Below are 230,686 nucleotides of genomic sequence, written 5' to 3' on the forward strand. Positions count from 1 at the left end.
AACTCCGACGCCAGCTGTTCGCGATCGCGACCCACCACCACGGCGCGCCGGTCCCATTGCGTCCTGTTCTCGATCAGCGACGACGCCACACTCCACAGGTCCGCATCCGGATTGTCGAGCAGCCACTGCCGCAACCGATCCGCCTGGGCGCGCAGCGCCGCATCGGACTTGGCCGATACCAGCAACGGCAGCACATCCGCCGCGGCAGCGGGAGTCGCGGCGGTCTCCTCGACCGGCGAAGGGACGGACGCGGGCGCTTCCTCCACGATCAAATGAGCGTTGGTGCCGCTGATCCCGAACGAGGACACCCCGGCCCGCCGCACCCGCTCACCCGCGAGCCAGGGCTCCGCCTCGGTCAGCAATCGCACCGATCCCGCCGACCAATCCACATGCGGCGACGGCTCACCCACGTGCAGCGTCCTGGGCAGCATTCCGTGCCGCAACGCCTGCACGACCTTGATCACCCCGCCCACGCCCGCGGCCGCTTGCGAATGCCCGATATTCGACTTCAGCGACCCGAGCCGCAATGGCGCGCCGCGACGCTGTCCGTATGCGGAGATCAACGCCTGTGACTCGATCGGATCACCCAGCGGCGTTCCCGTCCCGTGCGCCTCCACCACATCCACATCCGCCGGCTCGAGTCCGGCAGCTGCCAGCGCGGACGCGATCACCCGCTCCTGCGACGGACCGTTCGGCGCGGTCAAACCATTGCTCGCACCATCCTGATTCACCGCCGATCCGCGAATGACGGCCAGAATTTCGTGCCCGGATCGCCGCGCGTCCGACAACCGTTCCAGCACCAGCACGCCCACGCCCTCGGACCAGCCCACCCCGTCCGCGCCGGCCGAGAACGACTTGCACCGCCCATCACGCGACAAGCCCCGTTGCCGCGAAAACTCCACGAACAGCGACGGTGTCGACATCACGGTCACACCGCCGGCCAGCACCAGGGACGTCTCCCGGCGGCGCAGTGCCTGGGCGGCCAGATGGATCGCCACCAGCGACGACGAGCACGCCGTGTCGACCGTCAGCGCCGCACCTTCCAGCCCCAGCGTGTAGGCCACTCGCCCCGACACCACACTGCTCACCGATCCGGTGCCCGCGTGCCCCTCCGCTGCCGGGCCGGCGGCCTTGGCCGTGTGCTCGTAGTCGGTGTACATCACTCCGGCGATCACGCCGGTGTCGCTGCCTCGCAGCGAGGTCGGGTCGATACCGGCGTCTTCCAGGGCTTCCCACGAGGCCTCCAGAAACAACCGCTGCTGCGGATCCATCGCCGCCGCCTCACGCGGGCCGATGCCGAAAAACCCCGCATCGAAATCACCGGCGCCGGAAAGAAACCCGCCCTCGCGCGTATACACCTTCCCGAACCGGTCCGGATCGGGATCGAACAATCCCGCCACATCCCAGCCCCGGTCGGCCGGGAATTCCCCGATCGCGTCCGAGCCGGAGGCGACCAGATCCCATAGTTGCTCCGGCGACTCCACACCGCCCGGATACCGGCAGCTCATGCCCACGATCGCAATGGGCTCGACGCTCTGCTCCCGCAGTCGGGTGAGCTCGTCGCGACTCGACATGAGCTCCACGGTGACCTTTTTGAGGTACTCCAACATCCGGTCGGACGAGTCACCAGTGTTCGTGTCCACGTTCACATCCAGGGGTAGATCGGGGTTGCCGAAGAGGCCGGAAGAATTCCGGCGCTATCGGCGAGGGATACCGACGCCGTCCTCGAGCTTCGAGTGGCGGAGCGGTGATTCGGCGGCAGACGGCCGGTGGCGTTACGGCTGAATCCAGCCGTCGTGACTGCCCTCGGCAACGTTGGGCGGGGGCGAAGCGACGGATCCTCCCGCAGACCGCCTGCGATACCGGTCCCCCTCCGAGCATGCGGGCACCGATTCCCGGCCGCTCCATGACGTGCGAACGTTCGCCGAGGCCGATCGACACGAACTGGACGTTTGCTTTATTCCGGCACACAGTGCCGCCATCGCTATGCCCCTCATCGACATACCTCTCACACTCCGGACGCCAGCCGACTCACCACAATGTCGCCGACTGCCACCGTTCATACCCTTTGACATCGCCGCTCCGGTCCATCAATGGCCGTTAATTCGAAGCCTCACTCAGCAGAAATCGGCCACGCGCCGCGATACGACCCGAGTATCGCGCGTTCCCAACATTGGGAATAGAATCCGGGATCCACGCCTGCCAGATCCGCTCTCCACAGGGACAACATTGTCGGGTTCCCGCAACCGATGGGCGAGCTTTTGCTAACACTTCTTCGATCGGCTATATTCGGTGGCCAGACGGCCGTTGAGCAGGCCGAAAACTCGTCGCAGTCACGCTGGAAACAGCATCGCGTTCCATACCAGACATCAGCGACGTCGATGCAAATGCGGTATCACGGCCAATCGTCGTCGCTCTACAAATGTGCGCCGAAGCGTCACTCGGTCATGGAGAAATCAGCGATCCGCCCAACGCGTCCATGCCACTAGGCATTACCCACCGAATCGAGATCCACCTCCTTCTTGCTCCCCATTGCGTCCAGCCGTTTCCGCGGAGCGCCTGAACGTCCAGGCCCAGCGCCTGGATAGTCGAATGTAATGCTGCGGAGCGAACGGCTTCTACCGATGTACGTGATATTTACGAACAAAACACAAAACTTTGAAATTGTAACCGCAAGATGACCGAACCGATCTTCCGTCATTCCGAATCTGCAATTCAGTTTTGCTATCACAGCAACCGACAGGCTACCGGCAAGACAATTCACACAGTTGCCGAGACAGCACTCTAATACTTATACGACATACCTATTTCCGGCCCCATCGCGAATTCGATAGACTTTCGCGAACCAACCGATGACGTCGCGCGGGTGCACCGATAGGGTGCCGACCGTTCATCGAATTCGACGGCTGAAGGGTGGTGATGGGCAATTCCGCTCGGAGCGGGCCGGATCACGATCGAGACGGCGTCACGGAAGGGCCCACGCCTTGTGCGCGCGGGCCTGGCGGATCTCACTACCCGCGCGCCGGGCCACGCCTTCGGACTTTCCAAACCGAACGGCCCGCCACCCGCGGTATGGCCGGACGGTTCGGACCAGTGGGCGGAGTTGTGATCATGCGGCCCCAAAGCTCTGGCGGGATTCAGTGTGGGTGCAGGGTTTCGGCCCGTGGCGTATCGAGCTTCGGCCTCCATACCGGATGCTATGGCGTTGTATGTATCGAAACATCCGCCATGCCGGGCCGAAATATCCGTATACCAGCCAAGGCTCGCTCAACACGGTGTGCCTCGCGCTGCCGAACCCGGCGCAGCGTCACACACTGGCCCGATGGCTGGGGGAGATCTATCAGGCGCGGCGGCGTCATCGCAACCGGCGCGGGGACCATCATGAACTCCGTGATCGGCTGAAACCGGTTGGCGCGCTCGAATTGATCGACGGCACCGCCCATTCGCCCGCGCCATAGGATCATGAGAAGCTGTGGACGAATGCGCCGTGCTGCGAGTACCACGGTTCGGTGTGCTCGCCGACGGCATCGTGACCGACCCGGCGGCCATCGCACGCACACCGGAGTGCGTGGATGTTGTCGCGATCGATGACCGAATCCGGCTATGCCATCTCGTCATAGCCGATGGCACGGCAAGGATCGTCGAGCGGATGGAACTGCCCGCCCGGCCCATTGGCCGCCCGACCATCGGGTCTTGGGGCCCCGATCGGTTGGATGTGTTCGTCCGCGATGACGAGACGCAGTTGTGGCATTACGAATTCGACGGTCACTGGGGGCCGCCTCGGCTGGCGAGATCCGCAGGGGCGGTATCGGATGCGAGCTTCGTCAGTTGGAGCCGCGGCCGCTTCGATGTCTTCAGCACGGGCGCGGACGGCGTGCTCGAACACTATTGGTATCAGCAGCCGATCGGCCTGATGGGACCGGAGAGCCTGGCTCGTCCTGTGGTCGGACAGCCCGCGGCCGTGGTTACGAGCTTGTATGGGCTGGAAGTCGTCGCGCGCGGTAGCTTCGACGGAGTGTTGCGCAGGCAGTATCACGTCCCCGAGGAACGCACACACGAGTGGACCTCGACACCGATGCTGCCCGGCCGCACCACCTTCGACGTCGGTCCCGACCTCGCGCCCTCGACCGAGGAATCGCTGCGCTGTACCGGTGATCCGACCCTGGTGTGGTGCCGGGGCATCGGTGCGGTCGAGAACCGCTGTTCGTCCGCACGGCGGCGGGCGAATTGTGCGCCGGACGGTGCGAGGTGAACGAGGAGCAGTGGAATGCCTACACCTGAGTGGCGGCGCGCATTGGTCGCGATTCAGTCCGCCGATGGTGCGACCTACGGAGCCGGATTCCTCATTACCGAGCGACATGTACTGACCTGCGCCCACGTCATCGGCGATGCCACCGGAGCAGATGCTGCGGCCGACGCGATGCCCACCGAACAGGTGCTGGTGGAGTTCACGCAAGTGCCTGGACGGCTATTGTTCACCACCCGGGATACCGCCATCACGCGAGCGGTGGGCGCGACCTGCTTCGAGGTCACCGGTCTGAGCATCCGGGAATCGCTGAGGTTATTGGCCCGGTGGGCGCGGCTCGCGGTTGAGGAACTGCCGCGGGAAGCGCTGGAGATCGCGGCCGAATGCGGCTATCTTGCGCTGGCGATGGCGGGCGCCATGATCGCTGGCCGCCCGGAGCGCTGGCCTGGAGTGCTGCGCCGATTGCGTCAGGCCGATCTCGCCAAGATCGCCCAACCGTTCAGCAACTATCCATACCCGGACCTTTTGCGCGCAATCAGCGTCAGCATCGATGCCCTCGATCCCGCTAATCGCGCCCGCTATCTCGAACTCGCGGTATTCGACGGCAGACATCCGACCATCGGTGCGGCACAGACGCTTTGGCGGCAGTCCGGACTCGACGACCTGGACGTGGCGGAGCTGCTCGACCGCCTCGCCGGATGACGGCTACTTCTATCGCAACCTGCCACATCACCTTGCCGCCGCCGACGCGGGCGAAGAGCTGCGCGCGCTGCTGTCGCACCTGGCGTGGTTACAGACGATGCTGTGGGCCACCGACGCGACGGAACTGATCGCCACCTATCGGATACTGCCGCAGTCGGATCCGTCGAACACGATCCGGTCCACGGCAGCTCACGCAACGAGCCTCCCGCTACCCCGCGGCAGCGTGATACTGCTCGCGATGCTCGATCCAAGGCCGCTGCCGCTGTTCCTCACTCATCGCCAACAACTCACGCAACTTCACCCACGCCACCTCATCAACCGGCGTATAAATCTGCATCCACGCATGCGGCAGCGCAGGCAGCGACATGCTCGTCAAGAACATCTCCAACTCCCCCACCGCCAGATTCCGGATCTGCTTCGTACGACTAGCCGGAACAGCGACGTCATTACGAGCCCACAAAGAAGCGAAAGTCTCACTCTCCGCGCACAATTCGGAGACGAAATCCTCCCAACTCGGATCACCGAGATTCTTCACATACGAACCACGCAGATAACCCACCATGCGCCGCAAGTCATCCCAATTATGGTGATAGGTATTGCAGCACTCCGGAGTCAAAAACACCCGACGAGCCACATTCCGCTCCCCCTTCACAAACCCCGGACACAATGCCTCATAGGACTTATTGTGCGCAAGCACGTCATAACGCGGACTCAACACCACACCCGGCAACGGCTCCAAATGATCCAAAATCACCTGAAGCTCCTCCGGCAAAGCCGTACCCGCATGCGCAGTAGGCACCGTCGGCACATCCGCCAACCGATACAAATGCGCCTTCTCCGCGGCATCCAACGACAACGTCCGCGCAACCGAATTCAACACCTGCACACTGACATTGATGCTGCGCCCTTGCTCGAGCCACGTGTACCACGTCACGCCTATCCCCGCTAATTGCGCGACCTCCTCACGGCGCAGACCTGGTGTTCGCCTACGGGGTCCCGGAGGAAGCCCTACGTCCTCCGGCGAGATCCTGGCACGACGTGACTTCAGGAATGCCCCCAGCTCAGAACGTCGAGCTTTGCGCACCGCCTGCACATCAACAACATCGGTCATGTGATGATCGTCCCGCACTTCACTAGCAGTATCCAGGTGCCACCAGTACCAGCATCAGCAAGGGCTCCAACCGATCCCCACCCACGACACAACGCCACGTCGCCTCCGGACACCGTCAAGCGACAAGACCTTGCTCCTACCAGCCCGGACGGTCAGCGGATAGCGAGTTGCCAGATCGGTAGCAGGCACAGGGACACAATGGTGGATTTGAGGACAGCGGAAGCGGCCAGATCGATGTCGACGTCATAGGTTTGGGCGAAGGTGAACAGGTTCTGGGGAGCCGGCATAGCGGCGATCAGGATCAGATAGCCACGCCAGGGATCGGGTATGCCGGTCATCTGCAGCGCACCCCACATCAGCATCGGGAATCCGACACATTTGAAGGCGACAAGGGTGTTCTCGTCGGCGGTAGCTCCACGCCAGCGCAGGCCGGTGCCGCCGACATAGAGACCGAGCGCGAACAACGCGACCGGGGATGCGGCGTCCCCGACGAAGGACAGCGATGTCAGCAGCACGGGAGGTAGCGGGCAGTGCAGCGCGTTGAGCAGGACACCGGTCAGACATGCCGGCACAACGGGTGTGGTCAGTGATCGCCCCACCCCGCGGGTGATCCGCTGCCCCGGTGAGCGGTCGGGATCATCATCGTCGGGGGCCGCTTCCATAATGGTGATCACGACGACCGTCAACACGAGTACCTGGAACAGCAGGATCGGGAAGATCGGCGCGGCGTCGCCGAATACCAATACCAGTATGGGAATGGCGAAGTAGGCCGTGTTGACCTGGACACCGGCCACGATCCGCAACGCGACACCCCGAATACTGGTGTGGTGCAACAGCCGTGACCAGATCCCGACCGCGGCGGCCGCAACGAGCGCGGTAGTCGCGTAGACGGCCAGCGATGCTGGATCGAAGAGTTGGCGCAGGTCGCTGAGATACAGTTTGCCGAGCAGGTAAGCGGGGATCGCGAGACGAAACGCGAACTCGGACAACACCCGTGAGTCGCTCGCGGCGATGATCTTGCGGCGGGCGAAGATCATGCCCGCGGTGAATACCAGCACGACCGGGGTAACCGGGCCGAAGACCTCCCCCACCCCACCGAGGGCACTCACTCGGGGTGTCCGATGCCGTCCATTCGCGGGTCTCCGTTCACAGGCGCAGGACTCAGGTGTTCAGCCACGGTTCGAGCACGGCTGGGACCTGCCCAAACGCCGATGCCGGCCAGCCGTCGTCTCCCGATCCACACCCCACTTCTATCCGAATACTCACTCGCTCACCAGCATCCGGATTCTATGGTGTGAGTGTGCGGGCGCGGCATGGGAACCTGCGTAGCCGGATTTGTGCCACAGCAGGCTCGCCGCGGGTCGCTATCCGTTGCTCGGAATGGTATGCGTGACAACGACTATCGGCCGATCGACCGCCGAGTCAGAGCCTGTCGAGGCCGACTCACCCCCCGACGGACATGCGCACCGACCAGTCGGCCGGGATCGCTGCGTCCAGGCGAATCGTGCAGCCGGGCTAAAGGTTTCCGCGGTGGCGGCGAAACGGGCTCGAGGGCCTCGTCGCCGAGGTGGGGGCCTGAGACGGTGACGTCCGCGTCGCTGGCGCCGATGACGTCGGCGCACCGGAGAGCGAACCGCGGGTGTCCGCCGATAATTGCGGTGAAGTCGGGTTCCGCGGCGGCGAAGACGACCCGCGTGATGCCGGTCCACACAATCGCCGCGCTGCACATGGGGCATGGTTCGCCACTGGCGTAGATCGTGGCGCCGACCAGGTCGGTGGAGCGTCCGTTCTCGGTCGCCCCCGTGATGGCGGCGAGTTCGGCGTGGGCGGTGACCATGCCGGTCTCGGCAACCTGATTGCGTCCCGCGGCGATGACCGTGCCGTCGGCGGTCGCGATGACGGAACCGAACGGGCGGTTGCCACGCCGCCCCGCCTCCTCGGCGAGCGAGATCGCTTGCCGCAGAAGGTCATTGTCGGCACTGGTCATCGTGTCCCTCGATTCCGGTAATTTCGCCGGGCAGAATCCCGACTCGACCCCCATGGAAAGTGCTTAGGCTGTGTCTCCCAAATTGCTGGTCCCGACCCGGGCGTGGATGACGGCGCAAGCCAATAGGACGCCACCGAGGTAGGTCAGCGCGTACTTGTCGTAGCGGGTCGCGATGCCGCGCCACTGTTTGAGCCGATTGAAGCCCCGTTCCACGGTGTTGCGCAGACCGTAAAGTTCGGGGTCGAATGCAGGTGGCCGGCCTCCCGCCGACCACTTCGCCTTGCGTCGGGCGATCTGGTCTTCGCGTTCGGGGATGGTGTGTTTGATTCTTCTGGAACGCAACGAGGTTCGCGTGCCTGGATGCGAGTACGCCTTGTCTCCGAGCAGCCGAAACTCGCGGCCGGGCTGGCCCGCAGCACGATAAGTCTCGGCGTAGTAGTCGAGCAGCGCCGCCAGTTGCGGGTTGTCGCCAGCTTGGCCGGCGGCCAACCGGACCGCGACCGGTGCCTGCCGCTGATCGGTCAGGGCATGGATCTTGGTGGTCAGCCCGCCCCGTGAGCGGCCCAGCGCGTGGTCGGCGGGTTCCTCGGCGGCTTTCTTGTAATTCGACAGAGCCCCCTGTGGCGAGCGTATCCGAGCGAGCACCTGCGCGTGCTGATGCGTCCGCGCGCTCGTCGAGTCCACCGACAGCAGTTTCTCGATGTCGCAAGCCATCTCGGCATGGAACCCGAACACCGCCGCGACCCGGGTGAACATCTCCTCGTAGGTGCCATCCAGAGACCACCGATGATGCCGCTTCCCCACCGTCTGCCACGGCCCGAAATCGGCGGGCAGATCCCGCCACGGACTCCCCGTGCAGAATCTCCAGGTGACACCCTCCAGCATCAACCGATGATCACCGAACCTGTTGCCCCGCTTGCCCTTATCCGAGGGGCATCACCGGTTCGACAGCCGACCAGAACTCATCAGAAATCACACCCATCCGCGTCACCAGCCAATCGTCGCCAGTCAAGACCGAATATTCGGGAGAAACGCTAGGAGCGGTTGCGGTCCCTGAGTCCGTCGAGGACGATCCGCAGGTTGCGGCTCCACTGACCGCTGTCGGCCTGAAGTCCGATGGTGTGCGAGTCGGTCGAGACTCCCGCGAGCAGGAAAGCAACATCCTGCCAGGCGATATCGCGTCGCATCTCGCCCGCGCTCTGCGCGGCTTCGACCAAACGCCTGATCCGTGCGCGTATTTCAGCCAGCAACTGGTCCAGGCCCGGGATACCGGCACCGCCCAGCGCCTCGTTGGCGCCGCAACTCTCGGCGCGCAGTCGCACATACACCGAGGCGAAGTCGGTGAACCCGCGCCATGGATCGGGCTCGGCGATCGCGCGATCGGCGCTGGAGATCATGTCGCCCAATACCTCCTCCAGGACAACCTGCAGCAGCGTCTCCCGCGAGGGAATCCGCCGATAGAAGGTGCCCTTGCCGACTCCGGCGCGCTGAGCGATCTCCTGAGCGGTGACCTCGACCCCGACCTCGGCCAGTGCCGACCGCGCCGCCGCGACCAGGCGCTCGAGGTTGCGCCGGGCATCGGCACGGGGTGCCTGGCCAGCCTCATCGGCGAGTAGTCGGTCCACAGCACTGATCACACCCACCAGCTTAACAACTGGACTCGGAGAGTCCGGTTAGCTATAAACGGACTTGATAGGTCCGCTTAACTCAGGAGTGATCATGGACCCCATTCGGGTAGGTATCGTCGGCGCCAGTCCCGACCGCGGCTGGGCCGTGCGCGCACATGTACCCGCGCTGCAGGCGCTCGAGGACTTCCGGATCACCGCCGTGGGCACGAGCAGAGCCGAGAGCGCGCAGCGGGCATTGCAGATGTTCGGCGCGACGCACGCGTTTACCGATCCGCGCCAGCTGGCCGAGGATCCCGAGGTCGACTTGGTGGCGATCACGGTGAGGGTGCCCGCGCATGCGGAGCTGATCCGCCTGGCGCTGGCGGCGGGCAAACATGTCTACTGCGAGTGGCCGCTCGCACTGAACACCGCCGAGGCCGAATCGCTGGCCGAGCTCGCCTCAGACGCGGGCATCCGCCACGTGGTCGGCCTGCAGACTCGATACTCACCGGCGATCGCCCGCGCCCGCCAGTTGCTCGCGGAAGGTTATGTGGGGGACATTGTTTCGGCGACCGTGTACTCCGCACGTCACCTGGGTGCGGGCACACGGGTGCCGGCTTGGGCGGCCTACACTCTCGACCAAAACAATGGTGCGGGCATCGTGGAGATTGTCGGCGGTCACACGCTCGACACGGTCGAGTACCTGATCGGCGATTTCACCGACCTGTCGGCCCGGCTCGCCATCCGCCACCCCCACACGGTGATCGCGGAAACCGGTGCCGCAATCGATGTGACCACTCCGAATCATCTGCTGCTCGACGCCGTCACGGCGGACGGAGTCGTGGTGTCGGCTCACATCCATGACTCCAAGGTGACCAACGGTCACACCCGGATAGAGATCTCAGGCACCGCGGGGGATCTGGCGATCGTTTCCGGCGCCAACGGGGCGGGCGGCATTTCGTTGAGTGAACTGCGCCTGCTGGGTTCCCGCGGCGAGGGCTCCTGGCAGCCGCTGCAGGGCGAGGATCCGCTGGCGGACATGACGCTCGGCACCGAAGTCGGCAACGTCGCGAGACTGTATGCGGCGCTGGCACAGAACATCCGAACCGGCACCACGACGGTCCCGACCTTCGATGACGGGGTCCACATGCACCGTCTGCTCGACGCCATCCGTAGATCGGCAGACACCGCGACACGGGTGCCGACCTCCTGAGGAACCCGACGCCTCGTCGGCGGCCGGCACGACCAAACACGCGATTCGGGCGACACGGCCTAGGCACAGTACGAGCTGTCCCTGCTGGTCCTGCGCCCGCAACGCCATCGCGGCCGCAAGGTTTCCGTCGGCGCTGTGTCCGCCGACCGCAATCGCCTGCGGGTCGAAACCGAGTTCTGCGGCGTGCTCGGCCGTCCAACTCAGACTTTCGCGGGACCGAGCAGCGAGGGTGGCCATGCGTTTGCGGTTCGGATTCTCTCTCGCGAGCCGAGCCGGGTGCGGAACACCGGGGCCGCGGGCTACTTGGCGCCGATGCCGTCGCGGAGGAAGTCGCTGAGCTGCTCGCCGAACGGCTTGGCGATCTGGGTGTTGTAGTCGTTCCAGCCTTCTTGTTGTGCCTGCTGCAAGTAGTCGGGCAGCGGTCGGTGCAGTTCTTCGCTGACGGCTCGGTCGTGCAGCCGGCTCATCGCGTCGTGCAGGCTCCCGCCCACGGCGGCGGTGTTGTCCAGTTCGAGTCGACCGTCGCGGGTCGAGTAGTCGTAGAGCTCGTACTCCTCGAGCGACGGGTCGATCTCCGCGGAGCCCTGCACCCAGTGCGAGTAGCGGACGAACTTCGCGTCGGCAGTCCGGACGGCCACCACATGGCCGGGTGCGCTGCGGTCGAACAGCACCGCTGCTTCCTCGATGGAGTGTTCGTCGGTGGTGTGCACGATCCAGGGCCGTCCCGGCGCGCTCGAGTCGCGGCAGACCGCGGCGATATCGTGTCTGCTTGCCAGATGGGCGTAGCGCTGGTCGCCGCGCCAGCCGTTGCCGCCCGCGCCGATGGTCAGGAGCAGTGGAGCCAGGTCGATGCTGGAGGTCAGCTGGGTGCGGATGCCGGCTGCCGGAGTGAGGTCACCGCGCGGGTCGTAGACGAACAGCGGCACCCGGATGGCCTCGTCGTAGGCCCCGCCCCCCTTGCCGTGCAAGCCGTGGGAGCCTGCGTAGTCACCGTGATCGGAGGTGAACACCACCACGGTATTGGCCGCCACCTCCGGACGGGTCGCCAGTTCCGTCAGTACCCGGCCGATCTGGATGTCCACCTGCTGCTGGAACCACAGGTAGAGATTGAGCAGGTCGAGCCACTCCTGGTCGGCGTCGGGCGTGCCGTACGGCGCGACGCCGAAGGTCGCCGCCGACACCTGCACCAAGGCCAGCTGCAGACGAGGCTTGCGCGAGAGTTGTTCGAGGGTCTCGTGATTGGGGGGCAGGGTGTCGATCCAGCGCGGAATGTTGTTGAACGCCAAGGTGCGCCGGGTCCAGCGCGGCCACCACTGGACATCATGCGGGTTGACCAGCGACACCGTCGTACACCAGGGGCCTTGGCCCGCATCGGTATCGAACCAGTCGACGAACTGGTCGACGATCCGGCCGTCCATCTGCAGGCCCTGCTCGGGCGTGCCGTTGGGCGAAGGGTAGGTGCCGCCATCGAAGCCGTGACGCTCCAACCCGCCCGGCGTCGTGTCGGCGTCGTGGCCCAAATGCCATTTGCCCCACCACGAGGTGCGGTAGCCCTGTTCGCGCAGCATCGAGCCCCAGGTCGGGAAGCTCGGCGACAGCTGCGAGGTCGAGGTCGACAGACAGCCGGTCTGATGTGAGTACAGGCCGGTCACCATCGCGCCGCGGGAGGGCGTGCAGTCGTTGGCGGCGGTGTAATGCTGTTCGAACGAGACCGACTTGGACCGCAATCCGGCGATGTTCGGAAGGATGGTGTCGAGCACGGGCTGGTCCGGGAACCACATGGGGGCCCGCATCTCGTCGACGATGACGACGAGAATATTCGGCTTGTCGGGGTGAATGTCCATGCGCGGCGCGGCGGATGCGCCCGGGCTCCCGGTGGTCATGGCGGCAGTCGCCATGGCAGCGGTCGCCGCCGCTCCGCTACCGAAGAATCCACGCCTGCTGATCGACACTGTGGCCTACTGCCTTTCGGTCGGGTGCTGAGAAGAAGCGTCCATGAAGTGGTTCACCACCGACGCGAGCCGAGGGCCGTTGTCCTCCTGCAGAAAATGTCCCGCGCCCTCGATCACCGTGTGCGGTTGACCGGACGCCCCGGGAATCTTGCGCTGGAAGATCTTCTCGCCGCCGGCTGTGATCGGGTCGCCATCGGAGAAGGCGGTGAGAAACGGTTTGTCGAAGTGGGCCAGCTGCTCCCAGGCCCGACGGTTCGCCGCAGCGGCCGGGTCGTCGGGCTTGGTCGGGACCAGGAGGGGGAAGGCGCGGGCACCGGCCTTGTAGCTCTCATCGGGAAACGGGGCGTCGTAGGCGGCCACTGTCTCGGGGGAAAGCTTTGCCCGGCAACCATTTTCGATAATGGCCCCGACCGGGAACTGCGGCGCCTCCTGTGAGAACCGCTGCCAGGCGAGAAAGGCATCGCTCAGCGTTGCCGTTCCGTCGGGAAGTCCGGTGTTGGCCGCGACCACCCGGGCGAAGCGATCGGGATGTTCGGCGACCAGCCGCATCCCGATCAGACCGCCCCAGTCCTGGCAGACCAGCGTGATGGACGCGAGATCCAGGTGGTCGAAGAGCGCTTCTCGCAGCCATTCGACATGGCGGGCATACGTGTAGTCAGCTCGGTCGACGGGCTTGTCGCTGCGGCCGAAGCCGATCAGATCCGGTGCGACACACCGCCGGTCCGCCGCGACGAGCACCGGAATCATGCTGCGGTACAGGAAACTCCAGGACGGCTCGCCGTGCAGCAGTACGACGACTTCGCCATCTCGCGGGCCTGCGTCGAGGTAGTGCACGCGCAGGCGGGTGTCGCCGTCGCCGGCCGCAACTTCGACATAGTGCGGCGGAAACGGAAAGTCAGGCAAGGCCGAGAACCGTTCCTCAGGTGTACGCAGTGCGTGCATAGTTCTGACACTAAATGTTCTTGCATCATGAGTGCAACTATTGCCGCGGCTTGTTAGGATGAACCGCGATGGATGGACGCACCGCTCGGGCGGCAAGGAACCGTCAAGCGGTGCTCGATGCCGTGCTGGCGCTCACGGAAGAAGGCGATCTGCAACCGACCGCGCGGGCCGTTGCCGAGCGAGCCGGGGTCGCGACCAGGTCGGTGTTCCATCACTTCACCGATCTCGAGTCGATGTATGCCGCCGCCGCCCAGACGCAAATGGAGCGACACTGGCTCCCTCTGCTGCGTCCGGTGATCGGCGATCGGGGTCATCGCATCGAGACCCTGGTCAAGCTGCGAGCCGAACTGTACGAGCGCATTTCGGGCACCCGCCGCGCCGCCGTGCTGCGCGAGCACGAATCCGCTGTCCTCGCCGAGCGTTTACAGGAAAGCCGTGCCGCCCTGCGCGCCCACCTGCGCGCCAACCTCCCCGAACTCGAGCGCCTCGACCGCCCCGCGCGCGAGGCCGCCTACGCCGCCGCTTCATGGGAGACCTGGGACGTATTCCGCCACCATCAAGGCCTCTCCGCGGATGCCGCCCGAGCCGCCGTCGGCGCTGCCCTCACCGCCCTGCTCGCACCCGCTCCGACCGTCATCGACGGAACCGCCGCGGTCATCGGCTGACCGTGGTGCGGACTCTTCGACACCAGAAACGCACGCGCAGAACGGATCCGGGTCGCTGGATGAGCAGACAAGCCCGAATTGCCCGGGCGAAACTGTCGAGACCCATTCCAGCGCCGGGCGGGGCGGGCAGTCCGAGGCCGATCCTGTGTGCCCCATACCTGCATCAATCTGCGCCGCGGCTGCGGCGCCGTTCGGGATCGGGGCCGTCTAGGTGACCGAGTCGAGTGAGGAGAACACGACCACGTTGGATAGGTAACTCTTGGCGGTCTGGTCGAACTCGCCGCCGCAGGTGACGACCTGCAGGGTCGCTCCGCCGCGGGCACCGAACACGGTCTGATCGGGGAACTGGGTCTTCAGGTACATCCGCACGTCGGTGACCTTGAAATGCGCGGTCTTCCCGTCCGCTCGGGGCACGTCGATCATGTCACCCGGCTTGACCTTCTTCAGCTCGAAGAACACCCCGGCACCCTGGTAGGAGTCGACGTGGCCGAGGATGACCGCCGAGCCCTGCTCACCCGGCGCGGGCCCCTTCTGATACCAGGCGGCCTGCTGATAATCCGCGGGCACCTGCACCGAGCCATCGGAATTGAGGCCCACCGCGATCAACGACCCAGATGCGTTGATCGAAGCGATCTTGAACGACACCGGAGTCGACCGACTTATGGGCGCCGCGGTCTTCACACCCGTGGTCGGCGCGGCCGCAACACTCGTACTCGCGGTCGAGGGGGTGCCAGACGACCCGCAGCCCGCGACCAGCGCCGCGGTGACCGCCAGTACGGCGACGAAAACGCCGAGCATTCTCCGGCGGGAGGTCAGCATGCACATGGCCTGTATGCCTGAGGTGGTCACTGTCCGCTCACTCCAGCCATACCGCCGGCGCCGGTGTCGGGCGCGCCTTTGGGGATCACGTATCCGCCGGGCGGGACCAGATCGGTGACTGCCGGGCCACCGGGGATTCCAGTGGTCGCGCCCACGGGAATGGCCATGCCGTACACCGTGTCCGGGCCGGCCGCGCCCGCTCCAGCAGAGGCCAAGTCGATACCACCCAGCCCGCCAGCTTGTACACCGGCACCGGTGTTCCCGTTGCCACCGGCTTGCACGCCCGCTCCGAGATTGCCGTTACCGCCGGCCTGCATACCGCCACCGGCGCTCGCACCGACCTGCACCCCGCTACCGAGGTTCCCGTTCCCGCCCGTCTGAACGTCACCACCAGCGTTCCCACCGACTTGCCCGCCGCCCCCGACATTGCCACCGGCTTGCACACCGCCACCGAGGTTTCCATTGCCGCCAGTTTGTACGTCACCGCCGCCGTTGCCGCCGACCTGGACGCCGCCGCCGAGGTTTCCGTTCCCGCCTGCCTGAACGTCACCACCAGCGTTCCCACCGACTTGCCCGCCGCCTCCGACATTGCCACCGGTCTGCACACCGCCACCGAGGTTCCCGTTGCCCCCGGCCTGTACGTCACCGCCGCCGTTGGCCCCGGCCTGGACGCCGCCACCGGTATTCCCGTTGCCGCCGACCTGCGGGCCACCTCCGGCGTTGCCTCCCAGTGTTACGCCGGCACTCGGCGCAACAGATCCACCGACGTTGCCGCCGAGCCCACCCCCGCCTTGCACATCGACACCCGTCCCGACGCCCCCACCGACACCGACTCCCCCACCGAGGTTTCCGGTGCCTGCGCCCGCCGTGCCTGCGCCGACGCTCGCCGAGGCGCCACCCCCGCCGCCGATCTGTCCGCCGGCGTCGGCTCCGAGATCGATGCCCGGGGCGGGAGTCGTTGTCGTCGTGGGGTCCGCAGCAGCCGACGATGCGCACACGACGACCGCGGCCGCGACGACCAGCGCAGCCGAGAAAGTCCTTGCCGACATTGTTCAGTTCTCTTCCAGCAGTTGTTATTCGACAACCTGTCCGTCGGATGTATCGCGCTTTGTGTTACGGAAAATTGGCCAAAAATCTCTAATCGGTAGCCAATTCGGTCATAGCCGCCGTTCACGCCACGTGCAGAGCGGTCAACTGAAACGTAACCGGGGGTATTCGAGACCGAACGTTCGAACAAGACCCTAAGACCGATTAGGGGGTGTCGAGAAATCCCCTGATCAGCTCCGCTGCTATCGGGAACTCGGCGTAATGATGTAGGTGAAATTGCCCAGGCCCTCAATGGATTTCGATGCTCACCACATGCGCGGACGTTGAGATCTCAGGGAAACCGGAGTCCGAACCATGCAGCGGCACGGTTTCTCGACCGCTGCGGCGGTGCCGGTCTCGTGCACTAACGGACTACCCACCGCTTCAACCGCTTCCGACACCCCGCCAATCGCGACCAGCACGGTCGTACCCGCCCGACAGGCAACGGCCGCCCCATCGCCGCTGTCAACCAGCAGCGGGCGCTGACTCCAGCAGACCGGCGGCGCGACCACGCCCTTGCGATTCCCCGGCCAGATCCACGATCCCGAGACCGGCCTGCACTACAACCACAACCATACCTATGACCCGCATACCGGACGCTTCCTCACCAGCGATCCGCTCGGACTCGCGCCTGTGCCCAATCCCAGCACCTACCCGCGCAATCCGACTTTCTGGAGCGATCCGCTCGGACTGTATCCGGGCAACCCGACGTCGAATCGACCATCGGCGCCAGGCTGCGCTGAGCCGCATGACACCGGCGATCGGGTACCCGGCCCACGGGTATGGGCGACGTGGCCGCGAGGACGCTGGCCGATGCTACCGAGACCGTTCCTAGATGGTGTCGATCACCCGTGGTGGTTGGCTCACAGCTCCCAGACGACGAAAACCCTTGTGATCAAATTGATTTCATCTCGCTGTTCGGGAACAGGCGCGCACGGACGCGGGTTGCCCCAGGCATGACTCTCGGAATTGCGCTCGCTGCCTCGAATTCGGGCAACTACGTCGACCAGATCGTGGCGCAGGCCCGCTCGGTCGCCGAGCTGGGTATCGGGTCGGTGTGGTTCGGACAGCGGATGGACTACGACTCCCCCGCCCTCGCCGCCATCGTGGGCCGGGAGGTGCCGGGCCTGCAGGTCGGCACCTCGGCCATCCCCGTGGTCGGCCGCCATCCGTTGCTGGTGTCCTCTCAGGCGCAGACCGCCCAAGCCGCGACGCACGGACGTTATCATCTGGGCTTGGCCGTCGGCTCGACGCTGGCCGCCGGTGCGTTCGGCACGGCCTTCGATCGGCCCATTACCCGCTTGCGCGAGTTCCTCACCGCGCTGCGGGAATTGCTCGACACGGGCACCGCCGGCTTCCACGGCGAACTGCTGACGGTCACACCGCCGCTGCCGACCGCGGTACCAGGGGCAGAACCACGCGTACCGGTGTTGGTGGCCGCGATGGGTCCGCAAGCACTACGCGTCACCGGGGAACTCGCCGACGGCACCCTGCCGTATCTGGCGGGCCCGAAGACCTTGAGCGAGCACATCGTGCCGGTGATCACGCAGACCTCGGAAACCGCGCCGCGCATCGTCGCCTTCGTCCCGGCAGTCGTCACCTCCGATGTCGAGGGCACCCGCGCGACGGCGGTGCAACAGCTGGCGTTCTACGAGCAGGTGCCGTCCTACCGCCGGGTCATCGAACTCGAAGGTGCCTCGCGGGCAGGGGAACTGGCACTCATCGGCGACGAGCAGACCATCGCCGCCGGAATCCAGCGCTACTACGACGCAGGCGCCACCGAGGTCGTGCTGACCACCACGGATCTGGCCGGTCCGGACGATCAGCGCCGCACCTGGGCGCTGGCCGGGGCACTCGCGGCCGATCGCGCCGGCTCCTCGGCGGTTACAGCCCTGCCCGCGGTGTAGCACCACGCGATCCCGGCGCACACGCGCACGGCGAGGAACTGCGGAGCGTCGGTCGACCCGCACAACAGGATTCCCGGTGCGGCTCGCGTGGGTCTTTGCTCAGTGGTGTGGCGGCCACGCGTGCCGAGACAGACGGGGAAGAGTTCAGCTCGCGAGAGCGGCGTGCCAATTCGACGGTCGCCGCACAGAGTTGATCGGTGCTTCCTGTCTGCACCTCACCCCACCGGAAACTCTCCAGTCCACACCGTTGTGAATCACCCGACGCCGTCGTCGGGACGATGAGTAGTTGCGCACTCTCACCTGGAGGCGAAGCCATCCGGGATCGGTCCGGCTACCAAGGCTCGACATCCGCTGCGGCCGCGGGCTCATTTACTTCCTCATTCTGGCCACAGCCCTGAGGGTGAGAAACCTACGACAGCAATGTCAGCGGCATGAGACGCGGGTGTTACGCACTGAGCAACTCCACACAGTCATCACCGTGTCGGCGCTTCTTGCACTCTGGACTCATGAAGGAGGACGGCTTCACGAGCTTCGCCTGGCTGCGGAATCTCCTGGTAGAGCGTGGAACCAATATTCTGAACAAGGTAGGTTCGCTTTGCCCATTCATATGCGTAGAGCGCTCTCTGCAGCCATCGTGAGGGACAATCTTGAAAGTAATCACTAAAGCAATCACTTGGGTGGGGATCGTCCATCATCAGGGCTTCCATAGCCGCATGAAACCCGGCTCTGTTGATATCTATTTCGTGAGAATTCATGATCAATCCTTGGTTCGAATTAGCGTGAGACACCTCCGGCGATGGCGGCAATAGCAAAGGACAGCAACATGCGGATCGCATTTACCTATCCACTAGGAGCTACGCCGGCAACCCGCGGTCCAGTTGCCGCAAGCCAGAGGACTGGATCGACGCGTTCGCCGTTCAGAGTCCGGGGGGTGCGCGAACCGGCGAATGGTAGCGAAGGTCTCGTCGCGACAGTCCTGTTCGCAGAGGATCGGATCGCCAGCCGTACGCACCAGGAGATACGGCGGAAATGGATTCCGCGGCGGCCTGGGCTGGCATGGCCGGCGACCGGCCCGTCCATACCGGATCACCCTGCGGATCCCTGGTCAGCCGCTGCCGGGTGAACACCTTGCCCGCGGTCATCTTCCGAGCCTCCCGCAGGATCTCCTCGACCGCCGGATGGTTCAGCGCCCCAGCTTCGTCATCAAAGCCGCACTTGCCCCAGTTCGTCGGCGAACCCCACAGCGAGTCCATAAGGGCCGGCTCGGCCATCGCGCATCCTTCCGTTCACCCAGGATGTGAACATTAACCGTACGTTCGATAGGTGGCTGTTCAGATGGTGACCATCGTCACTGCATTTCGGAACGATGTCAAGCCGTCAGCTGGCACTTCTGCAATTCGATCAACAAAGGTGATCTAGGATGTTCAGTATGACTGAACATGAGATCGCGCATAAGCGTTCGGTCGACACCGGTGCGGGTCATCTGGTGCGCCGGGCTCGAACGGCGGCTGGAGTCTCGCTGCGCGAACTGGCGCGCAACATCGGCGTCAGCGCCGGGACTCTCAGTGCCATCGAGAACGGCAAAACACCACTGACCGTCGACCGGCTCGACCGCATCGCTGCCGAACTCGGCGTCTCCACCGTCGACATTCTCGCCACCCGGCTACCACGGGCGGCCGACGCTACCGGCACATCACCCCCCCGGTCGGCCGGTGACGGGCAAACATGGCGCACTTTTGAGCCCCTGGTACTCGATCCTGCTCTCGACGCGGCGATCGCAGCATTCATGCAAACCGGTTACCACGGCGCGACGATGAGGAGCATCGCGGCCACCGCCGGTATGAGCGTCGCCGGCGTCTACCACTACTACCCGAGTAAACAAGACCTGCTCGTCGCCATATTCGACCTCGGAATGTCCGAACTGCTTTGGCGAATCCCAGCGGCCCGCGACGACGGCGTCACCGCGGTCGAACGATTCGCCAAAATGGTCGAAGCCCTCGCGCTGTTCCACGCGTACCGTGGTGACCTCGCGTTCATCGGCGCCAGCGAAATGCGCAGCTTCGACGAACCCAACCGCTCCCGAGTCGCTACTCAGCGCATAGACATTCAACGAATGATCGACGACGAAGTTGCCGCCGGCATCCGGGCAGGCGAGTTCACCACCCGCTACCCACGCGAAGCCGCCCGCGCTGTCGCCACCATGTGCACTTCCCTGCCACAGTGGTTCCGCCCTGTCGGCCCCATCTCTCGAGAACAAATCGCAGTCGAATACGCGCAATTCGCCGTCGACATCATGCGCGGACACAACGCCAGCCGTAATGGCCCAGGCTCCTTCCGGGCGAGTGTGTCGGAATGACAACGGTGGATCCTGACCTCCGCCCGAGGAGCCGAACCTGTCCGTTAGGCAACTGATTTCAGAGACACTCGACGACGTTGACGCAGTACAGACCGTGACGCAGCCAAGGAGCATGGCATCGATCTGGTCGGGCCCGGCGACGTGCCGCTGAATCACATCGTCAAGGTCCTCGAGGGCCGCCACGGCGACACTTACCCGGACATGGCATGGGAACCCAAAGCGGCGTTCGCGCCGTCGCTGAGTGTGCCAGGGGCGGGCTGCGTCGTAGTCATCGAGGCGTTCTGGGTGGTGTGGGCTACCACAACCGAACCGCCGTATCGGCTACGGTTCACGTCGCACCAACCTGCGTGATCCCTCATGTCGAGAGGTGAAGTCTGTTGTCGGTGAACCTGTTCTGGCGTTCGATGTCTGTAGTGGCGGTGACCCTGCTGATGGCTGTGCCGGCGTACAGCCAGGCGGGCCCGGTGGACGATGCGCACCCGATAGGGTTGGACTGGTTCTACCACCAGCGGCTCGAGTGGAAGCCTTGCGGCGTCGAGAATGTCGACAAGGCCGGTGGCGAGTGCGCGGATGTACTGGTGCCGCTCGACTACGAGAATCCCGCCGATCGAACGATGACCGTGGCGATTTCGCGAGTGAAGGCCGGCGATCCGGTGCAGCGACGGGGAATTCTGCTGTCCAATCCGGGCGGCCCCGGTGCGGAGGGGCTGGACAGTCTCGACCTGCTCGGTGATGTGCTCTCGCCGGAGGTCTTGGCGAGTTACGACCTGATCGGCATGGATCCGCGCGGGGTCGGCGAATCCGGTCGGAGTCCGCGGTGCGGGTGGCCGGTAGGCGAGATGATTCGGTCGGCGGGTCTGGATCCGCTGGGATTCGTGCACGACACCGTTCAGTCCGCGGGGATGGCCGCGACCTGCCTGATTCGTGATCCGAACAAGCTGAGGCAGTTCACCACTCGCAACACCGCACGTGACATGGACATTGTGCGAGGCGCCCTGGGTGAGGAGAAGATCAACTTCTACGGCGTGTCCTATGGCACCTACCTCGGTGCCGTGTTCACGCAGATGTTCCCCGAGAGGAGTGATCGCGTCGTGCTCGATAGCGCGATCGACCCGGACCGGTATTGGGAGGGCTTGGTTCAGGATTGGGGTCCGGCAGACGAGATCGCGCTGGACGATTGGGCCGGCTGGGTTTCCGGTCGGGATGACGAGTTCCGGCTCGGTGCGACTCCGCAGCAGGTGCGAGCGAAGATCGAGGAGCTCGTTCGTATCGCCGCACGCCAACCAATTGTCATCGATGGGTTTGCCATTGACGATCACTGGCTTCCGTTCATCCTGCACGGATTGCTAATGAACTTCCGGCTGAACGAAGCGATGGCCGCTACCGTGCAGGAGATCGCCGATGCTGCGGGCGGTCCGCCCACTGCATCGCGAACACCCCGGCTTCGCGCCATCGTGGAGGCGCTGCGCGACAACGAGAACTCGGTGCTTGCGCAGATCGCCTGCGGCGATGTCGGGGCACCGATTGATCCGACCTGGTACTGGCGCAACATCGAAGAGACCCGCACCACGCAGCCGGTGTTCGGCGCGCTGGCGAACAACATCCAGCCGTGCGCCTTCTGGCCTCGGCCGGTCGAGCCGCCGACTATCGTCCGGAATTCGGTGCCCGCGCTCATCTTGCAGGCGACGGGAGATCCCCGAACTCCTTACGCCCACGGCGTCCGATTGCATCAGGACATGTCCGAGTCACGGATGGTGACGCTGCAGGATGTCCGTATCCACATGACATTCCGGCCCGAACTGAGCACCTGCGTGAACAACGCGATCAACACATACTTCAGCGTGGGGACCATGCCGGATACAGACATCACCTGCTCCGCGGATGCAGAAGCCGCAGACCGGACTCGCGCCGCTTCCATGCCGGACACCACCTGAGCCGTCTCATTGAACTGGGCGAAGATCTTATCGGAGCTCGCCGTTTTGGCTGTTTTCCAGCGGCTCACGGCCTGTAGACGGCCTGGGTGATCAGACGGTGACGAATGGATGCACACAGAGCAGTTCGGCGGCATGACGAATCCGATGAACAACGGCGTACCCGCTATGCGCGGGGTGGCGGGTCTGCGGCGGGTGGGTCCGGATTGGCGAGATGCGCTGCTGTAGTCCCGCTCCGGTTTCCGCGGCGAGCTTCCGGCGCACCTATGGGCTCGCCTGGTCCGCGCAACGCTAGGTGAAGATCGCGTGCACCTGGTCGACGGCTTCCGCACCGTAGGCCACCGCACCCACCGGAACAGCCCTGTCGATCGCTTCGATCACCAGCGCCGTCCACAGCGGGCCGAAACCACCACACAATTCGATCAACTGCACCCCGGACGCCACCAACCGGCGGGCCACATCGAGCACCTGCTCCGGTTGGTCCACACCCACGAAAACCGTTCGGCAGCTTGCTGTTTCCACCACCGTCTCGTGGCTCGGATCACTGCCGGGCGCGGTGTATACGAAGCCCCATGCGGTAAGTGCCATGTGCGGTCTCCTGTCCTGTGCGGCGGCACCTCATCTCGAGGCCCGTCCGGTGTCCAGCACAGCGGACGCGGCGGCACGCTGTCCACGAGGCAACTCCGCACGTGCGTGTGGCACAGGCGCACACGCCAGGTCAGCGGCCCATTCCCGGAAGCGCGCGGCCCGAAAATCACCGGCGTTCCAGGCCAGCGCGTGCCGGATTCGCGGCGCACCTTCCGCGAACGGCAACCAGACCAGCCCCGCACCGCCGGGCACGTCCCAGGCGGGCCGCAGCCCGATCACATCACCGCCGTGCCGTAGTTCGGCCTCGAACAGCGCCCGCCGCGGCGCGCCTTCCCGCACCGCCCTCGGACGCCAGCCCGCGCGGGACCACGCGTCGCGAACCGCGTCGTGATAGCCCGGCGCCGACGCGCGCGCAAACCACAACAGCGCGCTGCCGTCCAGATCCGGCCATCGCACCGAATCCTGTTCGGCCAGACGATGATCGACGGCCGCCACCACACCGAGTTCGGCATCCGCGATCGTTACGCAATCCAGGTCCGGCGGGTCGACCGGCAACAACAGCAGCCCCGCATCCAGCACGCCGCCGCGAAGCCCCTTCACCTGCTCCGTCGTCTGCATATCGGCGATGCCGGGCGCGTGTGGCCTGGCCACCCGCCACAGCAACGCCACCACGTCCGGTGATACTCCGGGCGTCACTGCCAGGCGCAGCGGCCGCTCCCCACGCACCGCCTCCTCCGCCCGCCGAGCCTCCGCGACGACCACGCGCGCCCGATCGAACAGCAGTTCACCGGCGGGGGTCGGCGTCATCCCCGCCGATGTCCGCACGAACAGCACAGTATCGAGATGCCGCTCCAGGGCGATGATCTGCTGACTCAACGAAGTCGGCCGGATCCCCAGCACCTGCGCAGCACGCGTCAGATTCCGCTCCTGGGCGACCGCCAGGAAGTACCGCAACTGACGCAACTCCACCCGCCAACGCTAGCCGACCCGACCCATTCGGTCACCACAGCGAGTCGCCGACTCGAGCCGCGCACAATCACCTGGACGGCAGCGGTTCTGGAGTCGAGGCGGGAGTCACCGTTGATGGACCGAGACTTTGGCTCTGCCGAACTCCGAGTCCAGTCTCGGCCACCACGCCACTTCTCAGCCCACCAAATCCGCCACACCACGGTGCAATTCGCGCCGCGCCCCCGCGGAGGCCAGCGACCCAGTAATAGTTTCAGTGCGAGCGCATGTCGCGAAAAACGTCCCGCGCTCGGTCGAATACGGCCAGTGGCGGGCTCATCACGAGGTTCGCCAAGCCGGTCTCGCCCGCATGGGGGTGCGGCCGGGTCGGGGCGAGTCTCTCGGCGGCGCGCACCATGCCGGCCCAGCGTTCGAGCTGGTTGACCGAGAACTGTTTGAGCAGGAAGGGGAATTCCTCGGTCTCCTCGTGTGCGGCATGTGCGGAGACCTTATCGGCGAATACGGCCAGCTTCGCATCGAAATCGGGATGGTCGACGCCCATGTCGTACAGTTCGGCCAGTGCGTGCTTCACCGCATTTTCCTCGGCAAGTCTGGGGCCGATGATGTCGTCGGCGCCGAAAGCCGCGCGCCGTGCCACCGCATGCACGACCTCCTCCTCGGCGGTTTCGTGTACCGCGAGTAGGCGCACCAGCTCGGTGAACAGTTCCCGCTTATCGTCCTGGCCCGATTTCAGCTTCTCGAGTATGCGCCGGATCTGCTCGTGCTGGTCGGTCAGCAGATCGATCACATTCTGATCCAGCTTTCCCATGGTGCACCTCATTTCTGCGGCGGAGTACTACACATCTTCCTCCGAAGGCCGACCAGCGCGCCACGGGCAAACTCGCCACCGAGCCGTTTGCTACCTGCGCCCCTGGGTAGGTCGGCAATATGGACCATGCTGGAGCCCCTTTACTCGAAGCCCTGGTCGAATACCGTGAGCTGGGCCGATACGGTTTCACGCCGCCTGGCCACCGACAGGGCCGCGGCGCGGACGAACGTGTGCGGCGCATCCTCGGCGCCGAGACATTCGGTTCGGATGTCCTCGGCAACAGCGGACTCGACGACCGCCGGGCAAGCGGTGGCTACCTGGCGCGTGCCGAGGAATTGATGGCTGACGCGGTCGGCGCCGACTACGCGTTCTTTTCGACCTGCGGTAGTTCACTGTCGGTCAAGGCGGCGATGATGGCGGTCGCGGGAGGTTCACCGGGGCTGCTGGTGGCCCGCGATAGCCACAAGTCGATCGTCGCCGGTTTGATCTTCTCCGGTGTGCAGCCGCGCTGGATCACCCCGCGCTGGGATGCCGAGCGGCACATGTCCCATCCGCCGTCGCCCGAGCGGATCCGCGAAACCTGGGAGCGCTATCCGGATGCGGCTGGGGCCTTGATCGTCAGCCCGAGCCCCTATGGAACATGCGCCGATATCCAGGGGATCGCCGAGGTGTGCCATGAGCGCGGTAAACCGCTCATCGTGGATGAGGCGTGGGGCGCGCATCTGCCGTTCCACGACGAATTGCCCACGTGGGCAATGGATGCGGGCGCGGATGTCTGTGTGGTCAGCGTGCACAAGATGGGCAGTGGATTCGAGCAGGGTTCGGTCTTCCATCTTCAGGGCGACTTGGTCGAACGCGAACGTCTATCGGCATGCGCCGACCTTTTGATGACCACCAGCCCGAACATCATGGTGTACGCGGCATTGGACGGGTGGCGACGCCAGATGGTCGAACACGGTAACGAATTGCTCGGCGCCGCACTGAAATTGGCCGGACAACTACGCGCCGATATCGAGGGCATTCCGGGATTGCACGTAATGGAGGACGAGTTGCTCGGCGCTGAGGCCTCGGACGACCTGGACCGGATGCAGGTCCTCATCGATGTCGACGAGCTCGGGCTGTCCGGCTATCAGTGTGCCGACTGGCTGCGGGAGAACGCACGAATCGACGTCGGACTCAGCGATCACCGCCGGATCATGGCGACACTGTCGATGGCCGATGACGAGTCCACCACCAGGCGGCTGCTCGATGCACTGCTGTCGCTGAGCGCGGCGGCCCCGGAAATCCCTGCACCGGAACTGATTCGACTTCCCGATCCGCAAGATCTCGAACTCGATACCACGATGCTCCCCCGCGACGCGTTCTTCGGGGCCGTCGATACGGTCGAGATGAAGTCCGCTGCCGGGCGGATTGTCGCCGAACAGCTCACGCCGTATCCGCCCGGTATACCGGTCGCAGTGCCTGGGGAGAGGCTGAACGAGGCCGTGATCGACTACCTGGTGACCGGGGTTCGCGCCGGAATGATGGTGCCGGATGCCGCCGACAGTTCGATGCGGACCGTCCGGGTGGTCGCCGACTGACGCGCCGAATCAACTCGGCTCCGGACAGCGGAACAGTGTGAGCGTCGCGGGGCGGCTGGTGAAGGTGAAGTCGTTGCCGCGGTGCTCGACCTCGCCGTCGGTGGCCAGGGCGACCGGGCCACCGCCGACGTGCACGGTCAGCCGGTCGGCGCGGCGGTTGACGTAGGTCGCGGAGCGGTCGAGGGTTCCGGTGAGGGTGGCCCAGATCAGGCGGCTTCGGGAAAACGGCAGGTCCGCGCGCAGATATCGGATGTCGAGGGTGCCGTGGCGCAGCGCGGGACGCGACATCGGGATCTGGTGGGCGGGGTGGTAGTGGCCGTTGCCGACGAACAGCATCCAGATGGCGGTGCGGGTGCCGTCGATGGTCGTCGGTAGCGGCTGGGCCCGAAACAGTACGCGCACCATGGCGATTCCCGCGGCGAGCCATTTGCCCAGGCGCGGCTCCCAGTATTCGCGGATGCGGACGAAGTCGGGATAGCCGCCCAGGCTTGCGGTATTGACGAAGGTACGCGGGCCGAGCCCGTCGGATCGCACCTCGGCGGTATCGGTTCGGACCGCGTCGCCGGATTCCAGTGCGGCCAAAGTGTGCTCGGGGTGCTCAACCCCGGTGTCGCGGGCGAAATGGTTGAGGGTGCCACCGGCGAATACTGCCAGCGGCAGCCGGTGTTCGACCGCCGCGGCCGCGACGGCCGAAACTGTTCCGTCGCCGCCGAATACACCGAGTGCGGCGATATCGTGGCTGCGGACACGTTCGTCGAGCTGGGCGGTGAGGTCTTCGGTCACCGCCAAAAGCTCAGCGGCGGGCAGGTTTTCGTGTAGTAACTGCAGTTGCTCCGAGTCGGCGCCGCTGCCCGAATCGGTATTGACGATGAGCAGCAGCCCTAATCCGTTGTGCATAGCGGTGATTCGTTCACGCGGACCCAGCTCGGCGGGCTCATCGTCGCGCTGCGCCCACCAGCGCCGGGTACCGAGGGCGATCGCACTGCCCAGTGCCGCGCCGGCGATCACATCGGAGGGCCAATGCACGCCGATGTGCACGCGTGAGTAGCCGACGGCCGCCGCTATCGGCGCGACAACGACCGCGGCGGCCGGAGATTCGAGGGCGACCCCGGTTGCGAAGGCCGCCGCGGAGGCGGAGTGGCCGGAGGGGAACGAGGAGGACACCGGCGGTTTCACCAGCCGTCGCACGAAGGGCACCGACTCGTCCGGCGGTCGGCGGCGCGGAAGCAGTGGCTTCGCGATGCCGTTTGCCACCGAACTGGCCAGCGCGACCGAGAGGAGCCCGCGCACGGCCGCCCGTCGCGGTGCTCGGCCGCCCATCGACATCAGCGCCGCCACGACCAGCCATAGGCGACTGCGGTCGGCGCTCATGCTCAATGTCCGCAGGAACCGATCGGCGGGGGTCGGCCGCACCCGCGCACTGCGCGCGACCAGCCGCGCATCCACGTGACCCGAAAGATTCGGTGACTGCTTGCGCATGCCCACAGGATATGAGCCGTTCGTCCCATGAGGATCCGCGAGTCCGGTGAGTCCAGGTCAGGCGCCATTTCGCGTCCGGCTGGTCTTGCTATGTCCAGCTCGTCCGTGCACGTCTCGGCACACTGGAAAAGTCGATATCACCGATGGCCACCCGCCGCCAACGGCCCCATTGTCCTTCAGCCAACGGACCTCCATCCTCGGAAACGGCACGGGCAGGACGTGGCTGACCGTCGCCATCGCTGTGGTACTAAGCGAAGCCGCGGCCACCTTCTGCTTGTCGCCCAACAGGGCGTCGATACGTGCTTCGAACACAATACGAATTCGTATGTTCCGGCAATCACTCACCGACGACAGTAAGTCACTGTCCGATTACTCCGGATCACGATACCGGTGCAGCAAATTGTTGAACATCCGTAGCTTGTCGACGGCGTCCTCAGGCACCGGGTCGGGATGGAAGTGCATAACCTTGTTGCGGATGAGCCGGATCTCTTCCAGCCGGGAGATGAATGCGGAGCGGTCCAACGGCCAGCCCAGTTTCTCCCAGACCTCCCTGTTTTCCAGCATACGGCGGTAGTCACCCACCGAGAGCTGGTCGAAACTGGTGATCTTCCGGTCACAGAGTCGTTGGACGGTCCGAATATCCAAGGTGCGGTTCAGGATCCAGCGCAGTGTCTGATCCAGCTCCCCCAACTGGAAGAACGGGGTCGCCATCTCGCCGTAGCGCTGAGCCACGTCGGCCGTCGTGACGATGCCTTTAATGACCTTGTTCTCGTCCCGGACAAACACGAATTCGCACTGTTGCAGCGTGGATAGGACATCGGAGAGATCGCGTTCGTAGTCGACGACCTCCACATGCGGGTCGATCGCATCGGCGAGACTCGCATCGGGCTTCTGGTGCATCGCTTGGACGATCGAGCGCCAGGTGACCGCTCCGCGCAGATTACGAGGGCCGCTGAGGACGGCGAGCTGGGAGAAATCGTTCAAAAGCATCTTGGTGATCGCTTCTTCAAGCGTGCTGTTCGGCCCGACGGACTCGACCCCGAGCAGGGGTGACAGATTCCCGACCGTCAGGCGGACATCGAGATCACGCTCCCCCTCGTCATCCTCGGCGACCGCGACGTCGTCGAGGACGGACGGACCCGCCACCGTGTTCCCCTCCGCCTCGCTGGGCGGCGTGGTCAGTGACACCATCGTGTCCAGAGTTACCGCCCGGAAGCTGGGTGAGGTCACCAGTCCGTGGTTGGCCAGATCCGCCTCGATCCGGCTGACTTGATCTCCGCGATCCGATGCTCCCCACAGCGACAGCAGTTCTCGGACCGAAATGCGTTCGGGCTCATGCTCATCCGCATGCCTGCGGGCCTGCCTCAGGCGCTCGTGGATACGCCGACCCACCGCATCCTCGTTGTGCCGGTGCGCAGCGGCCGCGACATTCGAGATCACCCGGTCGAGCAACTCCTGGCGTACGGCGTCCAACATCCGATCCTGCTCGACCACAAGCCACGCCCGCCACCCGTCGACGGCTCCCATCCCGGCGGCCACCATCGCCGCCCGGGACGGTGACCGGAATTCCTCGCCATCGGGCTCGAGCCGGATACGTCCCTTGTCGGTGATTGTCGCGTCGTAGGTCACGCCGATCCGGTTGCGCTTGAACCTCAGCTTCGCGCCAGGCTGAATAAAACCGGCGTCCAACAGATCCGAAACCGTAACCCGACGCCCGCCGATCAGATACGCCGAGCGACTGCCGGGGTGCTCGGCGCGCTCTGCTGTCACTTCGCTCCGCACGGGCGCTCACCACTTCCGCAAACCGGCAAATTTGCGCCGGGCGCCGATCGCCTGCTTGAGCACTCGCTTCTCGAGTTCGGGGCGGCTCAGGCGATCCACCCGAGTGAGCTGCAACTCCGCGGCCACGGCCAGCAGACCCGCACGGTCGAGATGCTGATCACGCAGATACGCGGCCCCCTCGTCTTCAGTCTCGGTCCCGCGCAGTTGCGCAGCGATTCGGGCAGCGTCGGCATTCGGACTCGCGGCTCCGGTCGGCGCCGCTGCTGGCACAGGGCTGGACTCGTGCGGAACGGGCTCAGATGCGGTGCCACCGGTATCGACATGGTCGGCCCCCGTGTTGTCGGCCATCGCATTATCGGACCCGGTGCTCTCGACCACTATCTTGCCGTGGGGCGGATCGAGGGCCGGTGCCGGAGTCGGGGGTTCGTCCGCGGCAGCGTCGTTCCGGGTGTAGTCGTGGCGGACCAATAACTCGAGGAGTTCCGCTTTCCTGGGTTTCGTGTAGCCGCGGACGCCCAGCAGTTTGGCCACCTGGCGCAGCCCCTGCAGCGGCAGATTCGCCCCATTCAGGTAGAAGCTCCGTTGCTGCCCAGACGGCAATCGCGAAAGATCCTGCACCACTTGAAGAGGAATCGTTGACGGCGGTCCGACGGGGTCGGCCGCCAGAGACCGGGAAACGCCGCGCGATACCCCACGAGGGGCGGAGCCGACCGATATCGCATCGTCGGCGGGCACGACCGCCAACCCCACCGTTCCGTCGAGAATCCCACGCAGTGTGGCCTCGTCTTGTCGTTCCAAGAACGCGTACAGCCGGGTTTGCAGGGCGACGAAACTTTTCAGGTCGTTCACTGGTGAGCGCCCGTCGACGATGCGAGCGCACCCAGTACCTCGTCGGCCAACTGGTCGAACTCCTTGACGACCTCGTCCTTGCCGGTAGTGTGCAGCATCGGCGGTACACCGCTCTCGCCGGCATTGCCGAAGTGCTTGGGACTGTTGCGAATCGTGCTCTTCAACACGGGAACTCGCGAACTCTCGCGTACCTCTTCGATATAGCGGTGCTGGGCGAGCGTCACCTGTTGCGAATAGATCTGCACCATGGTGAAGACGACCCCCAGGAAACTGGGATCGATCGGCGTGTACCCACCGCCACCACCCTTGTGGTTGACGTAGTCGTTGAACTCCTTCACCAGTCCGGCACAGTTGCCGACCAGATAGTCCAATCCCAAGGTAGAAAGATAGTCCGCCTTGGCCGGCACGAGAATGAGCTCGCTGGCCACGATCGCGGTCTTGGTGACGAGGCCGAAATTCGGGGCGCAGTCGATGAGCACCACATCGTAGTTGTTGCTGAAGTGACTGTCCGCCAACGCTTGTCGCAGACAACCATGCAGGTCCAGGAACCGCCGCTTCGATCCGTCGAGGGTAGTGGTCCCGCCCAGCAGGGCGGCCAGCTCGAGATCGATATCGATCAGGCCTAGGTGCGACGAGATCAGGTCGAGCCGTCCGACGGGGTTCTCCAGCGCTCTGTTGACCCGCTCCGGCGTGACGACGAGGTCAGCCAGGGAGAGCTCCCTCCCGGGCATTTCACCCTGGTACCACTGTCTGATCGTGCGGTCGTCCTTGAGCCGATCGTGCCAGTCGTCGATCGAGAAGAACGAGAAGGTCAGATTGGTTTGTGGATCGAGATCGATAAGTAACACGCGCAGCCCTCGGCTGGCGGCAACCGCACCGAGATTCGCGGTAAGCGTCGTCTTTCCCACACCACCCTTGTAATTCATAACCGCCACGACCCGCATCCGCTTCTCCCAATGGTTTCGGGCGCCGACGTTGCCGGCGAACAACGATCGATGTCACATGCCGGGGCGAGATGACGATCTGAACGCCTCGCCACCCCGCAGCACTCATCCGAACTTCTGCTCTCCCCACGACACGGCCGTCAAGGCTTTCATCAATCGTGCCACCAACCATCTATCTCGCAAGCCGAAACAGATTTCTTCGCAGCAACTTTCAGACATATTGCCCCGGCAGGCCCCCTACCGACGAGGCCGGTCGGTATGAATATCAATGCTGCGCAGTCTGTTTGGTTGAACGTCGTATAGCGGATCGCCACCGGCTGAAAGGTGTTCGGAGAGACACTGGCCCGTGGCTAACCGATCGATACGGAACTACTCCACCGTGGGTCGCTCGACCGGAGGCCGCGACACATATCGCACGACCCCTCTCGACGACACGCCGGAAGACCGATTTCGGCGCGCCTTCTCGCGAGTGTTGCAGAGCTCGTCTCGGAACTGGAGGTCTGTCCAGTAAGTAAAACGGGACAGAGAGAGCCGACAATGGCTCTGGCTCAGTTCCGGTGCCGGTCGTGAGGCTATGCCAAAGGATGCAATGCCGGCGAAGAGTGAACCCGGCGCGGCCATCACTTGCCTCTCGATCAGCTTCGTTTGCTGTGGGATCTGAACTGCCAAGTCTGCGACGGTCCCTCTCGCGGACGCCGATGATCGGCAGTTGGATGGCGCCTGCCGCGCCGTCCTGGCGGGGCGTCGGGCCCGCTGGCGTGGGAACGTCGGCGAGGTGCTTCAGCAGTGCGGTCTTCCAGGCACCGATGACTAGGCGAGATACTGACCGACTCCTGGAGACCACTTGCCATCTTGGCAGCGCTTGTGCTCGACTGGTTCATCAGTGAGATCGACCAAGCACGCTTGGCTGCCGTGATAGCCTGACCCGTTGCGGGACAAGATGATTGACGTCGGTCCGGGAATCCGCATCTCGATGCCGATAACTTTGGTCACGCCAGCACTCACGACCTGTCCATGCCGACGCTCTGATAGGACTCGGTAGGATTGGCGCCATGAGTGATGGGGGGATACCAGCCTCTGGCCAGAACCTTTCGGTGGTGCCCGAGAAGGTGCGCGAGGTCGGCAAGTACGTCTACGAGTTGGCCGAGGCGCTGCGCACGGCGTTGGATTCCGCCGCGAAGGACGTTGCTTCGCTGACCGATGGCAGCTGGACCGGGGACGCGGCCAACGAATTCTCCGAGGGCTGGACCGAAGTGCGTGACGGCGGTGTCCAGATCATGACCGCCCTGACTGGCATGGCGGAGAAGCTGGGCGTCACAGCAGACACCTATCAGGCGCGTGATGAGAGCAATGCCACCCCACTGAACACCTCGAGTTTGGATCTGCCATGAACTCTCAATTCTCGGTCGACCTGGACCATCTCGATGAGATCGTGATCCGTCTGTCGAGTCTGGCCGGGTTCATCGGAGAGCACCTCGATGAGATCGACGACCGGGTCGCCGCCCTGGTTGGCAGTGGGTGGGAAGGCGTTGCCGCCCAGGCGTATGCCGATGCCCACGCTCAATGGGTCACTGGGGCACGCGAATTCGTCGAAGGCGTCAAGGACATGAGCGATGCCGCGAAGGCGGCCCGCGCGCGCTACACCACCGCCCACGACACCAATTACAAAATGTTCTCCCAGGGATAAGACACATGGGTGTACTGGTTATCGACTGGCAGACCTACTACGAGGCCGGCAAGAAATGCCACGCCCTGGCCACCGACCTGCGTGCCGCCGACAAACCGGTCCACGACGCGGTCAAAGGCGAATGCGCGGGCATGGCCGGTGACACCGCGGGCTGCGAATCTTGGGGCAAAACCTACGACCGCGTCGCCCAGGAAACGATGCAGACCTGCACGAACCTGGCCGACGCCCTCACCAACTTCGGCAACATGCTCTACGCCGCCGGACACAACTGGGCACTGTCCAATAACTCCAAACCGATGCCTGACATGCCCACCGTGACCGCGATGTCGGAGTACAAGGTCACCATACCGACGTCGGTCGGCAACAACGGCGACGGTGTCACCGAGGGAAAGGGCAGTATCCCCGGCTTCTACGACGCCCTGGTCGACAAGATCCAGGAAGAGTTCGGCAGCAAGCTGCCCAACGGCAACAAAGACAAGCTCGCCAAGGCCGCATCGACCTGGAAAACGTTCGCCGAACACAAAACCATCACCGATGCCGCGTCCCGGATCACCGAGATCACCAACCTTTTCAGCGACATCCAGGACAAGAAAGGCCTCGAACCCCTCCTCGCCCACCTCACCACCCTCAACGGCGGCGCCACCCAACTTGCCTCCGCATCCCTGAGCCTCGCCACACCCGTCGCCGACTACAGCACCGCCACCTCCGAAACCCGCGACAAGTTCCGGGACGCGGTCACCAATGCTTTGATAGCAGCCGGAACCACCGTCGTCATCGGCGTCGCCGCCTCCTGGATCACCGCCGCCCTAAGCGACGTCGCCGCCGGCGTCGGCGTCGTAGCGATCGCCGGCAACACCGCCAGAGTGCTCAAAAGCACCTACGACACAAGCAAACTCATCAAAATAATCGGCACCGCGGCAGCAGTCGCAGGAACCACAGCCTTCACCGTCACCGCGTTCGACAAAGTCCCCAGCCTCACCGATATCGCCATCAAACTCGGCGCCATCATCACCATGAAGGTCTACATCGACGAGGATGGAAACCCGGCAAACAGCGGAGGCTCCTCTGGCGTTCCATCGAGCGCGGTTGCCGATGAGATGGCAAGAATGCTGCGAGAGGGCATTCATCCGGGCGAAGATTGTTCCGAGATTGCGGAACATTTAAAGAAGGTTGCCGCTGGGGAAGGCGAGATACTCAGGGTGGATCCCGCTCCCGGGCAAGAGGTGACCGTTGAAGAATATGGCCTGCATGAACAATTCCTATATCACGAGGTCTATACCGACGGCAAATATGTCTACGACCCGAGGCATAGTCCAAACCCCATCCCCATCGAGCAATGGCGGAAGACTATTATGGGAGATAATCCGGGCGCTACGATCAAGGAGGTAGGGTAGTGAATTCTGGTGATTTTATTACTCGACTGAAGCGGTACGGAGACCTGGAGTGGTATCGCCATGCGGGCGGTATCGGTGATGACGGCACTCCCGCACCGCCGCTTATTGTCTGGCGTTTCCCCGAACCTCGACCGGCTCATGTTGCCGAACTGTTGCACGAGGCCGCTCTTGCCGACAATCGAGAGATCGACTGGTTGTTTGACACTACCCGACGAAATTGGGTGCTCGTACCTTCACGAGTAATGGCTGAGAAAGAACTTCACGGACTAGCAACCGAAGCGCAAGCTGTGGACCTCTTGGTGAGGACGGATCGAGAGTTCTGTCGCCGTTCGGTACGTGATTTCGAGAGAATTATCGCAGTGCTGGACCAATATTCTGGCAACTGACTCGACGAGTTCGTGAATCAGTTGAGCGTGGCAGCCAGGTGACGCGGGGCAGAAATAGCTGCCCTGCGTGGCGGCGCGTGGAAGGTCCGATGTCGACAGGTCCGGCGTGGTTAGTCGGTCCAACCCGCTTCGATGGCGTGGGCGTGAAATGCCTGCCACGCGCGCCACATTCGGGGTTGTGCCGAATTGAGCGGTGTAGCGCAGTACGCCGCGCACGTCCGACAGTGTCACGCCCGCGCCCAGTGCCCGCTCGATATGGGTACGGAAGCTGTCTTGTAGCGTCTCATAGTGGACGCGGATGCTCGACGATCTGGCCGACGATCAAGCGTTGTCCCTGCGCGCGGTCGCCCGCGAAGTCAAGATCGCCGCCACATCGGTGTATCTTCACTTCCCCGACCGGGATTCCCTCGCATTGGCCGCCACCCAGCGTTGCCACGAGGAACTTGTCCGGCTCGGGGATGCGGCCGACGCGGCCGAATCAGATCCCGGTGCGGGGCTGCGCGCCCGCATCCTGGCGCAGGCAAGCTGGGCCGAGGATCATCCCGGGTTGTATAGGGTGTTGCACGAGAGCACGGTGCACCGCCGACTCGGCATGCCGTTCAAGGAGGTAATGGTCCAACGCACGATCGACGCGGTGCAGCGATGTATGGACGCGGGCATCGCCCCGGCGGACGATGCGACCACCGTGGCGATTGATCTGCGTACTGCGGTGAACGGCATGCTCTCCCAACGCATCAACGAACCTGACTTGCCTTGGCCGCCTGCCGCCGAACAGCTGGACCGCTTCCTGGTCAAACTTGTCGGGATCGACACACCCGGCCGGCGACCGTGTCCAGTGTCGTAATCGGTTGTGCGGCATGATGTTCTGGCGCGGTGGTGGATGCATTGTCGGAGCATTTGGTGCCGGATGCATTGTGGGAGTTGGTCGAACCGTTGTTGCCGTCGTCCGTCCCGCGCCGCAAGGGCGGCGGCCCCGCGCCGGTGGACCAGCGGGCGGTGTTCACCGCCGTGGTGTACGTGCTGACCAGTGGTTGTGCCTGGCGGATGCTGCCACCGTCATTCGGGGTGACAGCGCCGACGGCGCATCGGCGGTTCACGATCTGGACCGGGGCAGGTGTGCGGCGCCGGTTGTATCGGGCGATGCTGGACGAGTGGGGAGGCCACGGCTTGATCGACTGGTCGCGGGCGGTGATCGACGCGGAGTCTGTGTGGGCGAAAAGGGGTGACATGACCGCCCCGAGCCCGGTCGACCGGGCCAAGTCCGGCTCCAAGATCCACGTTCTCTCCGACCGCGCCGGAATCCCGCTTTCGGTTGGCATTTCGGCGGCCAACACCAATGACGCCGGGGCGCTGCGCCCGCTAGTGCGGGCCGTCCCCGCAGTGCGGTCGCGACACGGGCCGCGCTGGCGCAGGCCCGCAAAGCTCCACGCCGACAAGGCATACGACATCACCGACCTACGTCGCTTGGTCGGCGACCGCGGCATCAAGGTCCGCATCGCCCGCAAGGGCATCGAATTCAACGACCACCTTGGTCGGCACCGTGGATCATCGAACGCACGGTCGTGGCTGACCGGCTACCACCGGCTCAACATCCGCTACGGCCGCAACGCCAGCCACTTCTGCGCCTTCCTCACCCTTGCCGCCACACTGACCTGCTACAAGAAACTGGCCAAGGCGAAATCAGCGACATGAGACGTGGTCTTATCTACGACAGCATGAGATACCAGAGTTGCTCTGTCGGCGTAGTACTTGCTCGAGCTGCCGGCAACCATGGTCCGACCACAGTTGACCCGGCTGGTAACTACAGTCAGCCAGCCGTGCACCTCGACGTTGCTTTATGTCTGCGTCGGCCAGTGCGGAAAAGCTTCCTGCACAACGTCTTCGGCATCCCCGATGTTGCCGAGTATATGCTCGGCACCCGCCCCGATGGTTACCGGGGCAGGGCCGGAAAGACGACTTCATCCACCTGCGTGATCACATCGTCGACCGCAATGATGTGAATGTCGGGGGAACACGTGAAGAACCACGGCCCACAGTTGCTCGAGCACCTGCGTCGCCGTTGCACCAATCGGTACCGGCGCGTGAAACAGCACGTCCGGGTCGACGATCCATCGGAATCCGGGCGCCACTCCGCCGCGCGATGCCCGAATTCACGATTAAGCCAGTCAGGACGTCTTGGTCAGCGAGCCGATGCTCAGTAGGTAAGGTTTTCCTTGCGCATCGATGCCGTTGATGATGGCGAATTCATGATGCCCGTCGCTGGCGATCGACCAGAAATTGATCGTCTGAGCCCCGCACTGCTGTGGCGTACGCGAAAGTTCGGCGGTGTTACCGTCAACGGCCAACGTCCACGCGCACCCGTCGTCGGTTCGGGCCTTTATTTGGCCGCGGTCGCCAGGGGTGAACGTCACCGTTCCCGTTTTCGGGACTCGCTGCGGGTTCAGGAGGTTGATTCCGGACGTCGGATCGGCCGGATCGTATGTCCACGTGCCGATGAAGTGCTCGAGCGTGTCGCGAGGATTCTCGATCCCTGCTTTGGTCCGACTGCCCTTGTCGAGTACGAACGGGTACTGGCCGCCGTTGAAATCGCTTGTCGCGTGGACGACTTCTTCTTCCTGCTTGCCGCGGGCGCTGACGTGCCAGGTGTCGATGTTGTAGCCCGATCCGATTACCTTGTTGAAGCAGTACTGATCCTTTGAGGACAGGTCGAGACCGTCGGCCTTCGGTGTGAAGTGCCATGTGCATCCCTGATCGGTGCGACCAACTACACCGCCGGGCTCCCGTTCGAAGACGACGGTTCCGATCTGCGGGATCTTGTACTCCAAGCCAGGCAACTGCATCACGGCAATGTTGGTCCCGGTCGAGAAATCGGGCTGAACGTAGTTCCACGTGCCGAGATACTGATCGACATCGTATTGGTCGGCGTCCGCGGTCGCTGTTCCTGACGATAGGACGAATACCGAACCGATTGCTGCTGCCGTGGCGGCCAGCAGCCGAGCGAATGTACGCGGACGGTGCGACTTGTTGGGTGTCATTACCTCTCCTGGTTACCGAATCGGACCCGCTGAGGGAAATCCGTGTTGCATCAATAGGACGGGACGGCGACCAGAAAAGTTACAGGCGACAAGCGCCGGGCGAACATATCGCAACTGATCGAACATGGCGATGAGCCGACGAATGTCACAGTTGACGGTTAGCGCTTATGCGGTCGCTGGTGAGCAGGACGGGCATGCTGTACCGGTTCGGAGAGCCGCTGTGTGCCTGCTCATGCCTTGGATAAGCGTCACTGGACGATGAAATAGCGCTATGACGTTCATCACTCGCGTTCGGAACGGTGGGTGGAGGCGGTTCGCAGCCGATCGGCCGCAGTTGGCGAACCTGCCCGATCAGCGGTTGTGGCGGTTCGACCCGGGCGCCGACTACGGGCCTCTCAACCCGGCCGCGCGGGGGCGCATCGACACCGGCAAGATCGCCGCGCACTGGCAGGACATGTGCCGGGTCGCGGTGTCGATCAATGAGTGTGAGGTTTCCGCTCACGACGTCACGTGCATGATCTCCCGAGATGGGAACCCCACCCCGTTCGGCCAAGGGATCGCGCACTATGGGCGGATCTTCAAGACCCTGCACATCCTGCGCTTGGCCGACGACGAACCGTATCGGGGCGAAGGCAAGGCCCTAGCCAACCTCATGGAGGGCCGCCACGATCTGGCGCGGCGGATCTATCACGGAAAGAAGGAGAGATGACCCGAACCGATTACGAGGGCATGGAAGATCAGTTCTCCGCGCTCGGGTTGGTGCTCAATTGCACGGTTCTGTGGAATACGTTCTACATCAACCGCGCCTTGGAACAGTTACGCCCAAGGCTGTCCGATGCTCGATGCCGACGCGGAACGGTTGTCGGCGTTCATCCGCGCCCACATCGGCATTGATGGCCACTACGCCTTCCACCTGCCCGATCTCGGCGGCGCCACCGCAAGCTGCGTGATCCCGATGCTCGAGACAACGATTAACGTCTGCGGTCGGTGAACAGGTGCAGCGCAACGGCAAACTTAGACGTCGGGGCCGGTGCGGCCGCCGTAGGTGGCGATCTTGTACTCCGTCGCGGCGAGCGACAGGGTCAGTTCGCGGATACGGCGGCGGATCATGTCGCGGTGCTCGATCAGCATGTCGAGCCGTTCCGGCACGGTGTCCTCGCCGGCGTCGACGAGCTCGATGTAGTGCTGAAGATCGCGCATCGGCATGCCGGACAACCGCATTCGGGTCAGGAACACCAACCTCCGTACCGCTTCGGCGTCGTAGGCGCGGTAACCGCTGCTGTCGCGGCCGACCTCGATCAGCCCCACGCGCTCGTAGTAGCGCAGGGTGTGCGGCGAGACGTCGAGCATGTCCGCGACGTCGGCGATGGTCATCGGCGCCTCGATGTCCGCGGCATTCGAGAGACGGTGAATCACCTCGATCGAGGCCAGGTCGTCGTCCTCGTCGCCGAGCATTGCCAGCGCCCGTTCCATCAATTCGTCCGTCGCCACGTCATCCACCCTAAACGGGGCGAACCGAGGAGACGGCGTCGTCGAAATCGGCGCTGCGGGCGGTCTCGGCCCACTGCTCAACCTCGTGCAGGCCACGACGATAGACGCCGGACAGCCGTTCGACCGCCTCCTTCCCGAGCGGCAGGCGCAGCGGGACGTCCTTGCTGTGCGCGAGGCGCACGATGATGTCGGCCGCTCGCACCGGATCGCCTTCCTGGACGCCGTCGGCGCACGCCATGTCGGCCCGCAGCGCGGCAAGCGTGTCACGGTAGCTTTCCGACACCGTGCTGAACTCGAGCTCCGCGTTGAACGCGGTACGGAACCGGCTCGGCTCGACGATCATCACGCGCACCCCGAACGGCGCGACCTCGGCCGCGAGGGATTCGGACCAGCCTTCGAGCGCGAACTTCGAGGAGCAATAGGCCGACACACCGGGAAACGCCACCCGTCCCCCCTGGCTGCTCATCTGCACGATCGTGCCACTAGCCTGGCCGCGCAGCACGGGCAGCGCGGCCCGCACGAGCGCCGCCGGGCCGAACAGGTGCAAATCCATCAGGTCCCGCAACTGCGCGTCACCGACCTCCTCGATCGCGCCGATCACGGCCCGGCCAGCATTGTTCACGAGCACGTCGAGTCGACCGAACCGGTCGAGGGCGGCGCTCACCAGACCGGCGGCCGCGTGCGTATCGCGCGCATCGAAGTGAGCGAGCAGACAGGTGTCGGAATACTCGGCCGCCAAGTCGGCCACGCTGTCCGGATTGCGCACCGCCGCAACGACATTGTCACCCACCGCGAGCGCCGCCTCCGCCAGCGCGCGCCCGAGACCCTTCGAAGCACCGGTGATGATCCAGGTTTGGGTCGCATGTGTAGTCATGCTGGCGACGGTATGCCTTCGAGTGCGCTCAAAGGCAAGACCGCGCGAGGGGTGTGGTTCCCACCCCCAGACCGCTGGCCATCAGAATCCGAGGTCCGCGGGGTCCGCATGTTCTGAATCCCGGCGGATCCTTCGACGATCCAGTTCTGGTCCGCGTTCGCGACCGAGGCACTGAAAGGCACGACCGCCCCCACCGTTGCTGCCGCTACGGTGAGCGCTAGCCGTGCCCAACTGCGAGGATTATGCGCCTTGATATGCGCCATTGCGGTCTCCTACTCGAGTAGGAGACCGCGCGGATGCGGTCTCCGTTTCGACGACAAGGACGAGACGATCACGTGGAAAGTTACGACTGACTGCCACATCCGGTAACTTTTGTGCCCTATATCTCGTCCTTAAGACATGGACATGACATCACGCGACCATGAGTTTGCAGTAGCGTGGCAGGCTAACCGTACATACTTGGTGGACCTGGCATTCCGAATGCTCGGCAACATCGGGGATGCCGAAGATGTTGTGCAGGAAGCTTTCTCCAGACTGGCCGACACAGACATAACGCAACTAGTCGATGTTCGAGGCTGGCTGACTGTAGTTACCAGCCGGATCTCTATGGATCTGCTGCGCTCGGCGAGGTCGCGCCACGAGTTGCCGGGCGACCCACTCGAGTTGGACTCGCTTGGGTTGGCTCGGCGACCGGTGCCGGCGGATCCAGCCGATCGAATCACGCTCGATGACGATGTGCAGCTAGCCCTGCTCGTTGTCTTGCAGCGCCTGAAGCCCGCCGAGCGCGTCGCGTTCATCTTGCACGATGTATTCGCGATGCCGTTCGAGATGATCGCCGAGACGCTCGGGCGACCGATCGGCACCTGTCGGCAGCTGGCGCGTCGGGCACGGCATAAACTGGCGGGCGCGCAACCCGGTGCTGACATGTTGCACGAACACCGTATGGTCACCGAACAATTCATCGCGGCCTGTGCTGGCGGCGACCTCGACAGGCTCCTGACAATCCTGCATCCGGATGTGTGGGGTGCGGCGACTTTCCTTTCCGGAACCATGGATACCCAGATCAACCGTGGTCGAACCAAGGTTGCCGTGAGCTTGGGCAAGTACTACGCCGACAGAGCGACTCTGGTATCGCACGCTGTCCTCGATAAGCCAGCCGTGCTCGCCTTCATAGACCGAAAATTGTTCGCCTTGCTAGTGCTCACAGTGCAAGACGGCATGGTTGCTCAGATCGAGGCCACTGTGTTTCGAACCAATAGTTGACGGAATTCATCCCCCACTCCGGTTTTCGAGCAGGGCCGGGCACCGTAATCCTGATTGCCAATTTTCTTCGTTCCATGGCGAATGTTTGAATCCCCCCGGGTCCGGTGAGCACCAAACCCGGTGGGATTCACCAATGCACGGGTTGTGGTGCGCCGTTCCTCGGCAGTGTCGGGCGCGTGAATGATCTCAACGTCATGTTGCGGAAGTGGCTACCAAATCCGCTGCGGGTGAACGAACTTCCCTGACCACGTTGCCTCACAGCAATCTCCTTTTCGGTTGGATCTGAGGAGCTTAACGGGCAACTCCGACAACCCCGGCTACTCAGAGGCAAGCCCCAGCGGGGCGCGGCAGCGCGTATGACAGTTCATCTAGATCGCAAGTCAGCGGATGACGCGTTGCGGACGTGGTGATGGTTCGGTCCCCATCCTGGTTCTGCGCCGGGGTGTCCGCCCGGGAGCGGAGCGGGAGGGCGGACGCACCGGGCGGCGCGCGCATGCGCGCCGCTCTTGATCTTCGTAGAGGGAAATTCGGCAAGTTTTCTTAATTGGGTTTCCGGCTTCTTTTTTCTTCTTTTCTTTCTCTTCCGTGGGGGCTCCCAAACCTTCTTTCACTCTCTACATGAGGTCATCAAGCTTGCGGCATAACAGATTTCGCGGGACTGTTCGGTAGTCCCGCTCGATCCGCGGCGCATCCCGGCAGGCAACCTCGCACGCAGGGTTCCAGGATTGGGGTAACCGAATCCGGCACAGCGGGGTCTCGGTATTCCAGCGCTACTCGTCACGGTGTCGGCCTTCGCGTTCGCGTTCGGAGCGTTCACGTTCGCGTTGCTGATGTATCGACCGATTCCGTTCGGACTCGGCGTGTGTCCGCGCTGCGTCCGCGTCGATCATCTTGGGTGGGTTGTTGGTGCTGAGTCCGAGAATGCCCATCATCTGCGGCGATAACCCATTTTCTATTGCTAGTGCTCGCGCGTTGTCGCGCTCCTGTACAGCTCGTGCCAGAGCGTTCGCCTGTGCCTGCTCCGGAGTTCGCTGCGGTGCGGGTGGTGGTGTCTGGGGTCCTTGGGCGTGTCCTGGTTTGATCTCAAGGCCAGGCATCTCCAGCGCTTGCGCGTCACGGTTAGCGCGGGTGGGCGGTTGCGCGTTCTCTCGGTTGTCTTCTCGGGTGAGTATCTGCGCCCAGGTCGGAAGTTCCCGCATCACCCGTGTGGCAGGCTCAGGTTCGACCCTGGCGCGTTCGTCTCGCGCCTTGTTCTCCCGTGCCTGCTCGTCTCGCTCTTTCGTTATTCCTCGCTGCTGAGGGTCTTTCTCTCGAGCGCGCTCGTCTTTCGCCCTGGCTTCCCGTGCTCGCACGATTTCTCGGATTTTCCCTAGCCGTTTACGTGCACGGTCGGCACGAGTCAGCTCGTATGCCCTGATCAATTCGAGTTGTTGGGATACCAGGGACTGACCGAGTCGTATCGCCCGCGCTGCATCAGCGCGGCAAAGGGTCTCATGACGGAACCGTCCAGGAAAATCAAGCGCCAATTTCTGCATATCGCCGAGCACCTTATCCGGTACTTTTTCTCCTTCGACCGTTTCCCAAGTGCTGTGAGTCACCTGCCTGGAGTCAAGCCCTTGCCGCTCTAGGCCGAGTTGCTTTCGTGCGTCTGCTTCGTTTACTCTTCCCGATTTTCGTTCGACACTTCTGACGCCTTTTCCGTCGGAGCGGGCTGAATCCAGTACGCGACTCTTCCCGTTGATTGATATCGCGAATTGCCGGACCCAGCCTCTTTCCGGAGTTTCACCTCGTATATGCGCTCTGCCGAGTTCGAAATAGAGTCCTTTTTCGTAATTCGACATGTCGCGCCGAACGGCATCGTATTCGTCGGGCACAGCGCCCCCTCGCTGGTTCAAATCAGACTGGTTTTCCAGCCGTTCGAATGCAATAATCGACCATCTTCGGACCGTCGTCGTCGAAAAGCCAGTTCACTAGTGATTTTGGCGTCTCTGTCAGCCCGGTATCGGCATAGTGGACAGCTGGCCCGAAATCGGTATACAGCGGCGGGAGTGCGCCGTATTCCGGCTTGTTCGTCCACGTCATTCCGGGGTTCCGCCGTATGCAGCATTCACCGAGGAATCGGACGAACTGGTCCGCGCGGTCCCGGTTCTCGGTTGCAAAGAATCCATTCGGGTCGCCGAACAGTTCTTTCGCGGCTTCAAGAATGCGAGTCAACAGCGGAGGCTTCCACCATGTATCCGTCGAATAGTCCGCGACATCGGGAATAGTTTCGGTGAGGAACCTACTTATCTTCGATTCCATATGCTCGGGTGCGACCCAATCCAAAAATGCTTGGGTTTTGTCATCGAATTCGATATCGAAACCGATCTGTTCATCATTTCCCACGCCGATCATCCCTCCGTAAGGTCGTCACTGTCCGTGCCGGTCAGTCTCTCATCTCACGGTGAAAGGTAGAGCCGTTCATTCGGTAGGCGCTGAAGGCCGGTGGTGTCGCCAGGGAGCACATTTACCGCGTCGACGTAGTAGCGTGCCCGATGCTCTTCGATGAAAGTTAGTGCAGCAGTCAGACATGCGGCGAAGTCCATCCGCACTCCGTGCACGAACACGCTCAGGTGCACATCGGGCACGTCCGGTCGCGGGGAAACCTGTTCACTCATGACGGCTCCGTAATCGGTCGGTGCTGGTGCAGGCCACGAACTTGGTTGGCGTGATCAGGTCGCACGCGAGAGCGATAGCCCGTACGCGGCTGCTGAAGTGGGCCATGTCAGGCGCAATGACCGCTGCCGCTCCCTTGCCGCGTGCCGTCCCGACAATGAGGGCTGTCGGCATGAACGTGTCGTCACCGATGGTGACCATTCCAGTCAGGGTGTAGCCGCGTCGCTGCGCCAACTCGGTGATGACTCGTTCGTCCCGCAACCGGTGCGGGCCACTGACATCAAGCGAGAGAACACCAATTGCCTTGGGAGCGAACGTATTTGTGTTCATGACTGCCGCTCCCGCATCGGCGGAACTGGTGTGGAGTCATCGGGCATGAAGTCGTCAACGTCATCCACGACCCGAACCCCGATCCACGGACACGGCAACGGTGACAGCATGTCCGTAATGCCGTAGTGGTCGCCGATCTTCCCGTCGACCAGCGGGGCCATGGTCATGCAGAACCGGGACGGGCACTGTACCGACTCCAATGCCCCGGTCTTACTGTTGATGCTCCCAATCCCGCACATCGAGAGTTTGGCCCACGGCCCGCAGTCGCATTCAGACATGGGCAGCCCACCTCCGTACGGGCCGGTACTGGCCTGAGCACGCCCGGATCGCGTCGACCACCGCAAGTCCGGACGGCCGGAACGTACAGCGTGGCGGTTCGATCCAGCGTCGGAACTGTGCGCCTTGGTCGGCTGGCGACGGTAACGCCACGCCGCCGCCCGCTCGTATTACCTGGACATCGAGGCGGTACATCTCGGCGAAGAGGCGGACGTCATCCGGGATGTCCGGTCGAATGAGGAATGTCCATCTGTTCTGGCGTGGGTGAGAGCACACCGGGCCAAGCTCCGAACCACGCTGCTGCATAAGGGTTTTCACGGACTGGCCGAGCGGGGCTGGCATGGTCAGCGCCCCCACGTGCTCGACCTTCATCACGATTCGGCCGAGCTGAGGCGGGTCGACGATCGCGGGCAGATCGCACGCCCGTCTGTAGAAGTGGCAGCGGGACAGCGCGGTATCGCCAAAAGGTATGTGGTCCATCGGTTTAGACCTCTGCGCCGGGTTGTTCGGTGTGGGTTTGCTCGGGTTGCCAATCGTGTAGAGCGTTGATGCACTGCTCGATACCGTCGAGACGGCGGTCGACCGGCCACGGGATCGGCGGGCCAACGAATGCTGGGCGGTGCGGTAGATCTGGGCTCGACATCGTGACCCCTCAGTACGGCGGCTAGTTGCACCCGTCCCGAATGTTGGCGTGCCGATGAAGACACGGGAACCGGCCGACATCCGGGCTACGAGCGCCGTGCACGGCGTCGGTTCTTGATGAAACGTCGGCTGACGTGCACTGAGTAGTAGTCTCGTGTCAGAAGGCTTGACAGAGAACAAGGTCAGCGTCCACTAGCGTCCACAGATCGGTGCCGCAGATCCATGGATAAGCCCGGCTCACTGCTTCGGCTGGCCCGCGAATCACAAGGGGTCAGCCTGTCGGCTGTCGCGGCGAGGACTCACTTCTCCAAATCGATGCTCGGCATGTTGGAGAATGATCAGCGGGACGTGAAGCCGGAGCACATCGTTGCCTACTCGCGTGCGTTGAACATCCCCATATCGGCCTTGACGGCACCGCCGAATGACCCGATCCGGCTGGCTCATGAGTGGCTGGTGTCTGATTCCGCTCCGGTCACTCACTCGGCAGTAGGGCACCGGGTTGGGCGTTCACTTGCGGACGACGTTGAGCAGCGCGTTGTTGACCTGCGCCATCTTGACGACGCGGTCGGCGGCAAGGATCTGTTCCCGCTCGTCGTCAAGGAACTCGAGGACCTCCGAACGGTCATCAACGAATGCAGCTATGCCGACGACATCGGCCGTCGCCTCTTGACGGCGGCTGGCGAGCTCTCACAGCTCGCTGGATGGGTCGCCAGCGATGCTGGCTACTACGGGCACGCCCAATACACCTATCTGGACGGCGCGAAAGCGGCTAGTCAGGCAGGGGATCGCATACTCACGGGCCAACTGCTCTCGAGCTTGAGTTATCAGATCGCGAACGTTGGCCACCCGGATGAGGCCGTCCTTCTGGCCCGCACTGCGGTCAAAGGAGCACAGGGGGCCACACCGGTGGTCGCAGCGCTACTGACTGAGCGAGTGGCATGGGCCGCAGCCCGCGCCCGTGACCGTGATGGCGCAATGCGTGCCCTAGACACCGTGGACGACACCTATCAGCGTCGGACAGCTGGTGTCGAGGAACCCGAATGGGTGTACTGGGTGGACCGATCCGAAATCGATGTGATGGCGGGACGATGCTTCGTGGAACTGGGCGATCCGTCGCGCGCCCGGCCTTTGCTGCAACAGGCGATCGACAACTATCCGAAGGATCGAGCGCGGGAGGTCGCGCTCTATCAGACTTGGCTGGCGGAGTCATACGCGCGAAACCGAGATTTCGACGCGGCGCAGGAGACTATCGGGGCCGCTAGGAAGGCTGCGGATGGTATTCATTCGGCGCGGTTGGAGCGGCGGGTTGTTGAGATTGAGCTGATGCTCAGCGGCCGCGGCGGGTGGTAACCCGGCCTAGTCCGGTCACTGACTGGAAGTTGTTGGTGTACAAGCAGTTTCGGTGCAGTCCGGGTTAGGTCTTGGGCAGGCGTATGCTCGATGGCGCCGTCTTGTCTATGAGTGATATGTGTTAGTGGCGGCCCCCGCGCAGTACAGCGCTTCTTATGTCACCGAATCCTTTTCGCGCGTGTAGCGCCCGCGGCGTCGACCCGGCGGTGTCACCTTTCTTCTGAATGTCTTGTTCGAGACCTTCCGAGAGTCGGTGAGCACCGAACGGCTCTACGCCTGCTGGCTGATGTCCATCTACGGCATGCGCCGTAGTGAGGTGCTGGGCATGCGCTGGTCCCGGTTCGATGACCAAGGGCTCGAGGTACGACGCAGCAGGGTGCCGGTCGGCATAGAAACCGACGAAGGCGCGCCGAAGTCCAGGCGCAGCCGCCGTGACCTTCCACCACCACCTGACCTCGCCAGTGCACTTCGTGCGCTGAAGCTCCGTCAGCAGGCCGAAGCCCCTCGCCATCGGCGAGTCGCGGTCCGACGACCCGCTGATCGCGGTGGACGAGGCGGGAAAGCCGATCAGACCAGCGGCCTATACCCGCAGGTTCCGCAGCCTTCGCGAAGATGCCGGGCTTCGCCGCATCCAATTGCGGGGCCTGCGGAACACATCGGTGTCCCTCATGTTGAAGTCGTCCATCCCAGTGCACATCGTCGCCGCCTGGCACGGGCACGATCCGGCGATGCCGGTGAGGGTCTACGCCGATGCGCAACCGGACGATCTGCGAGCGGCGGGCGCGGCCCTGTTCGAGCAATGAGCCGGTTTCCCGCAAGTTGGCACACTCTCGGCACATTAACCACCGATGCGCGCGATGCAAATGGCTACTGATCTGCAGATATAGCGGCTACCAGCGGATACCCCCCAGGCTATCCGGCAAGGTGCGGTCAGCCACGGCAGTGATCGCCGCAGCGCTCGCTTCAGCCCGTTGAACTGCGATAACACCGATCAACCTTGACACATGCCAACGATAAAGGAATCATCTGATTCCATTGGAATCAGATGATTCCAATGGGTGCGGACTCGTTCGGAGGAGTGCAGATGGATCAGCCGACGACGCGACCAGACCATGTGCCGATCGTTGTAATAGGTGCCGGGTTCGCGGGTATCGGATTGGCGGTAAAGCTGCGTGAGGCCGGTTTCCGCGACTTCGTCATCCTCGAACGCGGCTCCGACCTCGGTGGCACCTGGAGCGCCAACACCTACCCCGGCTGCGCGTGCGACGTGCCTTCGATGCTGTATTCGTATTCCTTCGCCCCGAACCCGAATTGGTCCCGCCGCTACGGCACCCAGCCGGAGATCCTCGACTACTTGCGCGGCGTAGCGAATGAATGCGATGTGCCGCAACATATTCGATACGGCACAGAGGTACTCGACGCCGCGTGGGACGAAGCCGCCGGACGGTGGCGCATCCGCACCGGGCGGGGGTCATTGACCGCCGATGTGCTGGTTTCGGCGATCGGTCCGTTCAGCGAGGCACAGATCCCCCGCCTGCCCGGTATCGCGAATTTCACCGGCACTCAGTTCCATTCCCTGCACTGGGATCACGACCACGACCTGACCGGTGAGCGGGTCGCGGTGATCGGCACCGGCGCGTCCGCAGTGCAGTTCATTCCGGAGATCCAGCCCGTGGTGGCACGGCTCACGGTCTTCCAGCGTTCTGCGCCGTGGATCGTCCCGCGCATGGATTGGGCGACCAGCACGGTCGAGCGCACACTCTTGCGCCGGATGCCCTTGCTGGGCAAGACGATCCGCGCCGCCTACTTCACCGGCATCGAGGGATTCGGACTGGTCGGGTTCGTGGACAAGCGGTTCCGTCATCCCTTCGAGGCGCTGGGCCGATTGCAACTGCGGCGCCAGGTTCCCGATCCGCGACTGCGCCGAAAGCTGACGCCCGACTATATGATCGGCTGCAAACGCGCGGTCTTCTCCGACGCCTACTATCCCGCGCTGTCCAAGCCCAATGTCGAGGTGGAGACCGCCGGGATCGCCGAGGTCCGGCCGCGCTCGATCGTCACCGTGTTCGGCACCGAACACGAGGTCGACACGATCATCTGGGGCACCGGTTTCGGTGTGCCGCCACGGATATTCGAGGCCATCCACGACACCGGGGGCCGCACACTCGCCCAGCTGTATCGCGAGCGCCCACGCAGCTATCTGGGCACCACCATCACCGGATTTCCGAACTTCTTCACCACCCTCGGCCCGTTCGGCGCGGCCGGGAACCAGTCGGCGATCTTCATGATCGAGGCGCAGATCCGCTATATCGTGGACGCCGTAAAGCACATGCGCGACAACGGATTTCGCCGTATCGAGGTGCGACCGCAGGTGCAGCGGGACTTCGTCGAGGAAATGGAGCAGCGCAGCCGTGACACGGTGTGGGTCACCGGTGGCTGCCGCAGCTACTATCAGACCGCCGATGGCCATCACAATGCCGGGCTGTATCCGAACTGGAGCTTCGAATACGCCAAGCGCACCATGCGATTCGATTCCGACGCCTACCTGATCGAGGCATCATGAACCTGCTGCGGCTGCTGCCGACCAATCACACCTTCGATGTGGCCGACAAGGTGGTGGTGATCACCGGCGCAGGACGCGGAATCGGTGCGGAACTGGCGCAAATCCTGCACCGCCGCCTCGCGCGGGTCGTCATGCTCGATCTGGACGAGGACAAAGTACGCACCGCCGCATCCCGATTGGGGTCACGTGCGCTCCCACTGCGCGCCGATGTCGCCGACCGCGACAGCATGGTCGCCGCCATGGCGACGGTCCGTGACCGCTTCGGCCGTATCGATCTCGTGGTCGCCAATGCCGGTATCACCCCCACGCCCGCCACCCTGCGCACGATGGACCCCGCCGATTTCGACCGGGTCATCGGGGTCAATCTGACCGGTGTCTTCAACACCGTACGACCGGCCCTCGACGATATCGTCGCCACCGGCGGCCACGTCGTCGTGGTCTCCTCCTGCGCGGCATTCGCGCCCGGCATGGGCGGCTCCCCGTACATGATCAGCAAGGCCGGGGTCGAACAGCTCGGCCGCGCGTTGCGGGTCGAACTCGCCGCATCCGGCGCCACCGCCGGAGTCGCCTATTTCGGCATCGTCGACACCGCCATGACCCACCACACGCTCGACAACGACGAATTCGGCCGCGCGGCCGATGCCATGCTGCCCTGGCCGCTCAACCAGCGCATCAGCGCCGCCCAGGCCGCACTGGCCATCGCCGACGGCATCGCCCGGCGCGCCCCGCGCACCATCGCACCCCGCGTCTGGGAGCCCTACTCCCTGCTGCGCGGTGCCGTCAATGTGCTGATGGACCAGTACCTCAGCACCGATGAACAGCTGCGGGCCCTGCTCCGCAAGCTGGAACAACGCCAGCGCAGCGAGTCCAACCGCGCATGACATGATCCAATCCGTGACTTCGTCAGCCACCACTTGGCGCGGCAGCACCATGGCCAGCCGCGCCGCCGAGCGCCGCGAACAACTCGTGCGCGCCGGTTACGCACTGCTCGGCGGCGAGGGCGCGGCGGCGACCACCATGCGGGCAGTGTGCCGTGCAGCGGGCCTGAGCCTGCGCTACTTCTACGAGAACTTCGCCGATCGCGAAGCCCTGCTCATCGAGATCTACGACCAGACCGCACACGGACTCGTCGACGCCGTCACCACACGGCTGGCCGACGCACCCGACGACGAAACCACCCGTGCCCGAGCGGCTTTCGACGCGGCGGCGCAGTATTTCGCGGACGATCCGCGCCGCGGCCGGATCATGTTCCGCGAAACCCTCGCCGATGACACCCTGCGGGCACGCGGCGCCGACGCGCTCCCCGCCTTCGTCACGCTCGTCGCCGCGCAACTGGCACCGGCGCAGGCCGCGCGCTTCGCTGCCGCACCGGGCCGGATTCCGCTGCCGGTCAGCGCGATATCCGGCGCACTCGTCGCATTGTTCCTCGATTGGCTCGACGGCGATGTCGAGGCAAATCGCGACGAGGTGGTCGACTACGCCACTCGACTCACCATCACCATTCTCGAGCTCACCTGACTACAGCAGTCCACGCAACCGCAGATCGCTGACGTACTTGTCGATGAGCGCGGGGGTCAGATGCGGAATATCTTGTTCGACACCGACTTCGGCGGCTTGTACGGCAGCGGTGAACTCCTTTGCCGGGATGACGGCGCCATGGATCGGCCGAGCGGGTCGGGTATAGGCGTGCAGCAGCGGTAGCACCGAGGCCTGGCGCTGTTTCTCGGGGAGGCCGCGCAGTGCGGTTTCGAATCGGCTCAACCATTCCTGATAGTCGTCGATCCGCCGGATGGGGTTGCCGGATTCGATGAGCCAGTCGACGAATTCGTCGAGGGAGATGCCGTCGTCGTGCGGGTTTAGGACATCGAAGGTGTGGAAATCGGTGCGCGCCCGGGCGCCGATGGCGGTGATCGATTCCGCGGTGAAGTCGACGGGCAGGCCGTCGTAGTGTGCGCGTTGGCGCTTGCCGTCGGCATCGGTCTCGTAGAAGGAGTACGGGGCGATGCCGGTGGCCACCAGACTCAGCAGCAGCCGGGTGAACATATCCGGAATATTCAGCTGGCCGCCGAATCGGCTGTGCGCCAGGATCATATCGGATCGGAAGACGGCGACCGGAAGTCCGCACAGATCGTGTGCTTCCCGCAGCAGGACCTCTCCCGCCCATTTGCTGTTGCCGTAGCCGTTGGCGTAGCTGTCGTCGATGGCACGCGTGGGGCTTATTTCGCGGATGTCGCCGTCCTCCTCGAAGGACGATGGCTGGATCTGGGCGGCGACAGCCACCGTGGACAGATACGTGACGGGCTTGATCCGCGTGGTGATGGCCAGGCGGATGAGTTCAGCGGTACCGACGACATTGGGGCCGAACAGCTGGTCGTAGGGCAGGACATGGTTGACCAGCGCGGCGGGATGCACGATCAGATCGACGGTGTCGGCCAGCCGATGCCACGTCGCATCGTCCAAGCCGAGATTCGGCTCGCCGATATCACCGGGCAGCACTTCGAGGCGGCGGGCCGCCAGCTCGTGGTAGTGCCGCAGCAGGTCCGGATCACCGCTGTCGAAGGCATCGTCGAGCCGTTTGCGCGCTGCCGCGGCGTCTTTGCCGCGGATGATGCAGATGAGTGCGCCGTCCGTCTTGTCGAGTCGCTCGAGCCATTCCAGGCACAGGAAGCGGCCGAGGTAGCCGTTGGCACCGGTCAGCAGCACCGTTTGCGTCTCGGTCGTGTGCGGGAGAGTCGTTGCGGCGGACAGTGTTTGCGCGTCGATGAACTTGTCCAGTGTCAGTTCATCCGCACGCGCGACGCCGCCGTGGGTATGGACCGCGGCGAAGGTGGGCCGGATCGCGCCGGACCCCTGCGCCGATTCGACATACTCCGCCAACTCACGTAATCCGTTGGCCGGGCTGACGATAACGCCCACCGGTACCTCGACGGCGAAAATATCGCGCAGCAGATTCGAAAACGATAGCGCCGACAGGGAATCGCCGCCCAGATCGGTGAAATGCGCATCCGGTCGTAGATCGGTTGTCGCACAACCGAGCAATGCCTGCGCGGCTCGGCTCACGGTTTCCAGAACCGGCAGGTCGGCGGCGTCGCGGCGCAGTGTGAGCAGTTCATTCGCCTGCCCTTCGGCCAGTTCGGTGTACAGCTGCTGCAGCCGCTCGCCGTAGCGCTCGATCAACTTGGGACGCAGCAATTTACCGATGCCGGAGAGCAGACCGTTTTCGATGGTGAAACGTTCGGTTTCGATGAGGAAATCGCGTGGAATCTCGTACGACTCGAGATCGGCCTCCTTGGCGATGCGTTGCAGCGAATCACTCAGTGCCGCTTTGGGATCGGCGCTGCGCAGCGTCTCTTCGGTCGGGACGATAACCGCGAGCAGGTAGGCGCGCTCACTGCTGCCGTATACGAAGATCTGCTCGAGCAGCGGGCTGCTGGCATATACGGCTTCCAGGTGTGCGACCGCGACGAATTCGCCTTGGGAAAGCTTCAGCACATTATTGCGGCGGTCGAGATAGACGAGTTCATCGGGTCCGAGTTCGGCCACGATGTCACCGGTCCGGTAGAACCCGTCCGCGTCGAATATCTCCGCGGTGACCTCGGGACGCTTGTAGTACCCGGGAATCATGGTGCTGGTCTTCAGCAGCAGCTCACCACGCGGATGCGGCTGGTCGGTACCGAAATATCCCAGCTCCGGCACGTCCACCAGCTTGTAGTCGAGCACAGGTGGACGGTGGATCACATTGTCGACCATGATGGCGCCGCCCGCCTCGGTCGAACCGTAGCCATCGTGCAGGTCCATCTCGATGACCGATTCCATGAATGTCTTCATCTCGGCGGCCAGTGGCGCACTGCCGACGACGGGCGACAGGAATCGGCCGCCCAGGAAGTCCTCGCGCAGTTCGGTTTTCACCGCACGATCGAGTTCGGCGCGGTCGATGCCCGGTTCGGCGCGACGTTCCATTTCGCTCTGATAGCGCTGGAAAACCAAATCGCACACGCGCGGCACGAAGAACATCTCGGTCGGCCGAACGAGGCCGATATCCTCGAAAAGCGTCGATATATCACTCTTGGCTGTGAAATACGCGGTGCCGCCGCGGGCCAGCACGCCGTAGAGCGACATGCGTCCGGCCATATGGCTCATCGGCATGTAGTTCAGGCCGATCCCCCCGACCTCCGGCTGGGACAACCACATCGCGGTTACCAACCGGCTGGTGTACATGGCGCCCTTGGGGGTTCCGGTGCTGCCGGAGGTGTAGATCAGCAACGCCAAAGCGTCATCGTCGTCGGGTACGAACAGCGGCGCGGGCGGCAGGGTACGGCCGCGTTCGACTACCGACTCCAGCGATTCCACCACTATCGGAGTGTTCGCCAGGCGGTCGCGGGCGGATTCGAATGCGTCGCGCTGATCATCGTCCTCGGGGTGGTAATCGAAGACCACGAGGCGTTCCGGTGTCGGACCCGCGAGCACGCATTCCACTGCGGTAGTGAGGGTTTCGGGGGTCGCGGCGAGGATGCGTGGTTCGGTCTCGGCAATGATCGCCGACAATTGCTTCGGTGCCGCACCTGCCTGCAGCGGCACGGCGACCGCGCCGAGATATAGACAGGCCAGATCGAGCGTGGTGTAGTCGCCGCTGGTGAAGCCGAGTGTCGCGATGAAGTCGCCTGCTTTGACGGGGTTGTCGGGATTGTGATGCCAGGCTGCGGCGATCGCACCGACGCGCGCCCACAACTCGCCGTAAGTGATGGTGGCGAATTCGGGCAGCGGTCGCAGCGTGCGCCGCCCGGACTCGTCCGTGGCGGGTTCGAGGACCCGGTGCCCGAGCGCGGGCCGATCGGCGTAGGCCGCCACGACCGTCGCCACGATCTGCGATGGCCGCATTCCGGGTTCTCGGATCGCGGCGAAAGTCTCCGGTTTCGGTCGCGCGTTGCGAATGTCCGGATAGGTGGCGTACAAGTCGGCGATGCGATTCATGACCTGTTCCATCCGCGTATCAATAATCATGGCCAGCCTCCTTCGATCGCATGTCGACCGTCGGTTGTTCTGTTCAGATTGAAGACGCCTGTATCCAGCAACACGTTAGCCTGGCTAAATATTCCAGGGCGGTCCATATTCGGCAACGGGGCCTGGCCATATCATTGCGCCGCGCGGCGCTTTGCGATGCTGAAACCATGACGATCCCGCTTCCCGATCTTGTCGAGACGCTGCTCGGTGGTCCACTCTCCATTGTTACCGCGGGCGATCCGGTGTTGCGCACGCCCGCAGCGCGCTACGACGGACAGCTGACGCAGGCTCAATTGGACCGCTTGGTACAGGCTATGCGGGAGACGATGCATGCCGCGCCCGGTGTCGGACTGGCCGCCCCACAGGTCGGGATACCGCTGCGGCTGGCCGTGCTGGAGGATCCGGCCGAAGTGACCGACGAGGTGCGCGCGGTTCGCGGGCGGGTGCCGCTACCCTTCCGAGTTCTGGTCAACCCGACCTACGAACCCATCGGCGACGGCCGCGCGGCATTCTTCGAGGGCTGCCTGAGCGTTCCGGGCTGGCAGGCCGTCGTCGCGCGCCACACCCACGTGCGCCTGCACGGCCAGGACGAACGCGGCCGCGAGCTGGACGAGGAAGTTTCCGGCTGGCCCGCCCGCATCGTCCAACACGAAACCGACCACCTCGACGGGACCCTCTACATCGATCGCGCCATCACCCGCTCCCTGACCTCCGCCGAGAACTTGATCGACCGCTGGCCCCAACCAACCCCTTCGGCCGCGGCGGAGGCCATGGGCTTCGACTTGCCCTGAGTTCGCGACTCCTCGACGAGCTCGTCCACCACCATCTGCTCGGTCATCGTGCGCCTTCGCACCAGCCGCACCCGTGCGGTGGATTCCGGTGCGCTCGGCTGCCCGCAGAACCAGCAGAGCTGGCGCACTTCATGCCCGATCGCCGCAGCCATGCGAGCCGCGTAGATCAGAAACTGACTATCGTCGGTCTCCGCGAGTGCCTCCGCGCGGCGCAACAACTCCGCTGCGCTGCGGGAATCGCACCTCGCCGCCACGCGCAACGGAACAGCGGTGACGATGGCCAGCGCAACGTCCTCGCGGCTCCCGCGGAGCCGCCGGGCACATTCCGGCTCGTCCAACCGCAGAATCCGATCACGCGCATAGTCCCAGCCGTCCTCGTCGCACGCGGCTTGGTGCCACCGCAACCGCACACCCGCCCAGTCGACCTCGCCCGCTGGATCAGCCAGGGCCTTTGGGTGCGCATCGACCGCGCGATTGTGCGCGTCGTAACCTGGCCAGTGCCAGAAGAATTCGTCGATGATCCGGCGCGTCGGGTCGCCCAGTTGCCGACAGGCCTCGGCAATCCGCTCGTCATCTCGCGCCTCCTCGGCGCGTCGCCGGACCGCACGAGCCGATGCCGTGACATCCAGTCCGATCACGCGAAAACTATTGCACTGGTAGATTTCCGGGCCGACAAAACGGCGCAACCCTCGCTCGGTCGTTCGGCTCATCGGGTCCCCTCGAACCTCGTCGATCGCTACCATGTCGTCATCGACGATCGAAGATGCCACTCGGATCGCCCGCCAGAACCCGAGGCCGCTGCCAGCTGCCGATGCGAGTGATGATCACCGCCGCGCACGCCGCGGCAACCACCATCGACAGCGCCACGACAGCGGCCCGCGCCGGCGATATAAAGTCGGAATCGACCGGCCAGAAAAGCACGATCCACGTGGCCAACCACGCCGTCCACCACACACCGACCAACAACCCGCCCGGACGTCGACGCAGGTCCGGCGCATCCGTCGGTGTCCGCGGATCGCTGGCGCGCAGCACATCGGTCAGTATCGTCGCGGGAAACCACAGGTTGACCACGGGGCAGAACCAGCCGCCGACCACCCACCCGATCGGCAGCCGATGCCGCGCCGCACACAGCGCGTCGGCGTTGCTCCTGGCCTGTCGCAGCCACGCCATGAATACGATCCCCGTGCCGAGCAACGCCATGAGCATAGTGATCACGGCCGGACCGACGACCATGGACCAATCGTGAAACTCATTGCGGACCTGAGCATTTGGGTACTTGCCGTGATATTTGTCGAGCGCTTGATAGCCCAGCGCCTCGGTGCTCACAAAGACGAGCAGTGCGGCCGTTGTGCAGCCGATCAAACCGATCGACCAACGCCCGAGCGCATCGATCGGTCCGACGGCCCACGGCCGGGCGAGCGCGGTGCCGGGAGTGGTCCACGAAGACACCGGGCCCTGATTCTGCACAGGTTCGGCCTGAAGGCTCGCCGAACTCCGCGAGTCGTCGTAATCGAGCCACCGCATCGTGGCGGCGGCCACAGTCAATCCGATCGTAATGACCGGGAAGATGACACCGACCGTCACCAGCACCGGACTGCCGATCAGGATCAGATCGTCGTTGCTCGCGGAGACCGCTTTTACGATCGCGAATTCGATTATCCCATAAGCGATGTCGGCCGCACAGGCGGTAACGACGAACGTCCGGCCCGCCTGTCTCCGGCGGAGCAGCTGAGTGCCGCCGAGGAGCAGCAGCACGCCGATCACCAGGAAGATCGGGGCGGAGATCAGCATAGTCGTCCGCATTGGGCGATCCGCCTCGCGAAGCAGTTCACTGCCCGTGTCGAGGAATATGAACAGACCGACCGCAAGCACTGCGCTCAGCAGCCGATGGACCGCGCCGAACAAGGCGAGCACACCCGCCGCGATTGCGGTCCCGCCACTCGGTCGGTGTTCGTACAGCGGATTCTGCCGACTATCAAGATACGGTTTCATGCATCCCTCAACTCCGTGACGGGGCAAACGGTTGCCCACGTTTCGTGCCCAACTTTTTCGGGCACCGACCAGTTGTAGTTCGGTAAGAGCACGGAAAGGCGGTTCAGATGAGCACGACAGGCGATGGCGATTGGGTACGCGACGTTGCGCTCATCGCGCTGCTCGGCGCGGTGCTGCAGGACTGCGCGAGGGAACCGCTGTCATTGCTCGCGAACGCTCCTGAGACGTCGGTGATTCGAATCGGCCGTGGCGGCATTGATTCGGAGCGGTCGTTCGACGACCTGCTGATCGAGGCGTACGAATCGACCAAGGACATGCTGCTGGCCTCGGTCACCAAACAGGTGGGAAGCCGCACCGACGCAGAAGACATCGTCCAGACCGCGTTTATGCGCGTCTACGCCGCACGGCCGACTATCACCGACGCAGAGGAATTGCGTCGCTACATCTGGACCGCCGCAAAGAACCTGACCCGCGATACATGGCGGCGTGCCGCCAACGATCGCGACCGCCTCGATCCCGACGGCGAGACGCGAATCGCGCGGCTGGCAGACAGTGCCGGACTTCCCTTCGACGATGTGATCGCGTTGCGGCACACGCTGATTACCGCATTGAACACCGTCCCCGCCCGTGAGCGCGAGGCAGTAGTCGTGCGCGCGTTCGAGGGAAACACCTATGCCGAAACAGCCGCGATCATGGGCGTGGGAGACGGGACCGTGAAAGCCTACGTGCACGCCGCACTAAAACGGCTCCGTGCAACCATCGAAGCCGCTTGATGCTCAATCGAATTCAACGCTCGAGGTCAGCTGCTCTCGCATGGCGGCTTGCTGTCGACGCCGCGCGGTAGCTTGTCGCGTTCGGCGGCGGTGTAGTCACGATTGCTGATTGCGCAGAGTCTTTGCTGAATGTTGTTGCGGTCGAGGTTTATTCGGAGCGGCCCGACGCCCGAAAGACCGATAAGCGTCGTTCCGACGAGCTTCCAAACCACGGTGGACCCAGGCACTGCGAACTTCGTGCTGGTACCTGTCCGGGTGTCCCACACTTCGACATCGGACTTGTTGCCGAGCACGACAAGACCGTCCGGTGACCATCCAGCGACAACGGAGTCGTGCGGTACCGGCGCCATATCCACCTTCGCCGTTTCGCCAGTGGCGGTGTTCCAGCGGAACAACGAACCGGAGTCGTCCTGGACCAGCACTTCGGCCTGTCCTGGATTCATATGGACACTTACCACCCTTATACCCGGTGGATCGAATGAGCGAACCAGCGCGCCGGTCTGGAGATTCCACAGCTGCAGCGCCATGCCGTCGATGTCGACAACAACCGAGTCTGCCGACGCATAACCGACGAGGGCCGACGCTCGTGCGGGAGTCCGTAAATCCTCGAGGTTCTGGCTGAGCAGGACCTGACCGCCGATCTGGCTACGGTCGCCGATGCGCCAGCGGGTGATGGCTCCCGCGTGCAGCGCGGCCACTTCGTCATCGTCGCGGATGGCGAAGGTTATGAACGACAAACCTTCCGGATCCAAACCCGGGGGCGTCGGGAGCGCTATTCGATCTGCCTCGTCGAAGGCAGGCATGAGCACAACGGCAACCTTCGAAGTGCCGGTCCACATCAAGGCGTGCCGCTCGTCGGGAGTAAAGGCGAGCATCGCATGTGGCCACACGCGAAGCGTGAAACCGGGCAGGCTGAAGAGAAGACGCATCGACTTCATGTCGATGACTTCGAACGTTTCGCCGCGAGAGCTCGCGACATAACGACCATCGGGACTCCACAGCGCCGTGACATCGTCGGGCGTGATCTCGGGCCAATCAGGGTTGGACTCTGCTGCCACCGCATATCGCTCGATGCCCTTACTCGCCGCAAAGATCAACACCGGGCCGGCCGAGGTGAGGTGAACCGCAGGGGCGACCCCGTCGGAACTGCTTCGAACCTGAACCTGATAGACGCGTCCAGTCGCTAAGTGGACGAGCTTTGCGATCCCGAACGCGTCCCTGTTGCCGACGTAATATTCGATCGCGAATTGTCCTGTCCTGTCGACTCCGGGCGATTGGCAGGTGCCGAGTCCGACACTGCGAAGCTGCGCACCGTCGGCGCCGCGAATGATCAGCGTCTTCGCGTCGTCGGCGCATTCGACGGTCAGGCCGTCCGGTGTGACGTCGTGCCCTCGCCATTCACGAACTGGCCGACCGCTTCTCAGATCGAAAACGACCTGGTGTTGTTTGAGATCCGCGTCCGTCTCCCGAAGCCACAGGGTCTCGTTCACCGAGTCGACCCGTTCGACGATACGTGTCGGCATGCCATCGGCGGGAATGCCCTGGAGTTGGCGAGGTGGTCCGGACAGGTCATATCTTTCGACCACATCAGGATCGCCGAGATAGGTGCCATGGTCCCGCTTCGGATCGACAGAAATGAACAACTGTCGGCCGTCCTCGGAGAACGTTGCGACGAGCGCCTTTCTGCCGACGACTTGCACACCCTCGGGGCGAACGGTGACGGGACCGGATCTAGTCGGCACGTCCCACAGCGCGACGCCGCCACGGTCGTCGATGACGGCCAATTTGCCGCCATTGGGGCTCAGGCGTGCGCCCACAACATTCGGCCCCGCTGCGACCCGCCACCACGACGGCGATCCGGTGAGAAATCCTGTCCAGACCGTGATATTGCCGTTCGATTCGGCAGTTGCCAACACCGACGCATCCGCGCTGAAATCCGCTGTCTGCACATCGGACCACAGCTCGTTGTACGCGACATCCAATGAGCCCAACCGAACCTGTTCGAGCAGCTGATCGGCTCGAACATCCGCATTGTCCGCAGCGAATCTTCCTGCGGCTTGCGCGAATTGGAGCGCCCTGGACGGATCGGTGTTACCGAGCACTTCGGATTGCTGAGCGAGGTTTATTCCCGCTTGCTCCCGCAATTGGGCCGTCCGGGCCTGGCTGGCCCGATAGGCGACGACTGCGGTGCCGGAGGCGACCAGAGCGAGTACGGTGACCACCGCGGTGACGGTCCACAATCGCCGCACCTCGCGTCGGCGGAGGCGGCGGGACGCGGCGATGTACAGCCGATGCGCTGCAGGGATTTCAGGTTTGCGCTTGTCGACCCATTCGAGCGCATCCTCCAGCGTCTTGCCGTGCAACAGCGCGCCGTTGTCGTGTGCGGACAGCTCCCACTTCTGGCGGTCCTGCTCCAGTTGCTGTTGCCAGGCACGGAAGTCGCGGTCGTCCTGCAGCCAGCCGCGCAGCCGCGACCAGTTGTCGATGAGGGCCTGGTGCGCCAGTTCTACGATGTCGGTTCCCTGCGCGTCCCGGCCGACGACGACCAGCCGGTCACGCGCCAATCGTCCAGCGACACTGCGTAGTTCGGGGAAATCACCGATCGACACCACGGACCGGACGAAACCCGCTCCGCTGGACGCGGGTGCGGCAAGCAGCTTCAGTAGGCGCCGCACGTCGAATTGCTCGACCGGATCGGTGAACTGGTCCAGCACCTGCTCAGCGCGGTCGGTGAAGAAACCCGTTGCGCGGCCGACCTTTTCGTAATCATCGATGGTCAGAGATGCGCTGCCGCGCCGATCCCACAGTTGCGTCAGAGTCGACTCGAGCAGTGGCAGCGCACCCGGCTCGCCCACCGTGTCGTCGACGAGACGCTCGACCAGCGCCGGCTGCAGATCGACGCCAGGCGCACGGGCCGCGGGCCGCTGGATGGCGTCGCGGAGCTGGTCACGCCCCATCGGCGCCAGCGCCACCGTCGCCCCGTCGAGAAAACTGGCGAGTTCCGCGTCGATCAGGTTGTTCAGCGCATCCCACCGCAACGTGAGCAGAATTCGGATGTGCCCCTCGGTATCGGCGCGGGTGAGCTCCATCAGCCATTGCAGGACCGCACGTGCCCGCTCCGGCGTGGTCGCGGCCAGATCCTCGAATTGATCCGCGAAGAGCACCAGCCCCTCCGGCGGCACGCGCTCCAGCAATCGCGCCACTGAGTCGTCGGGGGTATCCGACTCCCGCGCCGCCTGTTCCGCCAGCAGTGTCGAGAGCTCGCCGCCGTCCGGAAAATCGAATCGTGGCGCCACCGCTCGGACGACCGGCGTGGCCGCCTCGCCCGGCGACACCTCGCCGGCGAGCCGGAAGGTCGCGATCTGCCGCCCCTGTGCCCGGAGCCGGGGGATCACCCCCGCGCGGATGAGCGACGATTTGCCGGTGCCCGACGGTCCGGCCACCGCGACGAGCGGTCGCCGCCGCAATGCTGCCGACACCCGCTCGATGTCGTCGTCTCGACCGTAGAAGTAGTCCGCGTGTTCCTCGTCGAACGGCTCCAGCCCACGATAGGGATTGGGGACGAATGAGGGGTCCATACCGAGCACGTCGGCAATCGGGATCATGAACGCTGTCCCGGTGTACCCACGCGGGTCGGCAACTGCCGCCATCCCCACTACCGCGTCTGTTCCGCTGTCCCACACCGGCGCACCGCTGAACCCCCGCGTGATCGGCTGACCGCCGACCCGCTGCAGCTGCAGCCAGCCGGTGCCCTGCCGTTCCCGGAACTCACCCGACGCCCAGACGCCATCGGGCAACTCCGCCGGAAAGCCGAAAATCCGGAACTCGCGCCCCCACGGGTCATGGGCGCGCCAAAACGGCGGCGGCGCCACCGAATCGCCTACGGCGTCGTCCAGCTCCAGGATCGCGATATCACCCCGACCGTCCTCGGCGATCGGTGACCACCGGCGCACCCGCGCCCGCTGTGGCCCGGCCGACGGCAGCAACGGAAAGTCCACCGCCACAACCGAGTCCGGCGGCTGCACGTCATTCGGATCGGTACCGGTCGCGTACGCGACCACGTGCGCGCACGTCGCGACGATCTTCGGGCCCACCAGGAACCCCGCGCCGACGACCTGACCTGTGGTCGTGCATATCCGCGCATGCGCCGAGCCGAATCGAGCGACAGCGCTCGAACCACCTGCAGTCATGGTCCCCCTCTCGGTGCCCGAACGAACATATCCCGGCACAACAGAGCTCGAGATCGAAAGCGCTATCGTCGGTATACATCTCGCCGCGCTTCGACGGCCTTCGCAGCGGCCGCCGGTCGGTATCCAGGTGTTGCCAGTACCAGTGTTATCGGACTCCTGTTACTGGTGTGGGATCGGTTGCAAGCTCATGACATGACTCAGACCTTGCAGCCGGGTAACGCTGCGGCCACGTCGGCCGTTGCGGGATCGGCAGTTCAACCCGCCGCGATCGGTGCACGGCGGACCATCGCGGTGCTCGCGGTGTTGCTCACCGGGCAGTTCATGGCGGTACTCGATGCCTCGATCGTGAATGTCGCCATTCCTTCTATTCGTACTTCGTTGCATACCAGTGGATCCGCGCTGCAGTTGATCGTCGCGGGGTATGTGATCGCCTATGCCGTGCTGCTCGTGACCGGTGCGCGATTGGGTGATCGGTTCACTCAACGCCATACCTTCATCACCGGGCTCGCGGTGTTCACCGTTGCCTCGCTGGCCTGCGGGTTGGCATGGAATGAGTTCTCGCTCATCGTATTCCGGTTCCTGCAGGGCGCGGGGGCCGCGGCGATGATTCCGCAGATCATGACCATGATCCAGCGGAATTTCACCGGCAATGCCAGGGCCAAGGCGCTCAGCGCGTACTCGGCGATCATTTCCGGCGGCATGGTCGTCGGTCAGGTGGCGGGCGGATTGATCGTCAATGCCGACCTTTTCGGGAGTAGCTGGCGCGGGGTATTCCTGGTGAATGTGCCGATCGGTGCCGTGCTTCTGCTGATCGCGCCGCGGGTACTGCCCACGGCCACTGCGCGATTCGATCGGAAACTCGATCTCGCGGGTCTGACCATGCTCACCATCTCGGTGCTGCTGCTCGTGTTGCCGCTGGTGCTGGGGCATGAGCAGGACTGGCCGCTGTGGACATGGATCATGTTGGGTGCCAGCGTGATCGGGGTCGGAATGTTCGTGGCCATCGAGCGGGCGGTCGCGGCACGCGACGGTGAACCGCTGTTCGCGCAGCGGGTGCTGAAATCGCCGGGCCTGGCGCTCACCGCGGGCACGCTCTTCACGATCATGGCGACCTTCGGTGGCTGGATGTTCGTCATGGCGATCCACCTGCAGAGCACCCTCGGCTATACCGCACTACACGCGGGTCTGCTGTTCATCCCGATGGGCGTGACCTTCGCGCTGGCCAGTTTGAACTGGGAGCGCATCCCACATCGCCTGCACGCCACCATGATTCCGTTCGGCCTGGTGGTCGGCGCGGCCACCATGGTGACGCTGGGCATGATGCTGCGCAACGGCGCCGACTTCGGTCCGCTGCCGCTGGTCGTCTTCGGGATCCAGGGCATCGGTTTCGGCCTGGCCTTCAGCCCGCTGATGACCCGCACCCTGGCCAGGATTCCGATGGCCCTTGCGGCCGATGCCAGCGGCATTCTGGTGACCAGTGTGCAACTGGGCATCGTGGTCGGGATCGCCTGCTTCGGGTCGGTATTCCTCGGCCTCATGGGCAGTACGGTGCTCTCGGCCGCACATGCGTTGGGCGGCACCGCCATTGCGGAGGGTGTCACGGTATTGGTTGCCGCAGCGCTGTCTGCTCGCGCCGCGCGGTAAGTGCAACCGATCCCGGATTCGCTCGGTGGCGAATCCGGGATCACCGCCATCTCGCGATCGCCGATTCGGATCATCGCGACGCAAATCATGGCGGCGCTGGTCAAGTTTGACGATCGTCATACCAATGAGCGGAAATGTCTTCGCGGTGGGCATCGAACTGGACGGCGAGGGATATCACCCGGCCGCGTGGCGGCGGGCCGCACATGCGCCCGACCAGTTGCTCACCGGAAATACGCTGCGCAAACGGGTCAGCGCCGCCGAGAATGCCGGTTTCACCCTCGCCACCTTCGACGATTCGATCCTGCCACCCACAGGGATTCCGGCGGGGCGGATCGACGGAGTGACGCGGGCTTCGTTCGTCGCGGCGACAACCAGCACCATCGGGCTGGTCGCCACGGTCGCGACCACCTACGCGGAGCCGTTCCACACCTCGTCACAACTGGCCACGCTCGATTACGCCTCGCGCGGGCGCGGCGGGTGGATCGCCACGACAGATCCCGTGGCGGCCACCGCCTGGGGACGACCGCCACGCAATACTGAAGCGGAACTCGCACGCGAACAACGAGATTCGATCGAGGTCGCGCGTCGGCTGTGGGATTCGTGGGAAGACGACGCCGTGGTACGCGACTATGCGGCCAGCCGATTCCTGGATCGAGACAAGCTGCACTACATCGACTTCAGCGGTGAAACGTTCTCGGTGAAGGGTCCGGCGATTGTGCCGCGGCCACCGCAGGGGCAGGTGGTCGTCTTCGCGCATGACACCGGTGCCGCCGACGTCATCCTGGTCGCCGGAGCCGACCTCGCTCAGACCCTCGCCGCCGCGGACCACGCGCGGGCCACCGGTGCGCTGGTGTTCGCGGAACTCGATGTCGCCCTGGACATTCCGCACGCGACAGCCGCTGAACGCCTCGCCGACCTGGGCAAGCACGCGGCCGCGAATCGCACTGAGCGCCTGGCGTTCTCGGGCTCCCCGGCCGAACTCGTCCGCCTCATCACCGAACTCGCACGCCACGTCGACGGTGTGCGCCTGCATCCGGCCGTTATCGACGAAGACCTCCCGGCGCTGGCGCGATACGTCCTGCCCGCCCTGTTTCGCGCCGGTGTCGCCCACCGTCCGGTGCCGGGTTCGACCCTGCGCGCCAACCTCGGCCTGGAGCGGCCGATCAACCGTTATGGGAAGGATCAGCACTGATGTCCGAGGTTCCTTTCCCCGACGCACAGGTTCATTTCGGCGTCTTCTTCCAAGGCGTCAACCACAGCACCATCTGGTCCGATTCGAGCAGCGGCTCGCAGATCGACTTCGAAACCTTTCGGCATATCGTCACCACGGCCGAGCGCGGACTCTTCGATGCATTCTTCCTCGGCGAGGGCCTGCGCCTGCGCGAGCAGAACGGAAAGCTGCTCGATACCGATATCGCCGGACGTCCCGACGCCATTGCCCAGTTGGCGGCCCTGGCCGGCATCACCAGCCGGATCGGTCTGGTCGCCACCCAGAACACCACCTACAACGAACCGGCCGATCTCGCCCGCCGACTCGCGGGCCTGGATCTGCTGTCCGGCGGCCGTGCGGGCTGGAACGCCGTCACCACCGACAATGCCTGGACCGGTGCGAATTTCCGGCGCGGCGGCTTCCTCGACCACGCGCAGCGCTACGAGCGCGCGGGCGAATTCATTCGGACGGCACGCGAAATCTGGGATGCCTGGGCCGACAATGCGATCGCGACCTCGCGCCACGATACCGATTGGGCCGCAACGGATTCGGTGCGGACGGTGACCCGCGACAACGAGCACTTCCAAGTCTCGATCACGCCGACCCTGCCGCGCAGCGCTCAGGGCCATCCGGTGATCTTCCAGGCCGGTGATTCACCGGCGGGCCGCGACTTCGCAGCGACCCATGCGGAGGTCATCTTCTCCAGGCACGGAACACATTTCGACGCCGCGCTCGCGTTCGCGAACGATATTCGAACACGCCTGGAACGCGCGGGCCGACCGGCCGATGACATCAAGATCCTACCCGGCACTCAGATCGTTTTGGCGGAGCGGGAATCCGAGGTCGAGGAGAAGGCGCGCTGGGTGCTCGAGGGCCAATTCACTGGACAGACCGCCCTTTCCCTGGTCGGACAGGTGTGGGGTCGCGATCTGTCGGATCTCGATCCGGACGGTCCGCTGCCCGCGGACGACCCACAGCCCCGAGTGATTTCGGGTGAGCGCGGCGCACAGCGCGACGGTCAGGATCCGGTGGCGATCGCCCGACAGTGGCGGGCGCTGGCCGAGGCCAAGAATCTGTCGCTGCGCCAGGTCGCCATCGAGACCTCGCAGCGGTCCGGATTCGCCGGAACACCGAGTCAGGTCGCCGACGAACTCACCCGCTGGGTCCGCCACGGCGCGACCCACGGGTTCAATATCTCGCCGTATCTGGTGCCGACCGGACTCGACGAGATCGTCGACTGGCTGATTCCTGAATTGCAGGAACGCGGGTCCTATCGCACCGCCTACACAGGCACCACCCTGCGCGAACATCTCGGTCTGCGACCGCCGCTGACCAGGCGCGGATAATCAGGTCCGATCCGCGAAACATACCCGGTTTGTGAGGAAACCGAACCCGAGGCCGCGTCTTGCTCGTATGTTTGCCATACGCAGTGCAGATCGGAGTGGGACAGTGCAAGCAGGGGTTACCGCGGATTATGTGATCGTCGGCTCCGGATCGGCCGGCGCGGTCCTGGCCAACCGGCTCAGCGACGATCCGGATGTGTCGGTGGTGGTGCTCGAGGCCGGACCGCCGGATAAGAACAAGTTCGCCCATATCCCGGCGGCATTCGCCAAGCTGTTCCGCTCGGAGGTGGATTGGGACTACCTCACCGAACCGCAGCCCGAGCTGAAGAATCGGCAGATCTACTGGCCGCGCGGCAAAATGTTCGGCGGATCGTCGTCGATGAACGCGATGATGTGGGTACGCGGATTCCGTGCCGACTACGACGAGTGGGCACTGCTGGCCGGAGACGAGTGGGGGTTCTCGGCGGCGGTCGAGCAGTTCCGCAAGATCGAGTCCGTCGAGGACGCCCAGTATCCGGATGAGGGCGCGACGGGGCCGCTGCATATTTCGCGGCAGCGCAGTCCGCGCGCTTTGACCGCGGCGTATTTGGCCGCGGCCAAGGAATCCGGATTCCTTGTGGAGCCACCGAATCGGCCGCAGCCGGAGGGGTTCAGCGAGACCATGGTCACCCAGCGCGGCGGCAAGCGGTGGAGTACGGCCGACGGGTATCTGAAGCCCGCGATGCGCCGTGCGAATCTCACCGTCTATACCGAGGCGCTCGCGTCGCGGATCATCTTCGAGACCTCGCGAACCGGAGGGCCGCGCGCGACGGGTGTGGAGTACCGCAAGGACGGCGTCACACAGACTGTGTCCGCCAGGCGCGAGGTGTTGCTCTGCGGTGGTGCGATCAATAGCCCGCAGTTGCTCATGCTCTCGGGTATCGGCGATGAGGACGAGCTGGCCCGCCATCACATTCCGCTTGTGCACAATGCGCCCGAGGTGGGCGCCAATCTGCAGGACCACCTGGTCGCGGCGCTCGGCTACGGCGTGGAATCCGATTCGCTGTTCACGGCGGAGAAGCCACGTCAGCTGCTCGATTATCTGTTCCGGCACCGCGGCATGCTCACCTCCAATGTCGGTGAGGCCTACGGTTTCATCCGCAGCCGGTCCGATCTCGAATTGCCGGATCTGGAGCTGATTTTCGCGCCCGCGCCGTTCTTCTACGAGGGTCTCGTGGATCCGACCGAGCACGGGGTCGTGCTGGCGACAGTGCTGTTACGGCCGCACAGTCGCGGCCGGATCTCGCTGGGTTCCGGTGATCCCACCGCCAAACCGGTCATCGATCCACGCTATCTCTCCGATAGCGGTGGCGCGGACCGGGCCGCGATCATGTCTGGTTTGCGTGTGTGCGCCGAACTGGCCGCGGCTCCGGCTCTGAAGGCGGCACTCGGGCCGCTGATCTATCCTCCGCAGGCTCCGGCCGAGCTCGAGGCCGCAATGGAATTGACACTGAACGGCTACTCGCACACCCTGTATCACCCGGTCGGCACCTGCCGGATGGGTACCGATGCGGGCAGTGTCGTCACGCCGCGACTGGAAGTGCGTGGGGTGCAAGGACTCCGCGTTGCGGACGCGTCGGTGATGCCGTTGCTGATCCGCGGGCACACGCATGCGCCGAGTGTGTTCATCGGTGAGCAGGCAGCCCAGTTCATCCTGCATGGTTAGCACGCTGCCGCAGGCGAAGGGTTTCGATAGACCACCATTTGCCGGTCGGGCTCGCGGGACTCTCCGCGGCGGCGGAATGTGCTGGTCCCCTGGTTCGTGCCGCAGATCGGGCTCGAAATGGCATGCAACGCAATATCGCATTGCATGCATGTGTGCATAACGTGCTGTGCCGCACCGAATGTCAAAGCGCCCGCCTGACCGATTGGTGTTGTGCCGCAGTGGCTCGCCTCGTCGAGGCGAGTCTTCTGGTCTCCGTCGAAAGTGGTGCGGCAGCACCGCGCAGGACAATGACACCCAGCAGGACAGCGGCGTCCGGCGGCGCGCCGATATCCGGAGCGCAGCGGCACCGAGCAGCACGACAACACCGGGCAGCACGACAACACCCAGCAGGGCGATGACACCCGGCAGTACAACAACCTCCAGCCACACATCGACACTCGATAGCGCAGTGGTATCCAGCAGCGCAACGGCACCCGGCAGCGCGGCGGGCTCGATCGCGGGCACGGGGCGGAGTCAGGCGTAGGCGAATAGGGCCAGGGAGGCTGCGGACAGCAGCAGGTAGGGCATGGGATAAGCGATGTCGGCGTACAGCTTGGCTCGGATAACGGTGATTTCCGCGCCGAGGAAGTAAAGGACCAGGCAGAGGGCGGCGGTGAGCCCGAGTGGCGGGTATGCCAGGCCGATCAGGAGGCCGAGGCCGCCGAGGGCTTTCAGGATGGCCAGTGGGTTGAGGGTCCATTGTGGGAGGCCGTAGCCGCGCATGGTCTCGCGCACCTGATCCGCCTTGACGATATCGAAGCCGGTGGCGGCGAATGCGGCTGCGGCGGCGAGGATGGTGACGACGACATATGCGACAAACATGGAACTACCCTCCAGGTATCTCGGTTCTGCGGATCTGCGATCGTGGGTGGGACACCCGATCGCCCTATTCACGTGATGGATGCCGACCGCGAAAGGTGACCGATGCACGCACAGGAATTGTTGGCGCGACGATTCGAGACGCACCGCGATCACCTGCACGCGGTCGCCTACCGGATGCTCGGATCGGCCAGTGAAGCCGAGGACGCGGTGCAGGAGGCATGGCTGCGACTGGACCGCTCCGACACGAGCGAGGTCGAGAATCTGGCGGGGTGGTTGACCACGGTGGTCTCCCGGATCTGTCTGGATATGCTGCGCTCGCGAACCGCCCGGCGCGAGGATCCGATCGATCGGATCGCTGAACTCGGCGACGCCGCCTACGACCGCGATCCGGAAAGCGAAGCAGTGCTGGTCGATTCGGTCGGGCGCGCGCTACTGGTGGTGCTGGATACGCTCGGTCCGGATGAGCGGGCGGCGTTCGTGTTGCACGATATGTTCGCCGTTCCCTTCGATCAGATCGCGCCGATTGTCGGGCGCACCAGCGCCGCCACCAAGAAGCTCGCCAGCCGGGCCAGGACCAGGGCGCACGGCGATGCGAGCGCGTCCACCGCCGAACTCGCGCAGCAGCGACATGTCGTGGATGCCTTCCTCGCCGCCGCCCGCAGCGGTGATCTCGACGCACTGCTCGCAGTCCTCGCGCCCGATGTAGTGCGTACGGCCGACCCGGCCGCGCTGCCCTCGGGTATAGCGCCGGTCGCGCGGGGTGCGCAGGCGGTGGCCCGCGAGACCGTCATCCTGCGCCGTCGCTCCCAGGTCGCCACGCTCGCGCTGGTCGACGGCGCGGTCGGCATCATTGTCGCGCCGCGCGGCAAACTGCTGCTCGCGCTTGCGGTTACCGTCGCGGACCACCGAATCGCGGGCTACGAGGTGATCGCCGATCCGACCCGCCTGCGGCACCTGGAGATCGCCGTCCTTCCCGAATTGCCCTGAGCCCGGGGAAATTCAGGCGTCGCGCATCACGCCGCCACGCTGCTGACGAAGGCAACTTCAGCCGCAGACGACACCCGAGGACGGCGACCAACCAACTTCGAATACTCGGCGAGCGCGCCGCCACGCGTCGCAAAGATTCCGAGACCTCGGTACGACAGGTGGGCTTATCGTGCAGGCGAGTCGAATGGTCGCTCACCGAATGCATCCGAACGACCATGTGACTCACCTCGGCGGCCGATCCGGCAACGGCATCGACAGTCGACGACTCCTGCTTCAGTCGCAGACCGCACCGAAGGACGCCGAGCCGACCAACTTCGAGTATTTGGCGAGCACGCCACGGGTGTAGCGGGGCGGCAGCGGTTTCCAGCCTTCGCGGCGGCGGTCGAGTTCTTCGGGAGCGATGAGAAGGTCCAGGGTGCCTGCGGCAACGTCGAGGCGGATCTGGTCGCCGTCGTTGACGAGGGCGATCGGCCCAGCATCGACCGCCTCGGGAGCGACATGGCCGACGCAGAGTCCAGTGGTGCCGCCGGAGAAGCGTCCGTCGGTGAGCAGCAGCACGTCCTTGCCGAGCCCCGCACCCTTGATGGCCGCGGTGATGGCGAGCATCTCGCGCATGCCGGGACCGCCCTTGGGCCCCTCGTAGCGGATGACCACCACATCGCCCGCGGTGATGGTGCCGTCCTCGAGCGCGTCCATCGCCGCCCGTTCGCGATCGAAAACCCGTGCCGTACCGGTGAATACGTCGGAATCGAAGCCTGCCGACTTGACCACCGCGCCGCCGGGCGCGAGCGATCCGGCGAGGATGGTGATGCCACCGGTCGGGTGGATCGGAGATGCCATGGCCCGCACCACTTTTCCGTCGGGATCGGGCGGCGCGATGGTGGCGAGGTTCTCTGCGACCGTGCGACCGGTGACGGTCAGGCAGTCGCCGTGCAGTAGTCCGGCATCGAGCAGCGCCTTCATCATCACCGGCACACCGCCGATCCGGTCGACATCGGTCATCACATGTCGCCCGAAGGGTTTCACATCGGCGAGGTGCGGCACCCGGCGGCCGATACGCGCGAAGTCCTCGAGTGCCAGATCGACTTTCGCGTCGTGGGCGATCGCGAGCAGGTGCAGTACGGCATTGGTGGAGCCGCCGAATGCCATGACCACCGCAATCGCGTTCTCGAAGGCCTCCTTGGTGAGAATGTCGGCCGTCGTGATGCCCCGCCGCAGCAATTCCACCACCGCCTCACCGCTGCGCCGCGCGTAACCGTCGCGCCGCCGATCGGTCGCGGGCGGTGCCGCGCTGCCGGGCAGCGACATGCCCAATGCCTCGGCCGCGCTCGCCATGGTGTTGGCGGTGTACATGCCGCCGCAGGCGCCCTCACCCGGACAGATGGCTCGCTCGATGGCGTCCACATCCTCGCGACTCATCAAACCGCGCGAGCAGGCGCCGACCGCCTCGAACGCATCGATGATCGTCACTTCGCGCTCGCTGCCATCGCTGAGTTTCGCGATACCGGGCAGGATCGAGCCCGCGTACAGGAACACACTCGCCAGGTTCAGCCGCGCCGCCGCCATGAGCATGCCGGGTAGGGATTTATCGCATCCGGCCAGCAGCACCGAACCGTCGAGTCGCTCGGCCTGCATCACGGTTTCCACGCTGTCGGCGATCACCTCCCGCGATACCAGGGAGAAATGCATGCCCTCATGTCCCATGGAGATGCCGTCGGAGACCGAAATGGTCCCGAATTCCATCGGATACCCGCCGCCTGCGAACACCCCCTCCTTGCACGCCTTGGCAAGCCGGTCCAGCGACAGATTGCACGGCGTGATCTCGTTCCACGAGGAGGCCACCCCGATCTGCGACTTCCCCCAGTCACCGTCGTCCATGCCAACCGCCCGCAACATGCCACGCGCGGCGGTCTTCTCCAGACCATCGGTGACATCGCGACTACGCGGCTTGATATCGGGACCGTTCGGATCATTGACCATGGCCACATCATTCCCCGCCCGCATCCCCAGCGCCGCCGACCACGCCGATCAGGGTGATTATCCGTGCGTGCCGATTCGCTGGAGCAGATCGAGCAGAGTCGCGCGTTCGCCGGCGGACAATGCGGCGAAGGATTCGGTCAATACTTCGTTCGCGACCCGATGACCGGCGCGCAGGACCTGCTCGCCTGCGACGGTCAACCGGTGTTCGATGGCGCGACCGCGACCGGGGGTGCGTTCGATGAGACCGCGTGTCACGAGCCGGTTGGCGAGGGTGCCGAAGGCCTGCTCGCTCTGGAATGTCTCCTCGGCCAAGGCGCGTGCGGTGGAACCGGGATTGCGGTCGATGGCGCGCAAGGCGTCCCACTGGGCGAGGGTGGTCCCTACGGTCGCGAGCCGATTGTCCAACGCGCGGTGGTGGCGGTACTGCGCCTGTTTGACGGCGCGTCCCAGGGCTTGCAGATCACCAGGCATGGACATGACCCTAGCAGTTTGACTAAGCTTGTTTATATCAACATGTTTAGTCAATGGATCGAGGAGCTCGACGATGACCGCAGACACCCAGCCGCACCCACCGCTCACCATCGCCGAATCGGGCAGCGGCCCAACAGTTCTCGTTCTACATGGGGGCGCAGGGCCGGCCTCGGTGGCCGGTATCGCCGAGCACCTGTCCCGCTCGTCGCATGTCATTGCACCGACCCATCCGGGTTGGAATGGCACACCGTTGGCGTTCGACAGCATCGGTGATCTTTCACGCGCCTACCTGGACCTGCTCCACGATCGCGATCTGCAAGACGTTTTCGTCGTCGGCTCCTCGATCGGCGGCTGGATTGCCGCCGAAATGGCCGTCCGTGATCGCGACCGCCGGATCGGCGGACTCGTCCTGATCGATGCGACCGGCGTATGGTTCGACGAGGAACCGATCGCCGACTTCTTCACCCTCGATGCCCGCGGCGTGGCCGAGCACTCCTACCACGACCCCGCGCGCTTCTACCAAGACCCCGCTGATATTCCCGCTGCACAATCGGCCATGCGCCAAAGGAATATGGCCGCACTACGGACTTATGCGGCCGACCCGTACATGCACAATCCCCGACTGCTCCCCCGCCTCGCCGCCGTCACCACCCCCACCCTGTTGCTCTGGGGTGAAAGCGATCGCATCGTCACCCCGGCCTACGGCGCGGCCTATGCCGCCGCCTTCGCCGATGCCCGCTTCGAAATCATCCGTGCGGCAGGGCATTTGCCCCAATTGGAACAGCCCGAGGCCACTTTCGAGCACATCGACGGATTCCTCCGGTCAGTGCGGTAGCGGATCGCTCACACGCGTCGACTCGACATGCCAAGGCGAAGCCGGCTGGTTACGAAGACGAGCAGCGCTATGAGTTGGATGGCAGCCGTGACGCTGACCACGGCGGTCAGGGATCGGGCGTAGAGCAGGCCGAGGAGCGCGGATCCGGCGAAGGCGGCCAGGCCCGAGCCGGCGGCGAACACACCGTAGGCGGTGCCGCGTCGGTGCGCCGGGACCAAGTCGGCGACGGTCGCACGGAGTGTCGACTCCTGGACGCCGAGCACCGCGCCCCAGAGCAGTGCGCCGATGACTGCGGGAATCGCATTGTCCTGAAAGGCAAGTGGCGGGATGAGGGCCGAGAGTAGGGGCACCACAATGAGGATTCGGGCACCGGTGCGGTCGTAGCACCAGCCGGTGAGCAGGGCGGCGAGGGCATCGACGACCATTGCCGCGGCATAGACGACCGGGATCACCGCCACCGGCAGGAGTTCGCGGGTGGCGAGATGGAAGGCGAGCAAGCCGAACCCGGCGAAGCCAGCGGTGGTTGCGGCGGCGAAGGCGAGGTAGGTCCAGAACTGCGACGGCAATCTGGTTGGGACCGCTGCTGTTTCGGTTGGCGGCACCGTCGGTTCGTACGCGGCCGGATTCGGCACGCGCGCCCACAATCTCCCCAACACCACCAGGACGGCGACACCGGGTACCGCCAGTGCGAAGAACGCTGGGCGGTAGTCACCTGCCGAAAGCACGAGCATCCCCGCGACGACAAGCGGCCCGATCAACGCGCCGATCTGATCGAGTGCCTCGTGCACCGCGAACCCACGACCGCGACCGACGGCACCCGCCGCATGCGACAGCAGCACATCCTTCGCGGGACTGCGCACCGCCTTACCCGCCCGCTCCGCGATCACGAGCACCCCCGCCGACCACAACCCGGTCGCGAACCCGAGCAGCGGAACCGAGGCGACGGTCAGGGTGTAGCCGCCGAAGGCCAGCGGCCAGTAGGCGCGCGTCCGATCGGCCAGCGGACCGCTCACCAAACGACCTGCGAGCGCGAATGCCTCCCCTGCACCGGTGATCACACCCACCAGAACAGCGCTCGCGCCGAGCGAGGCCAGATACGGACCGGTGACCGCCCGAGCGCCCTCGTACACGATATCGGCGAGCAGACTGACCACACCGAATCCGACGACGAACCGCCATGGACTCATCGCCGTTGGCTCGGGCACGACCGCCGACACGCTCAGAGAATAGCGACGATCCGCCGCCCCAGCAGGCTTATGCACCGAGAAGATCGTCACCAGCATCGACGATCACTCCCGTTCCATCGTGTGCTGCCGGGCGAGTTCGGTGCCGTCGACCAGGAAGTCCCGCCGACGATGTCCATCTGCCACAACTGCATCGGTTCGGGGCGTACCCAGCACCGGTAGGTATCGCTTTTGCGCTTCCGCGACAACGGTTCCAGCAGCCCTGCTCGGATCAGCACCCGATACACCGTCGAGCGCGACCGCAGCGGGGTCGCTTCCTCGCGTGCCAGCTCATGGACCAGTCTGCGCGGCCCAGCCCGGGTGAGCGCGACGTAACTCGCAGATCGATGCCGAGATCTGCGAATCGACCTGTCTCGGACTGCGTTTCGGCCGATGCGACCGGTCGGCTAACCCGCAAGACCACCCTGGCTGTAGCTTTTGACGGTAGCAATAGCGCGCGAGCTTCGACCTAGCCCGACACCATGAGTTCGTCGACTCGATTCTAGAAGGGAAGATCCTCGTCCTCTGTCTCTGGTTTGAGCTCAGGCGGGAACCTGGCCAGTAGCAGCGCCAGTCCCTGGGCAGTTCGATTCAAATCCTCGGCGAGACCGGGGAGCGATGGCTAGAGAGGCTGGGCTGTCGCCGGAGATCATGGGCATTCTGGGGCTCAACAGCAACAGCCCGCCAAAGCTGCTCGGGGTTGACCACACACGAACGCAGGCGGACACCGAACGGGACAGATCAACGCACCAGCGACGCGAGCGAGAACGCTCGGAGCGTGAACGAGAAGGCCGACACCGCGGCGACTAGATGGTTGATTCCCAGGGGCAGTGATCAGAGGCGATCAGTGATCGGAGGGTGCCGCCACAGCTTCCACCTGATCTTGATCCCGTTTGTAAGCGGGCCCTATCCCCGGACGCTCGCGAACCCCATGGGCGGCGTGGGCGATGGGCCTGTGCGCAGTACCGGGCGGAAGTCGGGAAGTGCGGGCAGCACATCGGCGTTGCGGGCGGCGTAGCAGCGCACGAGCGGGAGTGCGCGGGTGACCTCCGCTCGCTCGACCGGTTCGGCGTCGATAAAACCGATGGTGTCCAGTTCCAGGCCGAGGGTGTGTGCGATCCGCAATAGCGACGCCGATTTGCGGCCCCAGCCGATCTCGATGGCCGAGAACATGTCGTAGAGGCCGTGGCGGTAGAGCTTTTTGAGGGTGAGGTCGCGGTCGCTGCGGCTGGCTACGGCGTGCCAGATGCCGCGCTCGCTGAGCTTGTGCAGCGTGCGCAGAGCGGCGGGGCGTGGTGCGCTGCTGGTCGCGTCGCAGACGACACCATCCCAGAGGGTGTTGTCCAGTTCCCAGACAAGACATCTCAGAGCCGGTGCCATCGCCTGCCCCTATCGGTTGGTCATCGCTGCCTCTCCTGCCGTGTCGTCGGCAGATGGGCTACCGCGAAAACCATCCAGCGAACGGCACGTACCGGACAAGCCCCCGCTTTCTTGGGAGCCCGTGCGGCCGAGGTGATACTACCGGTACTGCCCGTGCATGCTCCTGTCAAAGGCCGTAGTAGCGGCGAACGAGCCGTTCGTAGAACCGAGCGGGCGTGAATCGCCGGGTCCAGAACGAGAGCCGAACGTCGCTGCCGCACAGGTAGGTTTGGCGCGGTTCGGATGCTTCCAGGATTGTCCGCACCTTCCTGGCTACCATCTCCGCGGATTGTCCTTGCTCCAGATATCCGGTGACGCGCGACAGCACCGAAGTCCGATCCGGAGTGTATGCCTCGATCGGGTCGGCAACGCGCGCAGCCGAATCGATGATCGGGGTGACCGTCCACCCCGGCGCGAGGATCGAGACGTGGATGCCGAAGCCCGCGGTCTCCATCCGCATCGCCTCACCTAGACGTTCGATGGCCGCCTTGGTGGCCGAGTACCAGCCGCCGTAGGGTTCGGCGATCGCACCCGCACCGGAGCTCACCACGATCACCCGACCGTGGCCCTGCGCACGCATGATCGGCAGCACTTCGCGCAGCACGCGGTGAGTGCCGATCACATTGGTATCGATAAGTGCGGCGGCCTCGTCCGGATCGGTCTCCTCCACCGAACCGACAATGCCGTAGGCGGCGAAGGTGACCACCGCATCGATGCGGCCGTGCCGTGCGTGCACGGATTTCACCCAACTGCGCACCGCCTCGGTATCGCGGACATCGACCGCACGCACGCCATCCCGCGCGATCTTGTCGCCGCCCTCGACCGTATAGCCGAGGCGCGCAAGGTATTCGACGGTCGCCGCGCCCATACCGTTGGCGGCCCCGGTCACCAGGACAACGGTCACAGCGCACACACCTGCAATACGCGCGGCACCACCTCTAACCGGGCCGATTCCACAATCGTGATCTCGCCGTCCAATTCGAGCGGTGCGGGTGCGGCGGGCCGCAGTTCCACCGCGGTGTCGCGACGGCAGGTGGCCAGCGCCGAGCCCCTGAACTTGCCGCGGTAGAGACCTGCGATGAGGCCCAGAATCCGTGCCCGTCCGGCGGCTTCCCAGATATTCACATCGAACATGCCGTCCGCACGGGTGACCAGCGTGTCGTAGTACATGCCACCGGCGAAGTGCACGCTCTTGAGCACACCGACATTCGTGATCGGTGCGGTGTGCACCCAGTCGGATCCGCGCAGTTGGACGGCCAGTGGCTTGTGGGTGGCGATATTGCTCAGCGCGGTGGCGATAATGGCCGCCTCGACATTGCGGGATTTCAGCCAGCCGACCAGCCCGCGCGCGTTGTTGAACGAATGATTGCCTGCCGCAACGAGTCCCATGCTCGCATTGAGCAGGAAGTATCGGACTGTTCGGGTGCCGTCCGGAAGCAGCATGGTGGCCTTGCCGACGTCGACGAGCTCGGGTGTGCCGAGCCGTACCGGGATATCGGCGATACTCGTTCGCCCCGGTCGCCCCGGTTTGTGGAAGTCGTTGGAACTGCCGAGACCGATCGCGCCGAGTGCGACCGATTCCGCGCCTTGTCGCGGTCGGTCGGTCGCCGGGTCCATGATCGCATTGAGGACCAGGTTGACCATGCCGTCGCCGCCCGCCGCCACGATCACCTCGGGTGGATCCGACTCGAGGCTCGCCTGGACCAGTTTCATGGCTTGTTCTGCGTCACTGGGCATTTCGACGGTGAGATCGGTATTCCGTTCGCGTAGCACGTCTTCCACCGGATGCCACCGCTGCAGCGCGGTCCCGGCATTGGACTGTGGATTCAGGACGACGAGCATGATTTCTCCTCGATACCCAGCCACTCGCGCAGCCGAGGCCAATCCCCCGCACTTACAAGATCCGAATATTTCTGTGCAACAGCAGATTCCGGCGCGTTCACGAGGAATACGGGGATCCCGAGAAGTGCCGCCGGTGCGTCGTTGGTGGCGTCGTTGCCGATCATCACGCACTCCCCCGGTTCCGCGCCGAGCCGGTCGAGCAGTTCCCGGTAGAACTCGATGCGTGGTTTCGAGCGGCGCATGTTCTCGCCGCTGGTACGGAAGGTGAACGCGGACGGGTCGTAGCCGCCCCAGCCGAGCCGGGCGGTGACGGTGCTGTCGGGCCACAGCGGGTTGGTCGCAACGACCTGTACCGTGCCCGCTTCCTGGAGCCGGGTGACCGTATCCAGTGCCGACGGCTCCGGTGGAAAGCAACCGCGCAGACGCGGAAAACCCGTCTCCGCCAGGCTCTTCAGTTGACTCGCCACCGCATCAGGTGCGACCCGCAGCCGCTCGGACAGCAGTCGGACCATCAGGTCGGTGTTGGTGTGCTCGGTGTCGTTGGCCCGCACCTGCTTCAGCACGCCGGGCAGGACACGCAGAAAACGCTGCGGTGGGCTCAACTCGCGAAATGCCTGCGCGGCCGCCAGCGGCATCAGTGCCTTGAACCGGCGCCGATGCAACCGCACCAAGGTGCCGTCCAGGTCCCACAGCACTGTGCGGTTCATTCCTGGCTGTCCAGTACCGCTTGGAGATCGGCGCGGGTCAGGCCCAGCTGGGCCGCGTATTCGTCGATGCCGGGCCGTTCGGTCGCGGCGGTACCGATTCCGGCCCGGCTCGCCAGCTCCGAACCATACGCGGCGCCGAGATCGAAGACGGTCTTGGCCAGAGCCGCCGGAAACAGCCAGCGGCCCAGGTCGCGCTGGAAAACGCGAGTCAGCCGGTAGGGGGCCGAGATTCGGGCGCCGAGATCGGATAGCGGCGCTGGGTCGCGCAGCGAACTCATCTTGCGTGCTTCGGCGCCGGGCACCAGCAGCAGATCCGACCACAGGCGGCCGAAGCGGTCACGCTTTTCGCTCGCGACGGCGGTCATATTGAATTCGGTATAGGCCTTTTCGATGCGTGAGGTGTGGGTGGAGCGGCTGCGCAGCAGCGCATGGATATCGGCGGTTTTGCGCGCGGTGTCGTAGCGGGTGAAGCGATTGATCTTCGGTGCGATCCAGCTGATCAAGGCCGCGAGCTCCGGTTCGGGCACGAGCCGATCGGCCAGTGAGAGGGCGTGGTACATCAGGCTTTCGCTGCCCGCCTTGGCGATTTCACCGGCCAGCAGGTCGTAGTCGAGGTCATCGGCGTAGCGGGCCAGGTTCCAGATGTCGGCGAGTTCGCGTACACCGGTCTTGTAGTAGGGCAGGTGGATGCCGAGGTGGTGCAGGTTGTCCTCGTGCGACATGGCCCAGGCGGGCACACCGTAGAAGTCGATGCGCCGCACGCGCTTCCAGATCGCGGCGTAGTCGACGGTGTACGGAGCCAACGGAGTGATCAGGCCCCAGTGCGTGCCGACGACGAGGGATCCGTCACGGGAGACGAACGACGGCAGGTGGTGTGAGCGTTCGGCGCGGACCTTCGGTGCCTTGCCAAGCAGTTCGGAAGTGGCGAAAAGTCCCATCTCCCGGTAGATCTCGATGACGGTGTCCACCTGATCGAGTTCGACGAGGATGTCCAGGTCGTTCATGCGCTTGTAGCGCGGATCATGGTAGATCTCCGCCGAGAACAACATGCCCTTGAGCACCACGCAGCGCACGCCGCGTTCGTCGAAGCGGCGCAACAGTTCCCTGGCACCGGCCAGGCGCCGATCGTTCACGGCGGCAATGTGATCGGTCACGCCGGCGAAATGTGCGAGCACCAGCTCGGGCACGAGGTCGTAGAGCTCCTCGGACTCCAACCGACGCTGCACCAGCGGGACGGTCGCATTGAGCTTGGCGAGTTCGAAAACCTCGGCCCAGTCGGTGATCTCGTGGGCGAGTTTCGCCAATACGGCGCGTTCGTCCTGACTCGGGTCGGCAAGGGCCGCGTGCACGAGCAGGCGTTCGGAAGCCGTGCCGCCCGCGGCGATTTCGGTTCCGGTCATATCAGCGGATCCCTTCTTCGGTCGGACCGATTTGCTCGGGATGGAAGGCGAAGCGGCGGGCCACGGCCGAGATCTTCGCCAGTGCGAAATCCAGCTGGTCGCGACTGAGCGTGGCCATCATGCTGACCCGCAGTCGCTGCTGTTCGCGTGGGACGGCCGGGAATTCGACGCCGTTGACGAACACGCCCTCGGCGTGCAGCGCCGCGACGACCTCGGCGACGGCAAGGCGTTGCGGCACCAGGATCGGGATGATCGCGGTCTGCGGATCGACCGCGAAGCCCATTCGACGCAGTTCCCGCACGAAGTAGTCGACATTGTCGTGCAATTGGCGGATCCGCTCCGGATGCGCGTCGATGAAATCGATGGCGGCGAGTACCGAGGCGACGACCGCGGGTGCCAGCGAGGCCGAGAACATGTACGAGCGCGCGAAGAACCGCAGCGTGTCCACCAGATCCTTCGACCCGGCCACGAAACCGCCGGTAGTGGCGAACACCTTCGAGAAGGTGCCCATGTGCAGCTCGACCGATCCGGCCCCCATGCCGAAATGTTCGGCGGTGCCGTGGCCGTGCGCGCCGAGCACACCGGTGCCGTGCGCGTCATCGATGGCCAGCCAGGCACCGAACGAATCACACAGCGCCCGAATCTCCGGCAGCGGTGCGATATCGCCGTCCATCGAATACACGCCCTCGACGGCGACCACGATATTCGCGCCCGGATTGCGCCAGCGGATCTGCATGAGCCGGTGCCGCAGATGCCGAAGATCGTTGTGCTCGAATGCCATCGAGCGGACCCGTCCGAGTTGGATGCCGTCATAGAGGCTGGCATGGCTCTGCTCGTCGTAGAGCAGGATGTCGCCCTTGCGCAGCAGACCGGTCACCCAGCCCACATTGGCGGCGTAGCCGGAGGAGAACACCAGCGCGGATTCGCAGCCCTTGGTCTCGGCGAGGCGTTCCTCCAGCCGCCGGTGCACCGATGTGGTGCCGTTCAGCAGTGGCGGTCCACCGTGGCCGACACCGAATTCGCGCACGGCCCGGACGGCGGCCTCGACGATCTCCGGTTCGTTGCCGAGGCCGAGGTAGTTGTTCGACCCCAACATGATCAGGTCGCGGACCGCGTCGCCGTCGGGATCGCGAACCTGTACGACCGGACCCGCCGGCCCGGTGATCTCACGGAGAACGAATCCGGTGCCGCGCGCGTTCGCGACGTATGGCCGGAATTCCTCGAAGCGCTGCTCGAAGGTGTGCGCGGCGGGATCGAGGTAGTGCTCGAGGCTGAAGTTCTCGCCGTGCGCGGTCTCGTGCGGTGCGGCTGCGGTGGATGTCATGAGCTGTGTTCCTGAACGATGGTTGCGGTTCCGGCCTTGCCGTCGAGAATCAGCACATCCCCGCTGGCGACCAGCCGGGTGACGCCAGGCACGCCGACGACGGTGGGAATGCCGAGTTCACGGCCGATAATGGCGGTATGGGAAAGCGGGCTGCCCTTCTCGCTGACCAATCCCCCGGCAGCCACCATCAGGAAGACCCAACCGGGATCGGTACTGGCCGCGACGAGGATCTGGCCGTCGACGACCACATCCGGTTCCGGAGTGGTCAACACCAGTGCCGGAGCTTCGACTCGGCCCGGCGCGCAACCGATTCCGTGCAGCACACTGCCGGAATCGCCGACGGGAGCCGGATGGTCGAAGGCCGGATCGTTGATGCCGACGGCCGCGATTCCGGCGGTGACGATCCTCGACGGCAGTTGCTCGATGCGCCACCGCTCGTGATCGCTCTTGCGCGTGGCGACCGTGCGCGCCGCATCGGTATCGACAGCGGTCCCCCGGGTGAGGGCCGCGATCTCCTCGTAGGTGAGCCAGAAGATATCGCGCGGATCCTCGAGCAGTCCGGCAGCGTGCATCTGCCTGCCGTATTCCCGGAATACCCGTTTGACCAGGCCGAAGGAGCGGCTGCGACCCAGCCGCATATTCTCGCGCTGTTTCACATGTTCGCGTGCCCGGCCGAGTGCGAACCGGAATGCCAAGCGTCGCAGGAGCTTTCCATGGAACAGCCGCCCCGTGGTGCGCTCCGCGTCGCGGCGGATCTGCTTCTCGCGCGCCGCCATTTCATCGATGTTCTGACCGCCACGCAGGTAGTTGCGCAGCATCGGAACCAGTCGCTCCGGATGCTCGCCCAGCGGATCGGTTTCCAGCTTCAGCTCGTCGACGGTGCGGTCGCCGAACAGGGCGATATGCCGCAGGCATGCACCGCGGAAATCGGCGAATTCGCGCTGTGCCAGGGCTTTCCACACTTCGTGCGGTTCCAGCGGGCCCTCGAACAGCTCACGCAGCGCGGCACCCGCCCGGACCGTTGCGGTCAATGCGAGCGCCGAGCGGACCGGGTCGACACTGTCGACACCTTCTTCGCCGCAGAACAATTCATTGCGCAAAGTGCTGGCGGCTGTTTCGGTGAGGCCTTCGCGTTCCAGCAGCAGACCCACGACGTGGAACATCTGCTGGGCCAGAAAGTCATTGAAGATCTGCACCGCGTAGGCGGGGACGAGTTCGTGCAGGCAGCGTTCCATCCACTCCAGTAACGCTTCCGGATCCCGTTCCCGCTCCGGTGTTTCCGGGTCGAGCCGGTGGTCCAGATCGGCGGTGAAGGCCTGGAGTTCGGTGAAGAACGCGCGCAGCCGCCGCGGTAGCCGCAGCCAGCCAACGGTGATGATGGCGGCGATACGCAAGCGCAGCAGATACATCTTCGCCCGTGCCGGCCCGCGTTTCGGCGCGGCGGGCCGCTGGTAGCGGTTCTCGATATTGAGCGCCGCCTCCCAGCCTTCGATGGCGAACTCCATACCCGGGATCTGCAGGAACAGCCGGTACCAGTTGCTGATGTTGTAGTAGATGCGGCCGTGCGCGGTACCGACCAAATAGGGGTACAGGCTCGCGGCATTGCGGTCGACGATGGCGTCGGTTGCGCCGAAATCCTTGTGACAGGCCCGGAACACCTGCTCATAGGCATTCCGCAGGATCGAGAAGGTCAGCGGGCTGGAAAGACCGGGATAGGACTCGGCGACATTCACATTGTCGAAAATGGTTTCCCGGGCACCGGTCGCGGTGATCGGGCGGGCTTGAAGCAGGTACAGCACGCCGTGGGCGTCATAGGCCCATTCGACATCCTGTGGCGCGCCGAAAGCCTTGGCCAATCTTGTTGCGGTATCGACGAGTTCGACCACCTGCGTGTCGGTGAGTGCCTGATCGGTGACCGCGGCGATCTGCTCGATGACCGTGCCGGAACCATCGGCCGCCACCGCGACCCGACTCTGCTTCTCGGCCACCGAACGGGACACGATCGTGCGCGCGGCGGTGTCGACGAAGTAGGTATCGCACTCCACGGTTCCGGCGACTACACCTTCGCCCAGGCCGAGGGCCGCCGAGACGACGGCCTCGCCCAGGTCACCGGTCTGTGGGTTGCAGCTGAAGGCGACGCCGGAGACCGCGCTGTCGATCAGCACCTGAACCAGGACGGCGCAGTCGATCTCGGTGTTGTCCAGTCCACGATGCGCTCGGTAGAAAAGTGACCGCTCCGAGTAGGCCGAGGCGAGCACTTCCAGCACCGCCGCCGATACGTCCGCCGGGGCGACATTCAGCAGGGTATCGAGTTGGCCCGCGAAGGAGTCCGTCGCCGAATCCTCACCGCTCACCGAGGAACGCACAGCCAGGCGAGCACCGGATTGTGCTGTGCGCTTGACGATTTCGCGCACCTGCGCGCCCAGCTCGGTGTTGATATCCGCTGGGATCGGCTGAGCAAGGATGATCGTGCGGATCTCCTCCGACACCGCCCGCAACGACGCCGGATCGGTGTGTTCGAGCGAATCCAGCGCGTCGGCGATGGATCCACGGATCGGTTCGAGGATGCGCGCACACGCGGCGGCACTCAGCACCACGAACGGTGGCACCCGGTAGCCGGCCGCTACGAGCCTGCCGAGATTCGCGGCCTTGGCGCCCACTCGCGGCGCCATCGTCGCATCGGCGGCCAGTGCGGTATCGCTGACGGTGGTTCCGGTCATTGCGCGGCCTCCTGCATGGTCGTGGCCGACGGCACCGCGGACGCACGCCGGGTGAGCCGCACGAGTACCGGATCGGGGGTATTGGAGATCTCCGGGTTCTCCCGCACCCGCATCCCGTTGACGAGTTCGATGTCGTAGCGCGCCAACAGCATTGCGATGCCCACTCGCACCTCCATCAGCGCCATATGCTGGCCGACGCACAGATGTGCGCCCCAGCCGAACGGGAAGTAGCGGTACGGCGGGCGGGCCTTGGTCTGTTCCTTGGTGAACCGGTCCGGATCGAAGGTCAGTGGTGAATCCCAGAATTCGGGGAAGCGGTGGTTCACGAACGGGCTGATCACCACGATCGCGCCCGGTTGCAGATCGAAGCGGTCGAAGCTGTCCGGTTCCACGGCGGTGCGGCTGAATGCCCACGCCGGTGGGTGCAGACGCATGGCCTCGTCGATCGCGCGCCCGGTCAGCTCCAGTGCGGGCAGGGCCCGGTCGACACCGTCGGTCAGCGCGAGTGCGATATCGATCTCGTCGCGTACCCGCGCGAGCGCCGCCGGGTTGTGGGCCAGTTCGTAGATGGTCCACGCCATCGCGCCGCCGGTGGTCTCGTGTCCGGCGAGCAGGAAGGTGAGTACCTCGTGACGCAGTTGCGCGTCATCCATGGCGTGCCCGGCATCATCGCGGGCCGCGAGCAATCGGGCCAGCAGGGACGTCGCTTCGGCATCGGCTTCTCGATGACGCTGGATGACGCTGTCCACCACGCGATGTAGTCGTTCGCGAACCCCCTGAAAGCGGCGATTGGCCGGGGTCGGCACATTCGGCGGGACTTGGATGGGTGCGGCCATATGCCGCATCACCCACGAAACACCTTCGCGCACATCGTCTTCGATCTGGGGCAGGACACCGTCGATATCGGAGCCCATGACCGCGCGGCACACCACATCGGCCGCGAAACCCATCACCTCAGGGACCAGGTCGAAGGCCGTGCCTGTCGCGGCGTAGGCATCGAGACGATCGAGCATCCGCTGTCCGCACTCGACCATGAGCGGAATCTCGGTGTCGACGTGACGGCGGGAGAATGCGGGTTTGATCAAGGCGCGCTGACGTTTCCAGAGTTCGCCGCCGCTGGTCAGGAGTCCGGGGCCGAGCAAGTAGTTCAGGCTCTGATAGCTGATCCCCTTCTCGTACTTGGCCGCATTGGTGACCAGCACCTGATTGATGTGCTCCGGCTCGACCAGCATATGGATCTGCTGATGCACCAGTCGCAGCCGGACGCTGCCGCCGTGCGCGACGGCCTGCTCGTAGAACAGTGCGAGCGGGTCGGCGCGGTAATCCGGATACGCACCCAGTGGATGTCGCAGCGCCGGACCGCCGAGCCTGCGGCCGCGGAACTTCGGCTGCACACTCATGCCGGGCCTCCGGCACCGACCAGATCGTCCTCGGCCAGGAAAAGCCGCCTGGCCTCGGCGCGCTGCACCTTGCCGCTCGTGGTCTTCGGAATGCTGCGCGGCGGCACCACCCGGACCCCGGCGGGCAGCACGCCGGTGCGCTTGCTCACCGCGACCCGCACCGCTCGGCGCAACGCATCGTGTTCGGTCGCCTCCGCACCGGATTCGACAATGAGATGCAACTCCTCCGACAGCCCTCGGGTATCGGCATGTCCGACGGCCGCGACACCACCGAGGCGCACACCCGCGACTTCCTGTGCGGCGAGCTCGAAATCAGTGGGCAGGTAGTTCGCGCCGCGGATGATGATCAGGTCCTTATGCCTGCCGGTGATGCGCAGCCTGCCCTCGCGCAGGTAGCCGATATCGCCGGTGTCCCACCAGCCGTCCCGAGTGGCGGCCGCGGTCTCTTCGGGCAGCCGGAAGTAACCGATGGTCATCGATGGGCCGCGGAATTGGATGCGGCCGACCACGTCCGAACCGCACACCGCGCCGTCCTCGTCGACGATGCGTACCTCGGTACCGGGCAGCGGTGCGCCGCAGTCGACGATATGCATCACATCGAGGTCGTCTTCCGGAATGTCCAGGGCCACACCGTTTCCGGTGAGCGCCCGGCGCGACACCGAGTCGTAGGCGACCGGCGCGTGCGGGCGATTCACGGTGACCGCGAGGGATGCCTCTGCCATGCCGTAGCAGGGCACCAACGCATCCTTCGGCAGTCCCCAGGCCGCGAACCGGTCGACGAAACTCTGCACGGTCGGCGGATGGATCGGCTCCGCGCCGCAGAACAGGAACCGCCAGCTCGACAGATCTATGCCGTCGAGTTCGGCGTCGGTAACCCGGGCGGCCGCATATCCGTATGCGAAATTCGGTGCCGCCGTGAATGTTCCGCGATACCGGGTGACCGCACGCAGCCAATCCCCCGGACTGCGCAGGAATCGGCTCGGCGGCATGAGCACCGCGTCGATGCCACGGAAGACCGGCGTCAGGAATCCGCCGATCAGCCCCATATCGTGGTGCAGCGGCAGCCAGCCGACCCAGGTGTCGCCAGCGCCCATCGCGGCGGCCTGTGCGATCTGTTCGCAGTTGGCGGCCAGATTCGCGTGGGTGATCTGCACACCTTTCGGTGTTCCCGTCGAACCGGAGGTCGCCTGGATGAACGCCAGATCTCCCGGTTCGGGAAGTCTGGGCGCCAACGTCGGCGCGTTCGGCGAACAAGCCCGGGTGTGCAGCACATCGCCATCGATGGCGGCCACGGTGTCCGGCAGTGCTCCCCCTGCGAGCACCGACCGCGTCGCGACCACCGCCGCGGGTTCCAGATAGCCGAGCAGCCGAGTGAACTTGTCGCGGAAGATATCCGCCGAACCGAACCCGCCCGGCGTCGCCACCGCGGTCGGCACCGCGCCGAGCATCAGCGCACCGAAGAACGCCGTGACGAACTCCGGGGAGGTGGGCAGACACAGCATCACCCGATCTCCCGGCTCGACCCCCTCGGCGGCCAGAGCGGCCGCGGTGCGTCCCGCAGCGGCCGCGAGATCGTCGTGCCGCCAGGCGATTTCACCGTCGGCATCGCCGCGCTCCGGAACGAAAATCGTGGACGGTGCCGATGCGCCACGCTCGGCGTTGGCCAGTAGCGCATGCACGATCGTCGGATGTTGGGGAACCAATTCCGTCACTGCTCACCCCGCACGTATCGCACGATCTCGCCGACCGTATTCAGCTGTGCCGCAGCGTCTTCCGGTATGACGATGCCGAAGGCCTGCTCCAGCTGAATGGTCAGCTCGATAGCGGTCGGCGAATCCAGTCCGTAGTCGATCAATTGCGCGGACGCGTCGATCTCGTCCGCCGAAACCCACAGCACCTCACCGACAATGGCGCGGACCCGCGCCTCGATCTCGGTGGCCGGGGTACCTGCCTGAGTACTCACCCGAGTAACTTCCCTTCCGTCACGCAGGCACGGACCGACTCCTCGAGATCGACGCCGTCGCCGGTGTCGATGCGGTGGAATCCCACTTCGGGGAAGGCCGCCGCGAGGGTGTCGCGTACCCGTAGGTATCCGTCACGCAGGGCTCCGAGCCGCTCTGCTGTTTCATGGGCCTCCTTCGGCCCGTTCCCCGAACGTTCCGCACACCGCGCAGCGGCCTGTTCCGGCGGCGCATCGAGCCAGAGCACCGCGTCGGGCAGTGTCGTGCGAAAGCGGTCGGCGAAGCCGGGGACGGCTTCGGTCACATCCCGGCGCACCAGATCCGCGATCTCCGACAGCAGCTCCCAGATATCCGGGGAAGTGCCCAGACGCGTGGATTCCGACCGCTGCCAGGCGAGGATGTCGTCGAAGGTGCCCGGCCGGTGGCGCTCCAGCACGGCCGCGATCTCGTCGGCGCGATCGTGACCGTTCCATTCCGGGCGGGCCAGCGCGACATACAGCGGCCCGTAGACCAGCAATTCGATCAGCGGATGCCGTTCGAATACCAGCACATCCGGTGACCAGGTGCTCAAGAAGTGCCGCTCCACCGGACCGAACAGCGTCATCTGCAGATACATCGCGGTGGCCTTCATTTCCAGGCTGCCGATTTCATCGCATCCGACGCTGAATGCCTTGAGCTGCTCGGAGAGGTCCGTCAGCGGCACATTGCGGGTGTTGTGGAAGTCCGGGCAGGTCATCGAGGCGAAAGAACCTGTGCCCGGCGCCAATTCGCGCAGCCGTGCCATGACCGAGGACTTGCCTGCACCGTCGATACCGACAATCGCGACGCGACGGGTCACCGGTCGTCCTCCCGCAGTTGGGCGAGCACAGCCTTCGTGATGTCGGCGGGTGTGTCGGTGCCGTCCAGGCGGATCCAGCCGAACTCCTCCGACAGAGCCTCCAGCACATCGTGACTGCGCCGCTGGAAGGCCAGGAAGGTCTCCTCGTCGCCGTAGCCGCTCTCGTAGTCGCTGCGCAACTGCTTGCGCCCCAACGCATCCTGCGGACTGACGGCGAGGTAGAAGGTGCGATCGGGTTCCGGGAAACCCGACGCCAGCTTGCGCAGCACCGCCGGATCGCCGCCGTGTGCGACCTCGGTGGCGAAGTACTTGTACCAGTAGGCATTTGCCAGCAGGATGTCCGGGCCGCGTTCGGCAGCGAGGTCGAAGGACAACTGCATGGCGTGGAACAGGAAGTGCGCGCGACTCAGCGGGGACAGCAGTTTCAGGTAGCCGTAGATCTCGGACGGACTGCGCCACGGCAGCTTCGAGGAGACCTTCGGATCCAGGAACGCGTCCCAAATGGTCACGGCGGCAACGCTTTGGCCCTGCGCCTCGAATTCCGCGGCGATGCGGGCCACCTGGGTGGTCTTACCCGATCCGTCGGCACCGGCGATGCAGATCAGGCGTTTGCGTGCGGTCAGTGGTTCATCCGTTCTGGGGGCCGCCGGGCGTGGGCGCTCCGGGGGCGGTTGCTTGGGTTCGGCGGGGCGCAATGGCACTGCAGGTTTCGGCGGGGTGGGCTCATTCGGCTCGCTGATCGGCAGCTCGTCGGGGACCTGCCGCTTGTCGGGGGCTGGGCGCTTGTCGGGGACCTGCCGCTCGTCGGGGACCTGCCGCTCGTCAAGGACCGGGCGCAGACGTTCCCGCGACCGCTCGGGATCTGCGATGGCATCGAGTCCCTGCCCGTTGCCCGAACCGAACGGCGGCGCAACCGGCTCGGACGAGACCGCGGTCTCCAGCACGCTGATGACCCCCGCACCGCCATCGACCCGGATCCGCTGACCCGAGCGGACCGCGGTCGTCGCACCCGCGACATTCAGCACCGCCGGTATTCCGTACTCGCGCCCGATGACCGCCGCATGCGAGAGCATCCCGCCAACCTCGGTCACCACCGCTGCTACCAGCCCGAGGGCAGGCGTCCACCCCGGATCGGTGAACCGGGTGACGAGGATGTCGCCCTCGCGCAGCTGGTCGATATCGGCCAGCGAAGTGATCACCCGAGCGGCGCCCTCCGCAATACCTGGACTGCAACCCAGTCCGGTCAGATCGCCGTCGCCGATCTCGCGGACCGCGCCCACGGTGACACCACCACCCAGCTCATGCGGTGGCACCAGATCCCGATAACCCGCGTAAACCGCACGCCGATAAGCGATCTGCGGTGCGAGCGTCGAGATATCCACCCGCCCGGCCGCGAGATCACACAGCTCGTGGATCGACAGCTGGAACACGTCATCGGCCTGCTCGAGCGTGCCCGCGGCAGCCAGGCGCACCCCGGCCTCCACGACGTACGCGCGCACAATGGCATAGCACTGCGAGGAGAACTCCCGCATGCGTTCGCGCGCAACGAGATACCGGCGCATCCGCTCGATCTGCTTATCCAATGCCTTGGCGTGTTTCACCCGCGCCAGCGGCTTGGCTCGCACCCGGGCGCGCACCGCGGCGAGTTCGTTTTCGTAGCGTTTGCGCTGATCCACCAGCGTCACATCGGGATCGGCGGGCGCGGTGCCGTGTTCGAGCATGACCGCGATCATCGAACGCACCCGCTCGGGCGCCTCCGACCAGCGCGGGCTGGTGAGATCCAGTTCCGCGTCGGCGTGGAAGCCCTGCTCTTCGAGGAAGGCATCGACCGCCTTGGTCCATTCGGGACTGTCCAGGCCGTGATCGCCTGCCACCCGGTGCAATTCGACGATGCCGCGCTGCAGCTGCATATGGCTGATATCGGCGAGCCCGCCCATCAAGTCGATGGCCGAGGTGGTCCCATCGGTCGCGGCATCCACCTTGTCGAGCAGTTGCTTGAAGTCGGTCTGGACGCTGGAGTTGTTGTAGATGGTGGTGAAGTAGGTGCGCTCGGTGGCGGCGTGGAAGGTGAGCAGGCAGTCCGCCAGATCCGCGACGAAGGTGGCCTCATCGGTGTGCGGCAGTTCGCGTACACGCTCGCGCCACACCGCGTATTTCGCGGGCCACTGCGCCGCGAACGCATCGACCGCCGCGAGTTGATCCTGGTAGCTCTTCTGCACGGCCAGCGCCGCGGGCAGCGCCCTGGCAATGGTCTTCGCATTCGTCGGGGTGCGGTGCGGACCGTCGGGTCCGTAGTCGTTGAGCACACCGAGGTCGTCGTCGAAATGCTGCTCGTCGAAGCCGGGGATGCGGAAGAAGCACTTCTTCACCGCGCTGACATTCCAGTAGGCGCGGCCGTAGTACATGGCCATCCAGTCCGGTTCCGCGCCCGGTTCGATGAGCTTCAACCGTTCGAAGAACTGCTGCATCGAGTACTGGAAGGCGTTGTCGTACAACGAGAACATCATCGGTGTGCAGACCCGCGCCGAGACGCCGCCGTCGCGCAGATCCGCGTCGGAGAACTGGTCGATATCGGTGCGCCAGCTGATCGCGGTAATGGCCCGCGCCTGTAGCAGCCACAGTTTCCCGTCGCCGTCGATGGCCCATTCGATGTCCTGCGGGCGATGCCGGTGCGCCTGCACCGCGAGCATGAGGGCGGCGAGTTCGGCTGTGGCGGTGGCATTCAGCTCGACATCCTCATCGCCCGCATCCCGCTCGACCACGGTGCCGTCGAACAGTCGCAGCGTGTACCTGGTCGGTGTGACATGTCCGGAGACGAGTCGTTCGCCGAGTCCCCGGCAAGCTTCGACGACCCCGTGGTCCTCGATGCCGGTGAGCGCATCGAGGCTGAAACCGACACCGGCACAACGCGCATCGACCATGCGCTGCACCAGAACGGCGACCGATGCACCGGCCTCGCGATAGCCGCGCCGGGCCAGGTAGGTGCGAACTCGCTCGTTGTGCACCGATTCCCGGCACTGCTCGATATGTTCGCGCAGGGCCGTGACATCGGTGATATCGAGGTACGACTCGTACTGACCGGCAAAACTCGCGTCGTCGAGGTCTTCGAGCACACCACTCGAACGCGCGGCGACCGGGAAGCCGCCCAGCGCCCGTACCCAGCCGGTCAGATCAGCATCGGATACCTCGGCCAGGTCTAGATCGGCCGTGACGACGAATCCGGGCGGCACCTCGAAGCCGGCCACGGTCAATTCGTGCAGGGTGCCCGCCTTGCCGCCGGCGCGGTCCGCGGCGAAATCGGCCGCGCCGAGGAACATCGGGGCAGGGGTGGCTGCGGTGGGAGTTTCGGACACGGTGGGAGCTCCTGTCGGAAGCAGAACCGGGCGCACATCGTGACGAGCGGCAAGGTCGCGGGCGGCGCGCACGCCTGCCGCGGTCAGGCCGCCGTAGGACGGACTCGCCGTGCGCGGTTCGAAACCGAGCAGAACGGTTTCGGCCATACACGCATAGACGACTCCCGCGGGCAGTCCGGTTTCGGGAAACGGGGGTGTCTGGCCGAGCGGCAGTGCCATGCGCCCGCCGGAGACCAGAGTGATATTCGGTTGCCGGGACACCGCAGGATCCACATCGCCGGGGACCGCGAGATCGACCAGGAGCACCGGATGGTCGTCGGCCAGTACATCGGCGGTGACCACCGGCACGGCCGAATTCGTGGCGGTGAGGACGATGCGACAGGTACGCAGGGCGGTCAAGTCCTCACTGACCGTCACCGCGCCGGGCAGGCCTGCGGCCACCCGCTCGAGCCGGGACGCCGATCCGGCGCGCCCGACCAGGGTCACCGAATCCGCGAGCGGCGCAAGCAGTTCCGCCATCACCGCACCGATATTGCCGAGCGCCCCCAGGATGCCGATCCGGCGATGGCCCGGTTCGAGGCCAGCGAGTTCGGTACGAACCACCTCGTAGGCGCAGGCCGCGGTGAGCGAATTGCCGGAGGTCACCTTGACCGTGTCCTCCACGACGTCGCGCGAGGCATCGGTGACGATGGACGTGTACCCGCCGAGCCCGATTACGCTGGCGCCCAGAGCGATTGCCTGCTCCACCGCCTCCAGCACCAGATCGCGCAGCCAGGCGCGATGTCCGGCGCGCTGGCATTCGATGATCTGCTCGGCCGAAATCGGCACCGCGATCAGGCATACCTCGACCGTGGCGCCGGTCGGCGACGTGACGAGCTGTCTGGTCAGTTCGAAGGGTTCGGCTACCCCGCGCAGCCGTTCGAACAGCGCGGCGAACTGGCCGTCGGACCATTCGGCCAGCTCCGGTGCGAATCTGCGCAGATCCGCGGCATCGGGCAGATTGGCCAGGAATACCACCCTGGTCGGGGCATTCCAATCGCGGGCGACCTTATGGGTGCGCCGCCGCGATGGTGATCGGCGTTCCGGCACCGGCCAATTCGTGGTGACCGGTGCGGCCAGGTGTGCGAGCAGCCGGACGTAGTCGCCGCGGTGCAGCAGTGCGGCGAGCTCGTCGAGCGCTGCGGTAAGCCGGTCCAGTTCCGCCTCGGCGAGGAAGGCCGAGGGCTGGATGCGCAGTGTGGTCGGCGCGGAGAGCGTCGGCAGCATCCGGATCCGGTGGACGTGCAGCAGATACCCCGCCACCACGTATCCGAACAGCTCCGGATCGCATATTTCGCGCAGCAGCGCCGATGTCGGTTCCGGTGGCGACAGTTCGATGCCCTGCAGCAGCCCGCGCCCCCGCACGGCGAGGATCTCCTTGGGCCACCGCCGTGCCACCGCGTCGAGCCGGGAGCGCAGCCGGGCACCGGTATCGCAGATGCGGATCTGGTTGTCCCGCAGCAGGTCCAGTGCGGCGTCGGCGACCGCGCAAGACAGATCGTCATCGGCGAAGGTCGAGGTATGGTATCGGCCGAAGTCGGCGATCGAGCATTGCCGGTCGACCAGCAGGGCCGAGATCTTCACCAGCCCGCCGCCCAGCGATTTCGAGAGCAGGTAGTAGTCCGCGCTCACCTGCGACGGCGATGAGGCGAGGAAGGTTCCGGTGCGCCCCATGCCCGACTGGATCTCGTCGAATACCAGGGCCGCCGTGTGCCGATCGGCCAACTTCCGCAATGCCCGCAGGGTCGCGGCCGGAACCTCGCGGACCCCGCCCTCACCCTGGATCGGCTCGGCGAATACCGCGGCGATCGGCGAAATCGTGGTCCGCGACAGCACCGGCCGACCCGTGCCATCGAAGGTGATCCGGCATACCGGACGCAGTTCATCGGCGAACGCATTCGTCACCGCGTCCGGCTCCCAGGTGTCGAGCCTGCGCCGCTCCGGACCCGGCACCACCAGGTCCGCGGGCGTATCGGCGTGCTCGGTCAGGGCGAACGCGCCGGCGGTCTTGCCGTGGAAGGCGCCGGTCAGCGAGACGAAAACCGGTCCGCGCCGCCGCAATTCGTCGATCTCGCGCAGCGATTCGGTGAGCATCTGCGCGACCGCGTCGTCGTCGGAGCCGTTGTCGCCCATGGCAATCGGGCGAACATCGTGCAGGCCGTCGCGTCTAACCCGGCGCAGGGTGCGCCGCAGTTCGGTCTCGAGATCGGCGAGGACACGGGCGTGCGCCACCGCCGCATGCCGGATCGCCGCCTCCACCGCGTCGGCGCCGGTGGACCCGAACGTCACCACGTACTCGCGACCGCTCTCGGTGGCCACCGCTTCGGAAAGCCTTCGGGCTAGTCGCGCGGCCCCGGGCCGGACACTGCCCTGGGAGACGAACGGGGTCTGCTGATTCAGCCGGGCCGTCGCCACCCGCACCAGCGCCGGATGGTTGTGCCCGAACAGCGCCGCACCGAAACCGCCGACAAGATCCAATACCCGGGTCCCGTCCGACCGGATCAGATAGTCACTTTCGGCACCCGCATACACGACATCCAGGTGGCACGCACGTAGCAGCCGGGCCAGTCCGGGACGGTTGTGCCGGGCGAAATCATCGAATAATTCGTCTTCGGAAACAATGGCGGGGGAATTTATTTGTTCCGAAAACAGAACACCTGCCGACATGATCTATGCCCCAATACCAGAGTGCCGGTCGGTGGCAGACTTTGCGACCACACAGTCGATTACGTCACGCGCGGTGTACAGTGTCGCAGCCTCCGCGTCGGAGATCTCTATCCCGAACGCGCGCTCGAGTTCTATGACCAGTTCCGCCGAGCGGACCGAGTCCAGGCCATAATCCAGCAACGGCGTATTCACATCGATCGACGGCACCTGCAATCCCCGCGAAAAGAGTTCGCACACCCTAGTACCGACATCGTTCAACCCGGTCATCGCACGTCCTCCCACGCGCTCGAACCTGTCGCGTCCGCTGCTCGCGCGACGCGGGTACAGAACATCGACTCCGTCGCAAAAACCATGAATCTTGGCTGCTCAGTGCGGAATCCAGCGTCAGCCGAGACTGCGATCACTTGCCCTCCGATACGGCAATCAGGACTGTCACGTCCAATATCTCGTCCATGCGCACAACTGTTAGCAATCACAGCGGTGCATGCACACATCTGTACACCGATGATTTACGACTGGCAATGTGAATAGCCGCGACTCAGAGCCGGTTCGAGCTTTCAGCAACCATTTCGCTAATGCAGCTTGTCGGCATGCGCAGAACTCGGCTACACCCACCGAAAAGGGGGCGTGACGAAGCGGCGTCTGAGACAATTCATTCCACGATTCACGGTCACAGACAATTCGTCAATTCGACCATCGGCGGCGGCGCGGGATCATTTGTCAATAAATGCGCTGTTCATACCCGGTTCACTGAGCGGACAGCAGAGTTTCCGAACCGACCTATCGGTACTTTTGTTTTGGATTGAGCGGTAACACATTCCGCGTCGGATACAAAGCCGCGTAACGGCGTTTTTACGTCGCACGGCCGGACACGCGCACCGCCCGAACTCTCGGCTAACTTCTGGTCCCGACGGTGGATGTGACGGCTCTCATTACCCGCCGGTAGCTCCTCTGAAGCGCTGTGACCGGTCACAAGCGCCGGACCACCCGGATAGCGCACTCTCACAGAACCAAGCGAACCGGTCCACATGCCACCCCGGGCAGTTACTGTGAATGCTCCACACAGCTACACCCGTGGCCAAAAAGGAGTCGCCAATGTCCGTCGACCACTCGACCAGGCCGACCCTGACCCTTTCGGGCAAGCCGATGTCGTCCCCGCTCAAGGACGTCCGCGCGCTGTCCCGGCAGATGGTCGGCCACTTCGTGGACAACGTCATCCCGTGCGCGACGATGCCAGGGGAAGCCATAACCGGCGACTTCACCGCCAGCACCCGCGTCTGCCTCGAGATCGCGGTCAGCATGCTCGACGGCAAAGACATCCCGGAGAAGGTGCAGCGGCTCGAAGACCATGCGGCGGGCTGGGCCCGCGAGGGCGTACCGATCGACACCATCCTGCATTCCATCCACGAGGGCTTCCAGATGGGCCTCGAGCTGGTGGTTTCCAGTGCGACGATCAAGGACTACGACAATCTCGTCGACGGAGCCAAGATGGTCGTCGAACTGCTCGACAAGCTCACCTCGGCGATCTCGGTGGCCTACATCCGCGAACTGCGCGCCGTCGTGAGCGAGCACCACACCGCCGTGCACACCCTCACCTCCGCGCTGCTCGGCGGGCACAGCACTTCGACTATGGCGCGCGAATGCGGAATCGCCATCGCGGAGTCGTACGACGTTCTCGCCGTTGCCATTCCACCGCATCGCGACGAGCACAATCCTATGCTCGACGCCCAGGTGGTGGCCCGGCGCAAGTTGCGTCGGCTGCAGGCCGAACTCGCCACGCAATGCGGCGCGAGCGCACTGTCGCTGCTGAGTGTGGACGGCGGCACCGTGCTGATCCCCTCGGCCCAATTCGACAACGACAAGCTCGACGCGGTGGTGGCCAGGCTCTCGCACGCCGCGCAGGTCGGCATTACAGCGACCATGGTCGTCGCCACACCGGAACAGATTCCGAACGCCGCCGACCAGGCACACGAACTCCTGGACATGGTGCAGCGGCTACAGGCCGTGGCCGGGCTCTACCGCTTCGACGAACTCGCCCTCGAATACCAACTCACCCGGCCGGGCCCGGGCCGCGAATACCTCGGTTCGCTGCTGAATCCGCTGGACGAACACCCCGAACTGCTCGAGACCCTGCAACGCCACATCGGCAATAACCTCAACCGCCAGCGCACCGCCCGGGTGCTGCACGTACACACCAATACCGTCGACTACCGACTCAAGCGCATCGGACAACTCACCGGCTTCGACCCGTCACAACCGTCCGGGCTCTGGTATCTGCGCTCCGCCTTGGTCGCGCGCACCTACCGCACGTGACACCGACGCACGCACCTGATAGGGAAGGCCCGCCGGATGATCGTCCGGCGGGCCTCCCTATCAGGAGGGAATGCCGAGCCCCTCGGCCAGCACAGGCCACGAATCCTTCAGCGCCTCTTGCCAGTACCCCCACGAATGGGTGCCCGTCGGCTGGAAATCGTAAGTAGCGGGGATCCCCAGCCGATCCAGTTCGCTGCGCAGGTTCTGGGTGCACCAGTTCACCGCGGATTCGATGACACCGCCGATCACCAGCTGGTTGAAGAACCCGCGCGGCCCGGGCTGCATATGACTGCCGTTGTAGCGGTCATACATGCCGGGCACACCCGTCCCCGTCGAGATGAACAGGTGGATGCCGCGCAACTGCTCGGCATGCAGGTACGGGTCGTTGGCCGCCCACATCGGATCATTCGGCGGCCCATACATATTCACCGTATCGCCCCCACCCCAGCCCTCCACCGCGAGCTTCACGAACTGCTGCCCGATCGGATCACTGATCTGGGCGCAACCGCTGTAGGCCGCAACCGCCTGATACAGACCGGGTTTCGCGATCGGTAACTGCAATACCGAGGTGCCCGAGGTGGACAGTCCCGCGATGGCATTGACGCCCGTGGTTCCGAGTTCGGCATCGATCAGTGGCGGCAACTCCTCGGTGAGGAACGTCTTCCATTTGTACAGACCAAGTTTCGGATCCGGCGTACGCCAGTCGGTGTAGTAGCCCCACTTGCCACCCACCGGCTGAACCACATTCACATCTTTGTCGGCGAGGAACTTCAGCACATCGGTGTTCTTCTGCCAGGTCGCGCTGTCCTGCCCGCCCCCACCACCGTTCAGCAGATACAACGTCGGTCGCGGCGTCGACCGATCCGCCGGACGCAACACCTTCACCATGATGTCCTGCTGCATGGCAGCGGAATACACCCGCAGCTGCACAGTGCGATCATCCTCGGCCCACGACCCGGTGATCGACGACGACGCATCGGCGTTCGCGACCGACGGCACCACAACTATAGTGAACACCGCAGCAAGCGCAGCGAACGCGTGCACCCAACGGCGGCAACGTATTTCACCCCTCGCTCGGCCCGAATCGACAACCGGAGCAGCCGTTCGTCCAGCGGAACTTCGTTTCATTTTCACTTCCTCCAGAACCCTGGCGTTCGTCGACTCGCACGGTTTGTGCTCGTCAACGGCATAGAAACTGCGCCAACGTTAGAACCGGAGCAGAACGATGTTCCGCAGACATCGGCCGGATCTGGACACCTCACGAATGCCTCCGACACCCCTAGGGATACGACACAACCCGCGATTCTCGGCATCCGATTGGGCAGCACAAAGACCCAGCGTTCAGTGTGACAACACCGGTCAGCGTTCCACTGCCACGTCCATGAGTTCGGCACGGCTCGGCCTGTACAGCCCGGCCGCCCACAGCGCGACGGCGATGTAGAGCACCTGTTCAGGGATCCGGATCCACAGCGGGGATGCCGGCGCACCGTTGAACGGGATGTCGGATACGGCGGCGTAGATGTTGGCGGGCAGCAGGGTGACGAACAGTGCGGCCAGGCCGATCCCGGCGGGTCGACGGGTTCTGGTGCGGACGAGACCGAGCGCGCCGAGCAGTTCCAGCACACCGGTCAGGTACACCATGAAACTCGGAAATGGCACGAATGGCGGCACCATCGGCAGCAGGTCACCGTGGGTGGGAGCGGGTCCGCTCGCGAGGCTGTCGGGGAGGAAATGCGTTGTGCCGGTGAGCACCAGCATCGCCGCGAGCGCATACGCCGCGCACGTCGGCCAACCGGTGAATCGAGTGGCTCCCAGTACACCCGACAGGCGCAGCCCGAACAGCACGATCAGGAGAAAGATCAGGATTTCCATTTATGTCTCCGCATGGGTGGGTTGGTTTGGTATCGGTCGGCATGCTGGGAGGAATCGGATGATCAGGTAGCCGAGTACGCCGAGCGGCGCGAACAAGATCGTGAACAGCAGCAATGCGCTGATCAGCACGGGATGGATGCCGCGTTCGCGGCTGTCGAAGTAGATCCAGCGGCCGAGAAAAAGATCGAATCCGACGAAGTGCGCCCATGCCGCAGCCGCGCCGGTACTGCCTGCGAGAATTGTTTGCAGCCCAGGCAGATTCGGGTTGGCAAGAGCGGACAGAAACGGCCCGAACTCCGGTAGCACCAGCGTCGCGTAGATCAGCAGCGGCGGCGCGCAGATCAGCGGTGACGCGACGATGGTCGGTGTTCGGCGCCACCGCGGCGCCAGGATCATCAGTGCCCAGAAGGGCGCGGCGAGCCAGAAGGTGAGGTCGAATAGCGAACGGCTCATCGAGTCGCTCCGATCGCGGTCATCGGATCGGGTGACGGATGCGTGGATCGCGGTCGGCGGCGAATGACAACGGCGACCGATCCGCTTGCAGCAGTGGCGATTACGGCGAGTGCCAGTAGTGTCGGTGCGGCCGGATGCACCACGGATTGTCCGCGCAGCGCCTGCCAGGTCAGCACGGCGAGCAGACCGCCGAAGGTTGCTGCCGCGACAGTCACGAGCGCTGCTCTGGATCGGGCCGATTGCAAGGCAGGGATTCGGCGGGCACCGAATTCCAGGGCGATGACGACCAGCGGAAGCAGTTGCACCGCATGCATTCCGACAAAATGCGGGATGCGTAGATCACCACCGGTGGTGCTCCAGCCGAGAACCCGCAGGCCCGGTCCGCCGTCGGGGAGGCCAACGGTGTGCGCGCCTTGGATGGCGCTGCCGGTCTCACGTTGGGCCGAGGTCGGCATCACCATGAGCATCCCCAATGCCGCCCCGATCAGCGACAGTGTGGCGCCGTAGCGGATCGCGGCGTTACGGGCCGGATCCGGCGTCGGATTACGGAACAGAACCAGCGATACCTCGAGTGACGCGGGCGGCATACCGGCAGGGGTGCTCTGCAGGATCGCACGCCGGAAAAGTCCGGCGGTTCCGGCCGGCATCGCGAGTATCGAGAGCGCCCCGCCGGATTGCCCGGCAACGGTGACCTGCGCCGGATCCCCGCCGAACGCGGCGATATTGTCCCGCACCCACTCCAGTGCGGCCATTTGGTCGAGCAATCCGAGATTGCCTTCGCTCACCCCGGGCAGGCACAGATATCCGAGAACACCGAGTCGATAGTTGATCGTCACGACCACGATGTCGCCGTGCTCGGCCAGCTCCGCACCGTCGTACCACGCCAATCCGCCCGAGCCGCTGGTGAATCCGCCACCGTGCAGGAAAACCAGCACTGGGTGACCGGACCCGCCAGGCGCCCAAACGTTCAGCGACAGACAGTCTTCGGCCTGGGCAACCGTGAACCGACCCATGACGCGCTCCAGCCGTGACGCCAACTGCGGTGCGGCCGGACCGATCTCGACGCTGTCGCGGATGCCCGGCCATGGCACCGGAGCGCGCGGCGCGGCGAATCGCTCGGCAGTCGCGAAAGGGATGCCGCGGAATGCGGTTACCGCACCGTCGGCACTCCCCCTGACCTTCCCCGCGGCAGTCTCGACGATCATCGCGCGACGAATGTCAGTCCGGCGCCGTATGCGTCGCGCGCGGACACAAAGAACCCCGCCGCGGTCGTACGAGTCGGTGTACCAGTGCTTTCCACAATGCGACGCGCGTGATCGACATCGTCGACCCGGATGGTCATCGCCGCGAAGTACGACGGCGAAGGCACCGGCTCACCGGGCAGCACTTGGCCGGCGTCCGACGCCCGAACGAATTCCAGGCGAATATCTTTGTGCGCCAATACCGTCAACGAATCCTCGGTGGTCGGATCGACCGCGACAATGCGGCGGTAGCGGTCGACGATCTCGTCGAACTCGGTGTCGGCGGCCACGATCGTCACCGCCGCGATCCCGCGCGCTCCGTTCGGATGGTCGAGATACCGTGGCTGGTGCACATATTCGCGGTTCAGGTGCTGAGAGATGCCGAGCAGACCCTCGGACGTGCTGCGCGGGTCGATGTGCACCGTGCGGGCGCGCATGGTCCGCACGCCGTCCTCGGTGTCCACGTCACGTTCCAGTTCGAGCACACCGGAAGCGGGCAGTCCGGCTTCGATGAGCCCAGCGCTGACCGCGGCGGCGTCGTCGGTCTCGAGATTGAGAATCCGGAATCCGTCCGGCAGCCGCTTCGCGTGCCACGGGTCCGGCGCGGCGGCATCCACGATGCCGAACAATTCGATGTACGAGTCGCCGAACACGGCGCATTCGTTGGCGATGCAACCCAGAATCGCCGGTTCCCCCGGCCGCTGGCTCATCAGGTGCCGAGACCGTGGGGTCAAGGTGAATCCGAAGGACCGGTATCTACTCGTCATCGCATCGAAGTCACTGCCCTTGAGACCGGTGTGGTGGATGGCTCCGATGTACTGCTGGCCCATGTCGTCGTTCATGCGAACGAGCCTGCTGGACCACAGCGTCGAAGACCGCTTACCGGGCGGTCGACGCCGTTTTCGGACGTCTATCTACCCTGATCGGGTGGATTCGGACACCCTCGACGATCTCGACCTGCAACTGCTGCACGCACTACAGATCGACGGCCGCGCCGCATACAGCACAATCGCCCAGGTACTTGGGGTGTCCTCGCGCACCGTGGCCCGCCGCTACGGCCGTCTGCGCACCAGCGGACTCGTCCGAGTCACCGGCGTCGCGGCCCCGGGGCCGGGCCGATCGCTACCGCCGAGTGGATCGTCCGAATCACGGTTCGAGCCAGTGCCGCCGGCACGCTGGCGCGCGCCCTCGCCCAGCGACCGGACACCGCCTGGGTGACGGTGGTGGACAGCGGTACCGAAATCGTGTGCGTCTTCCGCATTCCCGACGACGGCCCGGCACCGCTGGCCGGACTCGCCCGACATGGCGATGTCCTCGATATCTCCGCACACCGGCTCCTGCACCACTTCATGCAGCGCCGCTGGCGCGGCCGCACCTCCGCGCTGACCACCGCGCAAATCGAGGCACTGCGACCACCGGATACCGCCGCGACACAGTCGCTATCGCTGACCGAGCTCGACCACCGGCTCCTCGCCGCCCTATCGCTCGACGGCCGTACCTCCTACCCCGACCTCGCCCGTCGCATCGGCTGGTCCGAGACAGCGATCCGGCGTCGACTCGACGAGCTTCGACGCGCCGGGATCCTGCGGTTCAGCATCGAAATCGACCCCGCCGCATTCGGTTTCACCGTTTCCTGCGTGATCTGGATGAGCGTAGTACCGCATCAGCTCCAGACTGTGGCGACAGCCTTGGCTTCCGACTTCGAGGCAGCATTCATCGGCGCCACTACCGGCGAGCACAATCTGATAGCGATCGCGGTCTTCCGCAACTCCGCAGAGCTGTATGCCTACCTCACCGAGCGGATCACCACACTGGACGGCATCGAACGCATGGAAACCACACCGATCGCCTCCCACACCAAGCGCGACGCCCAAATATTTCGTTAGTCGGTCGGCGACCGTCGTTTACTGCGGCATCTCCCCCACCCGCACGTTGGTGTCGATGATTCCGAACACCTCGCCCTGTGGTGCCGAGACCATCGCCATCCGGCCGGCAGGCGAGTCGGCGGCCGGCATCAGCACCATCGCGCCGAGCTCGCCGGCCCGCGCCAACCCGGCGTCGACGTCGTCGAACTGGAACCAGGTCAGCCAGTAGCTGGGCATGGGTTCGCCGGGCATCACGGTGTCGTCGTTCATGCCGCCGGCGGCCTGCTCGCCGCCGCGCGGAGTGAACATCGCGTAGATCATGTTCTTGCCGTCGCCGACATCGGCGTAGGTGAAACCGAAGACATCGGCGTAGAACTTCTTCGCGGTGTCGAGCTGCCGGGTGTGCAGTTCGTTCCAGCAGTAGGCGCCGTGCTCGTTGTGGACGGCGGCGCCGTTGTGCGCACGGGCCTGCCAGATGCCGAATGTCGCGCCGACGGTATCGACCCCGATGAACATGCGCCCGGCGTCGAGCACGTCGAAGGGTGGCATGACGACCTGACCGCCTGCCGCGCCCACCTTCTCGGCGATCGCGTCGGCATTGTCGGCGGCGAGGTAGGTCGTCCACACCGAGGGCATCCCGGGCTGCGGCTTGGGGCCGATCCCCGCGACAGCCTGCCCGTTCTTCATCCCCATCAGGTATCCGCCGGCCTCGTCCCCGCCGCTCTCGATGGTCCAGCCGAACAGATCGGCGTAGAACTCGCTCGCCTTCACCGCGTCGTCGACCTGGCAGTCGACCCAACACGGGGTGCCCTCGGACCAAGGTGTGCTTCGAACAGGCATCAATATCTCCGTTCACTCGTCGGTTGCCAGCGGTCACAGATGGGCGTACCGATCCCACCCGAAGTGATGCCGATCACACTTCTGTCTAGTAGTGAACCAGCATCTCCTGCGGGTGTCCTGGAGTTCGCCGAACGTTTACTGACACCGGGTCCGGACATCCGAATGCCCACCGAGCCGATCGTGCGGAATCGGCTCGGTGGGCACGCCGCCACGCGCCTACACCAACCGGGAAACAGAAGGCGGGGTAGGAATCCGTTTCACCGGTACGGGGTCGCACGGCGGTGGGCGCACCCGCCGAACAGGCTCGGGGAGTCAGGGTTCGTCCTGTTCGGCTGCGGCGCACGCCTACTCGGGTGTCACAGCTTGCCGCCGCCGCCGATCAACCACGGGTTGAAGGCGCAGTCCAGATTCGGATGGCCGGCCGGGTCGAGCGCATTGAGCGCGATCGACAGGGCGCGTGGCGAGTACATGATCGTCAGGTGGTCGGAGAGGTCCTGTTCGCAACCATCCTGCAGGGTGATGTTGTGGACGGTCACGCCCGGACCCGCCTTCAGGAAGGTCAGGTCGTAGGGGTTGGTGACCTCGTCGTAGCGAGTTCCGACCACGGTGTAGTCGACGCCGGGGATGGTGTCGCCGTTGGCGTTGAGCTGGTTCACGAAATCCGAGCCGATGGTCTGCTGGATGCCCGCGTGACCGACGAAGATCTCGATGAATCCGAGGATATCGATGCCGAAGTTATTGATGGCCCTGCCCAATGCGCCGATGCCGTCGAGGCTGGTGCCGTGGTGGGTGGCGCCGAAGGTGACCAGGTTCTTCACCTTGGCCGCACCACCCTCGAACTTGGTGTACCAGTTGGCCATCGAACCGCCCTGGGAGTGGGCGACGATATCGACCTCGGACGCGCCGGTCGCGGCCAGCACTCGATCGACGAAGGCGGCGACCTGTTTCGCCGAATCCTGGATGTAGCCGGTGCCCATCACACCGGGTAGCACCGAGCCGAGACCGCCGCCTTCCAGCAGGTTCGAGCGACCGTAGTTGAAGGTGAAGACGCAAAAGCCCGCATCCTTCAGCGGCTGGCCCATATAGGCGAATCCGTTGTAGGCGTTCATCCAGGTGCCGTGCAGTGCGATGACGGGGCGTGGATGTTCGGCGGTCGGCCTGCAGTTCCAGTCATTGGTGCCGGGCGGTGCGACATCGGGATTCAGCAGGCCGTAGCCGAAGGCGGCCAGCCACGATGTCATCGGCGGGCCGTAACCCCGTGTGTCACTGGCGTATCCGCCCGACGACCCGGAGCTGCTGCCGGAGCCGCCGTAGCAATCACCGGAGCCATTGCCCGATCCCGCACCGCTGCCCGAGGTGCAGGCCGAACCCGAACTGCCCGCGCTGCCGGAATCGGCGACCGGCGCCACCTTCCGGCCGGCGGCGATGTAGTCGGCCAGAGTCTGCTCCGTGGGCGCCGGATCGGGATTCGCATTGGCTGCGACCCCGGTCACACTCATGGCGAGCACCGAGACGCCCATCATCACCGCGGCGCTGACCGACCGACCGCATCTACTTCGTTTCATGACATGCCTTCCTGGAGAACAACAGCGTTCGAGTCGCAGCGCCGAGGTATGTCGGTCGACGGCACCGAAACTGCGCCAACGCTAAATCCGGGTGTCGGGCGAAACCCATGGGACGGCAAGGCAACTGGATACCTCACCAAACCGCTTTGTCTCCGTTAGGGTTGCGGCACAATCACGGTCTTCCGGTGCCGCAGTGACGGCCACAATTCGCGCGATCCAATTCGGTGAATTATCCAGATCACCAACGGATCACGAGGAATTCGGAAAATTTGGGGCGACCATGGTTCCACGTTTTCCCGCCGCCATCGGCTACCCGACGGCTCATGAGTGGAGCTGCCATGTTCGATCCGATCGAATCCACCGTCCGCTTCGGCCGCGGCATCGCGCGGATGACCGCGGGGACCCTGTTCGGCGCCGCGACAATGGCGGCGGCATTGCTGCACAGCCCGACCGCGGTCGCGGATGTTGGCGGCTCGGCCCAGCAACCGCAGGGGCTGCTGTTCGGTTGGCCGCCAATCGAACCCGCACCGCCGGCACAGTTCCTCGGCTTCCGCGGACCGCAGACCGCGATCGTTGTGCTCGGGTACGGACTGCTGCCCGACGGCGAAATGCGACCGGAGTTGATCAGTCGACTCACGCCGGGTATGTGCAGGCACTGCTGGCTCCGCTGTCACCGATCATCGTGACCGGCGGTAATCCGCGCAACGGAGTCACCGAGGCGCACGCGATGGCGGATTGGCTTATCGGACACGGTATCCCGCTCGAGCGCGTCTACATCGAGGCCGAGGCGGTGTCGACCGCTCAGAATGCCGAACGTTCGGCTCGGATCATGCACGATATCGGCATGCGCGACGCCGTCGTGGTGACCTCCGCGGACCATATCGACCGGGCCGCAGCGCTTTTCGGCGATGCCGGAATAGCCGTCGTCGCCACCGTCACTCCTGAAAAGATACCGCCGCTCGTTTGGGAGTTCGGGCCGAGATCCTGAGCCGCACCACATTCCGCAACACAGGAGCGAACATGAACAAGAGCGCCGTCGATGCCGCTGCCGCCCCAGCCGACCAGGCCCGCGCATTACTCGACCACCGGTATCGATCCGCCACCACCTACGAGGTCGGACGGGAAAAGATCCGTGAATTCGCCCGCGCGATACAGGATTTCCACCCCGCACATTGGAATGAGGAGGCGGCCGCGCAGCTCGGTTTCGACGGTTTGATCGCCCCGCCAACATTCGCCTCGATAATCCTGCTCCGGGTCCATCGCGAAATACTCGATACCCTCATCACCGGCTACGATTCGCACCGGATTCTGCACGCGGACCAGGTGCTCGATATCGGTAGGCCACTGGTCGCCGGCGACCGGATCACCTGTGATGTCTATTTCGAATCATTCCGGCATTTCGCCGATTACGACGTATTCGCGGTCAAGAGCGTATTGACCGACCAGCATGGCGAGGTGGTGCAGACCGGATCGACAGCTCTACTGGCGCGCACCGGGCCCGAGGGCGCGGGATCGGCGGAGCGGGTCGGCCGGATCGCCATGCACTCCACCGATGCGCCGGGTACGCCCGGCGTCGTTGTTCCGGGCGACGGCGACGGGATCGTGGCACCGATCTCGTCCCGCGCACCGCGAACCACGGTCGATTTCGACTCTCTTACGGTCGGTACGGAGTTGCCGGCCCGGATCGTACATCTGTCGCGCGGTGACCTGGTCAATTATGCCGGGGTGACCGGTGATACCAATCCGGTGCTGTTCAGTGAGCAGGCCGCCAACGCGACCGGTCTGCCGACCGTCGTCGCCCCCGGCATGCTCAAACTCGGCCTGGCCGCCGGATACCTCGGTGGCTGGCTCGGTGACCCGGCGGCTGCCACCCGATTCCGCGCCCAGTTCGCGCATTACACGCACTATCTGCACATTCCGCCGCTACAGGCCAGCGCCATCGAATTCCGTGGTCGGATAGCCGCACTCGATTCGCATCGCCGTAAGGCCACGGTCGCGCTGGACGCAAGGTCGCACGGCCGTAGGCTTTTCGGCTACGCGGCGGCGGAAGTCCTTTTCCCGAAGCGGGATTGAAGTCCGGTCAGCCGCGCGAGTCTGCGATGTGAGTCCAGCCGCGCAGCGCGGTCGTAAGTGCTGGTATGGACCAGGATTTCGTCCGCGCCGGTGCGTGTGACCAAGGCTTCCAACGCCTCCGCGACCTCGTCCTCGGTGCCGTGGATATGGTCGCGCAGCGCCTCGTCGAAGATACGGCGTTCCCGCTCGGTCATCGTCATGGATTCGATCTCCGCGGGTGGAATCAGCACCGGAAACGCACCGCGCGTACGGGAATACGCGCTCGACCACGCCTCGGGCAGCAACAGCCGATGGGCTTCGGCGGTCGAATCGGCGATCACCACCGCACCGGATACGACGACATACGGTTCGGATCCCCAGGGCGACGGACGGAATTCCGCGCGATAGCGGTCGATCGCCTCGACCATGCGCCCCGTTCCGGCGATCGAGGCGATGACCAGCGGCAGGCCGAAACGCGCGGCACGCTCCGCACCGGAGCCGGTCGCCAGCAGGAATGCGGGTACCCGCAACCCCTCCGCAGGCCAAGCGTGCACACCCGACTTGCCGCGCGTGAAGTATTCGAGCACATCGGTGAGCTGCTGATCGAAATCGGCGGCATCGCTCTTGTCGTGTCCGAGCGCCCGTCGCACCCCATCGGTGAAACCAACCGAGCGCCCGAGCCCCATATCGATCCGCCCCGGGTACAGCGATTCCAGGACGCCGAATTGCTCGGCCACGACCAACGGCTGATGGTTCGGCAGCATCACCCCGCCGGTCCCGATTCGGATCCGCGAAGTCACCGCAGCGGCAGCCGCGGCCAGTACGGTTGGCGCCGAGCCTGCGACTCCAGGCACGCTGTGGTGCTCCGAGACCCAGAACCGGTGGTATCCCCAATCCTCGGCCGAGCGCGCGAACTCCACGGTCTCCCGCAGTGCCTCCGGGTGGCTCTGTCCGCGTCGTACGCGCGAGCGATCCAGAATCGAAAACCGCACCTCATCGAGTCCCGAAGTCATATCTGTGTCAACACCCCGGGCCCCGCCGCATTCCACCGCGCGGATCGTTGTGGATGGAACAATGGGAATCACACCTGCGTAACCCGGTAGCCGGTCCTGCGGTCGTCGACGCGTATCGCGGCTCGGCACGAACGTCGAGCTCGACGTGGAGGCGCGAATGTCCCGGATCGGCCAGTTGTTCCAACGTGTGAGCCGTCGCACCACCATTCTGCTCGGTATCGCACTAGCGGTGGTCATCGTGTTGGCGGCAACAGCGGTGCTGGTCGCGGTGCGTCACACCGATCGAGTTGCCAGCGGTGCGTGTCCGGACGACCCATCGGCCTCGGCTCCCGGATGGGCGCCGTCGAATGATCAGGTGGACGTGCCGATCGACGCACATCCGTTCGTCGGAAACGGCTATCTCGGATTGCGGGTGCCACCGCGCGGCATGGGATACACCGCGACCGATGAGACGACCGGCTGGCCGCTCTACACGCCCGCATACGACGGCGCTTTCGTCGCCGGTCTTTATGCGCACACCCCGGGTGTGGCCGACAACCGCGAGGTCGCCGCGGCCATTCCGAACTGGTCTGGATTGCTGGTCGGTGCCGGCGAGCACACCTACTCGCCCGCCACACCCGCTGCTCAGATCGCGAACTTCACGCAAACACTGCACCTGCGCTGCGGACTGGTGCGGACCCGGCTGACCTGGAGCGCGCCCGATGGCAAGGCCACCGATCTGGTCTACGACGTGCTCACCGACCAGGCGGATCAGCATGTCGGCGCAGTGCACGTCACGGTGCTGCCGCACTGGTCGGGCGAGATGGTCGTCTCCGATCTCGTCGAGGGCGCCGGTGCGCGTCGGGTCGGCCAGTCCGAGGTCGGCGCTCGCGATGACGACACCATCCGGGTCGGATTCCGCGCCTACGGCACCGATGTCGGCGGCGATATCGTCTCTGTGCTGCGGCCGGGGGCGGGTATCGCTTCGAGCGCGATTCAGCCGATGCCACTTGGCCGCGATCTCAGTGCGCGCCAGGATGTTCGGTTTCCGGTGCGCGACGGCGGCACGTATCAGTTGACGAAGTTCGTCGGGGTCGACACCACCCGTACCTCTCCTGATCCGGCGGCGACCGCGCTCGAGTCGGCACAGCGGGCCGTGCGGACGGGGTGGGCGAACCTGCTCGCGGAAACATCCGCGGCCTGGCGGGCACGGTGGCGCGGTGACATCGAGGTGCCCGGTCAACCCGATGTGCAGACCTGGGCGCGCGGTGCGCTGTATTCGCTGTATTCGAGCACGAACTCCCAACAGGACAACAGCATTTCGCCGGTCGGGCTCAGCAGCGACAACTATGGCGGCGCGGTGTTCTGGGATGCGGATATCTGGATGTTCCCCGGATTGCTGCAGTTCGCACCGGAGTTGGCGAAATCGGTGGTGGACTACCGCTTTCGGACATTGCCCGCTGCCCGGGCGAACGCCAAGCGGCTCGGCTACCGTGGCGCTTTCTATCCGTGGACCAGTGCGAGCCGTGGCGATCTCGACGAATGCCACAGCTGGGATCCGCCGCACTGCCTGACCCAGATCCATCTGCAAGGCGATGCGTCCCTGGCGGCCTGGCAGTACTACGCGGCCACCGGCGATACCGGCTATCTGCGCGAACGCGGCTGGCCAGTGCTGCGCGCGCTCGCCGAATTCTGGGCCTCGCGGGTGACGCGCAACGAGGACGGCAGCTACTCGATTCGCAATGTCGCGGGTCCCGACGAGTACAGCAACGGGGTGAACGACGCGGTCTACACCAATGCTGTCGCCGCCCTCGCCCTGCGCAATGCCACCCGCGCGGCGCAGATTCTGGGCGAACCGCACCGGCCCGAGTGGACCGCGATCGCCGATGGTCTGCGCATGCCGTTCGATCGCAACCAACGGATCTTCGTCCAATTCGACGGCTACACAGGCACTCCCATCAAACAGGCCGACACCGCGCTACTGATCTATCCACTGGACTGGCCGATGCCGCCGGATGTGGCGGCCAATGTGCTCGAATACTATTCGGAGCGAACCGATCCCGACGGTCCAGCGATGACCGATTCGGTGCACGCCATCGACGCGGCGAGAATCGGCGTCCCCGGCTGCGCCACCGACACCTTCCTCGAGCGTGCCGCGCGCCCGTTCGTCCGAGCCCCGTTCGGCCAGTTCGCCGAGGCCCGCGGCGCCAAGGTCGGATCGAAGGACCCGCTCGCCGGTGCGCCCGCCTTCACCTTCGTCACCGCGGCAGGCGGCTTCCTGCAGACCTTCACCAACGGCCTACTGGGCCTGCGCTTCGACACCGACGAAATCCGGATCGCCCCAACCCTGCCACCCGAACTCGCCGACGGCCTTACCATCCGTGGAATCCACTGGCAGGGACGAACTTTCGACGCCGCCATCGGCCCCGATAAAACCGAACTGACTTTGACCGAGGGACAACCGCTACCGGTCCGAACCGATACCGAAACCCACCGCCTCGACAGCGAACTGACCGTTGCGACCCGCCGCCCCGACCGGACCCCCACCGACAACCTGGCCCGCTGCAAACCAGTCACCACCAGCTCCGACGAACCCGGCAAATATGCCGAAGCCGCCGTAGACGGCACCCCCGCCACCAGCTGGTCCCCCAACACACCCAACGCCACCCTCACCGTCGACCTAGGCCAGGAAACCCACATCGCACGAATCCTCCCGCACTGGACCGCCCCCACCCCAACCACATTCACCACCTCCCTCGACAATCAGACCTGGACCGCGATCACCCCCGACCCAACCACCGGCACCCTCCCCACTCCCCTCTCAACCCGCTACATCCGCCTGGAACTCTCAACCCCAACCTCAACCCCGCACCCCACCCTCCGAGAACTCGAAATCACCGGCCCCCGCACCTGATCCACACTCCTGGGCACTCCCATCGGGGCCGGTGCACAATACGGGCACGTCACCCCGGGTCGGGTCCTAGCATGAGACGGGTGCGTCGGTTGCTTTCGCTCTTGTTCCTCCCGCTCGCAGCCTGTGCTGACCCGACATCGACGCCGCGCGCAACGACCGTTACGACCACGGAGTACGTCCGCACACCGGCGGATTGCACCAAGTTGGAAATCACCGCGCTCGTTGTCGAGTCCGGGCACGGCTATATCTTCGGCACGCATGCCGAATGGCTGCCCAAGGGGCAGTTCGTTCGCGTTCGAGTGGCGATTGTCAACGCCGACAACATATTCCATACGACCCGCACCACCGACTATCAACTCGACGACGCCGCAGGCACCACACATCCGGTCAGCAACGATGCCATGGCCATCAAGCGTCAACCGACCGAGGTGACCATCGGTGCCGGGAACCGACTAGAACTCGATCTCTGGTACGACATTCCACTCGACACCACAGCGAAGCTCCTGCGCGACAGCGCCTGTGCCATCACGACAACGCTGCCCGGTTAGTCCGCCACCTTCAGCGCCTATCGGACCGTCAGTCGCCCTTGGGTTTGCATCCGGGAGCGGCGGCGGATTGCCCAGGCGGCCGCGCGAGATAGACGACCTGATCGCACACCGGCGGCTACGGGTACAAGCCGCGTTTCTCGGGCATTGGACCGAACGAACGCCAAGGCAAGCGGCACCAGCTCAGGGGTGTCGCGTAAATCAGTGTGGGTCGGGCAGGCCGAGCGCGGGGGCGAGCACACGCCAGGCCCGCGGCAACTGGGCCTCGAAGTCGGGCCAGGTGTGCATACCCGTCGGGGCGTAGTCGACGGTGGCCGGGATATTCAGCTCCGCCAGTCGTGCCGCGAAGCGTTCGGTACACGAGCGCGCACCGGCCTCGAGGGCCAGACCCCCACCCGCCGTCTTCAAGGCTTCACCGAGGTCGGACGCACGCGATACCGCGACAAGGTCGGCATCGGTCGGCAGGCCGGTCGCCGCGGCCAGGTAGATCGAGGTGCCGCGCAGCTGCGGTGCGCCGAGCAGACTGTCGTGCGCACTCCACTCCGGCGATCCGGGTGGGCCCCAGAGGTTTTCGACATTGCCACCGCGCGACGCGACGGTAATCGTGGTGACCGCCCGGCCGAGATCGTCTGCGGTGGAATAACATCCACTCATTCCCGCGACCGCACGGTAGCGCCCCGGATTCCGCTGGGCCAGCATCATGGCCGCCTGTGCACCCATGGACACACCCGCGATCGCCCGCCGCCCATCGGTTTTCAGATACGACTCGATAATCGGCGGCAGCTCGGCGGTGAGAAAGGTTTCCCAGCGGTTGACCCCGAGGGTGGCGTCGCGGAGCAACCAGTCGCTGTACATGCTCCCGGTGCCGCCGCTGGTCAACACCACATCGACCGGTTTATCCGCGAAGAACTCCGCCGCATGCCCCTTGGTCAGCCACCCCGAGACCGCCTCGCCGTCGACGCCATCGAGCAGATACAGCAGCGGACGCGGTCCGGAACCGCTGCCGTGCAACACATCCACCGTAATGACCCGACGCATGGCGGCCGAGGCGATGGCGAAACGTTCGTGCCGCGGCCCGACCGTCTCGATGCTGATCGTTCCGGTCCGTGTCATGGCCGGATCGACAGCGGGCGGATCCGCGAGTGCGGGCACGGACGCCAGCGCGGCGATGAGGGCCATCGCCGCCACGGTGATCGGTGCTCGAAAACTCATAGTACGACGGCGGCTCGCTCCGCTTGTCTGGCCGCGGCCCGGTCGCGCTGCTCCTCGAAACGTGTTGCCTTGATGGCCAATTCGTCGAGATAGGCGCCGAGCTCGTCGCGGGCGCGCTCGCCGTCGTCGGACAGATCGGTGCGCTCGAAGACATTCCAGGCGCGCAACACCGGCCGCAGCACGACATCCAGATGCTGGCGCAAGTCATAGATGCCGTTTTTGGCCAGTACCACTGCGTTTCGCCGGAAGTTGGGCTGGGTGAGTCCGGGCATCTGGAACCGCGTGACGATATCGGTGACCGCACGCATGGCCTCGTCGGGTGCGAGGTCGAGGGCGGCGGCACTGAGGTTGCGGTAGAAGATCATATGCAGGTTCTCGTCGGCGGCAATCCGTTGCAGCATACGCTCGGCGACGGGCTCATTACAGGCGGCGCCGGTATTTCTGTGACTTATTCTGGTCGCCAGCTCCTGCAACGTTACATATGCGACCGAACGCAGGAACTGCGGGCCTTTCTCCGGCTTCGCGACACCCGTCGTCATATGCGCCATTCTGGCCTGTTCCAGGGCCACCGGATCCACCGCGCGAGTGACCACCAGATAATCGCGCATGACGATCGCATGACGGTTTTCCTCCGCGGTCCAGCGCCCGACCCAAGTGCCCCAGACGCCGTGCTGTGAGAACGACTCCGAGATCTCCCGGTGATAGGAGGGCAGATTGTCCTCGGTGAGCAGGTTGGTCACCATGGCGGTCCGCGCGACCGCCGACAGCCGAGATTGTTCCGGTTCCCAATCGATACCGCCCATGGCGGCGAAATTCCGGCCGTCGTCCCACGGCACATAGTCGTGCGGGTGCCACGCCTTGGCCTTGCGCAGATGCTCGTCGAGATGACGTTCGGCGACGGGCTCCAGTTCGCGCAAAATATCGAGATCGGTCAACGCGATCGTCACACGTGCTCCTTTGTTCACCCCTGAATCGACGATAAGCAGGCTTGTTCAGGCCGAACGGGTGATTCGACGATCATTGGGCGAGGTGACGACAGCTCGACGACCTGGCTGGAAACCGTCACAACCCGGCAGATCGGCCAGCCGATAGAGCCCCGGCTCCCGGCCTTCGGCGAGAAGTCGGGCGAGCCGTTCCTGTGCCGATCCGGCCAATTCGGGAATCCGAGCGGTCTCGCCGGAGGCCACCACCGCGGTCAGCGGTACCTCGGCAGCCTCGCTGACCAGCTCGAGCACCTCTGGAGTGAGCGCGACCGGTGTCATGGCGGATACCTCGTCGATCGGCACCAGGACCGTGCCGCCCTCATCGGACAGCAGCGACAGTGCCCGGGAACCGAGCGGCATCGCCAGCGCCGCCTGCACCCGGCGCAACTTGCGGCGGGCCGCGGACGGCGCACCCAGACCGCGTCTTCGCTCGTCCGGATGTGCGGGAATCGCGAGGGCGACGACCTGATAGGACGCGGCGACGCTGATGCCGGCGCGACCGGCCAGCCGTGCGACGCCATGCCCGCTGAGCAGCGCCGATACCAGAGTCTGCGCGGCAGTCTGCTGTTCCCGGGCGACCTGGCGGTGTTCATCCAGATAGGCCGTGGATGTCGCCGTCGTCACCATTTCCAGCACGCGCACGATCAATCCGGCCGCGGCCGCCACCTGATCGGCATCCTCGTCCGCCGCCTGATCGGCAAGGAATTCCAGGCCGACCCGCACACCGTCGTGATAGGCGTCCAGCACAGTTTCCAGCGCCACCCCCTCGCGGGCCCACCGCGCGGCCGACCCGGTGATCACCGCGGGCTGCTCCGGGACCGGAACCAGCTGCGGTTCCAGCACTTGCGCGGCCTCCGCCAAACAGGTGCGCGTGATAGTACCGAGATCTCCGCGCTGCGTGCGCCTGGCCTGAAAAGTCAAATGTTCGACCAGTTTCGATTCCAGGCTCTTGCTGCCCGAACCAGCCTGTCTGCCCACCATGACTCCGAAAGGCTAGTGGCATTCGTACCAAAATTGCATACCCGGTCCGTTAATTAGGAAAGTCATCACACCGTGCCGAACAGCTTGGGCGAAATCACAAGCAGCCCAGTGATTCTCGGTCCAATATTTCCGGTCATTCGGATGACCGGATATAGTCGGCGACACCGGGTGCTCCCCGGGGACACTGACGCGGGTGCGACACTTCGCCGCGACGGCTGTAACGCCCGGCGACGATCCACCGACGGCACCGAGGACGGCATACCCAGCAGACCGGTGAGCCGTCCCATGACTAAAGTTGAGCCCCTGTGCTGCGGGTCCTACACCCGATAGCATCGAGCGCCTTGTACCGTTCGGTGGACCCGGACAGTACAGGCGACTAGTTCGAAGGATGGCATACCCCATATGAGCGGCACGCGAGAAAAGCTCGAGGAACTCCGGGACATCCTGGAGCTCGCCGAGGAACCCGCCGGCGAGACCGGCATCGCGAAACGCAAGAAAAAGGGCATACCGAGTGCGCGCGAGCGCGTGCGCATGCTGTTGGACCAGGGCTCCTTCGTGGAAATGGGCGCGCTGGTGCGACAGCCGGGCAGCACCGACGGCATGTACGGCGACGGTGTGGTGACCGGCCGCGGCTACATCGACGGCCGGCCGGTCGTCGTCATCGCCCACGACCAGACCGTGCACGGCGGTTCGGTCGGCGAGATGTTCGGCCGAAAAGTCGCCGCCGCAATGGAGTTCGCCCAGGAGAACGCCTGCCCGGTGGTGTCGATCAACGATTCCGGCGGCGCCCGCATCCAGGAGGCGGTGACCTCGCTGGCCTGGTACGCGCTGATGTGCCGACGCCAGGAGGATCTGTCCGGCTTCGTGCCGATGGTCGCGGTCATGCTCGGCAAATGCGCGGCCGGGTCGGTCTACGGCCCGGTGAATATGGATGTGCTGGTCGCGACCGAGAAGTCGTACATGTTCGTCACCGGTCCGGAGGTGATCAAGGGCGTGACGGGCGAGGTGGTCAGCGCCGACGATCTCGGTGGCGCCGCCGCCCTGCAGGCCAATGGCACGGTGCACCATGTCGCCGCCGACGAGCAGGCCGCCTTCGACTGGGTCCGCAGCTATCTGAGCTACCTGCCGTCCAGCTGCCTCGAACAGGCTCCGGTGGTGAATCCGGGACTGGAACCCGAAACCACGGCACACGACCTCGAGCTGAACTCGATCATTCCGGATTCCGACCGGTCCGGTTACGACATGCACGAGGTGCTGCTGCGCATCTTCGACGACGGCGATTTCCACGAGATCAGCGCTGGTACCGCCCAGAACCTGATCACCGGATTCGCCAGGGTCGACGGTCGCAGTGTGGGCGTGGTCGCCAATCAGCCGCAGGTACTCGGCGGCGCGCTGGACGGACTGTGCTCGGATAAGGCGGCATATTTCATCCGGCTGTGCGACGCTTTCGGCCTGCCGCTGATCTTCGTCGTCGACACCCCGGGTGTGCTGCCCGGTCTCGAAGAGGAACGCAACGGCGTCATCAAGCGCGGCGGCCGGTTCTTCCGCGCGGTCATCGAGGCCACGGTGCCGATCGTCTCGATCGTGACGCGCAAGGCCTACGGCGGCGGCTATGCGGTGATGGGCTGCAAACCGCTGGGCGCGGACCTTGCGCTGGCCTGGCCGACTGCACAGATCGCGGTCATGGGCGCCGAGAGCATGGTCGGCATCATCGGCCGCAGGCAGCTGGAGGCGACCCCGCCCGACCAGCGCGCCACCGTGCGCCAGCAGATGATCGACTTCTACAACGCCACCGTCGCCACTCCGTGGACCGCGGCCGAACGCGGCTACATCGATGCCGTCGTCGAACCGTCGCAGACCCGGCTGGAGATCCGCAGGGCGCTGCGCCTGCTGCGCGAGAAGGGCGCGGTCAGGAAGCACAACCCGCGCAAGCACAGCCTCTTCCCGGTCTAGTCGTCGGCCCGTTTGTGTTGTGTCACAGCACAAACGGGTATCGGTCGTGTGATATCAGAGGTTCGTTCGCTCGCCACGCGGCCCGATACCGCTGTGCCCTAACGTCATCCGTGCCCGACCCGTGTTCGCCGCACGACCGCCGGGTACGCGGCGCGCCCACCGAGAGTATCCCTACCCACTCCGAGTGGGCGCGCCGCACTTGAAAACTAGGCCTGATCCGGACGCGTCCCGTGGTTGCCCCAAGTGCGTTCCACCGTGGCCCATTCGGTCTCCCACAACCGGGCCCTGCGCCGATCGAGCGCGCGGCGCAGCAGTGCGTAGCCGCAGCCGAAGCAGACCGCGATCCCGAAGACCATGCCGGTGGTGATCAGCAATGCCTTGCTCAGTGCCCGGGTGCCCGACGGCGGTTCGGTGACCTTGCCCGAGCCGTCGAGCCAAATCTTCACTGTGGCACCGGCTTTCATCACTCCGGTGGCCTGGTAGTCGCTGGTGTGCGTGACACCGTCGGCGTCGCGCCACTGCACCCGAGCCGGGGTGATGGGCGCGTAGAGCGGCGCTTTGCCGACCTCGAGCACGGTCGCGTCGACTTCGTGTAACTGCGCCGCTTCGGCCCGCGCGATGCGGTCCTCGGTCTGGTAGATCCGGCCGCCGACCGCCATCGACAGCACCGGGGCGATGATCAGGAACAACAGCGTGAGCACCGCGGCGACCGCCAGTTGCAGGCGATCCTCGCGGCGGCGCATCGGATTTCGATCCAGGCCGACCCTGCGGCAGGTGCGGCGGACAACGCTGGGTGACCCGGTTGCTGCGGTCATGACGATGACACCTCGCTCTGGAATTCAGCTGTCAGCCCGTTAAGGGTGTCGAAGAATGTGTCGATGAGATCGGGGAGTCCGTCGGTGTCCGAGCCCGCGCCCCAGACCTGCAGTGCGGCGATGAGCAGTCCGGTCCCGGCCGCGACGGCCGCCTCCGGACGCCGGTCCACCGCGGGATCGACATCGAGTCTGGCGGCGATGATCCGCACGGATTCGCGCTGCCCGTCGAGTCGGATGCGCTGATAGCCCGCGGCCAGTGTCGGTTCCGCCTCGAAGAGTTGGAACAGCGCCCAGCGGCGGGCCAGGCGCGCCGCCTTCGCGCCGGTATGTTCGGTGGCCAGCCAATCGTGCAGGGCATTGCGGTAGGCGACCAGCGGCGACTCGCCAACGGGGCGGCGGCACAGCGCCTCGTTGAACAGGTGCACGTCCTGATCGATTTCACCGAGTACGGCATCCTCGATGGAGGAGAAATGACGACTGAAGGTCCGCCGGGTGACCCCGGCGCGCTCCGCGATGTCCTCGACGGCCACCGCACCCAACCCGCGCTCGTTGAGCAGGTCGAATGCGGCGCGCGACATTGCCGCGCGACTGCGGAGCGTGCGCAGCCGACGGCCGTCGAGGTCGACCGCGTCGTCGATACCCATATCCGCAGTCTACGCCCTATTGTCCCATCGGGACATTAGTTCGGTGTGATTCGTATCAAGGCTTCCGTGCCAGCCCGGTGACGATGAGCTGCTCCCAGACGGTGAGCTCGCGCCCGGAGCTGCCGACCGACGCCGTGTCACCGGCGGCGACGTCCGGTCGCCACTGCGCCGACGGAACGATATCGGGTTCGAGGACTTCGAGGTCGCCGAAGAGGTCGCGAATCTCCTCGGTATCGCGCCAGCGGCCGCGCCCGAAGGTGGCCTGCAGCTTCTGTTCGGCCGCGGTGGTCTCCGGATTGTGCCCGGATCGGAAGTGCGTGATCAATACGTGACTGCCGGAAGGAATCTGGTCGTTCCAGAAGCGCACCACGGCGGCCGGATCCTCGTCGTCGTTGAAGTGGTGCAGGATCGAACTGAAGATGACGCCGACGGGCTGGTCGAAATCGATCAGCCGCGCAACATCCGGATGATCTCGGATCGATTTGGGATCGCGGGCGTCGGCCTGGATCACCGTGGTGTTCTTATCGGTAGCCAGCAGCGCGCGACCGTGCGCGAGCACGATCGGATCATTGTCGACGTAGACCACCCGGGCGTCGGCGGTGTGCCGCTTCGCGACCTGATGCACATTGTCGGCGGTCGGCAGACCGCTGCCGAAGTCGATGAACTGCCGCATCCCCGCGCGAGCCATATCGCGCACCCCGCGGATCAGTGCCTGCCTGCTGGTGAAGGCGATCGCCACCGAACCGGGCAGGTTCAGCTTGAAGTGATCACCGATCTCCTGGTCGACCAGGTAGTTGTCCTTGCCGCCGAGCAGATAGTCATAGACCCTGGCGATACTCGGTTTGCTCTGATCGATCTCCCGGTCGAGCCGAGTCGGGGGCGCAGCATCGTCGGTCATTGTCAACACCTTCGTCCACGGGACATGTGCGGTTCCTATCGTATGAGCCCCGGCATCACACCGTACGCACTTGACGAACCCGGCATGGCAGCGCACCACGCCGAGTTCGATTGTCCCGCTTATTGTTTTCGGCGTATCACCGCGAATCGCCGGCCGCGGCCGGGTGATCGAGCGTCTCCGGATGCCGTTCGCACAGGGCGCGCAGCAATCCCGGGGTGTACTCGGGTGGCGCGGCATGCACCGATAGTTGATTGGCGACCGCGCGGTACGCGTCGAGGTCGGCGGTCTTGTCCAGATACAGCGCACTGGTGAGTTGCTGCAGATAGACGATGTCGGGGAGATCGGCTTCGGCGAAGCGCAACATGGTGAACGCACCATCGGCCAACGCCGGACCGCCGACATGATCGGGCAGCACCTGCACGGTGATGTGCGGCTCCTCGGCGATGCGCAGCAAATACTCGAGCTGGGCTCGCCATACCGTCGACCCGCCGATCGGTCGGCGCAGCGCGGCCTCCTCGACGATCAGCCACAGCTGCGGCGGATGCGGGCGGCGCAAGATCTCTTGACGGCCCAGCCGCAGCGCGACCCGCCGTGCGATCCCCTCCGCCGATTCGGCCGGATGTGCCATGGCCAGCAGTGCCCGCGCGTAGTCCGCGGTCTGCAGCAGTTCCGGCACCGCTCTCGGCTCATAGCCGCGGATCAGCTTGGCGGCCTGCTCGAGTCCGAGATAGGTGTCGAACCACTTCGGCAACCAATCGCTGTCGCGATGCCACCAGCCCGAGGCGTTGGCCTGGCGCGCGAGCTCCCTGAACTCCTCGCGCTCATCCGGGTCGGTGACCCCGTAGAGCGTAAGCAGATCGAGGAGATCGCGTTCCCGGAAACCGGTGCGCCCCAACTCGAGTCGACTGATCTTGGAATGGGAACCGCGGATCGCCTCGCCCGCATCCTCGCGGGAGATGTCACAGGTCTCGCGCAACCGTCGCATCCGGCTGCCGAGCATCATCCGCAGCACGGTCGGTCCACCGTCGGCAGCAGGGTTCTTGCCGGAAAATGAATGTCGCACTTCCGAAGCACGCATTCGATGAGTCTGCCATGAAATAGCCGCGACTCTCTAGAACCAAAATGCCCTATTTCCACAAGTATTCGTACATCTGCAAGGACATCCCCCAATATCTTCGGCCCGGCTTCGGTTAGCGCAGCAGCACCTCCGCACCGGCCCGGCCGAACAGCTTGCGGCCGTCGCAGATCGCGGTGAGCGCGATGGTCGCCGCGCGGCGATCCGGATCCAATGCTTTGACCCGCCCGCGGAATTCGATCTCGCACTGCCGGGTCGCCGAGACCGGGGCGAATCCGGCGAACCGCACACCGTATTCGCTGATCGCGGCCGGATCGCCGAGCCAGTCGGTGAGGTAGCTCGCGCCCAGACCCATGGTCAGCAGGCCGTGCGAGACCACGCCCGGCAGTCCCGCGGCGACCGCGACATGCTCGCTGAAGTGGATCGGATTCGAATCACCCGACACCCCAGCATAATTCACCAGATCACCGCGTGAGAGCGGCACGACGCGGGCGGGCAGTTCGGTACCCACCTGCAGCTCGTCGAACTCGATGCCGCACGGCACCCGCACCGGTGGCTCGTCCACACCGTCCTCGGGCAACATGTCGTCGAAGCATTCGACGACACCGCCGTCCAACGCATGCTCCGGCCGCCGGGTGGCGTCCTGCCGTTGGCTCAGCGCCTCGCCGCTCATGATGACGCCGTCGACCGCAGTGACCAGCTCGGTGGCGACACCGGCGCCGGTGTGGGCCACCACGGTGGTGTGCGCGGTCTGCAGCAGTTCCTTGTACTGATTGGTGAGCAGACTCCGGATGACCATGAAGTCCATATCGCCGAACTGCCGGAACGATTCGACATAGGTGTCGCAGCGCAGTTGATCACCGGCGACGAGCGGCCGGTGCGCCCGGATGCTCTGCTCGGTATGCAGCACCTGGCTGATGTCGTAGCCGGTCAGCAGCGAATCGAACATCTTGCGCTGGAGCAGCAGCCAGATGATCGCGGAGAAGGTGGGTGGTGCGACGAGCCCGTCGTAGCCGAGCTGCCACGCCGCCTCCTCGTAATAGTGCGCAGGATGGACGCCGCGAACCGCACGGGCGAATTCGCGGACCTTCTCCCGCCCGACCTCGTAATGGTCGGACATTCGATAGTGGCGCCCCACCATCGCGCTAGCTTGTTCAGATCCACTCAAAACCGTCACGTGTCATAAATCGCGCCCCGGGTGCCAGTTGCAACACTAATAGCTGACCGCCATAAGTCTCTCAACATTCATCGGGTGCCGGCACCCCCTGCAGGCGCTGATCCAGCCAGATCATCGCGTCCGGATAGCCGAGCCCGCCTGCGATGATGTGTTCACCGAGGACGCTGCGATACACCGCCGAGACACCGAGGCCGCACTGCTCCCGGTAGAGGTTGCGCGCGCCCTCGGCCGGAATCCAGAATTCCTGCTCACCGTTGTAGATGTAGAGCGGTGTCGCGGACTTCATGCCCGCCATGCGCGTCACGTTGTAGATCTCGGTGGCGACCTCGGAGTGCAGCGGATCCGGAATCCTGGCGGCGATATCGATCGGCAGCATCAACAACCCGACCGCACCGAATACGCTGCCGCACAGGTCTTTCAGCGGTGATGTCGCCGCCCACTGCGCCAGGTTGTTCATGCTGGCCAGGATCTCCGGACGCTCCCGGCCGACGCCGAAGGTCGCGGCCAGGAAGACCCCCGAGGCGAGGTTGCCGTTCATGCTGCGTCCGAGGATTTCGTAGTCGGCGGGTACACCGCCGAGCGCGGCACCCACGATCGATCCGGCCAATTCCGGGGCGTAGCTGTCGATCAGCTTCACCGCCCCCTTGGTGGCGATGGCGCCGCCGGAGTAGCCGGTCATCCCGAATCGGCTGTCGCCGAATTCGTCGGGGCGCAATCCGCGCACCGCGCGGATGGCATCGAGCACGGCATGTCCGGCGACGTAGGGCTCCGCGTAAGCCATCCACGGTCCCTCGTGATCCGGAATCAGCACCGCGTATCCGCGCAATGCCGCCAATTGCGTCGTGGGCGGGAGGAAGTCGGTGATGCTGGTATTGCGTGACCAACCATGCGAGAAGGTGTAGCCGGGGTTGCAGTCCCGGCCGAGCGCATCGATCGGGAGGTTGTTCACCACGACCGGTCGGCTGTCCGGACCGGGCCATGCGGTGGCCGGAATGATCAATGTCGCAGTGGCATACGACGCCGCACCGCGCGAATCGGCGGTGCGGTATTTCAACAGCAGCGCCTGCCGAATCGGAACCAATACCAGCGGTGCGGCCGTCGCGCTGACATCGCGCACCTCCACGAGCTCGCCGGGCGCGTAATCGTCCAGGTTCGCCGGCCACGCGTCGAAGGCCGGATCACCGATAGCGCTCGGCGCCGAAGCCTGGCGCAGCGCGGCCAGCGCCGGAGACATGGTGGTGGCCTCCTGCATCGGACCGGAGAAATGCGGCCCGACAGCAATCGGTGGCGGCGGGATGACGCTGTCGATCCACTGCTGCAGATCCGGCAGTATCGAACCGGCATCGGTCGGAATCGGCAACGCGGGCAGGCCGGGAATAGCGGGCGGCGGTTCGGCCGCCGCCTCCCCCACCGCGACCGGAAACACAAGCAACAGCACGAAAACGATGACACGCAGGCACTTCATTGGCACACGCCCCAGGGTCGACATCGGGTTCCCTGGCGCCCGGGTTTTATGGTGCCTTCGACCCCCGAAATGCCCCTGAGTGCCGAGGCCAGGAAGTCAGGCTAACCGAGGGAACCCGCGCGGATACCCCGCTGTGCCCGAGTTGTGTGTGTCACGTCGCCGAATCGCAACAATCCGAGCCGAATCCGCTTGTCCAGCAATGCGGATCCGGCTCGGTCGCGATCCGGCATCCGCCGGATCCGCACCAGTTTGTTTGTGCTCGTTAACAGTTGCTCGGCGCCACCTCCCCGCGGAATCGCGCGTCCAACCAATTCAGCGCCGCCGGAATGCCCAGGACCGCGGCCGTGAGATGGTCGGGTACCGGGATCTGCTCGGACTGCACCCGCGCCCCGGCCGCGCACCAGCGCTTATCGGTATTCACCACCGCATCGACGGGAATGAGTCCGTCGATCGGCGAATGCCATTCGAAGATCGGCGTTTTCGGCACGCCGTCGTAGAGTTCGAGGCTGTTCTCCTCGACCACCGCGCGTGCGGTGGCATCGTTGATCATCGAGGTCGACTTCGCGAAGTCCAGTGCCCCACGCCCCGCGCCCGCGGCCAGGATGTCGTTGGTGCAGCTATTGGCGATGGCGGTCCGTGCGGCGAGGCCGCGCTCGTTGAGTTGGTCGCTGAGCGGGAAGCGGTCGGGATACTCCCGCTCCAGGCCGAGTCCGGCCGCCAGGGCGAGCCCGAAGACCGGATGCGAGTTGAGGCCGAGGGTCTCCAGCATGGTCACCAAATTCATCGGCACACCGCCCATCGCGGCGCCGGCGATCTCCACGTCCGGCGCGTACTTGGGCGCCAGTGCGGCCGCCCATGCGGTAGCCATGCCGCCGCCGGAGTAGCCGACCATCGAGACCGGGCTCTTCTGCACCTGCAATTCGGCGACCTGCTTCACCGCCCGGATGCCGTCGAGGGTGATCATGCCGCCCAATTTGGCCGCGCCGTAGGCGAAATTCGGACCGAGGTGGTCCGGCAGCGCGACGCTCCAGCCGCGCGAGAGCAGCACATTCCAGCCCGGCGCCTCCCGGACGATGAGGTTCGGATCGCCGGTGTAGAGCACCCGCGATACCGAGCACTCGGCACCGAGACCGTTGATGATGTGCTGGTAGGAGAGCAAGGGGCCGTCCGGGGCGTGCGCCTTCGGGGTGAGCACCGTGGTGGTCGCCGCGATCGGCTGACCTTCGGAGCTGGTGGAACGGAAGCGCACGACGGTAACGGTGGTATCCGGGAAGATCGCCAGCGGGGGCATCGCCCGCGTCGCGATCACATCACCGGGCTTCTTATCCGCCAGATCGGGCGGGGTGGCGTAGAAAGGGTCGGGATCAGGGCTGGGATACAGAGGAGTGGTGTGGGCGACGCCAGCCGCCGCCGTCAGCACCATCAGCAGACCGATCGTCATGGCCAGCGACCGTTTGCCGGTCGCTCGAATCACGGCGCCGGCTGCGCGAATCGGTCTACGCAGGGCCTGTCTCATCGACGTATTGCCTCCGGGAGAGAGTTTGGTCCAACGTTGGGAACATAGTCGACGGCGATTGTCGCGAAGGCAAAGGGCAAGCGAAATGTTTTGAGAAATCACAACTCTCGGGCGCTCGAACAGTGGTCGGCGGCCCGGCGCCTTCGTGACTGTCTCCGATCGCGAGGTGTCGTGTCTGTGACATGTCCAGCCGATCGGCCGGACCATGTTCTGCACCATGGTGCGCGACTTACCGTCACACCTATCGACGCGGCAAGTCGGGTCGGAAGGAGACGGTGGCATGGACGGCACTGTGAAGTCCGGAACGGATTCCCCCGAGCAAAACTCGGTGTATCCGATGGATATCCAGGATCCACCGACGCGCCGGGTCACCGTCTACTTCGACGGTCCGACCGCCGAGGACGCACTCGTGCTCGAGTACGCCGCCACCCGAACCGAGGCCTGGGAATTCACCTCGGCCGCGCTCAACGCCGGGCTCACCGTGACGGTCGACAGCAGGGTGCGACCGGGACTGCGCCGACTGCCGTGCCGCTCGCTGTGGCACTGACCGTGGCCGGCGGCGTCGCTGCTGTAAACACTCGGCCGCCACATCCCGGTATGGCTGTTGCATCGCCGCACGATGACTACTCTCGGATGGTGGACACCATGCGGGAGGATCGACGTTGACCCAGCGGAATACCGAATGGGCACGATGGGGTGCCGCGCTGCTGTGCTGTGGCGCGCTGGCCCCGGCCGTCACGGCGTGCGGCTCCGACGAGACGCCGGCGGCCGTAGCCACGACGACGACACCCACGGCCGCGGCCGTAACCACCACTGCCCTTGCCGCGCTGCCGAGCGTCGATCCCTACGCCGATATGCCGCTCATCGACCACACCACCTGGACCGAGGGCGTCGACGGTGCTCGCCTGAAGGTCTACCCCACCGAGGCCGGGCGGCGCGAAGCCTTCCCCGATACCGAGGAACGGGCGTGGCAAGAGGTGCTCACGCACTCCCCCGACGCCGATACGCCCGGTATGCGCGACCAGTTCGTCTGTCACTGGGTCTGGGCCCGCATGGTGCAGCCCAGCAAGGAGAGCTGGAATCTGGAACCCTGGCGGCCTGCCGTGGGCTATCAGGCCACTGTCCAGGCATCGTGTAATCCCGGAGGACCCGAACGCTGACCATTTCGAGCGATCTGCAAGCAATCGCTACGGCCTGAAAGGACCCCCATATGCGCGTCGTCATCGCAGGCGGACACGGAAAGATTGCGCTACTGCTCGGCGAAATACTGACCGAGCGCGGCGACGAGGTCGAGAGCCTGATCCGCGATGCCGATCACGCGGACGAGGTCGCGGCCACCGGCGCACGACCGGTCGTCTTCGATCTCGAGCACGGCACGGTGGCCGAGCTCGCCACCGTCGTAAAGGGTTCCGATGCGGTGATTTTCGCCGCGGGCGTCGGCGCGGGCAGCGGGGCCGCCCGCAAGTACACGGTGGACAAGGGCGGTTCGGTGCTGTTGGCCGATGCCGCGGAGGCCGCCGGTGTCCGGCGGTTCGTGCAGATCTCCACGATGGGCGCGGGTAAGCCGCCCGCCCCTGGCACCGATGAGGTCTGGGCCGCCTACATCGACGCCAAGACCCAGGCCGAGGACGATCTACGCGCCCGCGATCTCGATTGGACGATCCTGCGCCCGGGTCGGCTGCTCGATACCGCCGCGACCGACCGGGTCTTGTTGAGCACGCCGCCACTGCCCTTCGGCAGCATCGCGCGGGCCGACGTCGCCGTCGTCCTCGCCGAAATTCTGCGCGCGTCACAGACCACGCACACCACTTTGGAACTCGTCGCAGGCGACATTTCGGTAACGCGCGCAGTCGCGGATATCGGTAGCCAGTCGGTCGCCGAAGGCGGTGCCGCACTTACCGATTGATATTTTTCGCCGCCAGATTGGAGAACGTAACCGTGTTCAGCCGTATCACTTCCCTGAAGCTGCGACCCGGATCCCGCGGCGAATTCCTCGATGTGGTCAGTCGCAGTGCCGCCGCATCGGTGCGCGAGGAACCCGGTTGCCTGCGATTCGATGTGTGCGCCGACCGGGTTGATCCGCACCGGTTTTTCCTCTACCAGGTCTATATCGATGAGGAGGCCGCCGAAGCGCACCGTTTCACCGAGCATTTCCTGGCCTGGCGCTGCGCCGCCGACCGATATGTGGAGCCGGGCACTCAGGTGCACTACAGCACCGATGTCGTGATCAATGCGAAATGATCGCGCCGAATTAGCCCTCGCATCCGCGCCGGTTCGCGGATGATTAGCAGGTGCGAAAACCCAACTGCGAAGGCACAATCGATCGTGCAGATGTGCTTGCAAATGAAAGGCACACCGACCTAAACTCAGTCCCGCAAGGCATTACAGGGGACAACCAGGGGAGGCCGCGTGGGTGAACCAAGGGCCGATGTCGCCAGGGGTTTGCTGCCGCCAGACGTCAGGGGCGTTCGAATGGACCAACCACTTCACGGCGGCCGGCTCGGAATCGCCGAAGCCGCACTGGCCGACCAGCCAGCGAACGGTATAACAACTATGAGCACACCGTCGACCCGAAGCGGACAGCGCAGTACCGCGTACTCGCGAGAAACAGCAGTCGCTTTCGTCATCGATGCCGTCGAGTCAACCGGTGCGGCCACTCGACACGATTTCGACATCGACCGGATCGTCACCACCGCGCACGCGATGGCCGACGACTGGGACATCGAAACCCTGCAACCGGCGACCTTCTGGCGCATCGCCTCCAGCTTCATCAAGCAGTGACCGGTAAGTACCGACCACTGCGTCCAATGATGTAGCAGCGCAGCCGAATTTGCGTTACGCCTCGGTCGGCGATGCCCACTGTGCCGTATATGCCCGCAGTGCGACCTTGGCCTCGCGCAACAGATTCGGGTCGCCGTCGGGATCGGATCGGAACGCCTCCTGCAGGACGGCATCGCCCATGAGATGGGCGGCGCGGCAGGCGATATCGAGTCCTTCGATATCGGCGACGGCGCCCTGGGCAAGCATGACCTCCCGCAGCGTCACCGCCATCCGGCGTTTGTGCTCGCGATCGGCGGCCCGAGCGGCCTCGTTGAAATCCTTGCCGAACCACAGCGCACGGAAGCCCGGCTCGTCCCGGTAGACCTGGGCGAACGCATCCACCAGCACGCCGATCGGATCGTCCCAGCGCTCGGCGCGCGCGAGCTCGAGCAGCAGGGCCGCCTTGGCCTCCAATTGCTCGATATAGGCCGCGGCGAGGGTTTCGACGACGGCCTCGCGATCCGGCAGGTACTGATACAGCGAGCCGACCGAAATCCGTGCCTCCGCAGCCACTCTGATCATGGTCAGCGCCTCGACGCCCTCCGTGGCGATCAGGCGATCGGCCACCTCGAGCACCCGCGCCAACCGCTCCCGGCTGCGCGCCTGAATCGGCACGCGACGCAGGCCCGCCTCGGGTAGTGCACGGATCGGCACGGAATACCTCCGAACGTAATGTGAATCATATTCAGGTTTGGGTAGAGTATCCGGATGACCAGCACCGCACCAACCGAACGCGCCGAGGTAGCGGCGGCCTGTCAGCGCCTGGCCGCACACGGACTGCTGATCGGCACCGCGGGTAATGTGAGCCTGCGCTGCGGCGATCTGGTCGCCGTCACGGCCACCGGCGCGGTGCTGGCGCAGGTCATCGCCGACGACGTCACGGTGGTCGACCTGGCGGGTCAGGTGGTCGCTGGACGCTACACGCCCACCTCCGAATTGGGTTTGCATCTCGATATCTATCGCACCTACGCCACGCAGGCGGTCGTGCACACCCATGCGCCCAAGGCGACGGCCATCGCCTGTGTGCTCGACGAACTGCCGGTCATCCATTACCAGCAGCTGCTGCTCGGCGGTGCGACGAGGGTCGCCCCGTTCCATCCCTTCGGCACCGTCGAACTCGCCGATGCGGTGCGAACGGCGTTGCAGGGCAAGCAGTCCGCGCTGCTGGCCAATCACGGCGCGGTCACCATCGGCGCATCGCTGGACCAGGCCGTCGAATCCGCATTGCTGCTGGAATGGGCCTGCGCGCTGTACCTGGACGCGATGACGATCGCCAGGCCGCGCGAACTCACCGAACAGCAGCAGGCCGCGGTCGTCGAGGTTGCACTCCGCACCGGATACGGCACCCGCAAACCGCTGGAGAAGGACACCGAATGAACGTAATCGCTTTGGGTGCCCATGTTTTGGATATCCTGGTCCGACCCGTCGCGGCAATACCGGACGGGCAGCAGACCGCACTGGTCGAGGACATCCGCATCACCGCGGCGGGTACGGCCGCGGGTACCGCGCTGACATTGGCCAAACTCGGCGCGAGCGTGCGGACCGCGGGTGCGATCGGCGCGGACACCTCCGGCGATATCCTGCTCGGTCTGCTCGCCAAGGCCGGCATCGATACGAAACTGGTGGTGCGCAAGGAAGATCAGCCCACCTCTTCGTCGGTGCTGCCGATCCGCCCCAATGGGGAGCGCCCCAGCCTGCATCTGTTGGGCGCCAACCCGTTCTACACCCTCGATGATGTCGATTGGGCCGCGATCGCCGCCGCCGACCATCTGCACCTGGGTGGTCCGGAACTGATCGGCACGGCATCTGCGGCGCGAATCCTGCGGCACGCCAAGGACAATGGCGTCAGCACCTCGGTCGATCTGATCGCGCCCGGCGCACTCGGTAGCCTCGACGCCATCGCCGAAGTCCTCCCGCATACCGACTACTTCCTCCCGAATGACGAACAAGTGCTCGGCTTCACCGGTACCACCGACCTGGTGGCGGGTTGCGAGGTGCTGAAGGACGCGGGCGCTTGCATCCTGGCGGTCACGCGGGGCGCCGACGGCACCCTACTCGTCGGTCCCGACAACTATCAGGACATTCCCGCGTTCGCCGTGGACGTCGTCGACACCACCGGGTGCGGTGATGCCTTCTCCGCTGGTTTCATCCGTGCGATCGCACTGGGCCGGAATCTGCGTGCCGCTGCGATCCTCGGCAATGCGGTCGCGGCACTGGTCGCCCGCGGACTCGGCAGCGACCACGGCGATTTCGATCTCGCCGCGGTGGACGCGTTCGCAGCCGAAACACGCACTATCGACCCGAACGAGCCGGGTCGATAGCGAGGTTCAGGCGTTCTTGGCGTACTCGGCGAGGATCTTCAGCGACTCGCCGGGTGCCTCGGCCTGCACACTCAGGCGGTCCATGACCGAGAGGTACAGCGCCAGATCCTGTTTCCGATCCAGGTACAGCGCACTGGTCAGATGTTCGAGATAGACGATGTCGGGCAGCTCGGTCTCGGCAAAACGCAAGATGCTGAACGAGCTACCCGCAGCGGCGTGTTCGCCCGCCGAGTACGGCAGGACCTGCACCGTGACATTCGGAAGTTCCGCCAGCTCGATGAGGTGTTCCATCTGCTCGCGGTGCACCCGCGAACCACCGACCGGCCGATGCAGCGCGGCCTCGTCGATGATCGCCCAGATGATCGGCGGCTCGGCTCGGCGCAGCACCTCCTGCCGACGGATGCGGACCTGCACGCGGCGATCCATATCGGCGTCCTCGTACCCGAGTGACATTACGGCCCTGGCATATTCGGGCGTCTGCAGCAACCCGGGCACCAGGTGCGCCTCGTAGGTACGGATCTTGGTCGCGGCCTGCTCCAAGCCGAGGTAGGTGCCGAACCAGGACGGCAGCAGATCGCTGTAGCGATGCCACCAGCCTGGTTCGTTCGCCTGCCTGGCCAGATCCAGGAATCGCTCCCGCTCCTCGGCGTCGGTGACGCCATAGAGGGTCAGCAGGTCGCGGATATCGCGTTCCTTGAATCCGGTGCGCCCCAACTCGAGACGACTGATCTTGGCGTGCGAACCGCGGATGGCGTCACCTGCGGCCTCACGGGTGATGCCATTCTTCACCCGCAGGTCACGCAACTGCCCGCCCAGCGCGATCCGCAACACGGTCGGACCACGTTCCACTACAACCGATTGCACACGACCGTCGTCATCGGGTTCTGCGATCATGAAGTCATCTCCGATACTCGGGTTTGACCACAGTGTGTCACAAATACCACGTTTGAAAACACACCGCACCGATCGCCTATGTTACCGCTCAGCTAGTCAGGTCGTCGAACTCCCCGGCCTTCGCGCCGCGCACGAACGCGTCGATCTCCGGTCGAGTGTAGAACAGGATGCCACCTTCCGGGTCGCGTGAATTGCGAACGGCGATCGAACCATCCGACGCCTCGGCGACCTCGACGCAGTTACCGCCCGACGGACCGCTGAACGAGCTCTTGCGCCACGTGCCTTTGATCTTGGGTGTACCGGTGTCGAACATCTTCCCCACTCCTCGGCTGCTTCCAGTGTGAGATGTACGCTCGAGCGACTTTGCAGATGTGCGCTCAAACGTTCTTGCATTTGCACCTACATCTGCAAGATAGCACGAAGCTCCCCTATGCGGCACAAAAGAATTCAGACCTGCCGGTCCCCTTCGTGACCCCTGTTCAACGCGTTACGCGAGTGCTGCACGCGACCCACCCGAGATGGGTGATCGACTACTCCATCCCGCAGGTCGAGTCGATGCGAATCTTGTACTGTCACAGTGCACATCGGCCGTGCCAGCCAATCCCGACACCCGCCGCCTGAGCAGTCCGGTTCACCGTTTATCAGCTCGCCGAGGAGTCCAGCCCCATGTCCGACGACCAAACCCCGCTCATCCGGACCGACATCCCGCATTCCGCGCGCATCTGGAACTACTGGATGGGTGGTAAGGACTATTACGAAATCGACCGGATCGCCGGTGATGCCGGCGTCGAGGTGGATCCGGACATCACCACCATGGCCGTGCAGTCGCGTCAGTTCCTCATTCGCGCAGTGCGTTACCTGGCGGGCGAGGAGGGCATCCGCCAGTTCCTCGATATCGGAACCGGCCTGCCGACGATGCAGAACACCCATGAGGTCGCCCAGAGCGTCGCGCCCGACTCGAAGGTCGTCTATGTCGACAACGATCCACTGGTCCTCACCATGGCGCGAGCGCTGCTCACCAGCACGACTCCCGAGGGCGTAACCACTTACGTCGATTGCGATTACCACGATCCGGAGCAGATCATCGCCGACGCCCGCAACGTGCTCAATTTCAATGAGCCGGTCGGCGTGATGTTCATGGGCGTGCTCGGCCACGCCAAGTCCTACGACGAGCTGCTTCGCATCGTGCGCACGGTGCTCGCCGCGGTGCCGTCGGGCAGTTTCCTGGTCATGTGGGACGGCACCGACGACAGCAAGGAGTATGTGACGCTGTGTGAGAACTACACCGGCACCGGCGGCGTGCCCTATGTTCCCCGACCCCAGGCCGAAATCCGTGCCGTATTCGACGGTTTGGAACTGGTCGATCCCGGATTCGTATCGATCACCCAGTGGCGCACCGATGCCGCCGAGGTCGGCGAGGTCCGGCCGATCTCCGCCTACGGCGCGGTCGCGCGCAAGCGCTAAGCGCAAGCGGCACAACGGCGGTCATCGACCACCCGGTCGACGACTGCCGTTCATATTTCTGTTGGTCGTTCGTGCAAATGTACTTGCATCTGTAAGTGCCGACGGCCTAAACTCGGAACCAGAATCGGGGAGGTACGCAGGGAGTTCGCGCCGGCGTCACCACATTCACCTCCCCATCCGGTAGACGCGAGGGGCGGTCGAGATGAGTACGCCATTCCGAACTCCGCGCGGGGCCACGATCGCCGGCGGATCCGGGATCGACACCCTGCGGCAATGCTCGGCGCCGGAGTATGCGCCCCTCGATTGCGGTGTCGAACCGCGCGGCCTCACCTATCGGCAGGCCCGCGAGATCCTGCACCTGCACGAGGTACACGGCCCGCAGTGCCGCCAGTGGCTTGCCGCCGCGGCCTACCTCTCCGCCGGACTGGACGACGAATAACGTTCGACCCCGACGGTTCCACTGACACGGCCCCAAATCGCTTCGCACGCAGCGATGTTCGTACGGATGTACTTGCATCTGCACGACACGCCGCTTTAAACTCGGGTGCGACAAGGGAGTTTCGCACCCGAGAGCCCGTGCTGCTGTCGCCATCGGGATCTCTCGGCGCCAGAGCCACAGGGGGCATTCGCATGAATCCACCACGCGTCGCCGGTCGACTCGGGATCGCCGATATCGCCGCGGCTTACGGCACCGACGCGTTGCAGCGACGCATCGCCGAACTGCGTGCCAGCGGCCAGCACTACGCCGCCATCGCGATTGAGCGCGAAATCCGCAGCGGCGCAGTCGTAATCGATTCCGAACTGCAAAACCAGCAAGGCGCGGCCTAGCTTCGGCTGCGCCGCCGACGACCCGGGAGTTCAAGGCGCACACCAGGTTCGGATGTACGGCCGGGTCGAGTGCTTGCAGCGCAATGGATGCCGTGCGCGGCGCGGACATCGTCGTCAGGTGCACGGACATGTCCTGATCACAGCCGTCCGGGAGGTGACGTCGTGCACTGTCGCATCTGGACCCGCGCCACGCTGGCGCAGCCGATCACACGCCAACGTCGGTTCCGAGGCCAACGTTAAGACGACTGGTCACGGATTTTCGACAACTCGCGTCGGGCGCTGGAGCTTCCCACCACGGGACATGGCCCGCATGTGGACAAGTGCACAACGTTGCCGCGCCGCAATAGATTTCGCGTAGTCTTCCGCGGTTCATAACCATTTCGTATAGTGATGCAACGATTCGGGCGCAGATCTATCACGTCCGATGTGGCACTGGAGCGACGCGTATGACCTTCTCCGCGCTGGATCTGTCCGTCGACCCGACGGACCCTGTCCTAGAGATCGGCGGCCAGCCCGCGTCGATTCCCCTACTCAATACCGACCGCGTCGCCTCGCGCATGGTCGGTTACTTCGCGACCTGTATGGCGCCGTGTCGCACGCTGCCCGGCGAGCAGCTACGCGGCGATGTCACCAAGCTGACCCGCAGCTGCCTGGCATTGGCCGCCGAAATGTTCGACAAGCGCACGGTTCCCGGCGAAGAACAGCTCGGCGAGGTCAGGGAGGCGGCGGCGCAATGGGCCCGCGAGGCGGTGCCGCTCGGCACTATCCTGCGCGCCTACCACGAGGGCCTGCGCATCGCGTTCGGGCTGGTGACCGCGCGCGCCAAGGCCGACGATATCGATGAACTGCTGGTCGCCACCGACCTCATGCTCGAACTGCTGGAGGCGATCACCGCGGCGGTTTCGGACGCCTACGTCGAGGAACAGCATCTCGTCGCGCGCGAACACCAGACCGCGACGCAGACGCTGGCTTCGGCGCTGCTGAGCGGTCGCGGCAGTTCCGCACTCGCCCGCCAGGCCGGCATTCCGATCGCCGACTCGTACCAGGTGGTCGCGCTATCGATTCCCGAGCATCCGGACGAGCGCGATCCACGCGTCGACGGCCATGTCGCCGCCCGCAGAAAACTGCGCCGCCTGCAATCGGAACTGGCCACCGCCTTCGAATCCCGGGCGCTCGCTCTGCTGAGCACAAAGGGCGGCACGCTACTGGTCCCGATCGAGGACGATGCGCCGGTCCTGACTGCCGAAACACTGCAACTGCTTGCCGAATCCGCCGAGGTCGCGCTCACTGCCACGCTGGTCACCAGCGAGACCGATCAGATACCCGACGCCGCCGATCAAGCCCACGAACTACTCAATCTGGTGCGGGTCGGCGGTCGCAATCCTGGCCTGTACCAGATGGCCGACCTGGCCGTGGAGTACCAGCTCACCCGGGGCGGCCCGGCCACTCGACGCATCGCGACCATTCTCGATCCACTCGACGCCCATCCCGAACTGTTCGACACCATGCGCGCCTACCTGGGCAACGATATGAATCGCCAGCTCACTGCGCGCCAGCTCTATGTGCACCCGAATACCGTCGATTACCGGCTACGCCGCATCGCCCAGCTGACCTCGATCGATCTGGCCACCTCGGCAGGCATCTCACAGGCCGCCATCGCCCTGCTCGCGCGCGATCTGGACCGCAGCGTCGCCCGACGGTTGTAGATTCCAGCCTGATGCGGATTTGTGCTGGTCACGAGATCACAAAGGCGTCATCCTAGTAGTGCTGCGACCTCTGGATGGTGGATTATGCGAATAGCGGAGATCTTGCACAGGAAGGGCAGCGACGTGGCGACCGTCGCGCCCGAGACCACGGTACGGACCCTGCTCGGCACGCTCGCCGAGCACAATATCGGGGCGGTGGTGGTATCGCCGGACGGCAACCGGATCGTCGGCATTGTCTCCGAGCGCGATGTGGTGCGCAGTCTGCACGCGCGTGGCGCCGCGCTGCTGGATACGCCGGTCTCGGAGATCATGACCGTCGATGTGCGCACCTGCGCACCCGACGACCTAGTCGACGGACTGCGCGGCACCATGACCGAGCACCGCGTCCGGCACCTGCCCGTGGTCCGCGACGGCCGCCTGATCGGCATCGTCAGCATCGGCGATGTGGTCAAGAGCGCGATCTCCGAACTGGCCACCGAACGCCAGCATCTGGTCGAGTACGTACAGGGGCAGTACTGAACTGTCGCGGATATCCGCGACAGGGCCCTTGGTAGCTGCGACTTGCCGAAAGACGTTGGCTACGAGAATCCTTCGAAGTCGTCACCGAAAGTGCGTATCGTTGGTGGCGTCCAGCGCGGTTCTCGGAGGGAGCGCCACCTTGCGGTCATCTGCGTCCGGGACGCACCTAGCCCGACCGGCCACCCGGTCCGCACCGCGGATTCCGGCGCCGTCGCCCCTCGCGACCGTGCGCGAACTCTTTCCGGCGCTGGGCGAATCCACGGAGATCTATCTGGACAGTGCGGCCACGACGCAGAAGCCGCTGCCGGTCATCGAGACCATCCACCGCTATCACAGCTCGCGTACCGCCAACGCCGGTCGCGGAACCTACCCGTGGGCTACCAACCTCACCACCCGCCTGGCCCGGGTCCGCGATCGCATGGCGACCTTCATCGGCGCCGAATCGCCCGCGGAGGTGGTCTTCACCGGCGGCGCGACCGCGGCGCTCAATGCCGTCGCATTGTCCTGGGGGCTGGCCGAACTCGATGACGGCGACGAAATCCTCTACAACCCACGCGATCACGCCTCGAATGTGCATCCGTGGCACCATCTGCGTCAGGTGCTCGCGCGCTTCGGTCGGCGCATCGAGCTGGTCCCCTACCGGGCGACCGAACTCGGCGAAGCCGATACCGCGGACATCCTGGACAAGGTCGGGCCGCGCACCCGGCTGATCACCACCAGCCATCTGCACCACGTCTTCGGCGGACTCACCACGCTCGAGGAGTTGCGCGGCAAACTCGATCCCCGGATTCTGCTGTGCTTCGACTGCAGTCAGAGCGGTGGGCATATGCCGCTGGATGTGACCGAACTCGGCGCCGACTTCGCGATCTTCGCCGCGCACAAGATGTTCGGCGCACCCGGCACCGGAATCCTCTACTGCCACCGCAGAGTTCACGATCGGCTGCTGCCGTTCCTGCCCGGTGGCAATACCGGGGTCGACCTCACCGACGCCGGATTGACCTCGACCGGCATGCCGGAACTGCTCGAGGGCGGCACCCAGAACATCCCGGGCATCCTGGCTCTCGGCAGCGCACTGGAGGTGCTGGAATCGCTGGATGTCGGTGTGATCGCCGCGCACAATCGCGAATTGACGCTGCGGCTCATCGACAATCTGCGTCCTGTGCCCGGGCTGGAATTCCTGCCCGGTCCGGCGCATGCGCCGTGCGCGATCGGCTACGGCATCGTGTCCTTCACGCTCGCAGGCATTTCCGCGACCGATCTCGGATTCGTATTGAGCGAGTTGGGTTTTCTGGTCCGCACCGGCTTACACTGCTCACCCCGGGCTGGCGACGACGCCACGGACTCGGTGCGGGTCAGCACGCACATCTACAACACCGTCGAGGAGATCGACCGGTTCGCGACCTGCGTCAAGACGATTGCCGAGGAGGTCATATGAGAATGGGCGACACCCCGCGCTATGACCGGCGGGCGGCGTCCCGGGTGCTGGCGGGCTTGGCCCAACCCGGATTGTTCGCCAGTGCGATCGCGGTCCCGTCGCGTCGACATATCGAATACACCTGCGCCGCACTGCGTCCCGAGCCCGACAGTCACCTCACCTATTCGCAGCGGCTGTACCTGCAGCAGTTCATGCGGCCGTGCCAGCCCGCGCAGGTCACCAGCGCGACGCACCGCATCGCCTGGACCGATAGCGACGGCGTCCCCAATACCGGACACTTCCGCGCCGACGGCCTCGGCCCGCTGGTGCCCATCGCCATGCGCGAAACCGTGCTGGTGCTGTGGCATGCCATCGCCGCGAATTCCGCACTGACACAACGGGTCGACCGCCTCGGCCCGCGCGAACACGCGGTGCTGGAGGGCACCACCACCGATCACGATCCGATCGAAATCTTCCGCGTCGGCGTCGAGGCCACCGGGCGCGCATTGGCCCAGCACGCACTGCTGGCGCGGCAGACGCCCTATCGCAGTGCGGCTGAATTCGCCAGGGGCATACACAATTCCGGCATCTTCTCGGCGGTCGCCACCCGCTGGTTCTGGGAACTGCAGGCCTCCACCTACCGGCGCGGCATGATCCCGGTGACGCTGGCCACCCAACCGGACGGCACGGTGCGCTACACCGCCGACACCGTGGCGACACTGCGCGCGATGAAGGACGCCACCATCGAGGACGCGCACACGGTGATGCGGCGAGCGACCCGAGTCGAGGGACTGAGCCTCGACGCGGCCATCGCGAAATACCACGACGATCTCGATCTCATCTCCCGCCAATACGCGCTGCTGCCCGCCAATACCCGCCCCTCTTGCCTGGCCGCCATGCCCCATCACCTCGGCGGCGGGCACTACAACCTGTTGCCGCTGGTGGTGGACAAGTTCGTCGAGATCTTCGAACAACTCGCCGAGCGAATCCGGATCACCGAGGTGGGTGCGGAGCTGGACGAACTGACCGCCGACGCGCCTGCCAGCGCCGAGGACCGGATCTTCTATGTGCCGGATATGAGCTGTCAGCACTGTGTCCGCACGATCACCGGGGTGCTGGAGACGATGGGCATCAAGGTGATCGAGATCGATCTGCCCAGTAAACGGGTGGTCGCCGAATTCCGCAGTCCGCGCAATCGGGCCCGCGCCTTCGAGTCGATCCGCGACGGCGGCTACAACCCGGTGGCCGAGAAACCGGCGCGAACCGCATTGACATCCCCACGGTCCCAGCCCACGGAAACCGTCGTATGACGGCACCGCTACCGGCGCTACCCGCGAAGATCCATCCGCTGGTGCGCGCCTTTCTCGATACCCGCGATGCCGTCGAGGAGACGCTGATTCGCTTCGGATCACCGACCCACCTGGTGTTTCCGCAGGTCTACTCGGAGAATCTGAAACAGTTGCGCGCCGTACTCGACAGCAGTGGCGTGCGCTACCGAATCTGCTACGCGCACAAGGTAAATCAATCGCATGCCTTGGTGCGCACCGCCGAACATGCTGGTATCGCCATCGATGTCGCTTCTCCGCAGGAGTTGGCCAGTGCCATCGGGGCCGGATTCGGCCCGATGCGGATCGAGGTGACCGGGCCGAAAGGTGAAGCGTTCCTGCGTGATCTGATCGACTGCGGCGTCACCATCAATGTCGACAATCTGTGGGAGCTGCGGCGGATCACCGAATTGGCCGGCGACCGTGCGAGAGTTCCGGTGCTGCTGCGAGTTTCCGGTTTCGACGAGACGGCGGTGAGCCGGTTCGGTGTGCCGCTGGCCCATGTGGACCAAGCCCTGGATCTGCTGTCGGCCAATCGCCGGCGAATCGCGTTCCTCGGCTTCGCCTTTCATATCGACTCCGGTGACGCCGCGGAACGCATCCGAGCCATCGACGCCTGCCTGGAGCTGGTCGAGCGCGCCTACGACCGCGGACTCGGCCCGTCGGTGTTGAATATCGGCGGCGGCTTCCGACAGGTGTTCACCGCCGATGCGGACCGCTTCGACGGATATGTCCGGGCGCTGCGCGAATCGCTGCTCGGCCGCGGCGAATCGATGAGCTGGTCGAACAATACCTTCGGCTATCACGTGGATGACGGTGTGGTGCACGGGATTCCGGTCTTCCACAAGTATGCGAATACGGTGCCCGCGACGGCGATGTTGAACGATCTGCTCGGCGCTGCGCTGGAGCGGCACGGTGGCCGCACGGTGGCCCAGGTGGCCGGTGACAATATGCTCGATATCTGGTTGGAGCCAGGTAAGGCGCTGGTCGATCATGCGGGGGTGACGGTGTCGCGGGTGGAGTTCGTCAAGGAACTCGCCGATGGCACGGTGCTGGTGAATCTGGATCTGAGCCGGGATCAGGTGACCCCGGCGGATCAGGAGGTCATGGTCGATCCGGTGATCCTGCCGAGTATCGCGCATATGCCGAGCAGCGCTGCTGTCCACAACGCCCTTCCGGGCGATGGTGTGACGCCGCTGCGCAGTGCCGCCGACACCATGCCGACCTTGCGTCCGGTGGTCGAATCCGGGCCGGTCGGTGTGTATTTCGCCGGACGCCTGTGCCTGGAGCGCGATCTGATCACCAACCACAAGGTGTGGCTGCCCGAGTGCCCGCGCCAGGGCGATCTGGTGGTGTTCCCGAATACCGGTGCTTATCACATGGACCTGTCCGCGGCCTCGGCGTCGATGCACGCACTGCCCGCGAAACTCGCTGTCGTGCACCGCGCGGGCAGTTTCCAGGTCTATCGCGATACCGATTATGAACCGCTCATACCCGCCGGTCTGCCGCCACCGCGCCGCACTCCCCCGTGCGGCCCGCGTCGTCCGCTGCCGCGCCGACCCTCCGGAGCGCCGTAATGCGCTACGACCACATCACCGAGCTGATCGGCAATACGCCGCTGCTGCGGCTGGATCCGGTCGTGCACGGCCTGGCCAATGTCGAGCTGTACGCGAAGCTGGAGTCGCACAATCCCTTCGGCTCGGTCAAGGACCGGGTGGCCTGGGGCATGATCCGCGACGATCTCGACGAGATCCGAGCGAGCGGGCAGACACTCATCGAGGCGTCGAGCGGCAATACCGCCAAGGCGCTGCGCATTCTCGGCGCGATACACGGCATCGGCCTGCGCGCGGTAACCAATCGGATCAAGGTCGCGGAGGTGCGAGAGCTGCTGCAGCTGTTCGGCACCGAGATCGTGGAGTTGCCCGGGCTGTCCGAATGTCCGGACCCGACCACACCGAACGATGTGTATTCGGCGATCGAGGCGACCATGGCCAAGGAGCCGGGCGCCTACTATCACGCCTCGCAGTACACCAATGAGAAGAATATCGAGGCGCATCACCACGGCACCGGCCGCGAGATCCATGAGGATCTGGCCGACGACGACGTCACCCGCGTCGACTATCTGATCGGTGGGCTCGGCACCACCGGCTCCACCCGTGGGACCGCAACCTATCTGCGCAAGCACAATCCCGAATTGCGTTGTATCGCCGTAGTTTCCGATCGGTCGGACTTCATACCCGGTATCCGCTCGGAGAGTGAGATGTGGGATGTCGGGCTGTTCCAGCCCGATTTCTACGACCGCATAGTCACTGTCGATTCCACCCGGGCGGTGGACGCTACGCTCGCGCTGGCCACCGGGTATGGCATCCTGGCCGGTCCGACCAGCGGTGCGAGCTATGCCGCCGCGCTGGAAGCCCTTGGCGAGCAGGCACTTTCATCGAAAGAACCTGTCGTTGCGGTCTTCATCGTCTGTGATCGGCTCGAGCCGTACCTGTCCTATATCAAGAAACGCAGACCGGAACTCTTCGACCGCGCCGATCGCCGCCGTGCACCCACCCCCGCCGAACTCGCCGCGACACCGGCCGTGTCCCCGCAGGAATTGGCCGAACTGGACCGCACCTCCCGGCCCACCATCGTGGACACCCGCGGCGCGATGGCCTATCGCATCGGCCATGTGCCGGGCGCGATCAATATCCGCGACGACCAACTAGACGATATGTTCACCCACGGCATCCCGTTCTCCCGATCGCGCCCGCTGGTCTTCGTCTGTCCGGTCGGCGAACTATCGCTGCGCTTCGCCGCCATCGCCCGCCAGGACGGCTTCGATGCGAGCAGCCTCGGCGGCGGGATCGTCGCCTGGCGCGATGCCGGATTCGCACTCGAACGCGGCGGCTGATCGCAGATCGGTGTGGCCCAGCGCTGAGCCGGTCATTGCGGCCAGGCATTAGTGTGGGCGGGTGCAAAAAGGCCAGGAATCAGCTGACGATGCCGGTCCTCGGATCTGGGGCGGTACCACGCTCACCGAACGTCGGGAGGCACGCCGCTCCGCGTTGCTCGAGGCCGCGCTCGACCTGATCGGAGAATCGGGCGCGGGCGGTGTCACCATGCGTGCGGTATGCCGACGCGCCAATCTCACCGACCGGTACTTCTATGAGAGCTTCGCCAGCCGCGACGAACTGCTGGATGTGCTCTACCGGCAGGTCGCCGATGAATTCCTGGAACCGATGACGGCGTTCGCCGCCGCCGATCCCTCCCGCGACCGCGTGCTGTCGGAGATCCTCGTCGACAAGGTGCTGGCCGATCCGCGCAAGTCCCGACTGTTCCTGGTCGAACCGTACTCGAGTACCGGCCTCGGCCAGACCACCGTCGCGGTCATGCCGGTCTTCACCAAGGTCCTGCAGGATCACCTGTTCGCTCACATCGATGATCCGGTGCGCCGCAGACTGGCCGCGCTCACCATGGCCAGCGGTAATGCGGGCATGTTCTCGGCGTGGTTGAACGGATCGCTGCGCGCCACCCGCGAGCAGGTGATCGACCACTGCGTGGCCACGCTGGCCGCCTACCGCTCGCTGTACCAGTCCTGATTCGGTCCGCATTCGGCTCCGGCGCAGCGCGATTGGACGTTGTGCGGCTCACATCGGGTTGCCAGTCCGGCCATGCGGGTGTTTACTGGCCAACGCAAGGTGCCGATCGTTCGCTGAGGCTCCTTCACGGATATAGGCCAGCGACCCCGAACGTCGAGAGACGCCCCGGGTCAGGACAGATCTCCCCGGCCTAAGGGGTGATTCCGATTGGCTCCCGCGGTTGTCGGGTTCACGCCGTGAAGTGCCAAAGGTCTTACGAGGAGAGGCTTTGACTGGCGGTTTGCCGGATTCCTCTGACGTGCTCTGCGACGATGACACACGACGTCCGGCTGTGCCGTGCGTCCGATCGGAGGAAGGAGGTGAGCCGGATGTCCGGCGGTAATAGTCCCAGACCCCTGTTAGCCGAATATTCACCCGGCGACACCTCCGCGGCGGCGCTCCGGAGCGGGACCAGCCCGTAGCCTGCTGTTCGATGGTGCGCTCGACCTAGTCAGGGAGTGCGTAATGTCAACGGTAGAGATGATCCTGCGGCTGCTGACCGGTGTCGGCTTGGGCGCGGTGATCGGATTCGAGCGGCAGTATCGGGCCAGGATGGCGGGGCTGCGCACCAATGCGCTCGTCGCGGCGGGTGCGACACTGTTCGTCCTGCTCTCGGCGCACTGCTTCCACGGCGGTGTCGCCGATCCGACCCGGGTGGCCGCGCAGATCGTCTCCGGTATCGGTTTCCTCGGTGCGGGTGTGATCATCCGCGACGGTTTGAATGTGCGCGGGCTCAATACCGCTGCGACACTGTGGTGTTCGGCTGCGGTCGGCGCGCTGGCCGGTGCGGGCATGTTCACCACCGCCGCCGCGGGCGCGGTGGCGGTAATGGTGGTCAATATCGCGCTACGGGCCGCCGGACGTGCGGTCGATCGCCAGCCCGATTCTGCCGCCGAACAACCCGCGTTCTATGTGTTCGTCGCGGTGACCAACGATGAGCAGGAAGCGCATGTGCGGGCACTGCTGGTTCAGGCGTTGACCCGCACCGACTTTCGACTGCTCTCGGTGGCCAGTGCGAATACCGATATCGCTGGCCGCGTCGAGGTGCGCGCCGAGCTCACCGGCGATCAGCGCGACGACCGGCAGATGGAATCGGCGGTGAGCCGACTCAGTCTGGAACCGTCGGTGACCAGCGTCGGCTGGCATATCTCGGTCGACGACACCGCGGACGGAGCTCGGGCATGACCCTGCTGCGCTCCTATATGCCGAGTTGTGCGACTACGACACCGATTCCGGCCGGATCACCACCGATCCGGCCGCGCAGCTCAGATCAGCGTGAAGACGAATTCGAATTCGCCGATGCGGATCACCGCGCCGTCGGTGAGCGTCACGCTGTCGATGATGCGCACACCGTCGAGGTACACCCCGTTGGACGACCACAGATCCTTGATCACGAAGTTCAGTCCGTTGTCCACGATCACCGCATGTTGACGGCTGACCTTGCCGTGTTCGAGCACGATGTCGTTATCGGGCAGCCGCCCGATCCGGGTCACCGATCCGGTGATCGGATAAACCTCGCCCCGCCGATCGCGCAATTCGGCCCGCGCCCCGGCCGCAGCCTGCTCGACAATGGTCGTCGCCCGGGTCATCGTCACATCGGCGACCGCCCGGGCGGTGAGCGGATCCTGGCGCAGGATCCGCGCCTCCAACTCCTGGATCGCCGAGCCCGGGTCGACGCCGAGTTCGTCGTCCAGTGTGGTCCGAAGCTGCCGGACCGCGCCGAGCGCGTCGGATTGCCGCCCGCTCAGATACAGCGCGGTGATCAGCTTCTCCCACAATGGTTCTCGCAACGGATGCGACCCAACGAGCAAGGCGAGTTCGGCCGCAACAGCGTCCGCGCGCCCGCGCGCGATATCGGCTGAGGCCCGCGCCTCGATCACACCGACCCGTTCATCATCGAGCGCCGCGGCATAGGCGTCGGCGAATCCGAGCCCGCGCAGATCCGACAGCACCGGGCCCCGCCACTGCTGCAGTGCGCTCGACAGCGCTTCGGCCGCCGCCGTGAAACGACCCGCCGCCAGCTCCCGCAGGCCGGCCTCCTTGCGTGCCCGGAACCGCTGCACATCACTTGCGCCATCGGCCACCGCAATTCGGTAACCGGTTCCGACCTGGGTAATTACGCCGCGGGCGTCGATTCCGGCAGCGCGCAGCGGTTTGCGCAGATTCGAGGTGATGGCGTGCAGGCTCACCCGCACATCCGAGGGCGGACTCTGCTCCCACACCGCCTGCGCCAGAGCATCCACCGAGACCGGATGATTGGCATTGACCACCAGATACGCCAGCACCGCGCGCTGTTTCGGCCCGCCGACCGGCTGCGTGACGCCATCGATCGACAGCTGCACCGGCCCGAGCACACCGAATTGCGTCCGCATTTCGGCCATCGTCGCACTCCTTACGACTGGGCCAGCCGCTGGCCCAGCAAGAACATTAACCCCCGACACGTCCCTGCTAGCCATCGGATCGAGCGCGCCAGTATTCCAGGTTGCTGCGGGTGAGCAGAGTGTGCGGATGGTCGGGCCCGAGGACCCGGATCTGATCGGCGAGCAGCGGCTCGAATTCGGCAATGGCGGCACCGATATCACCCGCCTCGCCATAGCAGCCCGCGAGGCAATTGCGGGTGTGCAGAGTATCGGGATGATCCGGCCCGAGAATGCGCAACTGATCGGTCAGCAGGGCGGCGTATTCAGTAATGGCCCTGGTCGTTTCGCCGCTCTCCCGCCGCCAGCGCGCCATACTGATGCGGGTGCGCAGGGTCTGGGCGTCATCCGGGCCGAGGATGCGGACCTGGTCGAGGAGCAGCAGTTCGAATTCGGTGAACGCGCGGACCAACTCGCCCGCCATGGCGCGGGAACGCGCGAGATGCAGTCGGGTGCGCAGGGTTTGCGGGTCGACGGGACCGAGGATGCGCTGCTGATCGGCGATCAGCTGTTCGAATTCGATGACAGCGCGGCGCAGGCTGCCGCGTTCACTGCGCCAGTAGGCCAGGCTGTTTCGCGCGCGCAGCGTCCACGGATGGTCGGTGCCGAGGATGCGGGCGTGATCGATGACGAGCCGTTCGAAGTCCGCTACCGTCCGCTCGAGCTGGCCCATATGACCGCGCCAATCCGCGATGTCGTAGCGGGTGGTGACGGTGTCGAGATCATCCACGCCCAGTACCCGCGTCTGATCGCGGGCCAGCTCCTCCAATTCGGTGACGGCGGCGTCGAATTCGCCACTGCGACCACGGCAGTTCGCAAGGTGGTTACGAACCAGCAGCGTCACGCGATGATCCGGCCCCATGGCGGCAGTGAAGCTCGGCAGCCAAGCCACCCACAGATCCCGATTGTCCACCACGCGTGTGGTTTCCAGCGATTCGAGATAGCCGAAGGCGGCCGCCGCGGCGCCATAGGCCAAGTAGTGGCGCACCGCCGCACCACGGGCATAGTCGGCCACGCGCTCGGTGGTGGCCGCCTCGATGGCCGCGATCACCGCGCGGTGCGCATCCTCGCTGTGCACACCGAGCCGATCGCATTCATCGGCCAGTCCAGGGAGCAGGGCGGCGTGCGCGATACCGAGCGATTCGTCGGCCGTGCCGGGGCGGCTGCGCGTGACCAGCACACCCAAACCCACTGTGAGATCGCGGATTCCGGCAATGCTCACCTCGGCCCCGAGTTCACGCATCGCCGCATCCAGCAGTTCCAGCGGCAGCACCGGACCGACACCTGCCGCGACGAGCACACCGAGCACCGCGCCGATCCCCCAGGCATCGGCGACATTCGGTGCGATATCCGGTCCATCGCCCGTCGCGGCCCGGATGGCCGCGCCGACCCGCAACGCCACCAGACCGTCGACGCCGATATCCTCGGCAACCACCCGATCGGTGACCTCGTTGGCGACCTCGGCCAGCAATCCGGCCAACAGCCAGCCCGCCGCAGCGGCCGGGGAATCGGCACGCGCCGTTGGTGTTTCGGCCAACCGCGCATCGATCCAGCCGACCCATTCCTGCTCATCGATGGCAGCGCGCTCATATCCGGCCGATTCGACGATCGCGGCGATATCCTCGGCCACCGGTTCGGCGACGACGATCCGATGCATATGCCGCAGTTCCGGATCGTTCTCGAAGCCGAGCCCCTCCCGGATGCCCACGATCACCCGGACGTGCGCGAGCTCCGGTCGCCGGGTCAACTCCGCCACGGCGGCCACCAGCAGTCGCTGGGTGCCTTGCTCCGGTTCGTTCAGTCCGTCCACGACGATGGTGACCCGGCGACCCCATCCGCCCAGGTCCGCCAGCGGTTGTCGCACCTCGACATCGAAGACATCGGGTGGGGTGAGACTGTGTCGGGCCAGGCCACGCGCCGCCGCGACCGCAGCTCGGAAGCCGGGCAGCCGGGTGCTCAATTGCGCGGACAACTCGGCCGCGACCGCCTCGATGGAACTGCTGACCGTCAAAAATACTGCGGCCGTGATGTATTCGGGTGCGACCGGCAGGGTGTCGACCAGGCTCGGCCGAATGAGCATTGCCAGCAGTGTCGATTTGCCGACGCCGGGCGGTCCGATCACCCCGCGCAACCGGTAGCTGCCGGATCCGACGATATCGTCGAGCGTCTCGCGCACGGCCGGGGTCAGTAGTAGTCTGCGGGTGAGTTGATCGACGAAACCCGCTGCCGGACGGCCGGTTACGGCATCGCGGCGACGGGCGATATTCGGCACCAGCCACAGGCCGGGATCACCGCCCTCGGCCGCGGATACCGTGCCCGAGGTGAACGACAGATGTTCGGGCTGCTGCCGGGTGCAGGCCGCGGCGATCGGATCGACCAGGTCCGACGGCAGCAGATTCTCCCCGCGCGCGGGCAGTCCGGCGGCGAAGATGGACAGCAGCGTTCGGGTGAAGCATCCGGCATACGCCGGCCCGTCACCGGCGGCGACCAGCAATTCCATCCGGCCCGCCGCCCGCGACAGCAGGTCGGTCCAGCGACGGGCCGCGCCGAGTACGCCCTGTTCGGTCTCACACGCGTCGACCAGGACGACCAGCCCGTCGAGCGACGATCGGTTCAACCGCTCTCGAATCTCCTGTGTCAGATGGAAGGCCGTATGCGAGTTCGGCACCGCGGGTGAATCATGGCCGAGCAGAAAGAAATCCTCCGCGCTGGTCGCGGTGCCATGGCCGACGAATCCGATCAGCAGCGTCGCCTGCTCCCGCGCGGCCGCGTCGAATGCCTCGTCCACCGCCGTAACCAGCTGTGCCACTGTCGGGTTCAGTACCGGACCGGGCGCTTGCGTCGCCGCCCGCCAGCCGCCGGATCCGGTCAGTGTCCCGTACAGACCCGTGGCCAATTCACCGGTGAACCCCAGTTCCCCCAGTGCCGCACACTCGGACCCGACCACCAGGGCGAGCCTTCCTCCCATATCAGCACCACCATTCCCACCTTCGACTCCCCGACGACGTCGACACCCCGACATGGGCCGCCGTGCGTGGTAGGAAGGTACCCGAACACACATCGGGGCAAGTGACAACGGGGGCAGCTGATGGCAGCGATCGTCTTGGTGCACGGGATCGCGCAGGAGCAATACGGCGCGGATCTGCTGGAAGCGCAATGGCTTCCGGCGCTGGCTGCGGGGGTCCGTACGGCCGGCTACGGTGAACTCGCCGATCAGCTGTGGCGCGGCCAGCGCCCGGGGGTACTAGAGGTTCGAATGGCGTTCTACGGCAATGCCTTTCTCGATCCCGGCGCGCAAGGCGGCGGCGGACCGGTCGGTACCGAGAATGCCGAACTCACCGAGCAGATCGCCGAGGCGTGGTTGGCAACGGCGGCCGAGCAGGCGGCCGACCAGCGCGATCGGCTGGAAGCGCAACGCTACCTGGACAATTCCGCGCTCGGCACCGAGGGTGCACAGGGCTTCGGCCGCAAGGCCAGACCTGCGGCGAATGCGCTGACCAAGCTGAAGTGGTTCGCGCCCTTCGGTTTCGGGATGGCGGGGAAATTCGTCAACCGGTCACTGGCCCAGGTCAGCAGATATCTGGCCGAGGATGCGGTGCGTGCCTACGCGCAGCAACAGGTGCTCGAGCTGATCGGTCCGGAGACCCGGCTCGTCATCGGACATTCGCTCGGCTCGGTGGTCGCCTATGAGGCACTACATCGGACCGATCAGCCCGCGACGCTGGTCACCCTTGGTTCGCCGCTCGCGTTGCAGTCCATCATCTATCCGCTGCTGCACCCGCAGCCGCCCACGGTGCCCGCCGCGCTCACCCGCTGGGAGAACTTGGCCGATCGCGACGATATCGTCGCGGCGCATCTGGATCTGGCGCCCTATTTCCGGCCCGCGCCGGGACGCGATGTGGTGCCGACGACCCATCCCGAACTCGACAATGGCTCCAGTCCGCACGATGCCACGCACTATCTCACCAAGAAATCGGTCGGACGCATCATCGCCGAGTCCCTCTCGTAACCGGAGCTATTCCGAATCCCGCGTACGCTGACAACTCTGGCACCGAGTGCGAGGAGTTCACCGCGATGACCGACCCCGTGCACGGTTTGACGGGTACGCTCACCTCGCCGATCCGGGGCCCCGGAATGCTCGGCGAAGTATTGGTTGCGATTCGCGGGGGCACGGAGATATATATCGCGCGGGCGGCCGAGCCGATCTCGGCCGGTGAAACCGTCCTGATCATCGCGGTACAACCGGGCCGCATCGTCGATGTGGTGCCGTGGATTCCGCTGGAACCCGTCCCGGTCGACGACATCTGACACCGCGACCGAAGTTATGAACTGCCAGGGAGGCACAGTGCTGGGTTATCACGTTCCAGATCCTGACGAGGCGATGCTGGTCAGCGGCGGTACGAGCAAGGACAACGCGCCCTTCGGCGTAGTCATCGGGCGCGGCAAATGGGTGATGCCGTTCTTCCGCAAGGTGAGCTATCTGTCGCTGGCCATGTTCGAGGCCGAGATCAAGGAACGCTGCGTCACCAAGCAGGCCATCCAACTCGAGGTGCGCGCGGTGATCGCGTTCAAGGTCGCCAACGATACCCAGTCGATCGTCAATGCGGCCCAACGCTTTCTGTCCGAACAGGAGCGGGAGATGTCGGTGCTGACCGGCCGCATCTTCTCCGGACACCTGCGCTCGATCGTCGGCTCGATGACGGTCGAGGAGATCATCCGCGAACGCCAGCGGCTGGCCGACGAGGTGCTGGTGGCCTCCAAGGTGGAGATGAGCAATATCGGTCTGTGGGTGGATTCGTTCCAGATCCAATCCATCGATGACGGCAATCTGGGGTACATCACCGCCTTGGCCGCACCGCACAACGCGGCAGTGCAGCGCGATGCGCAGATCGCGCAATCACAGGCCGCGCAGCGTGCCGCCGAGGCCGAACAGGAATCGCTGCGCCGCCGAGCCGAATATCAGCGTGAGACCGCCATTCTCCAGGCGCAGTATCAGCAGGATATCGATAAGGCCAATGCCGAAGCGGCACAGGCCGGTCCGCTGGCCGAGGCCAAGGCGATGCAGGAGGTGCTCACCGCGCAGGCCGAACAGGCGCGCAAAGAGGCCGAGTTGCGTGAGCAGCAGTTGCAGGCCGAAGTCGTGAAACCCGCTCAGGCCGAAGCGGAACGGGTGCGCATCCTCGCCGAGGCCGAGGCGGATCGGACCCGGATCCAAGCCGAGGCGGCGGCGTCGAACAACCGGATCGCCTTGGACCAGTTGCTGATCGAGCAGCTGCCGGAAATCGTCAAGCAGGCCTCCAACGGGCTGGCGAACGCCAACCTGACGGTGCTCAACGGACCCGACGGTGTCGGCGAATTGGTCAACGGAATGGTCGGTCAGGGCCTCACTGTATTCAACTCGTTACAAAAGGCGCTTTCATCCAACGACGGGGATAATGCGGGCTAAAGTGGCCGAGTAGCGACGGCGCGAGGAGCGGGTGTTGGTGTCCATCGGGAAATTGGTGTCGTTCGACAGTTCGCGGGGATTCGGGTTCATTCGGCCCGACGATGGTGGCCCGGATGTGTTCGTTCATGTGAACGACATCGGACTGGACGAGGATGAACTGCGCCAGGGGCGGGTGTTCGAATTCGATGTGACCGAGGGTGATCGCGGTCCGAAGGCGGTCAACCTCGCGGTGGTCGGCGGTCAACCACTACCACCCGCTCCTCGGCACAAAAAGGACAGATCCGGCTCCGGCCAGCTGACCGTCACCGAACACAAACGCCTGATCACCGAGCTACTACTGGACGCGAGCCCCGCCCTCACCGCCGGTGAGATCCTCACCATCCGCGACCGCCTCACCGCCTTCGCCGATCAGCACGGCTGGCTGGAATAGCGCTACTCGAAGTTCACAACCTTGTCGGACCTGCGATCTACGATCGAGCTCGAGCCCGCACCGATGAATCCGCGTCGCCCGCGACGTCGGCACAGGTGAGGAGCGAACCCGAGGAGGATCGTGTGGACCTACCGGTCATGCCGCCTGTCAGGCCGATGCTGGCGAAAACGGCACCTTCGGTGCCGCACGAGCCGGGCCTGAGTTACGAACCGAAATGGGACGGATTTCGCTGCGTAGTGTTCCGCGACGGCGACGAAGTGGAACTCGGTTCCCGCAACGACCGCCCCCTCACCCGCTATTTTCCCGAGGTCGCCGAACTGTTGAAGGCGGCGCTGCCGGATAAATGCGTGGTGGACGGTGAAATCGTGGTGGTCACCGATGAGGGACTCGATTTCGACACCCTGCAGAACCGGTTGCATCCGGCGGCCTCGCGGGTCAACAAGTTGGCCAAGGAAACACCGGCCAGCTTCGTCGCCTTCGATCTACTCGCTCTCGGCGACAAGGATCTGACCGGTGAGCCGTTCGCCGAACGCCGACGACTGCTGCAGACCATTCTCGATACCGAACTCGCCCGCGTGCACCTGACTCCGATCACCCAGGATCCCGCCGTCGCCGAGGACTGGTTCACCCGCTTCGAGGGTGCGGGTTTCGACGGCGTCATGGTCAAGTCCAACGAGCTGGCGTATCTGCAGGACAAGCGGGTGATGCTCAAGGTCAAACACGAGCGCACCGCGGACTGCGTGGTGGCCGGTTTCCGCTGGCACAAGGATGGCGAGGGCGTCGGTTCGCTGCTGCTCGGACTCTTCGACGACGAGGGCAATATGCATCATGTCGGGGTGGCGAGCAGTTTCACCGCGGCCAAACGCAAGTCGCTGGTCGATGAGCTGAAACCGTTGCGGGAGAACGCATTGGCGAATCATCCGTGGCGGGAATGGGCCGATGCCGCGGCCCAGGCGAAAGCAGATGGCAAGATGCCGGGCGGGGTGAGCCGATGGACCGGCGGTAAGGATCTGTCCTGGGAGGCGCTGCGTCCGGAGTTGGTCGCCGAGGTCCGCTACGAACATGTGCAGTCCGGCCGATTGCGGCACGGCGGCAGGCTGGTGCGCTTCCGATCCGATCGCACACCGGAGTCGTGTACCTACGCCCAACTCGACGAGGTCGCGCCGGCCGAATTGAGCGCCATCTTCACCGAAGCCCGGGGGCAATGATGACCGAGTCGGTCGATATCGAGGTGGACGGCCGAACCGTCGCCATCAGCAATCCGAACAAGGTCTACTTCACCAAACGCGGTGAGACGAAACTCGATCTGGTGCGGTACTACCAGGCCGTGGCCGAACCTTTCCTGCAGGTGGTGCGTGATCGGCCGCTGCTGCTGGAGCGTTATCCCGATGGGGCCTCCGGTAAGTCGTGGTTCCAGAAGCGGGTGCCGAAATCCGCGCCGGATTGGCTGCACACCGTCGAGGTCGCCACGCCCAACGGCACCACCAGCGATGCCCTGGTCGCCCACGATCTCGCACACATTCTGTGGGCAGTGAACCAGGGCTGTCTCGGCTTCCACGTCTGGCCCAATCACATCGACGATCTGAATATCGCCGATGAGCTGCGCATCGACCTGGATCCCTCCCCCGGCATCACCTTCGACGATCTCAAACACGCCGCCGTACTCACCCGTGAGCTGTTCACCGAACTCGGCATCGACTCCCGCATCAAGACCTCCGGCTCGCGAGGATTGCACATTTACGTTGCGCTGGAACCGAAATGGGACGGCTATCAGGTGCGCGCGGCCGCGGTCGCGCTGGCTCGCGAACTGGAGCGGCGGCATCCGGACGAAATCACCGCACAGTGGTGGAAGGAGGAGCGCGGCAACCGCGTCTTCGTCGACTTCAACCAAAATGCCCCGCACAAAACGGTTTTCGGCGCGTGGTGTGTGCGCCCGAAGGTCGGCGCGCAGGTCTCCACGCCGATCGCCTGGTCCGATCTGGATACCGTTGTCCCCGAGGAATTGACCATTGCCACCGTCCCCGCGCGGCTGACGGAATCCGGTGACCCGTGGGCGGACCGACCGGCCCAGTCCATCGAGCCGCTGCTGAAAATGTCGGAGCGGGATATGACATCCGGGCTCATGGACGCACCGTGGCCGCCGCAATACCCCAAGATGCCGAACGAGCCGCCCCGGGTACAGCCGAGCCGGGCCAAGAAGCCGGAAACAGAGGGCTAGCTACCGGGAGGCTATTCGGTCCAGAGCACCCACACCTTGCTCTCACACGTCACTGCACGCCCGTCCGCGGTGCGGGCACTCTTCGTCGAACCGTCGCATTTGGTCCCCGGCTCCGCGACGGTGCCGCCGACGGTGTACGGACCGTTCCACTGGTAGACACCGCCGCTGGCCAGGCACAGCAGTGTGTTGCCGTCGGCCCCCGTGCCGATGCGGCCCGGCTCGGTGCACACCGCGCCCTTCTTCGGGGCCACCTGGCTCGTCGGCGCCGCGGCCGAGGTGGCCGGAGGTGTGACGACGGTCGGCGCCACCGAGGGTTGAGGGACGGCGGTCTGGGCGATGGTGGAGGGCAGCGCGACACTCGATACGCCCGGGGTCCGGTTCACCCCGGACAGCGCGTCGGAGAGGTTGCTTCCGGACAGCACGACGTATCCGGCGATACCGACCACCTCGATCACACCGAGCAGCAGAGCGCACACCGCCATCGTCTTGCCGCGCGGATGGCTGAAGGCGATGAACCCGAAGACGATCGCGACCGGAAACAGGCCGAGTAGCGCAGCCACCAACGCGACGATCGCATACGGGTTGACGATGGGCGGAACCTCGACCCGTAGGCGACCGGCCCGGGTAGGGCGTCGGGCCGGCGGCTCGGCCTCCGGCCAGCGGTCGTTGGGATCGGGATCCGGCCACCGGCCGATCGCTCCGGTCTCCGGCTCGTACTCCTCCGGTTGCGCCTCCGGCCAGCGCTCGCGCTCACGGTTATCCGTCCGTGCCATTCAGGTCCCTCTTCCACACCACCAAACCGCGCAGGAACCACGAACTGCCCGGACCCGCCCCGATACCGACAAAGGATAGGGGCCGACGGCCGCAACATCATCCGAAACGGCCGATCAATCGTCATCAAACCGTAATCGCGAACGCCACCATGTCAACTCGGCCTCTACTCGGCACCGGGGCGACCGGACTCGGCACGGGGCGGTTCGGGCACCGGAGTAACAAACCGGCAAACACTACTCGCGCCGCGCGCCGTCGAGGTACATGCTGGTCTCGGGACCGACCCATGTGGTGACGTCAGCAGAGGAGGGATGCATGCGCGGTGAATCCGGTTCGAAGGGACAACAGCGACGGCCGTGGCATTCCCACGCGGGCGATCTACTCGGTGACGACTACAACGTGCCCGGCATCATTCTGTGCGCGCTCGGCATCGTCGCCATGGCGTGCACACTCACCGCAGCCGGTTACGGCTTCATCGGCTGGACCCAGATCGGTGCGATGATCACCGCCGCATTGTGGATCTCCGGAATCGGCGCACTGCTGGTCGAGCATCGCCGCGAGGAAGTGATCGAGCGAAAGTACGGTCGCAACGGGCACGCGCCCGGGCATGTGCGTCGCGTCCGCTACAGCGCGACCGAGCGCAGGATCGCGGCGGGTGAAAGGCCTTCGGAATTGCCGAAATAGCCCGCGTCGCAAGGTCAGCGCCCGGGATCCACCTTCGGCATGGTTTCGGTCACCAGTGTCATCAGCATGTCGGACAGCAGCGCGTGCACCTGCTCGCGGGTGAGGGCGCCACGGGTGATCCATTCTCGGCCCGCGACTTTCACCAACCCACCGAATGCGCGGACCATGGCGCGCAGTTGCGCACTGTGCGCCGACTCCGCGCGCCCGACCATCAGCAGCATCCGCTCGGCCGCCGCGTCATCGGCCTGATCCAGGATCTGCTGCACCTCGGGATCGTCACCGACGCCCTCGTGACTGGTCACCTTGACCCATGTGCTGCCGTGTTCGGAGATCACATCCAGCAGCCAGTGCACACTCGCATCGACGCGTTCGCGATCGGTGCCGGTCGGCGCGACCATATCGTCGAGGCGCGGCAGGGTGACCATCCTGCGCACGACCGCGAGATACAGGTCGCGCTTATTGCCGAAGTAATGGTTGATCAGCCCGCGCGCGACACCGGCGCGCTGCGCGAGTTCCGCGGTGGAGACCGCCGCGTAGGGCCGCTCGCCGAACATGTCGATCGCGCACTCCAGGATCTGTGCGCGGCGCTCGTCCGGTTCCAGCCTGCGCCTGCGCGGCTGCGCCTCGGTGTCGTTTCGAGCGCCCCGCAAGCGATCGCTAGCGGCGATCTCAGAGTGACCTGGCAATGAGATCCTTCATAACCTCGTTGCTGCCCGCGAGGATGCGCAGCACGCGGGCACCAGTGTAGAGCTGGGAAATCGGATACTCCGTCATGTAGCCGTAGCCGCCGAACAGTTGCAGGCAGCGATCGACCACAATACCGAGTTGGTCGGTCAGCCAGTACTTCGACATCGCAGCCGTGGGAATATCGAGTTCGCCGCGCAGATGTTTGCTGATGCAGTCGTCGAGGAAGATCCGGCTCACCTTGGCGATGGTCGCGCATTCGGCCATCTCGAATTTGGTGTTCTGCATCGCGAACAGCGGCTTACCGAAGGCCTCACGCCCCTTGGTGTAGTCGACGGTCAACTGCACCGCCTTCTCCATCATCGCGACCGCGATAATGCCGGTGACCAGCCGCTCCTGGGCCAGCAGCTGCATCATCTGATAGAAGCCCTGGCCCTCGGCCTCGCCGAGCAGATTCGAGGCGGGCACGCGCAGTCCGTCGAAGAACAGCTCCGCGGTGTCCTGGGCCTTGCCGCCGATCTTGTTCAGGATGCGGCCGCGCTTGAAGCCCGGGGTGTCATCACCCACCTCGGCGAAGATCAGCGAAACGCCCGCCGCGCCCTTGGTCGGATCGGTCTTGGCGGCGATGATGATGCCGTCGCAGAGCCAGCCGTTGGTGATGAAGATCTTCGACCCGGTGATGACGTATTCGTCGCCCTCGCGGACCGCGCGGGTCTTGATGTTCTGCAGATCCGAGCCGGTGCCCGGTTCGGTCATGCCGATGGAGAGCACCATCTCACCGGTCGCAGCCTTGGGCAGCACCCGCCGCTTGAGGTCTTCGGTACCGAAGTGGTGGATATAGGGCGCGATGATCGAGGTGTGCACGGCCATGCCCATCGAGCCGTCACCCGCGAAGGCCTGTTCCTCGATAATGGCGGCCTCGTGCGCGAAAGTGCCACCGCCGCCGCCGTATTCGGTCGGGGTCGCGGTGCAGAGCAGGCCGAGTTCGCCTGCCCGGTTGTAGAGGGCGCGGTCGGGATGTCCCTGCGCGACGAACTTCTCCTCGTGCGGGACGACCTCCTTTTCGAAGAAATTCCTCGCCAGTTCCCGGACCGCCTCGACCTCGTCGTCACTCCATGCCGCGCGTGCCATCGCAGAAATCCTTTGCTCATCGCGCGGGCCGTCGCACCCGCGTCTCGTCATCAGAGTGGCGCACTATTGGCACAATGTCAACAAGGTGGGCACACGGCTGGTTGACCTGAGGTTTAGGCGGGCGGAATGCGGATCAGCCGGTTGACCGCACAGGCAGAACTGATCGGCAAAACATCGCCGAGGGCGCGCCTGACGAGGTCGGGCATGCGGCGACCGAACCGTTGGACACAGTGCCGTCCGATCTGCACGGCACGGCCGACTACCGCAAACGGGTCGGGGCGGTCGTGGTGGCCCGAGCCTGGTGCCGCGCTGTTGAGGAGGCGAGTAATGAGTGACATCGATATCGAGGTGCGGGTCAATGGACGGGCCCGGCGCCATCGGGTGCCGCCCCGGCTGACGCTGGCCGACTATCTGCGCGAAATTTGCGGGCTGACCGGGACCCACCTGGGCTGCGAGCACGGGGTGTGCGGTGCGTGCACGGTATTGCTGGACGGGCAAGCGGTACGCGGCTGCCTGGTCCTGGCTGTGCAGGCCGACGGTGCGGAGGTGACGACCGTGGAGGGGATCGCATCGCCGGACGGCCGGTTATCCCCGGTGCAAGCCGCTTTCCATGACTGTCATGGGCTCCAATGTGGTTTTTGCACACCGGGTTACACCGCGTTGCCCGAGATCGCCGCGGCCACCGGCGCCACCTAGCAGCAGCTGAATCGTGGATGGCTGCACCCTCGCACTGGCCTGCCGGGCGGTGCATTGGGGACCGGTGCGGAGTCGAGGCGGTGGGCGCGGGCGTATCTGACGGGGTCGCTGGCACCGGGAGCGTAAGAACTCCTGGCAGTTGGCCGACGCCGCGGGTGTGGTGGAGCCGGACGGGTTCCAGCATTTCCTGAACCGGTCCCGGTGGGACGCCGATGAACTGCGTGATCGTCTGCGCTCGTATGTGGCCGAGGCGCTGGCCTGCCCGGACGGTGTCCCGGTCCCACAGACGCCTTCCTCGCCGTCAGCGCCGCCACCGACCCAAAAGCCCACGCGGGCTGGGCCCACTCACAATCGCCGAAATCCGCCGGCTCCTGGCGATAGTGCTCCACCCCACCCGCGCCCTCACCCACGCACTGGCCGCATCCACTGGCGCCGCCGTCATCAAGCCCGCGCACGAAAGCTCCGCCATCAACCAAACCGATTACAGAACAACGAAATACAACCGTCGTGCTAACCGTCCGATCCGGCATCGGGACTTGCGGGTGAATCGATCGCTCGGCCGCTCAACTGTCGCTGGATGAGGCTCAGCACACGGCGGCGGCTGCCGGCATGCAGCGGCGCACACCACTGCGTGAGGACCTCGCCCGGGTACACGGGGGTGTAGCGCTGAACGAGCAGACGCCACCTGCCAGATGCGTCCTTGCCGACCGTGACACGCGCCGACTCGACACCGAGGTCGAGCACTTCGCCGGAGCGTTCCGTCAACTGCGCCGGTTGTTCCGATATCGGTGCGGGGCGGACGGCACCGGCGGGGTCTTCGAGAACGATGCGGCGGAGCGCCGCCATGGCGCCGTGTGGATCGTCGGGCTCATCGGCTCGGGGCGGCCGGCACGCCTCCTCCACCGCGTGGTCGGTCAGTATGTGACCCATGGACGTCTTCGCGTAGGAGAAGTCATCGGGGCCCTTGAACACGCTCGGCGGCAACGCCGCTACCCATTGCTCGAAGCTCGGCCGCTTCGGTGATTTCCCGAGTTTGGTTTTCGCCTTGTCGAGCGCTCCTGCGCTCGACAAGCGCAGGTACTCGTGCAGCAGCCGGCCCGGGATGGCCTTCCGGCTCCGATCGGCGTCCTCCGGCTCGAGATTCTGGCTGCGAACTTCCCCGCCGGTACGCAGCTGCACGTCGTCGTAGACGATCGGCAGGCGACCACCGTGCCGCGGCATACTGTCCAGCAGATCCGGGCGTTCGGTGAACAGCTTGCGCAGGACACGGCCGTGCCCGCCCATGCTCGCGACGGTCAGGGCGATCGGATTGCCGTCCTGGTCCACCTGTACCGCCACCTGGGGGTGTCCGTCGATCGGCAACCTCCGGGGTGACCGCAGCACCTCCTCGATCCGAGTGCTCGACACAGCGACGTCGACCAGCTCGACCAGTCGCGTCGGCGCACCCGCGGCGCCCTCGGCCTGCTCCCACTCGTCGAACGCGGCCGCCCATCGCTGTGCGTTGGACCGCCCTGCCATCCAGTCGGCCAAGTCCGGGAACTCACGACGCCAACTCTTCTTGTTGAACGGCCGCAAAGCCTGCGATTCCCGGCTCGGTGGCACTCGAAGCTCCCCGGCGACTGCCGGTGCCTGCGTCCACGGGCCGGGGCCGAACTCGACACGTACCGTGTGCGACCAGTTCGCCATTGTGTTGTTGATGTCCGCGATTGTCGTGAATTCGACCCCGCTCATTTTGGTCGCGCCGCGGCGCGGCTGTGACGGCAGCCAAGAGCAACTGGCACCGAACGAAAGCACGGAAGCGGAACCGGCCCCGCGATCGGCTTTGCCGTCCGCCACCGCGACATGCATCAACCGCTCGTCGCCGCCCGGCTCACTCGTGCCGAACCACATCACCACGTCACCGCGCCGTGGACGTGGCCCCATGTCACGGTCCGAGAGGAGCTGCCGCCCGGCCGGGACCAGAAGGCCGGGCAGTTCGTGCACCCAGCGCTCGGCGAAGTCCTCAGCGTCTTCCCAGCCGTAGAACGCGCGCACGTGCTCGCGGCCGAGTGCACCGGTCGCGACGGCGGCGTACACTACCATGTCGATGCAGCTCAGAGGAACGTCCGGGGCCAGGGCGGGAAGCTGTTCGTCACTCGACCAGCCCCACTCGGCGAAGAGGCTGTCCGGATTCAGCTGACACCAGTAGATCGTGTCTCGGCGGGTGAAGTGCTCGAGCAAAAACTCCACGACGCGCCACGACGCGGATACCGCGGGTGATTCCACCGCGCCGGTCGCGACCAGCTCGGCCGTTTCTCCCACACCGCCGACATCCTCGTGTGCGTCACTGTCGGAGAGCCGCGACCATGGCGTCGTCCGCGACGTCTCCGCCGAGGCCGCCCGACCCGCAGGCTCACCCGGTTCGGGTGGCCTGCTCCCGATGAATCCGACCGGCCCTGTCGTGCCATCGCCCAGCGCGTAATCGTCCCGCGACACCGATGGAATCGCCGGCTCACCCGGCTCCCCCCTCGCCGTGCTCCACGGCGTCGGCCGGTTCTGCTCGTCGTACGTCTCCGCGAACACTCGGGTGCCGTTGCCGAAGGTCACCGCCTCGACCCGCACCCCCGGCGCATCCTCGACCAGCGAACGGTCCGCTGTTCCGGATTCCCTCCCCGCCAGCACCGGACCCGGAAACTCGGAACCGGCGGACGCGCCGTCGCGGGGCGAGCTCTCGTCCGGTGGCCGACTCCCGATGAATCCCTGCGGACCGCTCGCATCCGGTGCGAACACGGCCGATTCACCCCGGGACGGGTCGCCGGGCCGAGGCGTGGATTCCCCTGGGCGGCTACCGATATAGCCGTCGGCCAGCACCCCACCGAACTCGCCGACCTCGATCGGCCCGGCCAGTACCGGCATCCCGGCCTCGGCCGTTCTTCCTTCGGCGCGGCCTTCGGGTATCTCATCGTGTCCGTCGGTCGGTCTGGCGCCGATATGACTATCGGGACGGTTGCCGATGAAGCCCTGCGGGCCGACCGGTCCGTCCTGTTCGGTATCAGGCCTGCTGCCGATGCGCCCCCCGTCGAGGGGGGCGAGCATTTCGATGATCCGGGTCCGCATCGCTTCGGCGTTGCGCAGCTCGATTCGCACGCGTTCGGACTGTTCTCGTACCTGGCGCGGGGCATCCGGTCGTTCGGAGGTGTCGAGCTCTCGGCGGATGCCGGCGACCCTGGCCTCGACCACGGCGAGGTCTTCCTCGAGTCGCCGCCTTTCTCTCGCGATTGCTTCGGGGTCACCGCTGCGGGCGATGGCGTGACTGTCGAGGACGCGCCACGGTACGCCCGCGTTTTCGAGTGCGGCGCGCAGCTCCGGATCGGGTGGTTCGGGAAGGTTGACGTGATCGATGTCGGCGAGGGTGATTCCGCCGTGGATGTGGCATTCGACGAACTGATTCCGCCGGAAGAGTTGGCCGGAATAGTCGCGATTCGTTCCGCGCAGGGGCTGATCTTCGACGGTGACGTTCGCGGACAACGGGGCAACGCCGAAAGATTCCGGCTGCGGGTCGAGCAGCGGCGAGGGTATGGTCCGTGCCGGTTTACCACCCCACACGGAGCCGGAGTAGACGAGCGAATCGCCGACGGAGAACGTGGCCCGCTCGCGGACATCGTCTTTCAACACCAGGTCGATCCGGCCGTACATCGCCAGTTTTTCGGTGTGCAGCCTGATGTGGGTGTCGGACAGCCCGGCCGAGATGCTGGCGTCGGACAGCCCGGCCGGGCGCTCGCCGCCGATGAGCACGTGCCCGTAGACCGGCCGCAGCCGCGGATCCATATCTTCGGGGTTGGCGAACCACCGGTTCTCCATTTTCGCCACATCGCTGCGGTGACCGCCGCCCAGCGTGCCCTCGAACTGTGTCTTGAACCGGCCGTCGGCGAGCAGGCCGAACAGGGCCTCTTGTCTCATCCGGAGCGCCAGCGGCTTGCCCGCGACCAAATCGGTGAGTTCGCTTGTCAGCTGCGCGCGAAGTTCGGTGACACTCACGCCGAGGTCGTCTGCCAGGTCACCGATCTGCTGAAGCAGGGCGCGGTACTGCACCAGGTGGCCCTGCACGGCCGGCTCGCGTGCCTGTGGATATCGGGCGAAGAACTCCTCGTTGCGTCGTGCTACCTCGGCCGTACGTGACGGATCATCGAAACTCGCTCGCCCGAATTCGTACAGCTGTGTGTAGTCGTCGAGCATTGCCCGGTTCGGGGCGCGGAAGGCCAGTTTCAACCCAGCGCGCTCCGGTTCGGCAGGCATCGCCGACGTCGAGTCGGGGAGCGGCGGTGCGGCCGGTTCGCTCTGGTCGTCCGCGTCCAGCTCGAACAGGCCGAGCGCTCGGGGCAGGTTCCTGGCCAGTGCCGAGTGCAACTCGCCCCGGTGGGCCATCGCGATCAGCTCGTTGCGGCTCACCCAGCGGGCCTCCCCGATTTCCTTGTCGTCCACCACCGGATCGAGCCGGTGCGGCGCGTCGGCGACGAGGAGGTGGTATTTCCACCCGCGTGGCCCGTGGATCACATGCGTCCCCACATGGGCCAGGCGGGCCAGATATTCCGCGCTCGCGCCGAGTTCCTCGCTCATCTCGCGGGCCGCGCCCTGGGGCGGTGTTTCCCGCGAACACAGCGCGCCACCGGGAAGCTGCCAATTCCCCTGGGAGAACCCGGCTTTCGAGCTGCAAATCAGGAACAGTTCCTCGCCGAGCTCGTTCACGTGCCGGACCAGCACACCCGCCGCCCCGTAATGACCCCAGTACCCAGGCTCGACTTCACGGTCACCGGACATCCCGGGGTCGTCGAGGATCCGGAAGGGACGCTCGGGCTGCTCGGGCGGGTCCGCAGGGATCGTCGACGGCCGACCGAGCGGTCCGTCTCCATCGTTCGGTTGCCCGGCCGGAAGCGGAGTTTCGCCGTCCGGCGGACGGCTGCCGATGCGATCGGGAGGATTACCGCGACTGTCCGGTGGCGCGTTCTCCGAGGTGGCATCCGGATAGAACCGCCGCCACTCGATTGGTTGCGTCTGTTCCGGAGACGGGTTTTGCGGGGGCCGTGACCACGGAGTGCCGATGTTTCCGGCGGGACGATCGTGGTCACCGGTTTCGCCTCGGCCGACGTGCTCGGCTATGGCTCGGTCCAGATCTACCCGCATGGTGGTCAGCTGTATCAGTCGGGCCGATTGCTGGTGGTCGACGAGAGCGGTCAAGAGGCGACCGGTGGGGGTGGCGGCATCAGATGCGGCGGCGAGGCGATCGAGCGCGCTGAGTCGGCCTTGGGTGCCGATCTCGACGGCCGCTCCCGGTGCGACAGTAGAGCGACCGAACATGTCGTCGAGCTCTTGTCTGCGCTGGGCACCCCTGTCGGTATTCGAAGTGTTGAGCGCGGCGTCCGGTGTTCCCTCGATGGCCAGTGTGGTGGCCCGCTGGAGATCGTCTTCCAGTATCAGGCCGCGGCCGATCCAGGAGCCGAGCCCGGTCAACCGCTCCTTCCCAGCGCTGTCGAGCAGCTGGGCCCATTGTGATCGGGTGAGTGCATTCAGCCGCCTGTGCAGCAGGTTGAGCACGTCGTTCAGATGGGTTGCAGCCAGGATCGGGTCGGTACCGGTCAACGTTGAAATAATGGTGACGGCTTCGGCCTGGACCCGGCGCCAAGCGTTCAAGGCCGCCGCCTCCGCCCCGCGGGCCGGCGGCTCTTCGCCGCGCCGCGCCGCGACCATCCGCAGTTCCTCGACGATGTCCGCGCGGTTGCGCATCATCTGAGCGGTCCGCTCGTCCGCGGCGCCGGACTCGGTTGGCCTGCTGCCGATGAAACCGGGCCGGTTGGGCCCAGCCGCGCTGATGGTGCGATCGAACAGTACGTCGCTGTCGCGAAGCGCGTAATCAGGTAGCACGCTCGCCAGCACCCGCACCCGCAGTTCCCCATCGCGCGCCTCGACCGTCAGCGCGCCACCCCGTCGCAAACCACCCCGGCGCCGCCCCGCCAACCCGATCGCCTCGGCCAGTATCGAATTCACCCGGGCCGCATCGAAACCTTCTGCAAGCTCGGCCAATTGCGCGACATCGACTTGACCGACACGTTTACGATCTACCCAAAACCGCACCGACCACGATGAATTCGCGCCGTCCGCCCGGCCCTGCCACTCGAACGATCCGAAAACCGTGCCGCCCCAGGCGTCCGACAGAATTTCCCGGGACTGCACCACAGTCAGTCCCTCGAGCGATCCACTGACTACGAATCCACCATCACCCTGTGTCCGTGACAACCGCAGCAGGACGCTGTCGCGGGCCGCTGCGCCCAGACCGTAATCCACTAGCTGCGCGGCGACATTCAGCAATTCCGGAGGCTGAGTCGCGCCGACGGAATCACTGTCGGTCAGCAGCCCGGCGACTGCCGCACGAACCTGCTGTCCGGAGGTGCCCGGGGGAATCACCGTCGACGAATGACGAGCCGGATCGCCCGGCTCGGGTATGGAATCCGTTGGGCGGCTACCGATGTGATCGTCGGCCTGGTCCGGTGCCTGGTCCGATCGCTCGAGGTGCTGCTCGAATAGGTGGACCACCTCGGCGGTGTTCGGGTGCCATTCGACTCCATCGGAGTCGGCCACCCACCGGGTCATCCGCTGGTGCAACTCGTCGAACACGGGAGCGACCTGATCGGGCTCGACACCTGGGTCGGGATCGCGATACTGGACGATGGTGCGCTCGCCCTCCCGGTACACGACAACCTCGACATGCCCCGGTTCGCGACGGAGCGGGCCGAGGGTCAGCGGTACTCGTACCTCGTCGGCGTCGCGCGTCATATTCTCGCGAACGGGATCAACCCAGAAGCGATCGTCGTACACCGCGAATATTGCCTCGATGCTGTTCTGGAGGCCGAATTTCGGCATCGTGAACAGCTCTGACACCGGCAACAAGTCGCCGTACAAGGGGCCCGCTCGGCGTTCGTTGTTGAAGCCGGCGTCGGTGAGATCGAGTCCACCTCGGGCCAGCACATCGCGCAGTTGAGTGGTACCCATCGCGTCGGCAAGGCCGCCCAGCGCGTAGGGGTACACCTGCCCCGTCGGCCGCCCGTTCTCGTCGGGGTACACGACGCCCCAGCCGGCCACCGCATCTCCCATAGCCGACAGCACGTGGATTATGTCGGCGTGTTCGCTCTCACCGAGCATTCGCCCCCACTGATCGATGACGAAGGAAATCCCGCCTGGTTCTGCGCCGATGGGGTCGAGGGACGTTCCGTTCGGCGCGACGAACTGTCCGCCGTGCACTCCGAGCACCCGAGGGCGGAAGCGCGCGGGGATGGCTTCTCGATAGTCGTCGTCGGTGAATGGCTCCTCGGACGCAATGGAGTGAGCAGTGTAGGACGGCCGGATGGGTCTCGGCGATTCGGAGCCGTGCTGGGCGAGGTCGTCGAGGTCGCCTACGATGCGCGAAAGCATCTGCGGCAGCAGGGGGATTTTCCCGAGGCCGCGCAGAGTGCTGGACCGCATTTCGGATGCGCTCGCACCGCTGGCAGTTGCGATTGCCTCGTGGATATCGATGCGCAGCTGAAACAGCGATAAACCTACGGCTTCGGCGGGACGAGTATGACCGAGTCGGTCGACTGCGGCCGCGACCGCGTGGTCCAGCTCGCGAAGCCGGTCGATCGCTCGGTCGGTGTCGTGGGTGCGGGTCAGGAAGTACAGCGCCGCCTGGTAGGCGTTCGGGATATATCGCCGCGCCACCTCGCCGAAGGTCCGATCCGAGCCGACGAGGGCGCCGGCGAATTCGGCTGCTTGCGCCGGTAGCGAGCGCAGCGAGTGGACCAACTCTTGATCCCAGTCGCCGTCGCGCCCCGCGATGAGGTAGTCGTCGGCAAGCGTTGCCCAGCCAGAGCCATCGACGAAGCGCGCCGCACCGAGTTCGACGACTGCGGCCAATTCCTCCGGGAATCGGGTCAATACATCGAGATCGTCGGCATAGGGCGCCGACCGCGTCCCGGCTCCGTGCAGCGCTCCGATGATCTCGAATACAACGGTGGCGGCATCGGCCACCGCATCTGCCTCGATGATCGACCCCCCGGCGCCGGCGTCGGTGATCCGGCGCCATTGTTCGGCCGCTAACGCGGTTTGCACTCGTGCCGCTCCTATGGCTTCCTCGAGCGCAGGCGGTTGTCCATGATGCAGGGCCGCAAGGTGGGCCGAAGTTTCGGTCTGTGTTTGGGCAAGGAAGATCCGCAGACCGCGAGCCGACAGCCGAGATGCCCAGTGGGCGAGCTCTTCTCGCGTGGCATGGACCGGATCCGGTATCGCAGGATCGGTCAGCGCCGCCGGATCCGCTTTGCCGGGACGCGAATCAGGAGTGTCTTCCGGTGGACGGCTACCGATCGAACCATCGGGTCCGTCCTGCCCCGTGTGCCGTTGCCCACGGCCGGCTCTGCTGCCATCCGCGGCATCGTCGGGAGCGACCGAACCGATGTTCCGCTCCGGAACGACGTCGGGTTTCTTCGACTTGGCGCCTTGCGGCCACGGCAGCGCCTTCGCGTTGTGCGTACCAGCTCCGGCCCGATAGAGGCTTGCGAGGCGTTCGGGCAGGCTCCCACGTCGCCGCTTGGCGCGAACCTGAATGTTGCGGACGAGTCGCAGAGTATGGTCGGCAGCGTTGCGGTCGATGGTCGCGCGCACCGCAGGTTGGCTGACGTACCTACTGGCCTCCTGCGCGGCCAGCTCGGACGCCATCGCCTCCCGGTCCTCGAGCCCACGCTTATGGACTTCGTAAAGGCTGTTCTGTTGACGCTGCCGGTATTCCTCGTAGCACTTCATGACGAAGCGCGTCGCATCCGATGAGGTAGCCGGATCGGCGTCGACACTTCGGACCAGGTCGAGGGCCGCTGCGAGGGTTCGTGGGACGGGCTGGCGCGTCCTGGCCTGCTGCGGACGTTCGGGTGCTGTGCTGGGTGGATGTTCGGATGCTGGATCGAGTGGATAGGCGCCCTCGGGTGGGCGAGCGCCGGTGAAGGCGGGTTCGGCCGGTCGGGCGGAGTTAGGCCGGTCGGGTGAGTTCGCGGGGATCGTGGACGGCCTAGCCAGCGGTCCGTCCTCATCGTCCGGTGGTCTCGGCGCCTCGTCGGCGAGCACCGATTCGCCGATCTCGTCGATTTCCCGGATTCGTTCCGGGGACAGGCTGGTCTCGGTGCGGTGAACAGCGTGGCCGGCCGGCTCCCGCACGAGGTCGCCGTTCGGTTCGAAGTCGATGGTCCAGAAGGCGCGCTGGGACTCGGGCAGTCTTTCGATGAATTTCTGCTGAGTGCGCTGCCAGGTGTCGAACTTGGCGGCTTTGTTCAGCAGGGCCCGCCGGTCGGCCAGGTCATTCGGGCCGAAGTCGATATCGCCGTTGTCGTCGGCGGCGAGGTCCACCACGACCAGGTTCGGAGGGTCGCCGGGTGCGCTGTCGTTGACCAGGATTACGAGGTGGTTGTCGGCGTCCCTGCTGCCGTCGTTCTCGGTGTTCTTCCATTTGTAGACCAGGACCTGGATGCCGCCGGGGCGCTGTTTCAAAGATTCGACGGCGCTGTCCAATGAGTCGAATCCCGTTGGTGTGCCGCCGAACGATTTCCGGACCGTATTCCAGTCGTGGCCCCGCAGCGGTATTCCGCCGGGCGGCATGATGAAGCGGTCGTCGTTGTCCGGGCACAGCACTCGCATGGCGGACACGCCGTTGTTGACACAGCTGTTGGGGCTGCGCCGGTGTATTTGCGTGATCAGGTCGAGCAGGGCAGCGGTAGCCAGAAAGTAGGAGGCGGCGGCGACAGCGTTCTCGGCGACGGGGTCGTCGGCAACCGGGTTGCGGGCTGCCGGGTCGTTCGTGTCGGCGTCGGTGGTGGTGTGGTCCTGGGTGCTGGTGTCGGGCAGGTGGTGGGCGACTGCTTCGCCGAGGATGTCTCGGGCCATGGCGGGGGTGACGTCGGAGGGGGAAACGCCGAGTGCGTCCGCGAGGTCGTGCTGAGCGCCGGTCGACGCGGCGCCGACATGCCGCAGGCCCTCGGCGCCTTCGATCTGCTCGGGGCGCAGGCCGAGTTCCTCGGCCAGTGCGTCGCGGCGGGGCGTGAGCTGGTCGAGTGCTTGACCGTCGGTGAGCAGCGCGTACTGGACGGCGGCTGCGGGGGCGGTCGCGTCGACATGCTGACGCAGCGTTTCCACCGCAGCGGGCGGGAGGTGCGCTTGGTGCAGCAACCTGTGCAGTGGGTCGGCGGTGGCAGCGGTGGCGGCATTGTGGGCGTTGTCGCGGTCGTCGTAATCGAGTACCGCCGCGGCGGCGGTGGTCAGCGCCGGCGCGGGAATCCCCAGTAGCCTGGCGAGTCGCGTGGATCGCTCTGCCAGTTGGTCCGGTTCGCCGATCTCCGCGTCGCCCGGGTGCCAGGGTGTCGAGGCGGCGATGAGGGCTTCGGGGGCGGTGATCGGTGCGTAGCGGAGGATGAAATCGGCGGTGGCGTGGTGGTGGGCGCGCTGTTGCAGCCCGGGCACGAGCGAGCCGAGCTTGTCGCCGGCCTCGACGACGACGTTGTGCGTCTCGGGAGTGGGTGCGGCGCGGTGGGCGGCGACGGCTTGGTCGTAGTGGATCACCGCCTCGCGGACCCCACGCAGGTGCATGGCGTTGCGGATCAGTGCGTCCTGCGGCGACATCAATGCTTGTGCTGTACCGGGTTTGCCGTTGCGGGCGGTGCGGTTCTTGGCCTGGTCGTAGATGTAGGACTGTTCGGGAACCTCGGTCATCCAGACGTGCATGCCACCCTTGGCCAGCACCGCGTCGGACACGGCGATATCCACACCACGCTGGCCCTGCCGGTTGATCACCAGGATCTTGCCCTGCTCACCGGCGTCGTCGAAGACCTTCTGCAACTCGGTTTCCCAGTCCGCGCCCCACTTGGCGATCCGGTCGGCGTCGACCGCCTCGATCGCTTCCCGTGGTACTCCGGCCCGCAGCAGCGCGCGGACCTGTTTTTCGACCAAATCATTGCGGTGGCACAGGATTTCCTGGAACCGGCCCTGCCCACCGTCCCACATTTGGTGGGCGTATCCGGCCAGCGCGTTGAGCTTGCCCCTGGTGTTCTCGTGCAGGTCGGCCTGCCCCTCCACCAGCCGCGAGGGGTTGAACGGATCGACTTCGTGCGGTGCGTCGAGCCCGTACACCGTCTTCAGCACGCCGCCCAGGTCGCTGAGCGTGCCCGAGGCGCCGGTGATGTGGTCGAAGAAGCGGTCGGTGCCGTAGATCTCGGCTGCGGTGATGCTCTTGGCGGAGTCGGCGTCGGCGCGTACCACGATGCCGTGCTGCTCGGCGTCCATCCCGATGGCCTCGGCGGCCCGGATCTCCTTGGCCTCCACGGCTTGGGCCAGGCTCGCCTTGCCCGGCTCGGCACTCCACCGCGATTCGCTCGAGGTCTTCGGATTGCGTTGCAAACCGTGTTCGCCCTGATCGACGATGACGATCTTGCCCGCATCCATCACGTAATGGGTCTTGTTGCGAGTGGTGAACTCGGCGGCGGCGGCCATCTCGAGCCGCGAGGGCCCCATGTGCTGCAGCCACCGATTCCCGTCCGGCAGCGCCTCCAGTTTCGCCCGTCCCGCCGGTGTCAGTTCCGCTCGACCGTCGTACCAGTACTCCGTCCCCACCGCGAGGGTGCCGTCGGGCAATTCCACGTCGACTTCCTCGGCGATCCGTTTCAGACCGAAATCCTCGTGCGACAGTTGCCCTTTCGCGAGCGCCTCGGCGAGGAAGTCGTGCGCGGCGAACACCTCACGCGCCGTTGCCTCGGGAGCGGCCTCTTGTGCGCCTTCGGATCGGATGAATGTCTTCTCACCGCGGTCGACGATCGCGTCCATCTCGTCGATCACCACCCGGCGCGGCGGCGTATGACCGGCATTGCACAGGTGCCCGACCGTCTCACCGGTGGCCACTACGATCGCGGGCCTGCCCGGTGTCACCGGACCGAACCCGGTCGCCTGATCGGCTCGCAACACGTCGATGCCGAAGTCGCTGACCACCCGCCGGTACTCGGTGAACTCCCGATGCGCCAACCCGTCCGCGGTCGTCACCAGCAGCACCGAACCGTGGCGCACCGCCTGGTTCATCGAATACGACATGAACATCAGCGTCTTACCCTGGCCCGGCAGCATCTGCACCGGCCGCCGAGCCATCTCGAACCCGCCCTCCAGCTGCGGCGGACGCAACACCATCCCGCCGGGTGCGTCGCCGATCGTCCGGCGCCGAATGATCTCCATACCCGCGATCAGCGATTCCCGTTCGTCGCTGTGGAACAGCCCAGCCTTCAACACCTCGTCCGGAAGGTTCGACAGCCGCAGCGCCGCCGGGACGTGATCACCCGACCGCGCATTGAAATCAGCCAGCACGTCCTCGGCATGATCGCGAGAATTCGGTGCCGGCGAACCTGCGTCGTCGCCGAAAACCTGGGCCCGGCCGGTTTCCGGTCCTGCCTCTGCGCCGGTCTCACCGACCGCTGCCCCCTGGCCGGTCTCACCGGCCGGCGTGCCCTGCTCCGCGGCGGAGCCTTGCTCATCGCTGCCCGGCGAGCGCCGCCCGTTCGCGGCGGCCGCTTCCTGGCCGTCTCCGGCCGCGTGCTCCCCGGCTTCCGCTGGAACCTTTTGCGGCGCAAAGTTTTCCGCACCTGCCTCCGCACGCGGTGGGGCCTGGCCCGCCACGCGACCGGACTCGTCACCACCCGGATGCTGCCCGGCGGCGGGCACTGCGGGACTGCGCCCAGTGGTGTCCACCGAGACCTTCGGCGGCTGCGATGTTTCCGCACCGGACACCACCGGCGGCGTGCCGCGCTCTGCGGTCTGGCCGCGCGCCTCGCCTGCCGACGGCTGCTGCCCAGCGGTGTGCTGTGGGGTGCCGGTCGCCCCCCTCGCCGGCGCCGCTGTTTCCGCACCGGCCTCCGCATGCGGCCCCTGGCCCGGCATCGTGAGCGACCGTGCGGGTGACTCGGCCGGCATCCGGTGTCCGTCGCCGGCCGCGTGCGCGGGGGTGTCCACCGGAACCTTCGGCGGCGCCGCTGTTTCCGTACCGGCCACCACCGGCGACGCTGCCTCGGTCGGGTGCGCCCCGGATCCGCCGGACTGCCGTGGTGCCGGGGTTGGTGGAACCGTCACGCCGGCCAACGGCGCCTGGCTCTCGGTGACCACCGCGTCCGGAGTGGCCGTCCAAGCCTGCCGCGCGGCCTCCCACGCCTGCCTCGATTCCTCCGAAATCTTCACCGGCGGTTCAGCCGCGGGCAGGTCGGGCCGGGTGAACAGACCGCTACCGTCGACCACCGACTCGGCGGCGCGACCGGAGCTAGAGTGACTGCCGGGTTGGGCATGCACGGTTCCGGCGAATGCGCCGTTGAGCATCGGCGCCAGGATGTGGTCGAAATCCTCCGGCCAACCAGTGATCATGGAGGCCGCCCCCAGACCCGCCACCGCGCCCGCCGTCCCGTGCACCAGGCCGGCCAGCGTCCGGCTGGTCTGCATCCTGGGAACCACCGTCGGCCCCACTCGCGCGGCCAGCGTGCCGCCCGCCGCGCCACCGGCACCCGCCGCTGCCGCCGCGAGTATCGACTTCACGTCGATACCGGTTCGGTTATCGCCGTTGTCCCCGATCGGGGACGCATTCCGGTAACCGGCCTCGACCTGCAGTAGTTGCACGCCGCCGTCCACGGCCGTCGGCAGCAGCGCCCCCCGGCCCACCGTGAGCGCGAACCGGGCAGGCCCCAACGCCGACAGCTTGGCCGACGTGCCTACCGCGAGCCGGGTGTAGGCCTGCTCCAGGCCCGCACGCATCACCGCGACCTCGGCGCGGCCCTCCATCAACGCCGACTCCACCACTGGTGCGGCCGCCACCTCGCCGGCCGGCCCGGCCGCCGCGGCCGCCGACAGGATCCGCACGATCCGCCAGCCCAGCTGGATGCCGAACGCGAACATCACACACAGCGTCTTCTCCGCGTCGTTGGCCGTCCCGTCCGTCTGATCGGCCAATACCAGCGCCCGCTCGCGCAGCTTGGCTCCGCCGTCCTGCTGCGAGTGCAACGCCTCCCGCAACCGGTCACCGAACACTCCCACCGAATCCTGCTGCGCCAGTAGGTTTCCCGCGTCCGATACGTGATCGTTCATCGCCGCGGCCTTGTCCCGCAACTCCGCGGCCAGCCACCGCATCTTGGCGATGTCGGCCCGCGGCAGATCCCCGCCGAACACCACCATCTCGATCGGGCGTCGCACCGGGCCGGGCAGACCCTCGAACAACTCCCGCAGCTGAACCACAGGGTTCAGCGAGAACCCGTCTCCCACCGGCGCCGCCTATCCCGGCGGCGGGGCCGCGTCGACCAGCACCGCGTGCAGTGTCTTCGCCGCAGCGCTGGCCCGCTCGCCGTGCAGCACGACATCGGCGAATGCGACACCCAATGCTCGATCCACTTCAAAGCCACCCGCCGCACCGGTGGCCCCGGCCAACTCGGCACGCCAGCGCCGATAACCGCGCAGCAGCTCAGCGAATGTCGTGTGCCGTCCCGCCATCACCCGCATGTACTCGGCGATCAGGGTGTGCTGGGCGATCCGCCGGGCGACGCCGCCCCCGGCGTTGTCCAGGGCCTTGCCGAGTTCTCCTACCGTCGCCGAGTGAACAGCCGAATCGTCGGCCCCAGGTTCGGGGTCCGGCGCTCCGATGCCTCGGCTCGGTTCGCAGGCGGCGCGCCGATCGAGGGTGATCGACCGGATGGTGGCCGAATCACGCACTTCACGGCGCCACCGCACACCCTCGGTGTCGGCGCCCAGGTCCCCTATCGCGACGACGTCGAGTTCGATCACCGGGTACTCGGTGAGCACCCGATCGACGGCGGCCGCGAACTCGCGCACGGGCGTCTCCTGCAGGTCGGGTAAGTCGAAACCGACTACCGCGACGTTATGCCGGTCGGCCAATGTTCGTGCCAGCCAGGCGAATACGGGTGAGGCGCCGGGCTTGCCGGCCGGTCGTTCCGCATCGCGGCGTCGATCGCGCTTGTGCGGCTCGTCGCGCTTCGGGGAGCGCGGCGGGGAGCCGGATCGAGGGTTCGACGAGTTCGGCTCGGAAGCCGCGGACCCGCGGTTCGTCCGTGGTGGCTCGGTCCAGGGCGTCTCTTTTCTTCCACCGGCCGCGGGAGCGGGTATTCGTGCCGGCGGCGCCCCGGGCCGGGCCGATGGCGCGCTCGAGTTGGCCGCATCCCGTCCGGCGACGGCCGGGGGCGACACCCGCGGGGGCTGACGGCTCGGATCCTGGGCGGTCTTCGAACCGCCCTGCCGGTCCGATTTTTCGGCCGGACTATTCGACGACTGTGGGCCGTTCTGCGACGTCGACGGTCTTCCGGCGGCCTCCGGCGGCGCGCCGGAGGTTTGTTGTCCGGTGGGAGTACCGTCCGACGCTGATTGTCCGGCAGGGGTACGGCCCGCGGTCCTGGCGTACGGCACGGGAGACGAAGTCACCGGTTCTTGCGTCGTAGGAGACGCGGTGGCCGAGGACGGCTGCACACCCGTCCCATAGGCCGGATCCGGAAGATACGCCTCCTCGGCCGCTCGGCCGATTCCACCGGAGCCGTCGAGATCCTGGGTCTCGAAGTCGCGCGCGGCGGCGGCTACCTGCTGGGCCGTCCCACGCAGGCTTTCCTCCATCGCTCGCATATCATTCAGCAACTGATCGGCCTGTGGCATGAAATCCTTGGCGAACGCCTCGCCCAGATAGTCGTCGCCCCAGCACCCGTTCGCCTGCGCCAGAGAGTCCCGCAGTCCTGCGTAGGTCCGGCTCACCTGGTCGCCGAGTTCGGCCAGCCGTGCGCTGTCGCGCCGCAGGCTGTCCGGATCCAGCCGCACTCTGTCGCTCACGTCCCCCCCGGTCGGACTCGGCCGTTGGCGCGCAGCCGGAACCGTCGCTCGAAACCGGTGACGAACACCGACAGCGGCACCGACGTGGTCGAGCGCTCGACAACACCATCGTCGGCAACATAGAAAACCGCACGGTCCAAAGCGATTCCGCCGTCCGGCATCGGTGAACGCACCAACCAGCCCACGCTGATGCGATCGGCCCGCAACGTCGACAACGGGTATCCCGTGGTGTCGTAACCCCGGCTGCGGATGTGTTCCCGGACGAGGTCGAGCGCCTCGGCTGCGCCGATCCTGCTGGCCTGGTTCGTGACCAGGTCCGCGAGCACGAACTGGAACAGGGCGCCATCGATGTCGGCGTCGTCGCCGAAGACCTGCACGATCGCCTCACGAGTCACCGCACCGGCCTGCGCCGCCGACACCAATAGCTCAGCCGCCTCCGGCGTATCACCCGACCGGTCGTCCAGCAGGCTGCCGACGACACCCGCCACGGTGCCGGCCGTCCACACCGCGGGCAGCGCTGGCGCGCACTCCGGTATCGGCGCGGACTCGCCCCCATACCACTGCCCGTCCTCCCACCAATAACAGAACGACAGCAGACCGGTCGCAGCGCGCGGATTGAGCACCGGGTCGGCAACCCAATCCGGTGCCCCCGCAAAGAATTTCGGCATTGCGGCACCCCCGTTGTACGCCGCGTCCAGAACCGGCGCATCCCACACACCACCCGAGAGCACCGCCCGGTCACCGGGCAGCAGAGCCAACGTCGACCCGCTACGCCCCACACTTTCGAACATGCCCACCGACAGCCCGATCCGCGGCCCCCGCCCCGACCCGACCGCCACGAACGCCGCCGCCAGCACCGACCACCGAGCCCACAACGCCGCCAGCTCCGGCAACTCATTATCCACAGCAACCGCCCGCACCCCCGCACGCCGGTCCGCCCGCATCCCGTCGGCGGCCGCCCGCGGCGATCGCGACGGGCGTTCGCCGCGCCCGAGGTAGGCTGCCAGCCACACCGGCAGCCGGTCCCGCGGATAACGCTCCATATCGGCGAGGTAGGCCGCGGGCGCGAACAACTGTTCACCGGGAAACGGCTCCGCACCGTGATCGGCGACGACCTCGACACCGTCCACGCTGATCCGCACCAGCAACCGCCACCACGGCCCGTCGTCCGCCCCCGCCGAAACCTCCCGATGCCGACGCACCGCATCCCACACCCCATCCGGCACCGGGAACCGGGTACCGTCGCCGACCACGAGCAGCGCCGATTCGGCGACCACGGTCATCGCGAACCACGCCTCCAACCGCTCCCACCCGGACGGAGCCACCGCACGCAATCCGTCCACGATCCGATCGGCCAACCCGGCGAGATCCTCCCCCATGCCTTGCGTCACGGCATCCTCCGTGTCCGGGAACGATAAGCGCGTCGGGGCCTCCGATGCACCGACACACCTGACCGATTCGTCGTCACTATTTGGAGGTTCCCGAACAGGGGAAGATTTCATACTTCGCCCTCCCAGCGCAATCCTGGGTTACCAGCCATGGCAAGCCGACCGGTAATCAGCCGCACGCAGCCGAGATGATCAGTTTGTGCTCACCGGATCGTGCGAAGCGGGCCGTCAGTGGTTTGATCAGGCTTGATAGCCGACAGACGCTCAAATCCGTTCCGGTGCATAGGATTTTTCGAGGCAGACGGGAAGTCGGCGGAGCACTACAGCGGGCCGACGGTGCGTGTTGTTCCGAAATACGCTGCGGTGTCAAGTGGTTCGCGGTCTACTCAGGCCGAGTATTCGGCGGCCGATGTCGACTAGCTGTCGACGCAGCGTCTCCTGGTCGACGTCGCTCAGCGCGCCGGAATGCGGCACCGGCCAGACCGGTCAGCACCGCGGTGGCCGCGATGACACCATCCGGTCCCGGGGTGGGTTCTGCCAGTAATGCGACCGGGCGGTCGATCACCTCGCGCCAGTCCGGGTGCTCACGCACGACACGAATGACGCTGGGATCGGTGGTCACGACGGCGGCGAGATGGTTGATCTGCCGGTCGCCGCTCCGACGCACCTGACCGACGACCGGGGAACCTCGAGGCGATTCAGATCGACAACGACCAAGACCACGGGACGGATCCGAGGATTGCAGCGGCGGACGAGATTGGGGATTTCCCTACTGCCTATGCCGACAACCGGGGGTCCAGACTCGGCTTTCACCGAATCTTGACGTTGCTCGGGTATCGGCCCGGTTCGAAGACAGGCAGTAGCGATGAGCGTTCACCACGTCGACACAGGCAGCGCTGCTGCTCGACGAAACTCAACCCAAGACATCCGATCACAGGATTTAGGGAACCACCGAGCAAGAGAGACCCGAGGTACGTGCTATCCGCTCGATACCGATGAAGTTCAACGGATGGTGCTCCGGGCAGCGCGCGAGGCAACACCGGTCTACCCGTTGAGCACTGGCCGGAACTGGGGCATGGGCTCACGGCATCCGGTGTTCGACGGCTGCACCGTCCTCGATCTGAGCCGGATGACCACCATCCGGACACTCGACTTGGACCGGGGCTACGCCGTGGTCGAACCGGGGGTGACCCAGCGCCAGCTCGCGGAACTGCTCGACGGGACACCGTGGATGCTGAACGTGACCTCGGGATGTGCCTATGCCAGCCTCGTCGGCAATACGATCGAACGCGGCGACGGCACTATCCGGGCGCGGGTCGAGGACCTCTTGGGACTCGAAGTCGTGCTCGGCACCGGTGAGATCATGACCACCGGCGGCCTCGACCGTAACGGCGGCTGGTCCGGCACCGTAGCGGGACCCGACCTGACTCGGGTTTTCCTGCAGAGCAACCTGGGTGTGGTCACCGCGATGGCGATCGGTTTCGTTCCGCGCCCCGAGGCGGTCACCCTCGTCAACGCGACCTACTCCAACACCGTTCTCGCCGAAGTCGTCGACACCGTGATCCGGGTCGGTCGGACGCGGATCGCCACGCATGGCATGCTGCGGCTCAAGGAGCTCTTCGTGGTGCCCGAAGCGGGCCGCGCCGCACTTGCCGATACCGCCGACCCCGACATCTTCACGGTTCAGGTACCCCTGCTCGGGTCTCGCGAGGCCGTCCGGATCGCCGAGAACGACATTCGCGACACGCTCGTCCGAGTGGGCGGGCTCGCGTCGTACCGCTCCCTGGACCCTGCGACCACGCCGATCGACGATCCGCTGTACCCGCGCACCCTGTTCGCCCGGGGGATCCCGTCCTGCCTGCACCTGCAGCAGTCGCTGGGAGTCGACGAGTGTGCTCGGGCCGACGAGGCGCGGATCGGCTGGCTGACATTCCTGCCGGTGGTTCCGCTCCAGCAGAATGCGTTGAGCAAGGCAGTCGAGCGGGTTCGAGGCCGAGCGCCACGGCGTCGCGGGCATGCTCGAGTTCAACGTGATCTCACACCACACCACCAACATGGTCACGCAGATCCCGTTCGTGCGGGAGCCCGAAGCGATCGAGCGGGCGCACGCACTGCGCCACGCGGTTCGCCGGGTATTCCTGGAAGCGGGTTTCCCGCCCTACCGCTCCAACATCGACCAGATGCCATGTGAACTCGTCGATCGGTCTGCCAGTTACCGAGACGGACCGCTGGACGGACTCAAACGGCTCTTCGATCCCGCCGACATCATCTCGCCCGGCCGGTACCTGGTGGTGAACCGATGAACGCCACACCAAGGGTGGCACAAGCCACCGTGGACTTCGACTGTGTCATCGTGGGCGCTGGCATCGGCGGTGCCATGCTGGCCTTGTTGCTGGGGCGCCAGGGCCGCCGGGTGCTGGTGATCGACCCCAAGCCTGGTGTGGCCACGCGCGGTGCCGAGATCCTCAAGCCCCGCGGAATCCGTGTCCTCGCCGAGCAGGGTTTGCTCGACACCCTGGCGAGCCGAGGTGCCTTGAAACGGCACGTAATCGACTACCACCACGACGGAAAGCTGCTCTTCTCCTACGATTTCGCCGAGCACACCCAGCTCGGTCATTTCTTGATCGCCCCCCTACAACGAGATCGTGGGGACGATCGTTGCGGCCTGCGCCGATCTGTCGCACGTGCACATCCGGTTCGGTTGCCGGATGGTCGATTTCGCGGTCGCCGATTCCCTGGTCACCCGCTGCACGCTGGACGACGGCACCGAGTTGCGGACTCGGGTGCTGGTGGATTCCAGTGGATCCGGCGCAGGGCTGCGTGAGTTCGTCGGCTCTGAACGGGACGACAACCGCTATCACCACGTGCTGCGGATGAGCACGATTCCGATGACGGACAGTATCGCCGCGCGCAACCGGCTCTACTTCGATTCCCGCGGCTGGTTCGCCTACTTCTACCCAGTCAGTGCCGAGCTGGCCAGGGTGTTCGTCGGATTTCCCCGGGAACTGGAGCGGCCGGTGTTCGACGAACACAGCATCGATCTGAAAGGGCGGCTCAGTACCTTCGTCACCCAGAGCGACGACGCCCTCGCGCTGTTGGACGGGGACCGGTTCACGCCCGCGCCCGTGACGGTTTTCACCAGCAAGCCCTACCACCGCGACAACGTCATTCTCCTGGGCGGCGTGGTGTTCTCTCCCCATCCGATGACCGGCCAGGGAATGAGCTACACCCTGGAAGACGCGACGGTGTTGGCGCAGATCCTTGCCCGGGCCTACGACGGCCGCGGCCACCTGGAGCCGCTGCTCCAACAGCAGTACCAGGTCCGCCGCTCGGTACACAACGACCTGGTGGCGTACGGCGACGCTCTCGCTCGCTCCTACCAACCATGACCGCGCCGCCGAGCTGTCCGCGTTCCACACCTCCCGGCACGGTGGCGACGGATAACGAATGATCACATCGCATTGTCGCCGCGGCGTGGCGACGACGCCGTCGAGTCATTCGACCTGGTGAGATACGCTGTCTCGCCCACGGGCCGGTCAGCTTTGGTGGTGGTCTTGCTGAGCTGCGACCAGGGCGGCGAGTTCGGCTCGGGAGGAAACGCCCAGCTTGGCGAACAGGCGGGTGAGGTGGGCTTCGATGGTTTTCTCGCTGACGTAGAGGTCTTCGGAGATCTGGCGGTTGGTTCGGCCCAGGACGATGCGGTTGACGATCTCGCTCTGCCGCTCGGTGAGATCGCCGAATCCGACGTTGGTCGCACGGGATCGGCTTCGGCGGCCGGACACGTGTCGCTCGCCCACGCGGCGCAGCGCCAGGCGCGCCTGTTCGGCCAGACGTGCGGCGTTCTGGCTCTCGAAGATCATGAGCGCGCTGTCGAATTCGCGTCTGGCGGCCGGTTTCCCGCCCAGTTCGGCGAGGGCATGACCGAGCAACAGACGTGCGCGGGCGACTTCGAGCGAGCATCCGCTGCGTTGGTACTCGGCGACCGCTTGCTCGGCATAGGCTACGGCAGCACGGATCTCGCCTCGTGCGAGCAGTACGCGGGCGCGGGTACTGCGGGTGTGGCCGATTCGCATAGGAAGAAACGGCGATGCGTCGGCGATGAACTCGATCCGACGAGTCGCGTGCTCGGCAGCGTCGATCCGTCCGAGTGCCAGTTCGGCCTCGACGAGATACGGATGGAATTGCGGGATCAATGACGGGTAGATGTCGAATTGGCCCCCGGCGCCCAGGACCAGCCGACGGCCACGTCGATACCGACCGGCCTGGATCAGGACCATGCCGTATATCAGCGGTGGATAGTACGAGTAACGGCCCCTGGGCAGTTCTTCGGTGATACGGACCGCGCCCGCACCGGCGGTGAACGCTTGATCCGTGTGGCCCAGCAGGGACAAGATCCAGCAGCGTGTCGATTCGGCCATCGCCACCATCGGTGGGTTGTCCAGCATCAGCGCTACGTCAACGGCCTCGTCGGATACCGTGAGCGCGCGCTCGAGCTGCCCCTGCATCAGCAGAGCCAATCCCTGTAAATGCAGGAAGTCGACCAGACGTCTGCCATGTCCGGTTCGGCGGCAGAGCCGGATTCCCCGAGTCGTGTACTCGACGGTCATCGTGAACCGCTCCAGGGAAATCGCGGCGATCACCACATCGGCCAGTCCGTCGATCAACGCGAGTGGTATTTCGGCGTCGGTGAGGGTGTCGAGGATGCGCACGGCTTCGTCGAGGTCGGAGCCCGCTTCCCGCAGGGTGTCGCCGAGCTGCGTCGTCTTCAGGAACGCGCTTGCCGCGGTACCCAGGAAGTCCAGGTGTCGGTCGCCTCGCTTGCGCGCTGATTGCCGCACCTTCGCCGAGACGGCCACAGCCTCGGCCCAGTCCCGCATCAGCAGGTCGGTTTTGGCGAGTTCCAGTTCGAGCGCGGCGGCCGCCACACTGTCGGGTGGGACGAGGGTGAGCGCTGTCGTCAACAGATGCCGACCCTCGACGGCGTTGCCGAGCCCCTGTTCGATCACGGCGAGCATGGCCATCATCCGGGCGCGTTCACCGGGGTCGACGCGCGCGGGCAGTTCCAGAGTCCGGCTCAGCACTTCTCGACTCTCCTGAAGCCGGACCGCAGGCATTCAACACCTCGGCCAGCGACATCGACAGGACGAGTCGGCGATCGACAGATTCCTCGTTCGGCAGCAGACGCAAGGCTGCCCGGAACCACCGGGCCGCAGCGACGGGAGCTCGCTGCGAGGCAGCTTTCCCAGCATCGACGAGTACCGTGATGGCCTCTTCGTCTCCTACCTCGCCGCAGTGTTCGAGGTGGTGCGCTCGGATCGACAGGGCGGTGCTGCGGTTCGCGAGCGCCTTCGCTGCCCGCTTGTGCGCATTTCTGCGCCAGCCATATCCGCTTCGTTCGTAGACCGCACGTCGAATCAAGGGGTGGCGGAACGCCAATCGCCCGGGGGTTTCCGTTTCGTATATCAACCCACTCGCGACCAGCTCGTCCGTTGTCTGGAACATTTCGGTTTCGACCAGTTCGGCAATATCGCTCGCCAGGTCGAGATCGAATGGCTCGCCCGCTACCGCAGCGGCCTGCAGCAGCTTGCGTGCACGCGGGGACAGGGCCCGTATTTCCTGCTCCAGAACATCATGAACGATCGTGGGAATACCGTACGAATCACTGATGCCGGTCCGATGCCCGCCGAGGCGAATTCGCGTACGCGAAACATCCTGTAAATAGAATGGATTTCCACCACATTCACGATAAAAGTCGGACAGGTCGGCCGTGTCGACACTGCCCGACAGCAATTCGGCGGCTTCGGCAATCGACAATGGCCCGAGTTCGAGTGATGACATGGTGTTGTCGTACACGGCTCGAGCCAGCGCTGCCGTGTGTGCAGTGGGAAGTTGCCGGGAACGGTGTGCCAGCATCAACGCACATCGCGGCACGGGGTTTCGCAGTAGGTGTGCGATCACCTCGAGCGAGGCGTGGTCGACCCAGTGAACGTCGTCGAGAACCAACAACAACGGGCGCTGAGCCGCCAGCCGCTGCAGCGCCATCCGTACACTGCGGTGACAGCGGTGCCGGTCTATTTGCGTGGATCGTGTCGGTGACCCGCTCCATCGGTGCAGGGATGGGAGAATTCGACTGAGTTCCGAAAGGCATTCCTCGCCGAGCGCCTTCAGGCTCGTTCGGGACAGTGAGCCGAGCGGTTCGTCGAATGCATCGATCACAACGGCGTAGGGAAATTCTCGCTCCAGTTCGGTGCCTCTGCCCTCCAGCACCTGGAAACCCTGGGCGAGGGCTTCTCGGCGGATCTCCTGAAGGAGGCGGGTCTTGCCGATACCCGGCTCTCCGGTCACGGCGATCGCCGATGTTCGCCCTTTCCGCGCGGCAGTGAGGACTCGGGTCAGCTCGCGCATCTCCTCGACCCGGCCGACCAGCGGCCCGGCCACTCCCCCCGGCGAGACCCCTGACATGTCACCTCCCAGGCACTGACAGCCGGGTTTCGCGGGGTATTCGCGAAATCTCCGGGCTGCATCCTAACCAGCTCGAGCATCGGTGTCTCGTCGACTGCGGAGCACTGACTCACAGCCATAGGTGGCGGCGATTTCGCGCTGTCAGGTGGCGCTCATGACGGGGATTCAGCCCGCGGTGCGGGGCCTATAATTATGTGATATGGATGTCAGGCGCCGGGAAGGTGTAGGCAGCCTACCCACTGTTACCTCTAGCTTTGTCGGTCGAGAACGCGAGCTGGAGAAGATCAGCACCCTACTGCTCGGCCCAGCCCGGTTTATCACCCTCACCGGCCCGGGTGGCATCGGGAAGACTCGTCTGGCCGTCGAAGCGTTGCGCCGTTGCGGTAAAGCCGAAGCCAGGAAAAGACGAGCCTCCTGGGTGCGATTGGCTCGATTGACTCCGGATTCGGATTCGACCGCGGTCGCGGAAGAAGTCGCCCATGCAGTGATCGAGGCGGATTTCTCCGGGCGCTCGGCGTGGGATGCCTTGGTCGACACCCTCGCCCCGACCGACACCACCGGCACTGGACCTGCCCAGCGCTCCGTGCTGGTGCTCGACAACTGCGAGCACGTACTCTCCGGTGTCGGGCCCCTGATCGCCGACCTCATCGAGACGGTACCGGGGTTGAGCATCGTGGCCACCAGCCGAGAACCCATCGGCTGGATCGACGAACACCTGATCACCGTTCCGCCGCTATCGCAGCGCGAGGCCCTTGCCCTATTTCGGCAACGCGCCGAACTCACCGAACATCCCGTCACCGGTAAAGACCAGACCACCGCCGCCGAGATCTGCCGCCACGTCCATAACCATCCGCTCTACATCCAGTTGGCGGCCGCACGCCTGCTTCGTCAACCGATGGCCGCCATTCTGCACGGGCTCACCGGCCACGCCGATGACGCTCGGCTGAGTTGGTCGCACGGCCCCCGCGTGGGCACCGACCCGCGCCATCGAGGAGTCGTCGACGTCATCTCCTGGTCCTACGAGCTGTGCAGCGACAAGGAACGTCTGCTCTTCGACCGCCTGTCGGTGTTCGCCGCCGGCTACGACACCAATCCCGACGACACCGCAGAGGCTGCACCGGATGTGGGTGCCGAGCTGGACGCCATCGAGACAATCTGTTGCGACGACGAAATCAGCGATACCCGAGTGACTCTGACCCGGCCGGAAATCGAGGGCCTGCTCGAGCGGCTCGTCGATCAATCGTTGGTCACGACGCACAGGACGGCGACCGCGGTGCGGTATTCACTAGTGGAGAGCCTGCGGGTCTTCGCCCAGCAGCGATTGCGCCAGCGCTCCACCGCCGCGGTGGACGAACCCACCCGCTTGGCCCTGCGGCACTGCCGCTACTACCACGACAGGATCGCCTACGCCGCAGCCAACTGGTTCGATCCCGAAGGGCAAGCCCTGGTGGACTGGGCCCGGACGGTCTGGGCCAACACCCTCACCGCGATCGAAACCAGTATCACCACCCCGGGCCGAGCCGGAGACGGTCTGGAGATCTGTCTCGGGCTGATCACCCTGCAAGTGTGCTTCACCAGCGGCTCGGTACGAGAAATACGCCAATGGACCCTACGCTGCCTCGCCGCCACTCGGGCAACGACGCCGCAACCCACCGAACTCCAGATCGGGGCCATGGCCACCATCGCATGGCTCGCCACGCTCCAAGGCACCATCGAGGATGCCGAACAGATGCTCGAGGACTGCGTCGCCGCCTGCATACCCGACCCAGACACCAGGCGGAACTGGCGAGACACCGCCGAGACCGACATCGGGCTGCCCGCTCCTGTCGAATTCGCATGGGGGGCGGAGCTGATATTCGCGCGCCGTGACGCCCGCGCCATCACAGTCCTGAGCCGAGCCCAGGCTAAATTCGAGGCCTACGGCGACCACGGCGCTGCCTCAATGAACGAGCTGTTCGCTGCCCTGGCCGCGGGCATGCTGGGAACCCCGCAGCAAGCCCACGAGATCACGCAGCGTTACCTCGACCGCGCGACCATCTCCGGAATTCCATGGGAAAAGGCTTGCGCCGAACTCACCAGGTCAACAGCCTTGACCCGACACGGCAACCCCACCGAAGCACTGGCCCTCGAACGATCCTCGCTGGCATATCACCTCGCCACCAACGAGCAATGGGCCGCGGTGTGGTTGGTGCAGTACCGGACCTGGTCATTGGCGCAGATCATCACCGACTCGATGGTCGCCGGAAAACCCGACCGCAAGAAACTGATTGCCCTGGCCACCGAAATCGCCCACTTGGCCGGCGGCACCACAACCCTACGAGCCAAGCTCGGCATCGACATCAAGGCGTCGGGGCCTCTCCTCGACGAATCCGAAAAAGCTATCGCTGTCGCTCGCCGGGTACTGGGGCCCGACGCCTACGCTGCGGCAGAAGCCCGAGGCATGCGTCTGCGTCCGGAACGAAACGAAGTGCAACGGCTGGCACTGGGCACACTGACCGTCGATACTCCGGCGGACACGGCCGCCACATCGCACTGGTACGAATTGACTCGGACCGAACAACAGGTCGCGATTCTGGCCGCGGCCGGGTGGACCAACAAAGATATTGCCTTCCGCCGCGGAAAGTCGTCCCGAACTGTCGACGCCCAAATCGCGGCGATTTTCAATAAGCTGGCCATTACTTCACGTGCGGACATATCCGAGCACATCCCCGGTAGATTCACCGACCAGGTCCGAGGCGAAACCGCCCGACGACCGCGCTGACAGCAGCGACTGTCTGAGAGACTGGCGGATCTGATCTCGTTCCAAGCTCCCGATCCTTGTGGTCAGCGAACTCGCCAGCCTCCCTGGCATGAACATATCGGCGAGGACGATGAACCCGTCGCGGACGTACGCGATCAGCTCGTCCGGCTAACGGCGTGTGGTGTCGTTCCCGGAGGCCATGTCGGTGAAGGTGTGTTGATGCCTTTCCATAGGTATAGCCCACGCCCATTACCGATGCGGGGATCTATACCTACCGCCCATGCTGGTTGCCGTGCAGAAGACGAAGGTCTCGGTGACGCCGTCGAAGACCTTCAACCACACGATCTTGCGAACGGCCGAGCTCGACTTCATTTGCCGAGTCGACGGCGAACAGGTGCGTATATGCCGCCCTGCGCTGACAAATCCATCCGGCTGACCGAAGTGTAATCGCTCGTGGCCGACCGACCGGAAACCGAACCATCCCATGACAACTGCACTATTACCTCTTGCATACGGATACTTGCGCGACGATCTACTCCGTGACCGCGATCGGAATTCGAGCGAAGCCAGACTGCGCGACCTTGCCAGGTTACTCGGCTACGAGCTGGGCGCCGTGTTTTGCGAGCCTCCACCACAGAACGCGACACTGCCCCCGGCGTTCGTCGATCTCGTGCAGGAATGCCGGCGAGCAGAGGCACACGCAGTGATAATCCCGCGCGGACACATGTCGGATATGTCGGTGTGTCGGATGGTCCTGCTGGCGGTCCTCGAAGTGCGAGCCGGTGCCGCAGTGCACGAAGTCGATTTGTGAACGCACCCGCGGCGAGGTACGCGGGCAGTCCACCCATGAGCTGCCTTGCAGGGTCGACAGCCGCCGCCGCGCCCCGTGTCAGGTCATCGAGTCCGGTCGATCACCGCTGGCACCAGCGCTGATCGCCACTCATCAGGTCAAGAGCGGTCGAACTACATCCTGGCGTAATGCGGATCAGCCGGTCGGCCGCTGGGCCTGGTTGACGACTGCGAGCGAGGTGAAGATCGGGGTATCCGGATCGGCCGAGATGCCCTGGCGGCGCAGGAATCCATCGATCAGACCCCAGACGAATTCGGTTGCCTGGTCGACGAATTCGGCGGTGCCATCGGAACGGCGGGGATCCGCGTCACCCAGCCACAGGTCGGTGATCGCGACGACGACGCCGACGATCGCGCGGGCCAGATAGTCGATGCCGGTGGCATCGATCGGAATGAATTCGGCAATCTCGCGTGCCTGGCCTGCGACGCGACTCGCGGCCGCGCGGCCGAGATCGAATTGCAGTACCGAACCGTCGGAGTGCTGGGTGACGTGCGCGTGACCGAGGAACCGAAAGACGTTGGGGTGCTGCAGAATACTGTCGGCATAGCCGGTGAGCACACGGCGCAGCGCGACCCGGGGCGGTTGCAGCATCAGCGTCAGATCGTTGCCCGCACCGGCGGCGACGGAATCGGCCATCCGATCGCCGATTTCGGTGTAGAGATCGGCCTTGTCGGCGAACTGGCGGTACAGGCGCGGTTTGGTGATCCGGGCCTCGCGGGCGATGTCGTCCATGCTGGGGCTCGGACCGTCCCGGTCGATCACCCGAATGGCGGCGGCGACGATCTCCTCGCGGGTGATCGTCCGCGGCGCTGATCTGGCAGATCTGTCCGAACGGGCCATGGTCCAGAGCATACACGTACCGGCGGTACGCGCCGTTGAGCCGAAAGCGCCCTGGATCATGCGTGACCGACCTCATAGCCTGTCCTGGTTTCAATCCATTGCTTCGGGTAATACGTACTGTCAGTATCGGATCACGTACCGGCGGTACACGCAGCACCCAGCGCATCGATCGAGGCAAGCAGATGACCGAACAGCTCGACTCCCCCGACCCGACCGGCATCCAGCGCCCGCACCGCCGGTCCACGGTGGCCGGCGCGAACGGTGAGCTGGCAGTCTTCGAATGGGGCGATCGCGGCGCGGAACCACTCGTCCTGGTGCACGGGTTGTCCGATACTCATCTGGTCTGGTCCGCGGTGGCGACGCTGCTGGCCGATGGCTTCCGGGTCATCGCCTACGATGTGCGCGGGCACGGTGAATCGGCGAAACCCGGTGTGCCACAGGACTACCGACTCGATCACCTGGCCGAGGATTTCTTCGCGCTGGTCGATGCGATCAGTCCGAAGCGGCCGGTGCACGTCTGTGGACACGGTTGGGGTGCGGTGCAGGTGTGGGAGGCGGTCTGCGATCCGCGCGCCAATACCCGGATCGCCTCGTTCACCGCCGTCGCGGGTCCGAATCTCGATCACGTCGGCATGACACTGCGCGAATTGGCCGGTCAACCCCGCCGGGCGCTGGAGCTGATCGCCGACCGGAAATTCTGGCGGCACGGAGTCGGAACCGCCCAGACCGCAGCCCGACGGATCGCCTATCCGCCGCGGGTGCGTACCTGGTTGATCGAACAGCTCGGCGGCGTCGCCCGGATGTACGCGCCGATCGCACCGACCTGGCGCGCGGATCTAGCCGCCGGAGCACGGATCGCCGTGGCCAATCTGGCGCATCATCTGCTGCGGCCGCGTGAGCGCACCACCGCGGTGCCGGTGCAACTCGTCGTGGACACCACCGACGTGCTGGTGCCCCCGTTCCTCTACTACGGCAGCGCACGTTGGGTGGATCGACTGTGGCGCTGCCCGATTCCGGCCGATCACTGGCTGCCGGTGACCGAACCGCTGCTCGTCGCCGAGGCCATCGCGAACTTCGTCGAGGATCTGCGCGCGGCGAACGCCAGCATCCCGCAGTGACCCGCCAGCGGTGAGTGGCCGATAAATCGGACGGGGTGGTACTTTGCGCGCATGACCGGACCGGGGGAACAACAGAACCAGCCCGACGACGCATGGTGGGCGCAGGAACAGCCGCAGCAGCAGGGACCGCAGTATTCACAATCGGATCCGACGATGGTCGGGCAGCCGGGGTATCAACTGCCGTCGCAGCCCGCGGTTCCGGTCGTTGGACCGCAAGGCCCAGCCGAGCAGCAGCCTGCTGATCCGACGATGGTGCGTCAGTCGTTCGATCAGCCGGGGGCCGCGCCCGCCGGATATCAATCGGGCACCGGACATCAGCAACCCGGATACCACCAGTCCTCGCCCGGATATCCGCAGCCGGGGACACCACAGGCCGCGCCCGGATTCCAGCAGGCCGGAGCACCGCAAGCCACACCCGCCGGATACCAATCGGGCACCAGACATCAGCAACCGGGCTACCACCAGTCCTCGCCCGGATATCCGCAGCCGGGAACGCCGCAGGCCGCGCCCGGATTCCAGCAGGGTGGGGCACCACAGGCCGGATTCCCGCAAGCCGGGGCGCCACAGGCCACACCCGGATTCCCGCAAGCCGGAGCACCACAGTCGACACCGGGATTCCCGCAGCCCGGGTTCCAGCAACCCGGATTCGAGCAGCCCGCGCCCGGATTCCCGCAGGGTGCACCGGGTTTCCAACAGCCCGGATACCAGCAACCCGCGCCCGGATATCAACAGCCGCCCAAATCCGGTGGCAAAGGCTGGCTTTGGGCGCTCGGCGCGGTCGTCGTCACCTCCGCGGTATGGGCGGGCGCGATGTTCGCGATCGGCGCGTTCGATGCGGGCAAGGCCGATATCAGCAAAGATGCCGATCTGCGCGGCTACAAGTATGTCGCCAATCTGTGCGACCTCACCGACACCTCGCCCTACACCAGCGCGGGCTTCACGCTGTCGAAGACCGATTCTTCGGGCAATACCTATCCGAAGCACGAGGGCTCCAAACACGCCGCGGTCGATTCGATGGGTTGCGATGTTCGCTTCACTCCATCGGGCTCGACGGAGAAGTACGACTACGCCGCCATCTACACCAGCGCGCAGGTGCACAAGCAGACCAATCCGGGACCGGAATTCACCGCGTCGTACGAGACCTGGACCCAGAGCGAATACGGCAAGGACGCGAAGGTCGACAAGGTCTCCGGACTCGGCGACGAGGCGTATGTGATCACCGGTAAGCACAAGTCGGACGATCCGACGGCCGATGTCTCGGTGGCCGTGCGCGACGGCTGGGCCACCTACCACATCAGCTGGTCGCAGTATTCGTCCAGTTCGTCGAAGTCCTCGAGCAAGATCCTCAGCGCGTCCGAGGTCACCGATCTGCTGAAGAAGACGGCTACCTCGACCATGAGCAAGCTGCGCAAATAGGCGGCGTCCGGTCGGTGCGGGACCGCCCGCGCCGATCGGTCCGCATTCGAATGCGACAATGGCTGGGTCAACCTCCCAGTTCACGAAGGATAAATTCGCATTCCGATGGTCGAGAACACCGCGTCGACGTCTACCGCACCAGCGCCGAGCGGCACCGCCATCGACCCCGATGAACTGGCGATCTGCCTGCGCGTGCTGGAGCAGGCCGCGCAGTTGGACAAGGACGATCCGGCGTCGGTCACGGTGCAGCGCGCCGTCGGCCATATGTTCAAGAAATTGAAGCAGCGCAGGCGAACCGTGGCCAGGGATGCGGTCGCCGAGGCGGACCGGGCGGTGGTCGCGGCGACCGCGACCGGCTCGCCGAATCGGATCGATGACGAAACCGCGGGCATTCCGCTGACCTCGAATGCGGCGGGTGCGAGCGCGGGCACGCTGCTGCGGCCGCGGCCCTGCTATATCTGCAAACAGCGCTACACCCGGGTCGACGCGTTCTATCACCAGCTCTGCCCGGACTGCGCGGCAGGCAGCCACGCGAAACGAGACGCCCGTACCGATCTCACCGGACGGCGCGCCCTGCTGACCGGCGGTCGCGCCAAGATCGGCATGTACATCGCGCTGCGGCTGCTGCGCGACGGTGCGCACACCACCATCACCACCCGCTTCCCGAACGATGCGATCCGCCGCTTCGCCGCCATGGACGACAGCGCCGACTGGCTGCACCGGCTGCGCATCGTCGGCATCGATCTGAGGGATCCGGCCCAGGTCGTCGCGCTCGCCGATGACGTCGCGGCGCAGGGACCGCTGGATATCCTGATCAACAATGCCGCCCAGACCGTGCGGCGCTCCCCCGGCGCGTACAGCGCGCTGGTCGATGCCGAGTCCGGTCCGCTGCCCGCGGGCGCGCTGCCGGATGTGGTGACCTTCGGCAAGACCATGCAGGCGCACCCCACCGCACTCACCGCATCCCTGACCCCGACGCTGTCCTCGGCCGATGTGGCGGAGTTGGCGCTGGTCGCGGGATCGGCCACGCCGGAACGCATTTCGCGCGGTGTCGCCATCGACGCCGGTGGCCTGGTGCCGGATCTCGCCCACACCAACAGCTGGGTGCAGACCGTCGCCGAGGTGGACCCGACCGAGCTGCTCGAGGTCCAGTTGTGCAATTCGGTGGCGCCGTTCATTCTGGTTTCCCGGCTGCGCCCGGCCATGGCCGCTGCCGGGGCCCGCCGCAAATACGTTGTCAACGTCTCCGCGATGGAGGGCCAGTTCTCCCGTGCGTACAAGGGTGCGGGCCACCCCCATACGAATATGGCCAAGGCCGCGCTGAATATGTTGACCCGCACCAGCGCCCGCGAAATGTTCGAACAAGACGCCATCCTGATGACCGCAGTGGACACCGGCTGGATCACCGACGAACGCCCGCACTACACCAAACTCCGCCTCGCCGAAGAGGGCTTCCACGCGCCGCTGGACCTGGTGGACGGCGCCGCCCGCGTCTACGACCCGATCGTCCAAGGCGAATCCGGTACCGACCTCTACGGCTGCTTCCTCAAGGACTACCAACCCTCGCCCTGGTGATCCGCCAGGGCCGAGCCCGCACGCATCCAGCGCTACGCTGGGCATATGCTGTATCGGCTGCTGGCCGATGCCACCGCCGCGGTGCATTTCGTATTCGTGGCGTACGTGGTGGTCGGCGGGTTCGTGGCTTGGCGGTGGCCGCGCACCATCTGGCTGCATCTGATCGCGTTCGGGTGGGGATTCAGCACGGTGCTGTTCGGATTCGATTGTCCGCTCACATATTTGGAGAATTGGGCGCGGCACCGGGCCGGGATGGCGGGGCTGCCGCCGAGCGGGTTCATCGACCATTATCTGACCGGGGTGATCTACCCGCAGAGTGCGCTGGGATTGGTGCGCGCGCTGGTCGCGGTGTGCGTTGTGGTGTCGTGGGTGGGCTATGTGTGGAGGGTGCGGACGATGAGGTCGGCGACCTCGGAGACCTTGTCGTCGAGGTAGAAGTGACCGCCGGGAAAGACCGTGTGGTCGAACGAACCGGTGGTGTGTTCGCGCCATTCCTCGGCCTGCTCCGGCGTCATCGTCGGATCTTCGGTGCTGACCAGGGCCGACACAGCGCAGGACAGCGGTGCGCCCTCGCGGTAACGGTAGGTCTCGACGGCCTGGTAGTCGCTGCGCACCGCGGGCAGTACCAGTTCGGCGAGGCTCGGTTCGTCGCGCAGGATCTGGACGGACGCGGGATCGGTCGCCAAGCGCTCCAGATCACCGATCAGATCGTCGTCGGAGCCGAGATGCAGCCGGCTCTGCTCGACGAAAGTCGGTGCGGGACGGCCGGATACGAACAGCGCGGTAAGCGGTTGCCCCTTGCGTTCCAGGCGGCGCGCGGTTTCGAAGGCCACGGTCGCGCCCATGCTGTGGCCGAACAGCGAAAGTTGTTCCACCGGGCCCTGATTCAGTACCTCGTCCACGATCCGGTCGACGAGGGTGTCCATATCGCCGATGGTGGGCTCACCGAGCCGGTCCTGCCGACCCGGGTACTGGACGGCGGCAACGGCAATGCCGTTGTCGAAGCGTTCGGCCAGTGCCCGATAAGCCGTGACCGCTCCCCCGCCCGGCGGGAAACACAGCAGTTGATGGCTCGGCGCGGGATGTGCGCGCAACACCCGCAGCCAGTCCGTCGCGGCAATGGCCTTGCCCATGTCGCTCTCCTTCACCCGAGATACTTTCCGTACCAATCCAGGACCCGCTGCCACGCCTCCGCGGCGGCGGTCGGGTTGTAGCGAGGTCCGGTGTCGTTGAAGAACGCGTGGTCCGCATTCGGCGCGACGTAGATCTCATGGGTGAGACCGGCCCGGTCCAGGGCCGCTTCCGCGGTGGGGCGCGAAGCGATCACCCGCTCGTCCTTGGCGGCGTAGATCCCGAGTACCGCCGCCGTCGAACCGGACAGATCCCCGTTCTCCGGGAACGGGCCGTAAAACGGTGTCGCCGCAGCGAGTGTCGGCGTACCCGCGGCCAGCAGCATCCACACCAGACCCCCGCCGAAGCAGAATCCGGTCGCGCCGACCTTCTTTCCCGGCACCCGACGTTCCAACTCGGCGATCCCGGCCTGCAGATCGCCGATGAACTGTTGCGGCGCGATCTTGCCGAGTTCGGCGGTGGCCGCCGCCGGGTCGGTGAAGGCGGCGGTGCCGCCGAGTTCGGACAGCAGGTCGACCGCGAGTGCGGAATATCCGGCGCCCGCGAAACGTCCTGTCACCGAACGGATGTGGTCAGTCAGACCCTTGTTCTCGTGGATGACGAGGACGCTGCCGCGCGGCTGTGGCGCGGCCGCCCATGCGGCTTGTAGCCGGCGACCTTCCGGTCCGGGAAAAGTGATCGCGGTGGTCGCGACCGCGCCGCTGGTGCCCGGCGGGGCCGACGACGCCGCGGGTTTCGAGCCCGTCGACGCGGTATTCGCCTGGTCGCCGCTATTGGAACAAGCGGCGAGCAAGGCGACCGCGGCGGTGGCGCCGACCCCGAGCATTCCAAGTCGGCGCAGTGCTTCCCGGCGGCCGATCAATCCGTCGGCATGGTCGGTGGCTATCTCTTCCGCGATATAACGCTGCAGCGGCGTCATGGCCCCGACCCTACTACTGCGGCGCAACAACTACTCTCGATCTTGTGATTGCGCACGAACAGCTGGTCCGCGACTATGAGGCCGGAATCGGTGTACCGGCCTCCGGCACCGTCCCTGCCGCCGATCCGGGCAGCTGTTTGGCTGCGGCGCTGCCGGTTTGGGCGCTGGCCGCCGGATCGGTCGCCGCGGTGACGGCGGCGGCGAACCGAATCCGCGACGCACACCACCTGAATCCGGTGCTGCACCGACTGGATCCGGTCCGGATCGCCGCCGCCTTTGCCAGTGAACGCCTGCTGCGCGTCGGCGGTGCGCCCGCCAAGGTATTCGCCGATCTGTCGGGATTCTTTCCCACCTTCGACGGCTGGGTCCGCACCCACGCCAACTATCCGCATCATCGCGCGCGATTGCTCGCCTCGCTCGGACTGCCCGACGACGCCCCCGTCGATCTCGCGGTCGCGCAGATGGCGATGAGCCGGGCCCGCGATATCGAGGAGCGTGCCGCCGCGCACGGCGCCATTGCGGTTCAGGTGCGTAGCGAGCAGGAGTGGGCGGACAGCCCACAGGGTGAGGCTGCCGCGTCGGGTCCGCTGGTGGCGATCGACACCCGGATCGACCGTGGCGAACTCGGCCTGCCGATCGGGGCATCGCCATTGCAGCCGTTACGCGGAGTCCGGGTACTCGATCTGACCCGGGTGATCGCCGGACCTGTGGCGACCAGAACCCTGGCGCTGCTCGGCGCCGAGGTGCTGCGGATCGACCCGCCGCACCTACCCGAGATCCCATGGCAGTATCACGACACCTGCCAGGGCAAGCGCTCCACGCTGCTGGATCTGCACCGGCACCTGCCGCTGATCAACGAGCTGCTCGCCGCCGCCGACGTACTGATCACCGGATATCGACCCGGCGTACTGGAAAACGCCGGGCTCACCGCCGCCCGTCGTCCCGGCCTCGTCCACGGTCGGATATCGGCGTGGGGTGAATCCGGCCCGTGGGGTCGGCGGCGCGGTTTCGACAGCATCGTGCAGGCCGCAGCCGGTATTTCGATCGTCGAGGGCGCACCCGCGGTACCGGGGACGCTGCCCGCACAGGCACTCGACCACGCCTCCGGCTATCTGCTCGCCGCCGGGGTGATCGATGCGCTGGTCGCCCGCGCACACGACGGTATCGGCCGCGATGTCCGAGTCGCGTTGGCGCGCACCGCAGCCTGGCTCCTCGACGCGCCAGGACGCGCCCCGCGTCATCCGCAGGCCGCGCCGCCGAGTCCGATGGCGGCGGTCACCCACGGCAATGTCACCACCGCAGCCCCGGTGCTCGCCGAGTATCCGGATTACGCGTGGCCCGCACCGAGATACGGCGCGGACCGGCCGGTGTGGCCGCTGCACACCCGATAGCACGCACGCTGTTCGACGCGCTCAGGACTCACCGGCCAGGGCCGCGATCGCCTTGGCCAGTCGCGCGCCGTCGGGCAGGTTCTCGCCGCGGGTGATCGTCCACAGGATGCCGAGGCCCTGGGTCAGCACGAAGTACAGCTCACCTATCGCCTGGGCGGTGTCCGCATCGAGGTCAGGACGGGATTCCCGGACCGCTCGACCGATGTCCTCGTATGCACCGTTGAGGCTTTCGTCCATGAACGTCCGCGATTCCGGCGTCCGCGCGACGCGAACCAGATTCTCCAGACTGGCCAGCATGCCGTCCCGGTTATCCTCGAAGACCTGCGGCATCGCGTTCCACATCTGCGTGAACGCCTCGAGCGGCGGCTGCCCGCCGCCCGCGCGGATCAAAGCTTCCATCCGATCACCGATATCGTTGCCGAGCGCCTCCGCGAGCGCCTCGGTGATCAGCCGATCCTTCGAGCCGAAGTGATAGCCGATCGCGGCCAGGCTGACACCCGCGGCCGCCGCGATATCGCGTGCGGTCGTCTTCGCCACGCCACGTTCGATGATGGCCTTACGCGCTCCCGCCAATAGGTCTTCTCGGTTTCCCATGATCCCAGCTTACACACGCCTAAGACATTTGTACTAGACATCCGTGCCATCTTCGGTTAGACATATGTCTGACACATTCGTTCGAGAGATTGGCCCGATCATGAGCATCAAATCCCTGCACATCCTCATCAGCGGCGGCGGCATCGCAGGCAACGCACTCGCACTGCAATTGCTGCGGGCGGGCATCCGAACCACCGTCGTCGAGCGCGCTCCGAAGCCACGCCCGGGCGGACAGGCCGTGGACCTGCGCGGCCCGAGCCGCGAAGTCGCCGAGCGGATGGGACTCATGCCTGGCATCCGCAAGTACCAACTCGACGAGCGCGGCATGGCCTACGTCGACGAAAACGGCCAGGAGTTCGCCCGGATGCCCGCGGAGATGTTCGACGGCAAGGGCCCGGTGGCCGAAATCGAGATCACCCGGGGCGATTTGAATCAGGTACTGCTCACCGAAGTGGCCGACACGGCGGGCGAACTCGATTATCGCTACGACGAATGGATCGCGGCGTTGCGCCAGGACGACACCGGCGTCGAGGTCGACTTCGCGTCGGGGCGCACCGAGCGTTTCGATCTGGTCGTCGGCGCGGACGGTGTGCACTCGGCGACCCGGCAACTGGCCTTCGGACCGGAGGAGCAGTTCGTCACCTATCTCGGCGGCTACATGTCGTTCTTCACCATCCCGACCCCTGCTGGAACCGAGCCGGGCTGGTTCAAGATGCATACGGTGCCCAGCGCCGCGGTCGCGATTCGACCGGATGCCGATCCGGCCACCTCGAAGGCGATCATCACCCTGCGCACCGAGGCCGATCCGGCGCTGCGCCGCGATGTCGCCGCGCAGCAGCGGCTCATCCACGACATGCTGGCCGAGGCCGGATGGGAGACCCCGGCCATACTCGACGCGATGAGCACCACCCCGGACTTCTATTTCGACATGCTGGCGCGCGTCGATATGCCGTCGCTGTCGACCGGACGGGTCACGCTGCTCGGTGACTCCGGCTTCTGCGGCTCCCCAATGACCGGTATGGGCACCGCCATGGCCATTGTCGGCGCCTACGTCTTGGCCGGTGAAATCGCCGCCGCCCCAGATGATCTCGCGACCGCACTGACCCGCTACGAGGAAATCGTCGAACCGTTCCTGGACAAGGCCAAGGAGCTGCCCGGTGGCGGCATCAAGATGATGCTGCCCACCTCGCGCCTCGGCACGCGGATGGCGCGCGCGAGTATGAAGGTGATGACCTCGCGGGTGATGCGCCCGGTCATGCTGCGGATGATGTCGAATACCGACGACTACGTGCTGCCCACCTACTGAGCCGCCCGGGTCCGCTCGCTAGGCTCGACTGGTGCGGCAGAAGATCGTCATGGATGTCGATACCGGGATCGATGATTCACTCGCGCTTCTCTACCTGCTCGCCTCACCGGAGGCCGAGATCGTGGGAATCGCCGCCACCGCGGGCAATGTGCCCGCACCGCAGGTGGCGGCGAACAATCTCGCCTGGCTGGATGTGTGCCGCGCACCCGATATCGAGGTCGCGCTGGGTGCCGCGGAACCGCTCGCGATCCCGCTGCGCACCACCGAGGACACGCACGGGCCGCAGGGGGTCGGATATGCGGAACTGCCGCAATCGGCTCGGCCTATCTCGGCCCGGTCGGCGGCCGAGATGTGGGTCGAACTGGTGTGCGGGGCTCCCGGCGAGATCGTCGGGCTCTGCACGGGACCGCTGACGAATCTGGCGCTCGCCCTTCGCCTCGAACCACGGCTGCCGCTGCTGCTGCGGCGGCTGGTGATCATGGGCGGAGCCTTCAATCACCCAGGCAACACCACGCCGACCAACGAATGGAATGTGCACGTGGATCCGGAGGCGGCCAAGGAGGTCTTCGACGCCTTCTCCGCCGCCCCCGCAGATCGACGGCCGATCGTGTGCGCGCTCGATATCACCGAGACCATCGAGATGCGGCCCAAGCATGTGGCGCAGCTCGCCGAACGCGCGGGGAGCCTGCCCGTGGAGCTGGTTTCGGAGACCGATCCGCCGGAGGTCAGGTCGGCGACGAGTAATCCGATCGTGCGTTATTTCACCGATGCGGTCCGGTTCTACTTCGATTTCCACAAACTCTACGACCAGGGCTATCTCGCGCATATGCACGATCCGTTCGCGGCGGCCGTCGCGCTGGATCCGGCGCTTGCCATAACTCGACCGGCCACCGTCGATGTCGAACTCGTCGGCGCCATCACCCGGGCCACCACGGTGGCGGACTGGGCGGGCATGTGGGGCCGAGAACCCAACGCCGACATCGTGGTCGGCACCGACCCCGAGGTGTTCTTCGAGCGATTGACCACCAGGGTCGGTGACTTCGCACGGTCGGTATACCCGCAGGAGGCTGCTCGATGATCGGTGACAGCGACGACAATCTCTACCTGACCGCTTTCCGCACCCGGCTGGAACTGCCCGGAATCATCGACGTCCATACGCATTTCATGCCGGAGCAGGTCATGGCCAAGGTGTGGGCGTACTTCGATTCGGCCGGCCCGCTGGTCGGCCGGGAGTGGCCGATCGCCTACCGCGATGATGAGCAGGTCCGTTTGAAGACATTGCGTGGCTTCGGTGTTCGCGCGTTCACCTCGCTGGTGTATCCGCACAAGCCGGATATGGCGGCGTGGCTCAACGAATGGGCCGCCGATTTCGCCGAACGCACCCCGGACTGCCTGCACACGGCGACGTTCTATCCCGAACATTACGCGGACAGTTATGTGGAGGCGGCGATCGAGCGCGGCGCCCGGGTGTTCAAGGTGCATGTGCAGGTCGGTGATTTCCATCCGGGTGATCCGCTGCTGAATCCGGTGTGGGGCATGATCGAGGACGCCGGGATACCGGTGCTGATCCACTGCGGCTCCGGACCCGCGCCCGGCGAGTACACCGGACCGGAACCCATTGCCGGTCTGCTGCAACGCTATCCGCGCCTACGGCTGATCATCGCGCATATGGGCACACCCGAGTACTCCGAATTCCTGGATCTGGCAGAGGAATACCTGGGTGTGCACCTGGACACGACGATGGTGTGGACCGATTTCACCGAGGCCACCGCACCCTTTCCGACCGCCGAGCACGGCAGGCTGCGCTCGTTGCGTGACCGCATTCTGTTCGGTAGCGACTTTCCGAATATCCCTTACTCCTACGGGCATTCGATCAGTGCGCTGGAGCGCCTGGACCTGGGTGATTCCTGGCTGCGGCAGGTCTGCTACCGAAATGCCGCACGGCTCTTCGACATCGCGTAATACTGTCCACCTGCTCGGTCCGACGCACTGAGCGACAACCCCGCGGCACTGAGACGGCGGGGCGTCACCACCTCAACTGTCGAAGGCGTCGAGAAGCTGTTCGGCGGCCAGTGCGGCGGTCGAAGTTCCCTCGCGCACCTGCTTCTCCACTTGTGCGCGAATGGCTTTGACGTTCGGGTTCTCCGCGAGTCGGCGCAGCAGTTGGTCGTGCACCATGGTCCATGTCCAGTCGACCTGTTGGCGGCGCCGCTTCTCGGCGAATTCACCGGCCTCGGTGAGCAACCGGCGGTGGTCGAGGACGGTGTCCCAGAACTTGTCCAGCCCATGGCCTTGCAGACCGCTCATGGTGAGCACCGGCGGGCGCCAGAGCGCGTCGTGCGGATGGATGAGGCGCAGCGCCCCGGCCAATTCGCGGGCGGCGGCCTTCGCCTCGATCTCGTATTTGCCGTCGGCCTTGTTCACCGCGACCAGGTCGGCGAGTTCCAGGACACCTTTCTTGATGCCCTGCAACTGATCTCCGGTGCGGGCCAAGGTCAGAAAGCAGAACACATCGACCATGTTGGCGACCGTCACCTCGGACTGGCCGACACCGACGGTCTCCACCAGGATCACGTCGTAGCCCGCGGCCTCGAGCACCACGATGGTCTCGCGGGTCGCCTTGGCGACGCCGCCGAGGGTGCCCGCGGTCGGCGACGGACGGATATAGGCGTTGCGCTCCAACGACAGTCGCGCCATGCGGGTCTTGTCACCCAGGATGGAGCCGCCGGTGCGGGTCGAGGACGGGTCGACGGCCAGCACCGCGACCCGATGCCCCTTGCCGATCAGATCCATACCGAGCGCATCGATGAACGTCGACTTGCCGACGCCGGGGACACCGGTGATGCCGACACGATTCGAGGTGACCGTATCGGTCGGCGGGGTCAGTTGCAGCAGCAGTTGCTGCGCAAGCTCCCGATGATCGGCCCTGGTCGACTCGACCAGGGTGATGGCCCGGGCAAGGGCGGCCCGCTCCTGAGAGCGGACCGACTGCGCGAGTGCGTCGACATCTATTACGCGCTTCGCACCCGTCGCCCGAGCACCACCGCTGCTCGAATCGCTGCGCGATGCTGGAGTCATTCGCCGCTGCCGCCGCCGATCTCGTGACCGAGTTCGCCCGCCAACTTCTTCAGCAGATCGATCGCGGCGTCCGCGATCACCGTGCCGGGCGGGAAGATCGCGGCCGCACCCGCCGCGTACAGCTCCTCGAAGTCACCTGGCGGGATGACGCCGCCGACGATGACCATGATGTCGGGTCGCCCGACATCGGCCAGTGCCTGCCGCAGGGCGGGCACCAGCGTGAGGTGGCCGGCCGCCAGCGAGGACACACCGACGACGTGTACGTCGTTATCGGCCGCCTGCTGCGCCACCTCTTCCGGGGTCTGGAACAGCGGGCCCACATCGACGTCGAAGCCGAGGTCGGCGAAGGCCGTGGCAATCACCTTCTGACCTCGGTCGTGCCCGTCCTGGCCCATCTTGGCGACCAGGATGCGCGGGCGCCGTCCCTCCGCCTCGGCGAATTCCTCGACGAGTTCGATCGCCTTGCTGATATTTGTCACCTTCCCGGCCTCGTCGCGGTATACACCGGAGAGCGTACGAATCTCGGCCTGGTGGCGGCCGTACACCTTTTCCAGCGCATCGGAGATCTCACCGACGGTGGCCTTCGCACGCGCGGCGTTGATGGCCAGCGCGAGCAGGTTGTTCTCCATGCCACCCTCGGAAGAGGCCGCCGCACGGGACAATTCGCCCAGCGCCCGTTCCACCTCGGCCGAATCGCGTTCGGCACGAAGCCGGTTCAGCTTCTCGATCTGTTCGGCGCGCACCCGCGAATTCTCGACCTTGAGGACCTCGACCTGCTGGTCCTCTTCGACCTGGTACTTGTTCACGCCGATCACGGGCTGTTGACCGGTATCGATGCGGGCCTGCGTGCGAGCTGCCGCCTCCTCGATGCGCAGCTTCGGGATGCCCTCGCCGATCGCCTGCGCCATACCGCCGTGCGCCTCGACCTCGGCGATATGCGCGCGGGCGCGGTTGGCCAGCTGGTGGGTGAGCCATTCCACATAGTACGAACCACCCCAGGGGTCGATCGGGCGGGTGGTGTTGGACTCCTGCTGAATCAGCAGCTGGGTATTGCGGGCGATACGCGCGGAGAAGTCCGTCGGCAGGGCCAGCGCCTCGTCGAGGGCGTTGGTGTGCAGCGACTGGGTGTGGCCCTGGGTCGCGGCCATCGCCTCGATGCAGGTGCGCGCCACATTGTTGTAGGCGTCCTGCGCGGTCAGCGACCAACCCGAGGTCTGCGAATGCGTCCGCAGCGAAAGCGATTTCGCGCTCTTGGGCTCGAACTTCGCGACCAGTTCACTCCAGAGCAGCCGTCCCGCACGGAGTTTGGCGACTTCCATGAAGAAGTTCATGCCGATGGCCCAGAAGAACGACAGCCGCGGCGCGAACTTGTCGACCTCCATGCCCGCGGCGATACCCGCGCGAATGTACTCGACACCGTCGGCGAGGGTGTAGGCCAGTTCCAGATCGGCCGTGGCTCCGGCCTCCTGGATGTGGTAGCCGGAGATGGAGATCGAGTTGAACTTCGGCATCTTCGCGCTGGTATAGGCGAAGATGTCGGAGATGATCCGCATCGAGGGCTTGGGCGGGTAGATGTAGGTATTGCGGACCATGAACTCTTTCAGAATGTCGTTCTGAATGGTTCCGGCCAGCTGTTCCGGTGCGACGCCCTGTTCCTCGGCCGCGACCACATAGAGCGCGAGGATCGGCAGCACCGCGCCGTTCATGGTCATCGACACCGAGACCTGATCCAGCGGAATGTGGTCGAAGAGCTGACGCATGTCGAGGATGGAATCGATGGCAACACCGGCCATCCCGACATCCCCCTGGACGCGCGGGTGATCGGAGTCGTAGCCGCGGTGGGTGGCCAGGTCGAACGCGACCGACAGACCCTTCTGGCCCGCCTGCAGATTGCGGCGGTAGAAGGCATTCGAATCCGCGGCGGTGGAGAAGCCCGCGTACTGGCGAATGGTCCACGGCTGGTTGACGTACATCGTCGGGTACGGACCGCGCAGGAACGGCGCGATACCGGGCACGCTGTCGAGCGGATACCCTTCGGCCGCAATGGCATCGCGGTCGGCCTTGGTGAAAACCGGTGGCACGTCGATACCTTCGGGCGTCGACCACACCAACTGTTCGGGGGTGTAGTTGTTCGCCTCGGCGGCGGCGCGCACATAGGCGTCGACCTGTGCGGAGTCGACGTCGGCGGGCTCGGCCGGACGTTCGGACAGCGGCACCTCGGCGAAACTCCCGATCCGGTGCTCGATGCCGCCCGGCTCGTCGATTTCGCCCGGCTTGTCGATATGACTCAATGTCATCAGGCTCCCACCTTCTCCAGCAGGTCGGACAGTGCGGCCACCGCATCGATGCGGGCCGCGAGATAACCGTCGGGGCGCTGTGCGGCGCCGAGGTCGGCGACGGCCTTTTCCGCACCGGCCAGCAGCACCGTCTCGATACCGGCGGCCCGCAACTGCTCGGCCGCCGGGCCAGCCTGCTCGGCGTAACGCTTGTCCGAACCACATAATACGGCGATCGTGGCACCGGATTCGGTTGCCGCCGTGCCGATTCCGGCCACCTCCAGCGGACCGGGGTTGATCGACTCGATACCGCCCGAGGCCAGCAGGTTCGCAATGAAGGTGACCCGCACATTGTGCTCGGCCACCGTTCCCAGCGGCACCAGCAGCGCACGCGGTCGCGCACCCTTGGCGGCGAGGTAGGCATCCGAGCGGTTGCGCAGCGCCTCGAAGGCGGCGCCGTAGCGAACCACCTGTCCGGGCCGGCGCGCGGCCTCCGACAGCGGCTGCTCGGCCAGGTTCGGGAATTCGTTGACACCGGTGACCGCCGTCTTGCGGTGTGCCACATCGGCGTCCCGGGCCGACCGGGTCGCGGCGATCCGCTCGGCGAGCAGGCCGGAGTCCAGCGCGGCCTGGTAACCGCCCGCGGCCTCGAGCTCCTGCATGAACTCCCATGCCTTGGCAGCGAGTGCGGCGGTGAGATCCTCGACGTACCAGGAACCGGCGCCCGGATCCTGCACATGACCCAGGTGCGACTCCTCGAGCAGCAGCAGCTGGGTATTGCGAGCCATGCGGTCGGCGAACGACTTCGAGACGCCGAGTTCGCCGGGCGGCAATGCCGAATCGAAGGGCAGCACCGTGACCGTGTCCGCGCCACCGACTCCCGCGCCGAAGGCCGCGAGGGTGGTGCGCAGCATATTCACCCACGGGTCGCGCTGGGTCATCATCGCCGCGGAGGTCACCGCATGCTGCGGGGCGTCACCGAATGCGGGTGCGCCGCACACATGCGCGACGCGGGCCCAGAGCTGGCGGGCCGCACGGAACTTCGCGATGGTGGCGAACTGGTCGTCGGTCGCGGCGAAGCGGAACTCCAACTGCTCGAAGGCATCCGCGATGTCCTGACCAGCTTCGGCGAGTGCGCGCAGGTAGGCCAGGCCCGCGGCCACCGCCGCACCGAGCTCCTGGGCGTCCGAGGCGCCCGCATCGTGAAAGACGGTGCCGTCCACCGTGATAGCGCGCACGGTCTCCGGACGCTGCACCGCCTGACCGGCCAGGGCGATGGCCTCCGCCAGTTCGATATCGGCGGTTCCGGCGAAGCGACTGGTGAGCGGGGCCGCACCCAATGCGACTCGAATTTCGGTCCGGTCCGCTACCTGGTAATCGTCGAGCTGCGCGAAGACCTGTTGTGCCGCTGCGGAAACCGCGTCACCCGCGGCGAGTGTCAGCGGTGCCAGTTCGAACAGCAGACCCGACAGCGCCGCGGGCAGTTCGGCCACCGGCACACCGCGCTCGCCCGCGCCGAGCCACAGTGCACTGATCCCGTTCTCCAGCGCGGCCAGGATCTCGCGATTCGCCGCGGCGCCATCGGCCGCGCCGATGAAGGCGCTGACATACCAGCCGCGATGCACGTCCCTGGTGGCGTCGCGGCCACGGACGAACGGATATTCACCCGGCAGCGGCAGTTCGGCCCGCTCATCCCCGCGGGTGTACAGCGGGGCGATGGTCAGACCGTCGTAGGTCTGTTCCTCGAGCAGCTTTTCTGGCTCCTCCGGAAGTTCGGCGACGTCGACCCTGCGGGCCTTCGCCAGTACCCCCGCCACGCCCTTGCGCCATGCGGCGTAATCGGGCACCGGCTCTGAAGCAATCGGCATAGCTGCTGTTCCTCTTCTCCTCGGCGCACACCCTCGCGTGCGCCCGAAACCGTTGCATTCGCCCAGCTCAGCGAGCACATCGGTTAACGAGCATTCGTCGGCGTTCCTTCGATGCTAGCGGCATCCGCACAGCCGGTTGACCGTGGCCGCCACTACCAACGGGTAACCTTGCGCGGTGCTCAGGCTCATCCGTGACCCACGCATCCTGGCCCTGCTCGTCGGTGGCGCGGCGCTGTTCATCGCGGCCATGCTGGTCCCGCTACCGACACCGCAGCAGATGCAGGACTGGGCCACCTCGGTCGGCCCGATCTTCCCACTGCTGTTCTTCGTGGTCCACGCGCTGGTCACGGTGGCTCCGATCCCGCGGACCGTGCTGACGGTGAGCGCGGGCGTCCTGTTCGGCCCCGCGCTCGGCATCGTCCTGGCCGCCTCGGCGACCACGGTCAGCGCCGCACTGGCGATTCTGCTCGTCCGCGCGCTGGATCGCGATCGAGTGGCCGCCCGCCTCACCCATCCAGCGGTCCGGTCCATCGATGAACGTCTCGAACGCCGCGGCTGGCTCGCTGTCGGCTCGCTGCGCCTGATCGCCTTCGCACCGTTCTCGGTGATCAACTACTGCTGCGCCCTCTCCTCGATCCGGTTCTGGCCATACCTGATCGCCACCGTCATCGGCATCCTTCCGGGGACCATCGGCACGGTCATCCTCGGCGATGCGCTCACCGGCCGTACCCACCCCGGCATGCTCGTAGTCTCCGGGGTGCTCATCGCCATCGGCGTCATCGGTTTGCTCGTCGATGCGCGCTGGTCGCAAACCCATGCGCCGGATCTCGACACCGCCCCGGTCACCGTGACCGACTGACGTCCGAGTGGTGTATGCACGCCTTGCATCGATTCCGGTTTGCGGTTGCGCGCGGACGGCTAACCCGCAACAGCAACGACCGCTCGAAGGGAGGTGACGAACGATGGCGGTACGCGCAGTCGAACCAGGGCCGAACGGCAATAACCACGACAACTGGAATCAAGACCCCCGCGAAGATCTAGCCGACGACGTCATCCGACCGTGGGGCCGATGACAACCTGAGCTAATCCACGGTCAACTCGATCGGGATGGCGAAGACATCGACCATCGCGCCGTTGCGCAATACCGTCACCGGCATCGAGACCCCGATGGCGTCGCCGAAGAGTTGGCGTTGGATGCCCTGGGCGTCGGCCACTTCCGAGCGGGCGACGCTGAGTACGAGGTCGCCGCGGCGCAGCCCCGCGTGATCGGCGGGGCCGCCGCGGACGACTTCGACGATGCGGACACCGGCATGTTGGCCGGTCCGGGCGGCGACCGATGCGGGCAATGGAGCCGGAACACCGACCAGGCCCAGGTAGGCGCGGCGCACCCGGCCGTCTTTCAGCAGGGTGCTGATGATGCGGCGCGTGGTGGCGTTGATCGGGATGGCGAGGCCGAGTCCGACACCCGCGACCGCGGTATTGACACCGACCACCCGTCCCGATGAATCCGCAAGTGCGCCACCGGAATTGCCCGGATTCAGGGCCGCATCGGTTTGAATCACGTCCTCGATCACCCGACCGGCCCGGCGGGAAGCGACTGGGACAGCGCGCCCCAGCGCGCTCACCACGCCCGCGGTCACCGACCCCGCCAACCCCAGCGGACTCCCGACCGCCACCACCAATTGGCCGACCACCAGCTTGTCCGCATCGCCGAGCACCACCGCGCCCGGCGCACCCGCGCGGGCGCGCAGCACCGCGAGATCGGAGAGTGGATCGATGCCGACGACGTCGATGCGTGATTCCACACCGTCCGCGAACACCACATCACCGCTGCTCGTCGAGCCGACCACATGCGCGTTGGTCAGCAGGAATCCGTCGTCGGTGAAGACCACCGCGGATCCGCTCCCCCGCCGAGTTCGCACGCTCGCCACATGCGGTGTGACCGACGCCGCGACGGCGATGACCGACCGCGAGTACGCGTCCATCGCCGAATCATCCAGATCCCGTTGCCGTGTGATGTCTTCCGGACCCGACAACGGGACCGACTCGTCGTCCACGCTGACCACCATCCTGCTCATCGGGCGCGCACTCTATATCTAGGCCGCCCTCTCCAGCATCCTCCGCCACATCGTCCGGTGCAGCGTGTTCGCCACAGGCGCAACCGGATTCATCCGACGTTCACCAACGGCCGCCGATCCAGCGTTGGACAGCGCGTCCGCGCACAACTGTTGCCCGAGCCGTCTCAGACGGTATTGGGTGCGACGGAGCCGGGGTGCCAGTTGGTCGTCACCGCCACCTGTCCGAGGATGCCCACGCATGCCACCGCGCCCGAACCTGCTCCGAGCAGCCGAGCGTCGTCCCCCGCCGCCGCGCAGCACCTGCCCGGCCATCGCCCGGCAGAGCTGGTGCGCGCGAACCACTCGGTTGGTGGAGATTCGTTCGACTACGCGCCCGGCACGCGATCCAGGAAGCCGTGCACACCGATGATCCGGCCGTCCTCGGCGAGAGTGATCACATCCGTCCCAGCGACCGGTGCGCTCCCGTCGGGCGAAACCAGCTCCCAGGAGAACCGGGCGGTGGTGTGGTGTCCGTCGACCGCACCGAGCTGCCGGAATTCGAAGCCGGGGAACTGCTGGTGCACGCCCCCGATGGCCGCGGCCAGTTGCTCGTGTCCGGCGACATCGGCCAGTGGATCGGTGTAGAAACCGTCCTCGCGCCAAGCCGCGGCGACCGCCTTCGCGCGCACCTCGTCATCGGTGGCATTCCATGCCGTGAAGTAGCGCCGCACCGCATCCTCGTACTGAGACATAGCGAATCATCCTCTGCTGGAAGGTATTTCGGTCCCGCCGGAAAGCTCCGGCGGATACCTCAACCTTGCCCGCTGCCGATCACGGAGTCGATTACGCGCGAGGTAAGGATCAGCGCGCGAACCACCGCGGCCACTGATGACCGCGCTCCCACACCGTGTCCCCCGCGACCACGACCAGATCGCAGATCTCGGTGACCGCACGCCGCGACGCCCAGATGTGCTCTCTACTCGGCACGATGACCGCATGCGCACCGCAGCGCGCGATGGCTGAGAGCAGCCGCGCGACCGGGTCGCCCTGCGGCCCCACCGTCATCGGGACCAGGCCGTACCCCATTCGAGCCGCGCAGCAGCGGGTCACCCGCACATCGTGATCGACCATCGATCCCGAAATATCCCACCGCACGAACCCGATCGCCCACGGTTTGGTCGACACCCCGTTGCCGAGTGACCCCGTTTCGCTTGCCAACCGCCCGACAACCTCCCATGCTTCCGACCCGCTCATGTCACCAAACCTGTCTGCCAGCACCCACCGAGAACGGTAGAAAAGCGACCGGGCGCGGCACCATGGTTTTGCGCGGATTTGCGGAAGTTGTTGACCCATTTGGCGCTGACCGGTGACGATGGTGTGCAGCCAGCGCAATACCCACGCGAGACGAGGCCACTCTGATGCGTATACAACTGCTCGGCGGACCCACCAACAACACCGGCTCGCCCCGGCTTTGGATCGATGAGGATCGACATCTGTATCTCGTGCAGGGCTACCGGGTGGCCCATGACGCGAACCGCGTCGAAATACCGCATATGCTGCTCGGCTGGCTGCAGCCCGGCACCTACATCGGCGCTCCGCTGCTCGATTCCGGGCACGGTTCCTTCACCCTCGCCGGACAGCCGATCACCGATCCGGATGCCTTGGCGCATATGCGGATTCCCGAGCACGAAACCGCGGTCGCGGTCCCGGTCGGACAGAGCCCGTGGGAATGGTAATGCAATGCTCTTCTTCACCATCGAGGAAACCAACGATCTCATACGCGAGACCCGAAGCGACGCTTTCCATCTCGAGGTGTCCGATGATCACTCCCAGGTCTCCGACGAGACCGAACCGATGCGCCGCGTGCTCGCGGGCCTGCCGCCGTTCGAGGAGGATTCCTATCCGCCGTCGTGGCGGGCCTGGGAGCAGCTCACCAGCGAGGTCGCCGGACGCGGTGTGCCGATCCGGCGCGTTCGGGTGGTCTCGGAGCCGCTCACCGACTACGTGCGATTTCTGCACGCCCTCACCGATCGCAATCAGCGCTACGGCGAGGACATCCGCTGGCTGCCAAGGCATCTCGCCGATCCCTCGGAATACACCGATGACGAATGGTGGCTGCTCGACGATACGGTCGCCTTTACGATCTTCACCAAGACCGGCGATCTGGCGGGGGCCGCGGTAACCACCGACCCCGTGCTGGTCGCCCGCTGCACAACAGTACGAGATACACTGTGGAACAAAGCAATTCCGCACCACGACTATATGCCCGGCGGGCGGAGTGGATGACCGGTGTCGAGCAGTCCCGGCAAGCCTTCGGGGCACGCTTACGCGAAGTGCGCAAGGCCGCACATCTGACCGGCGTGCAGCTCGCCGCCGACGCGGGCTGGCATTCGGCCAAGGTGTCGCGCATCGAACACGGTAAGCAGACGCCGAGCGATAGCGATCTGGCCGAGTGGTGCCAACTGTGCGGCGCCGAACTGCTGCTGCCGGATCTGCGTGCGGCACTGGCGAATATCGAGGCGCTCTGGCAGGAGTGGCGTCGCATCGCCGCGACCGGACATGCCCAGCAGCAGCGCCGCCGCATCGAGTTGGAGGCGCGCGCCACCACCATCCGCAATTTCGAGAACGCGGTCGTCCCCGGCTTGTTGCAGACCGAACCCTATGCCAGAGCCGTGCTGGAGACCTGTATCGACTTCGTCGGCGGTATCGACGATATCGATCGCGCGGTGGCGGCGCGGATCGCGCGCCAACGGATTCTGCATCACGGCACCCATCGGATCAGCATCCTGTTGGCCGAACAGGCGCTCTACACCACGGTCGGCGACAACGAGGTGATGGCCGGTCAGCTCGAACGTCTCATCGATGTGATGCCGCTGCCCCGGCTCGCACTCGGCATCATTCCGCGGACGGCGGACTTCCTTTACACCACAACATGTTTCGTACTGCTCGACAAACGCATCGCGGAGGTCGAGACCATCTCGGCGGGACTGACCATCACCCAGCCACGCGAACTCGCGTACTACGAGAAGACCTGGGCAGCGCTGCACCGGCAGGCCCGGTACGGCGAAGCCGCCCGAGCCATAATCACCGATGCGTTGAAGCTGCGGTTGACGCAGCTGTAGTTACAGTGCCGCACGGAGTTTCGCGGCATTCTCGTAATCGTGCTGCCATTCGGGGCCGGTCGGGGCGAGGATGACGCGTTCGACGCCGGCGTCCCGGTGGGCGGCGAGCAATTCGACAGCCGCCGAATGATCAGCGGGCAATGCAGGCGCGACCACGGTCACCGCGGGCACCGGGCGATCGAATCCTGCTGCCAGCGCCCGCAACTCGTCGAAGTCGGCGGCCAACTGGTCCAGGCCCGGCTGCAGGGTGATCCAGCCGTCGGCGTATTCGGCCGCCCGCCGCCGCGCCCGAGTCCCATTGCCCGCCACCAGGACCGGCGGCATCGCCGATCCGGGTGCCAGCGCCACGTCGACGCCGTTGACCGTTGCGGTCGAACCGGTGACGAGATCGGGCAGCACCCGCAGTGCCTCATCGGTGCGCCGACCGCGGTTTTCGAATGTCGTACCGGCCGCGCGCCAACCGATATCGCCGTGCGCCGGATTTCCGGTGCCGACACCGAGCAGCAACCGGTTCTCCGATACGTACTGCAGTGTGCTGATCTGCTTGGCCGCCCACGCCACCGGGCGCAGTGCGAGCAGCATGACGTTGTAGCCGATCCGGATCCGGTCGGTGACGGCCGCCGCGGTCGCGAGCGTCACGGTGCTGTCCAGCATGGGCGCGCTGGCCACGAGATGGTCGGTGGACCACACAGATTCGAGCTCGAGCTGTTCGGCGAGGCGGGCGGCGGCCCGCACATCGCCGAGGATCGGATGCGCCGGATCGGGGGTGGAGGTCGGGAGGATCACGCCGATATCGAAGGTCATGACCACAACATTAGGAACGAATCGTGAGCGTTCCAATGGCCCGATCGCTCAGTCCCATGCCCGCAACGCTCATTCCGTCGCGGCCGCCTGCTCGGCGGGTTTGCGGTGCAAGCCCTTTCGGTCGTAGTACTGGGTCACCAGGGCACCGACGACCAGGCCGATGCCCAAACCGAGCACCGCCATCCAGCTTCCACGCGCGAGTCCGGCGGCACCGTTGGCGTTGAAGTACAGGATGGCGCGCAACCCCAGGAAGACCTGGTGCATGGGTTCGAAGGTGGCCAGCCACTCGAAGTACGTCGGCGTGGCTTCGATGGGCACACTACCGCCCGAGGACGGCAGGCCCAGCACGATGAACAGGATCAGATTGACCAGCAGACCCGCGGTTCCGAGCGCGGCCAGCACCGACAGCGCGGTCACACCGACCGCGATGATCGCGAGCACGCAATACAGGAACAGCGCGAGCGGATGATCGAGTGGCACGTCCAATGCCGCTGCGACACCGAGGAATACCGCGGAGACGATCGGTGCGGTGACGATCAGGATGGCCCACTTCAACAGCAGGGTACGGAAGCGGGAGATCGGCGCGGCCGGATAGTGCACGTACCACGGACCGTATTCGGTGGGCGCGAAACCGAGGGCGGAATCGGTCATCGCGTGGATGATCATCGCGCCGGTGAATCCGGCGAGCAGCACCATGATCGTGTAGAAGAACGCGGACAAACCCTGTCCGGTGCCCTCGGGCAGCGGCCGATAAGGATCGACCACCACCTGGATCGGATGGGCGAGCATCAATTGGCTGGCACCGGCCAGCTGTGGTGCTTGGCCGCCCCCGGCAGGTTGCAACTGGGTCTGCACGGTATCGGTGAGTTGTTTGCCGACCGTCTCGTCGACGCGAGTCAACGCCTGATCGGCAATGCGCTGCATGACCCCGGTGGCGAAACTGCCCGCGCGAGGATTCGTGTGCACCGTGATAATCGGCTGTTCGACCTTGCCCGGCACCACACCGGCCGCGCCGAGAATGGCCAGCCGCTTGGTGAAGTCACTGGGGATGACGATCGCACCATAGACCTTGCCCTGGCTCAGTTGCCGTTGCGCCTCGCCGAATCCGACGACCCGCAGGTCGATCTTGTCGGTGGGCAGGCTCGCGACGAGTGCGTCGGTGATCTGATCGCCGACATTGGCGGGCTTGCCGCCCAGAGTATCGCCGTCGTCCTGATTGACCAGTGCGACAGGGAAATCGTGCAGGTTCTTGGTCGGATTGACCACGTATGCGAGATACATCGTGGCCAGCAGTGACATGAGCAGGGTGACCACGGCGATCGGGGCGATCCAAGCCCGTGGCCGCAGATGGCGGGCGGCCGTTCCGGCAATCGTCATGGGCGCACGGTAATCCGTCGCGGCGGTGTTTCGGTACCGATCCGGCGCGTATCGGTGGCTGCTCACACCCCGGCACCGACACCCATTACCGAGACCGCGATCACAGCCTCAGCGCAGCCAGCCCTTGCGTTTGATGTAGACCAGCGGGATCACCGCGGCCACCAGGGTCATCAGCGTGGTGGCGAGAAAGCCCTGCTCCCATTCCAATTCGGGCATCCAGGTGAAGTTCATGCCGTAGAAGGTCGCGATGAGGGTCGGGGGCAGGAATACCGCGGTGATGATGGTGAACACCTTGACGATCTGGTTCTGCTTCACGTCGAGCCAGGTCATCACCGACTGCTGCAGATAGCGCACCTTGTCGTGTTCGAAGCCCGCATGCTGTTTCACGCCATCGATGTCGGCGATCAGGATGGCGATCAAGCTCTCGAGGTCGCCGGTAGGCGTATCGGCCATGAGATGTCGTGCGGCGCGGGCCAATTGGAGTTGGGTCTCCTGCACCCGTGAAACGATCTCCTCGGCCGCATTCATCCGCGACATGGTGCCGCGCATATCCGCGACGCCGATTTCGCGGCCGCGGCGGTCATAGCCGTTGGTGGCCATCTCGATATCGTCGTTCATCGCCTCCAGCGCATCGCTGGCGCAGTGGATGACTCGCTCCGATGCCTCGTTCAACGCCCAGAGCAGCGCGTACATCACCCCGTGCGAGGATCCGGTGAGACTCGGATTGCGGCGCATCTTCGCGACGGCCTTGTCGAACGGGGTGAAATGCGCATCCGGTTGCAGGGTGACGAGGAACTCGCTGCCCAGTGCGAAGACGATGGTGTCGCGTTCGATGGCGTCGCCGCGTTTATAGGTCAGGACGACGGGCAGATAGATGAAGCTGTCGGTCTCGAAGACCCGATTCCGCGCGGCGGCGAAGTCGACGCCGAGGCGTTCGCGCAGCACAGCGGCCGCATCGGTGTCGCTCGTCGCGAGCGGAATCCAGTGCTGCTGTAGGACTTCGGTATCGAAGCGATCGACCGGGGCGGCGGTGACCGTGGTCATCGGCTACTGCCCGTAGGACGAATGCGCCGGCGATACCGACGACGAACCGACCGGTTGCTGCGGATGAGCATAGTGCATCGTCAGTAGTCCCGCGCTGATCAACAGGTACAAACCAATGGTGAACCAGATCGCTTGTCGCTCGAGATTCGGTGCGCGGTGCGGAGATTCGACCTTGTTGAACAGCGTCGCCATGGCAGGCTCCAATGCTTCCGTACGTCCAGTGGCCGCGCTCGCCACGATGCACTGGCGAACGCCATTGGCGGGGCACCCCGCTTCATCGGTTGATCTCGGCGCACGAATTGCGCCATCAATCATTAGAAACCCGCCGCAGCGGTCCGTCAATCAGTTGCGCAAGTATGCGCAATCGGCGATATCGGGCGACTGTGCCTGGTTACATGCGCTCGGGTGCGGCAATGCCCAGAAGTCCGAGTCCGTGCGCGAGCGTCCGTGCCGTCGAATCGCACAGTGCGAGACGGTTTTCCCGTACCTGGCCGGGCGCGGTGAGGACCGGGCAGGTCTCGTAGAAGGCCGTGAAGTCGCGCGCGAGGTCGTAGAGGTATCCGCACAGTCGATGGGGTTCGAGGGTTGCGGCGACCTCGGTTACGACGGTGCTGTAGGCGTCGAGTTCGAGTGCCAGGGCCCTTTCAGCGGGTTCGAGTGCGATCGTCGGATCGATCCGCACGGCGTGATCTCGGGCTTTGCGCAGGATGGACCGGATTCTGGCGTGCGCGTATTGCAGATAGACGCTGGTGTTGCCGTTCAACGCGACCATGCGGTCCAGATCGAAGGTGTAGTCCTTGATCCGAGAGGTGGACAAGTCGGCATATTTGACCGCACCGATCCCGGTCGGTTCGGCGATCGCTTGGAGCTCTGCGGCAGGCAGGTCCGGATTCCGTTCGGCGACAACGGCTCTGGCCTTCGTGACGGCATCGTTGAGGAGGTCCGTCAGTCTGACCGTGCCGCCCGCACGGGTTTTGAAGGGCCGCCCATCCGGGCCGAGCACGGTGCCGTAGGCGATGTGTTCGGCCTCGATGACATCGGTCGACCAACCGGCCCGCCGGGCGGCTTCGAAGACGAGCCGAAAGTGCAGGGCCTGACGGGAATCGGTGACATACAGCAGCCGCTCGGCACGCAGGGTCTGCACGCGGTACCGGATGGTCGCCAAATCCGTTGTGTCGTAGCCGTATCCGCCGTCGCGCTTGCGCACCATCAGCGGGACCGGTTGGCCGTCAGGGCCATCGACCTCTTCGGAGAAGACGACCAGGGCGCCGTCGCTCTCGACGGCGATGCCCTTGTCGACCAGCTCGCCGATGGTGTCGGCGAGCATCGGGTTGTAGAACGACTCGCCGACGTAATCGTCGGCTGTCAGCAGCACACCGAGCCGATCGTAGATTTCACCGAACGCCCGCTCCGATTCGGCGACGATCTCCTGCCACCGCCGCAGGGTGGGCGCATCGCCGGATTGCAGCGCCACCACCCGAGCCCTGGCCCGCTGCGCGAACGCCGGATCATCGTCGAATTCCGTCCGCGCCGCCTTGTACAAGCTATCCAATGCCGAAACGACCGACGCATCGCCGCTCAGCTCATCGTGCCGCCAGCGCACCCCCGGATGCTCATCCAGATATTGGATCAGCATCCCGAACTGAGTCCCCCAGTCCCCCAAGTGATTCTGCCGAATCACCGCGGCCCCGAGAAAGGTCAGCACCCGTGCGATGCAGTCGCCGATGATCGTTGTCCGCAGATGCCCGACATGCATTTCTTTTGCGATATTGGGCGCCGAGTAGTCGACCACCGTTCGCCGCCCACGCTCGAAATCTGGTACACCCAACCGATCATCAGCGAGTCGAGCCGAAACCTGTTCCCACACAGCATGATCCGACACCGTGATGTTGAGGAATCCCGGACCCGATACCGTCACTGCGTCGAACAGGCCATCGCCCGTATCCAACGCCGTGACCAATTCCGCGGCGAAATCAGCGGGCCGCACCCCCACCCGCTTCGCGACCGCAAGCGCGACATTCGACTGGAAATCCGCACGCTCTGAGCGCCGCACCACCGGATCCGTCCCCGCCAGATCCGGACGAGCCCGACCGATCGCCGCGCCTACGGCCACGGCAACCCGATCGAGCAGCGGCAATACCCCGGAAGCAGCCACGCGCAATCCCTCCTGTCCTTGTTGGACCGTGAGTATTGCAGCGCACCCGATGCCAGGCCGAACCATTTTCCCCAGCCGGCGCTGACCAAGTCACCGCGCCGAGACCGCCCTGCCTGCGGACCGGCCGGTAGCCTCGACGGGTGGCGAGGCTCGGTGTTCGAGGAAGGGAGCGGCTGTGACCGCATTCCGTGTGCGTAGTGGACTGGCCGTGCTCGCGGCCACCGGACTGCTGACCGGCTGTTCAGATAAGGCCGCACCGGAAGCCCATCCCTCCGCCACCCCTGCGGCCAGCTCATTGGCGAACTGCACACCGCTGACCGAAGAGCAGATCAGCCGGGCCGCGCAGGCCGACGCCCTCACCACCCGCCACCGTCCACCGGTCTGCGTCTGGCAGGCACAACGCGGCGCCGACGAATCCGGCCTGACTTTCACCTACACCGACCGCGAATCGCTCCAGCAGACATGGCAACGGGCCGAGAACGACGGGTTCCAGACCGAACATCTGACGATCACCGAACAGATCTTCGGCGCGACCGTCACCGCGACCGGTTTCTACATCCGCAATCCACAGGATCCTGGTGACTGCGCGGTCGCAGCCGCGGACAACGGCACCATCGTCTGGCGCGTGCAAAACAATTCCCACACGACAACACCCGATCCCTGCGCCATCGCACTCCAATTGGCAACGCTGACCATCGATCTCGCACCGTAGGCAACGAGCAGGAACACCCCGGATCTCGACAAGATCCGGGGTGTTCGCGGCTACAGCGACGGCGGCTGCCAGGACTGTCCCTGCGGCCCGTCCGGGCGGTACGGCGGCTGGTGCGGCGGAATCTGCTGCGGCGGGGTCTCCTGCCGAGCTGGCATTACCGGCTGGTGTGGGGAGGGCTGGGTTCGGGTCACCGGAGTCGCCACGCCCTCCACCGAAGCGCGGGCATCGGCCTCCGCCGCGCGCACCGCCTGTTCGATGGCCGGATCCCGGGCCGTATCGAACCAGCCCTCGACATCGGAATCGTCCTCCGGCTTGCTCTCCACATCGTCGACCGGGGTGGGTTCGTAACGGAATACGCCGTCCTCGCCCTTGGTCGCGAAGTTCTGGGCGAAGCCCTCGAGCGCCTTGCCGAAATCGCTCGGCACCAGCCACACCTTGTTCGAATCACCGCGGGCGACCAGCGGCAGGGTCTGCATGTATTGGTAGGCAAGCAGTTCCGGCGTCGGCTTACCGGATTTGATTGCGGCGAAGACCTTCTCGATGGCCTTTGCCTGGCCCTGCGCCTGCAGGTAGGCAGCGGCCCGTTCACCCTGGGCGCGCAGAATCCGGCTCTGCCGTTCACCTTCGGCCGCCAGGATCGAGGACTGCTTGGCGCCCTCGGCGGAGAGAATCTGCGCCTGCTTGGCGCCCTCGGCCGTCTTGATCTGTGACTCTCGGGTGCCTTCCGCGGTGAGGATCATGGCACGCTTCTCGCGGTCGGCCTTCATCTGCTTCTCCATCGACTCCTGGATCGATGGCGGCGGATCGATGCTCTTGAGTTCGACCCGCGCGACGCGCAGCCCCCAGCGGCCGGTGGCCTCGTCGAGCACCCCGCGCAGCTGACCGTTGATCTGATCGCGGGAGGTCAGCGTCTGCTCCAGGGTCATGCCGCCGACCACATTGCGCAGGGTGGTCACGGTGAGCTGCTCGACGGCCGCGATGTAGTTACTGATCTCGTACACCGCCGCCTGCGGGCTCGTCACCTGGAAGTACACGACGGTGTCGATATGCAGGGTCAGGTTGTCCTCGGTGATCACCGGCTGCGGCGGGAAGGACACCACCCGCTCGCGCAGATCGACCTTCGCCCGGATCCGGTCGGCGAAGGGCACCAGGAACGTCAGCTGGCCCGAGACTGTGCGCGAATATCGGCCTAGTCGCTCGATGACGGCCGCCTCCGCCTGTGGCACCAGGGCGATCGATTTGAAGACCACCACCACGACCAACAGCACGAGCACGGCGGCAACGATGAGCACAGCCATTTACGGCTCCTTCCAGACGACGGCGGTCGCGCCGTCGATCTTCATGACGTACACCGTGGTTCCCTTGGGATACTCGACCGTCGAATCGAACGGCCGCGCGGTCCACTCTTCGCCGCCGATTTTGACCAGGCCGCTGTGTTCGGCGACCGATTCCAGCACCAGTGCCTGCTTACCCGGCAGCGCATCGACATTGGTCGGGATCGGCGGCGGAGTTCCGAAGCGGCGCCGCAGAACTGGCCGCACCCCGAGCAGCAGTACCAGCGCCAGCACCGCGAAGATCACGGCGTCGGCGACCAGCCCGGTATCGGCCACCGCACCGACTCCCGCGGTGCCGAGCGCGGCGACGCCCAACATCAGCAGCGTGAGGTCCCCGGTGAGCATCTCCGCCGCCGCGAGCAGCAGGCCCGCGACCAGCCAAACGATTGCGGCCACAGCCCCACTGTAGTGGTCCGAACCACTTCTGGGGCGCGACAAACCCAAGATCACCGAGGGCCGTTCGAGGCGTCCCATGCCGCATTACCGAGCCATCGAATCCGAAACGACTGTGCGCCTATTGATTTCGATCGAAACCCCGACGCTGCAGCACTCCGCTGAACCAATCCGGCTCGGCATCCGTAATCGCAACAACATCGCGGACGAAGGACGAGGAACCTGGCATGTTTCGGAGATCACGCACCGTCATTTCGGCTGCCTGCATCGCGGTAGCCGGTCTGCTGGCCGGGTGCGGCATCGCCGGTATACCGGTCGCGGCCGAACCCGATGTTCGCAAGCTGGAGATCGGCGATTATCCGGTCGACAAATACCACTACGACCAGGATGCGCACGGCAACGGCGCACTGCTGGAAGGCATTCGGATGGCCGAGGCGATGGTACCGACGAGCCGTATCGATCCGAAATTGACCTTCGGTGTGCTCGGCGGTGTCGTATCCGATAACCAGGAGGCGGCCGACTATTACACCGGCAGCGCGTCGATACCGGTGCTCGACCGCCACAAAATGCTGGCCGCCTACGGCGCGGTCGGTGCGGACCGCCCCTATGAGCCGTTCCAGATCGATCAGCGCGGCCCCGGCCCGGACGTCACCATCATCTCGCAACTGCTGATGCGCTTCCCGAACGCGACCGAGGCCGAACAAGCGGCACGCGAACTCGAAGCCGCCGATTTCGCCGTCGCACCCGATCAGAACAAGCGGCTCGAGCTGGACAAATATCCTAATGCCCACACCCACTGGCGGCCCGATGTCGCCAATATCGGATCCTTCATCGCCGATAAGGAATTCGTCCTGCAGGTATTCATCCAGCGACCCAAGGCCGATGAACGCGATCTACTGGGCTGGCTCGGCAACACCTTCGACGCCGAACTCGCCGTCGTCGACAAATTCCGGGCCACCCCCGTGGACCAGCTCGACGACTTGAAGATCGATCCGGATGGTCTGCTGGCCCGCGCTGTCGTCCGCGACCGCCGCAACCACACGCTCGACCTGCGCGAATTCAGTGTGTACGGTCCGGCTATCGTCGTGCACACCGCCACGAATCAGGCCACCTCGCAGCGGATGATCGACGAAACCGGGCTGGACGCCTGGGCGATCGCGGACGACACCATCGTCTATCGAGTGCGCGACGAGGCCTCGGGGCCGCGTCTGGTCAACGAGCTCATCGCGCGTTCCGGTGACGAATACGATCCGATCGATGCGCCCAAGGATGTGCCCGGCGCGATCTGCCAGCGACTCAATCGGCGCGGCGACACCGATAAGCAGTACAAGCACAGCTGCTACGTCACCTATAAGCGCTATGTCGCGAACGTCAACGGCGATAACGAAGCCGACGTTCGGCAGAAGGTGGCGGCGCAATACGCGCTGTTCGCCAATAGTCTGTGACCGGCACACCAACTCGCTTGCGCCGCAACCCGAACCGGCGGTGCTAGTTTCGGGCGGGTGAGCGAGCGTGACATGTATGGCGGCGACATCTTCTCCGGACATTCGCGATCGAAGAAGCGGACCGTGCCGACGGTCGTCGCCGAACGCGACCTCGTGGTGGAGGACGCGGCGACCGGATTCTGCGGTGCCGTAGTCGGATTCGACCGCAGCTACGACGGCGAATTCGTCAAGTTGGAGGATGCGCGCGGTGCCGTGCGGCTATTCGCATTGCGCGAGGCAGCATTCCTGATCGACGGTGCGCCCGTCACGCTGCTCCGGCCCAAGGCCGCGGCGCCGAAGAAGCCGACCCGGTCGGCATCGGGTTCGACTCGGGTGGAGGGGCTGCGCGCGCAGGTCGCGAAGACGAGCCGGATCTGGGTGGAGGGCGTCCACGATGCCGCATTGGTGGAGCGGGTCTGGGGGCACGATCTGCGGGTCGAGGGCGTGGTCGTCGAACATCTCGAGGGTTTGGACAATCTGGCCGAGCGGCTTACCGAATTCGCGCCCGGACCGGGTCGACGGGTCGGTGTGCTGGTCGACCATCTGGTCACCGGTTCCAAGGAAACCCAGCTGACCACCGGCCTCGGTAAGTATGTGCTGGTCACTGGGCATCCCTATATCGATGTCTGGCAGGCTGTGCGTCCTACCGCGGTCGGTATCGCGGCCTGGCCGGAGGTGCCGCGCGGGGAGGATTGGAAGACCGGCATCTGCCGTCGGCTCGGCTGGGGCACACCGCAGGAGGGGTGGCGGCGGGTCTACAACGCGGTCGAATCCTTCCGCGATCTGGAATCCCCCCTGATCGGCGCGGTGGAGCGGCTCATCGACTTCGTCACCGAACCGGAGTGACCTGAATATCGGGTCCATTCGCTGAAATCATGTCCCACTCCGCGGAATTCGGCCCGCACGCCGACGGCGGCGGCGCGCCCGCCGTTGTGGTACTCGCGGTACCGCTGGCGGATCGATGCGCGCAGCTCACCGGGGTATCCGGCATGGACGCCCCCGAGTCGCAACCCTCCTTTATGCTCGATAATTATGTGCTCTCCTAGTGCCACGCTGACGGTGTGGGCCGGCTCCTGGCTGGCCGGTTGCAGCGCGCCCGACGACATCCTCGAGGCGCTGTACGCCTGGGCGCCGCGGCACACCATCGCCGCGGGCGATCCGTTGACCGGCGGCCGCGACGACCTGCCGTGGTCTTCTCGCGACAATCTGTCCGGCACCGGAGTCATGGCGCTACTCAAGGTGATTCGCGAGGCGATGGCACAACCCGGTGCACAGCTGCGCTTGGTGTTGCCGGTGCCCGGCGATGTGCGCGGACTGCCGACCGGAACGGCCTTCGCCGCTGATGCCATCGAGGCGGGCGAGGGAATGTTGTTCGGCGTTCCGGGCGAGGAGGGCACCGGATTGATCCCGCAGTGGCCCGATGACGACACGCTGCAGTGGACTGTCTACAGCACCCCGATCCCGGCCGCGCCGGGCCAGGATATGTCGCTCGGCGAGGCCGAATACACGATGCGTGAAGCGGTACGTGATGCCGCCGACGCCCTGATGCGCCTGCACACCACCGCCGCGGGCGCGACCGTCGACTCCGACCCCCGCGAACTCATCGAGGCCGAGCTCGCGGATTACTCCCGCCACGACTATCCGGATTCGATCCCGTTGCGCGCCAGGCGAATCCTCGACAGCGCCGACCATGTCGCCGCCATCCTCACTGTCGCCCAACGCGAACCGGCCTCCTCCCCCACCTCCGCCACCGCCATCGGCGCGCAGGAAGACCTCCTACGCCCACTGTGGGACGCGATCCGCGCTGCACGGTTGGCGGCGGTACACGCCGCGGCTCGCGGCAATTCGTAAAGCACCGGCGCAAGGCGGCCACCGGTCCCGTAGGCGCGAGAACACCGGCATCCTCTGGTTGAATAGACCGAGCGATCGCCTGAATCATCCGGGAGGCGGCATGTTTCGCATATCTCGCATTGCCGCGGCTGTAACCGCGGCATTCATCGTCGCTCTCGGCGCCCCTGCCGTTCCCGCCACGGCGATCGTGGGTGGAAATACCACCGAGGCGAGCGCCTACCCGTGGCTGGCCGCCGTCGGCAGCCCGTTTTACGTCTTCCGACCATCCGGGCAATTCTGCGGCGGTGCGCTCATCGCGCCCGATCGGGTTGTGACAGCGGCGCACTGCGTCGATGTGGCGCGGCTGCTGCCGCAGGCGATCACTGTCACCTTCGGCCGCACCGACCTGCGCTCGCACGCCGGAGTCACCGTGGGAGTCAAGGAGATTCGCATCCACCCGGATTTCCGGGAATCCGATTTCGAGGGCGAGACGGTGCACCACAATGATCTCGCGATCCTCGTCCTCGATGAGCCGAGACCGGGCCCGTTCCTGGAAATCGCCGCGCCACAGGGCGATCCGCGCGCGTATGGCGACACCGGCACCATCGTCGGCTGGGGCGCGACCTCCGAGAGCGACACCTCGAATACGCTCCTGCGATCCGCCCCCGTCCCGATCGTCACCGACACGACGTGCGCCGCCGCCTATGGCTCCGCCTTCGACCCCGCCGATATGCTCTGCGCCGGATCCCCCGACGCCGATACCGCCGAATACGACAGCGGCGATCCACTTCTCGTCGCGGGCCGACTGATCGGCCTCACCTCTTGGGGGAAGGGCAGCGCCCGCCCGGGGTTTCCCGGCGTTTACGCCTACCTCACGACCCTCAGCTTCTGATCGACAACACCAGGACGGAGTCTGCCCGAACTGGCCTGGTGGGTCCCGACGTCAGCCTGGAGCGCCGGATACATTGTCGACACCAACGCCAATCGGATGTTCGTGCTGACGGGTTGCTGACGACCGGAGTTGCGAGGTAGTCGAACATTGCCGGGAGACGACGGACCAGTCGTATACTCACGTCATGGCGGATGACCAGTCCCCCATCGGATCCCCCGAGACGCCAGTTCTTGTGGTGCATACTCGGGAACGCGTCTATCGGCTACGCGCTGGGACGGCATATAACGTCGGTCGCGATCCGGCATCCGACGTTATCGTGACCGATCCGCGCGCATCTTCGGTGCACGCCGTGCTGGAGCGGGGTGCGGACGGTTGGGAAATCGAGGACGCGGGCAGCCTCAACGGCACCTTTTTCGAAGGTCACCGCGTCGAGCGGATGCTGATCGACCATGACGAGACGTTCCAGCTCGGTCACGCCGTGGACGGCGAGCAGTTGGCCTGTTCCATAGAGGGGCAAGAAGGACAAGCCGACCAAAAGTCCGATGACGATATCGGGGTAGACACGATGATCGTCTCCGATCCGGGCTACGACCTCGCCGATGAAGCAACGGTCACGAAGTTCCACGCGGGTCGGTCCAGGCAAGTTTCGCGAACGTCAGCTTCGGTGGCCCGACCCAGCGCGGTCGTCCGGATCACCTCACCCACGCTTCGGATCGGACGCGCGGCAGACAACGACATCGTCGCGCAAGACCTCATGCTCTCCCGCCATCACGCCGAGCTGCGCACGATCGGCGACGGCAGATACCGGATCGTCGACCTCGACAGCCACAACGGCACCTACGTCAACGGCCACCGGATCGACGCCGCGGACCTGTCCGAATCCGATTTGATCGGCATGGGGCACACCACGTTCCGGCTGGTCGGCGACGAGCTGCGCGAATTCGTCGACACCGGTGACGTATCGGTCTCGGTGCAAAGCCTCACCGTGCGGACCCCCGAGGGCAAGGTGCTACTCGACGGAGTGAGCTTCCCGATCCCGCAGCGCTCACTTGTCGGGGTCATCGGGCCCAGCGGAGCGGGCAAGTCGACGCTGCTCGGCGCGGTCACCGGGTTGCGGCCCGCGACGGAGGGGACAGTTCGCTACGACGGACGCGACCTGTACACCGATTACGACGAACTCCGGCACCGGATCGGGCTGGTCCCGCAGGAGGACATCCTGCACAACCAGCTTCCGACGCGGCGCGCGCTGCTCTACGCGGCCGAACTGCGCTTCCCCGGTGATACGCGCAGCGAGGAGCGCGAACAGCGGGTCGACGAGGTGCTCGACGAGCTCGGTTTGGCGCGGCACGCCGATACCCGCATCGATAAGCTCTCCGGCGGACAGCGTAAACGCGTGAGCGTCGCAGTGGAGTTGCTGACCAAACCGTCCCTGTTGTTTCTGGACGAACCGACCTCCGGCCTCGACCCGGGCCTGGACAAAACGGTCATGGAAATGCTGTCCGAACTGGCGCACGACGGGCGGACCGTCATCGTCGTTACGCACAGCGTGGCCAATCTTGATTTCTGCGACCGCCTGCTGGTCCTGGTGCCCGGCGGTCAGCTTGCCTATTATGGGCCGCCGGCGGAGGGGCTGCAGCAGTTCGCACATCGCAGCTGGGCCGAGGTGTTCCAGACATTCGACCGCGAGGAAGACCGCGACTGGGCCGGTGAGTTCCGGACTTCGCCACGCTTCGAGAACTACGTGGCGGTCGGATTGACCGACGATGTCGGCCCAGCGGAAGTGCACACACCGGCGCCGCCGCCTGCGCAGCAGTCCAAGCTTGCCCAGCTCAGTACCTTGTGCCGGCGATATCTGGCGGTGATTGCCTCGGACCGAAGCTATATGGCGCTCCTCGGCGTGATGCCCGTGCTTCTCGGTGGTTTGATCGCCGCAGTGCCGTCAGGCGAGGGATTCGCCGGGCCGCCGGGATCCAACGTCGATGCCCCGACCAAACTTATGGTTCTGGCATTCGCGGCATGCTTCGTCGGCACCGGCAACTCGATTCGCGAGATCGTCAAGGAACAGACGATCTACCGCAGAGAACGCGCGGCAGGCCTGTCGGCGGGGGTCTATCTGATGTCGAAACTGCTGGTCCTGAGCGTGATCACCACCCTTCAGGCGGCGGTGTTGGTCTTGGTCGGCACCATCAATGTGGATATGCCGTCCAAGGGGCTCTTCACGTCTGTCGAGCTGGAGCTGATCCTGGCGATGGCGCTGCTCGGGATCGCATCGCTGGCATTGGGCTTGCTGGTGTCGGTGTCGGTGAACACCTCGGAGAAGACACTGCCGCTACTGATTGTGCTGTCGATGGCACAGCTTGTGCTCACCGGCGGGCTGGTGCGGCTCCCCGGCACACTCGGCCTAGAGCAACTGGCCTACATATCGCCATCCCGTTGGGGGTTCGGAGCGGGAGCCGCCACCCTCGACCTCGACACTCTCACACCGCACACGGGCGCAGCCGACCCGCTGTGGAAACACACCATGGGCACGTGGCTGCTCGACATGGGAGTCGTCGCCGGGCTAGGGGCCGTCTTCCTCGCGCTGGCCTGGTACCGCCTATATCAGCTGCGGCCACGGCGCCGCGGTGCCCGCCGCGCGAGGCTTTGACGCGCCAGCGACGCAACCTGACGGCGCGTCGGGCTGGTGCCATCGACGTCCCTTCGAAAGCTAGGTTGTCGTGGCGGGGCGTCGCGGCGGGGTGCAGCAGTCGATTGCACACGAGGCACCGTTTACGGTGCAGCCGTAGCCTGGAATGTCGCCGAGTCGGCGTGGCGATGTACCGGTCAGGTGCTCGTTGATCAGTTCGACGACCAACTGGGCGAAGCGGGGATCGGTGCCAGGGGTGGCGGCCCTGGCGAACGCCATGCCGAGTTCCTCCGCCTTCTTCCTGGCTTCGTTGTCCAGATCCCAGATGACCTCGAGGTGATCGGAGACGAACCCGACCGGGCAGACCACGACCGCATCCACACCCTTGCCGGACAGATCCTCGAGATGATCGACGATATCCGGATCGAGCCAAGGGATCCGCGGTGGCCCGGAGCGGGACTGCCACACCAGGTCATAATCGGCGAATCCCGTTGCGGCGGCACATAATCGGGCGGCCTCGGCGACCTGACGACTGTACAGACGGCCACCGTCGGCAGGCGGTCCCGCGGAAATATCGGCCGATACCGGTATCGAGTGCGCAGTGAACACCAGTCGAGCGCCTTCCTGGCGCTCTGCGGGAAGAGAACCAACCGCAGCACGAATCGCCGCAGCAAACGCCTCGATCAACAGCGGATGATCGAAGTACTGCCGCAACTTCACCAGTTCCGGCGCGTCCGGCCCGAAAGCGGCACGCGCCCTTGCGATGTCCTCGTCGTACTGCAGGCAGCCGGAGTATCCACCCCACGCCGAGGTCGGGAACACCAGGGCCGACCGCACACCGTCGGCGGCCATGCGTGCGACGGCGTCCTCGACCATCGGATCCCAGTTGCGGTTACCGAAGTACACCGGCAATTCGATTCCGGCACCGGCCAATTCGCGCTCCACCGCGGCGATGATGTCGCGGTTGAGCGCATTGATCGGGGAGACACCGCCGAAGTGCAGGTAATGCTGCGCGACCTCCTCGAGACGTTCGCGCGGCACATTCCGCCCCCGCGTGACATTCTCCAGGAACGGCATCACGTCCTCGGGGCGTTCCGGACCGCCGAAGGACAGCAGTAGCAGCGCATCCACTTTCCCGGCGGCGGCATCCGCGGCCACGGCTCCTCCTGCGGCTTCAGTTGGCGGCGAATCCGTTTTCCGGGAACCACGTGTTGTGGCTGGCGCCGCCGTCGACGTAGATGATCGAACCGGTGGTGCCGGGCAGCCAGTCCGACAGCAGCGTCACGATGGACTTGGCGACCACGCTCGGGTCGTCGACATCCCAGCCGATCGGGGAGGCGCCATCCCAGTACTCGTTGAGCATGTTCAGCTGCTTGGCGTCGTCGGTGGCGGTGCCCGCGATGGCCTTGGCAGCGAGGGTCTTGATCGGGCCCGCGGCGATCAGATTCGAGCGGACCTTCTTGGCGTTGCCGACTTCCCGCGCCACGTAGCGGTTCACCGATTCCAGGGCAGCCTTGGCCACACCCATCCAGTTGTAGTACGGCATGGCGGTGCGCGGGTCGAAGTCCATGCCCACGATGGAGCCGCCCTCGTTCATCACGGGAAGCACGGCGCGGGCCAACGAGGCGTAGGACCAAGCCGAGATCTCGAAGGCCTTGGCGGCGTCGGGGCCGGGGCCGTCGAGGAAGGCCACTGCGTCCGGACCCATCAGGGTCTTGGGCGCGAAGGCGATGGAGTGCAGGACGCCGTCGATGCCCTCGGGGGCCAGCTCGCGCAGCTGCTCCGGCAGCGAGGCCAAATTCTCCTCGCTGGTGACGTCCAAGCCGATGGCCGGGGCGACCTCTTGCGGCAGCCGCTTGGCGATCCGATCGATCAGCCGCAGCCGCTCCGGAATGCCGGTGATGATCACCTTCGCGCCCTGCTCCTGCGCGACCGCCGCCGCGTGGAACGCGATCGAGGAATCGGTGATGATGCCGGTGATCAGGATGGTCTTGCCTTCGAGCAATCCGCCCATGGGTTTTCGGTTCTCCTGTAGTCGAAGTTCAACTGGTTACGCGACCGCCGAACACGCCGGTTGTCGGTTGGGTCAGTGGCCCATGCCCATGCCGCCGTCGACCGGGATCACCGCGCCGGACACGTAGCGCGAATCCTCGGAAGCGAGGAAGCTGACCACGGCCGCGACATCCTCGGGCTCGCCGAGCCGCTGCAGCGGAATGAATTTCTTCGCCATATCGCGCAGATCGTCGGGCAGCTCAGCAGTCATATCGGTCTCGATGAAGCCGGGCGCGACGACATTGGCGGTGATCGAGCGCGAACCGAGTTCACGGGTGACCGAGCGAGCTAGACCGATGACACCGGCCTTGGACGCGGCATAGTTGATCTGTCCGGCCTGACCGGCAAGACCGACCACCGAGCCCAGGAAGATCATCCGACCCCAGCGTGCCCGTAGCATGGCGCGGTTGGCACGCTTGGCGCAGCGGAACGCACCGGTCAGGTTCGCATCGATGACCTTGGTGAACTGCTCCTCGCTCATCCGCATCAGCAGGGTGTCGTCGGTGATGCCCGCATTGGCGACCAGCACCTCGACCGCCCCCTGATGCTGCTCCACTTCGGTGAAGGCGGCATCGACCGAATCACTGTCCGTCACATCGCATTTCACACCGAACAGACCGTCCGGAACCCCCGACCCACGATGCGTGACGGCCACCTTGTGCCCATCGGCAAGCAGACGCTGCGCGACCGCGAGTCCGATACCGCGGTTGCCACCGGTCACCAGGACCGACCGGGATGTGATGTTCGACATGAAGACCAACCTATCTGTTCGGGTTCGTGCGCCACGCCCGGGCCACACATAGTGCTCTATGTAGAACCGGGCGCGTCGCGACGGCAGGCATTGACGACTACGGCAGGCGTTGACGATAGAGCAAGCCGGTAACTACACCGGCAGCGACAACGAGCATGCCGAGCAAAAGCCACGGTCTGCTGGCATCGCCCCTGGTCATCTCGTAACCGATCTGCTCTTCGAGCGTGTCGTAGACCGCGGTCAACTCGGTCAGGCTCGAGGCGGTATAGAAATCGCCGCCGGAGAGTTTGGCGATCTCGCGCAGCGCGTCGTCGTCGACAGGCACCTTGACGCGCTGAGCGCCCCTGCCGTCCTGGTCCGGAATTTCCACCGTGCCCCATGAGGTACCGAACGAAATCGTCGATACCGGAACGCCTTTGTTCTTAGCAAGGCGGGCCGCGGTGAAACCGTGCCGTGGGTTGTCGACATCCTTGTCGTCGGGCACCGTCTGCTTACCGTCGGACATCAGCACGATGCGCGCGGGCGGCGGCGTTTCCGCACCACCGAGCACCGTGGCGATGGTGTCGATCGACTGCAGCGCGGTGAGAATGCCCTCACCGGTGGCGGTGCGCTCGGCGAGTTTGATGTTGTCGATGGCCGCCTTGACGGCCTCGCGGTTCGTCGTCGGCGGCACCATCACCGAGGCGGTGCCTGCGAAGGTGACGAAGCCGAGATTGATACCAGGCGGCAGCCCGTCGACGAATTCCTTACCGGCCTTCTGCGCCACCTTCAGTCGCGACGGCGGCACATCGGTCGCCTCCATGGAGAGCGAAACGTCCATCACCAGAACGACTGTCGCGCGATTGCGCGGCACCTTCTTGACGGCGGTCGGCCCGGCGGCCGCGATGGTGAGGAACACCAGACCGACCAGCATCAGCGCAATCGGCACATGCCGCATCGGACTCGGCCGCGACGGGGCGACCTTCTCCAGCAGCTCCATATTGGTGAACTGCAGCATGTGCCGGTGGCGGCTGCGCTGAACGAGGATATAGCCCAACGCGATCAGTACGACCACGGCGAGAAAACCGAGCCAGACCAGCGCGGTGAAATGCGAAATACTCACTGGCGCGGCGCCCGTCCGCTCGGGGCGCCGAATGCGTGGCGCCGGGTGGACACGAACCGGACCACGTCGGAGATCCAGTCCCGATCGGTCTGCAGGGTGAGCACCGGTGCGCCGCAACTACGCAGCGCCTGTTCGACCTGAACACGATGACGTTCGGCGGCGGCAGCGAAATCGGCACGCAGCGAAGGCGTCACGCTGAATTCGCGGGTGCGCCCGGTCTCGGGATCGTGCAGCACCACATCACCCACATCGGGCAGCGACAGATCGCGCGGATCGAGCACCTCCACCGCGAGCAGATCGTGGCGCGCGGAGATGGCGCGCAGTGAGCGCTGCCAGTTGATATCACCGAGGAAGTCGCTGATGACCACCGCGAGTCCGCGCTTGCGCTGCGGGCGGCGCAGCGATTCGATCGCCTCGCGCAGATCGCCGCGCACACCGTCGGGGGCGTGCGGCGTCGTCGCGATCTCGCGCAGCATCGACTGCGCGTGCACCCGGCCGCTGCGCGCGGGAATGCGGGTCAACTGCTCACCGGTCGCGACGACCGCACCGATCCGATTGCCGCCGCCACTGGTGAGGTGGGTGATCGCCGCGGCGGCCGCGACGGCCAGATCGCGTTTCTGGCACAGCGCGGTACCGAAGTCGAGGCTGGCCGACAAATCGACCACCATCCAGGTCTCGAGTTCTCGGTCCGCGATCATCTGCCGCACATGCGGATGGGTGGTGCGAGCGGTGACCGACCAATCCATCTGGCGCACATCGTCGCCCGGCTGATAGGTCCTTGCCTCGCCCGGCTCCGAGCCTGGGCCCGGAATCAAGCCGAGGTGGTCGCCGTGCAGAACACCGTCGAGACGGCGACGGACGGTCAGTTCCAGCGTTCTGAGCGCCGCGGTCAGCTTGGGGTCGGACAGTTCGCCCGATCGGAAAGACGGTGGTGCATGTGGGGACATCGGCACTGGTGGAACCCCGTCTTGTGGAAAATCAGGCACAGCCGATGCCGAGGTCACTTCGGCTGGTTATTGCCGGCGGCCGGAGACATCTGCGCGACCGGCGGCTGCGGCACCGCGTCCTGGGGGGTGGGCGGCTGCGGGATCGGCGGCTGCGCCCCGTGCGGACCCATAGCGGGCGACGCGGCCGGAACGGGTGCGGCCTGCGGCTGTGCCCCGGCTCCTTGGGGTGCGACCGCCTGCGGCGCGACCTGCGGCAGGCCGACAGTCTGCAGCACGCGCTTGATCACATCGTCGGGGCTGATCTCATCGGCGAGCGCGTCGTAGGACAACACCAGACGGTGGCGCAGCACATCCGGAATAACCTCGACGACATCCTGCGGCACCACATAGTCGCGGCCGCGGATCAGCGCGACGGCGCGGGCCGCGGCGATGATGCCGAGGCTGGCGCGCGGCGAGGCACCATAGGCGATCCAGCTCGCCACATCCTGCATGCCGAAATCGCCGGGCTTGCGGGTCGCCGCGATCACCCGGACCACGTAGTCGACCAGCGCATGGTGCACGAACGTATTCGCGGCCACCTTCTGCAAGCGGATCAGCTCGGACGGCTCGAGGATCGGCTTGGCCTCCGGCGGGGTGACACCCATCCGGTAGATGATCTCGCGCTCTTCCTCCACCGACGGATAGTCGACGACCACCTTGAACAGGAAGCGGTCGCGCTGCGCCTCGGGCAGCGGGTACACGCCCTCGCTCTCGATCGGGTTCTGGGTCGCCATGACCAGGAACGGATCGGGCATCGGGTAGGTCTTGCCACCGATCGACACATGCCGCTCGGCCATCACCTCGAGCAGTGCGGACTGCACCTTGGCCGGCGCGCGGTTGATCTCGTCGGCGAGCACGAAGTTCGCGACGACCGGGCCGAGTTCGGTATCGAATTCCTCGCGGCCCTGGCGGTAGATGCGGGTACCGATCAGGTCGGTGGGCACCAGGTCGGGGGTGAACTGGACGCGGGCGAACGAACCGCCGACCACCCTGGCAAAGGTCTCCACCGCAAGGGTTTTGGCGATACCCGGCACACCCTCGAGCAGTACGTGGCCGCGTGCGAGCACCCCGACGAGCAGCCGTTCGACGAGCCGGTCCTGGCCGACGATAACGCGCTTGACCTCGTATATCGCCTTCTCCAGGGTCTGGACGTCACGCTCCAGGGTGCTGGGTGCGGGAGCAGCGGCCTCTTTCGCCAAACTTGCCCCGCTCACACCGTCCGTCGAAGTCACCAACATCCCCGCTTTCGCTTTGGTCCTGTGCGTGCTGCCACAACTATTCCAGGTAATGGCCGCATATGCCGCAACCGGACCCGAGATCACGGCAAATCAACAGGTTCACGGTCGGGTTCGCGGCGTGCGGCCCAGCCTGGGGGTTACCAGACGAGCCTAGGGGTTACGAGACGATCCGCACCGCGTACGGCATGATGCCGCCCTCGCGCACCGGAGACACCCGTACCACCTCGCCGGACTGCGGCGCCTCCACCATCTTCCCGTTTCCGAGGTAGAGCGCAACATGTTCGCTGCCGTTCGGCCCCCAGAACAGCATGTCGCCACGGCTGCGCTCGGCGACGGGCACCCTGGTGCCCGCGTTGTATTGATAGCCGCTGTAGTGCGGCAGTGAGACGCCGATGCCGGCGAAGGCGTAGATCATCAGACCCGAGCAGTCGAAGCCGACCTTGTTGTAATCGCCGTAGCTGTCGGCGACACCGCCGTCGCGGATGCCGAGGGTCGGCCCGTCCTCGTCGCCACCACCCCAGGCATAGACGACACCCAACTGCGACATGGCCCGATCGACCACGGTTTCGATCGCCTCGGAGCCGCCGATGGACGGCATGGTGACGCGCGGGCGGGTCTGGCGCGGCGACGGCGAATCCTCCATTTGGATATGCGGCCGCTTCCCCTCGCCCGCCTGTGCCGCGCGTTCCTTGGCGGCCTGGTCCTGGGCCGCACGGGCGGCGGCGGCCGCGGCGGCCGCGCGGATGGCGGCCTCCTCGGCCTTGCGCTGTTCGTCCCAGGCCAGATAGGCCTCGCGTTGTCCTTGCAGCCCGGCCACATTCGCGCGCGCCTGGTCGAGACGGCCCTGCACCACCGCGCGCTCGCGTAATAGGCCCTCCCGCTGCGCTGCCTGCTGATCTTGTTCGGCTTTCACGGCGGCGACGGCGTTTTCGGCGTCGGTCTTCTTCTGCTCGGCCACCGCGGCGGCCGCGTCGGCGGCCGATTTCGCTTGGCGCGCACTGGCATTCCTATTGCCCTGTTCGATCTGGGCGCGGCGCAACGAGTCGAGCACCGACTGCTGATTCTTCGATACCAGCGTGAGCACCCGGGCGCGGCTGAGGGCGACATCCGGAGTGGCCGAGGACAGATAGGTGACCATCGAGGTCGCGGCGGGCCGGGTGTACGCCTGCACCGCGAACTGGTCGAAGTTGCGTCTGGCCTGGTCGACCTGGGCTCCGGCATCGCTCAGTTCGCGCTGGGTCCGCACGACCGCGGCCGCGGCCGCGTCGGCGGCGTCGCGGGCGTCCTGCAGATCGACGAGGGCCTTGTTCACCTCTTCGCGCTTCTGGGCGATCGCGCCGTCGAGTTCCTGCAGCTTCTGATCTGTCACCGCGACCTGGTTGATCAGCGCGCCGACCTCGGTCACTCTGGCGTCGACTTGTGCTCCGGCGTCGGCGATCTGGCTATCGCTCGGGTTGGGCGGGGCAGGCGGCACCGCAGCGACCGGCCCGGCCGTGACGAGCACAGCGACAGTCACCAGCAACCCCAGAGCGACCCACAGCGGACGCCGAGAACCGGCAACGCCGTTGTTGCGCATCGCACCTCCCAAGGACCCGACCAGGCTAAACCTCACGAGCCCCCTGCGAACCATCACGCTCAGTGGTGCACAGATAGCTCTCTGAACACTCTTTCCCCATCAGTCATCATTCGAACCGTACGACACATCATTCACTAAAGAAACTCCGGCAACAGAACTACAGCCGCGTAATTTGGCCGTTGCCGAGAAATAGCCAGATGGGTACGGGGATTCGGTTGGCAAAAACAAACCGACCGACAGGAAAAGTAACTGAGCGAATGCTCGCTACGAGGTGGGATCCCGGTCGTCGCCGCGACCCGAAACTCCTACCGGCACAGCCCGCTCGGCAGAACGGCGGGACTTCACCCAGTAGAGTCCGCCGACCACCGCCGCCGTGCCGACAAGCAGCACACTGGTGATCACGGTCCAGGAGAACGTCTCCGGCCGTTCCAGCTGATCGACGAAAAGCTGCGCCGCCTGCGCCGAATGCCCCTGCGTGCTCTTGGAAAGGTCCTCGGCCCGCTCCAGCTTCACCCGGCTGATCGAATCGCTGTAGGTGCCGACCCAGTCGTCGCTGAACACCACAACGGTTCCGTGCTCGGTCTTGCCGACCTCGGTGGCCAGGTCCCGTAGATTGGAGTCGTGGCCTGGATTACCGGGAATCACCACGATGCTGAGCTCGATGCCGTGGGCACGAGCATCGGCGACGACCGCCTCGAGTGCGTCCTGATCCTTCCCCTTCGGCGTGGCCACATGATTGTCGACCACATCCTCCTTGATCTGGGTCAACGTCTTGTCGTCGATACCAGGGGGGAGTTCGGCGCGCATAGGCGTGAACACCGAGGTGTGCGAGACGGTCATCTTCCATCCGGTCTGTCGAGCCGCATCGGCACGCGAGGCGACGGGCATCCAACACTGCAGGGTGAACCGGTGCAAGCCCACCGGTCACCCCGAACAACTCGAAAGCACAGTACGCGACGGAGTGTCGGCTCACCTTCCGACGGCGCGTTCAACGGCACCCGCGCGTTTCACAGGACAAGCGTACTGTTAGGCTCGAAGCCGCGAGGAGCCAGTACGTTCCAGCGCTGGGACCCTCCGAACACGTAACCGTAGCGACTGCCTGCAAGTCGCTCGAAAAAACCAGCCGCGGGCACAGCCCCGCCCGCGGCCACCCTCACAGACGAGTGGAGCTGACGTGACGACAAGTATCGATACTTTCGGCGCCAAGGGCACCCTCGAGGTCGGAAGCAACTCCTACGAGATCTTCCGTCTCTCGGCCGTGCCCGGTACCGAAAAACTCCCCTACGCACTGAAGGTCCTCGCGGAGAATCTGCTCCGCACCGAGGACGGCGCCAACATCACCGCCGATCACATCCGCGCCATCGCGAGCTGGGATCCGTCGGCTCAGCCGAACACCGAGATCCAGTTCACCCCGGCCCGCGTGATCATGCAGGACTTCACCGGTGTGCCCTGCATCGTCGACCTGGCCACCATGCGCGAGGCCGTCGCCACCCTCGGCGGCGACCCGGACAAGGTCAACCCGCTCGCCCCCGCCGAGATGGTCATCGACCACTCCGTCATCATCGATGTATTCGGCCGTGCGGACGCCTTCGAGCGCAACGTCGACATCGAATACCAGCGCAACGGCGAGCGCTACCAGTTCCTGCGTTGGGGCCAAACGGCTTTCGACGACTTCAAGGTCGTCCCGCCGAGCACCGGCATCGTGCACCAGGTCAATATCGAGCACCTGGCGCGCGTCGTCATGGTCCGCAACGGCCAGGCCTACCCGGACACCTGCGTCGGCACCGACTCGCACACCACGATGGTCAACGGCCTCGGCGTATTGGGTTGGGGCGTCGGCGGAATCGAGGCCGAGGCGGCCATGCTGGGCCAGCCGGTCTCCATGCTCATCCCGCGCGTGGTCGGCTTCAAGCTGACCGGTGAGATCAACCCGGGCGTGACCGCCACCGACGTGGTGCTCACCGTCACCGATATGCTGCGCAAGCACGGCGTCGTCGGCAAGTTCGTCGAGTTCTACGGCAAGGGCGTGGCCGAAGTACCGCTGGCCAACCGCGCCACCCTGGGCAATATGAGCCCCGAATTCGGTTCCACGGCAGCCATTTTCCCGATCGATGACGTCACCATCGAGTACCTGAAGCTGACCGGTCGCTCCGACGAGCAGGTCGCGCTGGTCGAGTCCTACGCCAAGGAGCAGGGCCTCTGGCACGATGCCGACAAGGAGCCCGCCTACTCGGAGTACCTGGAGCTGGACCTGAGCACCGTGGTGCCGTCCATCGCCGGTCCGAAGCGTCCGCAGGACCGAATCCTGCTGTCGGAGAGCAAGACCGCCTTCCGCAAGGACATCCACAACTACACCAGTGACGCGGAGACCGGTCCGGCCGCCACCACCCCGCACACCCACCTGGACGAGGCCATCGAGGAGTCCTTCCCGGCCAGCGATCCGGCGGTGCTGTCCTTCGCCGACGACGACGCCGTGCTGCCGTCAGCCGCGAACGGTTCGGTGGGCCGCCCGTCCAAGCCGGTCAAGGTCTCCACCGAGGAGTACGGCGACTTCGTGCTGGACCACGGCGCGGTCGTGGTCGCCTCGATCACTTCCTGCACCAACACCTCCAACCCGTCGGTCATGATCGGCGCGGCCCTGCTGGCCCGCAACGCGGTGGACAAGGGCCTGACCCGCAAGCCGTGGGTGAAGACCTCCATGGCGCCGGGTTCGCAGGTCGTCAACGGCTACTACGAGAAGGCCGGCCTGTGGCCGTACCTGGACAAGCTGGGCTTCAACCTGGTCGCGTTCGGCTGTGCCACCTGCATCGGCAATACCGGTCCGCTGCCGGAGGAGATCTCCAAGGCGGTCAACGACAACGACCTGACTGTCACCGCGGTGCTTTCCGGTAACCGCAACTTCGAGGGCCGCATCTCCCCCGACGTGAAGATGAACTACCTGGCCTCGCCGCCGCTGGTCATCGCCTACGCGCTCGCGGGCACCATGGACTTCGACTTCGAGAACGACGCGCTCGGCACGGACACCGACGGCAACGACGTGTTCCTGAAGGACATCTGGCCCGCGCCGCAGGAAATCCAGGACACCATCGACCGGGTCATCTCCCGCGATATGTTCCTCGAGGACTACAAGGACGTCTTCAAGGGCGACGAGCGCTGGCGTTCGCTGCCGACCCCGGAGGGCAAGACCTTCGACTGGGCCGCGGAGTCGACCTACGTCCGCAAGCCTCCGTACTTCGAGGGCATGCCGCAAACGCCGGAGCCGGTCACCGATATCAAGGGCGCCCGGGTGCTCGCGCTGCTCGGCGATTCGGTCACCACCGACCACATCTCCCCCGCGGGCAACATCAAACCGGGCACCCCGGCCGCCCAGTACCTGGAGGCCAACGGCGTCGAGCGCAAGGATTACAACT

The 230,686-nt window shown here is 65.5% G+C and carries 192 protein-coding genes, 6 pseudogenes and 1 riboswitch (2 of these 199 only partly in view); of the genes and pseudogenes, 91 read left to right on the forward strand and 107 right to left on the reverse strand.

Annotated features, from left to right (window positions below):
• Positions 1 to 1,643: the 5' end (the start) of a type I polyketide synthase gene (locus ACFYOW_RS03245; RefSeq protein ID WP_387284035.1), read on the reverse strand. Its footprint begins 4,543 nt before the window's first position; 1,643 of the gene's 6,186 nt are visible here — the first part of the coding sequence; it begins with the start codon at positions 1,641 to 1,643; its stop codon lies off the left edge, out of view.
• Positions 1,644 to 3,472: 1,829 nt separating this feature from the next.
• Here ACFYOW_RS03245 and ACFYOW_RS03250 point away from each other — a divergent pair.
• The 3 genes and pseudogenes from ACFYOW_RS03250 to ACFYOW_RS03260 form a co-directional block, all read left to right on the forward strand.
• On the forward strand, positions 3,473 to 4,252 hold the full coding sequence (locus ACFYOW_RS03250) for a hypothetical protein (RefSeq protein ID WP_387284037.1): 780 nt from the start codon (positions 3,473 to 3,475) through the stop codon (positions 4,250 to 4,252).
• 15 nt (positions 4,253 to 4,267) lie between these two features.
• Entirely contained in the window at positions 4,268 to 4,948 is a 681-nt protein-coding gene (locus tag ACFYOW_RS03255; protein WP_387284039.1) for a hypothetical protein, read from the forward strand.
• A gap of 19 nt (positions 4,949 to 4,967) precedes the next feature.
• Positions 4,968 to 5,027: pseudogene (locus ACFYOW_RS03260) on the forward strand (hypothetical protein); the annotation flags it as partial.
• A 129-nt stretch (positions 5,028 to 5,156) separates the two neighbouring features.
• Here ACFYOW_RS03260 and ACFYOW_RS03265 read toward each other — a convergent pair.
• The 5 genes and pseudogenes from ACFYOW_RS03265 to ACFYOW_RS03285 all read right to left on the reverse strand — a co-directional run bounded on the left by ACFYOW_RS03265 (position 5,157) and on the right by ACFYOW_RS03285 (position 9,683).
• Complete coding sequence (locus ACFYOW_RS03265; RefSeq protein WP_387284041.1) at positions 5,157 to 6,059, reverse strand: helix-turn-helix transcriptional regulator; 903 nt, start codon at positions 6,057 to 6,059, stop codon at positions 5,157 to 5,159.
• Positions 6,060 to 6,211: 152 nt separating this feature from the next.
• Complete coding sequence (locus tag ACFYOW_RS03270; RefSeq protein ID WP_387284043.1) at positions 6,212 to 7,168, reverse strand: AEC family transporter; 957 nt, start codon at positions 7,166 to 7,168, stop codon at positions 6,212 to 6,214.
• 290 nt (positions 7,169 to 7,458) lie between these two features.
• Entirely contained in the window at positions 7,459 to 8,046 is a 588-nt protein-coding gene (locus ACFYOW_RS03275) for a nucleoside deaminase (RefSeq protein WP_387284044.1), read from the reverse strand.
• A 63-nt stretch (positions 8,047 to 8,109) separates the two neighbouring features.
• A pseudogene (locus ACFYOW_RS03280) lies at positions 8,110 to 9,037 on the reverse strand (IS5 family transposase).
• A gap of 43 nt (positions 9,038 to 9,080) precedes the next feature.
• Entirely contained in the window at positions 9,081 to 9,683 is a 603-nt protein-coding gene (locus ACFYOW_RS03285) for a TetR/AcrR family transcriptional regulator (RefSeq protein WP_387284046.1), read from the reverse strand.
• A gap of 82 nt (positions 9,684 to 9,765) precedes the next feature.
• Between ACFYOW_RS03285 and ACFYOW_RS03290 the strand changes: the two genes are divergently transcribed.
• Positions 9,766 to 10,866 carry a Gfo/Idh/MocA family protein gene (locus tag ACFYOW_RS03290; protein ID WP_387284048.1) on the forward strand — a complete coding sequence of 367 codons (1,101 nt, stop codon included), beginning with the start codon at positions 9,766 to 9,768 and terminating at the stop codon, positions 10,864 to 10,866.
• A 24-nt stretch (positions 10,867 to 10,890) separates the two neighbouring features.
• On the opposite strand, the pseudogene ACFYOW_RS03295 reads toward ACFYOW_RS03290, so the two are convergent.
• From ACFYOW_RS03295 to ACFYOW_RS03305, 3 genes and pseudogenes are all read right to left on the reverse strand, one after another.
• Positions 10,891 to 11,103: pseudogene (locus ACFYOW_RS03295) on the reverse strand (alpha/beta hydrolase); the annotation flags it as partial.
• A gap of 62 nt (positions 11,104 to 11,165) precedes the next feature.
• Positions 11,166 to 12,749, reverse strand: coding sequence for a sulfatase-like hydrolase/transferase (locus ACFYOW_RS03300; protein ID WP_387284050.1), 1,584 nt, complete (start codon positions 12,747 to 12,749; stop codon positions 11,166 to 11,168).
• 75 nt (positions 12,750 to 12,824) lie between these two features.
• On the reverse strand, positions 12,825 to 13,760 hold the full coding sequence (locus tag ACFYOW_RS03305) for a haloalkane dehalogenase (protein ID WP_387284052.1): 936 nt from the start codon (positions 13,758 to 13,760) through the stop codon (positions 12,825 to 12,827).
• Positions 13,761 to 13,828: 68 nt separating this feature from the next.
• Between ACFYOW_RS03305 and ACFYOW_RS03310 the strand changes: the two genes are divergently transcribed.
• Complete coding sequence (locus tag ACFYOW_RS03310; RefSeq protein ID WP_387284054.1) at positions 13,829 to 14,425, forward strand: TetR family transcriptional regulator; 597 nt, start codon at positions 13,829 to 13,831, stop codon at positions 14,423 to 14,425.
• A 207-nt stretch (positions 14,426 to 14,632) separates the two neighbouring features.
• Here ACFYOW_RS03310 and ACFYOW_RS03315 read toward each other — a convergent pair whose 3' ends face one another.
• Together ACFYOW_RS03315 and ACFYOW_RS03320 are read right to left on the reverse strand one after the other, a co-directional pair.
• Positions 14,633 to 15,274 carry a class F sortase gene (locus ACFYOW_RS03315; RefSeq protein ID WP_387284056.1) on the reverse strand — a complete coding sequence of 214 codons (642 nt, stop codon included), beginning with the start codon at positions 15,272 to 15,274 and terminating at the stop codon, positions 14,633 to 14,635.
• Positions 15,271 to 16,293, reverse strand: coding sequence for a hypothetical protein (locus tag ACFYOW_RS03320; protein WP_387284058.1), 1,023 nt, complete (start codon positions 16,291 to 16,293; stop codon positions 15,271 to 15,273). Before ACFYOW_RS03320 ends, ACFYOW_RS03315 begins: the two co-directional genes overlap by 4 nt.
• A 592-nt stretch (positions 16,294 to 16,885) precedes the next feature.
• Here ACFYOW_RS03320 and ACFYOW_RS03325 point away from each other — a divergent pair.
• Both ACFYOW_RS03325 and ACFYOW_RS03330 read left to right on the forward strand, forming a co-directional pair.
• Entirely contained in the window at positions 16,886 to 17,290 is a 405-nt protein-coding gene (locus ACFYOW_RS03325) for an RHS repeat-associated core domain-containing protein (RefSeq protein WP_387285986.1), read from the forward strand.
• The gene (locus tag ACFYOW_RS03330; protein WP_387284060.1) at positions 17,287 to 18,237 is read left to right on the forward strand and encodes a TIGR03564 family F420-dependent LLM class oxidoreductase; all 951 of its coding nucleotides are present in this window, start codon (positions 17,287 to 17,289) and stop codon (positions 18,235 to 18,237) included. Before ACFYOW_RS03325 ends, ACFYOW_RS03330 begins: the two co-directional genes overlap by 4 nt.
• A gap of 473 nt (positions 18,238 to 18,710) precedes the next feature.
• Here ACFYOW_RS03330 and ACFYOW_RS03335 read toward each other — a convergent pair whose 3' ends face one another.
• Both ACFYOW_RS03335 and ACFYOW_RS03340 read right to left on the reverse strand, forming a co-directional pair.
• Entirely contained in the window at positions 18,711 to 18,992 is a 282-nt protein-coding gene (locus tag ACFYOW_RS03335; RefSeq protein WP_387284062.1) for a hypothetical protein, read from the reverse strand.
• Between the two features lie 162 nt (positions 18,993 to 19,154).
• Positions 19,155 to 19,508 (reverse strand): hypothetical protein, encoded by a 354-nt coding sequence (locus ACFYOW_RS03340; RefSeq protein ID WP_387284064.1) that lies wholly within the window; start codon positions 19,506 to 19,508, stop codon positions 19,155 to 19,157.
• Between the two features lie 158 nt (positions 19,509 to 19,666).
• Here ACFYOW_RS03340 and ACFYOW_RS03345 point away from each other — a divergent pair, with 158 nt between their 5' ends.
• The gene (locus ACFYOW_RS03345; protein WP_387284066.1) at positions 19,667 to 20,593 is read left to right on the forward strand and encodes a TetR family transcriptional regulator; all 927 of its coding nucleotides are present in this window, start codon (positions 19,667 to 19,669) and stop codon (positions 20,591 to 20,593) included.
• A gap of 383 nt (positions 20,594 to 20,976) precedes the next feature.
• Positions 20,977 to 22,527, forward strand: a complete 1,551-nt coding sequence (locus ACFYOW_RS03350; RefSeq protein WP_387285988.1) for an alpha/beta hydrolase — start codon at positions 20,977 to 20,979, stop codon at positions 22,525 to 22,527.
• Positions 22,528 to 22,815: 288 nt separating this feature from the next.
• Here the strand turns inward: ACFYOW_RS03350 and ACFYOW_RS03355 are convergent, their stop codons facing one another.
• The 3 genes from ACFYOW_RS03355 to ACFYOW_RS03365 all read right to left on the reverse strand — a co-directional run bounded on the left by ACFYOW_RS03355 (position 22,816) and on the right by ACFYOW_RS03365 (position 24,886).
• The gene (locus ACFYOW_RS03355; RefSeq protein WP_387284068.1) at positions 22,816 to 23,112 is read right to left on the reverse strand and encodes a DUF6506 family protein; all 297 of its coding nucleotides are present in this window, start codon (positions 23,110 to 23,112) and stop codon (positions 22,816 to 22,818) included.
• Positions 23,113 to 23,142: 30 nt separating this feature from the next.
• Positions 23,143 to 24,081 carry a LysR family transcriptional regulator gene (locus tag ACFYOW_RS03360; RefSeq protein ID WP_387284070.1) on the reverse strand — a complete coding sequence of 313 codons (939 nt, stop codon included), beginning with the start codon at positions 24,079 to 24,081 and terminating at the stop codon, positions 23,143 to 23,145.
• A 250-nt stretch (positions 24,082 to 24,331) separates the two neighbouring features.
• Positions 24,332 to 24,886, reverse strand: coding sequence for a hemerythrin domain-containing protein (locus tag ACFYOW_RS03365; RefSeq protein WP_387284072.1), 555 nt, complete (start codon positions 24,884 to 24,886; stop codon positions 24,332 to 24,334).
• A 119-nt stretch (positions 24,887 to 25,005) separates the two neighbouring features.
• On the opposite strand from ACFYOW_RS03365, the gene ACFYOW_RS03370 reads away from it, so the two are divergent.
• Positions 25,006 to 26,466 (forward strand): aminotransferase class I/II-fold pyridoxal phosphate-dependent enzyme, encoded by a 1,461-nt coding sequence (locus tag ACFYOW_RS03370; protein ID WP_387284074.1) that lies wholly within the window; start codon positions 25,006 to 25,008, stop codon positions 26,464 to 26,466.
• Positions 26,467 to 26,475: 9 nt separating this feature from the next.
• On the opposite strand, the gene ACFYOW_RS03375 is transcribed toward ACFYOW_RS03370, so the two are convergent.
• The 4 genes from ACFYOW_RS03375 to ACFYOW_RS03390 form a co-directional block, all read right to left on the reverse strand.
• Positions 26,476 to 27,945 carry a bifunctional phosphatase PAP2/diacylglycerol kinase family protein gene (locus ACFYOW_RS03375; protein WP_387284076.1) on the reverse strand — a complete coding sequence of 490 codons (1,470 nt, stop codon included), beginning with the start codon at positions 27,943 to 27,945 and terminating at the stop codon, positions 26,476 to 26,478.
• Positions 27,946 to 28,314: 369 nt separating this feature from the next.
• Positions 28,315 to 29,715, reverse strand: coding sequence for a CBS domain-containing protein (locus ACFYOW_RS03380; protein WP_387284078.1), 1,401 nt, complete (start codon positions 29,713 to 29,715; stop codon positions 28,315 to 28,317).
• A gap of 18 nt (positions 29,716 to 29,733) precedes the next feature.
• On the reverse strand, positions 29,734 to 30,576 hold the full coding sequence (locus ACFYOW_RS03385; protein WP_387284080.1) for a hypothetical protein: 843 nt from the start codon (positions 30,574 to 30,576) through the stop codon (positions 29,734 to 29,736).
• On the reverse strand, positions 30,573 to 31,511 hold the full coding sequence (locus ACFYOW_RS03390; protein WP_387284082.1) for a ParA family protein: 939 nt from the start codon (positions 31,509 to 31,511) through the stop codon (positions 30,573 to 30,575). Before ACFYOW_RS03390 ends, ACFYOW_RS03385 begins: the two co-directional genes overlap by 4 nt.
• A 1,061-nt stretch (positions 31,512 to 32,572) precedes the next feature.
• On the opposite strand from ACFYOW_RS03390, the gene ACFYOW_RS03395 reads away from it, so the two are divergent.
• From ACFYOW_RS03395 to ACFYOW_RS03420, 6 genes are all read left to right on the forward strand, one after another.
• Positions 32,573 to 32,911: an ESX-1 secretion-associated protein gene (locus ACFYOW_RS03395; RefSeq protein WP_387284083.1), complete on the forward strand. Its 339-nt coding sequence runs from the start codon at positions 32,573 to 32,575 to the stop codon at positions 32,909 to 32,911.
• Positions 32,908 to 33,207 carry a WXG100 family type VII secretion target gene (locus ACFYOW_RS03400; RefSeq protein WP_387284085.1) on the forward strand — a complete coding sequence of 100 codons (300 nt, stop codon included), beginning with the start codon at positions 32,908 to 32,910 and terminating at the stop codon, positions 33,205 to 33,207. Before ACFYOW_RS03395 ends, ACFYOW_RS03400 begins: the two co-directional genes overlap by 4 nt.
• A gap of 5 nt (positions 33,208 to 33,212) precedes the next feature.
• Positions 33,213 to 34,601 (forward strand): hypothetical protein, encoded by a 1,389-nt coding sequence (locus ACFYOW_RS03405; protein ID WP_387284087.1) that lies wholly within the window; start codon positions 33,213 to 33,215, stop codon positions 34,599 to 34,601.
• Positions 34,601 to 34,987 (forward strand): hypothetical protein, encoded by a 387-nt coding sequence (locus ACFYOW_RS03410; protein WP_387284088.1) that lies wholly within the window; start codon positions 34,601 to 34,603, stop codon positions 34,985 to 34,987. The genes ACFYOW_RS03405 and ACFYOW_RS03410 overlap by 1 nt, the downstream gene beginning before the upstream one ends.
• Positions 34,988 to 35,285: 298 nt before the next feature.
• The gene (locus ACFYOW_RS03415; RefSeq protein WP_387284090.1) at positions 35,286 to 35,831 is read left to right on the forward strand and encodes a TetR/AcrR family transcriptional regulator; all 546 of its coding nucleotides are present in this window, start codon (positions 35,286 to 35,288) and stop codon (positions 35,829 to 35,831) included.
• Positions 35,832 to 35,860: 29 nt separating this feature from the next.
• Entirely contained in the window at positions 35,861 to 36,679 is an 819-nt protein-coding gene (locus tag ACFYOW_RS03420) for an IS5 family transposase (protein ID WP_387284092.1), read from the forward strand.
• A 473-nt stretch (positions 36,680 to 37,152) separates the two neighbouring features.
• Here ACFYOW_RS03420 and ACFYOW_RS03425 read toward each other — a convergent pair whose 3' ends face one another.
• Positions 37,153 to 38,022 carry a hypothetical protein gene (locus ACFYOW_RS03425; RefSeq protein ID WP_387284094.1) on the reverse strand — a complete coding sequence of 290 codons (870 nt, stop codon included), beginning with the start codon at positions 38,020 to 38,022 and terminating at the stop codon, positions 37,153 to 37,155.
• 271 nt (positions 38,023 to 38,293) lie between these two features.
• On the opposite strand from ACFYOW_RS03425, the pseudogene ACFYOW_RS03430 reads away from it, so the two are divergent.
• Positions 38,294 to 38,916 (forward strand): annotated as a pseudogene (locus ACFYOW_RS03430) (Tn3 family transposase).
• Positions 38,858 to 39,013 (forward strand): hypothetical protein, encoded by a 156-nt coding sequence (locus ACFYOW_RS03435; RefSeq protein WP_387286095.1) that lies wholly within the window; start codon positions 38,858 to 38,860, stop codon positions 39,011 to 39,013. Before ACFYOW_RS03430 ends, ACFYOW_RS03435 begins: the two are co-directional and overlap by 59 nt.
• A 23-nt stretch (positions 39,014 to 39,036) precedes the next feature.
• Here the strand turns inward: ACFYOW_RS03435 and ACFYOW_RS03440 are convergent, their stop codons facing one another.
• Positions 39,037 to 39,513 carry a MerR family transcriptional regulator gene (locus tag ACFYOW_RS03440; protein WP_387284096.1) on the reverse strand — a complete coding sequence of 159 codons (477 nt, stop codon included), beginning with the start codon at positions 39,511 to 39,513 and terminating at the stop codon, positions 39,037 to 39,039.
• Between the two features lie 10 nt (positions 39,514 to 39,523).
• Positions 39,524 to 40,387 (reverse strand): SDR family NAD(P)-dependent oxidoreductase, encoded by an 864-nt coding sequence (locus tag ACFYOW_RS03445; protein ID WP_387284098.1) that lies wholly within the window; start codon positions 40,385 to 40,387, stop codon positions 39,524 to 39,526.
• A gap of 405 nt (positions 40,388 to 40,792) precedes the next feature.
• On the opposite strand from ACFYOW_RS03445, the gene sigI reads away from it, so the two are divergent.
• Positions 40,793 to 41,650, forward strand: a complete 858-nt coding sequence (sigI, locus tag ACFYOW_RS03450) for an RNA polymerase sigma factor SigI (RefSeq protein ID WP_387284100.1) — start codon at positions 40,793 to 40,795, stop codon at positions 41,648 to 41,650.
• A gap of 770 nt (positions 41,651 to 42,420) precedes the next feature.
• Here sigI and ACFYOW_RS03455 read toward each other — a convergent pair.
• The 5 genes from ACFYOW_RS03455 to ACFYOW_RS03475 are packed head-to-tail and all read right to left on the reverse strand — an operon-like array spanning position 42,421 to position 44,913.
• On the reverse strand, positions 42,421 to 43,524 hold the full coding sequence (locus tag ACFYOW_RS03455; protein ID WP_387284102.1) for a hypothetical protein: 1,104 nt from the start codon (positions 43,522 to 43,524) through the stop codon (positions 42,421 to 42,423).
• 22 nt (positions 43,525 to 43,546) lie between these two features.
• Positions 43,547 to 44,035: a hypothetical protein gene (locus ACFYOW_RS03460; RefSeq protein WP_387284104.1), complete on the reverse strand. Its 489-nt coding sequence runs from the start codon at positions 44,033 to 44,035 to the stop codon at positions 43,547 to 43,549.
• 53 nt (positions 44,036 to 44,088) lie between these two features.
• The gene (locus tag ACFYOW_RS03465; protein WP_387284106.1) at positions 44,089 to 44,307 is read right to left on the reverse strand and encodes a hypothetical protein; all 219 of its coding nucleotides are present in this window, start codon (positions 44,305 to 44,307) and stop codon (positions 44,089 to 44,091) included.
• Positions 44,300 to 44,635 (reverse strand): hypothetical protein, encoded by a 336-nt coding sequence (locus tag ACFYOW_RS03470; protein ID WP_387284108.1) that lies wholly within the window; start codon positions 44,633 to 44,635, stop codon positions 44,300 to 44,302. The genes ACFYOW_RS03465 and ACFYOW_RS03470 overlap by 8 nt, the downstream gene beginning before the upstream one ends.
• A complete protein-coding gene (locus ACFYOW_RS03475) occupies positions 44,632 to 44,913 on the reverse strand; it encodes a hypothetical protein (protein ID WP_387284110.1) in 282 nt (93 codons plus the stop codon). Before ACFYOW_RS03475 ends, ACFYOW_RS03470 begins: the two co-directional genes overlap by 4 nt.
• 862 nt (positions 44,914 to 45,775) lie before the next feature.
• Here ACFYOW_RS03475 and ACFYOW_RS03480 point away from each other — a divergent pair.
• The 5 genes from ACFYOW_RS03480 (at position 45,776) to ACFYOW_RS03500 (ending at position 50,984) form a co-directional block, all read left to right on the forward strand.
• Positions 45,776 to 46,903 carry a helix-turn-helix domain-containing protein gene (locus tag ACFYOW_RS03480; protein ID WP_387284111.1) on the forward strand — a complete coding sequence of 376 codons (1,128 nt, stop codon included), beginning with the start codon at positions 45,776 to 45,778 and terminating at the stop codon, positions 46,901 to 46,903.
• A 668-nt stretch (positions 46,904 to 47,571) separates the two neighbouring features.
• Positions 47,572 to 47,706, forward strand: coding sequence for a recombinase XerD (locus ACFYOW_RS03485; protein ID WP_387284113.1), 135 nt, complete (start codon positions 47,572 to 47,574; stop codon positions 47,704 to 47,706).
• A 281-nt stretch (positions 47,707 to 47,987) separates the two neighbouring features.
• Positions 47,988 to 49,466 (forward strand): flavin-containing monooxygenase, encoded by a 1,479-nt coding sequence (locus tag ACFYOW_RS03490; protein WP_387284114.1) that lies wholly within the window; start codon positions 47,988 to 47,990, stop codon positions 49,464 to 49,466.
• Positions 49,463 to 50,347, forward strand: coding sequence for an SDR family oxidoreductase (locus ACFYOW_RS03495; protein ID WP_387284116.1), 885 nt, complete (start codon positions 49,463 to 49,465; stop codon positions 50,345 to 50,347). Before ACFYOW_RS03490 ends, ACFYOW_RS03495 begins: the two co-directional genes overlap by 4 nt.
• Positions 50,348 to 50,360: 13 nt before the next feature.
• Positions 50,361 to 50,984, forward strand: coding sequence for a TetR/AcrR family transcriptional regulator (locus ACFYOW_RS03500; protein WP_387284118.1), 624 nt, complete (start codon positions 50,361 to 50,363; stop codon positions 50,982 to 50,984).
• Here the strand turns inward: ACFYOW_RS03500 and car are convergent, their stop codons facing one another.
• On the reverse strand, positions 50,985 to 54,467 hold the full coding sequence (gene car / locus ACFYOW_RS03505) for a carboxylic acid reductase (protein WP_387284120.1): 3,483 nt from the start codon (positions 54,465 to 54,467) through the stop codon (positions 50,985 to 50,987).
• Positions 54,468 to 54,634: 167 nt separating this feature from the next.
• On the opposite strand from car, the gene def reads away from it, so the two are divergent.
• Entirely contained in the window at positions 54,635 to 55,258 is a 624-nt protein-coding gene (def, locus tag ACFYOW_RS03510) for a peptide deformylase (protein WP_387284122.1), read from the forward strand.
• Here the strand turns inward: def and ACFYOW_RS03515 are convergent.
• Both ACFYOW_RS03515 and ACFYOW_RS03520 read right to left on the reverse strand, forming a co-directional pair.
• The gene (locus tag ACFYOW_RS03515) at positions 55,144 to 55,968 is read right to left on the reverse strand and encodes a hypothetical protein (RefSeq protein WP_387284124.1); all 825 of its coding nucleotides are present in this window, start codon (positions 55,966 to 55,968) and stop codon (positions 55,144 to 55,146) included. The two genes, def and ACFYOW_RS03515, sit on opposite strands and share 115 nt — an antisense overlap.
• Positions 55,969 to 56,005: 37 nt before the next feature.
• Entirely contained in the window at positions 56,006 to 57,250 is a 1,245-nt protein-coding gene (locus ACFYOW_RS03520) for a DUF4328 domain-containing protein (RefSeq protein WP_387284126.1), read from the reverse strand.
• A 170-nt stretch (positions 57,251 to 57,420) separates the two neighbouring features.
• Between ACFYOW_RS03520 and ACFYOW_RS03525 the strand changes: the two genes are divergently transcribed.
• Positions 57,421 to 58,023: an RNA polymerase sigma factor gene (locus tag ACFYOW_RS03525; protein ID WP_387284128.1), complete on the forward strand. Its 603-nt coding sequence runs from the start codon at positions 57,421 to 57,423 to the stop codon at positions 58,021 to 58,023.
• A 26-nt stretch (positions 58,024 to 58,049) separates the two neighbouring features.
• Here ACFYOW_RS03525 and ACFYOW_RS03530 read toward each other — a convergent pair whose 3' ends face one another.
• On the reverse strand, positions 58,050 to 62,213 hold the full coding sequence (locus tag ACFYOW_RS03530) for a trypsin-like peptidase domain-containing protein (protein WP_387284129.1): 4,164 nt from the start codon (positions 62,211 to 62,213) through the stop codon (positions 58,050 to 58,052).
• 192 nt (positions 62,214 to 62,405) lie between these two features.
• On the opposite strand from ACFYOW_RS03530, the gene ACFYOW_RS03535 reads away from it, so the two are divergent.
• From ACFYOW_RS03535 to ACFYOW_RS03550, 4 genes are all read left to right on the forward strand, one after another.
• Entirely contained in the window at positions 62,406 to 63,857 is a 1,452-nt protein-coding gene (locus ACFYOW_RS03535) for an MFS transporter (protein WP_387284131.1), read from the forward strand.
• Between the two features lie 124 nt (positions 63,858 to 63,981).
• The gene (locus ACFYOW_RS03540) at positions 63,982 to 65,049 is read left to right on the forward strand and encodes an LLM class flavin-dependent oxidoreductase (protein ID WP_387284133.1); all 1,068 of its coding nucleotides are present in this window, start codon (positions 63,982 to 63,984) and stop codon (positions 65,047 to 65,049) included.
• Entirely contained in the window at positions 65,049 to 66,413 is a 1,365-nt protein-coding gene (locus ACFYOW_RS03545; RefSeq protein WP_387284134.1) for an NtaA/DmoA family FMN-dependent monooxygenase, read from the forward strand. Before ACFYOW_RS03540 ends, ACFYOW_RS03545 begins: the two co-directional genes overlap by 1 nt.
• 103 nt (positions 66,414 to 66,516) lie before the next feature.
• Complete coding sequence (locus ACFYOW_RS03550; RefSeq protein ID WP_387284136.1) at positions 66,517 to 68,115, forward strand: GMC family oxidoreductase; 1,599 nt, start codon at positions 66,517 to 66,519, stop codon at positions 68,113 to 68,115.
• Between the two features lie 513 nt (positions 68,116 to 68,628).
• On the opposite strand, the gene ACFYOW_RS03555 is transcribed toward ACFYOW_RS03550, so the two are convergent.
• Positions 68,629 to 68,976 (reverse strand): DoxX family protein, encoded by a 348-nt coding sequence (locus ACFYOW_RS03555; RefSeq protein WP_387284138.1) that lies wholly within the window; start codon positions 68,974 to 68,976, stop codon positions 68,629 to 68,631.
• Positions 68,977 to 69,078: 102 nt separating this feature from the next.
• On the opposite strand from ACFYOW_RS03555, the gene ACFYOW_RS03560 reads away from it, so the two are divergent.
• On the forward strand, positions 69,079 to 69,963 hold the full coding sequence (locus ACFYOW_RS03560; protein ID WP_387284140.1) for a sigma-70 family RNA polymerase sigma factor: 885 nt from the start codon (positions 69,079 to 69,081) through the stop codon (positions 69,961 to 69,963).
• Positions 69,964 to 70,236: 273 nt separating this feature from the next.
• Here the strand turns inward: ACFYOW_RS03560 and ilvD are convergent, their stop codons facing one another.
• Both ilvD and ACFYOW_RS03570 read right to left on the reverse strand, forming a co-directional pair.
• A complete protein-coding gene (ilvD, locus tag ACFYOW_RS03565) occupies positions 70,237 to 71,943 on the reverse strand; it encodes a dihydroxy-acid dehydratase (RefSeq protein ID WP_387284142.1) in 1,707 nt (568 codons plus the stop codon).
• A 57-nt stretch (positions 71,944 to 72,000) separates the two neighbouring features.
• Entirely contained in the window at positions 72,001 to 72,414 is a 414-nt protein-coding gene (locus ACFYOW_RS03570) for a MarR family winged helix-turn-helix transcriptional regulator (RefSeq protein WP_387284144.1), read from the reverse strand.
• A gap of 73 nt (positions 72,415 to 72,487) precedes the next feature.
• Here ACFYOW_RS03570 and ACFYOW_RS03575 point away from each other — a divergent pair, with 73 nt between their 5' ends.
• Positions 72,488 to 73,249: an alpha/beta fold hydrolase gene (locus tag ACFYOW_RS03575; RefSeq protein ID WP_387284146.1), complete on the forward strand. Its 762-nt coding sequence runs from the start codon at positions 72,488 to 72,490 to the stop codon at positions 73,247 to 73,249.
• A gap of 8 nt (positions 73,250 to 73,257) precedes the next feature.
• Here ACFYOW_RS03575 and ACFYOW_RS03580 read toward each other — a convergent pair whose 3' ends face one another.
• The 14 genes from ACFYOW_RS03580 to ACFYOW_RS03645 form a co-directional block, all read right to left on the reverse strand.
• On the reverse strand, positions 73,258 to 74,436 hold the full coding sequence (locus ACFYOW_RS03580) for an MFS transporter (protein ID WP_387285990.1): 1,179 nt from the start codon (positions 74,434 to 74,436) through the stop codon (positions 73,258 to 73,260).
• A gap of 942 nt (positions 74,437 to 75,378) precedes the next feature.
• Positions 75,379 to 75,852 carry an HAD-IIIC family phosphatase gene (locus ACFYOW_RS03585; RefSeq protein WP_387284148.1) on the reverse strand — a complete coding sequence of 158 codons (474 nt, stop codon included), beginning with the start codon at positions 75,850 to 75,852 and terminating at the stop codon, positions 75,379 to 75,381.
• A gap of 166 nt (positions 75,853 to 76,018) precedes the next feature.
• The gene (locus tag ACFYOW_RS03590; RefSeq protein ID WP_387284150.1) at positions 76,019 to 76,795 is read right to left on the reverse strand and encodes an SDR family NAD(P)-dependent oxidoreductase; all 777 of its coding nucleotides are present in this window, start codon (positions 76,793 to 76,795) and stop codon (positions 76,019 to 76,021) included.
• On the reverse strand, positions 76,792 to 77,733 hold the full coding sequence (locus ACFYOW_RS03595) for a diacylglycerol/lipid kinase family protein (RefSeq protein WP_387284152.1): 942 nt from the start codon (positions 77,731 to 77,733) through the stop codon (positions 76,792 to 76,794). The genes ACFYOW_RS03590 and ACFYOW_RS03595 overlap by 4 nt, the downstream gene beginning before the upstream one ends.
• Entirely contained in the window at positions 77,718 to 78,440 is a 723-nt protein-coding gene (locus ACFYOW_RS03600; protein WP_387284154.1) for an HAD family hydrolase, read from the reverse strand. Before ACFYOW_RS03600 ends, ACFYOW_RS03595 begins: the two co-directional genes overlap by 16 nt.
• Positions 78,437 to 79,840 carry a nucleotidyltransferase family protein gene (locus tag ACFYOW_RS03605; RefSeq protein WP_387284155.1) on the reverse strand — a complete coding sequence of 468 codons (1,404 nt, stop codon included), beginning with the start codon at positions 79,838 to 79,840 and terminating at the stop codon, positions 78,437 to 78,439. The genes ACFYOW_RS03600 and ACFYOW_RS03605 overlap by 4 nt, the downstream gene beginning before the upstream one ends.
• A 1-nt stretch (position 79,841) precedes the next feature.
• Entirely contained in the window at positions 79,842 to 81,164 is a 1,323-nt protein-coding gene (locus tag ACFYOW_RS03610) for an aminotransferase class I/II-fold pyridoxal phosphate-dependent enzyme (protein ID WP_387284157.1), read from the reverse strand.
• Positions 81,161 to 83,884 (reverse strand): PEP/pyruvate-binding domain-containing protein, encoded by a 2,724-nt coding sequence (locus ACFYOW_RS03615; protein WP_387284159.1) that lies wholly within the window; start codon positions 83,882 to 83,884, stop codon positions 81,161 to 81,163. The genes ACFYOW_RS03610 and ACFYOW_RS03615 overlap by 4 nt, the downstream gene beginning before the upstream one ends.
• Positions 83,881 to 85,284: a cytochrome P450 gene (locus tag ACFYOW_RS03620; protein WP_387284161.1), complete on the reverse strand. Its 1,404-nt coding sequence runs from the start codon at positions 85,282 to 85,284 to the stop codon at positions 83,881 to 83,883. Before ACFYOW_RS03620 ends, ACFYOW_RS03615 begins: the two co-directional genes overlap by 4 nt.
• Positions 85,281 to 86,996: a fatty acyl-AMP ligase gene (locus ACFYOW_RS03625; RefSeq protein WP_387284163.1), complete on the reverse strand. Its 1,716-nt coding sequence runs from the start codon at positions 86,994 to 86,996 to the stop codon at positions 85,281 to 85,283. The genes ACFYOW_RS03620 and ACFYOW_RS03625 overlap by 4 nt, the downstream gene beginning before the upstream one ends.
• Positions 86,993 to 87,247, reverse strand: coding sequence for an acyl carrier protein (locus ACFYOW_RS03630; RefSeq protein WP_357479644.1), 255 nt, complete (start codon positions 87,245 to 87,247; stop codon positions 86,993 to 86,995). Before ACFYOW_RS03630 ends, ACFYOW_RS03625 begins: the two co-directional genes overlap by 4 nt.
• Positions 87,244 to 88,083: a hypothetical protein gene (locus ACFYOW_RS03635; RefSeq protein ID WP_387284166.1), complete on the reverse strand. Its 840-nt coding sequence runs from the start codon at positions 88,081 to 88,083 to the stop codon at positions 87,244 to 87,246. The genes ACFYOW_RS03630 and ACFYOW_RS03635 overlap by 4 nt, the downstream gene beginning before the upstream one ends.
• Positions 88,080 to 94,142 carry an aminotransferase class III-fold pyridoxal phosphate-dependent enzyme gene (locus tag ACFYOW_RS03640; RefSeq protein WP_387284168.1) on the reverse strand — a complete coding sequence of 2,021 codons (6,063 nt, stop codon included), beginning with the start codon at positions 94,140 to 94,142 and terminating at the stop codon, positions 88,080 to 88,082. The genes ACFYOW_RS03635 and ACFYOW_RS03640 overlap by 4 nt, the downstream gene beginning before the upstream one ends.
• Before the next feature lie 3 nt (positions 94,143 to 94,145).
• Positions 94,146 to 94,409, reverse strand: coding sequence for an acyl carrier protein (locus tag ACFYOW_RS03645; RefSeq protein ID WP_387284170.1), 264 nt, complete (start codon positions 94,407 to 94,409; stop codon positions 94,146 to 94,148).
• 828 nt (positions 94,410 to 95,237) lie between these two features.
• On the opposite strand from ACFYOW_RS03645, the gene ACFYOW_RS03650 reads away from it, so the two are divergent.
• On the forward strand, positions 95,238 to 96,455 hold the full coding sequence (locus ACFYOW_RS03650) for a PucR family transcriptional regulator (protein WP_387284172.1): 1,218 nt from the start codon (positions 95,238 to 95,240) through the stop codon (positions 96,453 to 96,455).
• Positions 96,456 to 96,515: 60 nt separating this feature from the next.
• On the opposite strand, the gene ACFYOW_RS03655 is transcribed toward ACFYOW_RS03650, so the two are convergent.
• From ACFYOW_RS03655 to ACFYOW_RS03675, 5 genes are all read right to left on the reverse strand, one after another.
• On the reverse strand, positions 96,516 to 97,583 hold the full coding sequence (locus tag ACFYOW_RS03655) for an alpha/beta hydrolase (protein ID WP_387284174.1): 1,068 nt from the start codon (positions 97,581 to 97,583) through the stop codon (positions 96,516 to 96,518).
• A 231-nt stretch (positions 97,584 to 97,814) separates the two neighbouring features.
• Positions 97,815 to 98,327, reverse strand: a complete 513-nt coding sequence (locus ACFYOW_RS03660; RefSeq protein WP_387284176.1) for a hypothetical protein — start codon at positions 98,325 to 98,327, stop codon at positions 97,815 to 97,817.
• A complete protein-coding gene (locus ACFYOW_RS03665; protein ID WP_387284178.1) occupies positions 98,328 to 98,780 on the reverse strand; it encodes an ABA4-like family protein in 453 nt (150 codons plus the stop codon).
• Positions 98,777 to 99,985: a carboxylesterase family protein gene (locus ACFYOW_RS03670; protein ID WP_387284180.1), complete on the reverse strand. Its 1,209-nt coding sequence runs from the start codon at positions 99,983 to 99,985 to the stop codon at positions 98,777 to 98,779. Before ACFYOW_RS03670 ends, ACFYOW_RS03665 begins: the two co-directional genes overlap by 4 nt.
• Complete coding sequence (locus ACFYOW_RS03675; protein WP_387284182.1) at positions 99,982 to 100,863, reverse strand: VOC family protein; 882 nt, start codon at positions 100,861 to 100,863, stop codon at positions 99,982 to 99,984. The genes ACFYOW_RS03670 and ACFYOW_RS03675 overlap by 4 nt, the downstream gene beginning before the upstream one ends.
• A gap of 85 nt (positions 100,864 to 100,948) precedes the next feature.
• Here ACFYOW_RS03675 and ACFYOW_RS03680 point away from each other — a divergent pair, with 85 nt between their 5' ends.
• Together ACFYOW_RS03680 and ACFYOW_RS03685 are read left to right on the forward strand one after the other, a co-directional pair.
• Positions 100,949 to 101,239, forward strand: a complete 291-nt coding sequence (locus tag ACFYOW_RS03680; RefSeq protein WP_387284184.1) for an AsnC family protein — start codon at positions 100,949 to 100,951, stop codon at positions 101,237 to 101,239.
• On the forward strand, positions 101,236 to 101,907 hold the full coding sequence (locus ACFYOW_RS03685; RefSeq protein ID WP_387284186.1) for an Lrp/AsnC family transcriptional regulator: 672 nt from the start codon (positions 101,236 to 101,238) through the stop codon (positions 101,905 to 101,907). The genes ACFYOW_RS03680 and ACFYOW_RS03685 overlap by 4 nt, the downstream gene beginning before the upstream one ends.
• Before the next feature lie 18 nt (positions 101,908 to 101,925).
• Here the strand turns inward: ACFYOW_RS03685 and ACFYOW_RS03690 are convergent, their stop codons facing one another.
• On the reverse strand, positions 101,926 to 102,726 hold the full coding sequence (locus ACFYOW_RS03690; protein WP_387284188.1) for a VOC family protein: 801 nt from the start codon (positions 102,724 to 102,726) through the stop codon (positions 101,926 to 101,928).
• A gap of 356 nt (positions 102,727 to 103,082) precedes the next feature.
• Positions 103,083 to 104,291 (reverse strand): esterase/lipase family protein, encoded by a 1,209-nt coding sequence (locus tag ACFYOW_RS03695; protein ID WP_387284190.1) that lies wholly within the window; start codon positions 104,289 to 104,291, stop codon positions 103,083 to 103,085.
• A gap of 338 nt (positions 104,292 to 104,629) precedes the next feature.
• On the opposite strand from ACFYOW_RS03695, the gene ACFYOW_RS03700 reads away from it, so the two are divergent.
• Genes ACFYOW_RS03700 through ACFYOW_RS03710 form a run of 3 tightly spaced genes read left to right on the forward strand, consistent with a single transcriptional unit; the run spans position 104,630 to position 106,364 of the window.
• Entirely contained in the window at positions 104,630 to 104,977 is a 348-nt protein-coding gene (locus ACFYOW_RS03700) for a hypothetical protein (protein ID WP_387284192.1), read from the forward strand.
• Positions 104,938 to 105,279: a YdcF family protein gene (locus tag ACFYOW_RS03705; RefSeq protein WP_387284194.1), complete on the forward strand. Its 342-nt coding sequence runs from the start codon at positions 104,938 to 104,940 to the stop codon at positions 105,277 to 105,279. The genes ACFYOW_RS03700 and ACFYOW_RS03705 overlap by 40 nt, the downstream gene beginning before the upstream one ends.
• A 32-nt stretch (positions 105,280 to 105,311) precedes the next feature.
• Positions 105,312 to 106,364, forward strand: a complete 1,053-nt coding sequence (locus ACFYOW_RS03710; RefSeq protein ID WP_387284196.1) for a fused (3R)-hydroxyacyl-ACP dehydratase subunits HadA/HadB — start codon at positions 105,312 to 105,314, stop codon at positions 106,362 to 106,364.
• On the opposite strand, the gene ACFYOW_RS03715 is transcribed toward ACFYOW_RS03710, so the two are convergent.
• Positions 106,325 to 107,356, reverse strand: a complete 1,032-nt coding sequence (locus tag ACFYOW_RS03715; protein ID WP_387284197.1) for an LLM class flavin-dependent oxidoreductase — start codon at positions 107,354 to 107,356, stop codon at positions 106,325 to 106,327. The genes ACFYOW_RS03710 and ACFYOW_RS03715 overlap by 40 nt on opposite strands.
• 157 nt (positions 107,357 to 107,513) lie before the next feature.
• Between ACFYOW_RS03715 and ACFYOW_RS03720 the strand changes: the two genes are divergently transcribed.
• Both ACFYOW_RS03720 and ACFYOW_RS03725 read left to right on the forward strand, forming a co-directional pair.
• The gene (locus tag ACFYOW_RS03720) at positions 107,514 to 110,249 is read left to right on the forward strand and encodes a discoidin domain-containing protein (protein ID WP_387284199.1); all 2,736 of its coding nucleotides are present in this window, start codon (positions 107,514 to 107,516) and stop codon (positions 110,247 to 110,249) included.
• Positions 110,250 to 110,320: 71 nt separating this feature from the next.
• Positions 110,321 to 110,797 carry a hypothetical protein gene (locus ACFYOW_RS03725; RefSeq protein WP_387284201.1) on the forward strand — a complete coding sequence of 159 codons (477 nt, stop codon included), beginning with the start codon at positions 110,321 to 110,323 and terminating at the stop codon, positions 110,795 to 110,797.
• Positions 110,798 to 110,995: 198 nt separating this feature from the next.
• On the opposite strand, the gene ACFYOW_RS03730 is transcribed toward ACFYOW_RS03725, so the two are convergent.
• The 3 genes from ACFYOW_RS03730 to ACFYOW_RS03740 are packed head-to-tail and all read right to left on the reverse strand — an operon-like array spanning position 110,996 to position 113,970.
• The gene (locus tag ACFYOW_RS03730) at positions 110,996 to 112,006 is read right to left on the reverse strand and encodes an alpha/beta hydrolase (RefSeq protein ID WP_387284203.1); all 1,011 of its coding nucleotides are present in this window, start codon (positions 112,004 to 112,006) and stop codon (positions 110,996 to 110,998) included.
• A complete protein-coding gene (locus tag ACFYOW_RS03735) occupies positions 112,003 to 112,953 on the reverse strand; it encodes an acyl-ACP desaturase (RefSeq protein WP_387284205.1) in 951 nt (316 codons plus the stop codon). The genes ACFYOW_RS03730 and ACFYOW_RS03735 overlap by 4 nt, the downstream gene beginning before the upstream one ends.
• A 45-nt stretch (positions 112,954 to 112,998) precedes the next feature.
• Positions 112,999 to 113,970 (reverse strand): transcriptional regulator, encoded by a 972-nt coding sequence (locus ACFYOW_RS03740; RefSeq protein ID WP_387284206.1) that lies wholly within the window; start codon positions 113,968 to 113,970, stop codon positions 112,999 to 113,001.
• Positions 113,971 to 114,372: 402 nt separating this feature from the next.
• Between ACFYOW_RS03740 and ACFYOW_RS03745 the strand changes: the two genes are divergently transcribed.
• Positions 114,373 to 115,923: an acyl-CoA carboxylase subunit beta gene (locus ACFYOW_RS03745; protein WP_387284208.1), complete on the forward strand. Its 1,551-nt coding sequence runs from the start codon at positions 114,373 to 114,375 to the stop codon at positions 115,921 to 115,923.
• A 206-nt stretch (positions 115,924 to 116,129) separates the two neighbouring features.
• Here the strand turns inward: ACFYOW_RS03745 and ACFYOW_RS03750 are convergent, their stop codons facing one another.
• The 7 genes from ACFYOW_RS03750 to ACFYOW_RS03780 form a co-directional block, all read right to left on the reverse strand.
• Positions 116,130 to 116,738 carry a hypothetical protein gene (locus ACFYOW_RS03750; protein WP_387284210.1) on the reverse strand — a complete coding sequence of 203 codons (609 nt, stop codon included), beginning with the start codon at positions 116,736 to 116,738 and terminating at the stop codon, positions 116,130 to 116,132.
• Positions 116,735 to 117,382 carry a TetR/AcrR family transcriptional regulator gene (locus ACFYOW_RS03755; RefSeq protein WP_387284212.1) on the reverse strand — a complete coding sequence of 216 codons (648 nt, stop codon included), beginning with the start codon at positions 117,380 to 117,382 and terminating at the stop codon, positions 116,735 to 116,737. Before ACFYOW_RS03755 ends, ACFYOW_RS03750 begins: the two co-directional genes overlap by 4 nt.
• A 55-nt stretch (positions 117,383 to 117,437) precedes the next feature.
• Positions 117,438 to 118,280: an SAM-dependent methyltransferase gene (locus ACFYOW_RS03760; RefSeq protein WP_387284214.1), complete on the reverse strand. Its 843-nt coding sequence runs from the start codon at positions 118,278 to 118,280 to the stop codon at positions 117,438 to 117,440.
• A 136-nt stretch (positions 118,281 to 118,416) separates the two neighbouring features.
• A complete protein-coding gene (locus ACFYOW_RS03765) occupies positions 118,417 to 119,358 on the reverse strand; it encodes a helix-turn-helix domain-containing protein (RefSeq protein ID WP_387284216.1) in 942 nt (313 codons plus the stop codon).
• A gap of 112 nt (positions 119,359 to 119,470) precedes the next feature.
• The gene (locus tag ACFYOW_RS03770; RefSeq protein WP_387284218.1) at positions 119,471 to 120,496 is read right to left on the reverse strand and encodes a fused (3R)-hydroxyacyl-ACP dehydratase subunits HadA/HadB; all 1,026 of its coding nucleotides are present in this window, start codon (positions 120,494 to 120,496) and stop codon (positions 119,471 to 119,473) included.
• A gap of 97 nt (positions 120,497 to 120,593) precedes the next feature.
• A complete protein-coding gene (locus ACFYOW_RS03775) occupies positions 120,594 to 121,997 on the reverse strand; it encodes a lipase family protein (protein ID WP_387284220.1) in 1,404 nt (467 codons plus the stop codon).
• A 262-nt stretch (positions 121,998 to 122,259) separates the two neighbouring features.
• Positions 122,260 to 123,438 (reverse strand): lipase family protein, encoded by a 1,179-nt coding sequence (locus tag ACFYOW_RS03780; RefSeq protein WP_387284222.1) that lies wholly within the window; start codon positions 123,436 to 123,438, stop codon positions 122,260 to 122,262.
• A 355-nt stretch (positions 123,439 to 123,793) separates the two neighbouring features.
• On the opposite strand from ACFYOW_RS03780, the gene ACFYOW_RS03785 reads away from it, so the two are divergent.
• From ACFYOW_RS03785 to ACFYOW_RS03805, 5 genes are all read left to right on the forward strand, one after another.
• The gene (locus ACFYOW_RS03785) at positions 123,794 to 124,060 is read left to right on the forward strand and encodes a hypothetical protein (RefSeq protein ID WP_387284224.1); all 267 of its coding nucleotides are present in this window, start codon (positions 123,794 to 123,796) and stop codon (positions 124,058 to 124,060) included.
• Between the two features lie 115 nt (positions 124,061 to 124,175).
• Complete coding sequence (locus ACFYOW_RS03790; RefSeq protein WP_387284226.1) at positions 124,176 to 124,673, forward strand: DUF2599 domain-containing protein; 498 nt, start codon at positions 124,176 to 124,178, stop codon at positions 124,671 to 124,673.
• 50 nt (positions 124,674 to 124,723) lie between these two features.
• Positions 124,724 to 125,419: an SDR family oxidoreductase gene (locus ACFYOW_RS03795; RefSeq protein ID WP_387284228.1), complete on the forward strand. Its 696-nt coding sequence runs from the start codon at positions 124,724 to 124,726 to the stop codon at positions 125,417 to 125,419.
• A 32-nt stretch (positions 125,420 to 125,451) separates the two neighbouring features.
• Positions 125,452 to 125,754: a putative quinol monooxygenase gene (locus ACFYOW_RS03800; protein WP_040700936.1), complete on the forward strand. Its 303-nt coding sequence runs from the start codon at positions 125,452 to 125,454 to the stop codon at positions 125,752 to 125,754.
• A gap of 231 nt (positions 125,755 to 125,985) precedes the next feature.
• Positions 125,986 to 126,294 carry a hypothetical protein gene (locus ACFYOW_RS03805; protein ID WP_084508426.1) on the forward strand — a complete coding sequence of 103 codons (309 nt, stop codon included), beginning with the start codon at positions 125,986 to 125,988 and terminating at the stop codon, positions 126,292 to 126,294.
• Positions 126,295 to 126,348: 54 nt separating this feature from the next.
• Here ACFYOW_RS03805 and ACFYOW_RS03810 read toward each other — a convergent pair whose 3' ends face one another.
• Complete coding sequence (locus ACFYOW_RS03810) at positions 126,349 to 126,987, reverse strand: TetR family transcriptional regulator (protein WP_387284231.1); 639 nt, start codon at positions 126,985 to 126,987, stop codon at positions 126,349 to 126,351.
• Between the two features lie 54 nt (positions 126,988 to 127,041).
• On the opposite strand from ACFYOW_RS03810, the gene ACFYOW_RS03815 reads away from it, so the two are divergent.
• Together ACFYOW_RS03815 and ACFYOW_RS03820 are read left to right on the forward strand one after the other, a co-directional pair.
• On the forward strand, positions 127,042 to 127,710 hold the full coding sequence (locus ACFYOW_RS03815; protein ID WP_387284233.1) for a class II aldolase/adducin family protein: 669 nt from the start codon (positions 127,042 to 127,044) through the stop codon (positions 127,708 to 127,710).
• Positions 127,707 to 128,654 carry a carbohydrate kinase family protein gene (locus tag ACFYOW_RS03820; RefSeq protein WP_387284235.1) on the forward strand — a complete coding sequence of 316 codons (948 nt, stop codon included), beginning with the start codon at positions 127,707 to 127,709 and terminating at the stop codon, positions 128,652 to 128,654. The genes ACFYOW_RS03815 and ACFYOW_RS03820 overlap by 4 nt, the downstream gene beginning before the upstream one ends.
• Before the next feature lie 6 nt (positions 128,655 to 128,660).
• On the opposite strand, the gene ACFYOW_RS03825 is transcribed toward ACFYOW_RS03820, so the two are convergent.
• Positions 128,661 to 129,548 carry a helix-turn-helix domain-containing protein gene (locus tag ACFYOW_RS03825; protein WP_387284237.1) on the reverse strand — a complete coding sequence of 296 codons (888 nt, stop codon included), beginning with the start codon at positions 129,546 to 129,548 and terminating at the stop codon, positions 128,661 to 128,663.
• A gap of 88 nt (positions 129,549 to 129,636) precedes the next feature.
• The gene (locus tag ACFYOW_RS03830) at positions 129,637 to 129,861 is read right to left on the reverse strand and encodes a DUF397 domain-containing protein (protein WP_387284239.1); all 225 of its coding nucleotides are present in this window, start codon (positions 129,859 to 129,861) and stop codon (positions 129,637 to 129,639) included.
• Positions 129,862 to 130,214: 353 nt separating this feature from the next.
• Here ACFYOW_RS03830 and ACFYOW_RS03835 point away from each other — a divergent pair, with 353 nt between their 5' ends.
• From ACFYOW_RS03835 to ACFYOW_RS03885, 11 genes are all read left to right on the forward strand, one after another.
• Complete coding sequence (locus tag ACFYOW_RS03835; RefSeq protein ID WP_387284241.1) at positions 130,215 to 131,012, forward strand: SAM-dependent methyltransferase; 798 nt, start codon at positions 130,215 to 130,217, stop codon at positions 131,010 to 131,012.
• Positions 131,013 to 131,214: 202 nt separating this feature from the next.
• Positions 131,215 to 131,451, forward strand: a complete 237-nt coding sequence (locus tag ACFYOW_RS03840; protein WP_063040235.1) for a hypothetical protein — start codon at positions 131,215 to 131,217, stop codon at positions 131,449 to 131,451.
• A gap of 191 nt (positions 131,452 to 131,642) precedes the next feature.
• Positions 131,643 to 131,840, forward strand: coding sequence for a hypothetical protein (locus tag ACFYOW_RS03845; RefSeq protein WP_387284243.1), 198 nt, complete (start codon positions 131,643 to 131,645; stop codon positions 131,838 to 131,840).
• Between the two features lie 446 nt (positions 131,841 to 132,286).
• A complete protein-coding gene (locus tag ACFYOW_RS03850; protein WP_387284245.1) occupies positions 132,287 to 133,546 on the forward strand; it encodes a PucR family transcriptional regulator in 1,260 nt (419 codons plus the stop codon).
• A gap of 84 nt (positions 133,547 to 133,630) precedes the next feature.
• Positions 133,631 to 134,065, forward strand: a complete 435-nt coding sequence (locus tag ACFYOW_RS03855; RefSeq protein WP_387284247.1) for a CBS domain-containing protein — start codon at positions 133,631 to 133,633, stop codon at positions 134,063 to 134,065.
• A 226-nt stretch (positions 134,066 to 134,291) separates the two neighbouring features.
• Positions 134,292 to 135,500 carry an aminotransferase class V-fold PLP-dependent enzyme gene (locus tag ACFYOW_RS03860; protein WP_387284249.1) on the forward strand — a complete coding sequence of 403 codons (1,209 nt, stop codon included), beginning with the start codon at positions 134,292 to 134,294 and terminating at the stop codon, positions 135,498 to 135,500.
• The gene (locus ACFYOW_RS03865; protein ID WP_387284251.1) at positions 135,497 to 136,789 is read left to right on the forward strand and encodes a heavy-metal-associated domain-containing protein; all 1,293 of its coding nucleotides are present in this window, start codon (positions 135,497 to 135,499) and stop codon (positions 136,787 to 136,789) included. Before ACFYOW_RS03860 ends, ACFYOW_RS03865 begins: the two co-directional genes overlap by 4 nt.
• Entirely contained in the window at positions 136,786 to 138,381 is a 1,596-nt protein-coding gene (locus tag ACFYOW_RS03870) for a decarboxylase (RefSeq protein WP_387284253.1), read from the forward strand. The genes ACFYOW_RS03865 and ACFYOW_RS03870 overlap by 4 nt, the downstream gene beginning before the upstream one ends.
• Positions 138,381 to 139,700, forward strand: coding sequence for a pyridoxal-phosphate dependent enzyme (locus tag ACFYOW_RS03875; RefSeq protein WP_387284255.1), 1,320 nt, complete (start codon positions 138,381 to 138,383; stop codon positions 139,698 to 139,700). The genes ACFYOW_RS03870 and ACFYOW_RS03875 overlap by 1 nt, the downstream gene beginning before the upstream one ends.
• A gap of 61 nt (positions 139,701 to 139,761) precedes the next feature.
• Complete coding sequence (locus ACFYOW_RS03880) at positions 139,762 to 140,388, forward strand: TetR/AcrR family transcriptional regulator (protein WP_387284257.1); 627 nt, start codon at positions 139,762 to 139,764, stop codon at positions 140,386 to 140,388.
• Positions 140,389 to 140,486: 98 nt separating this feature from the next.
• Positions 140,487 to 140,658, forward strand: a riboswitch (M-box (ykoK) riboswitch).
• Between the two features lie 234 nt (positions 140,659 to 140,892).
• Complete coding sequence (locus tag ACFYOW_RS03885) at positions 140,893 to 141,612, forward strand: MgtC/SapB family protein (protein WP_387284259.1); 720 nt, start codon at positions 140,893 to 140,895, stop codon at positions 141,610 to 141,612.
• An 80-nt stretch (positions 141,613 to 141,692) separates the two neighbouring features.
• Here ACFYOW_RS03885 and ACFYOW_RS03890 read toward each other — a convergent pair whose 3' ends face one another.
• Positions 141,693 to 142,808 carry a BTAD domain-containing putative transcriptional regulator gene (locus tag ACFYOW_RS03890; RefSeq protein ID WP_387284261.1) on the reverse strand — a complete coding sequence of 372 codons (1,116 nt, stop codon included), beginning with the start codon at positions 142,806 to 142,808 and terminating at the stop codon, positions 141,693 to 141,695.
• Between the two features lie 67 nt (positions 142,809 to 142,875).
• A complete protein-coding gene (locus ACFYOW_RS03895) occupies positions 142,876 to 145,812 on the reverse strand; it encodes a tetratricopeptide repeat protein (RefSeq protein WP_387284263.1) in 2,937 nt (978 codons plus the stop codon).
• 120 nt (positions 145,813 to 145,932) lie between these two features.
• Here ACFYOW_RS03895 and ACFYOW_RS03900 point away from each other — a divergent pair, with 120 nt between their 5' ends.
• From ACFYOW_RS03900 to ligD, 6 genes are all read left to right on the forward strand, one after another.
• Positions 145,933 to 146,853, forward strand: coding sequence for a hypothetical protein (locus ACFYOW_RS03900; protein WP_387284265.1), 921 nt, complete (start codon positions 145,933 to 145,935; stop codon positions 146,851 to 146,853).
• A gap of 65 nt (positions 146,854 to 146,918) precedes the next feature.
• Positions 146,919 to 147,152 carry a hypothetical protein gene (locus ACFYOW_RS03905; protein ID WP_387284267.1) on the forward strand — a complete coding sequence of 78 codons (234 nt, stop codon included), beginning with the start codon at positions 146,919 to 146,921 and terminating at the stop codon, positions 147,150 to 147,152.
• 37 nt (positions 147,153 to 147,189) lie between these two features.
• The gene (locus ACFYOW_RS03910; RefSeq protein WP_040690060.1) at positions 147,190 to 148,290 is read left to right on the forward strand and encodes a flotillin family protein; all 1,101 of its coding nucleotides are present in this window, start codon (positions 147,190 to 147,192) and stop codon (positions 148,288 to 148,290) included.
• Between the two features lie 31 nt (positions 148,291 to 148,321).
• Entirely contained in the window at positions 148,322 to 148,720 is a 399-nt protein-coding gene (locus ACFYOW_RS03915; protein WP_387284272.1) for a cold-shock protein, read from the forward strand.
• Positions 148,721 to 148,842: 122 nt separating this feature from the next.
• Positions 148,843 to 149,928: an ATP-dependent DNA ligase gene (locus ACFYOW_RS03920; RefSeq protein WP_387284274.1), complete on the forward strand. Its 1,086-nt coding sequence runs from the start codon at positions 148,843 to 148,845 to the stop codon at positions 149,926 to 149,928.
• A complete protein-coding gene (gene ligD, locus ACFYOW_RS03925) occupies positions 149,928 to 150,938 on the forward strand; it encodes a non-homologous end-joining DNA ligase (protein ID WP_387285992.1) in 1,011 nt (336 codons plus the stop codon). The genes ACFYOW_RS03920 and ligD overlap by 1 nt, the downstream gene beginning before the upstream one ends.
• An 11-nt stretch (positions 150,939 to 150,949) precedes the next feature.
• Here ligD and ACFYOW_RS03930 read toward each other — a convergent pair whose 3' ends face one another.
• Entirely contained in the window at positions 150,950 to 151,711 is a 762-nt protein-coding gene (locus ACFYOW_RS03930) for a DUF4190 domain-containing protein (protein WP_387284276.1), read from the reverse strand.
• A 313-nt stretch (positions 151,712 to 152,024) separates the two neighbouring features.
• Here ACFYOW_RS03930 and ACFYOW_RS03935 point away from each other — a divergent pair, with 313 nt between their 5' ends.
• Positions 152,025 to 152,393 carry a hypothetical protein gene (locus ACFYOW_RS03935; RefSeq protein WP_387284278.1) on the forward strand — a complete coding sequence of 123 codons (369 nt, stop codon included), beginning with the start codon at positions 152,025 to 152,027 and terminating at the stop codon, positions 152,391 to 152,393.
• A 14-nt stretch (positions 152,394 to 152,407) separates the two neighbouring features.
• Here ACFYOW_RS03935 and ACFYOW_RS03940 read toward each other — a convergent pair whose 3' ends face one another.
• Both ACFYOW_RS03940 and ACFYOW_RS03945 read right to left on the reverse strand, forming a co-directional pair.
• Entirely contained in the window at positions 152,408 to 153,079 is a 672-nt protein-coding gene (locus ACFYOW_RS03940) for a TetR/AcrR family transcriptional regulator (protein ID WP_387284280.1), read from the reverse strand.
• Entirely contained in the window at positions 153,063 to 154,208 is a 1,146-nt protein-coding gene (locus tag ACFYOW_RS03945) for an acyl-CoA dehydrogenase family protein (protein ID WP_387284282.1), read from the reverse strand. The genes ACFYOW_RS03940 and ACFYOW_RS03945 overlap by 17 nt, the downstream gene beginning before the upstream one ends.
• Positions 154,209 to 154,535: 327 nt before the next feature.
• On the opposite strand from ACFYOW_RS03945, the pseudogene ACFYOW_RS03950 reads away from it, so the two are divergent.
• Positions 154,536 to 154,862: pseudogene (locus tag ACFYOW_RS03950) on the forward strand ((2Fe-2S)-binding protein); the annotation flags it as partial.
• 552 nt (positions 154,863 to 155,414) lie between these two features.
• Here the strand turns inward: ACFYOW_RS03950 and ACFYOW_RS03955 are convergent.
• The 4 genes from ACFYOW_RS03955 to ACFYOW_RS03970 all read right to left on the reverse strand — a co-directional run bounded on the left by ACFYOW_RS03955 (position 155,415) and on the right by ACFYOW_RS03970 (position 172,844).
• Entirely contained in the window at positions 155,415 to 169,226 is a 13,812-nt protein-coding gene (locus ACFYOW_RS03955; RefSeq protein WP_387284284.1) for an NUDIX domain-containing protein, read from the reverse strand.
• Positions 169,227 to 169,235: 9 nt separating this feature from the next.
• A complete protein-coding gene (locus ACFYOW_RS03960) occupies positions 169,236 to 170,789 on the reverse strand; it encodes a hypothetical protein (protein ID WP_387284286.1) in 1,554 nt (517 codons plus the stop codon).
• Positions 170,786 to 172,180, reverse strand: coding sequence for a hypothetical protein (locus ACFYOW_RS03965; RefSeq protein WP_387284287.1), 1,395 nt, complete (start codon positions 172,178 to 172,180; stop codon positions 170,786 to 170,788). Before ACFYOW_RS03965 ends, ACFYOW_RS03960 begins: the two co-directional genes overlap by 4 nt.
• 379 nt (positions 172,181 to 172,559) lie before the next feature.
• Positions 172,560 to 172,844 carry a hypothetical protein gene (locus tag ACFYOW_RS03970; protein ID WP_387284289.1) on the reverse strand — a complete coding sequence of 95 codons (285 nt, stop codon included), beginning with the start codon at positions 172,842 to 172,844 and terminating at the stop codon, positions 172,560 to 172,562.
• 198 nt (positions 172,845 to 173,042) lie between these two features.
• Between ACFYOW_RS03970 and ACFYOW_RS03975 the strand changes: the two genes are divergently transcribed.
• The 3 genes and pseudogenes from ACFYOW_RS03975 to ACFYOW_RS03985 all read left to right on the forward strand — a co-directional run bounded on the left by ACFYOW_RS03975 (position 173,043) and on the right by ACFYOW_RS03985 (position 175,566).
• Positions 173,043 to 174,368 (forward strand): FAD-binding oxidoreductase, encoded by a 1,326-nt coding sequence (locus ACFYOW_RS03975; protein WP_387284291.1) that lies wholly within the window; start codon positions 173,043 to 173,045, stop codon positions 174,366 to 174,368.
• 186 nt (positions 174,369 to 174,554) lie between these two features.
• Positions 174,555 to 174,665 (forward strand): annotated as a pseudogene (locus tag ACFYOW_RS03980) (hypothetical protein); the annotation flags it as partial.
• A 157-nt stretch (positions 174,666 to 174,822) separates the two neighbouring features.
• Positions 174,823 to 175,566: an FAD-dependent monooxygenase gene (locus ACFYOW_RS03985; protein WP_387284293.1), complete on the forward strand. Its 744-nt coding sequence runs from the start codon at positions 174,823 to 174,825 to the stop codon at positions 175,564 to 175,566.
• A gap of 147 nt (positions 175,567 to 175,713) precedes the next feature.
• Here ACFYOW_RS03985 and ACFYOW_RS03990 read toward each other — a convergent pair whose 3' ends face one another.
• Together ACFYOW_RS03990 and ACFYOW_RS03995 are read right to left on the reverse strand one after the other, a co-directional pair.
• Positions 175,714 to 177,258 (reverse strand): LuxR C-terminal-related transcriptional regulator, encoded by a 1,545-nt coding sequence (locus ACFYOW_RS03990; RefSeq protein WP_387284295.1) that lies wholly within the window; start codon positions 177,256 to 177,258, stop codon positions 175,714 to 175,716.
• Positions 177,212 to 178,639: an ATP-binding protein gene (locus tag ACFYOW_RS03995; protein ID WP_387284297.1), complete on the reverse strand. Its 1,428-nt coding sequence runs from the start codon at positions 178,637 to 178,639 to the stop codon at positions 177,212 to 177,214. The genes ACFYOW_RS03990 and ACFYOW_RS03995 overlap by 47 nt, the downstream gene beginning before the upstream one ends.
• 199 nt (positions 178,640 to 178,838) lie before the next feature.
• Here ACFYOW_RS03995 and ACFYOW_RS04000 point away from each other — a divergent pair, with 199 nt between their 5' ends.
• Positions 178,839 to 181,400: a LuxR C-terminal-related transcriptional regulator gene (locus tag ACFYOW_RS04000; protein ID WP_387284299.1), complete on the forward strand. Its 2,562-nt coding sequence runs from the start codon at positions 178,839 to 178,841 to the stop codon at positions 181,398 to 181,400.
• Positions 181,401 to 181,628: 228 nt separating this feature from the next.
• Here ACFYOW_RS04000 and ACFYOW_RS04005 read toward each other — a convergent pair whose 3' ends face one another.
• Complete coding sequence (locus ACFYOW_RS04005; protein ID WP_387284301.1) at positions 181,629 to 181,751, reverse strand: hypothetical protein; 123 nt, start codon at positions 181,749 to 181,751, stop codon at positions 181,629 to 181,631.
• A 613-nt stretch (positions 181,752 to 182,364) separates the two neighbouring features.
• A complete protein-coding gene (locus ACFYOW_RS04010) occupies positions 182,365 to 183,069 on the reverse strand; it encodes a TetR/AcrR family transcriptional regulator (RefSeq protein ID WP_387284303.1) in 705 nt (234 codons plus the stop codon).
• 182 nt (positions 183,070 to 183,251) lie between these two features.
• Between ACFYOW_RS04010 and ACFYOW_RS04015 the strand changes: the two genes are divergently transcribed.
• From ACFYOW_RS04015 to ACFYOW_RS04030, 4 genes are all read left to right on the forward strand, one after another.
• Positions 183,252 to 184,187 carry an alpha/beta fold hydrolase gene (locus ACFYOW_RS04015; RefSeq protein ID WP_387284305.1) on the forward strand — a complete coding sequence of 312 codons (936 nt, stop codon included), beginning with the start codon at positions 183,252 to 183,254 and terminating at the stop codon, positions 184,185 to 184,187.
• Between the two features lie 51 nt (positions 184,188 to 184,238).
• Complete coding sequence (locus ACFYOW_RS04020) at positions 184,239 to 185,603, forward strand: hypothetical protein (RefSeq protein ID WP_387284307.1); 1,365 nt, start codon at positions 184,239 to 184,241, stop codon at positions 185,601 to 185,603.
• A gap of 105 nt (positions 185,604 to 185,708) precedes the next feature.
• Entirely contained in the window at positions 185,709 to 187,178 is a 1,470-nt protein-coding gene (locus tag ACFYOW_RS04025) for an SDR family NAD(P)-dependent oxidoreductase (protein WP_387284309.1), read from the forward strand.
• A gap of 45 nt (positions 187,179 to 187,223) precedes the next feature.
• Positions 187,224 to 187,613, forward strand: a complete 390-nt coding sequence (locus tag ACFYOW_RS04030) for a DUF2784 domain-containing protein (protein WP_387284310.1) — start codon at positions 187,224 to 187,226, stop codon at positions 187,611 to 187,613.
• On the opposite strand, the gene ACFYOW_RS04035 is transcribed toward ACFYOW_RS04030, so the two are convergent.
• The gene (locus tag ACFYOW_RS04035) at positions 187,553 to 188,326 is read right to left on the reverse strand and encodes a thioesterase II family protein (RefSeq protein ID WP_387284311.1); all 774 of its coding nucleotides are present in this window, start codon (positions 188,324 to 188,326) and stop codon (positions 187,553 to 187,555) included. The two genes, ACFYOW_RS04030 and ACFYOW_RS04035, sit on opposite strands and share 61 nt — an antisense overlap.
• Positions 188,323 to 189,228: a dienelactone hydrolase family protein gene (locus ACFYOW_RS04040; protein ID WP_387284312.1), complete on the reverse strand. Its 906-nt coding sequence runs from the start codon at positions 189,226 to 189,228 to the stop codon at positions 188,323 to 188,325. Before ACFYOW_RS04040 ends, ACFYOW_RS04035 begins: the two co-directional genes overlap by 4 nt.
• A 44-nt stretch (positions 189,229 to 189,272) precedes the next feature.
• Between ACFYOW_RS04040 and ACFYOW_RS04045 the strand changes: the two genes are divergently transcribed.
• Entirely contained in the window at positions 189,273 to 190,619 is a 1,347-nt protein-coding gene (locus tag ACFYOW_RS04045; protein ID WP_387284314.1) for a CoA transferase, read from the forward strand.
• A 21-nt stretch (positions 190,620 to 190,640) separates the two neighbouring features.
• On the opposite strand, the gene ACFYOW_RS04050 is transcribed toward ACFYOW_RS04045, so the two are convergent.
• Positions 190,641 to 191,213 carry a TetR family transcriptional regulator gene (locus ACFYOW_RS04050; RefSeq protein WP_387284316.1) on the reverse strand — a complete coding sequence of 191 codons (573 nt, stop codon included), beginning with the start codon at positions 191,211 to 191,213 and terminating at the stop codon, positions 190,641 to 190,643.
• A gap of 100 nt (positions 191,214 to 191,313) precedes the next feature.
• Here ACFYOW_RS04050 and ACFYOW_RS04055 point away from each other — a divergent pair, with 100 nt between their 5' ends.
• From ACFYOW_RS04055 to ACFYOW_RS04065, 3 genes are read left to right on the forward strand one after another with little or no spacing between them, the layout of a single operon-like run.
• Positions 191,314 to 192,519 carry an FAD-dependent monooxygenase gene (locus tag ACFYOW_RS04055; RefSeq protein ID WP_387284317.1) on the forward strand — a complete coding sequence of 402 codons (1,206 nt, stop codon included), beginning with the start codon at positions 191,314 to 191,316 and terminating at the stop codon, positions 192,517 to 192,519.
• 49 nt (positions 192,520 to 192,568) lie between these two features.
• On the forward strand, positions 192,569 to 193,597 hold the full coding sequence (locus tag ACFYOW_RS04060; RefSeq protein ID WP_387285994.1) for a nucleoside hydrolase: 1,029 nt from the start codon (positions 192,569 to 192,571) through the stop codon (positions 193,595 to 193,597).
• A complete protein-coding gene (locus ACFYOW_RS04065) occupies positions 193,594 to 194,481 on the forward strand; it encodes an amidohydrolase family protein (RefSeq protein WP_387284319.1) in 888 nt (295 codons plus the stop codon). Before ACFYOW_RS04060 ends, ACFYOW_RS04065 begins: the two co-directional genes overlap by 4 nt.
• A gap of 72 nt (positions 194,482 to 194,553) precedes the next feature.
• Here the strand turns inward: ACFYOW_RS04065 and meaB are convergent, their stop codons facing one another.
• From meaB to ACFYOW_RS04080, 3 genes are read right to left on the reverse strand one after another with little or no spacing between them, the layout of a single operon-like run.
• Complete coding sequence (gene meaB / locus ACFYOW_RS04070; protein ID WP_387284321.1) at positions 194,554 to 195,597, reverse strand: methylmalonyl Co-A mutase-associated GTPase MeaB; 1,044 nt, start codon at positions 195,595 to 195,597, stop codon at positions 194,554 to 194,556.
• Complete coding sequence (gene scpA / locus ACFYOW_RS04075) at positions 195,594 to 197,894, reverse strand: methylmalonyl-CoA mutase (RefSeq protein ID WP_387284323.1); 2,301 nt, start codon at positions 197,892 to 197,894, stop codon at positions 195,594 to 195,596. Before scpA ends, meaB begins: the two co-directional genes overlap by 4 nt.
• Positions 197,894 to 199,741, reverse strand: a complete 1,848-nt coding sequence (locus tag ACFYOW_RS04080) for a methylmalonyl-CoA mutase family protein (RefSeq protein WP_387284325.1) — start codon at positions 199,739 to 199,741, stop codon at positions 197,894 to 197,896. The genes scpA and ACFYOW_RS04080 overlap by 1 nt, the downstream gene beginning before the upstream one ends.
• 175 nt (positions 199,742 to 199,916) lie before the next feature.
• On the opposite strand from ACFYOW_RS04080, the gene ACFYOW_RS04085 reads away from it, so the two are divergent.
• Entirely contained in the window at positions 199,917 to 200,600 is a 684-nt protein-coding gene (locus tag ACFYOW_RS04085; RefSeq protein ID WP_387284327.1) for a TVP38/TMEM64 family protein, read from the forward strand.
• A 223-nt stretch (positions 200,601 to 200,823) separates the two neighbouring features.
• On the opposite strand, the gene ACFYOW_RS04090 is transcribed toward ACFYOW_RS04085, so the two are convergent.
• The 3 genes from ACFYOW_RS04090 to ACFYOW_RS04100 form a co-directional block, all read right to left on the reverse strand.
• Positions 200,824 to 201,726: a S1C family serine protease gene (locus ACFYOW_RS04090; RefSeq protein WP_387285995.1), complete on the reverse strand. Its 903-nt coding sequence runs from the start codon at positions 201,724 to 201,726 to the stop codon at positions 200,824 to 200,826.
• A 458-nt stretch (positions 201,727 to 202,184) separates the two neighbouring features.
• Positions 202,185 to 202,550 (reverse strand): nuclear transport factor 2 family protein, encoded by a 366-nt coding sequence (locus ACFYOW_RS04095; RefSeq protein ID WP_387284328.1) that lies wholly within the window; start codon positions 202,548 to 202,550, stop codon positions 202,185 to 202,187.
• Between the two features lie 109 nt (positions 202,551 to 202,659).
• Complete coding sequence (locus tag ACFYOW_RS04100) at positions 202,660 to 203,052, reverse strand: hypothetical protein (RefSeq protein WP_387284330.1); 393 nt, start codon at positions 203,050 to 203,052, stop codon at positions 202,660 to 202,662.
• A gap of 164 nt (positions 203,053 to 203,216) precedes the next feature.
• On the opposite strand from ACFYOW_RS04100, the gene ACFYOW_RS04105 reads away from it, so the two are divergent.
• From ACFYOW_RS04105 to ACFYOW_RS04115, 3 genes are read left to right on the forward strand one after another with little or no spacing between them, the layout of a single operon-like run.
• A complete protein-coding gene (locus ACFYOW_RS04105; protein ID WP_040691888.1) occupies positions 203,217 to 203,534 on the forward strand; it encodes a hypothetical protein in 318 nt (105 codons plus the stop codon).
• A 4-nt stretch (positions 203,535 to 203,538) separates the two neighbouring features.
• Positions 203,539 to 204,084, forward strand: a complete 546-nt coding sequence (locus tag ACFYOW_RS04110; protein WP_387284332.1) for a DUF6879 family protein — start codon at positions 203,539 to 203,541, stop codon at positions 204,082 to 204,084.
• On the forward strand, positions 204,081 to 204,920 hold the full coding sequence (locus tag ACFYOW_RS04115; protein WP_387284334.1) for a helix-turn-helix domain-containing protein: 840 nt from the start codon (positions 204,081 to 204,083) through the stop codon (positions 204,918 to 204,920). Before ACFYOW_RS04110 ends, ACFYOW_RS04115 begins: the two co-directional genes overlap by 4 nt.
• Here ACFYOW_RS04115 and ACFYOW_RS04120 read toward each other — a convergent pair whose 3' ends face one another.
• The 5 genes from ACFYOW_RS04120 to argS all read right to left on the reverse strand — a co-directional run bounded on the left by ACFYOW_RS04120 (position 204,921) and on the right by argS (position 210,258).
• Positions 204,921 to 205,724, reverse strand: a complete 804-nt coding sequence (locus ACFYOW_RS04120; protein ID WP_387284336.1) for an LLM class flavin-dependent oxidoreductase — start codon at positions 205,722 to 205,724, stop codon at positions 204,921 to 204,923.
• A gap of 69 nt (positions 205,725 to 205,793) precedes the next feature.
• Entirely contained in the window at positions 205,794 to 207,101 is a 1,308-nt protein-coding gene (locus tag ACFYOW_RS04125; protein ID WP_387284338.1) for a YhgE/Pip domain-containing protein, read from the reverse strand.
• A gap of 108 nt (positions 207,102 to 207,209) precedes the next feature.
• Positions 207,210 to 208,145, reverse strand: coding sequence for a CorA family divalent cation transporter (locus tag ACFYOW_RS04130; RefSeq protein WP_387284340.1), 936 nt, complete (start codon positions 208,143 to 208,145; stop codon positions 207,210 to 207,212).
• A gap of 3 nt (positions 208,146 to 208,148) precedes the next feature.
• The gene (locus ACFYOW_RS04135; RefSeq protein WP_063040332.1) at positions 208,149 to 208,337 is read right to left on the reverse strand and encodes a hypothetical protein; all 189 of its coding nucleotides are present in this window, start codon (positions 208,335 to 208,337) and stop codon (positions 208,149 to 208,151) included.
• Positions 208,338 to 208,536: 199 nt separating this feature from the next.
• Complete coding sequence (gene argS, locus ACFYOW_RS04140; protein ID WP_387285997.1) at positions 208,537 to 210,258, reverse strand: arginine--tRNA ligase; 1,722 nt, start codon at positions 210,256 to 210,258, stop codon at positions 208,537 to 208,539.
• A 217-nt stretch (positions 210,259 to 210,475) separates the two neighbouring features.
• Between argS and ACFYOW_RS04145 the strand changes: the two genes are divergently transcribed.
• Positions 210,476 to 211,012, forward strand: a complete 537-nt coding sequence (locus ACFYOW_RS04145; RefSeq protein WP_387284342.1) for a DUF3558 family protein — start codon at positions 210,476 to 210,478, stop codon at positions 211,010 to 211,012.
• Between the two features lie 50 nt (positions 211,013 to 211,062).
• Here the strand turns inward: ACFYOW_RS04145 and ACFYOW_RS04150 are convergent, their stop codons facing one another.
• Positions 211,063 to 212,310, reverse strand: a complete 1,248-nt coding sequence (locus ACFYOW_RS04150) for an SPFH domain-containing protein (RefSeq protein ID WP_387284344.1) — start codon at positions 212,308 to 212,310, stop codon at positions 211,063 to 211,065.
• Positions 212,311 to 212,742, reverse strand: coding sequence for an NfeD family protein (locus ACFYOW_RS04155; protein WP_387284346.1), 432 nt, complete (start codon positions 212,740 to 212,742; stop codon positions 212,311 to 212,313).
• Positions 212,743 to 212,966: 224 nt separating this feature from the next.
• Here ACFYOW_RS04155 and ACFYOW_RS04160 point away from each other — a divergent pair, with 224 nt between their 5' ends.
• The 6 genes from ACFYOW_RS04160 (at position 212,967) to ACFYOW_RS04185 (ending at position 219,592) form a co-directional block, all read left to right on the forward strand.
• Positions 212,967 to 214,184: a hypothetical protein gene (locus ACFYOW_RS04160; protein WP_387284348.1), complete on the forward strand. Its 1,218-nt coding sequence runs from the start codon at positions 212,967 to 212,969 to the stop codon at positions 214,182 to 214,184.
• 57 nt (positions 214,185 to 214,241) lie between these two features.
• Complete coding sequence (locus tag ACFYOW_RS04165) at positions 214,242 to 215,069, forward strand: DUF3097 domain-containing protein (RefSeq protein ID WP_387284350.1); 828 nt, start codon at positions 214,242 to 214,244, stop codon at positions 215,067 to 215,069.
• A 29-nt stretch (positions 215,070 to 215,098) separates the two neighbouring features.
• Positions 215,099 to 215,269, forward strand: a complete 171-nt coding sequence (locus tag ACFYOW_RS04170; protein WP_387284352.1) for a hypothetical protein — start codon at positions 215,099 to 215,101, stop codon at positions 215,267 to 215,269.
• Positions 215,256 to 216,074: a hypothetical protein gene (locus tag ACFYOW_RS04175; protein WP_387284354.1), complete on the forward strand. Its 819-nt coding sequence runs from the start codon at positions 215,256 to 215,258 to the stop codon at positions 216,072 to 216,074. The genes ACFYOW_RS04170 and ACFYOW_RS04175 overlap by 14 nt, the downstream gene beginning before the upstream one ends.
• 100 nt (positions 216,075 to 216,174) lie before the next feature.
• Positions 216,175 to 216,945 carry a S1 family peptidase gene (locus ACFYOW_RS04180; protein ID WP_387284356.1) on the forward strand — a complete coding sequence of 257 codons (771 nt, stop codon included), beginning with the start codon at positions 216,175 to 216,177 and terminating at the stop codon, positions 216,943 to 216,945.
• A 184-nt stretch (positions 216,946 to 217,129) separates the two neighbouring features.
• Positions 217,130 to 219,592 carry an FHA domain-containing protein gene (locus ACFYOW_RS04185; RefSeq protein ID WP_387284358.1) on the forward strand — a complete coding sequence of 821 codons (2,463 nt, stop codon included), beginning with the start codon at positions 217,130 to 217,132 and terminating at the stop codon, positions 219,590 to 219,592.
• A gap of 60 nt (positions 219,593 to 219,652) precedes the next feature.
• On the opposite strand, the gene ACFYOW_RS04190 is transcribed toward ACFYOW_RS04185, so the two are convergent.
• From ACFYOW_RS04190 to ACFYOW_RS04225, 8 genes are all read right to left on the reverse strand, one after another.
• A complete protein-coding gene (locus ACFYOW_RS04190; RefSeq protein WP_387284360.1) occupies positions 219,653 to 220,729 on the reverse strand; it encodes a ferrochelatase in 1,077 nt (358 codons plus the stop codon).
• A 16-nt stretch (positions 220,730 to 220,745) separates the two neighbouring features.
• Complete coding sequence (gene inhA, locus ACFYOW_RS04195) at positions 220,746 to 221,585, reverse strand: NADH-dependent enoyl-ACP reductase InhA (protein ID WP_387284362.1); 840 nt, start codon at positions 221,583 to 221,585, stop codon at positions 220,746 to 220,748.
• A gap of 72 nt (positions 221,586 to 221,657) precedes the next feature.
• Entirely contained in the window at positions 221,658 to 222,374 is a 717-nt protein-coding gene (fabG1, locus tag ACFYOW_RS04200) for a 3-oxoacyl-ACP reductase FabG1 (protein ID WP_040691902.1), read from the reverse strand.
• A 97-nt stretch (positions 222,375 to 222,471) separates the two neighbouring features.
• Complete coding sequence (locus tag ACFYOW_RS04205) at positions 222,472 to 223,476, reverse strand: VWA domain-containing protein (protein WP_387284364.1); 1,005 nt, start codon at positions 223,474 to 223,476, stop codon at positions 222,472 to 222,474.
• Positions 223,473 to 224,423, reverse strand: a complete 951-nt coding sequence (locus ACFYOW_RS04210) for a DUF58 domain-containing protein (RefSeq protein WP_327101666.1) — start codon at positions 224,421 to 224,423, stop codon at positions 223,473 to 223,475. Before ACFYOW_RS04210 ends, ACFYOW_RS04205 begins: the two co-directional genes overlap by 4 nt.
• A 53-nt stretch (positions 224,424 to 224,476) precedes the next feature.
• Positions 224,477 to 225,700, reverse strand: a complete 1,224-nt coding sequence (locus tag ACFYOW_RS04215; protein WP_387284367.1) for an AAA family ATPase — start codon at positions 225,698 to 225,700, stop codon at positions 224,477 to 224,479.
• 157 nt (positions 225,701 to 225,857) lie between these two features.
• Positions 225,858 to 227,276 carry an NlpC/P60 family protein gene (locus ACFYOW_RS04220; RefSeq protein ID WP_387284368.1) on the reverse strand — a complete coding sequence of 473 codons (1,419 nt, stop codon included), beginning with the start codon at positions 227,274 to 227,276 and terminating at the stop codon, positions 225,858 to 225,860.
• Positions 227,277 to 227,540: 264 nt separating this feature from the next.
• Positions 227,541 to 228,116: a DUF6676 family protein gene (locus tag ACFYOW_RS04225; RefSeq protein WP_387284370.1), complete on the reverse strand. Its 576-nt coding sequence runs from the start codon at positions 228,114 to 228,116 to the stop codon at positions 227,541 to 227,543.
• Between the two features lie 346 nt (positions 228,117 to 228,462).
• On the opposite strand from ACFYOW_RS04225, the gene ACFYOW_RS04230 reads away from it, so the two are divergent.
• Positions 228,463 to 230,686, forward strand: partial view of an aconitate hydratase gene (locus ACFYOW_RS04230; protein WP_387285999.1) — the 5' portion only. The gene runs 581 nt beyond the window's last position; 2,224 of the gene's 2,805 nt are visible here — the first part of the coding sequence; it begins with the start codon at positions 228,463 to 228,465; its stop codon lies beyond the right edge, outside the window.

This window comes from Nocardia sp. NPDC006982 (assembly GCF_042869435.1).
Taxonomy (GTDB): domain Bacteria; phylum Actinomycetota; class Actinomycetes; order Mycobacteriales; family Mycobacteriaceae; genus Nocardia.

Coding starts and splice junctions, on each gene's coding strand:
- ACFYOW_RS03255 (WP_387284039.1), top strand. CDS start 4,268: ATGCCTACACCTGAGTGGCGGCGCGCATTGGTCGCGATTCAGTCCGCC.
- ACFYOW_RS03265 (WP_387284041.1), bottom strand. CDS start 6,059: ATGACCGATGTTGTTGATGTGCAGGCGGTGCGCAAAGCTCGACGTTCT.
- ACFYOW_RS03275 (WP_387284044.1), bottom strand. CDS start 8,046: ATGACCAGTGCCGACAATGACCTTCTGCGGCAAGCGATCTCGCTCGCC.
- ACFYOW_RS03290 (WP_387284048.1), top strand. CDS start 9,766: ATGGACCCCATTCGGGTAGGTATCGTCGGCGCCAGTCCCGACCGCGGC.
- ACFYOW_RS03300 (WP_387284050.1), bottom strand. CDS start 12,749: ATGACCACCGGGAGCCCGGGCGCATCCGCCGCGCCGCGCATGGACATT.
- ACFYOW_RS03305 (WP_387284052.1), bottom strand. CDS start 13,760: ATGCACGCACTGCGTACACCTGAGGAACGGTTCTCGGCCTTGCCTGAC.
- ACFYOW_RS03310 (WP_387284054.1), top strand. CDS start 13,829: ATGGATGGACGCACCGCTCGGGCGGCAAGGAACCGTCAAGCGGTGCTC.
- ACFYOW_RS03320 (WP_387284058.1), bottom strand. CDS start 16,293: ATGTCGGCAAGGACTTTCTCGGCTGCGCTGGTCGTCGCGGCCGCGGTC.
- ACFYOW_RS03330 (WP_387284060.1), top strand. CDS start 17,287: ATGACTCTCGGAATTGCGCTCGCTGCCTCGAATTCGGGCAACTACGTC.
- ACFYOW_RS03335 (WP_387284062.1), bottom strand. CDS start 18,992: ATGAATTCTCACGAAATAGATATCAACAGAGCCGGGTTTCATGCGGCT.
- ACFYOW_RS03340 (WP_387284064.1), bottom strand. CDS start 19,508: ATGGCCGAGCCGGCCCTTATGGACTCGCTGTGGGGTTCGCCGACGAAC.
- ACFYOW_RS03345 (WP_387284066.1), top strand. CDS start 19,667: ATGACTGAACATGAGATCGCGCATAAGCGTTCGGTCGACACCGGTGCG.
- ACFYOW_RS03355 (WP_387284068.1), bottom strand. CDS start 23,112: ATGGCACTTACCGCATGGGGCTTCGTATACACCGCGCCCGGCAGTGAT.
- ACFYOW_RS03365 (WP_387284072.1), bottom strand. CDS start 24,886: ATGGGAAAGCTGGATCAGAATGTGATCGATCTGCTGACCGACCAGCAC.
- ACFYOW_RS03370 (WP_387284074.1), top strand. CDS start 25,006: ATGGACCATGCTGGAGCCCCTTTACTCGAAGCCCTGGTCGAATACCGT.
- ACFYOW_RS03375 (WP_387284076.1), bottom strand. CDS start 27,945: ATGCGCAAGCAGTCACCGAATCTTTCGGGTCACGTGGATGCGCGGCTG.
- ACFYOW_RS03395 (WP_387284083.1), top strand. CDS start 32,573: ATGAGTGATGGGGGGATACCAGCCTCTGGCCAGAACCTTTCGGTGGTG.
- ACFYOW_RS03400 (WP_387284085.1), top strand. CDS start 32,908: ATGAACTCTCAATTCTCGGTCGACCTGGACCATCTCGATGAGATCGTG.
- ACFYOW_RS03405 (WP_387284087.1), top strand. CDS start 33,213: ATGGGTGTACTGGTTATCGACTGGCAGACCTACTACGAGGCCGGCAAG.
- ACFYOW_RS03415 (WP_387284090.1), top strand. CDS start 35,286: ATGCTCGACGATCTGGCCGACGATCAAGCGTTGTCCCTGCGCGCGGTC.
- ACFYOW_RS03425 (WP_387284094.1), bottom strand. CDS start 38,022: ATGACACCCAACAAGTCGCACCGTCCGCGTACATTCGCTCGGCTGCTG.
- ACFYOW_RS03435 (WP_387286095.1), top strand. CDS start 38,858: ATGCTCGATGCCGACGCGGAACGGTTGTCGGCGTTCATCCGCGCCCAC.
- ACFYOW_RS03445 (WP_387284098.1), bottom strand. CDS start 40,387: ATGACTACACATGCGACCCAAACCTGGATCATCACCGGTGCTTCGAAG.
- sigI (WP_387284100.1), top strand. CDS start 40,793: ATGACATCACGCGACCATGAGTTTGCAGTAGCGTGGCAGGCTAACCGT.
- ACFYOW_RS03465 (WP_387284106.1), bottom strand. CDS start 44,307: ATGAGTGAACAGGTTTCCCCGCGACCGGACGTGCCCGATGTGCACCTG.
- ACFYOW_RS03470 (WP_387284108.1), bottom strand. CDS start 44,635: ATGAACACAAATACGTTCGCTCCCAAGGCAATTGGTGTTCTCTCGCTT.
- ACFYOW_RS03475 (WP_387284110.1), bottom strand. CDS start 44,913: ATGTCTGAATGCGACTGCGGGCCGTGGGCCAAACTCTCGATGTGCGGG.
- ACFYOW_RS03480 (WP_387284111.1), top strand. CDS start 45,776: ATGGATAAGCCCGGCTCACTGCTTCGGCTGGCCCGCGAATCACAAGGG.
- ACFYOW_RS03485 (WP_387284113.1), top strand. CDS start 47,572: ATGTTGAAGTCGTCCATCCCAGTGCACATCGTCGCCGCCTGGCACGGG.
- ACFYOW_RS03490 (WP_387284114.1), top strand. CDS start 47,988: ATGGATCAGCCGACGACGCGACCAGACCATGTGCCGATCGTTGTAATA.
- ACFYOW_RS03495 (WP_387284116.1), top strand. CDS start 49,463: ATGAACCTGCTGCGGCTGCTGCCGACCAATCACACCTTCGATGTGGCC.
- car (WP_387284120.1), bottom strand. CDS start 54,467: ATGATTATTGATACGCGGATGGAACAGGTCATGAATCGCATCGCCGAC.
- def (WP_387284122.1), top strand. CDS start 54,635: ATGACGATCCCGCTTCCCGATCTTGTCGAGACGCTGCTCGGTGGTCCA.
- ACFYOW_RS03515 (WP_387284124.1), bottom strand. CDS start 55,968: ATGAGCCGAACGACCGAGCGAGGGTTGCGCCGTTTTGTCGGCCCGGAA.
- ACFYOW_RS03520 (WP_387284126.1), bottom strand. CDS start 57,250: ATGAAACCGTATCTTGATAGTCGGCAGAATCCGCTGTACGAACACCGA.
- ACFYOW_RS03530 (WP_387284129.1), bottom strand. CDS start 62,213: ATGACTGCAGGTGGTTCGAGCGCTGTCGCTCGATTCGGCTCGGCGCAT.
- ACFYOW_RS03535 (WP_387284131.1), top strand. CDS start 62,406: ATGACTCAGACCTTGCAGCCGGGTAACGCTGCGGCCACGTCGGCCGTT.
- ACFYOW_RS03540 (WP_387284133.1), top strand. CDS start 63,982: ATGAGCGGAAATGTCTTCGCGGTGGGCATCGAACTGGACGGCGAGGGA.
- ACFYOW_RS03545 (WP_387284134.1), top strand. CDS start 65,049: ATGTCCGAGGTTCCTTTCCCCGACGCACAGGTTCATTTCGGCGTCTTC.
- ACFYOW_RS03555 (WP_387284138.1), bottom strand. CDS start 68,976: ATGTTTGTCGCATATGTCGTCGTCACCATCCTCGCCGCCGCAGCCGCA.
- ACFYOW_RS03560 (WP_387284140.1), top strand. CDS start 69,079: ATGCACGCACAGGAATTGTTGGCGCGACGATTCGAGACGCACCGCGAT.
- ilvD (WP_387284142.1), bottom strand. CDS start 71,943: ATGGTCAATGATCCGAACGGTCCCGATATCAAGCCGCGTAGTCGCGAT.
- ACFYOW_RS03570 (WP_387284144.1), bottom strand. CDS start 72,414: ATGCCTGGTGATCTGCAAGCCCTGGGACGCGCCGTCAAACAGGCGCAG.
- ACFYOW_RS03575 (WP_387284146.1), top strand. CDS start 72,488: ATGACCGCAGACACCCAGCCGCACCCACCGCTCACCATCGCCGAATCG.
- ACFYOW_RS03580 (WP_387285990.1), bottom strand. CDS start 74,436: ATGAGTCCATGGCGGTTCGTCGTCGGATTCGGTGTGGTCAGTCTGCTC.
- ACFYOW_RS03585 (WP_387284148.1), bottom strand. CDS start 75,852: ATGGCACCGGCTCTGAGATGTCTTGTCTGGGAACTGGACAACACCCTC.
- ACFYOW_RS03595 (WP_387284152.1), bottom strand. CDS start 77,733: ATGCTCGTCGTCCTGAATCCACAGTCCAATGCCGGGACCGCGCTGCAG.
- ACFYOW_RS03600 (WP_387284154.1), bottom strand. CDS start 78,440: ATGAACCGCACAGTGCTGTGGGACCTGGACGGCACCTTGGTGCGGTTG.
- ACFYOW_RS03605 (WP_387284155.1), bottom strand. CDS start 79,840: ATGACCGGAACCGAAATCGCCGCGGGCGGCACGGCTTCCGAACGCCTG.
- ACFYOW_RS03610 (WP_387284157.1), bottom strand. CDS start 81,164: ATGACATCCACCGCAGCCGCACCGCACGAGACCGCGCACGGCGAGAAC.
- ACFYOW_RS03615 (WP_387284159.1), bottom strand. CDS start 83,884: ATGACCGGAACCACCGTCAGCGATACCGCACTGGCCGCCGATGCGACG.
- ACFYOW_RS03620 (WP_387284161.1), bottom strand. CDS start 85,284: ATGAGTGTGCAGCCGAAGTTCCGCGGCCGCAGGCTCGGCGGTCCGGCG.
- ACFYOW_RS03640 (WP_387284168.1), bottom strand. CDS start 94,142: ATGTCGGCAGGTGTTCTGTTTTCGGAACAAATAAATTCCCCCGCCATT.
- ACFYOW_RS03645 (WP_387284170.1), bottom strand. CDS start 94,409: ATGACCGGGTTGAACGATGTCGGTACTAGGGTGTGCGAACTCTTTTCG.
- ACFYOW_RS03650 (WP_387284172.1), top strand. CDS start 95,238: ATGTCCGTCGACCACTCGACCAGGCCGACCCTGACCCTTTCGGGCAAG.
- ACFYOW_RS03655 (WP_387284174.1), bottom strand. CDS start 97,583: ATGAAACGAAGTTCCGCTGGACGAACGGCTGCTCCGGTTGTCGATTCG.
- ACFYOW_RS03660 (WP_387284176.1), bottom strand. CDS start 98,327: ATGGAAATCCTGATCTTTCTCCTGATCGTGCTGTTCGGGCTGCGCCTG.
- ACFYOW_RS03665 (WP_387284178.1), bottom strand. CDS start 98,780: ATGAGCCGTTCGCTATTCGACCTCACCTTCTGGCTCGCCGCGCCCTTC.
- ACFYOW_RS03670 (WP_387284180.1), bottom strand. CDS start 99,985: ATGATCGTCGAGACTGCCGCGGGGAAGGTCAGGGGGAGTGCCGACGGT.
- ACFYOW_RS03675 (WP_387284182.1), bottom strand. CDS start 100,863: ATGAACGACGACATGGGCCAGCAGTACATCGGAGCCATCCACCACACC.
- ACFYOW_RS03690 (WP_387284188.1), bottom strand. CDS start 102,726: ATGCCTGTTCGAAGCACACCTTGGTCCGAGGGCACCCCGTGTTGGGTC.
- ACFYOW_RS03695 (WP_387284190.1), bottom strand. CDS start 104,291: ATGAAACGAAGTAGATGCGGTCGGTCGGTCAGCGCCGCGGTGATGATG.
- ACFYOW_RS03700 (WP_387284192.1), top strand. CDS start 104,630: ATGTTCGATCCGATCGAATCCACCGTCCGCTTCGGCCGCGGCATCGCG.
- ACFYOW_RS03710 (WP_387284196.1), top strand. CDS start 105,312: ATGAACAAGAGCGCCGTCGATGCCGCTGCCGCCCCAGCCGACCAGGCC.
- ACFYOW_RS03715 (WP_387284197.1), bottom strand. CDS start 107,356: ATGACTTCGGGACTCGATGAGGTGCGGTTTTCGATTCTGGATCGCTCG.
- ACFYOW_RS03720 (WP_387284199.1), top strand. CDS start 107,514: ATGTCCCGGATCGGCCAGTTGTTCCAACGTGTGAGCCGTCGCACCACC.
- ACFYOW_RS03725 (WP_387284201.1), top strand. CDS start 110,321: ATGAGACGGGTGCGTCGGTTGCTTTCGCTCTTGTTCCTCCCGCTCGCA.
- ACFYOW_RS03730 (WP_387284203.1), bottom strand. CDS start 112,006: ATGAGTTTTCGAGCACCGATCACCGTGGCGGCGATGGCCCTCATCGCC.
- ACFYOW_RS03740 (WP_387284206.1), bottom strand. CDS start 113,970: ATGGTGGGCAGACAGGCTGGTTCGGGCAGCAAGAGCCTGGAATCGAAA.
- ACFYOW_RS03745 (WP_387284208.1), top strand. CDS start 114,373: ATGAGCGGCACGCGAGAAAAGCTCGAGGAACTCCGGGACATCCTGGAG.
- ACFYOW_RS03750 (WP_387284210.1), bottom strand. CDS start 116,738: ATGACCGCAGCAACCGGGTCACCCAGCGTTGTCCGCCGCACCTGCCGC.
- ACFYOW_RS03755 (WP_387284212.1), bottom strand. CDS start 117,382: ATGGGTATCGACGACGCGGTCGACCTCGACGGCCGTCGGCTGCGCACG.
- ACFYOW_RS03760 (WP_387284214.1), bottom strand. CDS start 118,280: ATGACCGACGATGCTGCGCCCCCGACTCGGCTCGACCGGGAGATCGAT.
- ACFYOW_RS03765 (WP_387284216.1), bottom strand. CDS start 119,358: ATGCGTGCTTCGGAAGTGCGACATTCATTTTCCGGCAAGAACCCTGCT.
- ACFYOW_RS03770 (WP_387284218.1), bottom strand. CDS start 120,496: ATGGTGGGGCGCCACTATCGAATGTCCGACCATTACGAGGTCGGGCGG.
- ACFYOW_RS03775 (WP_387284220.1), bottom strand. CDS start 121,997: ATGAAGTGCCTGCGTGTCATCGTTTTCGTGCTGTTGCTTGTGTTTCCG.
- ACFYOW_RS03780 (WP_387284222.1), bottom strand. CDS start 123,438: ATGACGATCGGTCTGCTGATGGTGCTGACGGCGGCGGCTGGCGTCGCC.
- ACFYOW_RS03785 (WP_387284224.1), top strand. CDS start 123,794: ATGGACGGCACTGTGAAGTCCGGAACGGATTCCCCCGAGCAAAACTCG.
- ACFYOW_RS03795 (WP_387284228.1), top strand. CDS start 124,724: ATGCGCGTCGTCATCGCAGGCGGACACGGAAAGATTGCGCTACTGCTC.
- ACFYOW_RS03805 (WP_084508426.1), top strand. CDS start 125,986: ATGGACCAACCACTTCACGGCGGCCGGCTCGGAATCGCCGAAGCCGCA.
- ACFYOW_RS03815 (WP_387284233.1), top strand. CDS start 127,042: ATGACCAGCACCGCACCAACCGAACGCGCCGAGGTAGCGGCGGCCTGT.
- ACFYOW_RS03820 (WP_387284235.1), top strand. CDS start 127,707: ATGAACGTAATCGCTTTGGGTGCCCATGTTTTGGATATCCTGGTCCGA.
- ACFYOW_RS03825 (WP_387284237.1), bottom strand. CDS start 129,548: ATGATCGCAGAACCCGATGACGACGGTCGTGTGCAATCGGTTGTAGTG.
- ACFYOW_RS03830 (WP_387284239.1), bottom strand. CDS start 129,861: ATGTTCGACACCGGTACACCCAAGATCAAAGGCACGTGGCGCAAGAGC.
- ACFYOW_RS03835 (WP_387284241.1), top strand. CDS start 130,215: ATGTCCGACGACCAAACCCCGCTCATCCGGACCGACATCCCGCATTCC.
- ACFYOW_RS03840 (WP_063040235.1), top strand. CDS start 131,215: ATGAGTACGCCATTCCGAACTCCGCGCGGGGCCACGATCGCCGGCGGA.
- ACFYOW_RS03845 (WP_387284243.1), top strand. CDS start 131,643: ATGAATCCACCACGCGTCGCCGGTCGACTCGGGATCGCCGATATCGCC.
- ACFYOW_RS03850 (WP_387284245.1), top strand. CDS start 132,287: ATGACCTTCTCCGCGCTGGATCTGTCCGTCGACCCGACGGACCCTGTC.
- ACFYOW_RS03855 (WP_387284247.1), top strand. CDS start 133,631: ATGCGAATAGCGGAGATCTTGCACAGGAAGGGCAGCGACGTGGCGACC.
- ACFYOW_RS03865 (WP_387284251.1), top strand. CDS start 135,497: ATGAGAATGGGCGACACCCCGCGCTATGACCGGCGGGCGGCGTCCCGG.
- ACFYOW_RS03870 (WP_387284253.1), top strand. CDS start 136,786: ATGACGGCACCGCTACCGGCGCTACCCGCGAAGATCCATCCGCTGGTG.
- ACFYOW_RS03875 (WP_387284255.1), top strand. CDS start 138,381: ATGCGCTACGACCACATCACCGAGCTGATCGGCAATACGCCGCTGCTG.
- ACFYOW_RS03885 (WP_387284259.1), top strand. CDS start 140,893: ATGTCAACGGTAGAGATGATCCTGCGGCTGCTGACCGGTGTCGGCTTG.
- ACFYOW_RS03890 (WP_387284261.1), bottom strand. CDS start 142,808: ATGGCCGAAATGCGGACGCAATTCGGTGTGCTCGGGCCGGTGCAGCTG.
- ACFYOW_RS03895 (WP_387284263.1), bottom strand. CDS start 145,812: ATGGGAGGAAGGCTCGCCCTGGTGGTCGGGTCCGAGTGTGCGGCACTG.
- ACFYOW_RS03900 (WP_387284265.1), top strand. CDS start 145,933: ATGGCAGCGATCGTCTTGGTGCACGGGATCGCGCAGGAGCAATACGGC.
- ACFYOW_RS03905 (WP_387284267.1), top strand. CDS start 146,919: ATGACCGACCCCGTGCACGGTTTGACGGGTACGCTCACCTCGCCGATC.
- ligD (WP_387285992.1), top strand. CDS start 149,928: ATGACCGAGTCGGTCGATATCGAGGTGGACGGCCGAACCGTCGCCATC.
- ACFYOW_RS03930 (WP_387284276.1), bottom strand. CDS start 151,711: ATGGCACGGACGGATAACCGTGAGCGCGAGCGCTGGCCGGAGGCGCAA.
- ACFYOW_RS03935 (WP_387284278.1), top strand. CDS start 152,025: ATGCGCGGTGAATCCGGTTCGAAGGGACAACAGCGACGGCCGTGGCAT.
- ACFYOW_RS03945 (WP_387284282.1), bottom strand. CDS start 154,208: ATGGCACGCGCGGCATGGAGTGACGACGAGGTCGAGGCGGTCCGGGAA.
- ACFYOW_RS03975 (WP_387284291.1), top strand. CDS start 173,043: ATGAGCGTTCACCACGTCGACACAGGCAGCGCTGCTGCTCGACGAAAC.
- ACFYOW_RS03995 (WP_387284297.1), bottom strand. CDS start 178,639: ATGTCAGGGGTCTCGCCGGGGGGAGTGGCCGGGCCGCTGGTCGGCCGG.
- ACFYOW_RS04000 (WP_387284299.1), top strand. CDS start 178,839: ATGGATGTCAGGCGCCGGGAAGGTGTAGGCAGCCTACCCACTGTTACC.
- ACFYOW_RS04005 (WP_387284301.1), bottom strand. CDS start 181,751: ATGAAGTCGAGCTCGGCCGTTCGCAAGATCGTGTGGTTGAAGGTCTTC.
- ACFYOW_RS04010 (WP_387284303.1), bottom strand. CDS start 183,069: ATGGCCCGTTCGGACAGATCTGCCAGATCAGCGCCGCGGACGATCACC.
- ACFYOW_RS04015 (WP_387284305.1), top strand. CDS start 183,252: ATGACCGAACAGCTCGACTCCCCCGACCCGACCGGCATCCAGCGCCCG.
- ACFYOW_RS04020 (WP_387284307.1), top strand. CDS start 184,239: ATGACCGGACCGGGGGAACAACAGAACCAGCCCGACGACGCATGGTGG.
- ACFYOW_RS04025 (WP_387284309.1), top strand. CDS start 185,709: ATGGTCGAGAACACCGCGTCGACGTCTACCGCACCAGCGCCGAGCGGC.
- ACFYOW_RS04030 (WP_387284310.1), top strand. CDS start 187,224: ATGCTGTATCGGCTGCTGGCCGATGCCACCGCCGCGGTGCATTTCGTA.
- ACFYOW_RS04040 (WP_387284312.1), bottom strand. CDS start 189,228: ATGACGCCGCTGCAGCGTTATATCGCGGAAGAGATAGCCACCGACCAT.
- ACFYOW_RS04050 (WP_387284316.1), bottom strand. CDS start 191,213: ATGGGAAACCGAGAAGACCTATTGGCGGGAGCGCGTAAGGCCATCATC.
- ACFYOW_RS04055 (WP_387284317.1), top strand. CDS start 191,314: ATGAGCATCAAATCCCTGCACATCCTCATCAGCGGCGGCGGCATCGCA.
- ACFYOW_RS04060 (WP_387285994.1), top strand. CDS start 192,569: ATGGATGTCGATACCGGGATCGATGATTCACTCGCGCTTCTCTACCTG.
- ACFYOW_RS04065 (WP_387284319.1), top strand. CDS start 193,594: ATGATCGGTGACAGCGACGACAATCTCTACCTGACCGCTTTCCGCACC.
- meaB (WP_387284321.1), bottom strand. CDS start 195,597: ATGACTCCAGCATCGCGCAGCGATTCGAGCAGCGGTGGTGCTCGGGCG.
- scpA (WP_387284323.1), bottom strand. CDS start 197,894: ATGACATTGAGTCATATCGACAAGCCGGGCGAAATCGACGAGCCGGGC.
- ACFYOW_RS04080 (WP_387284325.1), bottom strand. CDS start 199,741: ATGCCGATTGCTTCAGAGCCGGTGCCCGATTACGCCGCATGGCGCAAG.
- ACFYOW_RS04090 (WP_387285995.1), bottom strand. CDS start 201,726: ATGGACGCGTACTCGCGGTCGGTCATCGCCGTCGCGGCGTCGGTCACA.
- ACFYOW_RS04095 (WP_387284328.1), bottom strand. CDS start 202,550: ATGTCTCAGTACGAGGATGCGGTGCGGCGCTACTTCACGGCATGGAAT.
- ACFYOW_RS04100 (WP_387284330.1), bottom strand. CDS start 203,052: ATGAGCGGGTCGGAAGCATGGGAGGTTGTCGGGCGGTTGGCAAGCGAA.
- ACFYOW_RS04105 (WP_040691888.1), top strand. CDS start 203,217: ATGCGTATACAACTGCTCGGCGGACCCACCAACAACACCGGCTCGCCC.
- ACFYOW_RS04110 (WP_387284332.1), top strand. CDS start 203,539: ATGCTCTTCTTCACCATCGAGGAAACCAACGATCTCATACGCGAGACC.
- ACFYOW_RS04115 (WP_387284334.1), top strand. CDS start 204,081: ATGACCGGTGTCGAGCAGTCCCGGCAAGCCTTCGGGGCACGCTTACGC.
- ACFYOW_RS04120 (WP_387284336.1), bottom strand. CDS start 205,724: ATGACCTTCGATATCGGCGTGATCCTCCCGACCTCCACCCCCGATCCG.
- ACFYOW_RS04125 (WP_387284338.1), bottom strand. CDS start 207,101: ATGACGATTGCCGGAACGGCCGCCCGCCATCTGCGGCCACGGGCTTGG.
- ACFYOW_RS04130 (WP_387284340.1), bottom strand. CDS start 208,145: ATGACCACGGTCACCGCCGCCCCGGTCGATCGCTTCGATACCGAAGTC.
- ACFYOW_RS04135 (WP_063040332.1), bottom strand. CDS start 208,337: ATGGCGACGCTGTTCAACAAGGTCGAATCTCCGCACCGCGCACCGAAT.
- ACFYOW_RS04150 (WP_387284344.1), bottom strand. CDS start 212,310: ATGGCTGTGCTCATCGTTGCCGCCGTGCTCGTGCTGTTGGTCGTGGTG.
- ACFYOW_RS04160 (WP_387284348.1), top strand. CDS start 212,967: ATGTTTCGGAGATCACGCACCGTCATTTCGGCTGCCTGCATCGCGGTA.
- ACFYOW_RS04170 (WP_387284352.1), top strand. CDS start 215,099: ATGTCCCACTCCGCGGAATTCGGCCCGCACGCCGACGGCGGCGGCGCG.
- ACFYOW_RS04175 (WP_387284354.1), top strand. CDS start 215,256: ATGTGCTCTCCTAGTGCCACGCTGACGGTGTGGGCCGGCTCCTGGCTG.
- ACFYOW_RS04180 (WP_387284356.1), top strand. CDS start 216,175: ATGTTTCGCATATCTCGCATTGCCGCGGCTGTAACCGCGGCATTCATC.
- ACFYOW_RS04185 (WP_387284358.1), top strand. CDS start 217,130: ATGGCGGATGACCAGTCCCCCATCGGATCCCCCGAGACGCCAGTTCTT.
- inhA (WP_387284362.1), bottom strand. CDS start 221,585: ATGGGCGGATTGCTCGAAGGCAAGACCATCCTGATCACCGGCATCATC.
- fabG1 (WP_040691902.1), bottom strand. CDS start 222,374: ATGTCGAACATCACATCCCGGTCGGTCCTGGTGACCGGTGGCAACCGC.
- ACFYOW_RS04210 (WP_327101666.1), bottom strand. CDS start 224,423: ATGTCCCCACATGCACCACCGTCTTTCCGATCGGGCGAACTGTCCGAC.
- ACFYOW_RS04215 (WP_387284367.1), bottom strand. CDS start 225,700: ATGTTGGTGACTTCGACGGACGGTGTGAGCGGGGCAAGTTTGGCGAAA.
- ACFYOW_RS04220 (WP_387284368.1), bottom strand. CDS start 227,276: ATGCGCAACAACGGCGTTGCCGGTTCTCGGCGTCCGCTGTGGGTCGCT.
- ACFYOW_RS04225 (WP_387284370.1), bottom strand. CDS start 228,116: ATGACCGTCTCGCACACCTCGGTGTTCACGCCTATGCGCGCCGAACTC.